Source organism: Asinibacterium sp. OR53, assembly GCF_000515315.1.
Taxonomy (GTDB): domain Bacteria; phylum Bacteroidota; class Bacteroidia; order Chitinophagales; family Chitinophagaceae; genus Sediminibacterium.
Genome location: NZ_KI911562.1, coordinates 807,402 through 1,038,087 on the forward strand (window position 1 = coordinate 807,402; position 230,686 = coordinate 1,038,087).

Annotated in this window: 213 protein-coding genes, 3 tRNA genes, 1 pseudogene and 1 riboswitch (2 of these 218 only partly in view); of the genes and pseudogenes, 87 read left to right on the forward strand and 130 right to left on the reverse strand. The window is 45.4% G+C overall.

Going from position 1 to position 230,686, the window contains the following annotated elements; translation table 11 throughout:
• Positions 1-627: the 5' portion of a zinc-binding alcohol dehydrogenase family protein gene (locus SEDOR53_RS0103460; RefSeq protein ID WP_026768463.1), read on the reverse strand. It extends 390 nt beyond the left edge of the window; only the first 627 of its 1,017 coding nucleotides appear in the window; its start codon is at positions 625-627; its stop codon lies beyond the left edge, outside the window.
• A gap of 137 nt (positions 628-764) precedes the next feature.
• Here SEDOR53_RS0103460 and SEDOR53_RS0103465 point away from each other — a divergent pair, with 137 nt between their 5' ends.
• From SEDOR53_RS0103465 to SEDOR53_RS0103480, 4 genes are all read left to right on the forward strand, one after another.
• Positions 765-1,634, forward strand: coding sequence for an AraC family transcriptional regulator (locus SEDOR53_RS0103465; protein WP_026768464.1), 870 nt, complete (start codon positions 765-767; stop codon positions 1,632-1,634).
• An 89-nt stretch (positions 1,635-1,723) separates the two neighbouring features.
• Positions 1,724-2,317: a dihydrofolate reductase family protein gene (locus SEDOR53_RS0103470; RefSeq protein ID WP_026768465.1), complete on the forward strand. Its 594-nt coding sequence runs from the start codon at positions 1,724-1,726 to the stop codon at positions 2,315-2,317.
• A 118-nt stretch (positions 2,318-2,435) separates the two neighbouring features.
• On the forward strand, positions 2,436-2,885 hold the full coding sequence (locus SEDOR53_RS0103475; RefSeq protein WP_084220305.1) for a nuclear transport factor 2 family protein: 450 nt from the start codon (positions 2,436-2,438) through the stop codon (positions 2,883-2,885).
• Positions 2,886-2,946: 61 nt separating this feature from the next.
• The gene (locus tag SEDOR53_RS0103480) at positions 2,947-3,861 is read left to right on the forward strand and encodes a sugar phosphate isomerase/epimerase (RefSeq protein ID WP_026768467.1); all 915 of its coding nucleotides are present in this window, start codon (positions 2,947-2,949) and stop codon (positions 3,859-3,861) included.
• 6 nt (positions 3,862-3,867) lie between these two features.
• Here SEDOR53_RS0103480 and SEDOR53_RS0103485 read toward each other — a convergent pair whose 3' ends face one another.
• From SEDOR53_RS0103485 to SEDOR53_RS0103525, 9 genes are all read right to left on the reverse strand, one after another.
• Positions 3,868-5,715, reverse strand: a complete 1,848-nt coding sequence (locus SEDOR53_RS0103485) for an amidophosphoribosyltransferase (RefSeq protein ID WP_026768468.1) — start codon at positions 5,713-5,715, stop codon at positions 3,868-3,870.
• A 54-nt stretch (positions 5,716-5,769) separates the two neighbouring features.
• Entirely contained in the window at positions 5,770-6,333 is a 564-nt protein-coding gene (locus tag SEDOR53_RS0103490; RefSeq protein WP_026768469.1) for an NADPH-dependent FMN reductase, read from the reverse strand.
• Positions 6,334-6,343: 10 nt separating this feature from the next.
• Complete coding sequence (locus tag SEDOR53_RS0103495; protein ID WP_026768470.1) at positions 6,344-6,871, reverse strand: YceI family protein; 528 nt, start codon at positions 6,869-6,871, stop codon at positions 6,344-6,346.
• 35 nt (positions 6,872-6,906) lie between these two features.
• Positions 6,907-7,629 (reverse strand): pirin family protein, encoded by a 723-nt coding sequence (locus SEDOR53_RS0103500; RefSeq protein ID WP_026768471.1) that lies wholly within the window; start codon positions 7,627-7,629, stop codon positions 6,907-6,909.
• Positions 7,630-7,679: 50 nt separating this feature from the next.
• Entirely contained in the window at positions 7,680-8,138 is a 459-nt protein-coding gene (locus SEDOR53_RS0103505; protein WP_026768472.1) for a MarR family winged helix-turn-helix transcriptional regulator, read from the reverse strand.
• A gap of 97 nt (positions 8,139-8,235) precedes the next feature.
• Positions 8,236-9,642: a peptidylprolyl isomerase gene (locus SEDOR53_RS0103510; protein ID WP_026768473.1), complete on the reverse strand. Its 1,407-nt coding sequence runs from the start codon at positions 9,640-9,642 to the stop codon at positions 8,236-8,238.
• Positions 9,643-9,699: 57 nt separating this feature from the next.
• Positions 9,700-12,663: a translation initiation factor IF-2 gene (gene infB / locus SEDOR53_RS0103515; protein ID WP_026768474.1), complete on the reverse strand. Its 2,964-nt coding sequence runs from the start codon at positions 12,661-12,663 to the stop codon at positions 9,700-9,702.
• A 56-nt stretch (positions 12,664-12,719) separates the two neighbouring features.
• Positions 12,720-13,970, reverse strand: coding sequence for a transcription termination factor NusA (nusA, locus tag SEDOR53_RS0103520; protein ID WP_026768475.1), 1,251 nt, complete (start codon positions 13,968-13,970; stop codon positions 12,720-12,722).
• A gap of 14 nt (positions 13,971-13,984) precedes the next feature.
• The gene (locus tag SEDOR53_RS0103525) at positions 13,985-14,455 is read right to left on the reverse strand and encodes a ribosome maturation factor RimP (protein WP_026768476.1); all 471 of its coding nucleotides are present in this window, start codon (positions 14,453-14,455) and stop codon (positions 13,985-13,987) included.
• A gap of 174 nt (positions 14,456-14,629) precedes the next feature.
• Here SEDOR53_RS0103525 and SEDOR53_RS0103530 point away from each other — a divergent pair, with 174 nt between their 5' ends.
• Positions 14,630-14,863, forward strand: a complete 234-nt coding sequence (locus tag SEDOR53_RS0103530) for a hypothetical protein (protein WP_026768477.1) — start codon at positions 14,630-14,632, stop codon at positions 14,861-14,863.
• Positions 14,864-14,950: 87 nt separating this feature from the next.
• Here SEDOR53_RS0103530 and SEDOR53_RS0103535 read toward each other — a convergent pair whose 3' ends face one another.
• Complete coding sequence (locus SEDOR53_RS0103535; protein WP_026768478.1) at positions 14,951-15,562, reverse strand: HAD family phosphatase; 612 nt, start codon at positions 15,560-15,562, stop codon at positions 14,951-14,953.
• A 52-nt stretch (positions 15,563-15,614) separates the two neighbouring features.
• Between SEDOR53_RS0103535 and SEDOR53_RS0103540 the strand changes: the two genes are divergently transcribed.
• Positions 15,615-15,688 (forward strand) — tRNA-Ile (locus SEDOR53_RS0103540).
• A 160-nt stretch (positions 15,689-15,848) separates the two neighbouring features.
• Here SEDOR53_RS0103540 and SEDOR53_RS0103545 read toward each other — a convergent pair.
• The 3 genes and pseudogenes from SEDOR53_RS0103545 to SEDOR53_RS19005 form a co-directional block, all read right to left on the reverse strand.
• Positions 15,849-16,874 (reverse strand): hypothetical protein, encoded by a 1,026-nt coding sequence (locus SEDOR53_RS0103545; protein WP_026768479.1) that lies wholly within the window; start codon positions 16,872-16,874, stop codon positions 15,849-15,851.
• Positions 16,871-18,037, reverse strand: coding sequence for a HEPN-associated N-terminal domain-containing protein (locus SEDOR53_RS0103550; RefSeq protein ID WP_026768480.1), 1,167 nt, complete (start codon positions 18,035-18,037; stop codon positions 16,871-16,873). Before SEDOR53_RS0103550 ends, SEDOR53_RS0103545 begins: the two co-directional genes overlap by 4 nt.
• A gap of 472 nt (positions 18,038-18,509) precedes the next feature.
• A pseudogene (locus SEDOR53_RS19005) lies at positions 18,510-19,576 on the reverse strand (IS3 family transposase); the annotation flags it as partial.
• A gap of 84 nt (positions 19,577-19,660) precedes the next feature.
• On the opposite strand from SEDOR53_RS19005, the gene SEDOR53_RS17030 reads away from it, so the two are divergent.
• The gene (locus tag SEDOR53_RS17030) at positions 19,661-20,137 is read left to right on the forward strand and encodes a mobile mystery protein B (RefSeq protein ID WP_051416475.1); all 477 of its coding nucleotides are present in this window, start codon (positions 19,661-19,663) and stop codon (positions 20,135-20,137) included.
• 306 nt (positions 20,138-20,443) lie between these two features.
• Here SEDOR53_RS17030 and SEDOR53_RS17035 read toward each other — a convergent pair whose 3' ends face one another.
• From SEDOR53_RS17035 to SEDOR53_RS0103600, 7 genes are all read right to left on the reverse strand, one after another.
• Positions 20,444-20,713, reverse strand: coding sequence for a hypothetical protein (locus SEDOR53_RS17035; protein WP_051416476.1), 270 nt, complete (start codon positions 20,711-20,713; stop codon positions 20,444-20,446).
• 22 nt (positions 20,714-20,735) lie between these two features.
• The gene (locus SEDOR53_RS0103575; protein WP_026768482.1) at positions 20,736-21,566 is read right to left on the reverse strand and encodes an aminotransferase class IV; all 831 of its coding nucleotides are present in this window, start codon (positions 21,564-21,566) and stop codon (positions 20,736-20,738) included.
• Between the two features lie 7 nt (positions 21,567-21,573).
• Entirely contained in the window at positions 21,574-22,701 is a 1,128-nt protein-coding gene (locus SEDOR53_RS0103580) for a P1 family peptidase (RefSeq protein WP_026768483.1), read from the reverse strand.
• A 51-nt stretch (positions 22,702-22,752) separates the two neighbouring features.
• A complete protein-coding gene (locus SEDOR53_RS0103585; RefSeq protein ID WP_157576685.1) occupies positions 22,753-23,352 on the reverse strand; it encodes a hypothetical protein in 600 nt (199 codons plus the stop codon).
• A gap of 72 nt (positions 23,353-23,424) precedes the next feature.
• Positions 23,425-24,396 carry a DUF1080 domain-containing protein gene (locus SEDOR53_RS0103590; protein WP_026768485.1) on the reverse strand — a complete coding sequence of 324 codons (972 nt, stop codon included), beginning with the start codon at positions 24,394-24,396 and terminating at the stop codon, positions 23,425-23,427.
• Between the two features lie 32 nt (positions 24,397-24,428).
• Positions 24,429-25,799 carry a Gfo/Idh/MocA family protein gene (locus SEDOR53_RS0103595; protein ID WP_026768486.1) on the reverse strand — a complete coding sequence of 457 codons (1,371 nt, stop codon included), beginning with the start codon at positions 25,797-25,799 and terminating at the stop codon, positions 24,429-24,431.
• Positions 25,800-25,880: 81 nt separating this feature from the next.
• Positions 25,881-26,624, reverse strand: coding sequence for a hypothetical protein (locus tag SEDOR53_RS0103600; protein WP_026768487.1), 744 nt, complete (start codon positions 26,622-26,624; stop codon positions 25,881-25,883).
• A gap of 89 nt (positions 26,625-26,713) precedes the next feature.
• On the opposite strand from SEDOR53_RS0103600, the gene SEDOR53_RS0103605 reads away from it, so the two are divergent.
• Positions 26,714-27,106: a VOC family protein gene (locus SEDOR53_RS0103605; RefSeq protein ID WP_026768488.1), complete on the forward strand. Its 393-nt coding sequence runs from the start codon at positions 26,714-26,716 to the stop codon at positions 27,104-27,106.
• Between the two features lie 28 nt (positions 27,107-27,134).
• Here SEDOR53_RS0103605 and SEDOR53_RS0103610 read toward each other — a convergent pair whose 3' ends face one another.
• The 16 genes from SEDOR53_RS0103610 to SEDOR53_RS0103685 form a co-directional block, all read right to left on the reverse strand.
• Positions 27,135-27,464: a hypothetical protein gene (locus SEDOR53_RS0103610; protein ID WP_026768489.1), complete on the reverse strand. Its 330-nt coding sequence runs from the start codon at positions 27,462-27,464 to the stop codon at positions 27,135-27,137.
• 396 nt (positions 27,465-27,860) lie between these two features.
• Positions 27,861-28,847, reverse strand: coding sequence for a 3-dehydro-L-gulonate 2-dehydrogenase (gene yiaK, locus SEDOR53_RS0103615; protein ID WP_026768490.1), 987 nt, complete (start codon positions 28,845-28,847; stop codon positions 27,861-27,863).
• Positions 28,810-29,967 (reverse strand): bile acid:sodium symporter family protein, encoded by a 1,158-nt coding sequence (locus tag SEDOR53_RS17040; protein WP_051416477.1) that lies wholly within the window; start codon positions 29,965-29,967, stop codon positions 28,810-28,812. Before SEDOR53_RS17040 ends, yiaK begins: the two co-directional genes overlap by 38 nt.
• Positions 29,968-30,000: 33 nt before the next feature.
• On the reverse strand, positions 30,001-31,785 hold the full coding sequence (locus tag SEDOR53_RS17045) for a hypothetical protein (RefSeq protein WP_051416478.1): 1,785 nt from the start codon (positions 31,783-31,785) through the stop codon (positions 30,001-30,003).
• A 30-nt stretch (positions 31,786-31,815) separates the two neighbouring features.
• On the reverse strand, positions 31,816-33,549 hold the full coding sequence (locus tag SEDOR53_RS0103630) for a RagB/SusD family nutrient uptake outer membrane protein (protein WP_026768491.1): 1,734 nt from the start codon (positions 33,547-33,549) through the stop codon (positions 31,816-31,818).
• 21 nt (positions 33,550-33,570) lie between these two features.
• Positions 33,571-36,675 carry a TonB-dependent receptor gene (locus SEDOR53_RS0103635; protein WP_026768492.1) on the reverse strand — a complete coding sequence of 1,035 codons (3,105 nt, stop codon included), beginning with the start codon at positions 36,673-36,675 and terminating at the stop codon, positions 33,571-33,573.
• Between the two features lie 116 nt (positions 36,676-36,791).
• On the reverse strand, positions 36,792-37,808 hold the full coding sequence (locus SEDOR53_RS17050) for a LacI family DNA-binding transcriptional regulator (RefSeq protein ID WP_037327706.1): 1,017 nt from the start codon (positions 37,806-37,808) through the stop codon (positions 36,792-36,794).
• 89 nt (positions 37,809-37,897) lie between these two features.
• Positions 37,898-39,202 (reverse strand): vanadium-dependent haloperoxidase, encoded by a 1,305-nt coding sequence (locus SEDOR53_RS0103645; RefSeq protein ID WP_026768493.1) that lies wholly within the window; start codon positions 39,200-39,202, stop codon positions 37,898-37,900.
• Positions 39,203-39,204: 2 nt separating this feature from the next.
• Positions 39,205-42,534: a VCBS repeat-containing protein gene (locus SEDOR53_RS0103650; protein ID WP_026768494.1), complete on the reverse strand. Its 3,330-nt coding sequence runs from the start codon at positions 42,532-42,534 to the stop codon at positions 39,205-39,207.
• A 92-nt stretch (positions 42,535-42,626) separates the two neighbouring features.
• Positions 42,627-44,480 carry a RagB/SusD family nutrient uptake outer membrane protein gene (locus tag SEDOR53_RS0103655; protein WP_051416479.1) on the reverse strand — a complete coding sequence of 618 codons (1,854 nt, stop codon included), beginning with the start codon at positions 44,478-44,480 and terminating at the stop codon, positions 42,627-42,629.
• An 11-nt stretch (positions 44,481-44,491) separates the two neighbouring features.
• Positions 44,492-47,950 carry a TonB-dependent receptor gene (locus SEDOR53_RS0103660; RefSeq protein WP_232214711.1) on the reverse strand — a complete coding sequence of 1,153 codons (3,459 nt, stop codon included), beginning with the start codon at positions 47,948-47,950 and terminating at the stop codon, positions 44,492-44,494.
• Between the two features lie 177 nt (positions 47,951-48,127).
• On the reverse strand, positions 48,128-49,240 hold the full coding sequence (locus tag SEDOR53_RS0103665) for a FecR family protein (RefSeq protein WP_026768497.1): 1,113 nt from the start codon (positions 49,238-49,240) through the stop codon (positions 48,128-48,130).
• Between the two features lie 90 nt (positions 49,241-49,330).
• Positions 49,331-49,924 (reverse strand): RNA polymerase sigma factor, encoded by a 594-nt coding sequence (locus SEDOR53_RS0103670; protein ID WP_198018782.1) that lies wholly within the window; start codon positions 49,922-49,924, stop codon positions 49,331-49,333.
• A gap of 189 nt (positions 49,925-50,113) precedes the next feature.
• Complete coding sequence (locus SEDOR53_RS0103675; protein WP_037360484.1) at positions 50,114-50,533, reverse strand: hypothetical protein; 420 nt, start codon at positions 50,531-50,533, stop codon at positions 50,114-50,116.
• A 63-nt stretch (positions 50,534-50,596) separates the two neighbouring features.
• Positions 50,597-51,343: an N-acetylmuramoyl-L-alanine amidase gene (locus SEDOR53_RS17055; protein WP_051416480.1), complete on the reverse strand. Its 747-nt coding sequence runs from the start codon at positions 51,341-51,343 to the stop codon at positions 50,597-50,599.
• Between the two features lie 9 nt (positions 51,344-51,352).
• Positions 51,353-52,057, reverse strand: a complete 705-nt coding sequence (locus SEDOR53_RS0103685; protein ID WP_157576687.1) for a hypothetical protein — start codon at positions 52,055-52,057, stop codon at positions 51,353-51,355.
• 165 nt (positions 52,058-52,222) lie between these two features.
• Here SEDOR53_RS0103685 and SEDOR53_RS0103695 point away from each other — a divergent pair, with 165 nt between their 5' ends.
• The gene (locus SEDOR53_RS0103695) at positions 52,223-52,660 is read left to right on the forward strand and encodes a thioesterase family protein (protein WP_026768501.1); all 438 of its coding nucleotides are present in this window, start codon (positions 52,223-52,225) and stop codon (positions 52,658-52,660) included.
• A gap of 14 nt (positions 52,661-52,674) precedes the next feature.
• Here the strand turns inward: SEDOR53_RS0103695 and SEDOR53_RS0103700 are convergent, their stop codons facing one another.
• Entirely contained in the window at positions 52,675-53,952 is a 1,278-nt protein-coding gene (locus SEDOR53_RS0103700; RefSeq protein ID WP_026768502.1) for a PDZ domain-containing protein, read from the reverse strand.
• 114 nt (positions 53,953-54,066) lie between these two features.
• On the opposite strand from SEDOR53_RS0103700, the gene SEDOR53_RS0103705 reads away from it, so the two are divergent.
• The 8 genes from SEDOR53_RS0103705 (at position 54,067) to recQ (ending at position 63,286) form a co-directional block, all read left to right on the forward strand.
• Positions 54,067-54,594: an AraC family transcriptional regulator gene (locus SEDOR53_RS0103705; RefSeq protein ID WP_232214712.1), complete on the forward strand. Its 528-nt coding sequence runs from the start codon at positions 54,067-54,069 to the stop codon at positions 54,592-54,594.
• Between the two features lie 81 nt (positions 54,595-54,675).
• On the forward strand, positions 54,676-56,895 hold the full coding sequence (locus SEDOR53_RS0103710; RefSeq protein ID WP_026768504.1) for a heavy metal translocating P-type ATPase: 2,220 nt from the start codon (positions 54,676-54,678) through the stop codon (positions 56,893-56,895).
• A 29-nt stretch (positions 56,896-56,924) separates the two neighbouring features.
• Positions 56,925-57,146, forward strand: a complete 222-nt coding sequence (locus SEDOR53_RS0103715) for a heavy-metal-associated domain-containing protein (protein ID WP_026768505.1) — start codon at positions 56,925-56,927, stop codon at positions 57,144-57,146.
• Between the two features lie 104 nt (positions 57,147-57,250).
• A complete protein-coding gene (locus SEDOR53_RS0103720) occupies positions 57,251-57,751 on the forward strand; it encodes an SET domain-containing protein-lysine N-methyltransferase (RefSeq protein ID WP_026768506.1) in 501 nt (166 codons plus the stop codon).
• Positions 57,752-57,756: 5 nt separating this feature from the next.
• On the forward strand, positions 57,757-58,845 hold the full coding sequence (locus SEDOR53_RS0103725) for a hypothetical protein (protein WP_026768507.1): 1,089 nt from the start codon (positions 57,757-57,759) through the stop codon (positions 58,843-58,845).
• Positions 58,842-60,293, forward strand: coding sequence for an SET domain-containing protein-lysine N-methyltransferase (locus tag SEDOR53_RS0103730; protein WP_026768508.1), 1,452 nt, complete (start codon positions 58,842-58,844; stop codon positions 60,291-60,293). The genes SEDOR53_RS0103725 and SEDOR53_RS0103730 overlap by 4 nt, the downstream gene beginning before the upstream one ends.
• Before the next feature lie 122 nt (positions 60,294-60,415).
• Positions 60,416-61,351 (forward strand): ABC transporter six-transmembrane domain-containing protein, encoded by a 936-nt coding sequence (locus SEDOR53_RS0103735; protein ID WP_084220312.1) that lies wholly within the window; start codon positions 60,416-60,418, stop codon positions 61,349-61,351.
• Positions 61,352-61,435: 84 nt separating this feature from the next.
• Complete coding sequence (gene recQ / locus SEDOR53_RS17060; RefSeq protein WP_084220469.1) at positions 61,436-63,286, forward strand: DNA helicase RecQ; 1,851 nt, start codon at positions 61,436-61,438, stop codon at positions 63,284-63,286.
• 5 nt (positions 63,287-63,291) lie between these two features.
• On the opposite strand, the gene SEDOR53_RS0103745 is transcribed toward recQ, so the two are convergent.
• Positions 63,292-64,689, reverse strand: a complete 1,398-nt coding sequence (locus tag SEDOR53_RS0103745; RefSeq protein WP_026768510.1) for an MATE family efflux transporter — start codon at positions 64,687-64,689, stop codon at positions 63,292-63,294.
• 99 nt (positions 64,690-64,788) lie between these two features.
• Here SEDOR53_RS0103745 and SEDOR53_RS0103750 point away from each other — a divergent pair, with 99 nt between their 5' ends.
• Positions 64,789-65,403: a thiamine phosphate synthase gene (locus SEDOR53_RS0103750; RefSeq protein WP_037360491.1), complete on the forward strand. Its 615-nt coding sequence runs from the start codon at positions 64,789-64,791 to the stop codon at positions 65,401-65,403.
• Here SEDOR53_RS0103750 and moeB read toward each other — a convergent pair.
• From moeB to thiS, 7 genes are read right to left on the reverse strand one after another with little or no spacing between them, the layout of a single operon-like run.
• Complete coding sequence (moeB, locus tag SEDOR53_RS0103755) at positions 65,387-66,448, reverse strand: molybdopterin-synthase adenylyltransferase MoeB (RefSeq protein WP_026768512.1); 1,062 nt, start codon at positions 66,446-66,448, stop codon at positions 65,387-65,389. The genes SEDOR53_RS0103750 and moeB overlap by 17 nt on opposite strands.
• Positions 66,448-67,551 carry a 2-iminoacetate synthase ThiH gene (thiH, locus tag SEDOR53_RS0103760; RefSeq protein WP_026768513.1) on the reverse strand — a complete coding sequence of 368 codons (1,104 nt, stop codon included), beginning with the start codon at positions 67,549-67,551 and terminating at the stop codon, positions 66,448-66,450. Before thiH ends, moeB begins: the two co-directional genes overlap by 1 nt.
• A gap of 9 nt (positions 67,552-67,560) precedes the next feature.
• The gene (locus tag SEDOR53_RS0103765) at positions 67,561-68,334 is read right to left on the reverse strand and encodes a thiazole synthase (RefSeq protein ID WP_026768514.1); all 774 of its coding nucleotides are present in this window, start codon (positions 68,332-68,334) and stop codon (positions 67,561-67,563) included.
• 1 nt (position 68,335) lies between these two features.
• Complete coding sequence (locus SEDOR53_RS17065) at positions 68,336-68,971, reverse strand: thiamine phosphate synthase (protein WP_070415554.1); 636 nt, start codon at positions 68,969-68,971, stop codon at positions 68,336-68,338.
• Positions 68,955-69,734, reverse strand: a complete 780-nt coding sequence (locus tag SEDOR53_RS0103775; protein ID WP_026768515.1) for a hydroxymethylpyrimidine/phosphomethylpyrimidine kinase — start codon at positions 69,732-69,734, stop codon at positions 68,955-68,957. Before SEDOR53_RS0103775 ends, SEDOR53_RS17065 begins: the two co-directional genes overlap by 17 nt.
• A gap of 5 nt (positions 69,735-69,739) precedes the next feature.
• Complete coding sequence (gene thiC / locus SEDOR53_RS0103780; protein ID WP_026768516.1) at positions 69,740-71,602, reverse strand: phosphomethylpyrimidine synthase ThiC; 1,863 nt, start codon at positions 71,600-71,602, stop codon at positions 69,740-69,742.
• Between the two features lie 10 nt (positions 71,603-71,612).
• Entirely contained in the window at positions 71,613-71,816 is a 204-nt protein-coding gene (gene thiS / locus SEDOR53_RS0103785) for a sulfur carrier protein ThiS (protein ID WP_026768517.1), read from the reverse strand.
• Positions 71,817-71,877: 61 nt separating this feature from the next.
• A riboswitch (TPP riboswitch) is annotated at positions 71,878-71,971 on the reverse strand.
• Positions 71,972-72,164: 193 nt separating this feature from the next.
• Between thiS and SEDOR53_RS0103790 the strand changes: the two genes are divergently transcribed.
• The 3 genes from SEDOR53_RS0103790 (at position 72,165) to SEDOR53_RS0103800 (ending at position 74,265) form a co-directional block, all read left to right on the forward strand.
• Entirely contained in the window at positions 72,165-72,917 is a 753-nt protein-coding gene (locus SEDOR53_RS0103790) for an aspartyl/asparaginyl beta-hydroxylase domain-containing protein (RefSeq protein ID WP_026768518.1), read from the forward strand.
• 48 nt (positions 72,918-72,965) lie between these two features.
• A tRNA-Pro gene (locus SEDOR53_RS0103795) sits at positions 72,966-73,039 on the forward strand.
• A gap of 92 nt (positions 73,040-73,131) precedes the next feature.
• Positions 73,132-74,265, forward strand: a complete 1,134-nt coding sequence (locus tag SEDOR53_RS0103800) for a tyrosine-type recombinase/integrase (protein WP_026768519.1) — start codon at positions 73,132-73,134, stop codon at positions 74,263-74,265.
• Positions 74,266-74,380: 115 nt separating this feature from the next.
• On the opposite strand, the gene SEDOR53_RS0103805 is transcribed toward SEDOR53_RS0103800, so the two are convergent.
• On the reverse strand, positions 74,381-75,088 hold the full coding sequence (locus SEDOR53_RS0103805) for a hypothetical protein (RefSeq protein ID WP_026768520.1): 708 nt from the start codon (positions 75,086-75,088) through the stop codon (positions 74,381-74,383).
• Between the two features lie 1,157 nt (positions 75,089-76,245).
• On the opposite strand from SEDOR53_RS0103805, the gene SEDOR53_RS0103810 reads away from it, so the two are divergent.
• Both SEDOR53_RS0103810 and SEDOR53_RS0103815 read left to right on the forward strand, forming a co-directional pair.
• Complete coding sequence (locus tag SEDOR53_RS0103810; RefSeq protein ID WP_026768521.1) at positions 76,246-76,602, forward strand: hypothetical protein; 357 nt, start codon at positions 76,246-76,248, stop codon at positions 76,600-76,602.
• A gap of 81 nt (positions 76,603-76,683) precedes the next feature.
• On the forward strand, positions 76,684-77,136 hold the full coding sequence (locus tag SEDOR53_RS0103815; RefSeq protein WP_026768522.1) for a RadC family protein: 453 nt from the start codon (positions 76,684-76,686) through the stop codon (positions 77,134-77,136).
• 322 nt (positions 77,137-77,458) lie between these two features.
• Here the strand turns inward: SEDOR53_RS0103815 and SEDOR53_RS19435 are convergent, their stop codons facing one another.
• Positions 77,459-77,698, reverse strand: coding sequence for a helix-turn-helix transcriptional regulator (locus SEDOR53_RS19435; RefSeq protein WP_037361661.1), 240 nt, complete (start codon positions 77,696-77,698; stop codon positions 77,459-77,461).
• A 165-nt stretch (positions 77,699-77,863) separates the two neighbouring features.
• Between SEDOR53_RS19435 and SEDOR53_RS0103830 the strand changes: the two genes are divergently transcribed.
• From SEDOR53_RS0103830 to SEDOR53_RS17070, 7 genes are all read left to right on the forward strand, one after another.
• Complete coding sequence (locus tag SEDOR53_RS0103830) at positions 77,864-78,112, forward strand: hypothetical protein (RefSeq protein WP_026768525.1); 249 nt, start codon at positions 77,864-77,866, stop codon at positions 78,110-78,112.
• 58 nt (positions 78,113-78,170) lie between these two features.
• Positions 78,171-78,608 (forward strand): hypothetical protein, encoded by a 438-nt coding sequence (locus SEDOR53_RS0103835; protein WP_026768526.1) that lies wholly within the window; start codon positions 78,171-78,173, stop codon positions 78,606-78,608.
• 6 nt (positions 78,609-78,614) lie between these two features.
• Positions 78,615-79,412 carry a hypothetical protein gene (locus SEDOR53_RS0103840; protein ID WP_026768527.1) on the forward strand — a complete coding sequence of 266 codons (798 nt, stop codon included), beginning with the start codon at positions 78,615-78,617 and terminating at the stop codon, positions 79,410-79,412.
• 36 nt (positions 79,413-79,448) lie between these two features.
• Positions 79,449-80,312 (forward strand): hypothetical protein, encoded by an 864-nt coding sequence (locus SEDOR53_RS0103845; RefSeq protein ID WP_157576689.1) that lies wholly within the window; start codon positions 79,449-79,451, stop codon positions 80,310-80,312.
• A gap of 8 nt (positions 80,313-80,320) precedes the next feature.
• On the forward strand, positions 80,321-81,031 hold the full coding sequence (locus SEDOR53_RS0103850; protein WP_157576691.1) for a hypothetical protein: 711 nt from the start codon (positions 80,321-80,323) through the stop codon (positions 81,029-81,031).
• 421 nt (positions 81,032-81,452) lie between these two features.
• Entirely contained in the window at positions 81,453-82,673 is a 1,221-nt protein-coding gene (locus SEDOR53_RS0103855; protein WP_051347972.1) for a BamA/TamA family outer membrane protein, read from the forward strand.
• Between the two features lie 48 nt (positions 82,674-82,721).
• Positions 82,722-83,297 (forward strand): hypothetical protein, encoded by a 576-nt coding sequence (locus SEDOR53_RS17070; RefSeq protein WP_157576693.1) that lies wholly within the window; start codon positions 82,722-82,724, stop codon positions 83,295-83,297.
• A gap of 8 nt (positions 83,298-83,305) precedes the next feature.
• Here SEDOR53_RS17070 and SEDOR53_RS0103865 read toward each other — a convergent pair whose 3' ends face one another.
• The 13 genes from SEDOR53_RS0103865 to rhaM form a co-directional block, all read right to left on the reverse strand.
• Positions 83,306-83,785, reverse strand: a complete 480-nt coding sequence (locus SEDOR53_RS0103865) for a DUF6691 family protein (RefSeq protein WP_084220331.1) — start codon at positions 83,783-83,785, stop codon at positions 83,306-83,308.
• A 2-nt stretch (positions 83,786-83,787) separates the two neighbouring features.
• Positions 83,788-84,351, reverse strand: coding sequence for a YeeE/YedE family protein (locus SEDOR53_RS0103870; RefSeq protein WP_026768533.1), 564 nt, complete (start codon positions 84,349-84,351; stop codon positions 83,788-83,790).
• A 58-nt stretch (positions 84,352-84,409) separates the two neighbouring features.
• On the reverse strand, positions 84,410-85,672 hold the full coding sequence (locus SEDOR53_RS17075; protein WP_051416483.1) for an MFS transporter: 1,263 nt from the start codon (positions 85,670-85,672) through the stop codon (positions 84,410-84,412).
• 74 nt (positions 85,673-85,746) lie between these two features.
• Positions 85,747-86,952 carry a GAF domain-containing sensor histidine kinase gene (locus SEDOR53_RS0103880; protein WP_026768534.1) on the reverse strand — a complete coding sequence of 402 codons (1,206 nt, stop codon included), beginning with the start codon at positions 86,950-86,952 and terminating at the stop codon, positions 85,747-85,749.
• Positions 86,953-87,052: 100 nt separating this feature from the next.
• Positions 87,053-88,270 carry a glycoside hydrolase family 88 protein gene (locus SEDOR53_RS17080; RefSeq protein ID WP_037360498.1) on the reverse strand — a complete coding sequence of 406 codons (1,218 nt, stop codon included), beginning with the start codon at positions 88,268-88,270 and terminating at the stop codon, positions 87,053-87,055.
• Between the two features lie 82 nt (positions 88,271-88,352).
• Positions 88,353-88,685, reverse strand: coding sequence for a hypothetical protein (locus SEDOR53_RS0103890; protein WP_026768535.1), 333 nt, complete (start codon positions 88,683-88,685; stop codon positions 88,353-88,355).
• 54 nt (positions 88,686-88,739) lie between these two features.
• Positions 88,740-89,903 carry a glycoside hydrolase family 88 protein gene (locus SEDOR53_RS0103895; RefSeq protein WP_232214713.1) on the reverse strand — a complete coding sequence of 388 codons (1,164 nt, stop codon included), beginning with the start codon at positions 89,901-89,903 and terminating at the stop codon, positions 88,740-88,742.
• 22 nt (positions 89,904-89,925) lie between these two features.
• Positions 89,926-90,690: a rhamnogalacturonan acetylesterase gene (locus SEDOR53_RS0103900; RefSeq protein ID WP_026768537.1), complete on the reverse strand. Its 765-nt coding sequence runs from the start codon at positions 90,688-90,690 to the stop codon at positions 89,926-89,928.
• A 36-nt stretch (positions 90,691-90,726) separates the two neighbouring features.
• Positions 90,727-90,954 carry a hypothetical protein gene (locus SEDOR53_RS17085; protein ID WP_037360501.1) on the reverse strand — a complete coding sequence of 76 codons (228 nt, stop codon included), beginning with the start codon at positions 90,952-90,954 and terminating at the stop codon, positions 90,727-90,729.
• Positions 90,955-90,956: 2 nt separating this feature from the next.
• Positions 90,957-93,725 (reverse strand): glycosyl hydrolase, encoded by a 2,769-nt coding sequence (locus SEDOR53_RS0103910; RefSeq protein WP_037360509.1) that lies wholly within the window; start codon positions 93,723-93,725, stop codon positions 90,957-90,959.
• 4 nt (positions 93,726-93,729) lie between these two features.
• A complete protein-coding gene (locus SEDOR53_RS0103915; RefSeq protein ID WP_157576695.1) occupies positions 93,730-93,978 on the reverse strand; it encodes a hypothetical protein in 249 nt (82 codons plus the stop codon).
• Positions 93,979-93,991: 13 nt separating this feature from the next.
• On the reverse strand, positions 93,992-95,332 hold the full coding sequence (locus SEDOR53_RS0103920; RefSeq protein WP_037360512.1) for a rhamnogalacturonan acetylesterase: 1,341 nt from the start codon (positions 95,330-95,332) through the stop codon (positions 93,992-93,994).
• Between the two features lie 89 nt (positions 95,333-95,421).
• Positions 95,422-95,736 carry an L-rhamnose mutarotase gene (gene rhaM, locus SEDOR53_RS0103925; protein ID WP_026768541.1) on the reverse strand — a complete coding sequence of 105 codons (315 nt, stop codon included), beginning with the start codon at positions 95,734-95,736 and terminating at the stop codon, positions 95,422-95,424.
• A gap of 154 nt (positions 95,737-95,890) precedes the next feature.
• Between rhaM and SEDOR53_RS0103930 the strand changes: the two genes are divergently transcribed.
• On the forward strand, positions 95,891-96,922 hold the full coding sequence (locus SEDOR53_RS0103930) for a GntR family transcriptional regulator (RefSeq protein ID WP_026768542.1): 1,032 nt from the start codon (positions 95,891-95,893) through the stop codon (positions 96,920-96,922).
• Between the two features lie 90 nt (positions 96,923-97,012).
• On the opposite strand, the gene SEDOR53_RS0103935 is transcribed toward SEDOR53_RS0103930, so the two are convergent.
• From SEDOR53_RS0103935 to SEDOR53_RS0103960, 6 genes are all read right to left on the reverse strand, one after another.
• On the reverse strand, positions 97,013-98,368 hold the full coding sequence (locus tag SEDOR53_RS0103935; protein WP_037360514.1) for a sigma-54 dependent transcriptional regulator: 1,356 nt from the start codon (positions 98,366-98,368) through the stop codon (positions 97,013-97,015).
• Positions 98,369-98,378: 10 nt separating this feature from the next.
• Positions 98,379-98,942 (reverse strand): hypothetical protein, encoded by a 564-nt coding sequence (locus tag SEDOR53_RS0103940; protein ID WP_026768544.1) that lies wholly within the window; start codon positions 98,940-98,942, stop codon positions 98,379-98,381.
• 19 nt (positions 98,943-98,961) lie between these two features.
• Positions 98,962-100,389 carry an outer membrane beta-barrel protein gene (locus tag SEDOR53_RS0103945; RefSeq protein WP_026768545.1) on the reverse strand — a complete coding sequence of 476 codons (1,428 nt, stop codon included), beginning with the start codon at positions 100,387-100,389 and terminating at the stop codon, positions 98,962-98,964.
• Between the two features lie 324 nt (positions 100,390-100,713).
• Entirely contained in the window at positions 100,714-101,289 is a 576-nt protein-coding gene (locus SEDOR53_RS0103950; protein WP_026768546.1) for a TMEM175 family protein, read from the reverse strand.
• A 3-nt stretch (positions 101,290-101,292) separates the two neighbouring features.
• Positions 101,293-101,592, reverse strand: a complete 300-nt coding sequence (locus SEDOR53_RS0103955; protein ID WP_026768547.1) for a GNAT family N-acetyltransferase — start codon at positions 101,590-101,592, stop codon at positions 101,293-101,295.
• 39 nt (positions 101,593-101,631) lie between these two features.
• Positions 101,632-103,824: a hypothetical protein gene (locus tag SEDOR53_RS0103960; RefSeq protein ID WP_051416484.1), complete on the reverse strand. Its 2,193-nt coding sequence runs from the start codon at positions 103,822-103,824 to the stop codon at positions 101,632-101,634.
• A gap of 209 nt (positions 103,825-104,033) precedes the next feature.
• On the opposite strand from SEDOR53_RS0103960, the gene paaZ reads away from it, so the two are divergent.
• Both paaZ and SEDOR53_RS0103970 read left to right on the forward strand, forming a co-directional pair.
• On the forward strand, positions 104,034-106,079 hold the full coding sequence (paaZ, locus tag SEDOR53_RS0103965; RefSeq protein ID WP_026768549.1) for a phenylacetic acid degradation bifunctional protein PaaZ: 2,046 nt from the start codon (positions 104,034-104,036) through the stop codon (positions 106,077-106,079).
• Positions 106,080-106,171: 92 nt separating this feature from the next.
• The gene (locus SEDOR53_RS0103970) at positions 106,172-106,951 is read left to right on the forward strand and encodes an enoyl-CoA hydratase/isomerase family protein (RefSeq protein ID WP_026768550.1); all 780 of its coding nucleotides are present in this window, start codon (positions 106,172-106,174) and stop codon (positions 106,949-106,951) included.
• 17 nt (positions 106,952-106,968) lie between these two features.
• Here SEDOR53_RS0103970 and SEDOR53_RS0103975 read toward each other — a convergent pair whose 3' ends face one another.
• The 6 genes from SEDOR53_RS0103975 to lptB all read right to left on the reverse strand — a co-directional run bounded on the left by SEDOR53_RS0103975 (position 106,969) and on the right by lptB (position 112,660).
• Entirely contained in the window at positions 106,969-107,607 is a 639-nt protein-coding gene (locus tag SEDOR53_RS0103975; protein ID WP_026768551.1) for a carbonic anhydrase, read from the reverse strand.
• Positions 107,607-109,094: a SulP family inorganic anion transporter gene (locus SEDOR53_RS0103980; protein WP_026768552.1), complete on the reverse strand. Its 1,488-nt coding sequence runs from the start codon at positions 109,092-109,094 to the stop codon at positions 107,607-107,609. Before SEDOR53_RS0103980 ends, SEDOR53_RS0103975 begins: the two co-directional genes overlap by 1 nt.
• 44 nt (positions 109,095-109,138) lie before the next feature.
• Positions 109,139-109,435 carry a hypothetical protein gene (locus tag SEDOR53_RS0103985; RefSeq protein WP_026768553.1) on the reverse strand — a complete coding sequence of 99 codons (297 nt, stop codon included), beginning with the start codon at positions 109,433-109,435 and terminating at the stop codon, positions 109,139-109,141.
• 96 nt (positions 109,436-109,531) lie between these two features.
• Positions 109,532-110,287, reverse strand: a complete 756-nt coding sequence (fabG, locus tag SEDOR53_RS0103990) for a 3-oxoacyl-[acyl-carrier-protein] reductase (protein WP_026768554.1) — start codon at positions 110,285-110,287, stop codon at positions 109,532-109,534.
• A gap of 49 nt (positions 110,288-110,336) precedes the next feature.
• On the reverse strand, positions 110,337-111,854 hold the full coding sequence (locus SEDOR53_RS0103995; RefSeq protein WP_026768555.1) for a GH3 auxin-responsive promoter family protein: 1,518 nt from the start codon (positions 111,852-111,854) through the stop codon (positions 110,337-110,339).
• A 38-nt stretch (positions 111,855-111,892) separates the two neighbouring features.
• Entirely contained in the window at positions 111,893-112,660 is a 768-nt protein-coding gene (lptB, locus tag SEDOR53_RS0104000; RefSeq protein ID WP_026768556.1) for an LPS export ABC transporter ATP-binding protein, read from the reverse strand.
• A 105-nt stretch (positions 112,661-112,765) separates the two neighbouring features.
• Between lptB and metF the strand changes: the two genes are divergently transcribed.
• On the forward strand, positions 112,766-113,719 hold the full coding sequence (gene metF / locus SEDOR53_RS0104005) for a methylenetetrahydrofolate reductase [NAD(P)H] (RefSeq protein ID WP_026768557.1): 954 nt from the start codon (positions 112,766-112,768) through the stop codon (positions 113,717-113,719).
• 6 nt (positions 113,720-113,725) lie between these two features.
• Here metF and SEDOR53_RS0104010 read toward each other — a convergent pair whose 3' ends face one another.
• The 8 genes from SEDOR53_RS0104010 to SEDOR53_RS0104050 all read right to left on the reverse strand — a co-directional run bounded on the left by SEDOR53_RS0104010 (position 113,726) and on the right by SEDOR53_RS0104050 (position 119,842).
• Positions 113,726-114,247, reverse strand: a complete 522-nt coding sequence (locus SEDOR53_RS0104010) for a hypothetical protein (protein ID WP_026768558.1) — start codon at positions 114,245-114,247, stop codon at positions 113,726-113,728.
• Between the two features lie 175 nt (positions 114,248-114,422).
• Positions 114,423-114,776, reverse strand: coding sequence for a type II toxin-antitoxin system RelE/ParE family toxin (locus SEDOR53_RS19440; RefSeq protein WP_084220335.1), 354 nt, complete (start codon positions 114,774-114,776; stop codon positions 114,423-114,425).
• On the reverse strand, positions 114,731-114,988 hold the full coding sequence (locus tag SEDOR53_RS19010; protein WP_026768559.1) for a hypothetical protein: 258 nt from the start codon (positions 114,986-114,988) through the stop codon (positions 114,731-114,733). The genes SEDOR53_RS19440 and SEDOR53_RS19010 overlap by 46 nt, the downstream gene beginning before the upstream one ends.
• 354 nt (positions 114,989-115,342) lie before the next feature.
• Positions 115,343-115,789, reverse strand: a complete 447-nt coding sequence (locus SEDOR53_RS17090) for a DUF5675 family protein (protein ID WP_198018784.1) — start codon at positions 115,787-115,789, stop codon at positions 115,343-115,345.
• Positions 115,779-116,399: a hypothetical protein gene (locus SEDOR53_RS0104030; protein WP_026768560.1), complete on the reverse strand. Its 621-nt coding sequence runs from the start codon at positions 116,397-116,399 to the stop codon at positions 115,779-115,781. The genes SEDOR53_RS17090 and SEDOR53_RS0104030 overlap by 11 nt, the downstream gene beginning before the upstream one ends.
• 915 nt (positions 116,400-117,314) lie before the next feature.
• Entirely contained in the window at positions 117,315-117,914 is a 600-nt protein-coding gene (locus tag SEDOR53_RS0104040; protein ID WP_026768562.1) for a NifU family protein, read from the reverse strand.
• A gap of 193 nt (positions 117,915-118,107) precedes the next feature.
• Positions 118,108-118,962, reverse strand: a complete 855-nt coding sequence (locus SEDOR53_RS0104045) for a hypothetical protein (RefSeq protein ID WP_051416485.1) — start codon at positions 118,960-118,962, stop codon at positions 118,108-118,110.
• A 118-nt stretch (positions 118,963-119,080) separates the two neighbouring features.
• Positions 119,081-119,842 (reverse strand): hypothetical protein, encoded by a 762-nt coding sequence (locus tag SEDOR53_RS0104050; protein WP_026768564.1) that lies wholly within the window; start codon positions 119,840-119,842, stop codon positions 119,081-119,083.
• 148 nt (positions 119,843-119,990) lie between these two features.
• Here SEDOR53_RS0104050 and pxpB point away from each other — a divergent pair, with 148 nt between their 5' ends.
• The 5 genes from pxpB to SEDOR53_RS0104075 are packed head-to-tail and all read left to right on the forward strand — an operon-like array spanning position 119,991 to position 124,018.
• Positions 119,991-120,722: a 5-oxoprolinase subunit PxpB gene (gene pxpB / locus SEDOR53_RS0104055; protein WP_037360518.1), complete on the forward strand. Its 732-nt coding sequence runs from the start codon at positions 119,991-119,993 to the stop codon at positions 120,720-120,722.
• Positions 120,703-121,590 (forward strand): biotin-dependent carboxyltransferase family protein, encoded by an 888-nt coding sequence (locus SEDOR53_RS0104060; protein WP_026768566.1) that lies wholly within the window; start codon positions 120,703-120,705, stop codon positions 121,588-121,590. Before pxpB ends, SEDOR53_RS0104060 begins: the two co-directional genes overlap by 20 nt.
• Positions 121,590-122,330 carry a 5-oxoprolinase subunit PxpA gene (locus tag SEDOR53_RS0104065; RefSeq protein ID WP_026768567.1) on the forward strand — a complete coding sequence of 247 codons (741 nt, stop codon included), beginning with the start codon at positions 121,590-121,592 and terminating at the stop codon, positions 122,328-122,330. The genes SEDOR53_RS0104060 and SEDOR53_RS0104065 overlap by 1 nt, the downstream gene beginning before the upstream one ends.
• The gene (locus tag SEDOR53_RS0104070; RefSeq protein ID WP_037360520.1) at positions 122,311-123,504 is read left to right on the forward strand and encodes an NRAMP family divalent metal transporter; all 1,194 of its coding nucleotides are present in this window, start codon (positions 122,311-122,313) and stop codon (positions 123,502-123,504) included. Before SEDOR53_RS0104065 ends, SEDOR53_RS0104070 begins: the two co-directional genes overlap by 20 nt.
• Before the next feature lie 25 nt (positions 123,505-123,529).
• Positions 123,530-124,018: a histidine phosphatase family protein gene (locus SEDOR53_RS0104075; protein ID WP_026768569.1), complete on the forward strand. Its 489-nt coding sequence runs from the start codon at positions 123,530-123,532 to the stop codon at positions 124,016-124,018.
• On the opposite strand, the gene SEDOR53_RS0104080 is transcribed toward SEDOR53_RS0104075, so the two are convergent.
• Both SEDOR53_RS0104080 and SEDOR53_RS17095 read right to left on the reverse strand, forming a co-directional pair.
• The gene (locus tag SEDOR53_RS0104080; protein ID WP_026768570.1) at positions 124,015-124,899 is read right to left on the reverse strand and encodes a DMT family transporter; all 885 of its coding nucleotides are present in this window, start codon (positions 124,897-124,899) and stop codon (positions 124,015-124,017) included. The two genes, SEDOR53_RS0104075 and SEDOR53_RS0104080, sit on opposite strands and share 4 nt — an antisense overlap.
• A 30-nt stretch (positions 124,900-124,929) precedes the next feature.
• A complete protein-coding gene (locus SEDOR53_RS17095; protein ID WP_051416486.1) occupies positions 124,930-126,015 on the reverse strand; it encodes a glycosyltransferase in 1,086 nt (361 codons plus the stop codon).
• 189 nt (positions 126,016-126,204) lie between these two features.
• Here SEDOR53_RS17095 and SEDOR53_RS0104090 point away from each other — a divergent pair, with 189 nt between their 5' ends.
• A complete protein-coding gene (locus tag SEDOR53_RS0104090; protein WP_026768571.1) occupies positions 126,205-126,459 on the forward strand; it encodes a hypothetical protein in 255 nt (84 codons plus the stop codon).
• 2 nt (positions 126,460-126,461) lie between these two features.
• Here SEDOR53_RS0104090 and SEDOR53_RS0104095 read toward each other — a convergent pair whose 3' ends face one another.
• Both SEDOR53_RS0104095 and msrB read right to left on the reverse strand, forming a co-directional pair.
• Complete coding sequence (locus tag SEDOR53_RS0104095) at positions 126,462-127,727, reverse strand: pyridoxal phosphate-dependent aminotransferase (RefSeq protein WP_026768572.1); 1,266 nt, start codon at positions 127,725-127,727, stop codon at positions 126,462-126,464.
• A gap of 58 nt (positions 127,728-127,785) precedes the next feature.
• Entirely contained in the window at positions 127,786-128,346 is a 561-nt protein-coding gene (msrB, locus tag SEDOR53_RS0104100; protein WP_026768573.1) for a peptide-methionine (R)-S-oxide reductase MsrB, read from the reverse strand.
• Positions 128,347-128,524: 178 nt separating this feature from the next.
• Here msrB and SEDOR53_RS0104105 point away from each other — a divergent pair, with 178 nt between their 5' ends.
• Both SEDOR53_RS0104105 and SEDOR53_RS0104110 read left to right on the forward strand, forming a co-directional pair.
• Positions 128,525-129,103 carry an adenylate kinase gene (locus SEDOR53_RS0104105; protein ID WP_026768574.1) on the forward strand — a complete coding sequence of 193 codons (579 nt, stop codon included), beginning with the start codon at positions 128,525-128,527 and terminating at the stop codon, positions 129,101-129,103.
• Positions 129,104-129,296: 193 nt separating this feature from the next.
• Positions 129,297-130,046, forward strand: a complete 750-nt coding sequence (locus SEDOR53_RS0104110) for a murein L,D-transpeptidase catalytic domain family protein (protein ID WP_037360523.1) — start codon at positions 129,297-129,299, stop codon at positions 130,044-130,046.
• 71 nt (positions 130,047-130,117) lie between these two features.
• On the opposite strand, the gene SEDOR53_RS0104115 is transcribed toward SEDOR53_RS0104110, so the two are convergent.
• The 11 genes from SEDOR53_RS0104115 to nadA form a co-directional block, all read right to left on the reverse strand.
• On the reverse strand, positions 130,118-131,005 hold the full coding sequence (locus SEDOR53_RS0104115) for an OmpA family protein (RefSeq protein WP_026768576.1): 888 nt from the start codon (positions 131,003-131,005) through the stop codon (positions 130,118-130,120).
• A gap of 171 nt (positions 131,006-131,176) precedes the next feature.
• The gene (locus tag SEDOR53_RS0104120; RefSeq protein ID WP_026768577.1) at positions 131,177-131,572 is read right to left on the reverse strand and encodes a hypothetical protein; all 396 of its coding nucleotides are present in this window, start codon (positions 131,570-131,572) and stop codon (positions 131,177-131,179) included.
• A gap of 68 nt (positions 131,573-131,640) precedes the next feature.
• Positions 131,641-133,677, reverse strand: a complete 2,037-nt coding sequence (gene uvrB / locus SEDOR53_RS0104125) for an excinuclease ABC subunit UvrB (RefSeq protein ID WP_026768578.1) — start codon at positions 133,675-133,677, stop codon at positions 131,641-131,643.
• 51 nt (positions 133,678-133,728) lie between these two features.
• Complete coding sequence (locus SEDOR53_RS17100; protein WP_084220337.1) at positions 133,729-134,868, reverse strand: esterase-like activity of phytase family protein; 1,140 nt, start codon at positions 134,866-134,868, stop codon at positions 133,729-133,731.
• Positions 134,868-135,665: a prolyl oligopeptidase family serine peptidase gene (locus SEDOR53_RS0104135; RefSeq protein ID WP_026768579.1), complete on the reverse strand. Its 798-nt coding sequence runs from the start codon at positions 135,663-135,665 to the stop codon at positions 134,868-134,870. Before SEDOR53_RS0104135 ends, SEDOR53_RS17100 begins: the two co-directional genes overlap by 1 nt.
• A 72-nt stretch (positions 135,666-135,737) precedes the next feature.
• Positions 135,738-137,390, reverse strand: a complete 1,653-nt coding sequence (locus SEDOR53_RS0104140) for an amidase (RefSeq protein WP_026768580.1) — start codon at positions 137,388-137,390, stop codon at positions 135,738-135,740.
• Between the two features lie 41 nt (positions 137,391-137,431).
• The gene (locus SEDOR53_RS0104145; RefSeq protein ID WP_026768581.1) at positions 137,432-138,283 is read right to left on the reverse strand and encodes a neutral zinc metallopeptidase; all 852 of its coding nucleotides are present in this window, start codon (positions 138,281-138,283) and stop codon (positions 137,432-137,434) included.
• Positions 138,284-138,327: 44 nt separating this feature from the next.
• Complete coding sequence (locus tag SEDOR53_RS0104150; protein WP_026768582.1) at positions 138,328-138,792, reverse strand: methylglyoxal synthase; 465 nt, start codon at positions 138,790-138,792, stop codon at positions 138,328-138,330.
• A complete protein-coding gene (locus SEDOR53_RS0104155) occupies positions 138,767-139,738 on the reverse strand; it encodes a 1-acyl-sn-glycerol-3-phosphate acyltransferase (protein ID WP_198018785.1) in 972 nt (323 codons plus the stop codon). The genes SEDOR53_RS0104150 and SEDOR53_RS0104155 overlap by 26 nt, the downstream gene beginning before the upstream one ends.
• Before the next feature lie 151 nt (positions 139,739-139,889).
• On the reverse strand, positions 139,890-140,900 hold the full coding sequence (recA, locus tag SEDOR53_RS0104160; RefSeq protein ID WP_026768584.1) for a recombinase RecA: 1,011 nt from the start codon (positions 140,898-140,900) through the stop codon (positions 139,890-139,892).
• Positions 140,901-141,099: 199 nt separating this feature from the next.
• Positions 141,100-142,107, reverse strand: coding sequence for a quinolinate synthase NadA (gene nadA, locus SEDOR53_RS0104165; protein ID WP_198018786.1), 1,008 nt, complete (start codon positions 142,105-142,107; stop codon positions 141,100-141,102).
• A 522-nt stretch (positions 142,108-142,629) separates the two neighbouring features.
• On the opposite strand from nadA, the gene SEDOR53_RS0104170 reads away from it, so the two are divergent.
• Entirely contained in the window at positions 142,630-144,717 is a 2,088-nt protein-coding gene (locus SEDOR53_RS0104170; protein WP_026768586.1) for a peptidylprolyl isomerase, read from the forward strand.
• Positions 144,718-144,836: 119 nt separating this feature from the next.
• A complete protein-coding gene (locus SEDOR53_RS0104175) occupies positions 144,837-145,343 on the forward strand; it encodes a DUF2480 family protein (protein WP_026768587.1) in 507 nt (168 codons plus the stop codon).
• A gap of 53 nt (positions 145,344-145,396) precedes the next feature.
• On the opposite strand, the gene SEDOR53_RS0104180 is transcribed toward SEDOR53_RS0104175, so the two are convergent.
• The 3 genes from SEDOR53_RS0104180 to SEDOR53_RS0104190 all read right to left on the reverse strand — a co-directional run bounded on the left by SEDOR53_RS0104180 (position 145,397) and on the right by SEDOR53_RS0104190 (position 148,658).
• On the reverse strand, positions 145,397-147,760 hold the full coding sequence (locus SEDOR53_RS0104180) for an alpha/beta fold hydrolase (RefSeq protein WP_026768588.1): 2,364 nt from the start codon (positions 147,758-147,760) through the stop codon (positions 145,397-145,399).
• Positions 147,761-147,844: 84 nt separating this feature from the next.
• The gene (gene nadD, locus SEDOR53_RS0104185; protein WP_026768589.1) at positions 147,845-148,414 is read right to left on the reverse strand and encodes a nicotinate (nicotinamide) nucleotide adenylyltransferase; all 570 of its coding nucleotides are present in this window, start codon (positions 148,412-148,414) and stop codon (positions 147,845-147,847) included.
• Positions 148,415-148,430: 16 nt separating this feature from the next.
• Positions 148,431-148,658 (reverse strand): FeoA family protein, encoded by a 228-nt coding sequence (locus SEDOR53_RS0104190; protein ID WP_026768590.1) that lies wholly within the window; start codon positions 148,656-148,658, stop codon positions 148,431-148,433.
• Between the two features lie 138 nt (positions 148,659-148,796).
• On the opposite strand from SEDOR53_RS0104190, the gene ybeY reads away from it, so the two are divergent.
• From ybeY to SEDOR53_RS0104240, 10 genes are all read left to right on the forward strand, one after another.
• Positions 148,797-149,216 (forward strand): rRNA maturation RNase YbeY, encoded by a 420-nt coding sequence (ybeY, locus tag SEDOR53_RS0104195; RefSeq protein WP_026768591.1) that lies wholly within the window; start codon positions 148,797-148,799, stop codon positions 149,214-149,216.
• A gap of 102 nt (positions 149,217-149,318) precedes the next feature.
• Entirely contained in the window at positions 149,319-149,954 is a 636-nt protein-coding gene (locus SEDOR53_RS0104200; RefSeq protein WP_026768592.1) for a hypothetical protein, read from the forward strand.
• A gap of 24 nt (positions 149,955-149,978) precedes the next feature.
• Positions 149,979-150,269: a nucleotidyltransferase family protein gene (locus SEDOR53_RS0104205; RefSeq protein ID WP_026768593.1), complete on the forward strand. Its 291-nt coding sequence runs from the start codon at positions 149,979-149,981 to the stop codon at positions 150,267-150,269.
• Positions 150,262-150,633, forward strand: coding sequence for a DUF86 domain-containing protein (locus SEDOR53_RS0104210; RefSeq protein WP_026768594.1), 372 nt, complete (start codon positions 150,262-150,264; stop codon positions 150,631-150,633). The genes SEDOR53_RS0104205 and SEDOR53_RS0104210 overlap by 8 nt, the downstream gene beginning before the upstream one ends.
• Before the next feature lie 42 nt (positions 150,634-150,675).
• Complete coding sequence (gene mnmG / locus SEDOR53_RS0104215; RefSeq protein ID WP_026768595.1) at positions 150,676-152,544, forward strand: tRNA uridine-5-carboxymethylaminomethyl(34) synthesis enzyme MnmG; 1,869 nt, start codon at positions 150,676-150,678, stop codon at positions 152,542-152,544.
• 107 nt (positions 152,545-152,651) lie between these two features.
• A complete protein-coding gene (locus SEDOR53_RS0104220) occupies positions 152,652-155,705 on the forward strand; it encodes an amidohydrolase family protein (RefSeq protein WP_026768596.1) in 3,054 nt (1,017 codons plus the stop codon).
• Positions 155,706-155,716: 11 nt separating this feature from the next.
• Positions 155,717-157,033 carry an amidohydrolase family protein gene (locus SEDOR53_RS0104225; RefSeq protein WP_026768597.1) on the forward strand — a complete coding sequence of 439 codons (1,317 nt, stop codon included), beginning with the start codon at positions 155,717-155,719 and terminating at the stop codon, positions 157,031-157,033.
• A gap of 196 nt (positions 157,034-157,229) precedes the next feature.
• Complete coding sequence (locus SEDOR53_RS0104230) at positions 157,230-159,665, forward strand: DUF5916 domain-containing protein (protein ID WP_037361672.1); 2,436 nt, start codon at positions 157,230-157,232, stop codon at positions 159,663-159,665.
• Between the two features lie 28 nt (positions 159,666-159,693).
• Entirely contained in the window at positions 159,694-162,600 is a 2,907-nt protein-coding gene (polA, locus tag SEDOR53_RS0104235; RefSeq protein ID WP_026768599.1) for a DNA polymerase I, read from the forward strand.
• Between the two features lie 12 nt (positions 162,601-162,612).
• Positions 162,613-163,083, forward strand: coding sequence for a nuclear transport factor 2 family protein (locus tag SEDOR53_RS0104240; protein WP_026768600.1), 471 nt, complete (start codon positions 162,613-162,615; stop codon positions 163,081-163,083).
• Here the strand turns inward: SEDOR53_RS0104240 and SEDOR53_RS0104245 are convergent.
• From SEDOR53_RS0104245 to SEDOR53_RS0104275, 7 genes are all read right to left on the reverse strand, one after another.
• The gene (locus SEDOR53_RS0104245; protein WP_026768601.1) at positions 163,067-164,536 is read right to left on the reverse strand and encodes a COG3014 family protein; all 1,470 of its coding nucleotides are present in this window, start codon (positions 164,534-164,536) and stop codon (positions 163,067-163,069) included. The two genes, SEDOR53_RS0104240 and SEDOR53_RS0104245, sit on opposite strands and share 17 nt — an antisense overlap.
• 20 nt (positions 164,537-164,556) lie before the next feature.
• Positions 164,557-165,153: a penicillin-binding protein activator LpoB gene (locus tag SEDOR53_RS0104250; RefSeq protein ID WP_026768602.1), complete on the reverse strand. Its 597-nt coding sequence runs from the start codon at positions 165,151-165,153 to the stop codon at positions 164,557-164,559.
• Positions 165,154-165,168: 15 nt separating this feature from the next.
• A complete protein-coding gene (locus SEDOR53_RS0104255; RefSeq protein ID WP_051416488.1) occupies positions 165,169-165,564 on the reverse strand; it encodes a hypothetical protein in 396 nt (131 codons plus the stop codon).
• Positions 165,565-165,631: 67 nt separating this feature from the next.
• The gene (gene selD / locus SEDOR53_RS0104260; RefSeq protein ID WP_026768604.1) at positions 165,632-166,690 is read right to left on the reverse strand and encodes a selenide, water dikinase SelD; all 1,059 of its coding nucleotides are present in this window, start codon (positions 166,688-166,690) and stop codon (positions 165,632-165,634) included.
• Complete coding sequence (gene mnmH / locus SEDOR53_RS0104265; RefSeq protein ID WP_037360534.1) at positions 166,687-167,748, reverse strand: tRNA 2-selenouridine(34) synthase MnmH; 1,062 nt, start codon at positions 167,746-167,748, stop codon at positions 166,687-166,689. Before mnmH ends, selD begins: the two co-directional genes overlap by 4 nt.
• 77 nt (positions 167,749-167,825) lie before the next feature.
• The gene (gene rho / locus SEDOR53_RS0104270; RefSeq protein WP_026768606.1) at positions 167,826-169,436 is read right to left on the reverse strand and encodes a transcription termination factor Rho; all 1,611 of its coding nucleotides are present in this window, start codon (positions 169,434-169,436) and stop codon (positions 167,826-167,828) included.
• A gap of 233 nt (positions 169,437-169,669) precedes the next feature.
• Positions 169,670-170,665: a PAS domain-containing protein gene (locus tag SEDOR53_RS0104275; RefSeq protein ID WP_198018793.1), complete on the reverse strand. Its 996-nt coding sequence runs from the start codon at positions 170,663-170,665 to the stop codon at positions 169,670-169,672.
• Positions 170,666-170,795: 130 nt separating this feature from the next.
• Here SEDOR53_RS0104275 and asnS point away from each other — a divergent pair, with 130 nt between their 5' ends.
• From asnS to SEDOR53_RS0104300, 5 genes are all read left to right on the forward strand, one after another.
• A complete protein-coding gene (gene asnS / locus SEDOR53_RS0104280; protein ID WP_026768608.1) occupies positions 170,796-172,232 on the forward strand; it encodes an asparagine--tRNA ligase in 1,437 nt (478 codons plus the stop codon).
• 90 nt (positions 172,233-172,322) lie between these two features.
• A tRNA-Phe gene (locus SEDOR53_RS0104285) sits at positions 172,323-172,395 on the forward strand.
• A 327-nt stretch (positions 172,396-172,722) separates the two neighbouring features.
• The gene (locus tag SEDOR53_RS19015) at positions 172,723-172,893 is read left to right on the forward strand and encodes a hypothetical protein (protein WP_157576697.1); all 171 of its coding nucleotides are present in this window, start codon (positions 172,723-172,725) and stop codon (positions 172,891-172,893) included.
• On the forward strand, positions 172,875-173,174 hold the full coding sequence (locus SEDOR53_RS0104295) for a hypothetical protein (protein WP_026768609.1): 300 nt from the start codon (positions 172,875-172,877) through the stop codon (positions 173,172-173,174). Before SEDOR53_RS19015 ends, SEDOR53_RS0104295 begins: the two co-directional genes overlap by 19 nt.
• A gap of 55 nt (positions 173,175-173,229) precedes the next feature.
• On the forward strand, positions 173,230-174,060 hold the full coding sequence (locus SEDOR53_RS0104300; protein WP_026768610.1) for a ThuA domain-containing protein: 831 nt from the start codon (positions 173,230-173,232) through the stop codon (positions 174,058-174,060).
• 7 nt (positions 174,061-174,067) lie between these two features.
• On the opposite strand, the gene SEDOR53_RS0104305 is transcribed toward SEDOR53_RS0104300, so the two are convergent.
• Complete coding sequence (locus SEDOR53_RS0104305) at positions 174,068-175,174, reverse strand: Fic family protein (RefSeq protein ID WP_026768611.1); 1,107 nt, start codon at positions 175,172-175,174, stop codon at positions 174,068-174,070.
• A gap of 255 nt (positions 175,175-175,429) precedes the next feature.
• Here SEDOR53_RS0104305 and SEDOR53_RS0104310 point away from each other — a divergent pair, with 255 nt between their 5' ends.
• A complete protein-coding gene (locus tag SEDOR53_RS0104310; RefSeq protein ID WP_026768612.1) occupies positions 175,430-177,631 on the forward strand; it encodes a PQQ-binding-like beta-propeller repeat protein in 2,202 nt (733 codons plus the stop codon).
• Positions 177,632-177,642: 11 nt separating this feature from the next.
• Complete coding sequence (locus SEDOR53_RS0104315) at positions 177,643-178,791, forward strand: hypothetical protein (RefSeq protein ID WP_026768613.1); 1,149 nt, start codon at positions 177,643-177,645, stop codon at positions 178,789-178,791.
• Between the two features lie 11 nt (positions 178,792-178,802).
• On the opposite strand, the gene SEDOR53_RS0104320 is transcribed toward SEDOR53_RS0104315, so the two are convergent.
• Positions 178,803-179,279: a CHRD domain-containing protein gene (locus SEDOR53_RS0104320; protein ID WP_084220343.1), complete on the reverse strand. Its 477-nt coding sequence runs from the start codon at positions 179,277-179,279 to the stop codon at positions 178,803-178,805.
• A 205-nt stretch (positions 179,280-179,484) separates the two neighbouring features.
• Here SEDOR53_RS0104320 and SEDOR53_RS0104325 point away from each other — a divergent pair, with 205 nt between their 5' ends.
• A complete protein-coding gene (locus tag SEDOR53_RS0104325) occupies positions 179,485-181,173 on the forward strand; it encodes a beta-xylosidase (protein ID WP_026768615.1) in 1,689 nt (562 codons plus the stop codon).
• Positions 181,174-181,176: 3 nt separating this feature from the next.
• On the opposite strand, the gene uidA is transcribed toward SEDOR53_RS0104325, so the two are convergent.
• Positions 181,177-183,024: a beta-glucuronidase gene (uidA, locus tag SEDOR53_RS0104330; protein WP_051416489.1), complete on the reverse strand. Its 1,848-nt coding sequence runs from the start codon at positions 183,022-183,024 to the stop codon at positions 181,177-181,179.
• Between the two features lie 133 nt (positions 183,025-183,157).
• Between uidA and SEDOR53_RS0104335 the strand changes: the two genes are divergently transcribed.
• The 3 genes from SEDOR53_RS0104335 to SEDOR53_RS0104345 are packed head-to-tail and all read left to right on the forward strand — an operon-like array spanning position 183,158 to position 185,338.
• Positions 183,158-183,967 (forward strand): PhzF family phenazine biosynthesis protein, encoded by an 810-nt coding sequence (locus SEDOR53_RS0104335; RefSeq protein WP_026768617.1) that lies wholly within the window; start codon positions 183,158-183,160, stop codon positions 183,965-183,967.
• Positions 183,968-183,969: 2 nt separating this feature from the next.
• On the forward strand, positions 183,970-184,416 hold the full coding sequence (locus SEDOR53_RS0104340) for a DUF1572 family protein (protein ID WP_026768618.1): 447 nt from the start codon (positions 183,970-183,972) through the stop codon (positions 184,414-184,416).
• 22 nt (positions 184,417-184,438) lie between these two features.
• A complete protein-coding gene (locus SEDOR53_RS0104345) occupies positions 184,439-185,338 on the forward strand; it encodes a cyclase family protein (protein ID WP_026768619.1) in 900 nt (299 codons plus the stop codon).
• A gap of 10 nt (positions 185,339-185,348) precedes the next feature.
• Here SEDOR53_RS0104345 and SEDOR53_RS0104350 read toward each other — a convergent pair whose 3' ends face one another.
• On the reverse strand, positions 185,349-185,756 hold the full coding sequence (locus SEDOR53_RS0104350) for a hypothetical protein (protein ID WP_051416490.1): 408 nt from the start codon (positions 185,754-185,756) through the stop codon (positions 185,349-185,351).
• Between the two features lie 657 nt (positions 185,757-186,413).
• On the opposite strand from SEDOR53_RS0104350, the gene SEDOR53_RS0104355 reads away from it, so the two are divergent.
• Positions 186,414-189,242 (forward strand): TonB-dependent receptor, encoded by a 2,829-nt coding sequence (locus SEDOR53_RS0104355; RefSeq protein WP_026768621.1) that lies wholly within the window; start codon positions 186,414-186,416, stop codon positions 189,240-189,242.
• 61 nt (positions 189,243-189,303) lie between these two features.
• Here the strand turns inward: SEDOR53_RS0104355 and cysI are convergent, their stop codons facing one another.
• The 9 genes from cysI to SEDOR53_RS18490 all read right to left on the reverse strand — a co-directional run bounded on the left by cysI (position 189,304) and on the right by SEDOR53_RS18490 (position 198,917).
• Positions 189,304-190,971, reverse strand: coding sequence for an assimilatory sulfite reductase (NADPH) hemoprotein subunit (gene cysI, locus SEDOR53_RS0104360; RefSeq protein WP_026768622.1), 1,668 nt, complete (start codon positions 190,969-190,971; stop codon positions 189,304-189,306).
• A gap of 18 nt (positions 190,972-190,989) precedes the next feature.
• The gene (locus tag SEDOR53_RS0104365) at positions 190,990-192,702 is read right to left on the reverse strand and encodes a sulfite reductase flavoprotein subunit alpha (protein ID WP_026768623.1); all 1,713 of its coding nucleotides are present in this window, start codon (positions 192,700-192,702) and stop codon (positions 190,990-190,992) included.
• Positions 192,686-193,543, reverse strand: coding sequence for a uroporphyrinogen-III C-methyltransferase (gene cobA / locus SEDOR53_RS0104370; RefSeq protein WP_026768624.1), 858 nt, complete (start codon positions 193,541-193,543; stop codon positions 192,686-192,688). The genes SEDOR53_RS0104365 and cobA overlap by 17 nt, the downstream gene beginning before the upstream one ends.
• A 10-nt stretch (positions 193,544-193,553) precedes the next feature.
• Positions 193,554-194,465: a cysteine synthase A gene (gene cysK, locus SEDOR53_RS0104375; RefSeq protein WP_026768625.1), complete on the reverse strand. Its 912-nt coding sequence runs from the start codon at positions 194,463-194,465 to the stop codon at positions 193,554-193,556.
• Between the two features lie 25 nt (positions 194,466-194,490).
• Positions 194,491-195,324, reverse strand: a complete 834-nt coding sequence (locus SEDOR53_RS0104380) for a serine O-acetyltransferase (protein ID WP_026768626.1) — start codon at positions 195,322-195,324, stop codon at positions 194,491-194,493.
• Between the two features lie 11 nt (positions 195,325-195,335).
• Positions 195,336-196,577 carry a sulfate adenylyltransferase subunit 1 gene (locus SEDOR53_RS0104385; RefSeq protein ID WP_026768627.1) on the reverse strand — a complete coding sequence of 414 codons (1,242 nt, stop codon included), beginning with the start codon at positions 196,575-196,577 and terminating at the stop codon, positions 195,336-195,338.
• A 10-nt stretch (positions 196,578-196,587) separates the two neighbouring features.
• Positions 196,588-197,496 carry a sulfate adenylyltransferase subunit CysD gene (gene cysD / locus SEDOR53_RS0104390; protein ID WP_026768628.1) on the reverse strand — a complete coding sequence of 303 codons (909 nt, stop codon included), beginning with the start codon at positions 197,494-197,496 and terminating at the stop codon, positions 196,588-196,590.
• Positions 197,497-197,514: 18 nt separating this feature from the next.
• Entirely contained in the window at positions 197,515-198,228 is a 714-nt protein-coding gene (locus SEDOR53_RS0104395) for a phosphoadenylyl-sulfate reductase (RefSeq protein WP_026768629.1), read from the reverse strand.
• A gap of 365 nt (positions 198,229-198,593) precedes the next feature.
• A complete protein-coding gene (locus tag SEDOR53_RS18490) occupies positions 198,594-198,917 on the reverse strand; it encodes a hypothetical protein (RefSeq protein ID WP_051416491.1) in 324 nt (107 codons plus the stop codon).
• Between the two features lie 100 nt (positions 198,918-199,017).
• Between SEDOR53_RS18490 and SEDOR53_RS0104405 the strand changes: the two genes are divergently transcribed.
• Genes SEDOR53_RS0104405 through SEDOR53_RS0104415 form a run of 3 tightly spaced genes read left to right on the forward strand, consistent with a single transcriptional unit; the run spans position 199,018 to position 202,545 of the window.
• Positions 199,018-200,064 carry a nucleoid-associated protein gene (locus tag SEDOR53_RS0104405; RefSeq protein WP_037360538.1) on the forward strand — a complete coding sequence of 349 codons (1,047 nt, stop codon included), beginning with the start codon at positions 199,018-199,020 and terminating at the stop codon, positions 200,062-200,064.
• Between the two features lie 33 nt (positions 200,065-200,097).
• A complete protein-coding gene (locus tag SEDOR53_RS0104410; RefSeq protein ID WP_232214714.1) occupies positions 200,098-200,328 on the forward strand; it encodes a DUF3820 family protein in 231 nt (76 codons plus the stop codon).
• A gap of 39 nt (positions 200,329-200,367) precedes the next feature.
• Positions 200,368-202,545 (forward strand): penicillin acylase family protein, encoded by a 2,178-nt coding sequence (locus SEDOR53_RS0104415; protein WP_026768632.1) that lies wholly within the window; start codon positions 200,368-200,370, stop codon positions 202,543-202,545.
• Here the strand turns inward: SEDOR53_RS0104415 and SEDOR53_RS0104420 are convergent.
• Positions 202,491-203,216, reverse strand: coding sequence for a response regulator transcription factor (locus tag SEDOR53_RS0104420; protein ID WP_026768633.1), 726 nt, complete (start codon positions 203,214-203,216; stop codon positions 202,491-202,493). The two genes, SEDOR53_RS0104415 and SEDOR53_RS0104420, sit on opposite strands and share 55 nt — an antisense overlap.
• A 221-nt stretch (positions 203,217-203,437) precedes the next feature.
• Between SEDOR53_RS0104420 and SEDOR53_RS0104430 the strand changes: the two genes are divergently transcribed.
• From SEDOR53_RS0104430 to SEDOR53_RS0104445, 4 genes are read left to right on the forward strand one after another with little or no spacing between them, the layout of a single operon-like run.
• Positions 203,438-205,744, forward strand: coding sequence for an ATP-dependent helicase (locus SEDOR53_RS0104430; protein ID WP_026768634.1), 2,307 nt, complete (start codon positions 203,438-203,440; stop codon positions 205,742-205,744).
• Positions 205,719-207,218 carry a hypothetical protein gene (locus SEDOR53_RS0104435; protein ID WP_026768635.1) on the forward strand — a complete coding sequence of 500 codons (1,500 nt, stop codon included), beginning with the start codon at positions 205,719-205,721 and terminating at the stop codon, positions 207,216-207,218. The genes SEDOR53_RS0104430 and SEDOR53_RS0104435 overlap by 26 nt, the downstream gene beginning before the upstream one ends.
• Positions 207,219-207,278: 60 nt before the next feature.
• Positions 207,279-207,911 (forward strand): nicotinamide riboside transporter PnuC, encoded by a 633-nt coding sequence (gene pnuC / locus SEDOR53_RS0104440; protein ID WP_037360541.1) that lies wholly within the window; start codon positions 207,279-207,281, stop codon positions 207,909-207,911.
• Complete coding sequence (locus SEDOR53_RS0104445) at positions 207,904-208,494, forward strand: AAA family ATPase (protein WP_026768637.1); 591 nt, start codon at positions 207,904-207,906, stop codon at positions 208,492-208,494. Before pnuC ends, SEDOR53_RS0104445 begins: the two co-directional genes overlap by 8 nt.
• Here the strand turns inward: SEDOR53_RS0104445 and mtgA are convergent.
• From mtgA to SEDOR53_RS0104465, 4 genes are read right to left on the reverse strand one after another with little or no spacing between them, the layout of a single operon-like run.
• Positions 208,491-209,213, reverse strand: a complete 723-nt coding sequence (gene mtgA, locus SEDOR53_RS0104450) for a monofunctional biosynthetic peptidoglycan transglycosylase (protein WP_026768638.1) — start codon at positions 209,211-209,213, stop codon at positions 208,491-208,493. The two genes, SEDOR53_RS0104445 and mtgA, sit on opposite strands and share 4 nt — an antisense overlap.
• 4 nt (positions 209,214-209,217) lie before the next feature.
• The gene (locus tag SEDOR53_RS0104455) at positions 209,218-209,874 is read right to left on the reverse strand and encodes a LysE family translocator (protein ID WP_026768639.1); all 657 of its coding nucleotides are present in this window, start codon (positions 209,872-209,874) and stop codon (positions 209,218-209,220) included.
• Positions 209,875-209,918: 44 nt separating this feature from the next.
• The gene (locus SEDOR53_RS0104460) at positions 209,919-210,563 is read right to left on the reverse strand and encodes a peptidylprolyl isomerase (protein WP_051416492.1); all 645 of its coding nucleotides are present in this window, start codon (positions 210,561-210,563) and stop codon (positions 209,919-209,921) included.
• Entirely contained in the window at positions 210,556-212,094 is a 1,539-nt protein-coding gene (locus SEDOR53_RS0104465; RefSeq protein WP_026768641.1) for a GH3 auxin-responsive promoter family protein, read from the reverse strand. The genes SEDOR53_RS0104460 and SEDOR53_RS0104465 overlap by 8 nt, the downstream gene beginning before the upstream one ends.
• 111 nt (positions 212,095-212,205) lie before the next feature.
• Between SEDOR53_RS0104465 and SEDOR53_RS0104470 the strand changes: the two genes are divergently transcribed.
• The 4 genes from SEDOR53_RS0104470 (at position 212,206) to SEDOR53_RS0104485 (ending at position 216,368) form a co-directional block, all read left to right on the forward strand.
• Positions 212,206-212,964: an inositol monophosphatase family protein gene (locus SEDOR53_RS0104470; protein WP_232214715.1), complete on the forward strand. Its 759-nt coding sequence runs from the start codon at positions 212,206-212,208 to the stop codon at positions 212,962-212,964.
• Between the two features lie 10 nt (positions 212,965-212,974).
• Entirely contained in the window at positions 212,975-214,006 is a 1,032-nt protein-coding gene (gene thiL / locus SEDOR53_RS0104475) for a thiamine-phosphate kinase (protein ID WP_026768643.1), read from the forward strand.
• Between the two features lie 73 nt (positions 214,007-214,079).
• The gene (locus SEDOR53_RS0104480; protein ID WP_198018795.1) at positions 214,080-215,507 is read left to right on the forward strand and encodes a S41 family peptidase; all 1,428 of its coding nucleotides are present in this window, start codon (positions 214,080-214,082) and stop codon (positions 215,505-215,507) included.
• A 75-nt stretch (positions 215,508-215,582) separates the two neighbouring features.
• Positions 215,583-216,368 carry a hypothetical protein gene (locus SEDOR53_RS0104485; RefSeq protein WP_026768645.1) on the forward strand — a complete coding sequence of 262 codons (786 nt, stop codon included), beginning with the start codon at positions 215,583-215,585 and terminating at the stop codon, positions 216,366-216,368.
• Here the strand turns inward: SEDOR53_RS0104485 and nagA are convergent.
• From nagA to SEDOR53_RS0104500, 3 genes are read right to left on the reverse strand one after another with little or no spacing between them, the layout of a single operon-like run.
• Positions 216,358-217,455: an N-acetylglucosamine-6-phosphate deacetylase gene (gene nagA / locus SEDOR53_RS0104490; protein ID WP_026768646.1), complete on the reverse strand. Its 1,098-nt coding sequence runs from the start codon at positions 217,453-217,455 to the stop codon at positions 216,358-216,360. The genes SEDOR53_RS0104485 and nagA overlap by 11 nt on opposite strands.
• Before the next feature lie 13 nt (positions 217,456-217,468).
• Complete coding sequence (locus SEDOR53_RS0104495) at positions 217,469-218,275, reverse strand: amidohydrolase (protein ID WP_026768647.1); 807 nt, start codon at positions 218,273-218,275, stop codon at positions 217,469-217,471.
• Between the two features lie 30 nt (positions 218,276-218,305).
• Positions 218,306-218,770 (reverse strand): regulatory protein RecX, encoded by a 465-nt coding sequence (locus SEDOR53_RS0104500; RefSeq protein WP_026768648.1) that lies wholly within the window; start codon positions 218,768-218,770, stop codon positions 218,306-218,308.
• Positions 218,771-218,865: 95 nt separating this feature from the next.
• Here SEDOR53_RS0104500 and SEDOR53_RS0104505 point away from each other — a divergent pair, with 95 nt between their 5' ends.
• The 8 genes from SEDOR53_RS0104505 to SEDOR53_RS0104540 all read left to right on the forward strand — a co-directional run bounded on the left by SEDOR53_RS0104505 (position 218,866) and on the right by SEDOR53_RS0104540 (position 225,446).
• The gene (locus SEDOR53_RS0104505) at positions 218,866-219,270 is read left to right on the forward strand and encodes a response regulator (RefSeq protein ID WP_026768649.1); all 405 of its coding nucleotides are present in this window, start codon (positions 218,866-218,868) and stop codon (positions 219,268-219,270) included.
• 95 nt (positions 219,271-219,365) lie between these two features.
• Positions 219,366-220,481: a DNA polymerase III subunit beta gene (gene dnaN, locus SEDOR53_RS0104510; RefSeq protein ID WP_026768650.1), complete on the forward strand. Its 1,116-nt coding sequence runs from the start codon at positions 219,366-219,368 to the stop codon at positions 220,479-220,481.
• Between the two features lie 109 nt (positions 220,482-220,590).
• On the forward strand, positions 220,591-221,412 hold the full coding sequence (locus SEDOR53_RS0104515; protein WP_026768651.1) for a sterol desaturase family protein: 822 nt from the start codon (positions 220,591-220,593) through the stop codon (positions 221,410-221,412).
• A 34-nt stretch (positions 221,413-221,446) separates the two neighbouring features.
• Positions 221,447-222,175, forward strand: coding sequence for a 3-deoxy-manno-octulosonate cytidylyltransferase (gene kdsB, locus SEDOR53_RS0104520; protein ID WP_026768652.1), 729 nt, complete (start codon positions 221,447-221,449; stop codon positions 222,173-222,175).
• Positions 222,176-222,201: 26 nt separating this feature from the next.
• Complete coding sequence (locus SEDOR53_RS0104525) at positions 222,202-222,564, forward strand: Hpt domain-containing protein (protein WP_026768653.1); 363 nt, start codon at positions 222,202-222,204, stop codon at positions 222,562-222,564.
• A 52-nt stretch (positions 222,565-222,616) separates the two neighbouring features.
• Positions 222,617-222,988: a response regulator transcription factor gene (locus SEDOR53_RS0104530; RefSeq protein WP_026768654.1), complete on the forward strand. Its 372-nt coding sequence runs from the start codon at positions 222,617-222,619 to the stop codon at positions 222,986-222,988.
• A gap of 23 nt (positions 222,989-223,011) precedes the next feature.
• Positions 223,012-224,271, forward strand: a complete 1,260-nt coding sequence (locus SEDOR53_RS0104535) for a YaiO family outer membrane beta-barrel protein (protein WP_037360549.1) — start codon at positions 223,012-223,014, stop codon at positions 224,269-224,271.
• On the forward strand, positions 224,253-225,446 hold the full coding sequence (locus tag SEDOR53_RS0104540) for a hypothetical protein (RefSeq protein WP_051416493.1): 1,194 nt from the start codon (positions 224,253-224,255) through the stop codon (positions 225,444-225,446). The genes SEDOR53_RS0104535 and SEDOR53_RS0104540 overlap by 19 nt, the downstream gene beginning before the upstream one ends.
• On the opposite strand, the gene SEDOR53_RS0104545 is transcribed toward SEDOR53_RS0104540, so the two are convergent.
• Together SEDOR53_RS0104545 and SEDOR53_RS0104550 are read right to left on the reverse strand one after the other, a co-directional pair.
• Positions 225,437-226,879, reverse strand: coding sequence for a glycosyltransferase (locus tag SEDOR53_RS0104545; RefSeq protein WP_037360550.1), 1,443 nt, complete (start codon positions 226,877-226,879; stop codon positions 225,437-225,439). The two genes, SEDOR53_RS0104540 and SEDOR53_RS0104545, sit on opposite strands and share 10 nt — an antisense overlap.
• Before the next feature lie 2 nt (positions 226,880-226,881).
• On the reverse strand, positions 226,882-227,967 hold the full coding sequence (locus tag SEDOR53_RS0104550) for a HEAT repeat domain-containing protein (protein WP_037360552.1): 1,086 nt from the start codon (positions 227,965-227,967) through the stop codon (positions 226,882-226,884).
• An 81-nt stretch (positions 227,968-228,048) separates the two neighbouring features.
• On the opposite strand from SEDOR53_RS0104550, the gene SEDOR53_RS0104555 reads away from it, so the two are divergent.
• Together SEDOR53_RS0104555 and SEDOR53_RS0104560 are read left to right on the forward strand one after the other, a co-directional pair.
• Positions 228,049-229,122, forward strand: coding sequence for an iron-containing alcohol dehydrogenase family protein (locus SEDOR53_RS0104555; protein WP_026768659.1), 1,074 nt, complete (start codon positions 228,049-228,051; stop codon positions 229,120-229,122).
• Between the two features lie 51 nt (positions 229,123-229,173).
• Complete coding sequence (locus SEDOR53_RS0104560; protein WP_026768660.1) at positions 229,174-230,394, forward strand: DEAD/DEAH box helicase; 1,221 nt, start codon at positions 229,174-229,176, stop codon at positions 230,392-230,394.
• Here SEDOR53_RS0104560 and SEDOR53_RS18495 read toward each other — a convergent pair.
• Positions 230,391-230,686, reverse strand: partial view of a methyltransferase gene (locus tag SEDOR53_RS18495; protein ID WP_157576699.1) — the end only. The gene runs 340 nt beyond the window's last position; the window shows 296 of its 636 coding nt (coding positions 341-636); the start codon falls outside the window, past its right edge; the stop codon is at positions 230,391-230,393. The genes SEDOR53_RS0104560 and SEDOR53_RS18495 overlap by 4 nt on opposite strands.

A 230,686-nucleotide genomic window follows, 5' to 3' on the forward strand; every position in this document is an offset into this window, starting at 1 on the left:
ATTAATAGTATGTTCAACTTTTAGTTGTTCTCTACAAAACTTTAAGCGATCATTATTGATATCAAGGGCAATTACTTTTCCTCCTGCAATTCTTGCAAATTCCATTGTTCCCAACCCTATTGGCCCGGCTCCAATCACTAAAACAAATTCATCTTTTCTCACCTCGGCTCTTCTCACACCATGAGCGCCAATTGCTAAAGGCTCTGCAAGAGCCAGTGCGTCATAGCTTAATCCATCACCGTGAATTAAAGAATAAGAAGGAACTGAAAGATATTCCACCATTCCTCCATGTTGGTGCACACCACACACTTTTATATTCACACAAGCGTTTTGTTTTTCATTCCGACAAGCAATGCATCTACCACAAAAAAAATAAGGAATAAAAGTAACCGCCTCCCCTGTTTCAAAACCAGCAGCATTATCAACTGCAATTAATTCACCAGAAAGCTCATGACCTAAAATGCGTGGGTATTCAAAATAAGGTTGTGTTCCTTCGAAGGCATGTAAATCAGTTCCGCAAATTCCGATTCTTTTGATTTTTATAATGGCTTGCCCGGGGTTTAGCTCCGGCTGTTCTGCAGTAACATATTCAAACCCGCCGGGCTTTGTGCACACTAAAGTTTTCATTATGGCTTCTTATGAAATTTTAAAAGATTCGCTTCTTACAAATTTATTCTTAAGCCTTAAGTTTATCATTGTATTAAAAAGACTTTTTTTTATACAAATCCGGCTTTTTCGTACTTTAAAGCACGTACATTTTTGTTATGAGCAAAAGACTATTGGGGCATACTTTCTCGCTTCTTAATGTTGACTACGTTAAGCTAAACGAGAAATGGAATTACGGAAACGTAATCAGCCCATATTTTCGGATTTATTATATCGATGAAGGTGAAGGTTTGGTATTGAGTAACACTGAAAAGATCAAGCTGGAAGAAGGGTTTCTTTACATAATTCCGAGCTTTACATTGTGTCATTTGCGTTGTGATGCTTATTTAAGCCAATATTTCCTTCATTTCTTCGAAGAGTCCCCGGTGGGGCTTTCGCTTTTCGAATACAACCAGAAAGTCATAAAAATGCCTGCACTGGAAACCGATATTGCAAACTTTAAGCGATTATTGGAAATAAATCCTGGCAGGGGTATTAATCGTTCAGATAATCCAAAAGTTTACGAGAAAACTATCTATTACAAAAGCTACCAGGAGCTTAATAACATTGTTAGTGATTCCACTTATTTAGAAACACAGGGTATAATTCTTCAATTAATCTCCCGGTTTTTAAGTTCAAAACAATTTAAAAACAAAAATCCAGCCCCTATACCCTCAAAGATTTTGGACGCGATCAGCTATATTCAATTAAATCTGACGAGCAATTTGACCGTTGATTATTTAGCGAAAAGAGCAAACCTTCATCAGGATTATTTTTCACGGATTTTTTTGCAGTTTACCGGAGAAAGGCCATTGACATATATACATGTGAAGCGCATTGAGCGGGCTCAATACCTGATTACAACTAGTAACTTATCTTATATCGAAATTGCCGAAGAAACAGGATTTGAAAATGTCTCCTATTTTTCTAAGATCTTTAAAAAGGTTACCAGTCTGACTCCTGGCCAGTACAAACAGCAAACCTGTTAAAGTGTGACGCAATCACCGCCTTGGAATGTCGCTTTTAACCCTTTTCATTTCATAGATGGGACTTAGCTTTGGAAACAAATTATTGAACCATGCGTAAGCTAATCATGAAGATGTCGATGTCGATCGACGGTTTTGTTGGCGGTCCCAATGGAGAAAACGATTGGATATTCAAAAGCTCAGATGAAACGTCGAGGGACTGGGCCGTTGCGCAAACCCGTGAAGCAGGTCTGATCATCATGGGTCGCAAGTCGTTTGAGAATATGGCTCCCTACTGGCCAACCGCCGCCGGTCCTTTTGCCGCGCCGATGAACGAAATTCCCAAAGCAGTCTTCACCCAAAAAGGATTTAAAGGCATCGATCCGGTACCTACAACAACGGCGGAGCAGGCACTTGCCGCGGCTTCCTGGGCGGAAGCACGGATTTTCGATGGTGACCTTGCCGTAAGAATCAAGCAACTCAAATCCGAACAGGGGAAACCGATCTGCGCGCTTGGAGGCGCCGGATTCATGCAGAGCCTGATAGCAACAGGCCTCATAGACGAATACCACCTGGTTACCCATCCTGTAGTTCTGGGCAAGGGATTACCGATCTTCAATGGCCTTGCACAACCGCTTGACTTGAAATTGGTTGATGTAAAGGCTTTCCCGGGCGGGATTGTGGCCCGCACTTATCATGCTGTCTAACCCACGGCTGTTCAACATTTGTAAGTGCCCCATCCTTCAGCTATGTGTGAACTAAGCATTATCTTTAGTTAAGCACAACAACTATTCCCGGCCATCGGGTATTAAAATCTCAATCAATATGGCAGCCAATATTAAACGGGGTCTTCTTACAGCCATCGTTGCTTTTGTTTTTTCTGCAACCTATTCTCAATCAAATAGTCTGTATGAGACAATCGCAAAACTGGACAGCACTTTCTTCACCGCATACAACCATTGCGACCTTTCAAAACAGTCGGAACTCATGTCCGACAGTATTGAGTTTTATCACGATCGCGGTGGTCTATCAACATCCAAAACGGAAATAATGGCGGCAATAGAGAAAAATATATGTGGTAAAGTCACCAGAGAATTGGTGAAGGGAAGTATTGAAGTTTCCCCTATCCCTGGCTATGGTGCTGTGGAGATAGGAATGCACATGTTCCATAACAACCAGGAAAAAAATGCAATCCCGCATCCAAGCAGGTTTGTCATTATCTGGAGGAATAAAAATGATCGTTGGACCATCACACGGGTCATTAGCCTTCATTAACAGGGTCTGATTTATCCAAGCAATGCCGGTTTGTTGTATAAATGTTTTTAAAACTACCTCCATGAAATCTCTTGCAAGAAGAAAGTTTCTTCAAACACTTGCTACCGGTGGTGCAGCACTAGGATTGGCCAATACCGGGTGGGCAAGCGCATTGAACAAACAAACCCTTACTGCAGCTGCTGATAATCGTTTTAAGATCAGCCTGAATGCCTATTCTTTCAATGGCCCATTAACAAAAGGCACTACCGACCTCGAAGCGGTGATGGATTTTTCCGCCAAAACAGGTTTTGACGCCATTGATCTTACAGGCTATTATTTTCCTGGCTACCCCGAAGTGCCAACCGATGAATATATCTATCGTTTAAAACAAAAAGCGCATACCCTTGGCCTGGGTATCAGCGGCACCGGCATCCGAAATGAATTTGCCGAACCCAACGAGGCCAGGCGTGAAGCGGAAATACTATTTGTAAAAAAATGGATTGATGCAGCAGCCAAATTGGGAGCGCCTGTTATAAGAGTATTCAGCGGAAAAACCATTCCTGCAAATCATACATGGGAACAAACCGAAGCATGGATCGTAGATGCGTTCCAGCAATGTGCGGCATATGGAAAACAAAAAGGGGTCATCGTAGCGGTGCAGAATCATAACGACTTTATTAAAACTGCAGCACAAACATTGGATATCCTGAAAAAAGTAAACAGTGAATGGTTTGGTCTTGTATTGGATACAGGAAGCTTTGTTACAGAGGAGCCTTACAGCGAAATGGCCAAAGCAGCTCCTTATGCCGTCAACTGGCAAATAAAAGAGAAATTGAATTACCAAGGCCGGTCAGAAGATATGGACCTGCAAAAGCTCGCTCAGATCATTCATGCATCTCCTTACAGGGGCTATCTTCCCATCGAAACATTATCTCCCGGCGATCCGTTCGAGATCGTTCCCCCATTCCTGAAAAAAGTGAAAGCGTATATAGGCTAAGCGTAATTAATAACCCCTTACATTTTTCCCTTCAATATAATTGAGGAAAGCTTTATTCACCACCTTATTACCACCCGGTGTGGGATAGTTACCGGTGAAATACCAGTCGCCCGTATTGGTAGGACAACTTTCGTGCAGGTCTTCCACGGTCTGGTAAATCACTTCTACCTGGGTAGATACCTCCGGCGGCGTAATCAGTTCTGCAATTTTACGTGATATTTCTTCGGGCGTGAAGGGGTCGTATATTTTTTTTACGAGGTTCTCGCTGTGTAACTGCCCTGTACGTTGCAGTTCTTTGATCTTTTCATGTACTTCGGTAAGCAGGTGTTCCTGGCCCCTTTCTTTCAATAACGCAGTAGCAGCGCGGAAAGCAATGAAATCGCCCAGCTTGCTCATGTCTATGCCATAGCAGTCGGGATAACGTATCTGCGGAGCAGAAGAAACCACGATGATCTTTTTAGGACCCAGGCGCGAGAGCATGCGAACGATACTCTCTTTGAGTGTAGTACCACGCACAATGCTGTCGTCTATCACTACCAGTGTATCCTGGTCTTTTTTCACGGTGCCGTAAGTAATATCGTACACGTGCTGCACCATTTCATTGCGGTTGGAGTCTTCGGTGATAAAAGTGCGCAGCTTTACGTCTTTGATAGCGATCTTTTCCTGGCGTATCTTACGATTCACCATTTCTTCGAGTTTCTCCGGTGTAAAATCATTACCCCAGCTCAGGATGCGCTCTACTTTTATTTTGTTCAGGTATTCTTCCATTCCCTTCACCAGTCCAAAGAAAGCCACTTCGGCAGTGTTGGGTATATAAGAGAAGATGGTATTCCTGAGATCATAATTAATACGCTCCAATACAGTCTTGCTCAGGTGGTGACCCAGCGCAATCCTTTCGCGGTAAATTTTTTCATCACTGCCGCGGGAGAAATAGATCCTTTCAAAACTGCAGGCCCTTCTTTCTTTGGGTTCCAGTATCTGCTGTATGCTGTAGTTGCCTTTATCGTCAACAATGAGCGCGTTGCCGGGCATCAGTTCCAGCACTTCATTCTCACCCACGTTGAAAGTGGTACGGATAGCAGCCCTTTCACTCGCGGCTACAATCACTTCATCATTCACATAATAATAAGCAGGACGGATACCGTGTGCATCACGCATCACAAAACTGCAGCCGTTGCCCAGCAAGCCGCCGATTGTGTAACCACCATCGAATAACGGTGTGGCTTTTTTAAGCACTTTGGAAATATCGGCGGTATTGGGATTTTGTTCGTCTTCTCTCACCAGGAAATGATGCAACACTTCCATCATGGCGGCGAGATCGCTTTGTTTCTGGAACTCACCCGGACTCATATTGATCAGATCAAAGAGCTCATCAGTATTCACCAGGTTGAAGTTACCCGCCAGGGCCAGGTTCTTACCGGGCAACAGGTCGCGCTTGATGAAAGGATGACAGAATTCCACATTGTTCTTACCCTGGGTGCCATAACGCAGGTGGCCCAGCAGCAGCTCACCCAACACAGGCAGGTGGCCCTTCATGAGCCCCGGGTGTTGCTTGATATCGGGCTGGTATTTTTCCAGCTCCTGGATTTCCTGTCCTATTTTAAAGAAGATATCGGCAATGGGCTGGGGAGCGTTGCTCCGTATGCGGTGGAGATAAGGGTAACCCGGTTCGCAGTTCAGTTTAACCGAAGCGATGCCCGCTCCATCCTGACCCCTGTTGTGCTGCTTTTCCATCAACAGGTATAACTTATTTAAGCCATACGTTACCGTTCCGTGCTTTTGCTGGTAGTAAGAGAAAGGCTTACGGAGACGAATATAAGCCAGACCACATTCGTGTTTGATCTCGTCGCTCATGGTGCGTATTAAAAAAGAAGTGGCGAAGTTACGACTCCGCCACGTTTTATACGATTAATTATAGACCGGATCCAGTTCCGGATGCAAGGTTTCTGATAACCAGAGGAATTCATTCACGAAGGTTTCCACTGATTTTTCGAAAGAAGCATCTTCCAACTCCCCTTTTTCATTGAATTTCTTGTCCACAAAAGGTGTTACCAGCATGTGCGGAGAAGCCACGCCGAACAGCGCAGGGATCAGCAGTAATAACTGCTGACTGGCCCTGATACCACCCAAAGCGCCCACCGATGCCGTGGCAATACCAAATGCTTTGTGCGATTGCTTGGGAAAATGGTCGAGCAGGTTCTGCATAGCCGGAGAATAACTGCCATTGTATTCCGGCGTTACCAGTATAAAAGCATCTGCTGCGAACATCCTTTCCGCCAATGGCTTGAAGGCATCGGGCGTATGCTCTACATTCCTGTACACTTGCTGTAACAGGGGAAGGTTCCAATCCCGCACATCAATAATGTTCACCTTGTGGCTGGTCTTTGCAGAAAGATAATGCTTTAAGAAAAGGGCCAACCGGTTGGTTACACTGTCTTTCCTCGGACTTCCCGATATGATCTCTATGTTCATAATTGTATTATTAAGCTTGTTTTACCATCTGAATAGACAGGTGCAGTTTCACATCATCGCTCACCACTACTCCGCCTGCTTCTGTTACTACACCCCAGCTCAGACCGAATTCTTTACGGTTGATCTTACCACTGATGTCGAATCCGGCTTTGATCTGACCATAAGGGTCGGTCATGGTGCCACCGTATTCTACAGTCAGTTCCACGGTTTTGGTTACGCCACGGATGGTAAGGTCGCCAACGAGTTTGTACTCTTCTTCGTCTTCTTTGGTGAAGCTTTTAGAAACGAAAGTAAGCTTAGGAAATTTCTCAGCGGCAAAGAAGTCTTCGCTCTTGAGGTGACCATCGCGCTGCTCGTTGTTGGTGTTGATGCTGTTCACATCGGCTTCAAATGAAATGGTTGCGTTGTTGAAATCGGGCGCTTCTGTTTGTAAAGTAGCGTCGAATTGGGTGAAGTTGCCCGATACGGTGGCAATCATCATGTGTTTTACTTTAAAAGCGATTTCGCTGTGTGCCGGGTCAATTTTGTAGGTTGTCATGATATTTTGTTTTATGCGTTGAAAAAATTATTTGATTATGCTGCTTCCAGTTCCATGGGTACTTCTATGAGCAGGAGTTCTGCATCACTGCCGGCTTTGATCTGCAAGGGATCGGCAGTGTCCCAAATACCCAGTCCATCACGCTCTTCCAGTTCCTGTCCGTTAATGGTGGCTTTTCCTTTGATGAGAAAAGCATATACACCACTGTTTTTGCTGTGCCAGTTGTAGCTGGTCTCGAACCCGTTGGAAAGATTTGCCAGAGAAAACCAGGCGTCCTGGTTGATCCATACGGCTTTCTCGTCGTCGGGCGCTACCACGGTGAGTACCTGGTTCTGCCTGTTGGCCGGGTTGAATGTTTTTTGTTCATAACGCGGTTCAATATTGTAGTTTTTGGGGAAGACCCATATCTGCAAAAATTTCACCGCCTTGTCTTTGTTGGCGTTCATTTCGCTGTGTGCGATGCCGGTACCAGCGCTCATGATCTGTACATCGTGTTCGCGTATGATCTCACTGCGGCCGGTGCTGTCGCTGTGGTGCAGATCGCCATAGAGCGGAATGGAAACGATTTCCATGTTCTCGTGCGGGTGTTTGCCAAAGCCCATGCCTTTTTCTACGGTATCGTCGTTCAATACACGCAGGGCGCCGAAATGGTTGCGTTCAGCGTTGCGGTAATGGCCAAAGCTAAAAGTATGGAAGCTGTTGAGCCAGCCGAAATTGGCGTGTCCGCGGGTATTTGCTTTATGAAGTATGGTTTTCATGTTGTCTCTTTATTATTTAAGTGTATATACACCTATTTATTTAAAAAATATTACGCTTCTTTTATCCTTACTTTTTCCAGCAGTGTATTCAATGCTGCGCCTTCCTGTTCTGAAAGGACCATCATCTCATCGAACATCTTGTTCAAACGCTGTGTGGTGGCTTCCAGGATGGTGATGCCACTCTGCGTGAGGGTGATCACGGTTTCTCTTTTATCTTCCGCTGAAGTGGCCCTTTTAACCAGCTTCTTCAATTCCAGCCTGTCAATGATCCTGGGCACGTTGGAGTTCTTTTCAATCATCCGGCAGGCAATGTTTTTTACGCACAGCTGCTCCGGGTAACGGCCCTTTAAAATGCGCAATACATTGTATTGTTCATGGGTAAGGCCAAACTCTTTCAATTCCTTGCTGGTAACGGTTTTCAGCCACCAGGCAGTGTATAATATGTTCAATCCTGCTTTCTGCACTTCGCTTCTGAATTTAGTACTCTGTATGGCTTGTTCTAATTTCACAACACAAATGTATGTACATACATCTAATTTTCCAAATCTTATTTGTTAAAAAAAATCCCGCCGGTGGGGCGGGATTGTATCTCAATGATTTAGTGCATTAATTCTTTACTGCGGAATGGGTTCTGTCGGCCGCTTTGCGCCATTCGTCTAGACCGCTGCAACTGGCAAAATCGCCGTCGATGGCTACATAATAAGTAGGAATGTGTTCTTTGAACCATTTTTCCAGCACCTCCTGTTTCTTTTCGGCCAGCGCGCGCTTGGCTACGCGGTCATAATCTTCTTTCAGGTTTTCGCGGTGGGCTTCGGTACGGGTCTTCAGGTATAGGATCCTTACCACGCGGCGATTGCGGTCGTCGGTATATACCTGGGGTTGTGAAAACTGGCCGGGCTTCAGGGTTCTGAGTGCGGCTACCAGGTCTTTATCCTCAATCTGGTCAATACGCAGGAAAGTAGAGCCGGAGCCATCCTGTGCAGTGATAGAACCTGCGCTGTATTTGCTGTTCTCATCATCGCTGTATTTGCTTACGGCTTCACCAAAACTCATGGTGCCGGCCACCAGTTTGGTGCGGATGGTATCGAGCTTGTGTTTGGCTTCTGTGATCTCTTCATCGGTTACCGGTGGAATGCGCAGTATGTGTTTAACAACTGCTTCATCCCCGGAGCGGCTGATCATTTGAATGATGTGCAGTCCGAATTTCGATTTTACCACCGGTGATACCTGTCCTTCCTTGAGCCTGAATGCGGCTGCCATGAAAGCGGGATCCCAGTTCTTATCGTTGCGGTTGAGGGTGTATTGTCCGCCGTTGTCTTTCACGGCCGGGTCTTCGGAATACAGTTTGGCCAGCTGGTCTATCTTCTGCGTACCGGCTTCGATCTGCTTCTTGTAATCATACATCTGCTTCGCCACATAATCTTCCACGTCTTTATTGGCTTTCGGGTGCACTACAACCTGGCTGATCTCTATCTCACTTTCGTAATAGGGCAGGCTGTCTTTGGGCGTCTTATTATAGTATGCTTTTACTTCTGTAGGCGTGATCTTCACATTGTCTACGATCTTGGCCTGCATGGCATCTGCCAGCTTGCCTTCCTTGATGGCTTCTTTATTGTCTTCCTTGATCTGGTAAACGGTTTTGCCGGCAATTTCTTCCAGCACGTCTTTCGATCCGTATTCCATGATGAGCCTGCGTATGCGCAGGTCCATAGCAGATTCTATTTCTTCATCCGAAACCGGGAGTGAATCTTTCTGGGCCTGCAATACCATCGCTTTCCTGATCAGGAAACCTTCCAGTACCTGGCATTCAGTAGGCAATATCACATGATCCTGACCCTGGGTTTGCCTTTTGGCGTCGGCCACGGCATTGATCACATCCGAGCGGAGGATGATCTTATCACCCACCTGCCCCACGATCTTGTCGGCCAGCACTTTTTTGGTCTGGGCCTGAACAGATGGGTTCATGCCCAGCCCGCCTCCAATCAACAATACCAATAGAATTGCCTTCTTCATAAGTTTCAATGTGGGTCAAATGTAGGTTATCGGGTTCTTAAGAAAATGTAAAAGCTATTACAGGGTACGCTTCACTTCTTCTTCTTCAAATGCTTCTACGATGTCGCCTACCTTGATATCGTTGTAGTTCTTGATGGTTAAACCGCACTCCATGTTGGATACCACTTCTTTCACATCGTCCTTGAAACGTTTCAGGCTGCCCAGCTCGGCGCTCTGTCCTTCGCCTTTGGGGTATTCCACGATACCGTCGCGGATGATGCGGATCTTGCTGTTGCGGCTGATCTTTCCTTCGAGCACATAACAACCGGCCACGGTGGCTTTGTCGAACTTGTACACTTCGCGTACTTCCACGTTGGCCACGATCTTTTCCTGGTATTTGGGTTCCAGCATACCCTCCATCGCGCTCTTGATCTCGTCGATGGCGGTATAGATGATGGAGTATAGTTTGATCTGTACACCTTCTGTTTCTGCCAGCCTGTTGGCCTGCATGGAAGGTCGCACGTTAAAGCCGATGATGATGGCGTCTGATGCAGTGGCCAGCAGTACATCGCTTTCGGATATCTGTCCTACTGCTTTGTGTACCACGCGCACGGCGATCTCTTCGTTGGAGAGTTTCTGCAAGGAGTCGCTCAGGGCTTCCACCGAACCGTCCACATCACCTTTGATAATGATGTTGAGCTCCTTGAAGTTACCCAGTGCCAGACGACGTCCGATCTCATCGAGCGTGATGTGTTTTCTCGCTCTCAGTCCCTGCTCGCGCAGGATCTGGGCGCGCTTGGTTGCCACTTCTTTGGCATCGGCCTCATCTTCATACACTTTGAATTTCTCACCCGCCTGCGGCGCACCGTTCAAGCCCAGTATCACTACCGGTGTGGATGGCGGCGCTTCTTCGATACGCTGGTTACGTTCGTTGAACATCGCTTTCACACGGCCATAGTGCTGTCCGGAAACGATCAAATCGCCCTGGCGTAAGGTTCCGTTCTGCACCAATATGGTGGCCACATAACCACGTCCTTTATCGAGCGATGCTTCGATGATGGTACCGGCGGCTTCGCGGTCGGGGTTGGCTTTGAGGTCGAGCAGTTCTGCTTCGAGCAATACTTTTTCGAGCAGCAGGTCTACATTGAGTCCCTGTTTGGCAGAGAGCTCCTGGTTCTGGAACTTACCGCCCCAGGCTTCTACCAGGATGTTCATTTGCGAGAGTTGCTCGTATATTTTCTGCGGATTGGCCCCGTCTTTGTCTATTTTGTTCACCGCAAAGATCATGGGTACGCCGGCAGCCTGTGCGTGGCTGATGGCTTCCTTGGTCTGCGGCATCACGGCGTCGTCGGCCGCTACTACAATGATGGCAATGTCGGTTACTTTGGCACCGCGGGCACGCATGGCGGTAAACGCTTCGTGACCCGGCGTATCGAGGAAAGTGATGGCTTTGCCGTTGGGCAGGGTTACCTCGTAGGCGCCAATGTGCTGGGTGATACCACCGGCTTCACCGGCTACCACGTTGGCATTTCGGATATAGTCGAGCAGTGAAGTCTTACCGTGGTCTACGTGACCCATGATGGTAACAATGGGAGCACGTGTTACGCGGTCTTCCTCATCATCTTCATCGTCTTCCTCTTCCATTTCCTGTGCATCGTCCATACCTATGAATTCCACTTCGAAACCGAATTCACTGGCCACCAGTTCAATCACTTCCGCGTCGAGGCGTTGGTTGATGGATACCATGATACCCAGGTTCATACATTTTCCGATCACTTCGGCAAAACTTACGTCCATGAGGTTGGCCAGCTCGCTTACGGTAATGAATTCCGTTACCTGCAGCTTGTTGTCTTCCGCGGATTCGCCCATGGCTTCAGCGGCTTCGTCGCGTTTGGCGCGGCGGTATTTGGCTTTGAGGCTCTTACCACGACCGCCGGAACCGGCCAGCTTGGCCTGCGTTTCGCGGATCTTTTCCTGTATGGCTTTCTGGTCTATCTCTTTGTCTTCTACGGGCGTCCTGCGCGGATTCCTGTCGTTGCTGCGGTTGCCGCCTCTTTGCGGACCGCCGCGGTTATCGCGGTTGAAGCCTCCGCCCTGTTGCGGGCCACGATTCTGACCGGGACCGCCACCGGGCCTGTTGCCCTGGAACGGAGGTCGCTGACCACCCTGGCCCTGACCTTGCCCTTGCGGCTGGTCGCCCGGTTTTTTATCGATGGGTATACGCTTGCGTTTACGTTTCTCGTCGCGGGCCATGGGCTTGGGACGGGTATCGCTGTTCACAGGCAGTTCTATCTTACCCAGGATCTTGGGACCTTCCAGTTTTTCGGCGCGGATGTTCTCGATCACGGGGCCGGCTTCTCCTGCCGGTGTTGCTTGCGGCGGGGGCGCTGCTAGTGTTACAACAGGCTCCTGCTTGGCAACCGGCTCTGGTTTAGGTGCTGCCGGTGCAACGGGCTCTTCTTTGGGAGCCGGTTGTTTGGCCTCGGCGGCCGGAGCAGCTTCTTCTGCCGGATGCTCTTCTTTTTTCCTGGGCGCCGCTTTTTTGGGGCGGGTAGAAGAGTCAATGGCGGAGAGGTCTATTTTGTTGATGACTTTCGGCGCTTCGATTTCGGGCGCTTCTATCTTCACATGGTTGTTGTCTTCTGAAGCGGGTGTTTCTGCTACCGGTTCCGGTTTAGCGGCAGGGGGCGGAGCGGGTGCTACCGGTTCTGCTACCGCAGGTTCTTCAGTTGCCGGTTTTTCTTCTTTGACTGCCGGCTTCTTCTCTTCTTTCTTAAAGCTGATCTCTTCTTCGTCTTTCCTTTTCTTAGCTTCTCCCTGGGCCGCTTTGGGTATTTCTACCTGGTCGGCTTTGTTCTTGGCCACTTTATCGCTCTGGAACTCTGCCTGCAGGGCATAGTATTGGTCTTCCAGGAGCTTGGCGGTGGGCTTCAGGTCGTCGCGGTTAAATCCTTTTTTCACCAGGAACTCGACCAGGGTATCCTGGCCAATGTTGAATTCCTTGGCGGCTTGTAACAGTCTCGGTAATTTCAGTTCTGACATTCAGTGTTTTTATGGTCTTCGAAAGACTTCGGCAAATATAGCTTCTAATGAGGAGCTTATTCTTCTCTGTCGAATTCTTCCTGTAATATTCTTCTTACGTCTGTGATGGTTTCTTTTTCCAGGTCTGTTCTTCTTTCCAGTTCTTCGGGTGTTAGTTTGAGCACGCTGCGAGCGGTATCGCAACCGATGCGTTTGAATTCGTCGATGATCCAGGATTCGATCTCATCGCTGAATTCATCGAGGTCGATATCGAACTCGTCGGTCACTTCTTCGTCTTCGCGGAACACATCGATCTCATAACCCGTCAATTCGCAGGCCAACTTTATGTTTACGCCCCGGCGACCGATGGCCAGGGATACCTGGTCGGCCTTGAGGTACACTTCGGCGTGCTTTTTTTCGTTGTCCAGCTCCATGAAGCTGATCTTGGCGGGCGTAAGCGAGCGCTGGATGAGCAGCTGTATGTTGCTGGTATAGTTGATTACGTCTATATTTTCATTCTTCAGTTCACGTACAATACCGTGGATACGGCTACCTTTCATACCCACGCAGGCGCCTACGGGGTCTATGCGGTCGTCGTAAGATTCTACGGCCACTTTGGCGCGCTCCCCGGGGTCGCGTACGATCTTTTTGATGGCGATGAGGCCGTCGAAGATCTCGGGTACTTCAATCTCCAGCAGTTTGGCCAGGAACAGCGGACTGGTCCTCGATAGGATGATCACCGGCGTATTGTTCTTGAGGTCTACGCGGGCTACCACGGCGCGGATGTTCTCGCCTTTTTTGAAGTAGTCTTGCGGGATCTGTTCCGATTTGGGCAGGATAAGCTCGTTGCCTTCTTCATCGAGCAGGAGCACTTCTTTTTTCCAAACCTGGTACACTTCGGCGCTGATGATCTCACCTACGCGGTCGCCGTATTTTTTAATGAGCACGTTCTTTTTCAGGTCGCTGATGCGGCTGGCCAGGGTTTGTTTGGCGGCCAGGATGGCGCGGCGGCCGAAATCGAGAATGTCTACTTCTTCGTACAATTCTTCACCTACTTCGAAGTCAGGTTCAATTTTGGTGGCTTCGGTATAGGCCACTTCGGCCAGGGGGTTTTCCACTTCACCGTCTTCCACGATCATGCGGCGGCGGATGATCTCAAGGTCACCTTTTTCCGCGTTCACGATCACATCGAAATTATCGTCGCTTCCGTATTTCTTGCGCAGGAGGGTTTTGAAAACGTCTTCCACCACTTTCATCATCGTGGGACGGTCTATATTCTCTGCGTCTTTGAATTCCTGGAATGCTTCAATCAGGTTAATACTGGCCATAGCTCTGAATTTTATTAGAATTTGACTTGAACTGTTGTAGTTTTTATGTTATTGAATGGTATTACCAATTGTTGGGTCACCGCTTTTTTGCCTTTGCCCTCGGTATGTTCTATTATGATATCGGCTTCGGCCACTTCCAGCAGTTTGCCTTCTTTCTGTGTGCCATCGGTAAAAAGTATTTCTACCTGGCGGCCGATGTTTTTTACATACTGGCGTTGGAGTTTCAGGGGCTCGTCTACGCCGGGTGAAGAGAGTTCGAGGGAGAATTCTCCTTCGGGGTACATACCGGTTTCTTCTATGAGTTTGTAGAGTTTCCGGTTGAACTGCACGCATTTCTCTATGGCGATGCCCTGGTCGCCGTCGATGAATACTTTTACGTTGTTGGTGGGTTTTATTTTCACTGCCACACGGAAATAGGCGGGTTCGCCGGCCAGCACTTGGTCGGTAAGTTGCTCTATTTTTTCTATTGCTGTTTCGTTTGCCATTAATTTCTTCGGGTATGTAAAAAGGAGAAGGGAACGGTGTCCGTTCCCTTCTGTTGTTCATTTCCGAGTGCAAATGTAGTGTATTGCAGGTGTATATTCCAAATTTTTGGCGTTAAGGGGTTTTAACTTTTTGGTGGCTGGGGCTTGGTTTTAATGGTTTAACTTTGTTGCCCCATGTTCAAGATATTAGTTTACGGTTTCATCATTTACATCGTATACCGGTTCATTTTTGACTTTGCCATACCGGTGAGCAAGGCCAGCAGCCAGGTGCGGGAGAAGTTGCAGGAGATGCAGCGCCAGCAGGAGGAAGCGGCGAGACAGCAACAGGCGCAGAGCCAGCAGCGGACTTCTTCTTCAAAGCCTTCGGTAGGTGAGGATTATATTGAGTTTGAAGAGGTAAAGAAATAGTTACCCGTCATCCCGATTCTGATTTGTTCGTCATCCCGAGCGCAGCCGAAGGATCTCACAAAACTTTCAACCAACTATTTTCCATACTTATAGTCCCAGTTCCAGCACAGTTTTAGGCGCCGCCAAGTGAATGGTTTGCAGACCCGTTTTTTGTGCCCCTTCTATGTTTTTGTAGGTATCGTCTATAAAAACGGTTTCAGCAGGGTTCAGCTTTTCTGCTTTAATGATCGCTTCGAAAGATTCAAGATCAGGTTTTCTGAGGCCCAGCTCATGCGAGTAATACGCTTTGATGAAGAAGCTGTTGAAATCGCGCCCATTGTTGTTTTTACTGAAATCGGCTATGAAATGATCGTAATGGATCTGGTTGGTGTTGGAAAAGAGGTAGACGTTATATCTTTTGCCGATGGCTTCCAGCCAGGTCACGCGTTCTTGCGGAAAATCGAGCAGCAGTGCATTCCAGGCATCACGAATTTGTTCATCGGTGAGGTTGGTGCCGGTTTCTTTGCGGAAGTCATCATAGAATTCCTGTGGCGAAATTTTGCCGGTTTCGAGGTTCAGGAACAGGTCGTGCGAATGGTGTTGGGTGAACATGGCGTTGAATTGGGGTACGCTCAGGTTCCTGAATGCTTTTTCTGTCAGCGAGAAATCGAGGTTGAGGAAAACGCCGCCGAAGTCGAAGATGATATTTTTCGTTTGCATGCGGCAAATATCCCTTATTTCTCTATTTTTGCCGCCCAAGATCGAAAGATCAGGGCCTATAGCTCAGTTGGTTAGAGCACCTGACTCATAATCAGGGGGTCCCAGGATCATGCCCTGGTGGGCCCACAAAATTTCGCGAGAGTGCCGGGTTTTCCGGCACTTTTTCGATTTTATAGATATAGTTGTCTATTTGGTTGTCTATAATATTTATAAATAAAATTATTTTCCGGGTGATAATTGCAACTGTCGATGGACTAGACTCTCCCCTAAATTTTAAACGTCGATATTAGCGGTAGTTATATAGTCTTTCAAAAAATGAATAAGAATATTTTAAAATTCTGTCCGCCGTATACCTTGTAGCATCAGTACAATCTTTGTCATGTATGATGCCATTTATAAATGCTGCGGTCAATCGCTCTGAGGGCATTTGTCCAAATGAAGCCAAACATTGTTTTTGAAATATTTCTTTATAAAAGTTCAATTGCTTTTCTACTTTTTCTTGTCGAAAGTATGCATTGGAAACTTCAATCCTTTCAGTGTTGTTAATAACTTTTATTATAAAGCTTTCTTCGTTTCGGTTAGTAAAATGATTAAAGGTATCCTTTGCATTTATGCCATATATGTCTACATATTTTATGGATGCTTCATTTTCGAACACTTGAATAGTAAAATCATTAAAAAATATCACATAGTTGCCATCAATAATACCAATACCTACCAAATTTTTTGTGTATTCAAAGTCGTCACCTAAAGTATTCAGATAGGTTACATTTAATGGTATTGCATTAATTCTTTGCTCTGAAATATCCTTGTCAAATAGTATTTCTCTTAATTCATTTTGAAGTGCTGGAGGAATATTGAATATTGGGTCGCAAATTGATGTACGCCAAACTTGTAAAAGGAAAAATTGGCGCATAATAGTTTTCTCTGGAAATGATAATTCACTTGTTCCAGTTAAATCGTTGCCTCTTAATCTGGGCAAAATAGTTTGACTGAATTGCTCTTCAATTTCCGTAAAGAATCCTTCACAAGTCCTACAAAAAACATAGTCAACCGAATAAGCAATTTGTTTCGCATTGGCAATCTCTTCTTCGGTCGGCTCTCTTCCTAATGCCTCCAAAATTGAATTTTGAGAAGTTTCTCTCTGAAAATTAAAGTCGATAAATGGTGTTGAATTGGAAACCTCAAACATATATCCTTTCTCTCTGACATTAGCCCCATCTTCGTTTAAGCAAGACCTTATTATACCATCAGTCAAATAATGAGTATTTTTTTTATCAGCTTCCCTTTTTTGGCAAAATTTACAAGTCATACGATGGCTTTTTTAACTAAACTTAATGGCATAAATTTTAACTCTTTCAGTGATTGCTTGCTGTCAAAAAATAATACACAACATTTTGAGTTCTTAATTTTTGCCGATGGATAAATTAGTCCATCAATTTTTGTTTCTCCGTCAAAAATGTACCTAAAATATTCAGTTACAATTTGTGTTGGGACATAATCTATATGCTCTTTCCCATCTCGTTTGATAGTTTGCGAAATGTCGGCGACGAAGTTTTTTAGGAACCTCGTTGAATAATAGTCTTTGAAATTTTCCAGGTCAAATATACTTGGAGGAACGGGCAAATCACTAAAATCTATTACACTTAGAACTCTTTCAGGCTTAAAGGTCACAACAGTGAAGTGATCTTTGTCTTTATTGGATGTGTCCAAGGTTTCTGCTATTGCTGTGTCACTGTTAAATGCACAGTAGAACATTGATATTCCTGCAGGACTCATTCTATTGGGGTACAATGCATATTCATCAGGAGGTGATGCTATTTGCGAGGCTGTGAAAATCTTTTCTGTTTTGCTATGTTGTCTGCATCGAAATAACTCTACTTTTTGAGATATGTGTTTAATTAACCCAAACTCTTTCACTTTTGAGCCAATTTCATCTAAAATATCATAGGCATTTTGATTGTATGAAAAACTTTTGAAATTGTCGCTGCGACCAAATAGGTATCTAGATTTATGTTTAGTTACGTCTTTAAAATAGTCACAATGATAAACTAATATTTCACTGTCACTGTCATAATATCTATTAGGCTCGCTCCACGCTCTGTCATCAATGCAATCTATTATGTCTTCATTTAATTGATAATTGTCGATTTCTAAAGCGATTTCGTCATTTATAAGTTCCCATTGAGTGTATGTCTCTCCCAAATAGCCTCCTTCACTTGAATCATAAGACATAAACTCTGCAGCATCTTCGTAAAAATTCATAATGCCTTCCATCATGAAAAACATCAATCTCTCGAAGGGAATTACATTTTTTGAACGCTTACAGTAACTGCAATTCCCCTTTTTTGAATTTCTTTTTATGAAATTGATAATAGCGGATTCATGGATATGTGAGGAACATACAAAAGTATCTTTTAGTCCGCTCAATCCTCTAGTCCATAAATCTTGTTGTTCTTGGTCAACTCCGCTCATTTATGTTGTACTTTATCGTTATAAATTCGCATGACGATCAATCTAAAATCAATATTGAATAAATAAAATTATCAGATTATACGCTAAACCAGCCAGAAAATTGAATCACTCCCCAGAAATCCTAGAATCCTTCTCTGCGAGGTTAAAAAGTATAACTAAGACAATGCAAAGAGCCGCCCATTTTGGAGAGTTGATCGTGAAGCCTTATCATTTTTGAAGCCTTATCATTTTTAGGACATCGCTAATTTAGACTTTTTGTTGTTTTTGACCTCCCTCCGGATTTCGGGCATCCCTAAGTTGGAGAATTCAGACTGTTTGAAGGATAAAAAAACTCTTTATGAAGGTATGTATTTTCCGGTGAAGCCGACAGATTTTCTGTAGCTGCAAAATACATCCCTTCATGAAGAGGAACCTTGGGTATGTTTTTTTCCTTTCGCTCTTTTGATTGTTTTATCAGTTGTTCATCTACTACTTCAGCAGGCGTCTTACCATTTAAAGAACTGTGCGGTCGATAGTGATTATATTCCGCTACCCANCCACTTATTTTCTCATAAGCATCCTCCAGAGATAGGAACCAGTGCGTATTTAAGCATTCATCGCGGAATGATCCGTTAAAGGACTCGATGAATGGATTGTCAGTGGGCTTTCCAGGTCGGGAATAATCCAAAGTGACTTTGTTTTCATATGCCCATTTATCCAGATCCTTACTGATAAACTCACTTCCGTTATCNACCTGGATTCTTTCCGGAACGAGTTGATTTTGTTTTTTCAGCGCTTCCATTACTTCCACGACGTCTGTTCCTTTTAACGACTTTCCCACTCGTATCGCCTGACAAAAGCGACTAAAATTATCCACTACAGTTAAGCATCGGAACCGGTTGCCATTAAAGAGATTATCTGAAACGAAATCCATGCTCCAACATTGGTTTAAACTGTTGTTTTCCACTCGTTCCAGCCGATGGGCGGCTGCTTTGTTGCGCCTGGGGCGNTTACTTCTTAAATTCAATCCTTCTTCCTTGTAAATCCGGTACACGCGGTTAGCGCCGTCCTTCCATCCTTCTCTTCNAAGAACCATAAAAATCCGCCATAGACCATATCGGACACGAACAGCTGCAATCTCTTTAATCCTTTGTCTCAATGGACCATCAGGCCTTCTATGCGCTTTATAATACCAACCCGAGCGATGCATGCATACCACTTTGCAGGCACGTTGAACAGACACACGATATTGATCACGCAGTCGCTGAACACATACTTTAAGCTGTCGCAGCTTCAGGGATTTTTTTTTAACACGTCCTGAAGCATCTGCTTATCCAGGGTCAGGTCTGCCACTATCTGCTTTAAGCGGTAGTTCTCTTCTTCCAACTGGCGCAGCCGCCGAAGTTCAGACACCCCAAGACCACTATACTTTTTCTTCCAGTTGTAAAAGGTCGCTTCTGAAATGCCTATCTTACGACAAACCTCATCCACCCGTGTGCCTGTATCGGCTTGCTTGAGCGCGAAGGCAATTTGCTGCTCGGTAAATTTTGTCTTTTTCATGGCCGTATTGCTTTTAAAAGTTACGCAATTTTGGCCCGATTCTCTACTTTATGTATGCCCGGTTTTTTGGGGAGAGGTCAAAAAATGATAAGGCTTCAATTTTATTGGGGACGTAATATTACGTTCGATAAATTTTTTACGGAAGGCTTTGTAAAGGAAGTACACCGTAAAATGTATAGCGATGTTTGGAAATGGGCGGGTGAGTTTCGCAAAACCAATAAAAATATTGGGGTAGATAAATGGGAAGTGTCAACAGAATTAAAATACTTGTTGGATGATGCGCATTATTGGGTAAAAAATGATGTGTATAGCCCGGATGAAATTGCCATTCGTTTGAAACACTGCCTGGTAAGCATTCATTGTTTCCCCAATGGTAATGGCCGTCATAGCCGGTTGATGGCCGATCTTCTTATTTTCCGAGTTTATAAAAAAGCAGAGCCTTTCAGTTGGGGTGCGGCCGAACTGGCAAAAAAAGATGCTACAAGAGAACCCTATTTGAACGCGCTAAAATCTGCAGATAAGGGTGATGTGAATCCTTTGATACAATTTGCAAGATCATAACGAAAGCTAGGCTAACTTTTGCCCTATGACTGAAATTATCATTGATAAGAAAAATACGTTCTAATGCCTGTAAAGGATTAATATACTTTACAGAAAAAGGCCGCGTTAAAATTAAAAGTCGAAAAGGTTTTTTCTCTAGACGATACTCGATTATATAGAAAGACAATAACTCCTTCTCTTTTGTACGTTTAGCCATCGGTAGAATAATAATTACAAAAATTAGAAAGTAGGGGTTGGCAACCCGTTTTATTAAAAAAAGTTTAATGCAAATACTGCCGCTATACGCCGAATTGTTTGAGGTGGTGATTACAATGTATATAGATGAATTGCCCCAATTGCTCCCTTTCTAATCGCTCCCTCTTTCAATATTGCCTTAATGGCTATTTTTCCCAATACCTGGCCTAATAAGGAGCGCTTTACAGCGATCTTACCCATATAATACTCTTCGCATAAAATACAATGCCTGAGCATTTGCCCGGTGGTCATGGTTCCCCATTGTGCATGATTGTTGGGGCCCAGCGAGCTGATCCTGCTGATGATTTCATTCCTGTCGGTTGTGTTGAAGATAGATTTCATAGAACTTATTAGATTTTTCTTATCAGCAGGAGACAGCATCAAACACCAGGCGGATCAGGCTTTCACTTAATTGACGGGTAAGCTTACCCGTTGTTCCGCTGCCTATCTTTTTTCCATCGATTTGCCATACGGGCAAAATATGCTTGGTGGTACTGGTAATAAAAGCCTCCTTTGCATTGAAAACATCATCCGGGGTTAGCATTGTTTCCTCTGCTTCCAGCCCCTGTGCCTTAGCTATATCCAATATTTTTTTCCGGGTAACGCCTTCTAATACATTATAAGCAGGTGTTTGCAGTACGCCATCCTTATTCACAATAAAAAAATTAGACCTGGGGCATTCAGTAACCATATCATTACTGTAATACAAGATATCCTGCGCCCCTTTCGATTTCATGAATGATTGCAAAGAGACCGCCATTAAGTAATCGATGGTCTTCACTCCTGGTAATTGCCTGAGGTGTTCGTACGTCATCAAAGCAATACCCTGGTCGATAGTACGGGATAGCTGCAAAGACTGGACAGTAATGATACAATTGGGTTCAACAATAGAATATCCATCGGAAGCATAACCGCCTGTAACTGTAATGCGCACGCCACATTCAGGCAACGCATTCTTCCTAACCAGTGATTCAATCTCACGCTTCAAAGCGGCCTTGTTTTGCCGGATGGAAAGATGCAAAGCATCTATCGAACGATACAGCCTGTTGAGATGGTCTTCCAGGAAAACAGGCTTGCCATTGACCACTTTAAAAAAATCAAACACGCCATATCCTCTCTGGATGGCCATATCATTTACCTGCAATACAGCTTCGCCGGCCGGAACTATTTTACCATTAAGGGATGAATAAAGCATAGCGTTGTTACAGGCGTTTATATTTTTTGAATAACGATAAAAGTGCGTCTTTCGGTAAGGCTTCTATTTTGTGTCCGTCTTTACCCGTCATGCTTTCGGCGGCCGTTAGTGAATTATAGATCGCTTCTTCTGTAGCTTCAATAACAGCGAGGAACAAAGCAGTTACATCTTCGTTTCTAAGCAATGGCACCTGCTGCAACTTAGTATCACTGTTGTATGGCACACGTACAGCCGGGTCTGTTGAAAAAGCGATGGCATAATCACCACTGCCATTGGAGGCAATGCCTCCTGTTCGCGCCAATCCCAGCATGGCTCGCTTGGCCAGTCGCTCCAGGTTGCGGCTGTCTAATGGCGCATCGGTGGCAACAACAATCATACAGGAACCATCTACATTGTTTAGCAATTGGTTGCTGAAGGAGAACTGTTTCAGTTCCTTTCCTACCGGCACACCATCTACCTGCAATACACCACCAAAATTGGTCTGCACCAATACACCCACCGTATAGGCTCCGAGGCTCACGGGTAATTTTCTCGAAGCAGTGCCGATACCTCCTTTAAAACCATAACACACAGTGCCTGTTCCTGCACCTACATTTCCCTCGGCCACTTTACCGGAAGCGGCATTTTTCAACGCATCCCACACGTCCTCTTTTTTGATGTGCATGCCCCGTATATCGTTGAGGTAGCCGTCATTGGTTTCACCCACTAAAGCATTCACAGATTGTACATTTTCATTTCCTTTCTGCTGCAGGGTATATTCGACCACCGCGTTCATGGCAGTGCCAACAGCCAGTGTATTGGTAAGCACAATGGGCGTTTCAATATTGCCCAGCTCCTGTACCTGGGTGGTACCAGACAGTTTCCCGAATCCATTGCCAGCATATACTGCAGCCGGTACTTTTTGTTGAAAGATATTATCTCCATGCGGGAGGATTGCTGTAACACCTGTTCGAATGGAATCTGCTTTGATCAGCGTGGTATGACCCACTTTTACACCCGGAACATCCGTGATCGCATTGAATGCACCCGGTTTCATTACCCCCGGTTGTATACCCAGATCGCGAATATGTGTAAAAGATTGAGCAGATAAAATTAAAGGAAGGAACAGGAAAACGAAATTGGTAACTACTTTCATATTGCATGTGTTGCCAGTAATAAAGGTAGTTGAAAACCTGTCGAATAAGCGTCATCTTAACGAGTAGCTCGCCAGTTCCCATACGCCATTCCCCGGTAACGGCCCCAAACTAAAAGCGTCCCGGTGTAGTTTGATCATACCCACACCTGGCATGAACCAAAGTGTATCCCGTGTATAAGAATTACCGCCCGGTTGCCTTGTACGGGATAACACATAGGCATCAAAGCCCTTCCCTACCTGTATCGAAGCCAGTGAAAGCACTTTGATGGTATCGTTACCTCCAGCAGTAACGAACCATTGGTTACCTACCTGCAAGGGAAAAACATACCTGAACCTTGGTGCAGGCATGGAAGGAATACAATTGTAACAGGGCGGAAAGTAAAAAACCACTTCGCCGGGTGAGGAACTTACATACGAAGTATCGGTAAAATTGGCAAACCGGGTAACCCAAACAGTGGCCGGTTCTCCATTGGGTAAGCGGGCAGTGCTTGTAATATCTACCACTATTGAATCTGTGTTTTGCGGATAGCCGCTGAAACGATATACCCAATGGTTTCCCTCCTGATTGGGAAATCCATTGGGTACTGTGTAGTCTTCTTTTTTATTACAAGCCACCGCCATAATCATCACTGATAACAATAGTCTGTACATAAAATAAGATTTATCCTCTCTTTATATACACGACACCGGCTATCGCAGATTCCGTTGCATATTCGATTCCGTTTATTCGCCTGGTGTGATCACTATATTTCTAAAAGACACCGGACCATGATCGCCCTGCAGGTAAATGGGGCCCGGTTCTCCTTCTTTGCTGTCCAGCGCACCGCCGGTAATGCCCGGTATCTCCTGGTTGCAGATGATGGTCTTGCCATTCGCAACCACCGTAACCATCCTGCCCACCAATGTAATATCATAACTTTGCCATTGGTCAGGTCCGATGGCCGCCATTTCACTAGGCACGAGGAATCCGTAAATGCCGCCAAAAAGATGGCTGCCCGGATGTTCAGTAGGGTCACTATCGAGTATCTGTGTTTCGTAGCGGCCCCTCAAATACACACCACTGTTGCTGTTCTTCTTGTATTTGAACTCAATGTGCAGTTTAAAATCGCGAAACTTTTCTTTGGTAATGATGTTGGCGCCGGAATGCGGACTAATCAATTCCCCGTTTTGAACAATCCATTGGTTGTTCTCTCTGTCTGTTGTCCATCCGGTGAGGTCCTTACCATTGAACAGGCGGATGGGTTTTCCCCAATGAATTTTTTTCTTCTCTGTTAGCATCGGCGCCCTTACGCCGGTAAAAGAAAGGTCTTTTCCCATGCTGGAATGTATCACTCCTTTGATCCCTTCGGCTGTGGGTTCTCCTTCCAGTACCATGTCTTTCTCTGACGACTCCCATTGTGGCGGGATGGCAAAAGAGAACTTGTTACCATTCAATAATACTTTGGCAACCGGTCTCGCACTTCCGCCGGAAGCCACGAATCGGCCCACAAGGGTTTTAACGCCGGAAATCTCGATCTCCAGCCAAGAAGCCCTTTCTTTTCCATTTTCCAATACGGTAAGATCCCATCTTCCTACCAGCTCTCCGCCGGCAATGCTGTTGGTCTTGGTGGGAGTTACCTGCGCATGAACAGATGATTGTGGCGCCATAGCGGCCCATCCTATCAATGCAATTACAATACTTTTCCTGATGTACATGATTTGACTATTTTTAAATGAACGGGTAATAACTATCCTATCGTTTTCATATTTACCGGATCCCATTGAATGGGTTTATGGCTGTAATAACTATCATTACAGAGCAACGCCGGCGCCGCAGCACGGTAACCAAAAACAGCATCTTCCACTACCGTACCGTTATTACGGATAGCCGTGAAGAAATTATTGAAGTGATCGTAATGCGCGCCTTTATATCCTTCTTCCGCCTGGAAAACAAATGATTCGGGAGGCAACATCTTTTTCCTGGTCTCCTGGCTTTTTCCTGCTTTTGCCAGCTGCGCTTCCATGAAAGGATCATGGGAATCGAAAGACTTATTCCTTCGTAACGTAACACGATCCCATTCTACATCCATAGCACCTTCGCTGCCAATCAAACGCAGGTAAGTGGTGCCGCTCGTGCCATCCACAAAATTACAACGCAATGAGAGGTTGAAACCCGGATGAGCAGTTCTTTCGGGGTAATCGAACGTGCCGATCAATACATCCGGTACTTCGCGTCCATCGTTCCAGTAACGCAATCCGCCGGTGGCATAAATATGATCGGGCCCAACTGAGTTGGTAATAAAGTGCAGGCTCGAGAACAGGTGCACAAATAGATCGCCCGCCATGGCGGTACCATAATCGCGGTAATTTCTCCAGCGGAAAAAACGCATTTTATCGAAGGGGCGATGGGTTGTATTGCTTACGAAAGTTTCCCAATCCACCGTTTGCTCTGATGCATCTTCGGGAATGGGGTATTGCCATACTTCTACCGGTGCACGACGCGCCCAGAAACCTTCTGCATAATTCAGCTTACCAATGGCACCGTCTTTCAACAGCTCACGCGCTTTCTCATTACCCAGTGAAGCCAGGCCCTGGCTGCCCACCTGGAACACCCTATTATATTTCTGTTGGGCTGCGATCACGGCGGGACCTTCATCCACACCATGTACCATCGGTTTCTCGCAATACACATGCTTGCCCGCGGCCATGGCATCTATCGATATTTGTTTGTGCCAGTGATCCGGGGTACCAATGATCACGGCATCCACATCTGACCTGTTCAGGATGTCTTTGTAATGCTTGGTAGTAAAAAGGTCTTTACCCCATTTGGTCTTTGCATCGTTCAACCGGCCATCGTACAGATCGCAAACGGCCACCAGTTTCACACCAGGTACCTTCAAAGCGGTATTGGTATCTGACGAACCCATGCCTCCTGCACCAATCAGTGCCAGGTTGATCTTGTCATTGGCTCCATAGGTTTTGCCTTCCAGTATTTCCCGCCTGATGCGCTCAACATAAGCGGCAGAAGCGGATTGTGCCAGCATCCCGCCGGCTAATATGCCACCGGTGGCCATAGATAAATTTTTCAGGAATCCCCGACGATTGTAATCTCTTTTCATACGGTATTTTTTTGTTTGCAACGCGTGCTCTAAAGATAAGCACACGTACGCATTTAAACACCGAAATCATCGAGGTATTGGCTATTTAGCCGGCTTATGTGTTCCATTGTAAAAATCAAGGAATGAGATCACTTCTGCTTCGTTCTTCAATTTGTTCCTGTTCTGCCTTAACCATTCTTTTGAAACGGCGTCAGTTGAGATAGCAGCCGTAACAGTATTGGGGTTAAGTGCAGTCAATGGAGTAATACGGTCATTATTGGAAATCGCATAATGATACTTTGAAAAAAAACCTGATTCCCACTTGCCCGATAAAGCGTTATAATTTTCCTGTCTGCGCAATATTTTCTGAAGCAGCAAAAGTTGAACCTTTCCTGTATCCAATACCTGGAAATAGGCTTTGCCATTATTGTCTGTATAATCCGGACGCGCTTCGAATACCGATAACACTTTTGTGCTGTCTTCCGCTTTCAGAAATACCACTTTTGATACCAGGCCAGTCTCTGCCGCCAGCTCTGCACCGTTGTTATCTAAGTAATGAACCTCCTGGGTATAAAGATTCATTTTCACTTGTTTCAATTTAACGATCGTTCCCCTGTTTAAATATAAAAGAGCCGGTGCCCATTTATCGTTCCAAAACGGACTACCATGCATATCTCCATAATTAATTACAGTAACTCTTTTACTGCCAATTGCGGATGGATCGTACACTTTTACGGCGCCATAATTACCATGTGTTGCCTCGGGATTGTCTACATCCACTGTCAATTGTGCATCTGCATAAAAATGCAGGGAAAGAAAAAAGCATATGGCTAATAATATGCGCATAGGCCGGGATTGTGACAGTAATATACAAATTATTTTACAGATGGCAATGAATATGGTATCCGTGATGGCTTAAAATGTAATTTCACCTCATGAACAAGCCGCTCACAGCCATACATCATATTGCCATCATCTGCTCCGATTATGAAAGGTCGAAGCATTTTTATACTACCATATTGGGTTTACAGATCATCCGTGAAGTGCACAGGCAGGAACGGCAGTCATATAAACTGGACCTGGCCATTGGTGACCATTATGTGATTGAACTGTTCTCTTTTCCCAGTCCGCCGCCGAGGCCTTCGAGGCCCGAAGCCTGCGGTTTGCGTCATCTTGCTTTTTCAGTGAGCGATATAGACGAGGTCATCAGGCATTTGAATCATCATCACATTGAAACAGAACCCATAAGGGTGGATCAATATACAGGCAGGCGGTTCACCTTTTTTACAGATCCTGATGGATTGCCCCTGGAGCTATATGAAGCGTAACCTCCTGCCTGCAATAAGCAGATTCATTCTATTTGCTGGTAAACTTCTGTAGCAAACTGGGAATGGCGGCTGCTATAGCGCCTGAAGCGGCTGACCCCAGTCCGAATTTCTCAGTAAGGCTGCCTACCAGTCCACCTTCAGCAGCTGATACGAGCGGGTTACCTGAACCAAGCATACTTCCCAGGCTTCCAAGCAACCCACCGCCGCCCGATGCTTCCTGCTGGTTACCAACGCTATTGGCAATATGACTGGCGATTTCGTTGTGTACCGCATCACTGTGTTCTGCGGGAATGGCATTCGCCAGTTCGGGATTGTTGGCGAAATGATCCTTTACAGCTTGTAAAATTTGATCGAACATATTGATTGGATTTAGATGACAGAAGTAAAAATACCAAAGCTTTCACAACAACCCCGCTACTAAAACAACTTAGCAATTTCATAATTCCGGGTCGCCATTATCATGCCAATATTTTTTGTTTGAATAGTTTAGGGCCGTTTAACAGGGTATACTATAAGTTAACAAGTTACTGTAATCACCAATTCAATAAGTAACCCCGCATTAAAATTTCAGTTATTAACTCTGTCTGGGACCGACCGTAAGAGGCCATTTCAGACCAAGCGGTTTTTTTGCCCAGATCACAGAAGATAATAGCAGTGGAAAAGAAAAGCACGATAAGCACATCGAGATGCCCGGCAAAATAGAAGTGATCAAGAACGGCAATTATTTTATGCTGGATTTCTCGAGTTAAAAAGTTTACTGCAGGGCAAGTATCTCTTCCCAAACCGATTCATGCACAGGAATTCCTTCCTTTTCATTTTCATGACGTTTCCTCAAAGCCTGTTCTCCCGGATATAAAATATTATCTGCGTCTTTAGCAAGGGGGCTCGATTTAGTGAATGCTATAATTTCTTCCACCTGCTGTTGATGAAGTTGGTTAGGTGATATACATATAAAACATTGCGACAGGTTGGCTTCTTTTCCACTCTCCGTGATTTTTGCAACAGAAAGTCCTCCGGTAAGGGAAGTGAGCAAAATATCCAGCATTAAAGACAATCCATGTCCTTTCCAGAATCCAATCGGCAGTGCCCGGAAAGATTCTATAATGTGCCCGGGATTAGTGGACAGGTTACCGTCTTTATCGTAGCCTCCCGGAACAGCTAGGCTTTTATTACTCAATGCATTCTCTTGTAGTTTTCCATACGCGTATTGCGACAATGCCATATCCAGTACAACATGTCCTTGCGCTCTCGGAACCGCTATAACCAATGGATTATTACCGATGCGGGCATCCTTACCCCCCCATGGCGGCATATTGGCAATGGTATTGGTAAAACAGATGCCGACGCATCCCGCATCGGCCGCCTGCCATCCATAAGCGCCACCGCGCATCCAATGATTCGTATGATGGAGCATCACACAACCGATCCCATTTTCCTTCGCCAGTTCAATGGCTCTTTCCATGGCTTTATGCGCATTGTAAACTCCAGGCCCTGAATGTCCATGCCAGTATTCTACCAACCCGTTCTTTCCGGTAAGTTCGGGTTCTGCGTGAATATCGATCAATCCCTCCCGCACATATTGTACAAAGAGCGGGAACCGGTTAACTCCGTGTGAGTACACCCCATCTAAACTATTCTGTGCAAATATGCGTGCACACAATGTCGCTTTGTGTTCCGGGAATGCCAGTTTCAATAAAATTTGCTTAAGTATTTTCTCCAAGTCCGCAAAGTGAATTCTCATGAATCTCTATTTTATTTTTATTGTCGTCTTTACTATCCCTTGTTAAAGGCTTTCTATGCCAATAAGAAGCCAGCACGGAACCCGTGATATTCATCATGGGTCCAAAAATAGCCGGCGCCAACCCCACGGTGGCAATCTTTCCCATTTCCTTGGCAATGCCGGAAGCCAGGCTTCCATTTTGCATGCCTACTTCAATAGCAACTGTGCGGCAATCCCTTTCATTGAGCCTGAACAGGCGAGCCGACCAATACCCCAGGCTATAACCGGCCAGATTATGCAACAAAACCAGCAGCACTAACAATGGGCCGATCGCAAGCAGGCTATCCCTGCCTGCTGCCGTAATAATAACGATCGTACACGTGATACCGAACATGGAAACCAATGGCATTATAGCATTGAGCCAGTGAAACCTGTTCGATAAAAACTTATTGAACAACAACCCGGCACCAATAGGAATGATCACCATCCTGAAAATACCCCACATCATTTCTACAAAATTGATCTCTACATAAGCTCCTGCGAGGGTCTTCATCAATAATGGTGTCATTAACGGCGACAGCAAAGTCGATACCGCCGTTATGGTAATGGACAGCGCCAGGTTGGCTTTTGCAAGGTATGACATAACGTTGGATGCCATACCATTAGGTGAACACCCTATGAGAATGATGCCAGCGGCTATTTCCGGCGGGAAGCCGCTCAGTTTTGCAATGGCATATCCTATCACCGGCATGATGATATAATGACTTGTAACTCCGATAAAAACGCCTTTGGGCATTTTCACTACCCCTGCAAAATCTCCAAGACTCATAGATGTGCCCATTCCAAACATGATCAACTGTAAGAAGGGCGTGATGAGGTTTGTCAATTTATATCCCTGAATCGAAACAAAATGATGCGGGTAATACAATGCCGCTAATACAGCCGCAAAAATGATAAAAGGATATGCGAATGTTTTCAGGTATTGAAAACCCATGAAACCAATGGAGAGGCACAGGAAAAAACCAATTAAGAAAGGCCCTGTTCGTAAAAATTCTCCTGTGAACGCTATTATAACTGCAATTACTAATAATATAGCAGCAATGGAGAATGCAGTTTTATATACAATTCTATTGATGGTCATTCAGCAATCGTTTAAAATTATGATACATCATTTTCAAATATTCCATGTACCTGTTAATCCGGGACCCCCTGCTGCAGTGGCTCCACCACTGGATCCATTTTCAGAAGGGCTTATCCAAAAAGCATACAGTTTAGACCGGTTTACATAAAACCGGATCCGTACATGCCTGCCTGAAAGTGAAGAGAGGTTGGGTTGATGTTTCCACTGAACCATTTTACTGGTACTATCTATTGAAACAGGTACACACTCTTCATGCGTAAATCCTTCAATCGCATTCCCGTTCGGTTCGCAAAGTTCAACCCTCATCGAGCCCGTTCTGGCATCTGCATTCACAAACAAATATTGCCCTGAAAACTGTACCGGCCTGGTCAGCAATGTGCCCTGGTCATTCGTTTCCATTGAGGCAAATCCATCGCGCCTGAGTATTGCCAGTCCCATGGATGCATTCGCATACATGCCACTCCAATATTCCAATGTATTCCGGTTCTGTTCATTCCCCCGAAAAGCGGTATAATAAAAATGGAGTTTATCACCAACGATCAGGCAGGTGCCTCCTATAGAATGAACATAAGCCCGCTTCCAGCTCTCTTTGTTATGGAAATCCGCGCCGATGAAGGTTTCCCGGTTGGTGCGATCCCAATGAAAACCATCGCGACTGAACGCCAGTTGCAATTCTGTCAGCTTAGGAAATCCGCCTCTGCCGCATATTTCATTGGCAGGGCCATAATGCGGTTGGATCAGGCCCAATAATACACTTTCATATCCTACTGCATCCAACTTGTATATCTGGGGATCTTCGCCGATTGAATAGTTTGCGGGAATGCAATCATATTTGTCTGCACCAAACCAAAAAACCGAACCCTCCCAATTATTAAGCGCAGCTTGTAGCGTATCACCTTCCCAATAAGATCTTGCCCTTCCCCCTCCATTTTTCTTTGTGGCAGACCAGGGGGCGACCGGGCGGCTTTCTTTTCGTATCGTGAATACCCATTTTTTTCGAAAGGGGTTGTAAAAAAAAGTATTGTTATCACTTGCGCCTGGTATTTTCCCGCCCCATTTCCAATGAATGCCATCCGGACTGTTCAACAGAAATCCACCCACAGGCCGCAATTTTTGTCCGATCTTTCCCTGGCGCGCATAGAGATACATTTTAAATCTTTCCCCGGGATCTTTGCTGTCGTGATCCAACCATATTGACACACCATCGCGGCGAAAATCATCCCGCGGTGCCAACACCAGGTTAGTGCCAGGTACTATATCGAGCTTTGGGCGATCCCAATGAATACCATCCTTGCTAACAGCCAATGCTGTACCATCAAACCATCCTGCCATATACCATAGTTTGAAGAGTTGGTCTTCCGGGTCATAAAAAACGCCATCTGAAAAAGGTGCTGCAACAGGACAAAAACCCTGATTCATTTCAATGGCCGTTTCGGGTTTCAGTAGCGGATTGCCAGGATGGTCAACCGGTTGATGAAACTGCCTTTGCAGATTGGTATGTTCAATCAGAAAATCATCTATAAACAACTGTCTCCCCACATCAACAGGAATTACTGCCGGCGGTAAGGCCAGATAAGGTACAGGCATGGGATCATAGGCATCGGGATGCATATAGTGTGGTGGCCATTGCTCTGGCAGCCGAATCCCGTTATAAAGAAGTTCCCCGGACAGGGCATTGAGTGATGATGATTTTTTTGCTGCTACACTGTTGGGAATGTTTCCGGCAACGGACACCACGCCTCCCAGGATCAATCCATTCCTCAAAAATTTACGACGACCGAAATCATTCCTCCTGTTCTGTTCATTGTCTTTTGTCATATAGAGTTGTTTGAAGGTCATCATTCTTTACTAATAACCCGGATTCTGTTTGTACAATCCTTCACTCAAAGTTATTTCCTGTTGTGGTATGGGCAGGTATTCGTTCCTGTTCTTCTGGAACACTGCATTTTTTAGGAACGGATGTCGACCACTTTCAACTTTAAAATAACCGTTCAGGGTTTCTGCAGCAATACCCCATCTGACCAGGTCAAAAAAACGTGCGCCTTCCGCAGCAAACTCCAGCCTTCTTTCCCAGCGCAATGCCATGCGGGCAAAATCTTTTGTCCATTGACAATTGACACCATCCACATAAGGCTGTATGTTGTACCGGCTATTGAAAGATCCATTGCTTGTTTTAAGTCTTCCGGTACTGTTTGCGGCCCTTGTCCTGATCTGGTTGATCAGCGGTAACGCCTCTGCCTGTCGGTTCAATTCTATCAGCGCTTCGGCACGCCAGAGCAACACATCGTCGTAGCGCAATACGTCTGCATTCTTAGCGCTTCCAAGGCGCGATCCATCTCTTTTCAGTGCGGGGCTTCCAGCCGGCATGATCTCTTTCATGGTAGAATATACACCGTATACTTCCGCAGCCCTTGCAAAACTTGCCTGATAAACAAAGTTGGGATCATATTTGAAAGAATGCGTAGGTATACCCACCGTATGATCCAAACGGGGATCAAAAGAGTTGGTAAAAAAATCCTGTGATTGTGTTACCTGAACATCATTGAATGTAGCAAATCTTGGCAAACCACTGGTATCTGTTTTAAATGCATTGACCAGGTTATCGCTGGGCCGGTGAAAGGAACAGCATCCGTATTGCGGAGCCATATTATAATTCAGGTTATGCGACCAGTCTTCACGGCCAAGGGGTGTACCATCGTCTTTAGAAAATTGAATAGCGAAAACAGATTCAGGTCCGTTTTCAAATTCATACAGGAAGTTCTCAGCAAAATCATTGCTCAGCCTGTGTTTCCCGGTGCCCATGATATATCCGGTGAGGTCTATTACTTTGTTCAGTAAATCGGGATTGATGCCTGTTACGTTATGGTTTTCATCCTGCTGGTATGCCTGAAACAGGCGGGTTCTCGCCAAATAAGCTGCGGCAGCCACTTTACTCGCTCTTCCGATCTGGCTTTGACGTTCCGGTAAATTGTCTATACCAAACTGGAAATCTGTTGCGATCTTTTCATATAGCTGGTCGCGCGTGTATTGCCGGTTGGAAACTTTTTTCCTGTCTTCCTGCGTCATGTTTTCATCTATCCAGGGCACGTTCTTAAATGCCTCTGCCAACCAGAAATAAAAATGAGCCCGTAAAAAACGCATTTCCGCCTGGCGTTGAACTTTCATCGGATAATCTGTAGTATTCAGTTTGTTGATAACGGATAAAGCAAGGTTTGCCCTGGCAATTCCTTCATAATTCCATATCCATACATTCTGTATGTAAGATTGATCTACGGTGATATAGGAAAACTGTTCCAGCTTATCCAGTTCGGGCTGATCGCCCGTGCTTGCTCCGCCTTTGTAAGCATCATCAGACCGCACACTGCCCCATATCCAGTCGGTAACAGAAGAATATTCATTGCCGTTTCCCAGTGAAGCATAAGCCGCAGTGGCCAGCAATTCTGCACCATTGGCGTTGTTCAGCAAGTCAGAACTCAGTGCTCCTTTAGGTTGGTAATCGAGGTGTTTTTTACAGGAAGAAAGACCGATGCCCGCCAATACCATCAGCAGGATCAGGATATACAGTTGGTTATGCTTTTTCATAATTGTATTGTTAGGATGGTATTAGAATGATGCATTCAGGCCGATGGTAAATGATTTGGCGATAGGGTAAAATGATCCGGGGTTTTCAGGATCGGGGGAAGTGAACTGTTTGGATTTGATGGTGAACAGGTCAGATCCCGAGATATACATTTCCAACCTGCTTAACTTCAACTTTCGCAACCATTGCTCTTTAAAAGAATAACTGAGCTGGATATTTCTTAGTTTCAGATAAGAGGCATTTTCGATCTGATAAGAAGATGTTCTGACTTCATTATTGGCATCAAAATTAGACACAGCAGGTATTGTGGCAGACGGGTTTTGGGCCGTCCATGCCTGTAATACCATGGTGGTATTGTTTTGTCCTGCAAATGCTCCTACGAAAGCTGCCTGGTTTTTAAATGCATTGTACACTTTAGAACCTTGTACCCCTTGCAGGAAAAAAGAAAACTTAACCTGTTTGTAAGACAAATAGGAACTGAAGCCATATTCAAAGTCAGGCAAGGCATTCCCAAGCCAATCCTGGTCCAGCACATTGATCACACCATCGTTGTTCAGGTCTTTGTAACGGATCCTGCCCACTCCTTTACCCGGTTGTGCCGCTGCCTTGTCTACTTCCTGCTGGTTTTGAAAAATACCGTCGGTAACATATCCGAATTGGGCAGATAAAGAATGTCCGATGATTGTTTTTTCAACATTACCCGGATAAGCCCTTACAACGTTGGCAGGCAAATAAGTTACTTTATCATGAAAAGAGCCCACATTCACATTTACCCGGTAAGTTAAATCCCCGGTATGGTTATTATAACCAACTGTGAATTCCCAACCTTTGTTTTCCATTGTGGCACCATTTTGCCAGGTAGAACCGCCTTCACCCAATACCGCCAGGTAAGGAGGTTTGATGAGGATATCTTTTGTTTTGCGGAAAAAATAATCAAAAGATCCTGTCAGCTTTTGATCAAACAATCCATAGTCTACGCCTATATTGGTTTCACCGGTAGATTCCCATTTCAGATTGGGGTTAGCGGTTTGGGTAGCTACCACACCGGAAGGCAAGGTACCGGAATTGGCTCCGTTAAGATCATACGCAGAGCCGTAGTTTCTTCGGCCTGCCGTTAGCCCATAGCCCGGCACAAAGAGGCCAAAGCTTGCATCGTTGGCAATTTTTTGGTTGCCGGTTTCACCCATTCCATAACGTAACAGCAATTGCGATATGGCAGGAATTTTGTTTTTAATAAAAGATTCTTCGCTGATCCGCCATCCCAAAGAAAATGCCGGAAAAAATCCGAACCGGTTATTTGCGCCGAACCTGGAAGAACCATCGGCCCGCAAGGTTACTGATGCCAGGTATTTCGATGCATAAGCATAGTTCAGTTTGGAGAAATAAGATAATAACTTATAACCGGTTTCATTACCTGTAACCGATGTGAGACCAGTACCGGAATTGATTTGAAAATAGCCTGGCGTTTCAACCAGAAAATTTTCCTTATATGCACTCAGGTAACTGGAATTGCTGCTATTGGCCTCCGTACCCAACAGTACATTCATGCGGTGAGACCCTTTTTCAAGGGTATAGTTGAGGGTATTGAACCAGGTCCAGTTGATATTTTCTCCCAGGTAATTTGAATAGTTGTTGATACTCAGACTAAGGAAGCCCGATTTAAATCGGGGGTTGATCCTGATCTCCTGGTTTAAACTATAGTCGATGCCGAGAGAAGATCGGTAAGTCAGATTATTGAGCAGCTTAAATTCTGCATAGAGGTTTCCAAACAGCGACTTGCTCCTGTTTTTCCAGTCTTTTGAAAGTTCGGCAACCTGTAATGCATTCATTCGATTGGAAAAGCCCGAACCTACCGGACCAGCAAAACTGCCATCCGCTGCATAAACAGGTAATATAGGAAGGTCCAGTACGCCAAGATCAAGAGGAGTGCCACCCTGCCCGGAACCAATGGGTGTTTGTGTATTGGTAACCAACTGCAGGTTTTCACCTACCCGGATCGTTCCTTTTGCATTGTTGAAACTGGAATTGAGGCGGATGGTGAACTGGTTGTCATCCGTGTATTTGATGACACCTTTATTATACAGATTCCCTACTGATAGCAACAGGCTATGGGTAGCACTTTTAGAACTGAGGGCGATATTGTTTCTGGTAAGCATACCCGGCCTGGAGATCTCTTTGAACCAGTCTGTATTTCCTGCCCTGATTCCCCCTTGTATACTTTTATCCAGCCAATCGGTAATATCCATTTTATCGAGCACTGCATTTCCTTGTGCATCGCGGTGCCATTGGTACTTATACTGCGTATTCAAATTAGGATCTGTACCGTCATTGATGGCAGCCTGCCAGAGTACCCTGCCACGCTGTTCGGTATTGAGCATTTGTAAATGCGAATAATATCCCTGAAAGGATGTACTTGAATTTACGTCTACCTTCAACTTAGCACTACTGGCTTTTTTAGTTGTAATGATAATGACACCATTGGATGCCCTCGAACCATAAATAGAAGCTGAGGATGCATCTTTTAATACCTGCAGCGACTCAATGTCATTGGGGTCGAGCATTTCCATTGTTCTACCGTCAACCGGCAGTTCATCCACGATAAATAGCGGATCGTTGTTACCCAGTGTATTGATTCCCCGGATCAGTATAGAACGTTTACCGCCGCCGGGCGTACCATCCCTGGTAATGTACATGCCTGCCACACGGCCCTGCAAGGCTTGCAACGGATTGCCGGCGGGAATCGTTTTTACATCCGCCATATTAACTACGATAATAGCACCTGTGAGGTCTGCCTTTCGCTGGGCCTGGTAGCCGGTAATAACAACCGTATTCAGCTGGTTGACCGCTTCCTCCATACTAATAGATATTGTTCTCGCTGTGCCGTTTACCGTATAACTAACGGTGGTCATACCTACATGTGAAAACCGCAGCGTTTCACCAGGCATTGCTTTAATAACAAAGGACCCTTTTGAATCCGTAGTAGTGGTGGTGTTTTTTCCCTGTACGATGACACCTGATAGCGGCTCTTTGGTATTACTGTTTACAACAATACCGTTGACTGTTTTCTCCTGTGCAAACGAACTCAGGGATAACAGGAAAAAAGCGATAAAAATAGCAAGCTGTTTCATAATGGCAGTTTTTGTAATCGTTATATAAATAATAATTGGTTTATAAAGTTGTTCAGTTATATCGTCTGCAATCATTTACCTCAATGCTTAAACGTTTAAGCATTGAGGTAAAAAAACTACTCTCCGCATGAGCCTCCCACAATGAAACTTGACTTCAACTTAATCTCACTCGGCACTTTTTTTCCCGCCATTTTTTCGATGAGGGTTGTCACTGCTATTTTTCCGATCTCTTCTACTGGTTGTTTGGCGTGTGTAATAGAGCAGGAAAAGAGATCGAATGCTTCTGCTTCATCAAAACTCACTACAGCCACATCCCGGGGAACTGCGATTTTCAATTGATTCATCACTTTCAAACCGGTCACCGCCAGAATATCAGAAGCAAATACAATGGCATCACAAGCAGGTGTCTGCGTGATCAACTCCTTGACGGCATTGGCAGTATCCTGGGCTAACCGTTCTTCGCGGATGGCTTTCTCCCATTTTGTGTTCATGGGCAAGCGATAAGCTTGTAATGCTGCCGCATACCCGCGGTTGCGCTCCAGGCGATGAAATAAAGTGGTCTTGAAATTGACAAAACCGATTCTTTTGTACCCACGTTTAATGGCATATTCAACGCATTGATAAGCTACTAAATAGTTATCCAGGAGGATATTGGTAGTAGGGATTCCCGGAAATACCCGGTCTATCAGCACAAAAGGGATCTTATCCTTCAGCAAACGTTTGATCTGCGGTTCCGATCGTTCTACCGCAATCAATATTAATCCATCTACTTTTCGATTCATGAAAACCGTGATCAATTCTTCAAATTCACGGTGGTCTTCGTGTGAATTACCCAGGATAACTGTATAGCCCTCTTTTTTTGCTGCCGCCTCAATAGAACGGGTGATTCCTGCAGTAAAGTGATATTTGATATCAGCTACAACAAGGCCAATGGTGTGGGTTTTACTGGCCCGTAAACTCTTTGCGAGATAATTGGGTTGATAATTCAGTTCTTCGGCCGCTTTTCGCACCTTTTGGGCAATCTCTTCCCCTATACGGTTTTCTTCGGCCTTGCCATTCAATACATAGGACACCAGGGCGACTGATACACCAAGGTGCCGGGCTATATCTTTTAAAGAAGTGTTTTTTTTCACAACACAAGGTTCTCGTAATGACAATTGAATGCAATATACAAACTTAAACGTTTAAGCAAATTTTTTTGAGAAACTTTTATAAAAATTCCTCATTTCCCAATTTTCTTTAACACCCATTCGCCCACTTTCAGCCCCTGCTCCCTTCCGTTATCGATGGCATCCATGAAATGAATGCCGCCGAAAAACCTCGACACTCCGGCTTCAACAGCGGCTTGCTGAAATGACTGGTAACTCCTGGGGGGCAATCCATAATCTATTTCCACGCTGTCGGTATAATGAAATCCATCGCCGAACAAACGTGTTAATATGGCAGCAGAAGTAGCGGAGATCACAGAATGTCCGCTCAGGTATTCAGGAAAAGGCGGCGTTTGTAACAAAGGCACCCAGGCAGGATCAATGAATTTACGGATAGCGGTTTCAGGACGCACCCGGTTGCTTCGGTATTTTTCATCCCAGCAACAGATAAAAGCATCCATCAAGCCAACAGACACAAGCGTATAGACCTGCATGCTTTCATCAAAACTTTTCTTTGCTTTCTCTGCAGCAATAGCTGCAATACCCAGCCAGTGTGCACCGGGCGATATTTTTTTCAACGCTACCAACAAGTGCCCATTATCCTGCACGGCAAACGGATTACAATCCCAGAAAGCGGCGATGGCTTTGTGTTCGGGAGGCAGTGCTTCTTTGTAATTTTTTTCCATCAGCTTAAAAAATGCCGACTGCTTATCTGCCGAGAAAGAAACAGGCGGCACGGGTTTGAACTGCGCGCTGGAATCGAGTGTAAAAGGCCGCACTGTTTTGAAATAAGGCTCTACCGCAGCTATGAATGCCGGCGGTGTGGGGTACCAATATTCATCACCTTTCAATGGCGTATAGCGTGGCAGGTTACTGATCTTATTGTATCCATCGGCCTTTGCATAAGCCAATATGCGCTTGCTGATGGCTACTGCATAACGTTTTGAGTTATTAATCATCTTTTCCGGGTAACCCAGCTCTTTACAGGAATCGAGCAAGCGTTGCTCATACGCGCGCAGACGACTGCCCGAAGGTTGCATTTGTGATGCTGTTTCCAGCATAGCCAGCACCGAACTGAGCTGATAACTATAGCCGCTGATGCTGTCCTGCCTGTGCAGATCGGGGTAATCATTCAATACCCCGTGCATACTTTTGAACTGTGTATTGTGTTGGGCAACTACTTCATATCCCGCCAGACAAGCATACGCGTAGAAACGCGCAGCCAGCGGTGGGTTGGTAACATCGTGTATCATGATATCTGTCATCCCTGTGATCACCGCGTTGATGTCTTTGTTCGCAAACACCGGTGCATCTGTACGCTGCTGCCTGCAACCAGCTATCAATACCATCAATATTATAAAACCTGTCAGCTTTCTCATACTCATTTCATTTGATACGCTTTAACCGCTTCCTGGTTAATACCGAATAGCAGCATATTATTCACAGGTAACACAGCCCTTACATCTCCCCATAACTGGAAGCCCGACTGTTGCTGGTTTACATAAGTAAAATGTCCCTTGCCATCGCCTTTAAGCAATACACCATAATTGGCATCGCATTTTCCAAAGCGCAGCCTGGCATGATTGTCATTTCCGCAAAGCAAGAGATCGGGTTTGCCGTCTTTGTCGAAATCCAGTTGTGTGATCGTGTACACTGGGGAGAACTGCGCCTGTACAGGGAGCGCTTTTTGATGGAATTTTCCATCGGCTCCTTGTTCAAAATAAGCAGTCTTCAAATAGTTGGCCTGCAAATGGCCCGCGCCTTTCAGTTCATCTGGGGTAAACACTTCCTTGATCGTGGCATCGGCATAACTTTTGTAATCAGTGAAGCGCGTGCGCATCATACTCATCTGGTCTAACAATTCATCCCTGGTTACATAAGGATAGCTCTTACCCTGGATGTAAAAACAAAGTATGGGGTCGATAGCACCGTTGTTATCGAAATCCTTGTAATACATTTCAGCGGGCTCATTGTCGCTGGCTTTGCATTGTGTGTTGAGGCCCATATTGCCTATCACCAGATCGGGCTTGCCGTCTCCGTTAAAATCTCCCACAGTAATCTTATTCCACCATCCACTGTATTCTTTTTCGAAATAATCTTTTGTTTTGTTCTCCAGCTTTCCGTTCTGGTTGATGAATACTGATACCGGCATCCATTCGCCTATTACCACCAGGTCTTTTTTTCCATCTCCATTCATATCCAGCCATGCAGCATCTGTTACCATACCGATCTTTTGCAGCGCCGGCGCTAATGCAGCTGCCTGGTCTGTGAAATGCCCCTTGCCATCGTTGATCAGTAAATAGCTTGGTGGTGTTTCAGGATAACGGCCCGGGATCACACGGCCGCCTACAAAAAGATCGGGCTTACCATCTCCATTTACATCCGCTACGCGTGCGCAGCTTTTACTTACATGCATTACCGGTAATGCATCGGCTGCTTTGGTGAAATGTCCTTTTCCATCGTTCAGGTACAAACGATCCTGCAACAATGGATCATTTTCTGTGTATTGATGATACCCGCCGCTTACTACATACAGATCAACAAACCCGTCGCCATTCGCATCGAAGAAAACAGCGTCGGCATCTTCACTTTGTTTGTCGGCTTCAAATGCCGGTTCTGCTTTTTGAACAAAGCGGCCGTCTTTTTGTTGCAAATACAATGCACCGGCCTGTCCGCTTCCCCCTCCTGCATATATATCTTCCAATCCATCGCCATTTACATCGGCCTTTACAAGACAGGGGCCGGAGAACGACAATGGGTTCACCAGTAAAGGTTGTCTTTTGAAATCGTTGATGGTATTGGTTGCGCTGTGAAATGCGATAGGTGATGCAACAGCATGGAACAAAGGAGCAACCGGTATGGAAGGATGATATGCTTCGGTTGCATTTTTTTCCTGCAGCACCAACAGCTTATCGGGCTGCACTTTTATGAGCACCTGTTGTTTGCCGCTTTGCCATACGATGCGCAATGAATCGATGGTGGTATCTGCACCCAATCCGAAATGTAAAACAGGTGTTACACTCGACTGGTAGCCTCTTGCCGGCATCTGCTCTACATATTGCTTCCTTCCTTTATTATAAAGTGTAACCGCGGCACCCAATCCCTGTGTATTCAAGCCTGACCCTTCCAGTTTTACCGACAAATAATGTGCGTTCTTCTTTTGGTTGGCTTCGTTGCGATAAATAAATGCAGGTTGGTTGATGTTGTTGACGATCAGATCGAGGTCGCCATCATTGTCCAGGTCGGCATAAGCTGCTCCATTGCTGTTCGAAGCAGAACGGATACCCCATTGCTGACTGGTATTACTAAAACTGAGGTCGCCATTGTTTTTGAAAAAATAACTGGTTACCGACGAAGAGGGCATATGTTGGATGATCTCCAGCACATCTTCCCGTTTGAGCCTGCCCTTGCTCTGCGTATAATCGTTCATGTACTTGAGAAAATCCATATTGGTATAGTCACGCAAGTAACCGTTGGTAACAAAAAGGTCTTTCCATCCATCGTTATCATAATCGGCAAAGAGCGGCGACCAGCTCCAGTCGGTATTGGAGATGCCTGATAGTTGTCCTATTTCGCTGAAACTGCCATCGCCATTGTTGATGTGCAGCATATTGCGCATGTACTGGTAATAAAAACCTGTGCGCAGGGTAAGATCAAATTTTTCGTAGTTATCGGGAGCAAGTAATAATTTTTGCCGGCGATTGTCTTCCGGTAACATATCCAGTGTGAAGATATCGGGTAGCCCATCGTTGTTCACATCGGCCACATTGTTGCCCATCGAAAACTGGGATGTATGTCCCAGGCTGGAAGAAAGTTTATTGGTGAACGTGCCGTTGTGGTTGTTGATGTATAAAAAATCGGGCACGGTATAATCATTCGAAACATAAATATCGGGCCAGCCATCGCCGTTGATATCGGAGATACCGGCGCCGAGTCCGTAAGATAAAGCAGAACTACCGAGTCCGGCCTGTGCCGTAACGTCGCTGAAATGCCCCTTATCATTGCGATACAAACGAATGCCGGTGGAAGGATCATCCTTTTTCAATAAGGCAGCGGTAGCTGCTTCATCGAGTACGGGCAGGGAATTGGGGTTGTGGTTGAGCAGGAGCATATCGAGGTCGCCATCCCGGTCGTAATCGAAAAAATAAGCTTGTGTACTGTACGACGAATCGGCCAGTCCATATTGATGCGCCTGTTCACTGAAGTGCGGAATACCCTGTGCATCATTCCCATCATTGATGAACAATTGGTTCTCTCTTTTAGGTCCGTGCAGTTTGCCCGAATAACAAACATAGATATCGGTTCTGCCATCGCCATTGATGTCTACCATGGTAATACCTGTTTTCCATGGACCCGGTCTGCCGCTCACTCCGGCCGCTTCGGTAATATCCTGGAACTGCATTTGTCCTTTGTTGAGGTACAGCTTGTTATCTGTCATGTTACCGGTAAAATACAGGTCCTGCAAACCATCTCCGTTCACATCGCCTACCGCCACACCGCCTCCGTTGTAGAAATATTCATACATGAGCACGTTGGTGTTGAGGCCTTCATTCAGCGTGTTGCTGAAATCTACATGCGTTTGTTCGGGTGTAAGTAAAGTGAAAAGCGGATGAGAGGAAGATGCCTGTTCATTTTTACATCCGGCCATCAGCGTGATAACAACTGCGAGCAGGCAACAGGAAAAACGGGTAAGGGGTGATCGGTTCAACATGCCAGGTTTTTAAGTACGTCAATATTCATAAAAATCTATGCCGGTGCGTTACCGCCCGGCATAGATCGACTTCGATACTATTTGTTTGCCCCTTAATAACCCGGATTCTGAATCAGTTTGTTGTTCTTATTCATTTCATCCAGGACGATGGGCAGGAAATACATCTTATCCAGCCATTGCCTGTTTTCGAGGCTATTATCTACAACCGGTTTATAGGTATAGTTGTACAATGTTTCATCGTGCCGGTAAGGCGAGGGGGCTGTTGCACCCGGCTTCAGCAAGCCCTGCACATTGATGTACACCAGCTTCCTTCCCAGCGTGGTGGGAGCGATCATCCACCTGCGCGCATCGTGGTAGCGTTGTTCTTCGTACACCATTTCTATCCTGCGTTCATTACGGTAATGTTGCCGCAGTGCATCGCCAACATCGGTAATGGGAGGCATGCCCGCACGGAAACGGATCTTGTTGAGCCAGGTTTGTGCTTCCACATACTGACCCAATTCAATACAGGCTTCCACATAGTTCAATACCATTTCTGTATAACGGAAGAATGGCCAGGGTATATATTGCCGTGTAGTGTTATCGACAATATTAGGATCGGGGTCAATGAACTTTTGCATGTAATAGCCTGTCCAGCTGCCATTCCAGTTTTCAATCGTGCTCTGACGCGTATCCAGTCCGTATTGCATACCTGTAGCCATCTGGTAAATACCAGATTGTATTTGGTTGGCAGGATCTACGTTACCTGAGATTTTGTTCCTGGGTTTCCATCCTGCACCATCGTAGAGAATGGTAGCATAGAAACGCGGATCGCGGTTGGTATAAGGAGCTGCCTGTTCTACCGGGTTGGTCCAGTCGAACTTGGTACCATCCATCATTTCATAATCATCCACCAGTTGCTGGATGGGTGAATTACCTGCCCAGTTGTGGTAGCCGTTGGGGCCGTTGGCGAGTCCTACATAGATACCGGCATACTCATCCTTATTGGCGGTAAAATCCCGCTCAAATATCAGGTCTGCGCTGGCTGCAGCATCTATACCCGGACTTTTACTACCACCGCCCATGGCCAGTGATTTGTAATTGTTCTGTGCATCGGCTGCAGCCGCAGGCGCCGCGAGGTTGAGCTTATAACCGCTGGTAGCATCCAGCACGGCTTTGGCTGCATCCCTGGCTGCCTGCCAGCGGGCTGTACGGTCGCCGCTCACATATCCCAATAATTCGGGATTAGCAAAGCCACTGATAACGCTGGACTGTGCTTTGGCAGTAGGGATATCGTGCAGGTCGCTGGCGGCGTACAATAATACGCGCGACTTAAGCGCCATAGCTGCTAAAGAAGATGCCCTACCCTTCGGCATAGTCTTCCCTTTTAATAGGGCTATGGCGCTGTCGCAATCTTTCAGGATGAAGGTGACGCATTGATCGTATGTGCTACGCGCAATGGTATAATCCTGGTTCAGGTCGTACGGTTTGCTCACCAGTGGCACACCTCCGTAATATCTTACCAGTTGCTGGTAGAAATAGGCGCGCAGGAAAAAGGCTTCTCCGCGCAACTGGTCGTTTAGTGTAGCATCGCCAAAAGTAGCAGTAGGCAATTGGGCCAGTGCAATGTTAGTCGTACGGATACGGTTGTACATGTTGGTCCATTCATAGGTACGGTTGGTCCACCCGATATTGGAAGGATTGAGTGTGCCTTCATTGATGGTATTGATACCACGGCCTGCATGGGTAAATACCGATTCATCGGAAAGGGATGCCAGCATTTGTTCGTCGAAGCCGCCCATTCCCAAACCGCCATAAATGCCCGTTACAAATGCCTGGGCGAGCGGACCGTCCTTCCACGTATCGGAGGAAGGAACGGTGGTCAATGATTTGGTGTCGAGAAAGTCTTTCTTACAGGAGAAAAACATTCCCATCAACACCAGTATGATTATGTGATTTTTTTTCATCAGTTCGTTTTTTAGAATGTTACTCTCACTCCTCCATTGATAATGCGTGACTGCGGATAGTATTGTCCGTTACCACTGGTTGACTCGGGATCCCATATTTTCATCTTATCCCAGGTAGCCAGGTTCAGGCCATTGACGTAAACACGTAAAGCGCTGATACCGGTCTTCTTCAGGGCAACAGGTCCCAGGTTGTACCCAAGCTCCACGTTCTTCAAACGTATGTAATCGCTGTTCCTGAGGAAATAAGTATTAGTACTTGCTCCACCGCCTGTATAATAGGTATCGCCCCTGTTGGCCAGTCGAGGATCCACGCTGCTTGGATGGTCTACGGACCAGCGATGATCGTAACTGTATTGCAGGTAGTTACCTATATCGCCAGACTCGGTACCGATAAAGAGCAATCCGCCGGCAGCACCCTGGAAGAGTATGGACAGGTCGAAGTTTTTATACTGCAGTCCCATGGTCACACCGCCGCTGAATACCGGATCACGGTTCTGGTCCAAACGTACCCTGTCATTGGCATTGATCTTACCGGTACCGCTGATATTCTTGATCTTCATATCACCCGGGCGCAACTGGGGTGTAAGTGCGCTGTAATCGATGGTATTGGCCGCGATATCTTTAGCATCTTTGAAAACGCCATCATAGATATACGCCAGGAAGTTGGGTCCGCTGGTACCATAAGAGTGACCGGTAGAACGCTGGTAGTCGGGTATACCCGGCGTTTCATCCCAATACAATATCTTATTCTTGGCATAGCCGCCGTTCACACCGATGGTGTATTTCAGGTCACCGGCCTGTCCGTTGTACCCAATCTTGAATTCAAATCCCTTATTCTCCATTTTACCCGCGTTGATCGGAGGCAGCAAGCCGCTGATACCTGAACTGCCCGGTACAGAGCCCGCATGGATGAGCATATTGGAGCGCTTGTTGTAGAAATAATCCAATTCAAAACTGAGCTTTCCATTGAGTGTTGTACCCTCCAAACCTATATTGGCATTGTTGCCTATTTCCCAGGTAAACTGGCTGTTGGGTACCACGATCTCGGATAATGTTTTCAATACCTGGTTGTTGATCACCTGTGTTCCCAGGTTATAGAGCGAAGCAAAAGCGTACTCTTGTAATGCTCCATTATAATATACCTGGTCGCTACCCATTTGTCCGTATGAACCGCGCAGCTTCAGGTAATTGATGAAAGGCACATGTCTTCTGAAAAAATTCTCATTGCTGATATTCCAGCCGGCCAGCACACCGGGGAAGAATCCGAACCTCTTTTCCTTGGGGAAAATATAGGAACCATCATTCCTCCAAACGAATTCCAGCAAATATTTTTCTTCATAGTTATAAGAAACACGGCCGAAATAACTCAGCCTTGCACGGTTATAACCACTACCGTCTGCGTTCTGCTGGTCGGTGCCACCGGCAAACATCTGGTCTATCGCCGAAGAGATAAAGTACCTGCGGAAAGCGCTGAAATTATCGTCGCTTACGGTTTCTTTGGTAACAGCAGCCATCACACCAATGGTATGCTTATCGGCGATCTTACGATCGTAGTTCAGCATGGCTGTGAGGTTGATGTTCAACTGGCTTTCGTCTCTCTGTGTTAACCTCGGATCGGTGAAGGTAGAACGTACCGACTTGGTCAACAGCGGCGTCTTACCATCGGCCTGGTAAGAAACCTTATCCCAGAAATACAAATACCAGGGTGTTTCCCATCTTTTGCCACGATAAGTGTATTTATCGGCCGAACCGATCAGTGACAGCTTCAGGCCATCAACCCATGGGTTGGTGATCTCTACTTTTCCATTGGTTTGGAAATAATCGCGGGTATCCCTATCGTAACCGGTTTGGTTGGTAGTGATAACAACAGGGTTTTGTCCATTTTCAATATCCGGCCCCGGTAAACCATTGGGCCATATTTCTTGCTCGGTAGGTTTACCGCGCATCAACATCCTGAAGACAGAGCCTGCGCTTTGTGTGGGGAAGAAACGGTATTCCTCACGTGCAATGATACCTAACGTAGTATTGATGTACTTATTGACTTTAGCATCCAGGTTAATGCGCAGATCGTACTGGCGGTAACCGGTAGCCGAATTTTTATAATAAGCATCCTGGTCCTGGTAACCCAGCGAAGTCAGGAATTTGAAGTTCTCAGAACCGCCGCTGATCTGCAGGTTGTGGCGGGTTTGTCCCGACCAGGTTTTCAATGCACCCTTGAACCAATCGGTATTGGGATGTCCCCAGGGATCGGAACCATCTGCATATTTCTGTATGTCGCTGGGCTGATAAGGCGCTGTAACCGTTACGTTGTTATCGGAACGGGTGTATTTACCGGTCTGCTTGAGTGCCGGCCATGCAGCGGACCATTGATCAGAAGGAATTTTGCTGAACATGAGCAGCTCATTGTTGATCTCGGCATACTCGGGCGCATTGGACATTTTAGGAATGCGCGTTGGTTGAGACCAGCCCTGGTTGAAATCGTAGAGGATCTGTGGTTTGCCCGATTTACCACGCTTGGTAGTAATGAGAATTACACCATTGGCACCCCTCACACCATAAATGGCGGCTGACGCATCTTTGAGGATGGAAACGCTTTCAATATCAGCCGGGTTGATACGCTCCAGTCCGCCGGTACGATCGGGCACACCATCGATAACGATCAGCGCTGAACTGTTACCAATGGTATTGGTACCACGTATCTGAATGGTGGAACCATCGTAACCGGGCTCACCGCTCCGGTTAATAGCAATTACACCGGGTAAGCGGCCTACCAGTGAGTTAGACAGGTTAACCGTTGGAGACTTCTCCAGGTCGGCGCCCTTAACACTGGCCACCGCACCGGTAACAGTCACTTTCTTTTGTACAGCGTATCCCACCACCACCACATCGCTGAGGTTGGATGTGTTTTGCACGAGGGAAATAGCCAAAGAAGTTTGGTTGGCCATCTTAACCGAGGAGCTGTTATAGCCCACCATACTGAACTCGATGGTTTCACCCGGTTTGGCTTCAATGGCAAAAGAGCCGTTTTCCCGGGTAAGCGTTCTCCGGCTGGTTCCTTTGACGAATACGGTAACACCGGCCAGTCCGTTCCCTTTATCATCCGTTACCTTACCGGTAACCTGCTGGAAAAGGATCAAGGGCGCGTGTTCTGTGGCACCGTCACCTGTTTTTTCTGAAATGATGATGATACCGGATTCATCGGCAAACCGGTACTTGAGCCTCGTAGGCTCCAGTACCTGGTTCAGCACTTCCGATACAGGCGCACGTTTTACGTTGACTGTAACTGTTTGGCCCGACGGCAGGATGTCGTTGCTGAAGGCAAAGCGATAATTGGTTTCTTTTTCAATCGCTTTGAAGAACTTTGCCAGCTTCACCTCTCTGAGTGAAAGTGAAACGCGTGCATCTTGTGAAAAGCCTTCTGCACTCACTGTCAAAATTCCCACAAACATGAAAACACCTGTTAATTTCATAACCCTAAGCAGTTTGGCTAAAGGTGGCGCAAGCGGTCCCCACCGATAAGCATGACTTTTTTTCATACCTTTATTTTGGTTTAAAAATTAAACAATTGGACCAGCCTCCCTTTCAGTTCAGCTGTTCCAAGATTTTGACCAACAGGGGGTATGTTTGCGCATACTCCCTGTGTTTTTTTATTGATACAGTTTAACTGTCAATGTATCACCCGGTATGAACTCATAATTAAAATGCCGCGACTCTTTCAGGAAACTGAGTACCGCTCTTAATCCTTCTTTTTCAAAAATTCCTGTAAAGCGATAATTCATGATCGTGACATCCGCAAATTCTATTTTAACGCCGTACCACCTTTCCAGTAATACAGCGATATTTTCAAAGGTTTCGTCGGTGAAAATGAGCTTGTTCTCTGTCCACGCAATTTCTATGATCTCATCCCTGTTTGTTTTGGTCAGCCCTTGTACCAGTTTATCGGTAACAACAGCTTTTTTATCTGTGGTAGCCAACTCATTGTTCTTATTGCCCGGTGTTGCACCCGGTAATTGCCATTGTACTTTTTGATTGGGATGCAGCAATACTTTGCGGTTCTCCTTGTCTTTTAGGGTAACTTCCACCAATCCTCTTACCAGTGAAGCTTCCGTCATCTTTTCTCCCGGGTACGCTTTTACATTGAAAGCCGTGCCCAAAGCTTTCACATCCATCGCAGAGGTATGTACGATAAAAGGCAGCTCTTTGTTGTGTTTTACATCAAAGAATGCTTCCCCTTCCAGGTAAATATCCCTCGCCTTCACACCATAGGCATCTGTGATCTTTATCTTGCTTCCGCCGTTGAGCACTACAAAAGAACCATCGGGCAACTGGAAGTTTTTTCTTTCGCCATAAGCCGTTGCAAACTGTTTGGCAGATTCTTTTGGCGTATGGTTGTTGCTGATGAAATTGAAATAGTATACAGCGAGGGCCAGTATCACCACGGCAGCTGTTAGCTGGAAGGCCGGAGAAAAAATAGTTTTACGGCGGTGTTCCTGTTTTTGTATATGTATCACAGGAGCGGGGTCGGCAGCAGCCAGCCTGTTTTTCAACAAAGTTTCCTGTTCATCCATATCGGCGGCAGCGAAGGCATTGAATAATTCCAGAAACCGGTTCCTGGCTTGTTCTATGATTGTTGCATAGTAAGGATGATCCTGTATATAGGATTCCCAGTGCGCAACATCGCGCTGTGAAGTTCGTTTGCAGTAATTGATAAAGGATTCATCGGCAAGCAAATCCTCTATATCCAGTTGACCAGGCGTCATGCTGTTACATTATATGGCGTTAATAATAAAGAGTATCGAAGCGGCTTTTTTTACCCTTGGGAAGCCGATTAATTTCGTGTAGTATTTTTACTACTGCCATCCGTAAAAAACCAGGAGCGTTGCGCATAGCAGGAACATGCCAAAGCCAAAAGAAAAACGTTCTTTCTCTTTTTCGGGCTCCAGCTCCAGCTTAAGCTTTTTTAAAGCTTCATGAATTTTGTTATAGACCGTGCGGTGCGTAAGGTTGGTTCGTTGTACTATTTCCTCGTAACTAAGCCCTTCGTAGAAGCGGAGAATGATCAGCTCTTTTTGCCGGGCAGGAAGCGCATTTACATGATCCATTAACAAACGGCACAGTTGCTGTTGCTCATCTTTCCATATCAGGGACTCTTCCGGAGTGGGCAGGGGCATTTCCACCATATTGTTCCAGGCCACTTGCAGGTTATCGGTCTTTTCCGCTCTTTTCCAATCGGCTGTAAGCTTTCTCAGGAAAGAACTTACCAGGTATGCTTTTACATTTTTAGCAGGTTGGATACTGCTTCTCTTTTCCCATAAATAGAGGAATTGCTGCTGGATGGCGTCTTTTACCAGGTGGGCATCTTTGATCTCTTTTAAGCCGATGAATAACAGACTGTGATAATATTTCCGGTACAGGGCCAGGAACATATCCTGATCACCTTCCATAAGGCCTTTCCATAATATTTCATCATTCTCATGGTGCATGGCAAGCTTCGGTCAAAATCAGTTGATAATCGGTAAACTGTAGTCTAAATTAACATTATTTTATTGAAAAATACCGTCTGCGCAATAAAAACAGCCCGGCATTTTAAACCGGGCTGTGTTCAATAGGTAATTTATATCGGTGTTTATTGACTAGTCATCATCGTCATCATCATCATCGTGATGATGGTGTTTATACCGTTTATAACCATAACGGTCGCGGGGACCATAGTAATAATCATCATCATGCCAGATACCATGATAACGCTCGATGTGTACCCTGTTCTCTACCCATACATCGGGGCCATCGTAATAAACGGTTTCGCGAGGCATATTAGAAAAAGAGAATCCGAAATTAGGAGTGGATACACTTACCCATACACCATTGCGCGGATAGTAATAACGGCGGGCAACAGGACTATAATAGACATTGGCGCGAGGGTAATAATAATATGCCTGCTGCTGTTTTCTTCTTTTACCCCATGCCGGCGCCCACGGCGGCTGGGCTTTTACTTCTGAAGCAACCAGTCCGGCCATAACCACCAGCAATGCAAGGATCATATACTTTTTCATAATGCTAGAGTTTGATTTGTTACTACCCTAACCATTACTAAATGCGTGCCAAAACTATTGCGATCATTTCATTGTCCCGCTCCAAAACCAGTTACCCTCATCAGTATAATACCATTTACTATTGCCGTCAATGCTTTGTCCCACTTCAGTATACCCGTCATACGCCAGTTGTATCCCCGGTGGAACACTGGCCAGCGGGGCCATCCGGGTACTCGGATCTCTTCGGATATTAACATTATTTTTTGTAGTGGCTTTGCCGGTAACGCCTGTTTTAATCACTACCCATTCCGGTACTGCCGGCGGCGCTCCACCAGCCTGGGCAATGAGCCGGTTGAGGTCTACTTTGGTACCCGGACAATCTTTCAATGAATAAATTTCGTGGTGGCCCACCACATGATCCCTGTCGAGTGTAATATCCCATCGTTGGGCAATCGCCGCAATCAAATTACTGCTGGTGGCATACATTTCTTCTGTCCAGTCGGTATCTTCCGAACCTTCGTGCTCGATGCCGATGGTATAATAATTAGGATTGATGTACATGCCTGCTTCGTCTTCCGCAGGCTTGATCAGTTTCCAGGAAGGATGGTCTACCCGGCCGGCATGCCATGCGGTGTCTTCTTCTTTCACGTATTGATGCAGCTCTCCATTCTTTCCTATTCCATAATGTGCCGAAACATTGGAAGAACGGGATCCGAACCAACTATCGGTTCCGTCGAGGGTGCCTTCCATGATATGGATCACAATGGCAATGGGTTTGAACCCTTTGCGGCCCTGGGTAAAATTCGGGCTCTTGATAAATAGTGCGCTCATAAAACTGGTTTAGCCTTTTACAGAAGGGTTGTTTTTTTGAACTCCCTCATCCGCCACCTTCAATGGTTGCGTATCGGAAGTAATGGGCTGCCTGTTCTCGGTTATTTTCAATGCCTCATACAAACCGGAACTGATACCCATCAGTATCAGGTCATTGGAGGGAATCAATGGCATGATGGCTCTTGCATAATTGTTGAGACAGGTCATGCACGCGCCCGATGCAGGTTGCCCGGCACAAATGGCACAGGGTGGATCTATTGCCAACCTTTGCAGTACGGCGCCAATGAACCAGATACCAAACACAATGTTGAAAATGATGGTCTGGAACCGGTGAATGCTGATGCCGTTCTTGTCTGATAAAATATCGAGGAAAAAAGTATTGCCCCTATCATTCTGACTGAGGTTTGACAGGGCCGGGTTCGACTGATCGCTGACATCGATCAGCGTAGCGCCAATGGTGGTAGCTGAACTGATGCCCAGCAGGTACAATATTGAGTTATTGAAATCTGGCAGGCTTCCATGCGATCGCAAGATAATAGTAATATAGGAGGAGAATACGATAACGGTCCACCAGGCCAATTGTACTCTCGACCAACTATAAGGACGGGGCGTGGCTGTGCTGGTATCCCGCAGCATACCATATTTTTTGTCGCAGAAATAAACCAACGAGGCAAGGACAATGAAGGTGGCCCAAAAAATAAATGGATGGCTCATAGGAAGGGTTTTAGTCTTTCTTTCTACAGACGAGAAAATATACGGTCAGCTTGAAATAACCGTAGACATAGGGGAGGGGTGATCTGATTGTAATGTTAAAAAATAATCTTAAGAAAAGCAATAGCCGTGTTGACTAACTTAACTTAGTCCTGCAAAATCAACGCCATGATACCGTTTGTGAAAACCCTGTCTGTTCGCTGGGCCGACCTCGACCCCAATTTCCATGTTCGCCATAGTGTGTATTACGATTTCGGTGCCCAGCAGCGGGTAGAGATACTGGAACAGTCGGGTTTATCACTCCGGATCATGCAGGAGCAGGGCTTTGGTCCCATTATATTCAGGGAAGAATGCCTTTTCAAAAAAGAGATCAGGCTGGCCGATCAGCTCACTATTAATGCCAAAATTGCCCGTTTGAACGCTGATGCTTCTCGCTGGACCATTGTACATGAAATCGTAAATACACAAAACATCCTTTGTGCTGTATTGACGGTTGAAGGTGCCTGGCTCGATACCAAACTGCGTAAATTGGCGAATCCAACACCACAGATCGTTAGGGATGTGTTACAAGCCTTTCCAAAGGCGGCAGATTTTTCAGAAGTGTAAAAGCTGATGAATTTTTACTCTATTTCAATTCTCACAGTATAATCGTTGTTCTTGTTATCGTCGAGAAAGAGTGAGATAGCATGCTCTTTAGATGGCATGAGATGATCCCTGTCCAGGGCAAAAACAACATTTTTCTTGTTCAGTAATTGCGCAAGTTCGCCCGCTTTTTCATAACGAACATAGCCTCCATTCAATGAATTGGAAATAGCTGTGTACAACCCATTAAAGAGAGAGTCAGCCTGCTTTGCGTTGAGCCACTTGTACTCTGCACTGAAATGGTATTTTCGCTGATTGTGTATGGTATCGTTTGCCTGCTCGTAAGTATCATTCAACAGGTAACAGGAGGTGGCGTGGTTAAAACAATATTTCGATTGATAGGAAGTGGAATCATTCGGCAGTACTTCGCCGGCAATATTTTCCACCGCTTTGTTATTGTTGAAACTGAGTAACAGGTATTGGACCGTTTCCCGGAAATCCCTTGCGGTTTTTGCAGTATCTGGTTTAACGAAAGTACAAACCGGCTTGGGGCCTCCTTCTATAACAAGGGCTACTTCGTATTGATGCGTTTGCTGGGATATATAAGCGGCAAGTGTGGTCCTGTATGTCTCAAATCCGTTGAGCAGTTTTTTACTGAAGTAGGTTTGCTGAAGAAAAGTTGTATCGTCGTTGGACCGGTATTTTTGGGAATAAGCCCTGCTTCCCCAATAATAGCTCAACTGTTTCTCGTACTTACTATAAACCTTTTCCGCCTCCCGCCTCGAATCGCCTGAATAAAGTAGGCCGAACAGATCGTATTGCTTGAACATCAGGTGTTTTTTCAGCACAGTGCGGTAGCCGGGGGTCAATTGTATTTTTGAATCGTATACCAATGCTTCTTCTCTTTCCGGGCCCTTCACTAAAATGAAATTACTATCGGCCTGTTTTGTCAACTGATCAACATCAGCTAAAAAAGTCGTATCGATATCTAAATCTGCTTTCTCAAACGTGCCAATATATTCCTCGTTGTTGCGCAGGATTTTAATTTCTGCACGTTCCGGTGCGAACAGGTTCCTTACCTCCTGCGTCGTTTTATTCAACACCGTAGTTCCATTGACCGACACGATCTCATCACCCACCATGATGCCGGCCCTCGCCGCAGGTGATCCGGGGTAAACACTGGTAATAATATAACGCTTGGTGAAAGGATCTCCTTCACCTCTGCCCTGGCCATATAAAAGACCGAAAGCATTGACCTGTGCAACAGCGGTCAAATAATATAAAAAGAAAACCAGGGCGAGAACTCCTTTTTTCATACCGTTTTTCAGAAGTGCAGGTTTCGGTTGGGGGTACAATTTACATTAATTTCGTGTCTTCGATCATCTATGGATACGCTTTACATAAAAAATATGGTTTGTGACCGTTGTATCATGGCGGTCAGGCAGGAGTTGAATAAATCGGGCATCCCTTATTCCAATATTCAATTGGGTGAAATAACGCTGACCAGTTCGCCTTCCGCAGATCAACTGTTGCAACTGAAACAGGGACTGGAAGAGATAGGGTTTGAGCTGCTGGATGATAAAAAATCGAGGATCGTAGAGCAGATCAAAAATGCCATCGTGCAGCTCATACATGGCAATAAGGAAGAAGAATTCAACCTGAAGCTATCGGCCCTGCTGGCAGAAAAATTACAGCTCGACTACCATTACCTCTCTGCACTTTTTTCTTCCATTGAAGGCATTACCATTGAAAAATATGCCATCCTGCAACGCATAGAAAAAGTAAAAGAATTGCTGTTGTATGATGAGAAAAGCCTGAGCGAGATCGCTTACGAATTAGGATATAGTAGTGTACAGCATCTGTCGCAGCAGTTTAAAAAGATCACCGGTTTAACGCCTTCGCATTTCAAACAACTGAAGGAGAACAAGCGCAAACCGCTTGACAAACTCATTCCGTGAAATTATATAAACCCCGCTCCTGATTCTGTAACAACCCGGCTGTTTGCCTGTGCCAACTTTGTATAAACAAAAGTGTTGGATATGCAAACTGTTAAGGAGATTTTCCCCGTTCTCGAAATGACCTGTGCGGCCTGTGCCGTGAGTGTGGAATCGATACTCAAATCGGCAGATGGTGTACAGGACGCGGGTGTGAACTTTGCCAACCAGGATGCCTGGGTGAGCTACGATCCGCAGGTGACCAACCCGCAGAACCTGCGCAAAGCCGTTCAATCGATCGGGTATGACCTGATCATTGAAAAGGACAACCAGCAGGAGTTAAAAGAAACGGCGCAGAAAAATCATTTTCAACAAATTAAAAAAAGGTTTACCTGGTCCTTCTTCCTTTCATTGCCTGTTGTGATCATTGCCATGTTTTTCATGGATATGCCTTATGGCAACTGGATCATGCTGGTACTTTCGGCCCCGGTTGTTTTTTATCTCGGGCGTAGCTTTTTCATCAATGCCTGGAAGCAGGCCCTTCATGGTAAAGCCAATATGGATACACTGGTAGCGCTGAGCACCGGCGTTGCCTGGCTCTTCAGTGCATTCAATACCTTCTATCCCGAATTCTGGCATAGGCGCGGTATACACCCACATGTATATTATGAAGCGGCGGCCGTTGTCATCACTTTCATTTCATTGGGCAAACTGCTGGAAGAGCGCGCCAAATCGAACACTTCTTCTGCACTTAAAAAACTCATGGGGCTACAACCCAAAACGGTCACCCTCATTCAAGCCAATGGAGAGATGACCGAATTGCCGGTGAAGCAGGTACAACCAGGCAACCTGTTGTTGGTGAAGCCTGGTGAAAAAATACCGGTAGATGGCATTGTAACGGAAGGCAGTTCTTATATAGATGAAAGCATGATCAGCGGTGAGCCCATTCCCGTATTGAAACAAAAAAACGCGAAAGTTTATGCCGGTACCATCAACCAGAAGGGCAGTCTCCGTTTCTCAGCAGAAAAGGTAGGCGCCGATACTTTGCTGGCGCAGATCATTCAAATGGTGCAGGAAGCGCAGGGCAGCAAAGCACCCGTGCAAAAACTGGTAGATAAAATCGCCGGCATATTTGTACCGGTGGTCATTGGCATTGCCATATTCACTTTTGCAGCGTGGATGATCTTCGCCAAAGAGAATGCATTCACATACGGACTCTTATCGGCGGTTACTGTTTTAGTCATTGCCTGTCCCTGTGCACTCGGACTCGCCACCCCTACCGCCATTATGGTAGGTGTGGGCAAAGGCGCTGAAAACAAGATACTGATCAAAGACGCAGAAAGCCTGGAACTGGCCCATAAAGTAAACGCAGTAGTACTGGATAAAACCGGAACCATTACCGAAGGCAGTCCTTCTGTAACCGGCATTTTTTTCGACAATGAAGCCGATGCTCCTTTTCTTCAATCGTTGTTGCTGGCCATGGAAGAGCAATCGGAGCATCCGCTGGCAGAAGCCATCACAGCTTATCTGCGGGCAGCGGGTATTTCGGCAGTATCACTGAACGGAATAGAAAGCCTCACGGGTAAAGGTGTTAAAACAAATTACCAGGGTCATACCTACCTGGCAGGTAACGATAAACTGATGATTGAAAACGGTGTGGCAAGAACAGGCCGCCTTTACCAGCAAGCATCCGATATGCAAAAGCAGGCGCAGTCTGTAGTATTGTTTGCCCGCGGGCAACAACTGGTAGCAGTGATTGCCATTGCCGACCAGATCAAAACTTCGTCCAAAGAAGCGATTGAACAAATGCAAAGCAGGGGTATTGAAGTGTATATGCTTACAGGAGATAACCAGCAAACAGCTGCTGTTGTAGCGGCCGAAGCAGGTATCAAACATTTTAAAGCCGGCTTGCTGCCTTCCGATAAAGCTGCTTTTATAAAAGTATTACAGGAAAAAGGTAAAGTGGTTGCCATGGCGGGCGACGGCATCAACGACAGCCAGGCACTGGCGCAGGCAGATGTAGGCATTGCCATGAGCAGGGGAAGTGATATTGCTATGGATGTTGCGAAAATAACGTTGATGGGGTCCGATCTCAACAGCATTCCCCGGGCTTTACAACTTTCAAAAAGAACGGTGGCCACGATCCGGCAAAACCTGTTCTGGGCCTTTATCTATAACATCATTGGTATACCGTTGGCGGCCGGTGTGTTGTTCCCGGTGAACGGGTTCCTGCTGAACCCCATGATTGCCGGCGCCGCTATGGCGTTGAGCAGCATCAGCGTGGTAAGCAACAGCCTGCGGCTTAAACTGACCAAACTTTCTTAATCCTATCATTCACCATTAAAAGATCCATCATGGAAACTTTACAGTTCAAAACAAACATCAAATGTTCCGGTTGTGTTTCAAAAGCAACCCCTTTTCTTAACAATACCGCAGGAGCCAACAACTGGTCGGTAGACGTTCAAAGCAACGATAAAGTGTTAACGGTAGTAAAAGAGGGCATAGCATCTTCCGACGCGATCATTCAATCGCTGGCAGAGGCAGGCTTCCAGGCTCATCTGATTGGCCAGGAATAGTGTTGATAATTAACCGTTAAAATGTGAACTATTAATTACCGGTATTGTTAGGTATAGTTGGATAATTATGTATTTTAATGTAATTGTTTTACTAACCCAGCAGTATGATACCTCTACCACTTGTCACACCTGATGATAAGCGGCCGGCAAATGCCGGTTTTGCACAGGTGATGCTCAACAACCTTACAGGGCAAAGATCGTTACACGCTACCCGGTTTTTTGATGCAGGAGATATCATTTGTACGTTTGGTGCGGGCTCTGTACAAACAGAAGCCAGTTACCTCACCGTGCAAACCGGTATTAACCGGCACATTACATTGCAGCCCGAGTTCCTGCAATACATCAACCATAGCTGCGACCCGAATGTTTTTTTCAATACTACCAGCTTTGAGCTGGAGGCATTGAAACCCATTCAACCCGGCGATGAGTTGATGTTTTTTTATCCTTCTACCGAATGGAACATGGCCCAGCCCTTCGAGTGTTACTGTGGTTCAGCGCAATGCCTGCAACAGATCCGGGGTGCAGCTCATTTAACGGATGATGAACTGCGTCCGTATAAGCTCACCAATTTTATCAGGCAGCAACTGCAAAAAAGAAAGCACTAAAGACAATGCCTTCCAAGCCTTTAAAAGTGTGGGTATTGGCACCACACCTGCTTACAAATGATGCCAACATAGATTATTACTACGATTTCTCGCAAAGCATTGCTGAGTATACTGCTACTTTTGGCGCACTCAAACTCAACTGGCAGTGGCAGCCGGTGACCATGAACGATTATACAGACGTCATTGAAAAAATATACGAAGAGAGCAAAAACGGAACCCTGCCGGTGGTATTGAATTTATGCGATGGTGATGAAGTGAATGGAACACCCGGCGTATCTGTTGTAAAGCTGCTGGAAAAAAAAGGGCTGGTGTACACCGGCTCCGACGAATATTTTTATCGTGTTACCACTTCCAAGATTCCCATGAAGCAGGCTTTCGAAGCGGCAGGCGTACCCACCCCCAAATGGGAAGCCATCCGTTCTCCCAAACAAAGCATCGAGTGTATTTTTTCAAGACTGGGCAGTCCTATTATTGTAAAACCTGCCGTTTCCGGCGGCAGCATGGGTGTGGGTATCAAGAACGTAGTGAGCAGTTATGAAGAATTGAACAGCCAGGTGCAACAGATGTTTGCCGGCTATCGCGGATGGAACCTTGCTGCCGATGGCTTGCTGGCCGAATCTTTTATCAAAGGACCTGAATTCACTACGCTAATTGTTGGCTCGTGGCGGCGGCCCGATCTGTGTAAAGTGTATACCCCTGTTGAAAGGGTGTTCCATTCATCTTTACCAGACACCGAAAAATTCCTGTCGTTCGATCGCCTCTGGGAGATCTATGAAGAAGAAGCCCCCATGCCCGGCGATGACAGTTTTTATGAATACCAGGAACCCGATCAACAACTGCAGGAGCGCATCAAACAAATCAGTCTCGATGCTTATCTTGCCGTAAAGGGCACAGGATATACACGGGTAGACCTGCGTATGGACAGCCAGACCGGCAAACTTTATGTGCTGGAAGTAAATGCGCAGTGCGGATTGAGTGAAGACGAAGATTACACTTCCATCGGCGCCATTCTGCGCCTGAGTAATGAATCATTTACCGGCCTCGTCATGGAGATCATCAACGACGCATTGGAAAGAAAAAGAATTGGCAAGTGAACCAGAACCAACTACGGGTGAAAAAAGTATGCGTGCTGCAGCCCGACTACTCCACCACATCGGTCGATTACCAGTATTACGATCCGCCGCGCGATCTTTCACACCTGCTTCCGGGTGTAGAAGTAGATCATGTGTTACTGAACAAGCTCACTACTTACAAACAGTTAAAAGCTTTATCGCACAAAGGCTATGATATTTTCATCAACCTCTGCGAAGGATACCTGGAATGGGAAGTGCCTTCGATAGATGTGATCCATACATTGGAAATGCTCGACCTGCCATTCACCGGCCCGAGCAGCGCTTTATACGATCCGCCCAAAGAGCAAATGAAATATGTGGCTTATTGCGAAAGCATCAAAACACCCGAATATGTGCTGATCGAATCGGAAGCCGAAGTGGAGAAAGCTGTTGAGAAACTGCAATTCCCGCTTTTTGTAAAGCCTGCCAAAGCAGGCGACAGCCTGGGCATCGATCAGCATTCATTGGTGCATAACAAAGCAGAACTGTTGCAAAAAGTAAAAGATACCCTGGGCGAATACGAACAACTCCTCGTAGAAGAATACATAGACGGGCGCGAATTCACTGTGCTGGTAGCCGCCAACACAGATGGCATCAGCAGCACTACTTTTAAACCCGTAGAGTTCATCTTCCCCGAAGGGTACCGTTTCAAGACCTACCAGCTCAAAACTTCCGAACTACACCCCGAAGCCAATATACCCTGTAACGACCCCGATATTGAACAACGTTTACGCCATGCCGCCCAGCGTATTTTCAAAACATTCAACGGGGTGGGATATGCCCGGCTCGATTTCAGGATGAATGAGAAAAGAGAATTGTATTTCCTGGAGATCAATTTTACCTGCTCTGTTTTTTACCAGAACGGTTATGAAGGATCGGCCGATTATATCCTCCGGCACGACGGCATCGGGCAGGCGGGTTTCCTGCCGCACATCATCGCCGAAGGTTTTTCCAGGCACTTACGCTTGCAGAAAAACTACAAGGTAAGCGGCAGTGCGATTGCCGGTTTCGGCATTTATGCCGTACGTGACATAGCTGCTAATGAGTTGATTTTCACCGGGGAAGGGCGTGCTCAGCGCATTGTTACCCGCCGTTATGTCATGCAGCATTGGTCTGGTGTTGATAAAGAAATTTTTCGCCGCTATGCCTACCCGCTCAGTAATGAAGTATTTTTGCTGTGGGATGATGATCCGGCTGCATGGGCTCCGCAAAACCATAGCTGCCAACCGAACACCGCGTATGATGGTCTTAATGTAGTGGCAGTTCGCCCTATAAACAAAGGCGAAGAGCTGACCCTCGACTATGCGTCCTTCCTGGACGAACAAATGGAGCCCTTCGATTGTAGCTGTGGCGCCGACAACTGTCGTAAACGGATAACCGGTACCCCGGGAAACTCTGTTAACGAAAGGGAAAAAAACAAAAGCGCTTAAACAGTTCTCCGGCTTTCCCGTCCTATACTTACTAACCTAGCCGATTCCAGAAACAACAGCTATACTGTTATGGAATAATGACAGTATAAAAAACCTATGTTAAACAGATAGGAGGAAATCTTATGTCAAGGTTTGAAATATTAAGAAAGCTTATCATGAAGCACCGGAATCAACTGGTGCTTACCTATGTATTATTCTCGCTGGAAATGCTCGGTACTTTGCTTCGTCCTTTTTTCCTGGGTGAAGCAGTGGATGATATGATGCGTGGAAGTTACCACGGGCTGATTGTACTGTCATCCGTTCATTTCGCCTGGCTCATCATTGGTACCCTTCGGCATCGTTACGATACACGCACTTACTCTGCTATCTATACCTCATTGGTAACCAAATTCCTTTCGCGCCGGATAGAACGCTCGCATGTATCGAAGCTCAGCGCCCATTCCACCCTGGCAAGGGAATTCGTTGATTTCCTGGAATTCGACCTCGTTTATGTTATTGAAGCGGTTTACAATATCCTGGGTTCTATGGTCCTGCTGTTTTTCTACCAATCATCTGTGGTACTGCTCTGCCTCGCCATCCTGGTACCGGTAATGGCCATGAGTTATTTCTATGGCAGGAAGATGAAAAGATTCAATCGACTGAAAAACGACGAATTGGAGCAACAGGTAGACATCATTTCATCGGGCGATAAAAAGGCCATCCATAAACATTTCAATAATTTACGCTTCTGGCAAATACGTATCAGCGACCAGGAAGCCTGGAACTTTGGTATCATGGAGCTGATGGTGATGATCGTGATCGGCCTGTCGCTCTTCATCACCAATAAAGTAGCCGGCACCACTTTACTGGCCGGTAATATCATTGGTATTTACAACTATGTGTTGAAATTCGTATCAGGGCTCGATACCATTCCTTATACCGTTCAACGCTTGTCTGCATTGAATGATATCACCCGCAGAATCGAGCTGCAGTCGGACGATTTTCCCGCAGAAGCGGAAAATCCCATGCCCGGTTCTGTGCGGCTAATTAAAAAAAGGGAATACGAAAAAACTTCTTAATTTTTCTTCCACTCAATCATTGCAATACCTGGATCGGGTATAAATACTTGTTGGTTCCAGTCTCTTTCCGTACTTATTTTGCGTATGCCCGTTATTGCCGATCCGCTCAAGATACTGGAATCTGTTTTTGGTTACGAATCTTTCCGTCACAACCAGGAAAACATCATCTCGCATATATTGTCGGGCCATGATGCCATGGTATTGATGCCTACCGGCGGAGGCAAAAGCCTTTGTTACCAGGTACCCGCACTTTGTATGGATGGGGTTACCATTGTGGTGAGTCCGCTCATTGCGTTGATGAAAGACCAGGTAGACACATTGCTGCTGAACGGTATCAAAGCGGCTTTCCTGAACAGTACCCAGCACAACAGTGAGCAGGCCATTGTTTATGAACAATTGAGGAACAACGAACTCAAACTCCTTTATGTGGCACCTGAAAGATTGGTAGGCAGCGATGTGTTGTTCCTGCAATACCTGAAAAATATCAACGTTTCCCTTTTTGCAATAGATGAAGCGCATTGTATCAGTCAATGGGGGCACGACTTCCGCCCGGAATATCGTGTGCTGAACCAGTTGAAGACCGTATTCCCTCAGATACCCGTGATTGCATTGACGGCAACAGCCGATGAACTCACCAAAAACGATATCATTGAACAATTACAATTATCCAGTGCAAAAGTTTTTGAGAACAGTTTCAACCGGCCGAATATTTACTATTATGTAAAACCCAAAAAGAATTACTACCAGGAACTGGTAGCCTATTTAAAAGCGCATGCCGACGAAAGTGGCATCATTTATTGTCTCAGCAGGGCTGCTACGGAAAAGCTGGCTGAACAATTGCAGGCAGACGGGTTCAATGCGGCAGCCTATCACGCGGGGTTGGAAAAAGAAACCCGCGATGAGCGGCAGGATCTTTTTCTGAAAGACGATGTGAAGATCATAGTAGCTACCATTGCTTTTGGCATGGGCATCAATAAAAGCAACGTACGTTTTGTTGTTCACGCCGATCTTCCCAAAAACATAGAAGGATATTACCAGGAAACCGGCCGTGCCGGAAGGGATGGATTGCACAGCGAAGCCATTTTGTTCTATGGCACCGGGGATGTGATGAAGTTGAAAAACTTTGCCCAGGTAGAAGGTAATGAAGCGCAAACGCAGGTATTGCTGCAGAAGCTCGACCAGATGGTGAAGTTCTGCGAAACCAAAAATTGCCGCAGGCAATACCTCTTGCAATATTTTGGGGAAGAAGCGCCGGCTTATTGCGGCAGTTGCGATACTTGTTTGAACAAACCCGTGCTGGAAGACAGTACCGTTACGGCGCAAAAGATCCTCAGTGCCGTTGCCCGTGTGCAGGAACGGTTTGGTATGCGTTACATTACAGATTTGCTGCGCGGAAGCTATTCGGAAAAAATGAAAGAGGCGCATAAACAACTATCGGTTTATGGTATCGGCAAAGACAAATCGAAAGAAGAATGGATGCATTACATCAAGGAACTATTGCACTATGGTTATTTGCAGCAAAGCAACGGCGAGTACCCGGTGTTGCAACTGACAGATAAGAGCAGGGGCGTTTTGTTCAAGGGTGAAAAAGCTTACCTCACTGCACCGCTTACCATTACCATTGCAAAAGAGCCGGAAATATACCAGCAACTCAGTTACGAAAAAGCGTTGTTCGATGAATTAAAAAAACTGCGCAATCAACTGGCACATGAAGAAAACGTACCCGCATATATTATTTTCAGTGACAGCAGTTTGCTCGACCTCGCTACTTATCTTCCATTAACAGAAGAAGACCTGTTCAAGATGAGTGGTTTCGGTACGTATAAAGTAGAACGCTACGGCCAGCTCTTCCTGGAAAAGATACAGGATTACTGCAACGATCACCAGTTGGTTTCGCAAGTGGCGCTGAAGAAGCCCAAGAAAAAAAGAAAGTAACCGATTTATATCTTCACCGTCTTCCACTTACCCCTGCGGAACAATAATACGCTGGTAATAGTAACACAGGTTTCGGTTACTACAATAGCAATGAATACTCCTTTAGGTCCCATTTGCAAATTGATGGCCAGCAAATAGGCAAAGGGTATCTGGAATATCCAGAACCAGAACAAATTGATCCAGGTGGGTGTGCGGCTGTCACCGGCGCCGTTGAATGCATTGATCATTACCATACCCACTCCATAAAATATATATCCCAGGCTGATGATGCGCAAAGCCGTAACAGCTGTTTTGATCACTTCGGGATTGGTGTGGTTGATGAGTCCTACAAAAAATTCTGCACCTACTATAAATAATAAAGAAACGAAAGTCATGAAGAGCGCATTATAGCGGGCGGTTTTCCATACAGACTCTTCTGCCCGTCCCGGTTGTTGTGCACCCAGGTTTTGTCCCACCAGCGTGGCAGCCGCATTGCTGAGTCCCCATGCCGGCATGAGGAAGAACACGATCCATCGGAAAGCAATGGTATAACCAGCCACTGCTTCACTACCGAAATCAGCAGTGATGCGCGCCATCACCATCCAGCTGGCCGATGCTACTAAAAACTGCAGGGTAGCGGTAACCGCAATATTCATCAGCGATCTTATGATGCTCCAATCGGGTATGAAATGATGAATATGTATTTTGATGATCCCTTTTCCTTTGAATAAGCGGTACACCTGGTAACATACGCCAATGCCACGGCCTGTTGTAGTGGCCATTGCAGCGCCAGGCAGGCCAAAGAAATGGATCAGTAAAGGACAAAGGATGATGTTACAGATGTTGGCCAGCCATAGACTGCGCATGGCGATGGTAGCATCGCCCGCCCCTCTGAATATGCCATTGATAAGGAACAACAACATGATCACAATATTACCCGTTAACATGATGCGGGTATAGCGGTGGCCCATGCTCACTACCTGTGCATTGGCGCCCATCAGGGTCAATATTTTTTCGGCAAAGAAAATACCAATAAGGCTGATGATCACGCTGAGCACAAAAGCCAGCAACGCAGATTGTGCACCTGCTTTGGCTGCCCCATCGGGATTTTTCTCACCCACACGCCTGGCTACCATTGCTGTTGCGGCCATACTCAAACCAATGGCCACAGAATAAACGATCATGAGGAATGATTCTGTTAAGCCTACTGTAGCCGCCGCACCCGGGCCCAACTTTCCTACGAAAAAAATATCTACAATAGCAAATACCGACTCCATGCACATTTCCAGTATCATGGGAACGGCCAGCATGAATACGGCTTTGCGTATGCTGCCCTGGGTAAAATCCTGGTGTTCGCTTTGCAAGGCTTCTTTGAAATAAGCGACAAATCCTTTCTTAATGGTAGTATTGTTGGTTGTTGTCATCTTTTATGCGCTGGCAGGGTGAAAAGGGCACCCAAACTAAGTTTTTTTGAAAAATGCTGCCTGGAAAACAGGATAAGCGGTTGTAAATTTACCTTATCAATGAAACTGATCGTTATTACACCCGAAAATACCGTGCCGGAGGAAGCTTCGCTGGTAAATCAGTTGTTTCAACTGGGGCTCGACAGGTTACACCTGCGTAAAAAAGATTTCGGCATCGATCAATACCATGCTTACCTGCAACAAATTGATCCGGAGTATCATCATCGTATTGCAGTACACGAGCAATTCGACCTGGTGCTTACTTATCATTCACTGGGGTTGCATTGTAAGAACCATGTGCTGCACGATCAAACACAGATGAAACGGATATTGGAACTATACCCGATATCTCTTTCAGCTTCTGTACATTCCTGGCGGGAAGTGGAAGAGAACAGCTATCCGCTTAATTATGTTTTCATCAGTCCTGTTTACAATAGTATTTCTAAAAAAGGATACCAGGCATCGATTGACCTCAATTATTTGCAACCATTGAAGGATAATGCCGCAACCGATTTACCAGCAGTCGTGGCATTGGGTGGTATTACACATGCACATATTCCTGAATTGTTTCAAAAAGGATTTGATGGCGTGGCAGTATTGGGTGCTATTTGGGAAGGAGCCGATCCCCTGGCTGCTTTCAGCAAGATCAAAAATGCGATCAGTGAATGTCTTTGATGCCGTTTGCTAAACTCAGCACATGGTCAAAGCCTTTTTCTTTTAATATACTTACCGCCTTCGCGCTCCTGATACCGGATGCACAATACAATACATAAGTCTGTGCGGGATTCAGCTGTGTTGCTTGTTGAGGCAATGCAGATAAGGGTATATGCATGCCGCCGATGTGAAACAATGCCCGCTCTTCTGCTTCTCTTACATCAATCAGTTCTACCGGAGTTGTTTGATTCATTGCTTGCAATGCTTCATAAGAAATGGTATCTACAGGCAATGAAGCGCATTCGAATTCATAATTGGCTAATTGGTTGATCTGTTTGTTGCCGGCAATCGCTTCAAAACGGAACTCCTGTAGCTGCATGTTCAATGCATTGATCACCAGGAGGCGGCCCGACAAAGTCTCCCCGATTCCGGTAACGAGCTTGATCACCTCATTGGCCATGAGGGTGCCTACTATACCAGGCAATGTAGCGATCACACCAATGGTAGCGCAGTCAGGTGCTTCATCGTTTCCGGGTGGTTCGGGGAATACACAACGATAGGTTGGTCCATCACCCCAATTGAATACCGATACCTGTCCCTCGAATTTGAAAATAGAACCGAAGACTAATGGTTTGCCTGTGATCACACAAGCATCATTCACTAAATACCTGGTGGCAAAATTGTCTGAGCCATCTACAATGAGGTCGTATCCTTCAAACAAGGATATGATATTGTCTTTGGTAACTGTAATCGCATGAGCCTGTACTTTTATGAACGGGTTCAGTAAACGCATTTTTGCTGCTGCAACCTGGGCTTTGGATTGGCCGATATCTTCCCGCGTATATAACACCTGCCTTTGCAGGTTACTGGTTTCTACTTTGTCTCCATCAACAATGCCCAATGTACCGATGCCGGCAGCAGCGAGGTACTGTGCAGCAGGGCATCCTAATCCGCCTGCACCAATGAGTAATACTTTGGCCCGTTGCAGCATCAATTGACCGGCTGTACCAAACTCCGGCAATATCAGTTGCCGGCTATAACGTTCTATTTCTTCCTGTGATAACATTATGCAAAAGCTTCCCAGTCTTTCCACACGGCTTTGTACCCCTGTCGCTCAATCATACGCACTACTTCGGCCGGACTGCGGCTGTCATCTATTTCAAACTGCTCCAACGATTCTACTGCGGTTACATAACCACCCGGGTTTGTTTTAGAACCGGCGCTGATGCTGGTGATACCCAGTTGAATGATGTGATCGCGGAATTTTTCATTTTCGCGGGTCGACATTGACAACTCCACTTCTTCGTTAAAAATACGCCAGGCACAAATCAGTTGTACCAACTCTTTATCGTTCATCACCACTTTGGGTTCTATCAATCCTTCTGCAGGTCTTAACCTGGGAAAAGAGATGCTGTATTTTGTTTGCCAGTAAGTTTTCTCCAGGTATTGCAAATGCAGGGCGGTAAAAAAATTATCGGTGCGCCAGTCTTCCAGTCCAATCAAAACACCCAGTCCAATCTTATGAATACCGGCCTTGCCAAGCCTGTCGGGCGTGGCGAGGCGGTAATAGAAATTAGATTTTTTTCCTTTGGTGTGGTGCAGTTTGTAATCGTCTTTATGATAGGTTTCCTGGTATACCAGCACCGTATGTAACCCGGCATTGATGAGTGTTTCGTATTCGTCTTGCTCCAGCGGCTGCACTTCCATCGACACATTGGCAAACTGTTGTTTCAATAAAGTAATAGCATTTTTCAGGTAATCAACACCTACGGTTCTGTTGGCTTCACCGGTAACGAGCAGTACGTGTTCAAATCCTTGTTGCTTCAGGTAATCGGCCTCCTGCTGAATCTCGGAAGACGATAACGTTTTGCGTGGTATCTGGTTATGCAGACTGAACCCGCAATACGTGCATATATTCTGGCATTCGTTCGAAAGATATAAAGGAATATACAATTGCAATGTTTTGCCAAAACGCTTTTGTGTAAGGCGATGGCTCAGCATGGCCATCTCTTCAAGATACGGCATGGCTGCGGGAGAGATCAATGCTTTGAAATCTTCCAGGTTGCGTTTGTTTTTGCGCAAAGCAGCTTCCACATCAGCCGCTGTTTTACAGTAGATGCTTTGCTTTATCTCATCCCACTGGTATTGATCGAATAGCTCCTGGAACATAGGGGTTGTTTAGAGTTCTGCTAAAAATTGTGTGAACGGGCTGCTGGCGTGTGCATGATCGCTCACTGCACCCAAACCTGCCAACCACGCCTTTCTTCCTGATTCTACCCCTTGCCTAAAGGCAAGGGCCATAGTTATGGGGTCTCCGGAGACGGCGATGGCGGTGTTTACAAGAACAGCGTCAGCACCTAACTCCATAGCAGCGGCAGCATGACTGGGGGCGCCTATTCCTGCATCTACGATCACGGGTACATTGCTTTGTTCAATGATGATCTGCAGGAAATCGATCGTTTTCAATCCTTTGTTACTGCCAATGGGCGAACCTAGCGGCATTACAGCTGCAACACCTACTTCTTCGAGCCGCTTGCACAGCACCGGATCGGCATGGATATAGGGTAATACAATGAAGCCGAGTTTCACCAGTTCTGCCGCTGCTTCCAGCGTTTCAACGGGGTCGGGCAACAGGTATTTGGGATCAGGATGGATCTCGAGTTTGAGCCAATTCGTCTCCAACGCTTCCCTGGCCATTTGCGCGGCGAACACTGCTTCTTTTGCATTGCGCACACCCGATGTATTGGGCAGTAAGTGTATGGAAGGATGACGAAGATGTTTCAATATATCATCATCATCGTCTTTTTCTATGCGTTTCAACGCCATCGTTACCAATTCAGTTCCGGAAGCAAGCAAAGCTTCTTCCATCAACTGGTGGTTACCGAATTTGCCGGTTCCTGTAATGAGGCGACTGTTGAATGATTGTCCGCCTATGATCAATGCATCTTTCATCTCAAACGGTTTTAATGGTATGATGGTTACACAACTCAACAAATGCGCGCGCGACTTTTTTCACTTTCGGGGCCTGTGAAATAGCAGCGGAAACAGCAACACCATGCAAACCCGTTTCCAGTAAAAGCGGCACGTCTTCTGCACAGATACCGCCGATACCCACCACGGGTGGAATAACCAATCCTTCCTGTATCAATTGTTCAAAAAGGGTGTGATAGCCTTGCAATCCTAATACAGGACTCAGTTTTTCTTTGGTAGTGGTGAAACGATAAGGACCTAATCCAATATAGTCCGCCGGACCTTTGGCAATCTTCCGCAGGTCTTCCAGTGTGTTGGCCGTGCATCCTATGATATAATCATTGCCCAGGATGGCCCTGGCTTTCGACAGTGGCATGTCTTCCTTTCCTATATGCACGCCATCGGCACCAATATCCAACGCCAGCGATACATTGTCGTTGATGATCAGTTTTGCCTGGTGCTCACGACAAACAGCAAGTACATCCAATGCTGTTGTTTTGTAAGCTTCATAAGTAATATTTTTCAGCCGCAACTGTATCCAGTCAACACCGGCTTCGCAGGCCATACGTGCCAGGTCGGCAGATGTGGTGATGTATTGTAGTTTACTGATTTGTTTCATGATGAACCGGGTATTGATGATATCCTAACAATGTTTGATTGCTGGATAAAAATAAATGTGTGTACCTGCCGGCATTTTCTGCTGCTGTTGGCAGGTCTTTTCCCAAAGCAAGTTGCGTGGCCAATGCAGCAGATAATACGCAGCCGCTTCCGTGTTTTTCGCCGTGGGCGATCCTGGGTTGCTGGTAAGTATAAGTTGTGCGCTCTACATACAATGTATCGGTAGCCATGACTTCTGTTGCATGTCCGCCTTTCAGGTAAATGGCGCAGTATTCACTGCTCTCCAGTAATTGTTGGTGCAATGCTGCTCCTTCACCAAAAAGTTGTTCCGCTTCAGGGATATTGGGTGTAATAACGCTGATCTGTTTCATCACTGCTTGTAATCGTTTCTTGTCTATGCGATCATGAAAAGAGAACCCTGCACTCGCTTTCAATATAGGATCCCAGGTAATGACGGCACCGGCATGATGTGCTTGGATGAAAACAACCAGTTCTTCCAGTACTTCGAGGCTTTCGATGAGTCCGATCTTGTAATGATGTGTTTGAAATCTTTTGAACAAAACGCTCATTTGTTCTTTGATCGTTTCAACCGGTATCCACGCTGTCTTTTCAAAAGCGATATCGTTCTGGAATGTATTGGCCGATAATACACCCAATCCATATCCTCCATTGGCTTCAATGGTTTTGATATCGGCCAGTATGCCGGCCCCGCCGCTGGGGTCGAAGCCTGCAATACTCAATACATATGGTCGGGTTGTTTTCAAAACAATTATATATAGATCTCAGATCCCTGCTCTTTGAATTCTTTGGCCTTCTCTTCCATACCGGTTGCTACTTCCAGCCCTTGTTTTGCTGCGTCCCTGATATCCTGTGTAATCTTCATGGAGCAGAAATGCGGACCGCACATGGAACAGAAATGAGCCAGCTTGGCGCCCTCAGCTGGCAATGTTTCGTCGTGGAAACTGCGTGCCGTATCGGGATCGAGTGAAAGATTGAACTGGTCTTCCCAACGGAATTCGAACCTCGCTTTGCTGAGTGCATTATCCCTGTATTGTGCACCGGGATGGCCTTTGGCCAGATCGGCTGCATGAGCGGCAATCTTGTAAGCGATCACGCCGTCCTTCACATCTTTTTTATTGGGTAAGCCTAAGTGTTCTTTGGGTGTTACATAACAAAGCATGGCCGTACCGTACCATCCGATCATCGCTGCACCAATAGCAGATGTAATATGATCATAACCGGGTGCGATATCGGTAGTCAATGGTCCCAGTGTATAAAATGGCGCTTCGTGGCATTCTTTCAATTGTTTGTCCATGTTCTCTTTGATGAGGTGCATGGGTATATGACCCGGGCCTTCGATCATCACCTGTACATCGTGTTTCCAGGCGATCTTGGTGAGTTCTCCTAAAGTTTCCAATTCGGCAAACTGCGCAGCATCATTGGCATCGGCAATAGAGCCGGGGCGCAATCCATCTCCCAATGAAAAACTTACATCATACGCTTTCATGATCTCACAGATCTCTTCGAAATGTGTGTAGAGGAAATTTTCTTTGTGATGTGCCAGGCACCATTTGGCCAGTATGCTACCTCCGCGTGAAACAATGCCGGTAGTACGGTTGGCTGTGAGCGGAATATAACGCAGCAGCACGCCTGCATGGATAGTAAAATAATCCACGCCTTGCTCGGCTTGTTCTATCAAAGTGTCTTTGAAAATTTCCCAGGTAAGGTCTTCGGCCTTTCCATTCACTTTTTCCAGCGCCTGGTAAATTGGAACGGTTCCTACAGGCACAGGGCAGTTACGAATGATCCATTCCCTTGTTTCATGGATGTTCTTGCCGGTAGAGAGATCCATCAGCGTATCGCCACCCCAGCGGCAACTCCAAACTGCTTTGTCAACTTCTTCCTCGATAGAAGAGGTAACGGCAGAATTGCCAATATTCGTATTGATCTTCACCAGGAAGTTACGCCCGATGATCATAGGTTCTGCTTCCGGGTGATTGATATTAGACGGGATGATGGCGCGACCGGCCGCTACTTCATCCCGCACAAATTCGGGTGTGATCTTTTTCAGCGGCGTATTAGCGCCGAAACCGTCTCCGGGATGTTGGTGATTGTTGACATCATGCTGGTTGATCGCATCGATGCGCTGGTTTTCACGGATAGCAATGTATTCCATCTCCGGGGTGATGATGCCCTGCTTTGCATAATGCAATTGGGTAACATTTTTTCCTTTGATGGCTTTGTATGGTTTTTCGATGTGTTCGAACTGAAGCGGTTTTAGTTTTTCATCATTCAACCGCTGGTTGCTGTAGGCAGAAGAAAAAGCATCCTGCTTTTCTACGTCGTTCCTGTTGATGATCCAGGATTCGCGCAGCCTGGGCAAACCCTTGCGCAGGTCGATGGAAACGGAAGGATCGGTATACGGACCGCTCGTGTCGTATACAGTTACCGGTGCATTGGCAACGGTTTCTTCTTTTCCAAATGAATGATTCACCGTATCGCCTACGGTTATTTCGCGCATGGCCACCTGGATGTTGTGCAGTTTGCCCGGCACATAAATTTTGCGTGAGCCGGTGAGCGGCGTGCGAACGATCAGGTCGTCCTGCGAAACGGGTGTTTTGTCTTTTTTCATGGTTGTATTTTTATCCGCCCTGTGAAGCGCGTATTAAGACCAGGGAGTCGTTGGGTTGTAATGAATGAGTGGACCAGTTTTCCTTTTTGACGATGGTATTGTTTACAGCAACCGCCACACCATTGAACGATTGTACCTGTATGGATTGCAGTGCCTGCAACACCGTAGCGTGCTCAGGAAGATCCTGTTGTTGATTATTGACAGAAACAATCATACCACAGATTAAGAATGAAACAATAAGGAACGGGTACTTTAAGGGAGAAAATAAGAGATGCTGAGCATCGGTTACTTTTTCCTGCGCAGGCATTATCCTGATCAGGTGCGAGGGTATGATCTCAGCCTTTCTTGTCGGCACCCCTAAAGCAGAACGAAAGTAAGACAGTTATCGGATTTACGCCGGATAAATTTTTAATCCGCCATTGGCCAATGCGTAATGCCTGCGGCTTTTGTATAATATTTTCAAAATTGGTAAATTTGGATAACTGGCAAAGCACCCGGATACTGACAGATGTAATAAAAATGAATTTTGTTTCTGAATTTGGAAACCTTTTAAACGTCTAGTATGCCTAATAACCTAAAATCAAAACTGTCGCATTTTTTCACTTTACAAGTGGCCAATCGTGTTTTAATGGGATTAGGGAATTTGATGACCCCTTTTTCAAAAGTGAGCAGCAAACCCATCCTGCCAAAAGAAGAATTTCCCTGGGCAAAAATTCTGGAAGACAATTGGGAGAACATCCAGGCGGAGGTACACGCCCTGCTGGCTAACCAGAGCGATCTTCCCAATATCCAGGATATACAACCTGCTGAATCGTTGCTCACGACCGATAATAAATGGAAAACTTTTTTCCTGCAGGGCTTCGGACATAAAGCAGAAAAGAATCGCGAGCGCTGTCCGGCTACTGCTAAGGTGTTGGATCAGATCCCCGATTTGCTGACCGGATTTTTTTCCATCCTTCATCCGGGCAAACATATTCCTGCGCACAAGGGCATCTTTAAAGGAATTGTAAGAACCCATCTCGGATTGATCATTCCGGGCAAACCCGGTGAGTGCCGCATGCGTGTGGACAAAGAGTATATTCACTGGGAGCAGGGTAAAGCCGTTTTCTTTGACGATACGTATAACCACGAAGTATGGAATGACTCAGACGGCATCCGTGTGGTGTTATTGATCGATACCAAACGCCCTTACAGCAAAATAGGAGAGCGCATCAACAACTTTGTGATCAACGGCATTACAAATTCCGTTTATGTAAAAGACGCGTTGAAGAAGAACGAGGATTGGGAGAAAATGTATTATAAGGTACTGGCTTAACTGTGAAAATCTTAATTTAGCATCCCTGAATGAGATCATCATTGGTTTCGGGATGTAGCGCAGCCCGGTAGCGCGCTTCGTTCGGGACGAAGAGGTCGCTGGTTCGAATCCAGTCATCCCGACTGAAAAGCTCTTGCAAATCAAGGGCTTTTTTCATGCCTATTCATAGCTCATATAACCCAAACTGACCATTCACCTTCAAATTGGGTCAGGAATGGGTCAGAAAAACTTCAAGGGTGTCGTTAGTGTCGCAAATGCCGATGGCCGCATAAGACTACGTTGGAGATACCAAGCACACCGTTACTCATTAAGCCTTTATAAGTACAGCAAGCAAAACCTTTTACAAGCCAAGAAAACAGCCCTGCAAATCGAGCAGGATATGTTAAATGAGCAGTTCGACTATTCGCTCAACAAATATCGGGGTGTGCAGGATATATCACCTCGCACAGAAAAAACCATTACCGAATTTTTCGAGGAATGGACTACTGTTTACCGACAGATGGACTGTGAAAAGAACGTTCATTACAACGCTATGAGAAATACCATGAAAAGATGGGGACAGTTCAACGAAAAAACAGCCCTTCTCAAACTGAATCAGGAAACCTTTGGAGCAAGAACCTACAATGAACGTCTTACTATGCTCAAATCCTTTGCTGGGTGGCTTGTAAAGGCTCAAATCTGGTCTCATAACCCGTTTGCAGACGTTAACAGGAAAAAAGTGAAGAAAGCCAAAAATCCAACCAGAAAGCCTTTCACAGAAGAAGAAATATCGAAGATATTAAATGCTATTAGGTATGATACTTTTAGTCCGAAAAGTTCAAGATATAAGCACTCTCATTATTACCCATTCGTATACTTCATCTTCAAAACGGGTGTGAGGAATGCAGAAGCTATCGGTCTACGAGTGGGAAGTGTGAATGTAGTAAATAAGACCATTGCCATTAAAGAAGTGATGGCACGCTCCTTGGTAAGTACGAGTTCTGCACAAAGGATAAGAAAGGAAACGAAGAACGGAAAGGAGCGGTATTTGCCATTGACTGCTGATCTGCATTTCATTCTGCATCCATTGATTGTGGGTAGGGATAAAGATGCCTTAGTTTTCGAGTCTCCGACAGGGTTGGCTATCGATGACCATAATTTTCAAAGGCGTATTTTCAAAAACGTACTTGCAAAGTTGGGTATTGAAGAAAGGGTGCTGTATGCTTGCCGCCATACATTTGGTAGCCGTTGCATAGATGCAGGTATTACGCCTGTAATGACGGCTTTTCTGATGGGGAACAATCCTGAAACTGCATTGCGGAATTATACCCATCAGTTGAATATTCCAACGGAGTTGCCAGAAGTTTGAAAGTGTCGACTGTTTGCTACTAAGTTAAAGCTTCAATCTGCTGCGGAAGGAATACAACCCAGCAGATTGAAGTTTTAAAGACTGATGATTACCCGATCATTTCAATCATTACAGGCTACTCTTTGACTTCTTCCTGACTGCCCTGCGAAAAATTTTCTAACGGGAATCCTGAATATTCAGGATGTGCTTCGATAACACCTCGATAAAAGTTCTTTGCTTCACCACAGAAGAGCATTTGAGGGTTAAAATGAAAAAGATGATAGTCAACGCCTTTCGGCTTTTTTCCAATCCTCTTAATTACTTTGGCTTCGCTTAATTTATCAATTGCCTTCCTATAGGTATCTCTTGATTTTATCCCTAATCCCTTTTTTTGAACTTGTTCGTATTCAAGATCAATTGTATCATTCAAATGCTCAATTTCATATAAGATGTATACGAAAAGCCTCACTGCACTGTCCGATAGATTTAAAATGGTATTCCGGTTTTTGGCAGAGTTAATAACTTTTGTAAACTCGTAGTTTGGCATCTCTCGTGTATATTTGACAGACCCCTCATTAATTACACCCTTACCGAGAGTATATTGAAATTGTGAGAGAGTACTGTCTGACAAAGGGGCATTAAAATCAGCCAGATTAGGCTCAATTTGGTCAATATAATCTGCAAGAGGGTTTTTGAATACACAACTGTAGTCTCTAGTCTTTGGCTTCTTACGTGTTGCGTTTGCAGGTTTGGAAGCCCCCTTTTGCTCTGAGGTACAATTAACCTCTTTCGCCATCTTTAAAACCTTCGCCACATTGGGAGTAAGTCGTTTTTTCCTTGTCATAATGTCAAATTTTGACTTTATAAAATCGGGTTAAATACATGCTGCACAAAGGTTTCAGCGAAATGGTATCGAAGGGATATATAGGTTAGCTATATAATACCTATGTATGCAATCGACAATTTTTCTCTAAAACCATTGTAAATACAGCAATATGTAAAATTTGGATTATGTCATTTTTTGACATGATCCTGCTGGTGAAGAAGAAGCAATGCTGACGTCATTGACATTGCTCTCCTTCTGAAATCCTGCGTCTTCCTTCTGCACGGCAGCAGAAAGTAATTCTACAGGGAACTGAATAGGAAAGAGTCAGATAGTGTGTGTAAGGGGGAAATTCGGAAGAACAGATGGTGTGCGTATGGAGGACACAAATGTATGGAAAATTTCCAATGATCTTTTTTCTCAAGATATCCACCGAGTGTTAGTAGTTGATATTCCCCAGCAGGATCAAAGGTACGCCGTCTCACTCCGAGGCCGAAAAATTGCGCCAATCAGGCTTACGCCGTGCTTGGCACAATTTTGCTGTGCTTCGTTCGCGGCGCTCCGCTGCTGATGTGCACTGACGTGCACCGCAGCTCCCCCATGGCCGCCACCTGCAGGTGGCCATCGGCACTGGCACAGGTCCCGTACGTTTGCTCTGCTGGCACAGCAGCCATCGCTCATGCAAGCATGCCACGCTACGCAACCCTCGTTGTGGTCGTGCCTGCGCCTTCCTTCGTCAGGCTTCCGGCACTCCCCCCGCTGTCCACATGGCGGTAGTGGCGGCGGACGGTCGCTTTTACTTCTGTCGCTCGTTCCTCGCTTCATCATCCAAAGCTCCCTGCCAGTTAAGAGGATAAAGCGTGTGATGAACTCGAACGAACTTGTCAGGAAGTATCTCAAATAGACCAAACTCTCTCCTTGTTAATCAGCAGAACTTCTAACCTATCAAGAGCTAAGGGAGCAGACATACCCCCACACCGTTTTATCACATATCACAATCCCCCGGTAATCGGATATATAATTTCACATATCGGGATTTTTCGAGGGAAGATATTCACAAAGCTTAAAAGATTTTTCAACCCGGTGCACGTCGACCGGTACTGATACCACCTACCAGAAGGGCCCCCGTCGAAGGCTTGCGGTCGAAATCGTCCGTGTCACCTAAACTTTAAAACACTATGGTAACTGTAATTGCATTGCAGCTTTCAAAGAATGAAGAAGGCAAACCATTCATCTCACTTAAGATTCAAGGTGAGGTGGAAGCTATTCAGTCGCAGCAGACAGGTAGGTTCTACTTGAGCGCGAAGACTTGTTTAATCCCATCAACTTTCGACGAGCCAACTGCTAAAGCATTGATCGGTTCACAACTACCAGGACAAATCATACGTGCTTATTGCGAGCCGTACAAGTATATTGTCAAAGAAACGGGAGAAACGATCACGCTATCACATCGGTACGAATATTTGCCTGATGAAGAATCTAATTCAGCAGATGAAAAGTATTCTAATCGTGAGGTAGTTGATCTTATGGGTTAGGTTATGCACTTTGCTTGTGCGACTTACGGGGCAACGTCTTTACGTTTCGCCCCTTTTTTTCATTCACCAACATTAAAACTTATGGAACCAATTACAACAGTATCGGAAATTCAAGTGAGTTATCAGCCAGCAATCGGAAGAATGCCGGAGATCAAATGCTCATTCGATGCCTACACAGAATTGTTACACTTCTTTGATAAGGATTTGCTGCATCTTCAAGAGATGTTCGTCGTTCTATACCTCAATAGAGCAAGGCGAGTGATCGGAGCTTATAAGTTATCGAAAGGCGGTTTAGTTGGAACAGTGGCAGACGTGCGACTTATCCTTGCTACTGCTCTGAAAACTGCTGCGAGTTATATGATTCTTGCACACAATCACCCATCGGGCAATGTAGTCCCATCTCAAAGTGACGAAAAGCTGACGATTCGGATAGCCGAAGCTGCCAAGTTAATGGAGTTGTCAGTGAGTGACCATATCATTATTGGGTCTGCTGCCGGAGGCTATTACAGCTTCGCCGACAATGGATTGCTATAACAACCTTTTTTACCTCAAACACTTCATGCATGGGGCCACCACAAACGATTATTCAATTTGATACACCTTTCTCTCTGTTAGTTATTAATTCAAAAGGCAAGATCAGGAAAGTGTTCACACCATTCAGGGCTCAATGTATCAACCCAGTTGGCACTTTCAACTTTGGCGAGTTTGTGCTGGTTGAAAAGCTGGCTTTCACAAAGGACATTCCCATTTTATATAAAATCAATGGCCACTGGTACAGCCACAAATCGTTCAGCATCACAATAAACTTCTAAATAAGGGATAGCAGCAGTTATCTGCTGTGGAAAAGATGGAATAGCTACTTAGCCTTCACTTTGAAGTCGAACAAATCCTTTTCGGGAACACCCAGGGCTTGGGCTAGAGCATGAACCGTGCTGATGGTAGTATTTATTACAGCCCTCTCTATCTTGGACAACTGGCTGTACTCCATATCACATTCGAAAGCCAATTTTCGCATGGACATCCCTTTAGCAGTCCGAATCTTACGGAGTTGATTACCAAAGGCTTTGAGGTATGCTTCGTCGAATTTGTAGTTCACGAAGCACAACTTCCCAAGATTTTAAGCCAATAATGGCGTCATGTATGACATCATTAATCTATATTTGAGATAGGTCAATAATTGTTGGAATTAATCCAAATCCCCCCACATCCATCAGGGAAGCCGAAAACTGATATTATAGAGTAGGCACTAATACATAAATCTATGAAGGCACTTTTATGGGGTCTCTTTTCTGTATTTGTAATCACAGCGATCTGTACTCACATTTGGACGACAATCATTGCTTATCAAGAATCAGGAATCGGTGCAACTTTTTTAACATTCATTCTGCCGGGCTTGAGCGAACTCTACTGGATGTTTAAAATGTTTGAAGACAATACACTTTATTCAACCATTGCACTGATTCATTTAGTGCTATCCGCTTTTTTCGGATTAACAAGGAACGATCATTAATTCATATACGATATGCCGAAAATGTGTAAGAGTAGGCATAACTAAAACCAAATCACAAATGAAGAAAATTCTGATGGGGGTATTGATGCTGACTGTTATTACAGCAGGAATTTCCATAACCCAGATTAGTTGCCAGAAGTCATCAGCACAAACCACTGGCACAGGAGCTAATAACCTGAATCAACTGTTGCTTGCCCAGGACACCGCGTTAGTGATATATGATTACAATGGGAATACGAATGGTGTGAACATTGCAAGTGTTTCATTGAACAGAAGTTTATGGAGTAGCCCTATGGGGCCGTACTATATTCTGGACGCCAAGCTTTCTCCTGATAGTAAGATCGTATTTGTTCATACAAGAGCATATTCAAGAACTAATAACCCTCCTGATATAATTTATTCGATGGACAATACAGGTAATAATGTAAAAAAGGTCATTACTTCAAGTCAACGTTATGGCGCTTCTTTATCGATCAATAGCATTGACATACGATAGAATATAATGGTCAAAAAGTTTAAAATATCGAATATTCGTACTTCTTTGTATAATGGGGAGCAGCATGTCTTTGCTTATTTGGATGGGTATAAATCAAGGATGGGTTTAGACTATATCCAGTTTACATTTGAAACGTTGAAATCTGTCTGTGCAGATATTGAAGTATCGGAACTAGAGCTGATAATCGGGTCACATCTTGAATTCACTTATTATGGACTTGGAGATCATATTCCTAACGGGCCATTTCTTGCAACCCAAAGAGATGTTATATATTACCCTGATATCATTAAATCGACTCGTTTCATTTTAGGAAATGAACTTTCGATCTTACGTGAAGAGAGAAAAGCTTTGAGAAAATCATTTTTATGGATTGAGGAAGCAAGTCGGTTTTGGAGAGACAACAGACTATTGATTAAGATACGATATGCACTCCATCCTTCGGTTGCTAGTCAATATTACTTTGAGAAGTCAGCATACATATCAACAAAACGTTTTACAGAAGAAACAGGCCTAGAAACATGGCAACTTGATTTGATACGAGGGGCTTACATACATGTACAATATTATAACAAAGGCGATATTGTTGATCAAGTTGGATTAATCAGAAAGGGCGGTACTATTGTTCAAGATTTCATTATCCGTGTTGACAAAAGCATAGATAACAGTTTTGCTCTCAGCCAACAATGGCCACACAAACCAGAGCCTCAAAAAGCTTCATATTATCAAGAAGGAAGATATACAGATCGGGACTTCATTGATGATGCATTGGGTGGACAATCGGATGCTCGTTGGAATATTGACTGAAATCTCTCTTTTTACATGGCTTTAACCTACCTCACTATGAATAACTATTTGACTAATATCATTCCCAGATTAAAGCAGTATAGCGCATCCCTGAATAAGAAAGAGGTCTTTATTGAGAAACCATGGATATTTATTGATGAGCAGGGGAACAATCATGAATACATTTTTATGAGAGACGGGCGGCTTGTTATGGCCTTAAATGGCAATGTTACAGAAGGGAAATGGGAATTGCTTCCCAACTCCAAGTTGTTGATCAATAGAATGGTTGATCAAATTATGCTGCAAAATATGTTCATAGATGACGCTTTAATGGCTCTTCAGAAAAGTGGTTCAAACGACGAGCCATTTGTGCTCATAAATGAGAAAAAGATACCAGACCTTAACGCGCTTAAATATCTCCAACAGGTTGATGAGAAAAAGCTGAATGATAGCGTCACTGATGGAAACAAATCTGTAGTATTAGAATCAGGAACAATTATTGGAAATCCATTTTATAGATTTAAAAAAGTTGAGGGCATTGATGGTAGTATTGTTTCAGGTGTCTTCAGAAGCAACCGCAAATCTATTGAAGAATATGTGGTTGTCAAATCTGGTGTAATTGAGGAAACTTATTATGTAAAGCATTATTCAATTGATGGATTTGACATAACTATACACCAAAGTGATTGGAATTCTCTTCAAAAAGGAGATAAGGTTTTAAACTTTAGCAAGTCCGGTATTCCCAATCGTTTTAAAGCAAAGATTGAGGGAGAATCCTATACGATTACTCTAAACGAAGAAGGCGTGATAACAAAGTTGAGGACCTTAGGAGCAACAATTTTCGTAATCGGTATCATGATCGCCCTACTTGTTGCAGCTCTGGCAATAGCAATAAACAGATATTTTTCAAGTAACTCTTAATTACAATCATGAATGATGTATTTATACAAACGCCCAATCGTTATAACCTTGTTACATGGTATTTATTGCCATTAACAACACACAATACCGAATCGTTCAATGTATCAAACTTTATCAACTGCTATCTTTCAACAAGAGATATGATCTTGCTGGTGGAAGTAGCTGATCTTAATTTGTGCCGTGATAGTGATGGGAAGTGTCGCTTCGATCATTTCTTAGGAGAGCACATAGAAGGAGACCGGGAGTTTATTGTACTCCGGATACCTGAACGGTTTGACTCGGATGTAGAGCTGTTTCGCGCTGGTAGGTATAGCGAGTTCAGCGACTTGGCAAAGTACAACATCAGGGCATATTCTGGATTGAAGTACAATGTGAAGGATAGTAAAGGCAATCTTATCACCGATGCCATCCTCATGGCCTTGAAAAAGCATCCCGGTTTGAAACGGAAGTGGGAAGAAGAACTAGGCTTACCTGGCCATATCCTTACGGATGACTGTGAGTTGTTGAGCCGTCCATCTCCCAGCAGCTTTATGGATTTTCAAAACCCATTCCCGATTCCACCTGAACCAAATCCTGTTGCTGAAAGAGAATGGCGGTATCAGCATTTCATTGAGATATTTAATTCAATGGCAAAACGTAGACGTGAATTTTGGAATGGGTTTTCAAACAACTCCCTTTCGTTTGACAATGGGCAAAGCCTTGAAAAGCGAGGGAGCTAATGACATTTTCGTCGTCAGCCGCTTTTTACCATAGAAATGAATAGCAAACAATATTTTGGGTCACGTTTGGGTCATAAAGTGTAAAAAGAACCTTGACTTTTCGAGCTAACTTTCACATTATAAATAAGATAGAAGTTATAGCGCGCTTCGTTCGGGACGAAGAGGTCGCTGGTTCGAATCCAGTCATCCCGACTTCGCCCGTCATAGCTTCAGGCGTTGGCGGGCTTTTCTTTTTTTATACACACTAATTCTCAGGTCGGCTTCGTCGGGCAACGCCCGACAAGATTTCCGTATCTGTACAACCTGCGGCTTCGCCCACGATCGCTTCGGCGACGGTAGGGTTTCGCCGATAATAAAAGAAATAAGGTAAATCCTGCTTCTTTTAGTTATAAAAAATTATTTTGCATTTAAACTACCCTGTATGCATCTTAAGGCTGCACCCTTATTGGTTATTTGTATAACTATGTCGCAGCATTTATTTTCACAAGCAGATTCATCGAAATCCATTACAAACAGAAAAGATTCAGTTACTATTCCCGATAAAGATCTAAAAGACGTATTCAGCAGAAAAAGGGCAAGTAAAAAAACTGATTCGCTTGCCGGAAAACAAAAAGTCAAAAAATATTTCTTAACCGTACTTCCTGGTGCAGGGTATACTTTGCAAACCGGTTTTGCAGGATTGATCAGCGCCAATATTGGTTATTACAATGATAAAGGGGAGGATGCGAAAATTTCCTCTATTACAACCAGTCTTACCTACTCTGAATATAATCAAATCATATTCCCTTTATATGCAGATATATGGTCAAAAGGAGGTAAGTATAATTTCATTTCAGATAACCGGTATATTTCTTATCCTTCTGATATTTTTGGCTTAGGAGGGGCAACAGATCCAAACCAGGATCATACGATTGACTTTAATCTAATCAAGCTGCATCAAACAGTGCTGAGAAGGGTTTACAAAGATTTGTATGCAGGAATCGGGGTTTATTATGATTATTTCTGGAAAATCAAAGTAATTGATCCGCAAACAAGATTGATCAATGTGTTCATACAAAAAGAAATAGGCAATTCTGCAACTGCAATCGGTCCTGCTTTTAAATTATTATACGATTCAAGGGCAAATCAAATAAATCCTCAAAAGGGTAACTTTTTAAATGTGGTATTGAGGCAAAACCTGCAAGAATTAGGCAGTGATGATGAATGGGCATCTCTTTTGATTGATGCGAGAAAATATATAAATTTCCCCAGGGGCTCTAAAAACACGCTGGCTTTTTGGAGTTATAATTGGCTAACGCTTGCCGGTGATCTTAACTATTTGTTGTTGCCAAGTACCGCATGGGATGATCAATACAACACTGGAAGAGGCTATGTACAAAGCAGGTTCAGAGGGAGACAAATGACTTATTTCGAAACAGAATACAGGTATGGCATTTCCCGTAATGGATTGCTTGGAGGTGTTGTATTTTTTAATGTTGAACATTTTTCCGGAAATCTCAGACCATACAATACTTTATTGCCGGGTTATGGTGCGGGAATACGTGTAAAACTCAATAAAAAGTCTGGCGCAAATCTTTGTTTGGATTATGGGTTCGGAAATGGCAGCAGCGGGTTTTATGTAAACTTAGGGGAGGTGTTCTAATTCTTTAATAGTGATGTTAATAGATGGATTTAAATAAATAATCAAACTATGAAAAGATACTTAGTATACAGTTTAATGTTTTCTGTTGCGCTAGCTGCCTGTGGCAAAACAAGCGATAACAATGTAAGTTCTCCCTACTTTTTAAATGCATACATACAGAATGTAAAGTATTCAACAAGTTCTGTATCAACATTTGTTTTGCCCAATCAACAGGGTTGTGTGTCAAATAAAAGTTACAACATAACAAATATTGGTCAGATAAATGTAGATGCTTATTATTTGGACTGTTATATTAAACATTACACCAACAATCTTGATTTTGCTCCGATTAAACCGGGTGCGCATAGAATTTTTGATGGGGGTTTATTGCTTTCAACGGGTGGCTGTAATGCTGATTTAGTGATTGGCTTAATAGATAATAGCATTCCCAGCCTTTTTAGCAACACAGTATTAGCGCCAGCCAATGTGGTAAATAATATAACAAGTATTACAAAAAAAGATTCAACGGCTACTTATGTAACTTATATCGTAAAGGGGAATTTTTCCTGTAATTTTAAAAACACCAATAATGTGGTTATTCCCGTTGTTGGAAGCTATAATATACCTTTGAAAGAAGCTAAATAAATGCTATTTCAGTGCGGTAATCTTTCCTTGAACTTTCCATAAGTCCAGGTTCCTGCTATGGCGCTCAACAATGTTATAATAACTACTGTGGCGCCGCTGCCGATTTGTGCAAACAGTGGTCCGGGGCAGGCGCCGGTAATTGCCCAGCCAAAGCCGAAAAGCAGGCCGCCATAGATCATTCCTTTATTGAACTTTTTTGGCACTATTACAATGGGTTCTCCGTTAATAGTTTTCAGTTTGAATTTTTTTATCAGGAAAATGGAAAGCATACCAACCATAATAGCGGAGCCGATGATGCCAAACATGTGAAAACTCTGAAAACGGAACATCTCCTGTATCCTGAACCAGGATATGACTTCACTCTTGATCAACAGGAATCCAAAGAAAATCCCTGCTAGCAAGAATTTCAGGTTAACAACAATGGGGCTTGTTGCTTGTGTTGTATCCCTGGTAGTTTCCTTCGTATTGTAAGTAACCCTATTTTCCATGATTAGATTTTTAAAATAATCGGCAAAATAAAATTGGCAACCAGAAATCCTCCTGCCATAAAACTGATGGTGGCAACCAACGATGGCCATTGTAAATTGGAAAGTCCGAATATGGCATGACCGGAAGTACAACCATTGGCATAACGTGTTCCGAAACCGATTAAAAAACCTCCACCTATAATGCACACAAATCCTTTCAGTGTAAACAGTCCCTGCCAATTTACCACTTCACGAGGTACTACCTGTTTATAATCGGCAATCCCATAACTATTCAATTCGCTCAGCAGCTTTGGATTCAGGTGGATGCCATTATAATCGAACAGCCATTGCCAGGTAATAAAAGCGCCAATCGCAATACCTGCTACAAAAAACAAATTCCATACTTCCTGTTTCCAGTTGTATTTGAAAAAAGGAATGTTGGCCGGAAAGCAAGCAGCGCAAACATGCCGGAGACTCGAGGAAATACCAAATGCTTTATTGCCAAGCAATAAAAGCAGTGGTACCATTAACCCTATCAGCGGGCCTGAAACATACCAGGGCCAGGGCTGTTTTATGATCTCTAACATACAATAGGTTTTACGATTGAATGGAACAAGAATTCTCTCAGCAAGGTACTATCTCTTTCTAATAATGCCTCGCAAACAATCTATTGTTCAGCCATTCTTTTATTTTCAAAAGATCGTCATCATTACATTTCATCCTGTAATAAATGATCAACGAAGAAACAAAAGTCAGGCCGCCTATAAAAACAATGGAAGCATTCATTCCCATGGCATCGGCAATGATGCCCGTAATGATGGCGCCAATGGCATAACCTAAATCTCTCCAGAGCCGGAATACGCCCAGGCTTTTTGCTCTGTCATTCGGGTGTGTATTTTCTGCAATCGAAGCCAGGAATGTAGGATATACCATTGCCGTTCCCCATCCAAGCAGGAAAGCCAGGAGAACATATTGAGTAAAGGAAGTAGCCATCACAAATAAGAACAGTGCTATTGCCTGCAAGATCATTCCCAAAAAGAGCATATCCCTTTTACAAATTTTATCAGCCATTTTACCGGTGATGATTTGTCCGATTCCCCAAACTGCGGGATAAACAGCCGTTATCACGCCAATTTCTTCGATGCTGAAATTTTTTTCGGCGAGCAGGATGGGGAAAATACCCCACACCATACCATCGTTTAAATTGTTTATCAATCCTGCCTGCGTTACAGCGCCAAGGTTTTTATTTTTCCAGGTTGTTTCCCAAAAGACATTTGTAAGTCGGGGGATATTTGACGAGATGACTTCCTGTGCCAGATGGTGTTTCGTGTCTTTTACCAGTAACCAACTGCTGAAAAATCCGAGAACTGATATAATTACTCCTATGTAAAAGGGATAGGGCCGGAGTCCATACTGACCCGCCACCCATCCCGTTAAAAAAGCAACAACAGCAACCGCTATGTATCCTGCAAACTCATTCAGTCCCATGGCAAGCCCTCTTTGTTTTTCCCCAACCAAATCTATTTTCATGATCACCGTGCTTGACCAGGTTAATCCCTGGTTGATACCGAGCAGGACATTAGCGGCTACAATCCAATTCCAATCAGTGGCGTACATTAAAATAAAAGGAACAGGAATACCTGTTATCCAACCCATCACCAGCAAATTCTTTCTTCCGATCTTATTCGCCAGTGTTCCGGTGAAATAATTGGTAATGGCTTTCACTATTCCAAACACAATGATAAAAGAAAGAATAGCCGTCTTTGCTGCAATATGAAATTCTGCATCGGCTATTCTGGGTAAGATAGAGCGTTCCATTCCTACCATGCCGCCAACAAAGGCATTGATAATCACCAGCAGGGTAAACTGTCGCCAGTTCTCTTTTAATCCAAGCTTTATTGTTGCCATTGTATTTTTTTTATACTACTGCGCAACGTCTACAATGAGGCAGTTAATACATGCACATACATTGAACAAATGTGTTATATTATCTCAACATTAACAGTAACAGTAAAGGTTGTACCATTTCCTGGCGAAGAAACGATCTGCATTTCTCCCTTAAGATCATCTACTAATCGTTTTACCAGTGGCAGGCCAAAACCGAAACCCGCTTCCCCTTCCGTACCTGCTGTGGATTCTTTTTCTTTATTCAGTATTTTCAATATTGCGGAATCTGTAAGTCCTATTCCCGTATCACTGACAACGATCTTCAAATTGTTATGTAAATCTTTACTTACAGTAAGACATAGTCCTACCTCTACCTTCCCGCCGGCCGGTGTAAATTTTATGGCATTGGTAACCAGATTGCCAATAATCTGTATTATTTTATTTTTGGGAAAATGGGCATCTGTATTCGATGAAGCATCGATTTGGATTTTTAAAACAATGTCTTTATTGTGGGCCTGCGGACCATACAATTGTTCCAGCTTATTTTTTAAAGACTTTATGGTGTATGCCTCCTTTCTAGACTGTTGTTTATTCATTTCGGCTCTGTCTTCCTGTCGCAAAATTTCACTTACAAGATCCAGCAGAGAGTTGCCGGCTTTGTAAATCATCTCTACAAATTCCAGCACTTCTTCTTTAGACAGGTCTTGTGATTGCTCGTTGATCACCTGGGTTAGTCCTATGATGCCCGCCAGTGGCCCCCTTATGTCATGGGCTACCTTTTTTTGGTTATCTTTAGCTGCCTCTGCGCTGCTTTTTAACTCCCGAATGATTTTAAGTGTTTCAAGTCTGCTCACTACTTCGCGTGCTACTATTTTCAGTAGGTCAATTTTTTCAGGCGTCAATTCTTTTTCTCTTTTATCCAAGACACATAAAGCGCCTAAATTAAATCCGCCACTGGTAGTCAGGGGAACACCGAAATAATAGTCAGCATAAGGATCGCCTGCGACATAATACTTTTTTTTGAAACGTTCATCCTCAGATAATTTTTTTACTTCAAACTGCTGAGGCGCCTGGATGGTGTACTGGCAAACAGATTCTTCTTTGGGCATTTGCTCTATATTGAGACCATAATTGGCAATGGTCCATTGGGTATAAGAATCTATCAGGTTGATCAACGAAATATCTGTTCCGGCGATCTTTGCAGCCAGTCTTGTTAAATCTTTGAATAAATCAGAAATTTCCAGGTAATCAATATCGAACTGGGATAGTGTCCAAATTCTTTCTTCTTCGTTAAATGACATAGGGTTTTAGTATATAGCGTATTAAACTTAAATCTTCGACTGCTGAATATAGCATTTAATCAGAATACCCCCACTTTAAAATGAATAAAATTGAGTCATTTCAATTCCTTACAGACAAACCTCTGCCTATTTTTTTATACCGTGCCATCGCTTCAACGAAATAATAGTCTCCATAAGTCAATGGCACATCCACTTCGGATTTATTGGGCATGTGACCAACACCATGTTTCAATATAAAACCGCCGTTTTCTCCTGCCTTCGCTTTATACATATCGGTAGACAATGTCCTGAGCACTTTCTCCGCTGCTGACAGGTATTTTTTAGCCCGTTGCCTGTCTGTATATTGGTACAATTCTATCCATGCCGATGCCATGATGGCCGCTGCAGAAGCATCCCGCAAAGCATGGGGTATATCCGGCGCATTGAAATCCCAGTAAGGAATGCCATCTGCCGGATAGTTGGGGTGATTCAAAATAAAATCGGCGATATGTTCTGCCTCGTGCAAATAAGTTGTATTTTTTGTTTCACGATACATCGCCGTGTAACCATATAATCCCCATGCCTGTCCGCGTGCCCAGGCAGAAGAATCTGCATAGCCCTGAACTGTTTTCTTTGCGATAACAGCCCCGGTCTGCGGATCGTAATTCACCATGTGGTAAGAGCTATAATCCGGACGGAAATGGTTTTTCATAGTAGTGTTGGCATGCGACACGGCTATTTTATAAAAAGAGGAGTCGCCCGATTGATGAGTAGCCCAGAAAAGCAATTCCAGGTTCATCATGTTATCGATGATAACTGGGAACTTCCAATTGGTGTGATCCCAGGATTTAATACAACCTACCTGCGCATTAAAACGTGTTGCCAAAGAGCGGGCGCTGTTCATGAGGATATCGATGTTCTCTTGAGAGGAACGTATCTTATTAGCATTGCCAAAACTGCAATACATCATAAAACCCAGGTCGTGGGTAGAAGTATTATGCTGTTCTTTTTGCAGGTAATGCATGCTTTTTTCTGCCGCATTGTATAAAGCCGTGTCCCTTGTTTGCTGGTACAAATACAACAATGTTCCCGGGTAAAAACCACTGCACCACCAACCGGATGAACTGAATTCATACTGATCCTTTGTTGAGAAATAGGTTTTGGGGAATTTTTGTTCAGGAAGTTTTGCCGTCAGCAATTTATACTGCGCAGCAGCATCTTTAAAATTTTTATCAATGACTGACAATAATTTTTTATCTGTGTGAAAAGGTTTTACCTGTTGCGATGTTGCTTCCAGACATAACAAACTGATGCAGCAAAAAAAGAATACCGATCTCATATACTCGATTGTTTTGTATTATTTGAAATTCCATTCCAATACCTGCACCATCTGCGGTCCGATATCGGCTTTGCCTTCACTGTCACGCTGCTCGGTGAACTAGGTGAAGAAATACAACTGATAACCTGCTTCTCCGTTCTTCATCACGAAAAAAGACAGCCATATTTTTCCAGTGTCCTGTAGTCCAGCTGATGATCTGCGGCCTTGCAATGGGAATCCTTTTAGAGCCCGCTCCTTTTAAACTAAATGGCGTTTTCCTAAATGAAAGGGGTTGCACATGCCAGTTTTTGTTCTGCCGGTAAACAATATGGTATTGAGGAACAGAACCGCCCTGTTCTTTCCAATAGGTTGCAATATAAAACATATCATCGCAAAACTCCAGCACCAAAACATTCTTTTCTTTTTTTGCATGCACCTCTCTTTATTAAAATACCAAAATAAGCAATGGCTTTCTACATTAAAAGAGCTATCAACGTTTGATTTTATAGACTTCAGTGCCTGCTAATAGAAAGCAACCCAGTCCGTAGTCTTCAAAATCGGGGGTAGAATCGTAGGTAACAGGCTGCCCGTCTTTCGGCTCCTTACCCGTTCCCTGCATATAACCCAGTTTTCCATCGGGGTGAACACAGTCTTTTTCTAAAGCATTCCATGCTTTTATGATAACGGGTAAATATTTTTTTTTATCGATGAGACCATTGTTAACACCCCATGCCATACCGTACAAAAAAAGGGCGGTACCCGTTAACTCCTTGCCACCAAAATGTGAGGGGTCTTTTAAACTCGCGTTCCAGAAACCATCTGTTCGTTGTAGTGGCAAGAGGGCATTCATCATGCTTTTATAATCGCCAAGGAATTCAGTATAATATTGGTTAGACCTGGGTAAGGCCGATAAGGTCCTTACCAGGGCCGCCACCACCCATCCATTTCCCCGGCTCCAGTAACAATCGGCGCCATTGGGTTCTTTATAGGGTGGGGTGAAATCCTTGTCGCGCCACCATAACCCATCTTTAGCATTGAACAAACCATTTGCTCCGTGATGATACTTAGTGAAGTCGTACATTTTGTGCATCTTTTCAAAATAGTTAGTATCCTGGTACAATGCACCCAGTTTCGCAAAAACAGGCATGGCCATTTGAATCGCATCGATCCAGCTCCAGTCATCTACCTTATCTGTTTTCAGCATATTATCCATGCAGGCTTTCACATTCCGGATGCGCTCTTCTTTTTTATCCAGCAGGTAGAGGTCTATATAGGTTTGTCCGCAAGCCTGGTCATCTGCATTTCTAACGGTAACGCCATTGCGCAAATTCCATTGGTGTTTTTCTCCCCATTGAATGGCATAATCTACAAACAATTGTTTTTTATCGATGGCATACAATGCCATCAGTCCTTCATAATATACCGCCCTTGTCCAGATATTGGAAGGACGCTCTTTATTTGTAATGATCGACTTTCCGGCATCGGGCCATTTCTGCATAAAATATGCATTCGTAAGCTCCAATGTTTTTAATAACTCTTTTTTATTGGGTAGCTTTTGTGCATAGCTGTTGGGTGACAGGAGGCAAAGCATTAAACAAAAAGCAAAAAGTGCTTTGCAGCGCCGCATCATCGGTTGAGAAAAAACTTTTTTCATTATTATGGTATTTTTACAAACATTATTTCAAGAATTTACGCAGGGAGCAATCTGTTTCCTTTAAACCCTTCGCCACCAACTGCGCATTCATTACAGCGCCTTCTCTATTAGTATGCGTATGATCTTGCGGGAATAATTTTTTTACTGTAAGAGAATCCATTTTTTCGTATTCAACAGCTATGAGTTCATTCAACGGAATAAAATAAGCATGGGTTTGTTCAGCCAGTTCTTTGCTCCAGGTTGCGTAGCTGTCTCTGTTTATTTTTCCGTCCTTATAATTATACCGGGGGATGGGGGAACAAATAATGGGAATAGCGCCTTTGGCTTTGGTATCGCTGATCATTTTTCTCATATACCAGCCGTAAGTGTGTACCATTTCTTTTTGTTTACGGATGGGGTTGTAAATTTCTGTACTGTCGTTTCCAATGCCCCTGATGGTTCCCCTGGCACGGGCAGTATCATCTAATGGGCTCGCATCATTATGACCAAACTGCATCATCACATAATCGCCTTTTTGCAGCGTTTCTAAAATTTTATTCCATCTTCCTTCTGTTATAAAAGTCCGGCTGCTCCTTCCGCCGATGGCATGGTTCTGAACGCTGATCTTCGTTGTATCGAAATAGTCGTCTATCCACGAACCCCAGCCTTGCAAAACAAGGGTCGAATGCCCGCTGCCGTTTTTAACGGTTGAATCTCCAATAATATACAACACGGGTTTGTGCTCTTCGAGCGCAACAAAAGAAGAGAGTGCTATGATTGCAACAAAGAAAAAATTTAGCCGTTTCATATAAGTGGTTGCTGGGATTTTAATAGGGATGACTGGTTAATTCTTCAACCTTTCTTTTTGTTCTTTGCTATTCACTTTTGGATCGGGTACCTGCTTTTTATCAACATCGATGAATTTCCAGGCTTTTGCGAACTCCAATGTTCCCATTGCACCTGCCTTATCGATCCAATCAAAGATTCGTTGTGGTTGTGTTATTGCCTGTTCAGATAAAACAAAGCATATTAATAACAACGTGCTTATTGGGCGCCTCGAAAAAAATTTCATTTTTAATAATTTATGGGAATGATCTTTACGGCTCCACCTAATCCAGATGGCTGGACTTTCCAATCGGAAGCATCGAAATTTTTATAGTTGATGTTTACAAAATTTATTTCATGGTATTTTCTCCACTCCAATTGATGCTTGTCCATATACCGGATACGATTGGCCATCAGGTTACAAACGGCTATTTCAACGGTATTATTCCCCGCTTTTAAATATTCACCCACTTTCAGTTTAAACGGAATGCTCCAGATGATACCGGCATCTTTTCCATTGATTTTTATTCTCGCGCTCTCATACAATTGATCTAACTGCAAAAGATAATCATCTGCTGCTTTCGTATTTAATTGGAAACTGGTTGAATACACCGCAGCGTCAGAAAAATATTGTGTAGCTGAATCTCCTGTGAAAGCCGTCCAGGGTTGCAGTTGTTTCATCGTTCTGTCTGCCGGAATAAACGGACCGCCACTGGTAAAATGTAATTTCCAATCATTGTTTAATATAATAGCATGTTGTTCAGCAGATAAATAATGCCATCTACCGGTTTTGGCCACCTCATTAGTGGCTTTGATGATCATGGCTTCGCCTGGTTGTAATTGCAGTTTAACCTGCACGCCGTTTTCCCGGTGATGAAATGAAGCTGATCCGGTTTCACCTGTTTGCGGATCCATCAATACAACTGCATTGGCACTGGTATTTAATGAGATCCAGTCATTGATCGTTTTAGGCGTATGGTTAACAATATAATAGTATTTACCATGATTGATTTTTCTCCTGATGAACTTCAATCCCTGGTCGGTCAGTGTTTCCCGGTTGATCTTTACAAATTTCAATGCCGCTTCAACATCACCGGCAATGATGATGCGCCCTTTTCCTATAATCGCTTCTTTGATGCCATTGGTTTTCTGCGCCGCAACAACAGAAGCAATCAATGCCTTTAATTGTTTTCTATTTCGTTCGAGGTTATCCAGTCCTGGTACATCTTCCGGGAATTGCTGTAACACAATTACAGCACCCTCTTTAGCCAATCTAAGTATTTGTTCAAAACTAGCTACCGGCATGTACTTACAACTTGAAACAAGCAAAGCCTTGTATGCAGCACCTTTAGCTGAAACCCTGATGTTACCATTGTCAACACTTGCCTCTTTTAACATCTTGTCCGAAGAAAAATCCATCGAATAGCCCTGGTGTTGCAGATGGGTAAGGTTTTTATAGAATGCTGTAGGGTGTAACCACACATTGATATCATGTACTTTAAATGGCATATCCAACCCTTCGGTATTAGACCAGTTATCATATACAGGCCAATAAGCCAGCACTTCGTTGTCCGGCTCGCCGCTCTGCAGAACCGACTGGCATCTTGTTATGTATTCATTCAATCCTTTTAAATGCGGCCACAGGCTGTTATTTGGAACAAAATTCACCGATGCATAGAATAACCATCCCGGCCATGGCAGATTTGCGGGTGAATAAGTGGCTCCGTGATAAAATACATGATTGATGCCCGCCAGAAAAGCCTGCTCTACTTCGGGCTTGCACTGGCTCCACGAGGTTTTAAAATGTTCGGTCAGCCAGGTGAATGTTTCATTGGAAGTAAATTTCTTTCCCATAACATGCGCAGCAGAAGATGCGAATTTTAGCATGTTGGGGTCGGGATCTACATTCCGGATGTCTTCGCTGTCTCTCCTCAATCCTGGTATGTTGAACGCAGAGCTGCCAAAGGTTTCAGATTCCGGGATATCAACTGCTGCATATAAGTCCAGCAGATTCCCCGGGGAGCCATGCGCCTGGTTGGTATTCAACGCTTTTTTGCTGTGGGCCCAATCAGTAAATTTCTTCGTAAAATGCTGCAGCATCAAATCGCTCATCGTTTCCCGGTAATCAGATTTAACCCGCGCGGTAATTTCATCATCGGATTTTACAACCAGCTGTTTGATATAAGGCCTCAGATCATATCCTCTTCTTTTTACAAACTCATTGAAAAAATCAGGGGTCCAATCGGCATTATAGACTTCATAACTGTCGTTAAAAAAAGAACGAACACCATGATTGGAGTTGCCAAAAGCCGTGTCGAATGTTTTGAAATAATTTACAATCGCATTGGAAGAAAAATGATCCAATGTATAACCCTCGCCACCGGCAGCAGCGCGCTTGACCATTTGCCGGGTTTTACCAACAAACAAGGCAAAAATTTTCCAGTTACCCGTTTGGGGTTGCCATTGCAAGCTGCCATCCGCTAAAACATGATCGGTTATCACAACCGATTTACCATTTTCATCATAAGCGGTAACCACGCTCAGGAACACACCGGGCAGACCTTTCTGTTTACCATCGTTCAATACAATCTTTTCTTTGAGTGTTTCTCCGGCTTTGAGTACATAAGTTTGAACGATCATTTTTGTTGCCGCATCCTGTATGCTCACCTGTGGACCGCCGATAGGCCAGCCGGTTCCTACAGAAATATCAACCCCCATATTGAACAACGCTGTTTTGTTAACCGTATAGTCGAGCATCTTCATCCATTGTGGCGACAGGTAGTTGATATACTTTTTCTCGTATCCTATAGCGCCGTAAATGGGCACCACTTCCACTCCTCCGAAACCCACTTCATTAAAGGATTTCAGCTGTTGGTCAAGTCCGGCTTTGTCCACAGCGCTCCCCATCCACCACCAGCGCGTCCATGGTTTTGTTTCTTTATGGATAGCAGGCCATTGTTGGGCATAGCCTTGCACAACAGCCAGCATTGTAATGGAAGCAATGATTTTTTTGAGCATTGTACTACTCGGTTTTATTAACTGAAACAGCGTATACATTCTCTTCTCCTTCAAAGTTAGCACGGAAGATCACCGATTGGTCATCCGGACTGAAATGCACGTTCGGCTCCAGGTGGTACTGGTGGCGCTTTATATTTACCAATCGCTCTGCATGCAGACTGTCTCCCCGCGGCGTAAAATAATAGATCCACATACCGTCTTTTGCCTTGGCTACCTGTGTATCGTTTCCACCATCTCCGCAGAAATGTTTCATATCGTTTGAAAAATCAATTACCATCTGGTTTAGTACTGCTGCTGAAAGAGCTCAACGGCCAATAGAATTGCTCATATTTATCGGGATGTTCCGGGTTGAAAGAAGCAACATCCTTTCTTATATACTTCACCAGCGGAAGCCGTTGTTCTCTAATAGATTGAACCACACATCTGGCCAGCTCAAATGCACCATAGGTACTGAAATGCGTATCGTCTTTCAGTTCTGTGGGTTGATGAGGAAATGTATTTGCAGGATAATGAACAAATGCTTTAATGGATTGTTGTGATCCCCAGGACTCATACAGTATCTTGCTCATGACATTCAGATCGATCAGTGCAACACCCTCTTCTTTCGCAATCTGGCGCATGGCTTCCGGATAATCACCGAGCGAATTGGTTATTTTTCCCGAAGAATCAAATGTTCTCCTGTTCATTGAACTTACGAGTACAGGGATAACATTTCTTTTTCTCGCTTCAGCGATCCATTCTTTAAGCGTTTGCTTATAGGTTGTAAAAGGATCGAGGTGATTGCTCCCGGGTTTTTGATCGTTGTGCGCAAATTCAATGAATAAATAATCGCCGGCTTTTGCCATGCTCCAGATCTTATCCAGTCTTCTTTCACCTTTGAATGCTTTCAATGTTTCTCCGCTCTCTGCATAGTTGGCTACGCAAACATTGCCGCTTTTGAAAAATGATGGGAACATCTGTCCCCAGGCGGCCCACGGCTCACGGTCCTGGTCAACCACGGTTGAGTTACCGGCTAAAAAAATAGTAGTGGCTTTTGTATTGGGAATGATTTCCAGTGCGCAGATTTTCGCCGCAGAATCATTGAACTCTATGGTCAACAGGTTATCCCAATGCAGATAACTTGCTTCGCGTGGTTTCAGCCGGACTTTACTAACAGCCTCCCCATCTGCATCCCGTATAATGCTGTCTTTAACATGCACCGTAAATGTTTTAGAGATGATCTGTCCGTATTTCGTTTTGATATCATTAAAGAACAAGCGCCTGCATTCAGCACGAACCGTTGTAGCAGAAGTTCCCGCCACATCGCCCAGCAAAAGTTTTACATCATAATTACCCTCGGGCAGTTTAACCGAAAAAAAGAAGGGTTTCGCCGATGTGATAAAATCATTCGTAAGCGGATGTTTGTCTTTTCGTTCAACCGATTGAACAACCGATTGCTGATCAAAGCCAAATCCTTTTTGATAACTGAATTTGCAATCGCTGGTAATTTTTGTAAAACCCGGTGCTGTTGCACCATTGCCAAAGTCAAACCTGTAGGCTGTTTGCGCGTGTAAACACTGTTGCGCTAATAAATAAAACAAAGCAATGATGGCTGGTCTGACAAGCATATACAAGATTGAAAAGAGGCACTAATATAACTTCCAGGCTGCGTTCATACATCCTGATCCATCCTGCCTTCATGAGATTAAACGCAGACTTATGGCAAATAGAAAACCTCTTTAAGCGGAATGCTCACGGGCGATTCGTCGGAATTGGTTTCCATGATATCCTTCATATAATGCCACCATTTTTTCATAACCGGTTGATCCGGCAGCTTGTCGAGCTGCATAACATCGCTGATCTTTAAAAAACCGAACAGTGCGCCCGTTGCTTCATCGAGAAAAATAGAATATTCACCGATACCGGCATTTTTCAGCAGTTGTTCCAGTTCCGGCCATAATGCGTCGTGCCTTTTTTTGTATTCAGCTTCGTATCCCTTATGCAATTGCATTTTGAAAGCAACTCTTTTCATATTAACTGGTTTATGAACGATCCTTAAAATTAGTAATATCAGAAAAGATGCCATCATGCACCATCATGTTTTAACCCCTTCGCGAAGCCCCTGTGGGCCTGTATAAGCCGGGTTTATAAAAAAATCCTACTTTTAGAATGAACATCACAAAAGCATGAAAAGAAATTCGCTTTTTAAACTCATTTCGATCGACTACTTTTCTGCTACTCCAAAGTATTTGCAATTGGCGAACGCGATCATCAAAGGGGTGACCGATGGTATAATAAAAAAAGATGATTTACTTCCTTCTATCAATGAGTTGAGTTTCGAGTTTGAAATATCCAGGGATACTGCCGAAAAAGGCTATAAATATTTAAAGGAAATCGGTTTGCTGGGTTCTGTTCCTGGTAAAGGTTATTTTGTTAATACAGTTGATATAAAAAGGGAGTTGAAGATATTCCTGCTTTTTAACAAACTGAGTCCGCACAAAAAAGTCGTGTATGATGCTTTTGCAGATTCCCTGATAGATATCGCTTCCATCGATTTCTATATCTATAATAATGATTACGGCTTTTTTAAACGGCTGATCCAGAATGCCAAGCGCGACTATACCCATTATGTGATCATCCCGCATTTTATAGAAGGGGGTGAGCATGCGCACGAAATTATCAATACGATCCCCACAGATAAACTGATCCTGCTGGATAAATTATTACCTGGTGTTCAGGGAAATTTTTCTTCGGTGTACGAAGACTTTGAAAGCGATATTTATTGTGCACTGGAGCAGGCATTGCCCCAACTCAGTAAATACCATACGATAAAGATCATCTTTCCAAAAGACAGTTATTTCCCGCAGGAGATCTTAAAAGGTTTCTATAAGTTTTGTCAGCAGTATGCTTTCAGCTATAAGGTCATTCATACAATAGAGAACGAGCCCATCAAAGAAGGAAATGTGTACCTGAGCCTGATGGATTCTGATCTTGTTCTCTTGATTGAAAAGATACTGGTTACGAAACTTAAGGTAGGGAAGCACGTGGGTGTGATCTCTTATAATGAGTCCCAGATGAAAAAGATCATTTTAAATGGCATCACCACTATATCAACTGATTTTGAAATGATGGGGAAAAGGGCTGCAGAGCTAATTACTTCCAATACCATTGACCACGTACCCATTCCCTTTTCATTAACCCTCAGGCCTTCCTTGTAAATATGGTTGAAAGAGGGGCCAACTGGAAAGCCGGCCCCGTATGTTAATCATAAACTACATCCCGGATAAGAATACCCAGATGTGGTCTCTTTAATTATGGGTGATCCTGTACGCTGTGATCTTCCGGTACAATGTTGCTACCCCTATTTTAAGCAAACGGGCAGCTTCCATTTTATTTCCTTTTGTGAGGTGTAATATCTTATGTATGTGTTGTCTTTCCATGCTTTCCAGGTCAAGTGCATTATCCATAAATGCCGTGTCTTCAGCAGGTATATGAAAATCGGTCGATAAATGTTCTTCTCCCAGGAATGGTTCATCACACATAATCACAGCTCTTTCAATGATATTCTTCAGCTCCCGTATATTTCCTCTCCAGTTACGGGCTTGCAGTTTTTCAATAAAACTGTTGCTCATGCCATGAATGTTTTTATTCATTTTTTTTGAGAATACCTCGACAAAATATTTTGCCAGAATCGGTATATCTCCTTTTCTCTCTAATAATGAAGGAAGTCTTATACTGAAAACATTCAGCCTATAAAAAAGATCTTCCCTGAAAGTACCGGCTTGCACTTCCTGGTATAGATTCCGGTTCGTAGCCGAAATCACCCTGATATCTATCGTTACAGATTTGGTATCCCCTACTTTAATAAACTCATTCTGTTCCAGCACCCGCAAGAGTTTAGCTTGCAGGTCTATATTCATTTCCCCAATTTCATCCAGGAACAATGTGCCGCCATGTGCCTCCTCCAATAAGCCTACTTTATCTTTTATAGCACCCGTAAAAGCCCCTGCTTTGTGTCCGAATAATTCACTCTCCAGCAAGCTTTTCGAGAAGGCGCTACAGTTAATGGCTACAAAAGGTTTGTCTGTCCGGTTACTATGAGAATGTATGGCCCTGGCAAATAATTCTTTTCCGGTTCCTGTTTCGCCGAGAAGCAATACCGACACATCGGATGGTGCGATTTTTTTCGCCACTGAAATGGTTTGCATGACCAATGGCGAGCGGCCGATAATATTATCAAAACCATAGGCCATTTTGATCTCTTTTTCCAGTTTATTCAGTCTCTTTTGAAGGCGGACTTTTTCAATTGCTTTTCCCAGTAACGGAATGATCTTATCATTGTCGTTTCCCTTTATCACATAGTCAAAAGCCCCATTTTTCATAGCCTGGATGCCATCCGCAATATCTACAAATGCTGTAAACAGGATCATTTCAATGGCAGGGTATTGCATTTTGATATACTTCACAAATTCAACACCACTTCCATCAGGTAACCGCACATCGCAGATGATGACATCTACCTGCTGGCGTTGCAATATTTTTTTAGCCGACAGCAGGTCGTGGGCTTCTGCTACCGAATATCCTTCCAAAGAAATGATCCTGTTGAACAGCGATCTCAGTTTCTGTTCATCATCAATGATTAAAATCTGTCCATTTAACAACATGGGATCTTAATTATTCAATAGGCGCTTTCACAGACATTTTATATAGATAATTGACCTTTACCATCTTCCTGTATTCATCGTAAGCAGTAAGATCCGCCTCTGATCTCAAGCCATCGAGCAAGTCGTGAAATTTGAGGTTCTCCGGGAAGGCTTTTTTGAGGTTTTCAATAGTCAATGGATATATTGTTCCATTTCCTCCGGCACTGAAATAATAGCTGCTTTTTTTTACCCATCCTTTACCTTTCTCTACGCTTGAAGATGCATAGGCTTTGTAAATAAACAGCCCTTCATGATCGAAGATTTGATATCCTTCGTTATGGAAGAAACGGAAGTCCTGGCCATTACCATCTGTGTACCCAAACACTTTATCTTTCTCCAATTTTACTACCTGGTCATTTTCAATGATCCTGATATTGGAAGCACCTGAAAACCTGTTCAGGATGATCTTCTTACTTCCTTCATAAGAAACATGTCGGCCGATAAAATCTTCGAGGGAAAGATAGATTCCCTTTTTAGCTATTGCCGTATTTACTGTCACTATCCAAAGCAGCAGTAATAATTTGATCGTTTTCATGGCTTTATATTTAATGTGATTAAAATCTTACAATTAATGCCAATATGCCCCTGGTCTCCGATTTAACCAGGTCGGGCGTCCAGCCCGTATTGGGTGTATATGAATTAGGATTAAACGTTAATGCGGGATTCGTTTGGTAACCATTTTGGCCGGTAACACCGCCTGGTCCATTGAAATAGGGAATGTTCATAAAACGGTGCACCAGTTCTAGTCTGATCGTTAAAAAATCATTGGGATTGTAATCAAGACAGGTTGAACCATCCCATCCATCCATTTTAGCGCCGGGAACAGCGTCTGCAACAAATTTATCAGTGGCTTGTCCGGGAGGTACCAATGCCAGGTACCTGCTGGGGTTGTGCAGGAATCCGCCTCCGATGGTCCATCCCCATTTCATATCCTTGCCAAACCAGATCCTGTTATATACCATTCCGCTGATAAAGTTGGAAGCAGTAGTGTCTCCGAAAGGTGTAAACGTTGTGCCTTCATCACTGCCCCATTGAAAACCGAAATCTCCTGTAACAGTGAACGCAGCTCTTTTGATACCCGATGCCTTAGGGTTATTATAATACATGTGTTGGAATGTATTATCGGTATGTATTCGCTTCACATGAGGCATCCCTGCTACATCCGTTCCGAAATAGTTATTGGAGATAAAAGAAACTTTACCATTGGGCCTGTGCAAATAAGAGAATCCGAGGCCGGGCATTTTGTTGAACTTGCCATAAGATTGCCATCCATTGATCAGCCATAATTCAACTTTTGTTTTAACGCTCGGAAACATCTGCACCCGTATACCATTGAAGAACCAGGGTGTATTATCAGAAGTATAGGAGGGTTGGTAACTCCAATTCTCAAAATTGTTATAGGAGAACATGCCGATATAAGACATGAATATTCCCATATCTACATTGATGCCATGCCATTTATCAAAATGATACCCGCCATAAGCTTCGCTGAGATACCGGTATGCATCGGGTAAGTCGTACATACCTCTGTAACCACTGTAATCATTACGAGGAACAACCGTGGAGCGCGTTCCGAACTGGGTCATGATCCTTCCTCTTACATTCTTATAATGAAAATCGCCTCCTACGCCTACAAATGATACCGTGAATTCTTCATTCCTGGATAAAGCCGTAGAGCCCAGGACTGTATTATCTATCGGATGCCTGTTCGAGTAGGTATAATTCATGTCGAATGTAAAATCGCCGGTAAAATATTTATTGTCGATAATCTTGGAAGCCTGGCGGTTGTTGCCATTTACCCAGGAAAAATCAGCAAATCCAAATGGGTCTCCCGGTGCAGCAGGGTTGGTGGATGTGTTAAGGGAATCGGCAGGGTTATTATTGATACCATCGGTTACTTTTTGAGCCTGTATATCAGACAACATAAAACAAAGTGCCAATGCAGTTAATAAAACCGTTCTAAGGGTATTGCTAAGGGTCATGTTAGTATGGTTTAATTTTTATTGTTTGTTGATACAAGCAAATCGTTAACTCCGCAAGGCTTGAACAGCTTTACAGGTAACATTGATAGAACCGGTTATCTATGTCATTTCAAGAGGTGCCAATGCTATGCCAGCAGATTATTTATATGTTTTTTTATAACATAACTATTGCTGACAAAGGATTCCCCGTCATTCTTGAAAATTGATGCGGAGAAAAGAGGTGGGAAAAACACTATCATTATGATACGATTCTTATCATAATGCAATGATGCAGATGCTGTTTCAGCAATGCTGGCCGGTAAATTACAGGCTGAGGGTAAGAAGTTAGTCTTTCGACAATCTTTCTATCCGGTAATCGGGTAATATCCACACGGCAGCTACTATGCAGTAAAGTACAAAACTGATGATGGGTATATAAAAGGCAATGAAAATAGCTATCAGGTAAACAGCCGAAGAGAGTTTTCCTTTCCAATCCTGTCCATACGCGTGCGCAATGGCCGAATCTGCTCCGTGCAGTTTCATCAGTATCCTGGCAAGGATATACCACGCCACAGAAGCCATGAACAATATAAACCCATACAAGGCAACCGGCCAGGTAGAAAAATGATTCTCCCCAATCCACGCAGAAGTAAAAGGGAACAGGGATATCCAGAACAACAAATGCAGGTTGGCCAACAGTACCCTGCCGTTTACTTTAGACACTACATGCATCATGTGGTGGTGATTATTCCAATAAATCCCTACATAAATAAAGCTCACAATGTAACTGATGAAAACGGGGAATACCGGTTTCAGCACGGAAAGGTCATCTCCATGCGGAATTTTCATTTCCAGTACCATGATGGTGATGATGATGGCCAGGACACCATCGCTGAATGCCTCAAGTCTGTTTTTGGTCATATACTAGTGTATGAACTTAGGGTCGAGCTGCACCTTATACTCCGGGTGCTTTTTTAAATATCCTGCAACAAAGGGGCAATATACCATTACCGGTTTCTGGTGTTCTTTGGCATAAGCAAATGCATATACTGCCAGGGCAGAAGCTATTCCTTTTCCTTCCATTGCAGCAGGCACTTCAGTATGCATGAATGCAATATCATCGTGGTAATAACGATACTCAAGATAAGCTGTTTCTCCATTCTCGGTAATTTCGAAACGCATGTTCTTTTCATTGTGCCTGATATCGTATGCCGGACGGTCCATACTGTCCATTCATTTAAACAGTAAAATACAACTTTTCCCTTACTCAATGACCCACCATGAATACGAGTCGGGCTCAAGTCGAACCTTCAATGTTACTTCGTAATTCCTGTTCAACACATAAGTACCAGCTGCTCCTTCTTTTTCCCTTATACTGGCTGTTTTGGTAAGTCCCGTATAATACAATGGTACATGGATGGTTTGAGTGATAACTTTTTTGGTAGGATTGTATAAGATCATCAATCCCTTTTCTTTTAATTGCGGATTCACATGCAACAGCCCATCCCAATCGCGCCCGTCTGCACGCCGCAGGTGAATGATATCGCTGTTGAGTATAGTGCGGTATTTTTTGTACCAGTTGATTACCTGTGTAACCATGTGCCTGGTAGTATCTGTATCATATAAACGTGGTCCCCGGTAACAGGCTTGTACACCGGCGCTATAGTATTGCACCATGAGTTGTTCATAATCTTTCAGGTGCTCGCTCAGCGGCTCCAGTATGGCTTCGGGACCGCCGCCCTGGTATTTTGTGAGGGGCACAAAACCCCAGCTCATCGAACCTGTTTTTTCCCAGGTACCATCGAATATATTTTGCCTGTTCAATAATTTCTGGTGATCCCTTGGCAAAGAAAAATTCACTTCCCTGTAACCAATACCTATTTTATTGGTACCGTCCAGAAAATACCAGTCAGGCGCATTGATGTAAACACCGCTCGTATTCAACCAGTGATACAATTCTTTTTGTATTTCCATTTGCCTCCACTGTGAATCGTCGAGCCCCTTGTGTCCCGGATGTGAAGTAGAAGCGCATACATCGCCCGGGTAGGGCCCATCATTCTCCCAGATATCGAAACCCGTTTGCGTGAAAAAATATTTGATCTTATCGCGGTAAGCCAATCCCCATTTGCTTCCAAAGCAGGGTGCGTTTCCAAAGAAAGCACCGCCTGGCTTGCCGGTTTTAGGATCTACTACATCGTCTTCATCGCTGATACGGCGTGAGCTGAACAGGGAATAACCACCGATCTTTATATGCTTATCGTGTGCATACGCTGCCAGCGCTTTCCATTGGCGGATATTCGCTGCTGAAGAGTCTTCCATATTCAAATGACTGCCGAAGCTCAATATCACTGCTTCATAACCGGTAGCAACACACTGATCGATGGCCGTACGTACCTGTTCATCGTTCTTACTCACCAGGTGCATGAAAATGGGGTTGGCTGTTGTCCAGGGAGCTATTGTACTGTACATCCTGCGAACAGCAAGTCCTCTTCTTTCCCTGTCGTATCCATCCATCAACAATTCGTAAGAACGCACAGAATGCAGAACGGCTCCCGGTTGTAATTCAATACCCGGAGCCTTATCGGGATAAACTTCCAGCACACAAGGCGTTTGATAATCATAATTCACTTGCGAAGTGTAGGATCGGTCTGTTTTCCAGTGAAGGGTTTGATCGCTCAGATCGTAACGCATGGCATTGTTGAAAGCATAATTGGTTTCAACATAAATACCTTGCTGCTTTTTCATTCTTTCTGCACTGCCTACTACCGCGCTTTCTTCTTCCGGCGTTGCCAGTATTTCATTCACCACACGATCTATCTTCAACGAGGCATTACCCTTATTTTCTATAGAAAGCCATTTCACCATCAGTGGAATACCATCATACAATTCATAATTCACTGTTACATGAATATCTTTTAAAGCAGGCACTGCCGATTCATAGTAAAAACTCACCATCACCCCGGTTGCCTCCTTTGTATTCATTGCCCAGGTAGCAGGCTTCCATGCCAGGAAGGGATTTAGTTTGCTGATGACGAACCGTTGAAACACGAAACCTCGCTCATCACGTGTAAAATCATCTACCCATGCAGGCAGGAGGTATGCTTTTTCTTGCTGACCGCTTAATCCACCAACCGGATATTCTTTTCCATCGATCGTAATACGTGCTTCCGGCGAAACAGCCCTGATCAGTTCCTGGCCCGTAGTCATATTCTTGTATCCGGTACATGCAATACCTGGATTGAGTCTGAACGTTCTTTTTACAAGACCATTATACAAAATCAAATCCCGCCGATCCTGACTATTGTAAGCATTTGCTTTTCCCTGAACGGGGCGCACCAACCAATCTGTCTGGTTGCTTTGCTCCATGTTGTTTGTCCAAACAGGTAATTGCACCAATTGTTGTGCAGATGCACATTTGGTTACAATGGCAAATAAGGCAAGATAAAAGAAACGCAAGATCGGTTTTATTTAATGGGGCGATTATTTCAGGTACCAATTGTGGTACCTTTTCAGCGCCTTAAGATAATAATAATCGGCATATCCCTGTCCCGTATCATTCGCCGGTGCTTCAGGCGAAGGGAATCACAACAAAATAACTGATGACAAAATATTATTCCCCGGTATAAAACCTACCAATCGTTAGCTTTGCTGACTAAACGATTGGTATGTCAAAACTGGAAAATTACATCCTGGGCAAATGGATACCCGGCGATGGAGATGGTCAGCCCTTGTTCAATGCGGTTACCGGCGAACAAATAGCATCGGCTACAACTAACGGAATTGACATGGCCGCCGCGCTGCAATATGCCAGAACAGTTGGCAATCCTGCGCTCCGCAAAATGACCTTTCATGAACGCGGACTGATGCTGCGCGCACTGGCGCTGCACTTGCGTAACCATCTCGATTCATTTTACCAGTTGAGTTACAAGACCGGCGCTACCAAGGCCGATAGCTGGGTAGATATTGAAGGAGGCATCGGCAACCTGTTTGCTTACGCTTCGCTCCGCCGCAAATTTCCCGATCAGCCTTATTGTCTCGATGGAGAATATCACTCGCTGGGAAAAGCCAATACTTTCATGGGGCACCACTTACTGCTTCCAAAAGAAGGAGTGGCCGTACATATCAATGCTTTCAATTTCCCCGTCTGGGGCATGCTCGAAAAAATTGCGGTCAACCTGCTGGCAGGCGTACCGGCTATCGTAAAACCAGCTACCATTACTTCATTTCTTACAGAAGCAGTCGTAAAAGAGATCGCCTTATCGGGCATTTTACCCAATGGCGCTTTGCAATTGCTTTGCGGCAGCGCCGGCGATCTGCTCAATCACGTGAATGAGCAGGATGTGATCACATTTACCGGGTCGGCCAGCACAGGGCAGTTGCTCAAATCCAATCCGCATATCCTGGCATCCAATGTTCCTTTTACCATGGAAGCAGATTCGCTGAATTGTATTGTATTGGGTGAAGACGTAACGCCGGATATGCCCGAGTGGGATATTTTCATCAAGGAAGTACGCAGGGAAATGACCACCAAGAGCGGACAAAAATGCACAGCCATCCGGCGCATCTTTGTTCCGCAGAATAAACTGGAAGACGTACACCTTTCGCTGGGAAAAGCCCTTGCACAAACCACCATCGGCAACCCGTTGAATGAGAAAGTGCGGATGGGATCACTGGCCGGGGAAGCGCAGCGGCAGGAAGTAAAAGCACAGGTACAAAAACTGCTGGCTTCTTCCCAGCTCATTTATGGCTCGCTCGACAGTGTAGAGCTGATCGATGCCGACAATACCAAAGGCGCTTTTATGAGCCCTTTATTACTACTCAACGAACAGCCTTTCAATAACAAGGCAGTTCATGAAGTGGAAGCATTCGGGCCAGTATCCACGCTAATGCCTTATCAATCTATCGATGACGCCGTAGCACTCGCAAAGCTGGGTAAAGGTTCGCTGGTAAGCACCATCGTTACCGCCAGCCAGGAGCTGGCAAGGAAATATGTGTTGGGCGCCGGCACCTGGCACGGGCGTATGTTGATACTCAATAACGATTGCGCCAGGGAAAACACGGGACATGGATCGCCCCTGCCCCTGTTAGTGCATGGCGGTCCGGGCAGGGCTGGTGGCGGAGAAGAGATGGGCGGTATGCGTGGCGTAAAACATTATATGCAACGCCTGGCCATCCAGGGCTCACCCGATATGATCACTGCTGTAAGCCATGTTTACCAGCCCGGCGCAAAGGGCCGCACACCCGCTGTTCATCCTTTCCAGCTGTATTTTGAAGAACTACAGGTAGGCGATCAGCTGGTAACCGGGAAAAGACTCATTACAGCCGAAGACATCGACCATTTTGCCAACCTCAGCGGCGATCATTTTTATGCCCACCTCAAAGACACCGATTTTACCGGTACCATGTTCGAAAAACAGGTGGCGCACGGCTATCTTATCATGAGCATTGCAGCCGGACTTTTCGTAGACAGCTATCGTAAAAACCCGGTATTGCTCAATTATGGTATCGACGAATTGCGCTTTACCAAACCGGTTTACCCCGGGGCGGAAATTTATGTGCGTTTTACCTGTAAGGAAAAAACTGTACAGGAAAAGAAAACGGAAGAAGACATACCTAAAGGGATTGTTAAATGGTATGTAGAGATATTCGACGAAACCGATGAACCCGTTGGTGTAGCCACCATCCTTACCATGGTAAAGAAAAAGTATTAAGCATACTTTAAACAAAAATGAAGCAGCGTTGTTGTCCATAATTGTAAATTTGGTAAGAGACCCCGCGCGCAGTTCCTGTAAAAAGATGTTTTATGATAGAAGAGTTCAAAGAAGGCTATGTTAAAGTAGAAAGAGAACATGGCATCGCCACCATCGAATTTTACCACCCGCAAAGAAATTCACTGCCAGGCATGATGCTGGAAGCCCTTGCCAAAGACATACACAGTGAAGGACTGAACAAGAATACCAAAGTGATCATCCTACGCTCCGGGGGCGACCGTGTTTTTTGTTCCGGCGCTTCTTTCGACGAACTGGCTGCGATCAAAAATGAAGAACAGGGATACAAGTTCTTCTACGGATTTGCACAGGTCATCAACGCCATGCGAAAAGCGCCCCAGTTCATCATTGCCCGCATTCAGGGTAAATGTGTAGGGGGAGGCGTTGGATTGGCTGCCGCCGCAGATTATGCCATTGCCGTAGATGGTTCAGATGTAAAACTGAGCGAACTGGCTATTGGCATCGGACCCTTTGTAGTTGGTCCGGCCGTAGAAAGAAAAGTAGGTGTTTCTGCTTTTTCGCAACTCGCTATCGATGCCGGTATGTGGCGCCCCGCCGATTGGGCACGCCGCAAAGGATTATTCGCAGAAGTGCATAGCGATGTGGCTGGTATGGACGACTCCATCACCAGGCTTTCCGACTCGCTGACCCATTCTAATCCTGAAGCCATGCGCGAACTGAAACAGAATTTCTGGAAAGGTACCGAGCATTGGGATGAACTGCTCAAAGAACGGGCAAAGATCAGTGGCCGATTGATATTAAGCGATTACAGCAAAAACTATATTGCCAAATTCAAAGAAAAGCAGCTATCCTAGGATAGCTGCTTTTTATCTTATTGAAGATCATCGTATTCATATAAAGGATCCAGGGGTGTGTTGGCCCTCATTTCAAATACCGGGTTGATGATCCCGTCTTTCAGTCCATATACCCAGCCATGCAAATCAGGCCGCTGTTCTTTCTTCCAGGCCCTTTGTATGATGGATGTTTTGGCCAGGTGCATTACCTGCTCTACCACATTGAGCTCTACCAGCCTGTCGAACTTGCTTTCTTCATTGTTGATACTATCTAATTCATCGCGGTGAATGCGGTATACATCTTTGATATTGCGTATCCACATATTAAGCACCTGTTTGAAATCGTGGTTACTCAGCGCAGCTTTCACCCCGCCGCAACCATAGTGACCGCAAACGATCACGTGCTTCACTTTGAGGTGTTCCACAGCATACTCCAGTACGCTCAGCAGGTTCACATCGGTATGGATGACCATATTGGCCACATTGCGGTGAACGAAGATCTCTCCCGGCTGTGTATTGGTAATCTCATTCGCAGGAACGCGACTGTCGCTACAGCCGATCCACAGGAATTCCGGTGTTTGTATATGCGCCAGCCTGTCGAAATACGCAGGGTCGTCTTCTACTTTTTCTTTTGCCCAGGCTTTGTTCTCCAGTAATAACTTCTGATATGTTTCCATTATGATTTGGTTTGAGGTTCATTAAATAAAAAGTGCATGGATTTGTTCGGGCTCTTCCTGATCTCTACCCTGACCTTTTTAAGGTGTGCATGCAACAGGAAATTGTTCACTTCTTCAATCACATCTTTATCAATATAATCGGCACGTGTTGTATCAATTAATACATACGCATTCCGGGGAACGTCTTCCAGTTTTTTCTTCACAATCGGTTTATTCAGGAATGATACATCTTTCCTGAAACGGATCAGGTAATGACTATTGTTATTCACCACAAATACCGACGACCGGAAATTACTGCGCAACATAAAGAACAGCCCTACAGCAATCCCAATCAGTATACCTATTAAAAGATCTGTCAGCAATATCGCGGCGATGGTTACCACAAACGGCACAAATTGATCCCAGCCCTTCCGGTAGAAATCCCTGAACAAAGTTAACTTCGCCAGCTTATATCCTGTAAAAATAAGTATAGCAGCCAATGCGCTCAGGGGTATTTTATTCAACAATGCTGGAATCAACATCACACACAACAACAGCAATATCCCATGCAGGATGGCGGATGCTTTTGTTTTTGCACCGGCTGAAAGGTTGGCCGAGCTCCTTACTACAACCGAAGTCAGCGGCAGTCCGCCCAATAAACCCGATACCATATTCCCAATACCCTGGGCCTTGAGTTCCCGGTTGGTGGGCGTTACCCTTTTCAGTGGATCCAGTTTGTCTACCGCCTCTATTCCCAGCAAAGTTTCGAGGCTGGCTACAATGGCGATTGTTGCTGCAGACACCCATACATCGGGATTGTTTAAAAAACGAATATCCGGAAAAGTGAAAAAGGAAAAGAAAGCCTCAACATTTTCAGCAACCGGTAGGGCAACCAGTTGTTTGGCTTGCAACGCATACGCCGGGTGGATAGCCTTATAATACTCATGGATAATGACTGCCGCCAGTACCACTACCAACGGCGCCGGTATTTGCTTCAGCATTTTCCTCGACTTGATGAACCTGGTTTCCCAGGCCGCCAGGATACCTAGCGATATGAGTCCGATTACCACAGCAGTTGGTGTGATATCATTATCATATCCCACGAGGTGTGGAAATTGTTTCAGAATCAGGATCAGGCCAATAGCGGCCAGCATGCCTTTGATTACGGAATTGGGAACATAGTCGCCAATAACCCCGGCTCTTGCAAAGCCCAATATCAATTGTATCAGGCCCGCCAGCACTACGGCCAACAAAAAAGCTTCATATACCTGAAGCTTCAAAATAGCTGTTGCCACTATAACGGTCAGGCCGGCAGCAGGACCGCTTATGCTCAATTGTGAGCCGCTCAACATCCCTATTACAATACCTCCTGCCACGCCTGCTGTGATGCCGGAGAACAGGGGAGCGCCCGATCCCAGTGCAATGCCCAGGCAAAGCGGAAGCGCTACCAATACAACAACGATCGATGCACGCAGGTCGGCGCCCGCATGCTTCATATATTTTTTCATGCCACTTAAGATTAAATAAAAGAATAGTTACTGCAATTGATCAATCAACCACAGTAATTGGGAGGCGGCACGAGAATATCTGTCGCGTAATTCAATGGAATAGCATCGGCTTCTGCCGGTTGCAGTTTATGCAGATAAATGATGGAAGCTTGGATGCAAACAACAGGAGGAGTAACAAAATCGGAATCGGCCTTTTTCATAATGCTTTTGGCGGCATCTACTGAGTGCGGGATCTCTTCATTGAACTGGTTACTGAACAACATCCTACCCATTTGTTGAACGGGCAACATTTGTACAGAAAGAACCAGTACCAAAAAAATATTGATGATCTTTTTTCCCATCTCCTGGCGCGAAAATAGATACGGCTGCCTTAACCAGCAACCGTATCCAATGCTTTAACAATAATCTTAACCTAAATATGACCGTTCTTTTACAGTTTAAATATTCAAACCGCCGCAGGCGCTCAATACCTGTCCGGTAATATAAGAAGACATATCGCTTGACAGGAACAAAGTAGTATCGGCAATCTCTTCAGCTTTACCAAACCGTCCCAGCGGGATTTTCTTTAAGAATTCCGTTGCACCATCGCCGTCTTTCAGGTAATGGGTCATATCGGTTTCAATAAAACCGGGAGCGATCGCATTGCAGCGTACATTGCGGCTACCCAGTTCCAGTGCAACAGATTTGGTGAAGCCGATGATGCCGGCTTTGCTCGCTGCATAGCTCGACTGGCCTGCATTTCCGCGAACGCCTACGATGGAACTCATATTGATGATGCTTCCTTTTTTGGCTTTCATCATCGGGCGTATCACTTGCTTGGTCATGTTAAACACACTTTTCAGGTTGATGTCCATCACTTCATCCCATTGTTCGGCGCTCATGCGCAGCAAGAGGTTGTCTTTGGAGATACCGGCATTGTTCACACAAACATCTACCGTACCAAATTCCTTCACTACATCATTTACGAAAGTCTCGCAGGAAGCAAAATCACCCGCATTGCTTTGATATGCTTTGGCATTCACACCCAATCCTTTCAACTGGGTTTCCAATGCTTTGGCCTTTTCGGCGCTGCTGTCGCTGATATAGGTGAACGCGATATGACTGCCGTGTTCAGCCAGTTTGAGGGCGATAGCCGCTCCAATACCCCGGGCTGCTCCGGTAACGATCGATACTTTTCCTTCGAGTAGTTTCATAGATGTCGTTTGTGCGGCAAATTTAATGAGGAATGAGATATAGTGGAGGTTACTGGTATTGCAACATCAGCAATTTGATCTCGTCTATATACTTGCGGTCATTACTCAGGCGAGGTACTTTATGCTGACCGCCCAGTTTGCCCTTGCTCTTAAGCCATTCATGGAAGATGCCTTTTTCCATGATATGCAGTTGCGGCATGGTAAGGGCCATGTCTTTATAGCGCTTGGCCTCATAATCGCTGTTCAGCGATTTCAATGCGCAGTCCAGCTCATAAGCGAACTGTTCGATGCAGGCGGGTTTTTCTTCAAATTCAATGAGCCACTCGTGTGCACCTTTGCTCTCATCACCAAAATAAACAGGCGCTGCGGTATAATCGTTCACTACTGTTCCTGTTTTCTCACAGGCCATCGCAATAGCCCTGTCGGTATTATCCGCTATCACTTCTTCCCCGAATGCATTGATGTATTGTTTGAGCCGGCCACTCACTTTGATTCGGAAAGGGTATGTGGTGGTGAACTGTACCGTATCACCAACCAGGTAGCGCCAGAGTCCGCCATTGGTGCTGATCACCAATGCATAATTTTTACCAATCTCTACATCTTTCAAGCCAATCGTTACCGGGTTGGGTTTACCGTATTCTTCTACCGGCATGAACTCATAAAAAATACCGTGGTTCAAAAACAAGAGCAGGCCTTCTTCTTCCGGGTTATCCTGCGCAGCAAAAAAACCTTCACTGGCATTGTACATTTCCAGGTAAGTACAGCCATCACCGATCAGTTTTTTAAACTGCTCGCGGTAAGGCAGGAAAGAAACACCTCCATGGATATACAACTCCATCGTTGGCCATACTTCTTTGAGATTCGATTTACCCGTGATCTCCAATATGCGTTTTATGAGCACAAGGGTCCAGGTAGGTACTCCTGAAATAGAGGTAACCGTTTCGGGAATCGTAGACTGTGCCAGCCTTTCTATTTTCTGTTCCCATTCATCCATCAATGCAATAGAAAGTTCCGGCGTGCGTATCCAGTTGGCCCAGATGGGCGTATTCTGCAACAGTACAGCGCTCAGGTCGCCATAATGCACTTCTTCATTGATCTTGCTGATCTGGTGGCTACCGCCGATGACCAGACCTTTACCCGTCAGCAGATCACTTTCGTTGTTATAATTGTAATAAAGGGTGAGTACATCTTTGGCTCCCTGGTAATGGCAGTCTTCCAAACTTTCATTGGTAATGGGAATGAATTTACTCTTATCACTCGTAGTACCGCTGCTCTTGGCAAACCAGTTCACCGGGGTATTCCATAACAGGTTTTCCTCCCCGTTCATCAACCGATCGATATAAGGTTTCAGGTCGTTGTATTCATGAATGGGTATGTGCTCCTTGAATTTCTTAATATTGAATAATTCCTTGAAACCATAACGGCGGCCGAACTCGGTATTCTGACCATGGGTAACGAGGTCCTGCAATACCTCCCGCTGAGAGGCAATAGGATCGACCATCCATTGCTCTATGCGCCAGTGTCTGAACCGGGCCAGTCGGGATATAGCGGGGCTGAGGATTTTCATACGGGATCAACAGCAAAATAAGGAATGAAACTGATAACTCAAACTCCTTCCTTGCCCATTTCAATGATCCAGTCTTTCCTCCTGAGTTCAAAATTGGTTCCCAGGTACAACCTGCGAACCTGTTCATTATCAGCCAGTTCCTCTGCTGTGCCGTGTTTGAAGATCTTTCCTTCGATCAAAAGGTAGGCCCGGTCGCAGATAGAGAGTGTTTCATTTACGTTGTGGTCGGTAATAAGGATACCGATGTTTTTATACTTGAGGCGGGCTACCACACTTTGTATATCTTCTACAGCGATAGGATCCACACCCGCAAAAGGTTCATCGAGCAAAATGAATTTGGGGTCAACAGCCAGCGCCCTGGCAATCTCGGTCCTGCGCCGCTCGCCACCACTGAGGCTGTCGCCATTATTCTTGCGCACATGGTGCAGGTTGAATTCGTCCAGCAAAGTTTCCAGCTTATGATGGCGTTCCTCTTTGTTGAGGTCTGTCATTTCCAATACCGACATGATATTGTCTTCCACACTCAGCTTGCGAAACACACTGGCTTCCTGGGGCAGGTAACCAATACCCATCTGGGCCCGTTTGTACATGGGCAGTTTGGTAATATCTTCTTCATTCAGGAACACAGCGCCTTCGTCGGGCTTGATCAGTCCTACCACCATATAAAAAGTGGTGGTCTTTCCGGCGCCGTTGGGGCCCAGTAACCCTACGATTTCGCCCTGCTTCACATCTATGCTCACATGATTCACTACTGTGCGGCCTTTATAGCTTTTCAGTAGTTGCCTGGTATGGATGGTTAAATTCACCGTTAGAATATTTGAACAAAAGTAATATTGTTGTTTCGAGAATATCGACTCGTTTCGTTAATTCTTGCCGTTTGCCTTTACATTTGTGCATATTTCGATTTTAGCATGAAAGTAACCGAGCATCTGCAGCAAGCACAGAATACCCTGATCAGTTTTGAGGTTTTACCTCCTTTGAAAGGAAAAACCATTGCATCCCTTTACGATCATTTAGACCCCTTGATGGAATTCAAGCCCTCCTGGATCAACGTAACCTACCATCGCAGCGAGACCATGTTCAAGAAAAAAGCCGATGGTACTTTTGAAAAAGTAGATGTTCGCAAACGCCCGGGAACAGTAGGTATTTGCGCGGCCATTATGAACCATTACCAAATAGATGCCGTTCCGCATATTATCTGCGGCGGGTTTACCAAAAGGGAAACCGAAGACGCATTGATCGATCTCGACTTCCTGGGTATCGACAACGTACTGGTATTACGTGGAGATGCTGCCAAAAATGAAGCATCTTTTGAACCGGAAACCGGAGGCAATATATATGCACTCGACCTGTTGAAACAGGTATGCAATATGAACCATGGTGTTTATCTCGATGAAGACATCAAGAACGGAGGTAAAACCAGTTTCTGCATGGGCGTAGCTGGTTACCCCGAAAAGCATTTCGAAGCGCCCAACCTGGAAATAGACCTGCAACGGCTGAAACAAAAAGTAGACGCCGGTGCAGAATACATCATGACACAGATGTTCTTCGATAACCAGAAATTCTTCGACTTTGTAAAAGCCTGTCGCGATATGGGTATTACGGTACCTATCATACCGGGACTGAAACCCATCACCAATAAAAAGCAGTTATCGGTTCTGCCGCGCATTTTCCATGTTGATCTTCCCACTGATTTGTCCAATGAGCTCATGAAATGCAAAACAGATGCAGAATGCGAGCAGGTAGGTACAGAATGGCTGATCCACCAAAGTAAGGAACTGAAAAAGTTCGGTGTGCCCGTGTTGCATTATTATACACTGGGCAAACCCAAAGTGATCTGGAATGTTGTAAAAGAAATCAGCTAAGGTCTGTTACCACTTGAATCCGTAAGCAACGCGCAATGCCAGTTGCTTGGTATTGTTTGAAATGGTAAAGTCTTCATACTTCACGCTCAGGTCGAGATGGTTGCCAATAATGGTTCCTACCGATGGTGAATACACAAAAGAGAATTTGTTATCGGTAGACTGTGTACTGTAAGCAGCACCCGCCTCTCCGGATACATATAACGCGGGCATGAGAAAAGCTTTCACACCCGCTTTCAATGGAATGAAACCATAACTAATGTCGGCAGGCGCCACACCTGTTGGCTTTTGCATGTCGAATGTTCTGCTGAAAAAGTGGGTATAACCGGTGGTCAATATCCATGAAACGTTTTTTGCAAAGCGTTGCTGTAAACGCAGGTCGGCCCCCAATGTAAATCCTGTCTTGTCTCCCAAAGACATCCCGGGGCTTACACTCACACCCAGCCTTAACGGGTTGGTGCTTTGCGTTTGCGCCTTCCCAACATACCCAGCAAATAGCAATACTGCTGCCAATACAATTTTTGATTTCATAATGGTAGGTTTTCCGTTTACGACCCAAACATCATGCCATCAGAGTAAATCTGGTATATCGATTACAATGCTATATGTTAAAAAAGGATCTGTTCTTTTTTTGAAAGCCTGAGCAGTTTTGATTCCAGGTTGTTTATTTTTTTGCCCTGTTCTATACTGTTTCGTGTATTAATACCTACCGAATCTTCCTTAAGTTTTTTATTACTGATGGTCTACGGGCTCCATGGATAACACCAAGGATAATAATTTCAATATCAGTAATCTTGTAGATAATAATCCAGGAATAACAGACAGCCTGACGGTACATTTTAGATTTTGTTGGTAGTTCGCGGCACTCCTTAAAAGCCAGCGGGTTCCGTTCTATTCTATCAATGGTTTGAAATAGGGCGTCGCCGACTTTAATAGCATTGAGTGGAGATTGGTCAACAAAGGCAATGTAGCCAGTTACTTCATTGATATTCTGAAAAGCTTGCGAGCTAATCCTTACTTCCCGAGGCCGTGAAGTAGTCGCTTTCGACGATGTCCCCATTCGGATTTCGCAGTTTTAAGGCTAATTGTTGGAGTTGCTTCTGCATTGGCAATCCACTGTTTAAATGCAGCCATGCTCACCGGCGTTCCAGGTAATGATAAAGAATCATCAACCTCATCGCTGGCAATGATTTTAATCGCTTTCTTTTTTGCTAATTGCTGCAAAGTCAGAAGAGCGCGTGTATCTGATATTTCCAGTGTAAGCGTATGCATATTTTGATTATAACCGGTTTACTGTAAAAATACAACTATTGGGACATTTCTTAATAAGTATAAATACCTCATTTTCGACTATATTGTCATATACCAAACATTTCTTAACCGTCCATTTAAAGTTTTGTTTTTCCCGGTTTATATTAATTCCCAGATACCTTTAACTCTGCACCAACCATTTTTGTAGCAAACTTTTCTGTTTGACCGAATAATCGCTCGCCTATCGCTTCAGCTGGATTTATATTTTGAAAGCCTGAGCACTTTTGAGAATGTTACACAGCAGGTGCAATGAAAAGCCGGGTGTAGGCGCTTGCATCCGCTGCAAAAGACTCAGACTGTCTATTTGTTTTTGTGTCATGATGTTTGTTTTTGGGTGATGAAATGTTCGGGCCCTTCAATGGTGATCCATACCGTTTTGCTTGCACCCAGCACCGGACTTACTAGGTTCATGAGTGCATGGAAAGCTCTTCTCGATTGTTCACCCCTGCCTTCCCCCGTAAGAATACTTACGGGGGCGATACAACCTTTCAGTTGGCGGGCTGCATCGTTGGCAGGATGAACAAGGATCAAAGACCTGTTGGGAACATTCAGCAGCAGCAAGTGCCTGTTGTGCCTTTCACTGCGGCGGATCACCACCCTGTACCGGCGTTCGGGGATACAGGAGCGGTTGCGCTGGTTATCTTTCCAGGGTAATTCTATGGTGTAACAGATGATGCTTCCGGAAGCAGTCTGCAACACGCCATTGGTTCCACCCGGCAGATAAATACGCTTTAATTGCAATTCCATGGTTCTATCCCCCATAGACTACTGAAACAATATCACTGGCAAAACCAGTTTCCTGGAATCCATCGTAATAGTAAGCCATGTACTCTCTTGTTTCAGGCTTACCCGTTTGGGCCAGCGGGGTGTAATCGAGGTAGGGAGAGCTTTTTGCCACATCCAGCTCCTGCCACTCCAGTTCGCCTTTGAGTCTGCTGTACAGGCTGATGCCCGGCATGCCTTGCTTATTAAAGCTCAGGCTTACATAACCGTCATACGCAGTACCTACGAGTGTAGGCTTCAGCGAATTTTCATCCACCAAACGGTTCGATGCAACAATACCCAGCTCTTTTCCTGCGTTCAGTGTGTAAGCAGGCAGGGTCTTGATGCGGGTGATGACCGTGCGGATTAATTGCAAACTGTTTTGTTTTGCCAGTTCTTTGGCTGAGGCAGCTTCTTTCAATTCTACCTTTTTGAGGTCGACCTTATTGATATGATCGATGATGACTTGCGCGGCCGCCTGTTGTTCTGCTACTTCAGCAGCCGTTAAGCCCAGGCCCGTACCCAGCAGGCCCATTTTTTCTTTATACGTACTCACCCAGATGGTTAAGTGTCCTTCTGTTTTAGGTAAGTATGGTGCAAATACTTTCATAAAAAATGTTTTTAAGTTTTTAAAAAATTAGTTTCCATTTTTTGCCTGCTGCAGACAGGCCCGCTAGCGGTTTGTTAACGAGAACAAAGCTATAAAGCCAACCTATTGCTTTACCCTTGCGACCCTTGCGCAACCCTCCCTAACACTCTGGTTTACAGATCACATTATTTTTAAAATTCTATGAAAGAGGGGCAAAAAATGCCTGAATCAGAGATTACCCTTCTCAATTTCATTGGGGCGATTCATCATTTTTGCCTCTGCGGGTGAAGTGTTAGCGTTGTACGATCAGTGGACAGCTGCGCTGCCTGTTCATCACCTGCATGTGATCGTCCAGTTCCTCTTATTGTCTTCAAGACTCTCCATGACGGTAGGTATAGCCCTCCCGTACAGCGCACTGAGGCGTTGGTGGTTCATGTGGCATTACCGGAGGTTACACAAAAAATCCTGAATGTAGGACTGACAGGCGAGTTCCGTCTGAAGGCAGAAACCATCGGACGTCAGACGGATATGATCCGCCTTAAGGTGGACGCGGTCTGACTGGAGACGGATAAGATCTGTCTGAAGATAGATGACGCCGGACATCAGACAGATATGATCCGCCTTAAGGTGGACGCGGTCTGACTGGAGACGGATAAGATCTGTCTGAAGATAGATGACGCCGGACGTCAGACAGATATGATCCGCCTTGAAGCGGATACGATCTGACTGGAGACGGATGAGTTTCGTCTGAAGGTAGATCACATCTGTCTGGAGGCGGACGAGCTCCGTCTCAAGGAAGAAGCCGTCAGACATGACCTGCCAGCTGTCAGATGAAATATTGACTACTTCATGTCAGGGGAATCTCGATTACAACGCTATATGTTAAAAAGGCCCGCAATTTTTTGCGGGCCTTTTATATCGTATCTCTATTGATTTTTATTCTGCTTCAGCAACAACTTCTTTCACTTCAGGAATCATGCGCTTCATCATGCCTTCAATACCGGCCTTGAGCGTGATCATGGAAGAAGGGCATCCGCTACAACTTCCCTGCAGCATCAGGTTCACCACACCATCGTTGTAGCTTTTGAATTGTATCGCACCACCATCCATCTCAACAGCGGGCTTCACATAATTTTCCAACAACTCTTTTACACGCTTTACTACATCATCGTCATCGGCGCTTACTGCATTGCTGGCTTCGTGTTTTACTTTGGCCACCTCCTCTTCGTTCACTACTACGCCGCCGTTCTCCAGGTATTCTTTCAGGAATGTTTTGATGGTAGGTATGATATCCTGCCACTCTTCCGTATCGGTTGTTTTAGTAAGCGTTACAAAATTGCTGGCAATGAAAACACTTTTAATGAAAGGAAAACTGAACAGCTCTTTCGCCAGGGGAGAGGGAGCTGCTTGTGACTCATCTGCAAAATCAATGCTCTTGCCCGGGTACAACAATTTGTTGGCCACAAACTTCATGGTTTCGGGGTTGGGCGTCATTTCAGTATAGATACTGATCACCGGGTTGCCTGTCTTAATCATACACTTCAATTTTATGGTGTGCAGGGAGCTTATCGAAGTACAAAAATAAACAAAAACCGCGGCTTCGCTGAGGCTGCGGCTCGCGGAAATCAATGTACATGCCTTTTTTTCGCAAATCGTAAGCTCTTACACGCTTATTGCTGTGGCAAAATGCATATATGAAAACAGAAAAAATGTAAACTGTTGAGCGATATTACAGGCGTATACCAGCGCTAACCGTTACGTAAAACATGTTCTGTCCGCGCTCTGTAAGGTCGGGTCTTCCGGCTACCGTTGCCAGGTTCTGCGGCATCACATAGGCGGGAATAACAGCCGCATTGAATTTACCCACTACCAGCACAACGGGTATAGAAGCCTCGTAAGACAGGATGTTGAACTGGGTAACATGTTCTGTTACGTTTTGCTGGGAAACGGGAAATCCTAAAACATTTTCTTTCTGCAGGTAGGTATTGCTGAATTGTTGCGTGCCTGCATAGGCATAAACAGAAGGGTCTATTGCGATGGCTGAATTCTTCATCAGGCCCTTTGTAATGATGAAGAGATGGTCAAGCCCGAAAGTGGCGCCAACGTCTGTTTTGTCGCTGAACTTCAAATCACCTCCAACATTGATGTTGAGTATTTTGTTGGTGTACGCCAGGTTGATCCCGGTCTGCGATTTCAGCGCCGATTGCACCAATGTACTCTTGTCTTTATAAAGGAACTGGGTATAAAAAATATTCCCGGAAAAATGATCTGACTGAGGAAAGCGGTAACCACCTTCTACGGTAGCACCTGTGTAAGTTGCCGGCTGGGCACTGTTCTGAACAAATATGAAGTTTCCTTGCGCATACAAGCCGCTCTTGTGGCGGAAGCCAATGGTAGGAAAAATACCACTGCTCTTCAAACTATCTGTCCGGCCAAAATAATGTAAATAAGACTGGTAATTGATCGCAGCATTGAATTCGTTCTTGGGTGCTTGCTTGTTACCGGCCGTTCCCTCTTGTGCCTCGGAAAATACCGGTAAGCTTATTGCTATCAACCATAACCATTTCGTGATAATTCCTTTCATACCTGTCTGATTTATTATATCATTCTAATCCCAGCCAACAACTTACGTATGGTGCTTTTAAAAAAGGATACTGGAGTTTAAATGTGCTGTCTACAGCACTATATATGAATATAAAAAATTACTGCTTATCGCCTGCTTTCACTTTTCCATGTGCTTTCACTTCTGTGCTTGCGCTCACTTCAGGTTTAGCTTTTGATGCCTTCTCTTTTGCTTCTTTCATTTCATGGTGAGCGGCTGCTTTTGCCCTGTCGGCTTTTGCTTTCACTTTTGCATTGGCTTCATCTGCATCTTCTTTCATGTCTTTCGCTTTGCCTCTTGCATCCACATTCGCATCTCCATGTACTTCAGACTCTGACCTTTCAGATGCCCTTACCTGTCCTTTGTCTTCACCACCGGCATTGGAATTGGCATTTGCTTTTGCCCTAACTTTTACATGGTGGTCTTTATCCTGGTCCTGGCCTTGTGCATTGTCGGCATCTCCATGTACTTCAGATTCTGACCTTTCAGCTGCTCTTACCTGTCCTTTATCTTCACCACCTGCATTGGAATTCACATTTGTTTTTGCGTTAACGCCTACTCCCGCATTTAACTGTGTATTGCTTTGTACTTTGGAGGCGGTATTAACGGTGGTATTAACTGCTGCATTCGTAGCGTGTGTAGCAGCGGCAGACGCTTTTGCGGCGGCATTGGTGCTTGCATTCACTGCATTGCTGGTAGCCGCTGATGTACGGGCTGCTACCTGGCTTGCCGCACTTGCTGCCTTTGAAGCATTTACTGTAGCATTGGTAGTTGTTTTAAGTCCTGCCGCAACCTGGGCCTGCGCCGCATTGAAAAATAACACTACTGCCAGTGCTGCTGAAGACTTGATAATGGTTTTCATGTTGAGTTGAGATTTTGTTTTACAATCTGATTTTAAAAAAACATTTCAAGTTCCGTGCCAATCTGTTCATCTCCAGATAAATCTTTTGATAACTGGTTGTATATAAGTTGTTTATGTTATGCTAATGGTAAAACGTACCTTGTAATTCATGTTATCGATCCCGCCTTACCAACTGCGCAGTATCGGGGACCATGCCCTGCTCATCGACTTCGGTCAATGCATCGATGAACATATCCACCAATGGGTCATGGCCATCTACGACTATTTTCAGCAGGAACCGCTTGCCGGACTGCTCGATTGTATTCCGGCATACAGCAGTATCGCATTTGTTTATGATTTGGTGTTTTGGCGGAACAAAACAGGCAACTCAACTGTTGTTGATTACCTGGGCAGGATCATCCTCGAAAGGCTCTCCCATGTACAACTGTCCGCCCGCCGGAAAATAAACAGGGTGGATGTTCCCGTCTGCTACGATCCTACCCTGGGCATCGATATCATCAACCTGGCTGCTGCTCATGGATTAACAGTTGAACAGGTGATCAACATGCACGCTTCAAAATCTTACCACGTATATATGCTGGGATTTCTTCCCGGCTTTGCATATATGGGTAAGGTAGATCCCCGCATCGCCACTGAACGGTTACAACAACCCAGAACCCTTGTAAAAGCAGGTAGTGTAGGTATTGCAGGCGAACAGACCGGCATCTACCCGGTTGATTCGCCGGGGGGGTGGCAACTGATCGGACAAACACCTTTGCGGGTATTTGATCCGCGCAAAAAAGATCCCTGCTTTTTCGCACCGGGCGATGAAGTGCTATTTTATCCCATTACCCTTTCCGAGTTTCAAAAAATGAAAGCGCATGAGTCTGCACATCGTTAAAAAAGGCATACTCGACAGCATACAGGATGCGGGGCATTATGGCCGGCAACACCTGGGTATTGGCCCGGGCGGGGTGATGGATTTTATCGCTTTCCGCACAGCCAACGCACTCGTAGGAAACAGCAAGGGTGAAGCCGTACTGGAAATGCATTTCCCCGGTCCTGTTATCCATTTTACAGCAGATTGTTTGATTGCACTGAGCGGCGCCGATTTTGGCGCCGTCATCGACGAGGTAGACATCAACATCAACCAGCCACTGGTAGTCAATAAAGGTTCCATACTTCGCTTTCAACAAAAAAGAAACGGTGCGCGTTGCTATCTGGCGGTCAGGGGCGGACTGAATAATGAATTGTTCCCTTATCATTTTTCCGGTGAAAATGAAGTGGTGGCTTTACCCTGGAAAGCCGATCTATACGGACTCTACAACAATGACCGCATTCGATTCGTTCAGGGTTCTTTTTTTTGTCAACTCTCCGAATCGAGCCGGCAGCATTTCTGCAACAGCCCTTTCAGCATCACAACCCAAAGCAACCGTATGGGTTACCGGTTGAAAGGAGAAGCTTTGCAATTAACAGAAAAGCAGGAGCTGGTTTCCGCTGCCGTAACAAAAGGCACCATCCAGTTATTGCCCAATGGTCAGCTCATTGTGCTGATGGCCGATCACCAGACCATTGGCGGATATCCTTGTATCGGTCACGTGATCAGCGCCGATATTCCTTCACTCGCACAGTCAGATAATGGCCAGGCGCTTGCTTTTGAATCCGTTTCCATTGCCGAAGCAGAAACGCTGCGACTCCACCAGGAGCAACATTTGCAACAACTGCAATATTCCTGTACCTTCCGTATGCAAGAATATTTTTCATTGTAATGATGACCATCGACCTCAATTGCGACATGGGCGAAGGTATGCCGCATGATGCCGGACTGATGCCTTTTATCAGCAGCGCCAATATTGCCTGCGGCTATCATGCCGGCAATGCCGATACCATGAAACGCACTGTTGAACTGGCTTTGCAGCATGGGGTGGCCATCGGCGCCCACCCGGGTTTCAAAGACGCGGCTAATTTCGGCAGGAACGAAATGCATTTACCCGAACAGGCGTTGTACGAATTGGTAAGCGAACAGTTAATGCTGTTGAATCGAATAGCCTGGAATTTGGGAGCCCAGCTGCATCATGTGAAGCCGCACGGCGCACTTTACAATATGGCGGCCAAAGATCTATCCATGGCTGAAACCATTGCAAACGCTGTTAAAATGGTGGATGCCTCCCTGGTATTATACGGACTCAGTGGTAGTAACCTCATTTCGGCAGCACGTGCGGCAGGATTGAAAACAGCGAGTGAAGTGTTTGCCGATCGCAGCTACCAGGACGATGGAAGCCTTACACCCAGGAGCCGTTCCGGCGCTATGATCAAATCAGAAGAGGAGGCGGCAGCACAAGTGCTGCAGATGGTGCGGCAACAAACCGTTACCAGCGTGAACCGCAAACCCGTTACCATCCTGGCAGAAACCATTTGCATACACGGCGATGGTGAGCACGCCGTTTCCTTTGCAAAACATATTCATCAAGCGTTAGAACAAAACAACATTGAGATCCGGAAAATTTAAACCCACTTTATTCAGCGGTGTTGGCCTGGGCGCGGCATTTCTCATGGCCAACTCTTCTATCGGACCTGGTTTCCTTACCCAAACAACTGTTTTCACGCAGCAGTTGTTGTACAGTTTTGGTTTTGTGATATTGGTCTCTTTATTACTCGACATCGGCGCGCAACTGAATACCTGGCGCATCCTTACCATTAGTGAATTAAGGGCGCAGGACCTGGCCAACAGGTTGCTTCCCGGCCTCGGCTATTTGTTGTCTGTGCTGGTGATACTGGGAGGCTTCGCCTTTAACATCGGCAATATTGCCGGATGCGGACTCGGCGTTAACGTGCTCACCGGGCTTTCTTTTCAACAGGGCGCTATCATTAGTTGCGTGGCTGCATTGGTGCTTTTTTGGATACGCGAGATAGGAAAAATGCTCGATCATTTTACCAAGATCGTTGGGTCTATTAAAATACTACTCACCCTTTTCATTGCCTTCAGTGCGCATCCGCCGTTACTGCAAGCGATTCACCGTACTTTCATTCCCGAAACCATCAGCTCACAGGCCATTGTAACCATTGTGGGTGGTACAGTGGGCGGTTATATCACATTCTCCGGCGCACACCGGCTGCTCGATGCCGGTATCAAAGGGAAAGAAAGCATGCAGGAAGTGAACCGCAGTGCAATGAGCGGTATCATTATATCAGGACTCATGCGTTTCATTCTCTTTCTCGCTACAGTGGGTGTATTGGTACATGGTGCGGTACTTGATCACGATAATCCTCCTGCAGGTGTGTTCCGTTTTGCAGCAGGCGAATTCGGTTACCGGGTATTCGGTGTGGTGTTGTGGAGCGCCGCTATTTCTTCCGTCATTGGCGCTGCATATACTTCTGTTTCTTTCATGAAAACCTTTCACCCTTTGCTGGCAAAATATGAACGCCTTTGTATTTCCATTTTTATCCTGTTGTCAACTGCTGTGTTTGTTTTCATCGGTAAGCCCAGGCAGTTATTGCTTTTTGCCGGAGCTATCAACGGGTTCATTCTCCCACTCGCACTCGCCGTTATATTAATAGCTGTTACAAGAAAACGGTTGATGAACGGGTACCATCACCCCCTTTGGATGCAGGCAGCGGGCTGGATTGTAGTATTAGCCATGGGGTGGATGAGTGTTGATGCTTTTATCAGTTGGGTCAGGTAAACTTTCTAACTTCGTACCACCAGCTATGAAAACATTATTGGTCATCCGGCACGCAAAAAGCAGTTGGGATAATATTTCCCAGGACGATTTCGACAGGCCCCTCAACAGCAGGGGTCACCACGATGCGCCGGAAATGGCCCGGCGGCTGCTGGCAAAACAATTGCAAATAGACACATTCATTTCCAGTACTGCCGTTCGCGCTTTTACCACAGCTACCTATTTTGCAAAAGCTTATCGCTTATCCGAGAAGAAGATCATCGCTGTTCCGGAATTGTACCATGCATCCGTTGCTGTTCTCTTCCGTACCATTTCACAGATCGATAATCATTATCAGTCTGCCGCCATTTTTTCTCATAACCCCGGTATCACTGCATTCGTTAATGAACTCTGTTCGGTGAAGATCGACAACATGCCTACCTGCGGCATTTTTGCCGTAGAAGCCGATACCTTACACTGGAAGGATTTTGAATGGGCCGAAAAATCTTTTTTGTTTTTCGATTATCCCAAACTTTAGCTGCGCTTTCTGTTTACGAGGTATACACCCGCAAAGATCAATGCGGTTGCTGCTGCTTTTATCAATGTAAAATGATCTCCCAGAAAAAGTGTAGAAACAATAGCCGCAAAAACAGGTTGTGTATAAATATAACTTCCGGTGGCAGAAGGTCCGATGATAGAAAGTGCATACACGCTCAGCAAATAGCCGAGAAATGTACCGGCTACCGCTACAAAGCCCAATGCCAGCCAGTGACTTGCGTGAAATGCCTGCCAGTCGGTATGTATAAACGGGCCCCATCCTATGGGTAAAATAGCGATGGCACCGATGGTGAGTACCCATCGGGTAACATGCAGTGCGCTATAAGATTGCATCAACGGTCTTGCCAATACCAGGTAGAAAGCATAAGCGATGGCAGCAGTCAGCGCCAACAGATCGCCTACTATATTATTTGTATTGCTGCCGGCATCCCGGATCATGATCAGTATCGTAGCGCCACCGATACCACAGGCAAGTCCTGCTAACCTGGTTGCATTCATTTTTTCTTTCAACAGCCATACAGCAAAGATGCTGATAAAAATAGGTGTGCCCAGGGAAAGCATAGCGCCATGAAAAGAAGAAGTCATGGAAAGGCCCTTGATCAAACAAACCTGGTTCAATGCAATGCCTGTGAGTCCGCACAGAATAAAACGGAGAATATCTTTTTTCTGAATGCCGGCGGCGGTACCGGGCTTCATGAGAAACAATGACCAGAAAAGCGAAACACTTACCAACACCCTTACCACATTTACCGCAAGGGGTTGTATATAAGACGGTGTAACGTATTTGATAATGGCATAATTAATACCGAAAATAAAATTGGCTCCCAATCCGGCCAGGTGCGCTTTGGTGTTTTTGGTCATCTCTCCGGTAAAATTAACCCCTTGATTGATTTAAAGAACGGTTTTCAACAGCTCTGGCAGATCTTTTTCGCAGAACCTGTGCAATACCGGCCATTGATAAGGAAAAGCTGCCGATGCACGGAGCGCGTTTGGCAGACGGAAACCTGTTTGCTTTTCGCTGTAGGCATATTGCTTCTTTTTGAGCAGCCCGGCCAGGTATTCCTGTTCTGTTTGACCAGGTGTGGGAATCAGTATCGATTTTTTTTGCAAGACCATCAGTTCCATAATGGTAGTATAGCCGCTCCTGCATATAATCACGTCGCTTTGCAATATAGCAGCCTGCAATGCAGTAGTAGACAAATGGTTTTCTATCCTCACGCCATTGATCGGCGCCAATTTTTCATCGTTGCCCGGTTTTCCACGAACCAACAGCGTTTCGCCGCCGAGTGCTGTCAGACCCGGCAAGACCTGTTGTTCCAGCAGGCTGCGCTGAGGTTCGGGGCCCGACAAAAGAATGCAGCGATCATACCTGTGTTCTGTCTCCACCGGCTCAAAGCGGGTAAGCAGGCCAATATAATGAACCGGTATCCGGGGCAGTTGGCGGGGATGGGATAAACTGCCACTTACATTGTTCTCCGAAGCATCATCCGGCACCCAGCAAACTTTGAACCGTTCAATATAATGGTAGTTGATCTTTTGTATCAGGGATTCCAGCCAATTATAAGGCGCTTTGATCTGCAATTGGTGCGTCATGAAAACGCAGGGTATACGATTACTGTAAAGGCCATACCGGTTATCAGCTATCACCAGGTCTATCGCATGTGTTTCAACCACGTGTTCCAACCACCGGTGTTCCCGGGCAATGGTTTGCAATAATCCCGGTAGTTGCGCCAACAGTTTAAATGGCAACCAGCTCTTTTTCCTGCTATATCGTACACGATAGCCTTTGAGTGGGAGCATCGTCAGTTCCGGGAATTCCTTCTCCAACAGCACCCTTTGCGCGCCTTCCGCTGCTATGAACACCTTAAAACCCTGCTTCTTCAACGCATCAATGATGGGTATGCAACGGGTAGCATGTCCCAGACCCCAATCGAGCGGGGCCACTAAAACCCGTTGTATGTTAAAAGTTCCCGGCACGCAGTCCGATTTGATTTATTTTAAACTGTAAAGTAGTAATTTAGATGTCAGATTATGCAAAGGAAAATAAACCGGTTATTTATTTTACTGTTATTGATAACAGTGATGGGCTCATGCGGTGTTTTCAGCAAAAACAAGAAACCCGCATTTTGTGGTTGCCCTTCCGCACACAGGTAATTATAGTGAGTAATGAAAAGCGCCAACAGAGATATCCTTGTCCTGACCAATCAGTCGCACCTCAGCCGGCATGAACTGGAGTTGCACGTTGCACAATTGAACGCGCTTTTATATCATGTAGAAAGCTGGAATAATTTCTGCACTGCCAATGAGATCATTGATGTCAATCATCGTCGCATCCTTTGCAAACCACACCTGATTCAAAAAGCTATCCGCGATACCATTGCTGTTGATAAACCCTTTGTGTTCATACACAACAAAAACTGAGCTTACTTCAGCACAGCGAGGGCCCTTTCCAGTTTTTCAAACACTTCTCCTATTTCTTCTTTTTTACAGGTTCCTACGCTCAGGCGATACCAGGGACTGTCGGCTCCTGCACCAAATGCAGAAAAAGGAACCACCGCCAATTTGGCTTCGTGCAGTATATAAGAAGTAACGTCTGACTGTTTTTGTAAAACAGCACCCGCAGCTGTTGTTTTACCTGTAAGGTCTATTTTAACGGTAAGATAGATAGCGGCCTGAGGTGCAACAGCATCCACAGCATATCCTTTTTCTTTCAGTGCAATGAATCCTGCATATATTTTTTGAAGCCGTTCATTGATCTCTGCTTTAAAATGAGCGAGGTAATGATCGATGGCTTCTTTCTCTCCCAGGAATTTCGCAACAGCGTTTTGCTCGGGCATGGGCGCCCATGCGCCAAGGTGACTCAGGATCGCTTTCATCTTAGCAATAACCGAAGCGGGTCCCATAGACCAGCCCACACGCACACCTGTTGCCGCAAAGGCTTTTGAAATACCATCTACAAAAACAGTATACGCTTTCATTTCGGGCCTGAGCGTTATAGGGTTGTAATGCCGGGTGTTACCAAAGGTGAGAGTCCAATACATCTGGTCGAACATCAGGTACAATTTCTTTTCTCCCGCAGCTCTTTGTTTGTTTTCTTCCAGCACCAAATCGCAGATCTCTTCCAGCGCCGTTTTAGTAAGGGTGGTACCGGTAGGGTTCTGCGGGGTGCAAATGCAAAGCAGCGCTGCACCTTTGATATGGGGTTTGATATCAGCCGCAGTGGGCATGAAATCATTCTCGGGATGGCATTCGATCACACAATGCTCGCCGGCCGTCATGTGGGCATAGTGGTTGTTATTCCAGGAAGGAACACCATAGATCACTTTATCGCCTTTGTCTACAATCGCCCTGAAGATGGTATAGATCAATGGCCTGCCGCCGGAAGCTACCTGTATTTCCTGCTCGGTATAATCAAGCCCTTCACGTTCTTTCAAAAACAAACTCACCGCCCTGCGCAGGTCCAGTATCCCTTCCGCTGCCGGATAGTTGGTGTAGTGCTCCTTGTAACAGCGGATGATCTCTGCTTCCAACGCTGCCGGAATGGGAAAGATAGCCGGGTCGAAATCCCCGATGGTAAAATTGTAAATTTTTTCGCCTGCCCTGATCCTTTCGCTGATGGCATTGCCCAGCTTCACGATCTCACTGCCGATGAGTGTCTCTGCAAGGTGGCTCAGTTTCGGTTGATTCATACGTATCATTTAAAATGTGCCCGCATGCAAAGTAACTCATTATTTATGCACCATCGTTTTACTCGGATTTCTTTTTCTCGGTATAGTGCTTCTCCGCTTCTTTCGCCTTTTCAAAGTCAAGCACCACGCCATTGATACAATAACGAAGGCCGGTGGGTGGGGGACCATCTTCAAACACATGGCCCAGGTGCGCTTTGCAGCGGCCGCATTCCACTTCGGTACGGCTCATGCCCAGGCTATTATCCGGTAAATAGATCACCGAGCTTTTGCTGATGGGTTCATAAAAACTCGGCCATCCGCAACCACTTTCGAATTTGGTATCACTTTTAAACAACGCATTGCCACATGCCGCGCAATAATAAGTGCCCGCTTCTTTCAGGTTTTCAAACTTACTGGTCCAGGGTCGCTCGGTACCTTTTTGCCTCGCGATATAATAAACTTCGGGTGATAATACGCGTTTCCAATCTTCGTCTTTCATCACCGCTTTACCTGTATCTGTTCTCGAATAAACAGGGTTATCGTTTTTCTTGTGCTGATCCATATCGGTCTTTTGATTGTTTTGAGAATAACAACCTTGCCCCAACAAGCAGGCCAAAGTCAATGAAAATATCCATTTCATTTGATGTGAATTTTATACATTAAAGTTACGAGTCATACCCCGTTATGGTTTACTCCTGCGTACAAACAATCGTTTGTTTCACGCCAGGATTCAGTCTTTTCAAAGGTTTTCGTGATCTGTTAAACATTTTTTAAAACACACATACTATCTTTGCTCCTCACTCAAGGTTAGCACTTACATGTTTAATATTATTTTGTTCGGTCCTCCCGGAAGCGGAAAAGGTACACAAAGTGAAAAACTGATCGCTGCTTATGGATTGAAACATTTGTCAACCGGAGATCTGTTGAGAAGTGAAATTGCCGGCGCCACTCCATTGGGACTGGAAGCCAAAAAATTCATGGACAGAGGGGAACTGGTGCCGGATGAAGTGGTTATTGGCATGATCAGCGCCGCGCTTGACAATAATCCCCAGGCCAAAGGCTTTCTTTTCGACGGTTTTCCCCGTACCAAGGCGCAAAGTGAGGCCCTTGACCAGCTATTGACGCAAAAACGCACTTCTATCGGTGTGGTACTGGCGCTCGAAGTAGGTGAGGAAGAGCTGGTTAAGCGGTTGCTCAACCGGGGACTTACCAGCGGCAGGAGCGACGATAACAACGAAACCGTGGTTCGGGCCCGGATCGTGGAATACCATAAAAAGACTTCCGCAGTAGCCGATTATTACCAGGCTTTTGATAAAGTGGTGAAAATCAAGGGAGAAGGAACTGTAGAACAAATATTTGACGCTCTTTGCAGCGAAATTAACAAACGGTTGTCTTAAATATAACAAATGGTTTAAACAACCAATAACCAACTGCAATCCCGCCAAGTACCCTATGGCGGGATTTTTTTTAATTCAGATTTTGGCTTTATTTTTGCAAACCCTTTGGGACTATTAAATAACCACTACCCGTTTTCGAACAATTCTACTTAGTTCATCTTTTATTCATTCATCGATCAAACGTTGTAATTGCATGGGTAGATCATTCATCCGGTCTTTCGGGGTATTTGTGTTGATTATTTCGGCCTCCCTGGCCTTTATGAGTTTTGTTGTTGCAAACAACTCTGGCAGTACGATTCCGGTATCCGCTCCAAATACAGTTCCGGTTATTCAATTCACGGCAAACGAAGGAGATGCCCGGCTTTCCCTTTACGAAAAGCTGGCGCTTGACTCACTGGGTCTCTCACACGAAGCATTCGAATATGCCTTGAAAGGTCATGACCAGTTATTAAGCGATGGAAAAATTGAAAAGGACAACCTGCTTTCGATCATCGACTTTTCCCTTCCTTCCGGTAAAAAACGGCTTTTTGTTATAGACCTGGAATCGGGAGAGCTTCTGTTCAATACGTATGTAGCACATGGCAGGAATTCTGGTAAAGACATTGCCACCAAATTCTCTAACAAACCCAACAGCTTCAAAAGCAGTCTCGGGTTTTATGTAACCGGCAATACCTATACCGGCAAACACGGCTATTCCATGCGTCTTAACGGCGAAGAATCCGGTATCAACGACAAAGCAGAAGGCAGGGGCATTGTGATGCACAGCGCCGCTTATGCCAATGAAAATTCCATAGAAGAGCGTGGCTTCATTGGCCGCAGCCTGGGTTGCCCGGCCATTCCGAAAAATGTACACCGGCAGATCATTGAAACCATCTGTCACGGAAGTTGTTTGTTCATGTACAGTCCGGATACTTATTATTTAAGTCATTCTAAACTGATCTGATTTGATAAATCACTGAAATAAAAAAGCCTCCCACAACACAATTATGGGAGGCTTTTTTATAGCTGAACAATCTATTTTTTCGTCTCCAGTAATTTAAAGAACTGGTCGAGTTGCGGAAGAATAACAATCCTTGTTCTGCGGTTAGCAGCACGTCCTCCGGCAGTATTGTTATCGGCAAGAGGCAGGTATTCACTCCTTCCTGCCGCAGTCATGCGTTTGGGATCAAGACCATAGGTATTTTGCAGGATGCGCACCACGCTGGTAGCGCGTTTTACGCTGAGATCCCAGTTATCAACAATACCTGCGCTGTGAATAGGATTGGAATCGGTATGGCCTTCCACCATGAATTCGATCTCAGGCTGGTTTTGCAACACTTTGGCTACTTTACCCAGTACTTCCTTCGCTCTTTCCGTAACATCATAGCTGGCGTTTTTGAAAAGAAGCTTGTCGGAAATATCTACATAAACCACCCCTTTATCTACTTTGATGTTGATGTCTTTGTCGTCCAGGTTGCCAATGGCTCCCTTAAGATTCATCACCAGCGCCATGGCAAGGGAATCCTTACGTGCAATAGAACCCTGGAGGTCTTTGATGTACATGTCTTTTGCCCCGATATTGTCCAATGATTTGCGGATGCTTTCTGCCTGCGCATTCGTTACCACCGACATATCCCTTAACTGGTTCAATACCGTATTATTATTCTGTTTGAGGTAATCGATCTGTTTTTTGAGATCATCTACCTGTCCATCTGCGTTTGTTTTCGCGGACTGCAATGCTGCATTTTTGTTGTTGGCTTTGTCCAGTTCATCTTGTAATGCGCGGTATTTCGACTGCAAATCGAGGTAAGTACCGCTGAGCTGGTCGTACTTGGCTTGCGACTCTCTTAATTTTTTGGGACTCACACAGGAAAACAATACCGCTGAACTCAATAGCGCTGTTAAGTAAATCTTTACTTTCATAATTGATGCTGTTAAAAATTAAACAATGACGGACTCCTAACGTCGGAGCCGCTAAAAAATTGTATCTGCGCCAGAGTGTAGAGGGGTAAAGAGGCGTAAAGGTAATAAACAAAGCGCTCGCAAACTCAATGCTGTGAGTACTTTGCTTTTATTAATCCGTTCTTAATAAATTTATTTCCAAACTACGCGGAAGTTGCCGTTCCAGGTATTGGTTGATGTAGTAGCAGAAGTAACCGTTACCGCTACAGTACAAAATACTTGCCCCATTGGAAGCGGTGAAACCGTTACGCTGTTCACTGCTGTAGACGAACTGAGGTCCTGCGTAAAAACAACCGTACTGTTGTCTTCTCGTTTCGCTGTGACATTGATCTTAACGCCGGCTGCGGGCATTCTGCTCAATACTTCTACCGTGAACTGGTAAGAACTGCTGGTAGAGGTGGCGGGGTTGGCCGTGTTCAATTTTACATTCAGGTTCTCCTCCGATGGCGCCGTATCGGGCCCTTTGCCACAAGAGATGAGACTGGTTATGCAGAGAAGGAAACAAGATATGGTTAACAGCTTGCGCATTACGGTTGCTTTATATTCAATACAGGTTTTACGCTGGCTAATATAAGATTATTCCTTCAATTCCCTCTTTACTTGATCGCTTCCAGCTCTTTTTGCAGCCTGAACATTTCATCGCGCAGGCGGGCCGCTTCAATAAAGTCCAGATCGCGGGCTGCTTTTTCCATTTCTTTACGCGTTTTAGTAATGGCTTTTTCGAACTGAGGAATGGTTTGATAGGTTTCCTGCTCCTCAGCTACTTTCAATACAAAGGGATCTTGGGTCTGCACGGCATACGCGTTCGAAGGATCATATCCTTTGATATCAAGTACCGATGTTTGTGCAAAAACCTGCTCTTTGCTCTTGCTCACCGTTTGCGGAACAATGCCGTGTTCGCGATTATACGCTAATTGTTTTTCTCTTCTGCGGCCGGTCTCATCAATTGTGCGCTGCATGCTCATCGTCATCTTATCGGCATAAAAGATCACCAATCCATCCACATTACGCGCGGCGCGCCCTGCTGTCTGGGTCAGCGACCGCTCATTACGCAGGAACCCTTCTTTATCGGCATCCAATATGGCCACCAAGGATACTTCGGGCAGATCGAGTCCTTCGCGCAAGAGGTTCACACCAACCAATACATCTATTACACCCAATCTTAGATCGCGCAATATTTCCACTCGTTCCAGTGTATCCACATCGCTGTGTATGTATTTTGATTTGATGTTGATGCGCGCCAGGTATTTGTCCATCTCCTCCGCCATGCGTTTGGTAAGAGTAGTCACCAGCACACGGTCGCCCTTTTTCACACGCTTGTCTATTTCATCCAGCAGGTCATCTATCTGGTTCACACTGGGCCGCACTTCTATCGGCGGGTCCAATAAACCTGTAGGTCTTACTACCTGTTCCACCACCACGCCGCCTGTTTTCTCCAGTTCGTAATCACCAGGAGTAGCACTCACAAAAACGGTCTGGCCCACGAGCGACTCGAATTCCTGGAAGCTCAACGGTCTGTTGTCGATCGCACTCGGTAACCTGAATCCATATTCTACCAGCACCAGTTTACGGCTGCGGTCGCCACCGTACATGCCCGCGATCTGCGGTATGGTCTGGTGACTTTCATCGATCATACATAAAAAATCTTTGGGGAAATAATCCAGCAGGCAGAACGGTCGCGTACCGGGCTTGCGCCTGTCGAAAAACCTTGAATAGTTCTCAATACCATTACAATAACCCAGCTCACGGATCATTTCGAGGTCGTATTCCACCCGCTCTTTGATGCGATGCGCTTCTTCATTTTTTCCAATGCTTTTGAAATAATCTACCTGCGCCATCATTTCATCCTGTATCTCATAGATCACCTGTTGTATGATATCGCGGGGCGCCAGGTAGAGGTTGGCGGGGAAGATGGCGGCATTCTCCATCAGTCCCATCCGTTTGCCCGTATCTGTATCGATGCTTTCTATCTCTTCTATTTCATCCCCAAAAAAAGTAATACGGTAACCGAAATCAACATAGGGCAGGTTGATATCAACCGTATCTCCCTTTACCCTGAACGTGCCCCTCGTGAAATCGCCCTGGCTGCGGTTGTACAGCGAGTTCACCAGGCTGTGCAGGAATTTTTGCCGCGGTATCACCTGTCCCTTTTCTATCCTGATGATCCCGTTCTCATACTCCGTAGGGTTACCCATACCGTAGATGCAACTTACACTTGCGACCACAATGATATCACGCCGGCCGCTCAGCAGTTGCGATGTGGCTTGCAAACGCAACTTGTCTAATTCTTCATTGATGCTCAGGTCTTTTTCTATATATACATTGGTCACCGGCATATAAGCTTCCGGCTGGTAATAATCGTAGTAGCTCACAAAATAACCAACAGCATTCTCCGGGAAGAACTGTTTGAACTCGCCGTACAATTGCGCCACCAATGTTTTATTGTGTGTGAGCACCAGGGTAGGCCTTTGCAGTTCCTGTATCACATTGGCCATGGTAAACGTTTTACCACTGCCTGTTACGCCCAGCAATGTCTGAAACTGTTCGCCGCTTTGTATTCCGTCGATCAGCTGGCGTATGGCCGAAGGCTGGTCTCCGGCCGGTTCGTATGTTGTGTGAAGTTTGAATGGCATGATGCAAACAGGCAAATGATGCGGACCTGTTTGGCGAAGTTAACAACAAAATCAGGGCATCACTTCAAACAGGAAAAGCTGTGTTTTTTCCAGTTGGGAAAAATTATTGTCAGACACCATCAAAAGTGTTCTGTGGCCATTGGGAAGCGTAGGGCCGAAAGTCATGCCCTCTACATTATCCACATAGATACCCAGGTCATCCATATTCAGTAACAATTTTTTCTTCAGGGGTCGAGTCGGTGGTTTTCTTTTCAGTGAATTCACTTTGGAAATGTCTTCCGCCTTACTGTAATCCGTCAGGAAAATTTTAATCGTACAAGGCATACGGCCGGTTGAAAAAGACCTTTCCATTACCAGTAACCTGGTTCCTCCGGCAGAAAGTATATCGGGTATTCCGTTTATTTTAAATGCATTCGCAGGAAATGTCGGATAAGCAATGGGTTCCAGTTTATAGGCATACTGCGCAGTGTTTCGCAGGTTCTCTCTGTTGAAACGGTAAATCCTCACCCATGCATCATTGGGCCGGATATCTGCGCGCTCACCATCTTCATAGCGGGGTTCTTCGAGGCTTACATAAAGGGTTTGATAGCCATTTGCATACGTGATGCCTTCCAATACACCATTACGTCTCGGGCCTTTCTCGTTTGCATGCATCCATAAATTGCGCGGCAGCGGAATGCTATCGATAAATTTTCCATCAGGCTCGATGAAATGGATGGATGGATTTTCCAATACCGTGTCTTTGTTTGAAACGATCCTTTCCCCCTCGCTTGTCCACACCATTTGTTTTCTCACCGGGTCATAGCGCAGCGCTTCCGGATCAGGTGTATGTGCGGGATCCTGTTGGGTGTTGGGAAAGGGATGACCATCGGGTTGCAGTAGCGTAACAACGTCTGTTATACGTAAGCTGTCGAATCCCTGGTTATTCAGGTAGATCTTCATCGTATAGAACCTCGCCGGCTGAAGCGCCGATCTGTCGTCGCTGATAAGATAATACGATTGTTGTGTGCTGTCATAATCGATGCCCGAGAGCCCGCCTACCGTAGTTCCTTTAAACCGGGCATCATACGGTATTTCCTCAACCGCTAACAATTTCAATGCACTGATCGGGATGGTGGGCGTTGTGTGTCTTTGCGCAGCACAGGCCGTCATCATTCCGGTGAGCACTATCAATCCAATCCTTTTTCGCACTATTGTTTTTTATGTTTCTTTTTATTGGAAAACAACCAGGGCAATAATTTGGGCTCTGCAAATGCAGCATCCCAGCTGTTGTGGTTGAGGTTGGGGTATTCTGTATACATCACGTGCTGGTCACCCAGTGTCATCAACGCTTTATAAAGCTCCCGGTCGGCAATCGGCGGAACTACATTATCCAGGGCTCCATGAAAGATCCAGAGCGGCAGGTTCCTGGCTTTTTGCATCATTTGCGGAATATCGGCTACTCCACAGATAGAAAAAGCCGCAGCAAAATAATCAGGATAACGTGTGATCATATCATAGGTACCAAAGCCACCCATGGAAAGGCCGCCGATATATATTTTGCGTGTATCTACTACGCCGCTCTCCGATAAGCTATCCAATAATTGCTTCAACAGTCTCAGAGTTAAAGGTGGTTCCGCTTCTGTGATGATATCAAAGTTGCCCGATTCCGGGTGATGGTCCCTTTTATAGTGCGACCAGGTACTTCCGGCAGGACATTGCGGAAAAACAACGATTGCCGGGAAATAATGCCTGATGGCTTCCCTCGTAAAAACCTCTCCGCCATGTGCTAGCTGCGCGTTGTTATCGTTTCCTCTTTCACCCGAACCATGCAGGAAAACCAGCAATGGGTATGCTTTGCTTGATTTGAATTTTTCGGGAAACAGAACCCTGTAACGCAATGTATCATTCCCGCGGATGAACCATTTCTTTTCGTACAGGTTGAGGTTTTGTGCGGCAAGCTGTTGTAATGCGCACAACAGACACAGTATCAGGGGGAACTTTTTCATCTGCTGTTTTTTTCTATGCGGGGTTCAGTCTTGCTATTTAAAGATACAAAACAAGGGATGATTTGTGATGGTTTATTTGAATTGCGGCGGATGCATTTCATCCCAGGGTGTTTGATCCTGGTAAGCTTTTGCAACAGCCAGCAATATGGCCTCATCGTATAATTTTCCTATTAAAGTAATACTGGTGGGTAAATGATACTGTTTATCGAACCCGGTAGGCATACATACAACAGGATGACCGGTCAGGTTGGTGATGGCCAACTGGTTGCCGCTGCCTCGGGTGGGACAGATCAACACATCCACTCCTTTCATGGTCTCATTCACTTGCTGCATCAGCAGGTAACGGTGCCGGTTGGCATTGATGTATTCCACCGCCGGTATCAGTCGCGATACCCTGAAAGTATTCGGCCAGTCGTTTTTTCCCTGCCTGGTCATTTGATCATCCAGCCCGCTCCTGGTAAATTCGTCGAATGCAGCGGCGCATTCGGCGCTGATGATCACTTCCATCATGTTGAAACGATATACACCACTGTCGGGGAAATCGATGGGAATAAGGGCTGCGCCCATTTTTTTATAGGCTTCCAGCACTTTCCATTCGTTCCTGGATGTATCGGTTATCTTGTCGAAATAGTTTTTTGCATAGCCTATTCTCAACTTGGGTATTGATACTTTGTTTTGATAGTTGAACGGCCTGTTCACCGCACTGCCATCGTATCCGTCTGTTCCATGGATGCACGAAAAGACCACGGCAGCATCTTCTGCATTACGACAAATCGGGCCTACTTTATCCAGGCTCCAGCTCAATGTCATGGCGCCGGTTCTGCTGATACTTCCGAAAGTGGGACGCAAGCCCGTAGCGCCGCAGGTGGAAGATGGTGAAACGATCGATCCCCAGGTTTCTGTTCCGATGGCAAAAGGAATGAGCCCCGCAACGGTGGCCGATGTAGAGCCGGCCGATGAGCCCGAAGAGCCGAACCGGGTATTCCACGGATTCCTGGTTCTTCCGCCATACCAATAATCACCCATGGCCAATGCCCCGAGCGTAAATTTTGCTACCAGTACAGCGCCGGCCTCTTTCAGTCTTTGATAAACATACGCGTCTTCTTCTATCACCTGGTCTTTATACGGCGCCGCACCCCAGGTTGTTTTGGTGCCTTTTACAGCGAAGAGGTCTTTCAGTCCGTAAGGAATACCATGCAGCGGCCCGCGGATTTTTCCGGCAGCGATCTCTGCATCTGCTTGTTCCGCTTGTTGCATGGCAATAGATTCTGTCAGCGATATCACACACTGCAGACTGTCGCCATATTTTTTGAGCCGGTCGATGAAAAAACGGGTCAGCTGTACGGAACTGATCTTTTTATTCCTCAGCAGGGATGACAGTTGAAGCAAGTTATAATAAGCAAGATCATTGCGGTCTTTCGGTAATTGGATATTAGGAATATAATTCCATTTGATCTCCGCCTGTTTTTGATCGAGGCGCATATTCGGTAATACCGGATTTTGCCACAAACTCATCGGAACACTGTTGTTGAGCGATTGTTTGTGTTGCAGCTGGTATATGGACCAGTTGCTTTTCACACCATCATACATGCTATCTATCTCGCTGGGGGTAAAGCTAAGATCCTGTATCCTGGCGGCGGATTGTATATCCTGCTTAGACAACGTATCCTGTGCAAAGGATGTGATGGCTAATAGCAACGCAACTGAGGAAAGTAATTTTCTCATAACAACCTTTTAGTAAGTGAAGAATGCTTGTTATTTGTTATTCAGAGGTCGGGCGCATTAAAAGTATCGCCCTGGTTAAGATCACCGGTATCGTATCCTTTTTTAAACCAGTACATTCTTTGCTTCGATGTGCCATGCGTAAAAGCATCCGGCACCACACGTCCCTGTGCTTGTTGCTGCAGCCTGTCGTCACCAATCGCATTGGCAGCATTGAGCGCCGATTCAATATCTGCGTCATCCAGGTTCTTTTTCATCTGCTGGGTATAATGTGCCCACATGCCCGCGAGGAAATCGGCTTGCAGTTCCAGCTTCACAGACATTTTATTGTATTCCGTTTCACTCATCCTGGACCGCAGTTGTTCCATCTTGTCAGATATGCCCATTAGTTTTTGGATATGATGGCCTACTTCATGTGCAATCACATAGGCCATGGCAAATTCACCCTCCACTTTGAACCGTTGCTGCAGCTCATTGAAAAAAGAAAGGTCGAGGTATAATTTTTCATCCGCCGGACAATAGAAGGGGCCGGTGATGGCACTCGCAAATCCACAACCCGATTGTGTTGACTCTGTAAATAAAACCAAAGTAGGCTTACGATAATTTTTTCCGGATGCGTGGTACAGTGAATCCCATACATCTTCCGTATACCTCAGTACCACTTTGCTGAAAGAAGCAAGGTGTTCTTCTTCAGGGCTCCGGTTTGCGGTGGTTGTTTGTTGCTGTTGCTGGAACGACTGCGTTTGTTGCAGCACATCGGATGGGTTTCCGCCCAACAATACGTAGATGATGCCGATGATGATGGCGCCAATACCACCACCTGCGGCAATGGTTCCGCCACTGATGCCACGGCGGTCTTCTACATTATCGCTTTCCTGGTCGCCTTCCCAACGCATAAAAAATGATTTTACGATTAAATATATACAAAGCCCGCTAGAAATTATTTTTCTTCTTTGATGGGGCGCTTGAGATATCCCGTATAATCAGGAAGCAGTGCATCATACGGTTCGTGCATGAATGGAGATGTGATCAGGAAATCTGCCGTGGCCCTGTCACAGGCCATGGGGAGGTTCCATGCAACACAAAGACGTAACAAGGCTTTCACATCGCTGTCGTGCGGCTGCGCTTCCATCGGATCCCAGAAAAATATCACCATGTCTACTTCTCCGTTCGCAATCATTGCGCCAATTTGTTGGTCACCACCAAGCGGACCACTCAACAATTGAGTAACGGGTCTTCCCAATGATTTTTCCAGCATTTTTCCTGTTGTTCCCGTAGCAACCAGGCTATGTGATGAAAGAACGGTTTTATTGAAAACCGCCCAATCGATCAGGTCTTTCTTTTTATAATCGTGCGCAATCATTGCGATGCGTTTATCCTTACCTAGTTTCTTTATATTTTCCATTTTCGGGTCTGTTTTTAAAAGGGTAAGGTAAGCATTGTACCGCATACCAGCCGGCAAGCAGGTGTAATAAAATCATCAACACTATCCACGTAAACGGTAAATGCAAAAAATGAAACAGCCAGGTGATTAACAATAAATAAACCGGGTATAACAATAACATGGTTGTAAAAAGAACAGCGTCATAAAAAATAGTATTCCTGGTCTTGTTGCGTACTATTTTTTGAATTATTCCATAAGGCAAAATGTACAGCAAACAGGCAATGATAGAAATCAGTTTGGCTCCTGGATTAAGTTCTTTTGAAATTGGCCGCGCTCTCTTCTGCAAAGCCCCACTGATATGATTGAAAATCTCCTGGTTAAAATATTGGATATTTTTTTGATCATTATTTGAGAAGGGTAAGAGCGCTGTTGCCGGCAGGGTCGTACCAGCCTCAAGGCAAACAGTCTTTCCTGGTCCGTTCAAAGAATCGTAAGTAATTACAACAGGAAGAACAGAAAGGGGTATCATTTTTTTCTGGCAGCTGAGGGCAATCCTCGCGGCAGTTTTTTTAAAGGGTTGCAGTTCGTGTTTGTTCACACAAATGCCTTCTATAAAAACCAGTAGTGTTCCGTTTTGCGAGAGTATTGTTTCTGCCTGTTCAAATGAGTGGTTGTTCAGTTCCTTTTTTTCTTTTCTTTCATCCTGCTTGAACACCGGCATCATGTTCAGCAGCCGGAGTAATTTATATTGCCAGGGTTTTGAAAAAAAATCACCTCTTGCCAGGAAATGCACCCGGTGTTTGCAATATGCCGCTATGATGATGGCGTCGAGGAATGCGTTGGGATGGTTGGCTGTGATCAACAAGGGACCCTTGCTCGCTAAGGCTTCTTTATTCCGTATTTGTATTTGTTTACAGAATAGTGGCAATCCCAGCCTGACAAATATTTTCAGCAACGCGTACAACAAGATGTCAAAGGGTTTTCCCAAAGTAAAGCATTACCTGATAATCTTGATCATGTTCACAGCAGGCAGTTATATAAAAAGCGAAAAGCCACGCGCTATTCGTGACTTTCCATACTTACTAACCCATCAAAAAAACAAGTATCTCGATAATCTTTTATACTTCTGCGGCGGCTTTTACTTCCGATACCTTGGCCCGTATTTTAGCTTCCACTTCATTGGCCAGTTCGGGATTATCCTGCAACAGTTTCTTTACTGCATCCCTGCCCTGTCCCAGTTTATTGTTATCATAGCTGAACCAGCTTCCGCTTTTCTGTACGATGCCCAGTTCAACACCCATATCGATGATCTCTCCCAGTTTGCTGATACCTTCACCGAAAATGATATCGAATTCTGCGGCACGGAAAGGGGGCGCCACTTTATTTTTTACCACTTTTACCTTCACGCGGTTACCAATGGCTTCGTCTCCGTCTTTGATCTGTGTCATGCGGCGTATGTCCAGGCGAACGGATGCATAGAATTTCAATGCATTACCACCGGTGGTGGTTTCCGGGTTTCCAAACATCACCCCGATCTTCTCGCGCAACTGGTTGATGAAAATACAAACCGTATTGGTTTTGTTGATCGTAGCAGTGAGCTTACGCAATGCCTGGCTCATCAACCTGGCCTGCAGACCCATTTTACTGTCGCCCATTTCACCCTCCAGTTCTCCTTTCGGTACCAATGCCGCTACAGAATCTATCACTACTACATCCAATGCGCCTGAAAGAATAAGGCGGTCGGCAATTTCAAGAGCCTGTTCTCCATAATCCGGTTGAGAGATCAGCAGGTTATCCACATCTACACCCAGTTTCTGGGCGTAAGAACTATCAAAAGCATGCTCCGCGTCAATGATCGCGCACATACCGCCTTTTTTTTGCGCTTCGGCAATTACATGTATCGCAACAGTTGTCTTACCAGACGATTCAGGGCCGTATATTTCCACGATCCTTCCCTTGGGCAATCCTCCTACACCCAGGGCCGTATCCAGCCCTATCGAGCCCGTAGAAATCACTTCCATCGGCTCCTGGCTCCGCTCATTCATCAACATCACACTGCCTTTGCCAAAATCCTTGTCTATCTTATCAATCGTCAGCTTCAGGGCCTTCAGTTTTTCTACGTTACTCATGTTTTCGGTTTTATACTTTGAATTTAATGGGACATAAAGGTAAAAGGTATTTTTGAAATAAACTAATTTATTTAGTATTTTTTAGCTAAATGGGTTAGTTTATCAAATACACTCCCTTTCCGCAGCTAAAGTAGGGGTTCCTCCCGAGGTTTTTCAAGGGTATTAATACCTGATTTTGAACATTCGGGTCACATGCTTATCAACCAATCAATCCTGCTGCTTTACTGATCTCCATCATGCGGTCCATCGGCTTTTTGGCCGCCAGCCTTAATTCCTCATCCATGAGAATTTCGGGTTTTTCATACATCATACACAGGTAGAGCTTTTCGAGGGTGTTGAGCTTCATGTGCGGACAATCATTGCAGGCGCAACTATTATTCGGTGGAGCGGGGATAAATGTTTTTCCTGGCATGGCCTGCTGCATCTGGTGCAGGATACCGGTCTCTGTAGCCACAATATATTCCATCGTGGTATCGGTCTGCGAGTACTTAAGCAATTGGGTAGTACTGCCAATATAATCGGCAATAGCCAGCACCGGTTCCTCACATTCGGGGTGCGCAATCAATTTGGCATTCGGGTGGCGCATTTTCAGTTTGGTGATCTTTTCCAGGCTGAATATCTCGTGCACCATGCAGGCGCCATTCCACAGTACCATATTACGGCCTGTTTTCTTACTCAGATAAGCACCCAGGTTCCTGTCGGGCGCAAAAATGATTGGCTGATCCTTAGGAACACTTTCAATGATCTTCTCTGCATTACCCGAAGTACAGATAATATCTGACAAAGCTTTGATCTCCGCAGTACAGTTGATGTAGGAAATAACGATATGATTGGGGTGCTTCTCTTTAAAAGCCGTGAAAGGAGCAGCAGGCGCGCTATCGGCCAGGGAACAGCCGGCCTTGAGATCGGGCAGGAGTACTTTTTTCGAAGAGTTAAGGATTTTAGCAGTTTCCGCCATGAAATGAACCCCGGCGAAAACAATGATATCAGCATCGGTCTGCCGGGCTTTCTGGGCAAGCCCCAGGCTATCTCCAATATAGTCAGCCACATCCTGTATATCTGGCTCCTGGTAATAATGCGCCAGCAAGATCGCGTTCTTTTCTTTTTTAAGCCTTTCAATTTCTGCAAAAAGATCCAGCTTCACATCTACCTCCAGGTCGAGGAATCCTTTCTGCTCAATATTTTTTTCCGCTTCTTGAATGTTCATAATCATCGTAATAGTATTTAATAATACCTATTTATATAAATCACCTACTATTATTAGGGGTGTGTATATCGGGATAACTTACTTATCCCCACCATGCAAAGTTAATCAGCCCACCCGTATCCACCCTTATCAACAATTATATTAACAGATGAAATCTTTGTAACGACTGTAAATAATTGTGTTTTGAACAGTTGGGGATAGTCTATTCCACAATCCCCATTTTTAATGATCCACTTTTCATGCACTGTTGATCAACATGGATAAAGGAGTCGCGCCGGACTGGTAAAGTGCCAGTAGCATACCAACGAGTGAAATTTATTCGAGCGCTTTCCACAGTTAAAAGGTCAAAAACCGGGGTTTTCCACCTGAAATGGGGGTTGTTCACAAGCCGGTGTTAATTGTTAAAACCCTTTACCTGCCGGTTATTGAACCTGTTTTCCACAATTTGTTCTAATGTAGGTTTACCCCTATTTTTGCCTCCCGCGAAAAGCTGGACTAAAAACTCATTCTAATTACATTATTATGTCTGTCATTCAAAGAATTCGTGACAAAGGAGCCTGGATCGTGTTTGCCATCATCGCCCTGGCTTTGATCGCCTTTATATTACAAGATGGTGTGGGACGCGGAAGCCGCGCTTTTTCCAGCAATACAATCGGTAAAGTGAACGGTGAAAAGATTACCCGTACCGAGTTTGAAGAGAAAGTGAATATGCAGGAACGTTATGCTGCACAACAAGGCATGGGCAGAGAACAGCTGGTTACTGCTGTATGGAACCAGGAAGTGGAAAGACTGGTGTTGAACCAGGAATTCGATAAACTGGGACTCCAGGTTGGGCCTAAAGAACTGAGCGATATTCTCTTTGGTGAAAATTCACCGCTTCGCCAGGAATTCACCGATCCTAAAACCGGTGTATTCAATGCCGATGATGCACGCAGGGCTTTTGCACAAATAAAGAAAAGCAAGAACAAAGAGCAACTGGCGATGATCCAGAACGGATATATCGATCCCACAATCGAAAGCGCGTTGAGGAATAAATACCAGGCCCTGGTTCAACAAGCTGTATACATACCAAAATGGTTGGTAGAAAAACAGGAGGCAGACAATAATGCAATTTCCAACATCTCTTATGTATATGTACCCTATGCTTCTGTGTCCGATAGCCTGGCAAAGGTTTCAGACGATGATATGATGGCTTATGAGAAAAAGCACAGCAAGCAATTTACAAAGGATGAAGAAAGCAGGTCTATCAGTTATGTTAGTTTCAGCGCCGCGCCGAGCTCGGCTGATTCAGCAGCAGTATTGGGACAAATAACAGCATTAAAGAATGATTTTGAACATGCTGAAGATGCCGGTGCATATATCAGCAGGGTAGGAAGTGAAATTCCGTTTTACAATTCCTATTTCAGCAAGGCGAAAATGCAGCAGCCCAATAAAGATTCTTTAACTAAGATACCGGTAGGAACCGTGTATGGTCCGTATATCGATGCACAGAATTATACACTGGCTAAAATGGTGGGGATCAAACAGTGGCCCGACAGTGTGAAAGTTCGCCACATACTTATTGCCACCGCAGATCCCCGCGCGGGCCAGGTGATCAGGGAAGATTCTGTTGCAAAGAAACTGGTTGACAGTATTGAAACCGCTGTAAAAGGAGGAGCTGATTTCAACGCCCTGGTACAAAAATATTCCGATGATCCGGGAAGCAAAGAGAAAGGCGGCGTATATGAATATTTCCCGCAGGGTCAAATGGTTGTTCCATTCAATGATTATGTATTCGATCATCCCGTAGGAAGCAAAGGCGTGGTAAAAACAGATTATGGATACCATTATATAGAAATACTGGGTCAGAAAGGAATGAATCCTGTTTACAAAATTGCCTACCTGTCAAAAGCTATTGTTGCGAGCAATGAAACGGTAAGTAACGCCAACACACACGCAGCGCAGTTTGCAGCGAGCAGCAAGAACGGAAAGCAATTCAATGAAAATGCACTGAAATCAGGTCTTTCTATACTGCCGGGAAATGATATCAAACAGAATGATTTTGCTGTACCGGGGGTGGGACAAAGCAGGCAACTGGTTCGCTGGATCTATGAACATGGTGTTGGTGATGTGTCTGATCCTACAGAAATAGGCGACCGTTATGTGGTTGCGATCGTAACTGCAGTTAACAAAGCGGGACTGATGTCGCCAACGGAAGCAAGGGCTTTTGCTGAAGGACTGGTGCGCAATGAAAAGAAAGCAGCGCAGATCATCAGTACTAAATTTAAGGGCAATAGCCTGGAATCGTATGCCAGCAGTGCAGGAACAACCGTAATGAAGGCAGACAGCATTGGCTTCAACGCACCGTTCATTCCGAATATTGGAAACGAACAAAAGATCGTTGGCGCTGCATTCAATAAATCATTGAATGGTAAAGCAAGTGAGCCGATCGCAGGTGGGACTGGTGTATTTGCTGTACAGGTAGTGAATAGTGGAGCAAGGGCTGGTGTGATGGATCCTGCTGCTATCAGGCAGAATCTGTTGCAGGGTGCAAGAATGGCCGCCTATCGTAGCCTGGAGGCATTGAGAAAAGCGGCGTCTATTAAAGACAACCGTTCCAAGTTCTATTAATCAGATCATAAGTATTTTAAGATAGAGGCCCGGTAATCATTTGCCGGGCCTTTTCATTTCGCATAGCGAAAATGAATGTTGGGGGATAATGGTAATTTTGTGTTGTAAACAGAAGTTTTATGTCGGACCAGATTGTGAACAAAGTTGCAGAGAGCGGCCTGATCAGCATGGACCTTGAAATATATTATCCCAAAGAGGAAATAAAGGTCTTTGACCTGAAGGACCATCTTTTTATGGGATTGATATTGAAAGAAAAAGATTTCCGTGCAGCGCTGCAGGCTATGGATTGGAGCAGCTACGTGGGGGTAAATGTTGCAGTGACCTGTTCGGCAGATGCTGTGATCCCTATGTGGGCATATATGCTGGTAGCAAGTTATTTGCAGCCGGTGGCAAAAGCGGTTGTTTTTGGAAATGAAAAACAAACGATCGAAACCCTTTTGCTCAGGAGCCTGGAAACGATACCGGGAGAAGAATATACAGATAAGCGGGTGGTGATCAAAGGTTGTGGCGAGTTGCCCATTCCAGAAAGTGCATACCTCACCATTACAAACAAACTAAGGCCTTTTGTAAAAAGTATCATGTATGGTGAGCCGTGTAGTACGGTACCCATTTATAAAAAGAAATGATTTGCATAAAAGAAAAGCGACCGGAAATTTCACGGTCGCTTTTCTTTTATGGCTTATTTGAGCAGTGTGTTGTCAAACAATTTGAGGATTCGTTTGTACTCATCTGTCCAGCTGCTGGGTTCTACAAAACCATGGTCTTCCATGGGATAGGGCGCTAATTCCCAATTGTCTTTACCGAGTTCAATGAGGCGTTGCGTGAGACGAACGGCATCCTGGAAATGAACGTTCACGTCTACCATTCCATGACAAATGAGCAAATGATTTTTCAAACCGCTTGCAAAATTGATGGGTGATGAACGGGCGTAAGCGATACTATCGGTAAAAGGTTCATTCAATATATTGGAAGTATATCCATGATTATAATGTGCCCAGTCGGTCACGGGTCTTAATGCGGCGCCGGCCTTGAACACATCGGGCTTGGTAAACAACGCCATCAGCGTCATGAAGCCTCCATAGCTACCACCATAGATACCAATTCTTCCCGGATCAATGCCTTTTTGATTCACCAGGAATTTTGCTGCATCTACATGATCGTCGAGATCTTTACCGCCCATGAAACGATAGATACCGGTGCGCCAGTTTCTTCCGTATCCGCTGCTGGCGCGATAGTCGATATCGAGTACAGTGTATCCTTTATCGGCGAGCAGGTTGTTGAACATGTATTCGCGGAAATACTGGCTCCACCAATAATGTACGTTTTGTAAATAACCTGCGCCATGTACAAAAATAACAGCGGCATTATTTTTTTTGTCACCGGTGGGTTCGTAAATCCTGGCGTACACCTGTTCACCGTCGCTTGCGGGAATAGTAATGATACGGGGCTCTTTCCAGGGATAAGCTTTGAATGTTTCACTCATCGACTTGAATGTAACCTGTTGAGGTTGTTTGCCCGGCGCATTTTCTTGTACGTATAATTCCCATGGTTTGTTGATATAAGAGTAACGATAAGCGATCCACTTTTCATCTGGCGAAAGAGTCACGTCATAACCGCCTGTCATGGATGTGATCTTTTCTTTTTTAGATCCATCGGTTTTAATGCGGTACCAGTTTTGTTTTCCGGGATGCTCTTCATTGGTGAGCAGATAAAAGAAATCTTTGTTTTTGCTGAACACAAGACCCTGCACTTCATACTTGCCGGAAGTGAGCGCTTTTTTTGTTTGCGTAACAGTGTTGTAAGTATAGAGATGTGAATATCCTGTTACTTCACTCTGGAAATAAAACAACGCATCGTTGATCCATCCAAGTGTGGCGCCGTATCCAATGCCGGGCCCGCCAATCCACGCTTCATCACGTTGGCGGTCGATCAGTTTCAATTTTCCGGTTGCGGCATCGAGTTGCATCAACCAGCGATCTTTATTGTCCTGAGAACGGATATCAACAATTGCATAAGTCCCTGCTTCATTCCAGTAGGGTCCGTTCACAAACACAGCGCGTGGAACAGGTTTTTTGTTTGCGTATTTTGAAGGATAATCTTTTACATAATCAGGCAGATCTGTGATGCCGGGTATGGAATCGGTGAGCACCTGGTAAACAGAGTCCCTGGATTTGTCGAAAACAAAAAATTCATACTTGCCCATAGGCGCGCCTACTTTTGTTCTTCCGGGGAGCGTTGCTGTGAAACCGCTTTCGGTAACATATTCCGGAACGATAGTATTTTTTGAATTTGCAGGAGGCTGATACAAGCGATACGTAACATAACGGCCATCCGGACTGATCTGTATATTTTGCAATCGCTTTTCTCCTATAACTATATCTTTTAGTGTGTCAACCTCTTTATTTAATGCAGTGAAAGCATCGCGTTGTTCTTTTTTGTGTTTGCGTTCTTTGAGTACCTGCATTAATTCGAGCTGCTGCTGTTGCAGCCAGGGTTCCTGATGATTCTTGTCAGAAGATGGATGTGCCGGTGCATTTTCAGTTGATTTAACAAAGTTGGTCAGTTGCCTGGTAACACCGGATTTGATGCTCCATGCATAAAGGTTTTGATTGCGTATATAAACCACCCATTCGTCTTTTTGTAGGAAGCTGGGATTGCTTTCGGTTTCTTCTGTTTGTGTAATGCGGGTGATGTTTCCGGATTTGAGATCCTGCAAAAAAATATCGCCATGATGGGTATAGAGTAAAAGTGTGCGGGAAGTATTATAAACCCCGTTGTTGCGGGAGCCCAGCATTTGTGATTCGAGGAATGAAACTTTTGTTATTGATTGTGATCCAATTAAATACGAATAAGTAGAATCAGATATGTTTTTATCAGGATTCCAGTCAAAATAGACTTTCTTACTATCGGTACTCCAGAATACATTGGAAGGAGAAGTGCCGATCCATTTGGGATCCTGCATGATTTTTTCAACAGTCAGGTTTTGTTGTGCATGTACAAAGCATGCAAAAGACAAGCAAATAGACAGTAGCCGTATTTTCATTTGTACAGTTTTATCGGATAAATCTATCACAATGTGGCGAAGGGAAAAACAACCAACTAGAGATTTTGATGAGCGGATCGGTATTTACCGGTAATAATGATTCCTTTCAATTTCTTCACGCACTTTATCGTGAACAAGGTAATGGATGGATTTGCCGGATTTGATATTGTTGCGAATGACTGTAGCAGACAGCTCGAGCAATGGAGCATCCAGGATCGTTACCCGGGCATCCTGCGGTGGGGTTACATCGAACCTGGGTCTTTTATAAATAATGAAGGAATAGTGCTTGATCAGCAGTTCATAATTTTTCCAATGCTGCAGGTTGGAGAAACTGTCGCTTCCCATCACAATGGAAAACTGATGCTGCGGATATTTTTCCTGGAGATAAGTAAGGGTGTCAATAGTATAGGAGGGACGTGGCAAGCGAAACTCTACATCCGACACCCGCAACCTGGGATCATCGTCGATGGATAGGTGTACCAGGTGTAAGCGCTGGTGTTCATTCAACAATAGGGCCGAAGGCTTCAATGGATTCTGGGGGGATACCACAAACCATACCTGGTCAACCCCGCCATGATTCGCAACATGACTGGCAATGATCAGGTGCCCGATGTGAATGGGATTAAAAGAACCAAAGTAGAGACCTATTTTCATCTATCTTATATCTGACTTATATCTGAAGGTCTACAAAGATACTGTTGGCCTCGTTCAGCCGCAGGCTGAGGTGGTAACCGGCAACCGATATGGAGATGGGGTCTCCCAAGGGCGCTACCTGTTCTACCGTTACCAGCTCTCCGGGAACACATCCCATTTCCATGAGCTTGATAAAAATATCGTCTTTCTCAAAAGAATGGATTACCGCTTTCTGTCCTGTTTCCAGCTCTGACAGTCTTATCATAACCAAAGATGAATGTACAAGGTAAAGGTAGGTGGCTAAACGATGATTAGGTTACGAATTTTGGAGTATTCGCCTGAATTAGAGAGACAATATAAATGACCTTTTCACGTTATCCATTCTTGCAGGAAAAGAAAAACCATGGTATCATTTCACTCGGCTGACAGGACCCTTACATTAAAGGGAAGAACAGAACTGAAACCTTTTATAGGAGGCATCTTCAAAAGAGAGGGGAAGAAGCTTTCCCTTATCAATTATGTATTTTGTTCGGACGAGTATCTCTTACAAATCAACCGGGACTTCCTGCAGCACGACTACTATACCGATATCATCACATTTGGCCTGTCTGCCCCCCGCGCCCCCATCGAAGCGGAAGTCTATATTAGCATAGACAGGGTAAAAGACAACGCCAAGACACAGGGTAGTACATACCAGGAAGAATTGCTCCGGGTAATCTTCCATGGAGCCCTCCACCTCTGCGGATACAAGGATAAGACGGGGACCCAAAGCAAAATAATGCGGGAAAAGGAGGATCTGTACCTTAAACTATTCAAAAAGTAGAGATAATAGGTTCCACGAATCCCAGTTTCTCCCCGAAACACGCAAATCGTTAAATGTTCCACGAATCCCAGTTTCAGGAAGGAACATGCTTAGCTTTGCAGTATGGCAAGAAAGAAATGGACACCCCAAACGGAGGTAACGGAATCCCTGCTGAAATTCAGGGAGAAAAGAAAATGGCAATTGGGATACCGCAGGTATGTATTGGAAGGTAAACCCAGCGAAGCCTATGCCCGGTACTTCGGCTTGAGTGCCATCCAATTAAGAGAATGGTTTGAGTTGCAGTTCAGCGAAGGACTGAACTGGGAGAACTTTGGCAAAGCCTGGCAGTTCGATCATATTGTGCCAGCTACTTATTTCGACTATTCCAATGAAGAAGACCTTTTCCTGTGCTGGAATTTCATCAATATGCGGGTAGAAAGGATTGACGAGTCATCTGGAATGGCCCGCAGTGGTAAAGGCGATCTGCTGGCTGCCCGGACTTATTTTCAGGACCTGCACCAAAAGACCGGCTTCTCTCTTTGTGGTAAAATGCTGGCCAAGATCGAAAGCATAGAAGCTGCTGGCATAGAAACCAACCCCAGATCTGAGGTGTTCATCAAACAGAACATTGATTGGCTGGAAAAAATGCGCGACCTGAACGCAGAAGAATTCTCTAAGCTGAACAATGGCATGAGCGTGTCGGATATTTTGCTGGAAAGAGAAATCCTGAAGAAGTTCGGCAAGGACGCGCTTCAATAGGTAATGTTATAACTTTACAATAAGATGCTTACAAAAGAGACAATATTAGATACCATAAAGCACCATATGCCCTATTTCAAGGAATCATTGGGCGTACGGAGTATTGGCTTATTTGGTAGTTATGCCAATGGATATATGAAGGAGGCCAGCGATGTAGACTTGTTGATAGATATGCCTGCCGATTTCTCGAACCTATGTGCTGTATGGAATTTGTTGGAGCAAGAATTTAATACAAAGGTTGACTTGGTAAGGCGAGGGGCTCACCTGCGGTCCTCTTTTTTGAATGCGATTGAAAAAGAGATCATTTATGCGTAAAGGGATTATCCTTGAAAGGCTGAATGGTATATCTGAGCATATTGTAGTGATAGAAAACAGGATGCGGACCATTCGTTCTGCAACTGATTTTACTACGGATGACAATGGATCTGTGATTTTTGATTCAATCTTGATGAGATTGCAATCCATTGGTGAAAACATCAAAAAAATAGAAGACCTGTATCCTGGATTTTGTATTGAACAATTAGGTGTAGAAGTGGATAAAATTATCCGATTTCGCGATCTGATCTCGTATCATTATGAGTTGATGGATACTGAAATCATTTACAATATTGTCACTGAACATATACAGCCGCTAAAAAATGGCGTTGATCAGTATCTTGATCGAAACAAGACGAGCTAAAATCTATGAACTATCTTTGCGCATTCATTTAACAGAGTGTACATGTTTCCTGAGTATGATGTGATCGTTGTAGGGGCCGGACATGCCGGGTGTGAAGCTGCAGCTGCGGCTGCCAACCTGGGCAGCAAGGTATTGCTGGTAACCATGAACATGCAAACCATTGCACAGATGAGTTGCAACCCGGCCATGGGTGGTATTGCAAAAGGACAGATCGTTCGTGAGATCGATGCATTGGGTGGATATAGCGGTATGGTGAGTGACCTGAGTACGATCCAGTTCCGCATGCTCAACCGTAGCAAGGGACCTGCTATGTGGAGCCCCAGAACACAGAACGATCGCATGCTCTTTGCCGCCAAATGGCGCGAAATGCTGGAGAATACCCCCAATGTAGATTTTTACCAGGACATGGTACGGTCCATCATCATGAAAGATAATAGGGCTTGCGGTGTAATTACTGGCCTGGGCCACGAGATCAAATCCCGCTCGGTGGTAGTAACCAGCGGCACATTCCTCAATGGCATCATTCATATCGGCGAAAAACAATTCGGTGGCGGAAGGGTAGCAGAAAAAGCGGCAACGGGTATCACCGAACAACTGGTTTCATTGGGGTTCGAAAGCGACCGGCTGAAAACCGGAACACCACCGCGGGTAGATGGGCGCAGCCTGGATTACAGCAAGATGGAAGAACAGAAGGGCGACGACGAAATCATCGGGTTTTCTTATACCAATACACCGCGTATCCGGGCGGACAAACAACAGAGCTGTCATGTGACTTATACCAACGATACCGTACACGAGATGCTGAAAACAGGTTTCGATCGCAGTCCCATGTTCCAGGGCAGGATCGAAGGTCGCGGACCCAGGTATTGTCCGAGTATCGAAGACAAGATCAACCGCTTTGCCGATCGCGACCGGCACCAACTCTTTATCGAACCCGAAGGATGGAATACCGTAGAGATCTATGTCAACGGGTTCTCTACCTCCTTACCGGAAGAAGTTCAATACGAAGCCATTCGTATGGTGCCTGGTTTTGAAAATGTCCGCTTTTTCCGACCGGGTTACGCGATCGAATACGATTTCTTTCCGCCTACGCAGCTGAAATATTCACTGGAGACCAAACAGATCAGCCACTTGTTTTTTGCAGGCCAGATCAATGGCACCACAGGATACGAAGAAGCGGCTTGTCAAGGTTTGATGGCCGGCATCAATGCACACCAGAAAGCACGCGAACTGGAACCTTTTGTATTGAAACGCAGCGAAGCCTATATCGGCGTGCTGATCGATGACCTCATCAGCAAAGGGACCGATGAGCCTTATCGTATGTTCACGAGCCGCGCTGAATTCAGAACATTATTGCGCCAGGACAATGCCGACCTGCGTTTGACAGAATTGAGCTACCGCCTGGGCCTCGCTTCGCAGGAACGCATGGACGCAGTGATCGCGAAACGCGAAGGTGTTGCCGAAGTAAAGAACATACTCAAAGAATTCAATATCGAGCCCGATGAAGTGAACGGCTATTTCAACGATATTGCATCGGCACCGCTAACAGAAAAACAAAGAGCAGCGAAGATCGTGCTGCGTCCGAATGTAACACTGGAAGATCTCTTCAAAGCAGTACCACGCCTGGCCGAAGCCCTTGCCGCCATTCCTTCCGAAACCCTTGAGCAGGCAGAGATACAGATCAAGTATGAGCGTTACATAGAAAAAGAACAGGAGATCGTTGATCGCATGAGCCAGCTCGAAAACCTCGTCATTCCCGATAGTTTCGATTACGATCGTGTAGCTGCATTGTCGAACGAAGCGCTGCAGAAATTCAAGCGCATCAAGCCCCGTACACTGGGACAGGCCAGTCGCATCAGCGGCGTCAATCCCAGTGATGTGCAGATACTCATGGTATATATGGGCAGATAACCTTTTGCCACAGCTTCTCCAACCATTCATCAAAAAAAACACACCAGTTTTTTTGCACGATAGGCATATTCAGTAGCTTTAAGACTTTTCAACATTAACTGAACACAATGAGAAAAATCAAGCTGCTGTTATCCGGGCTCTTGCTGGCTTCCCTGCTGCAAGCCCAGGAAACATTCCCCGTGAACGGGTTGGCCGACAAGCGCAACGGATGTTACGCTTTTACACATGCCACCATTGTACAGAATGCACAAAACAGTTTACAGAATGCAACCCTTGTTATCCGCGAGGGTAAAATCGTTGCCGTAGGCGCCAGTGTAACTGTACCCCAGGATGCTGTAGTGATAGACTGTAAAAACAAGTACATCTATCCTTCCTTCATCGATATCTATGCCGATTATGGTATCACCACACCCCAACGGCAGCCTTTTGTTTTCAACTACAATGCACCTGCACAGTTGAATTCCAACACCAAAGGCGCATACAACTGGAACCAGGCGATCAGGCCGGAAGTGAATGCGTATCAGCAATTCACTGCCGACGACGCCAAGGCCAAAACATTCCGTGAGCTGGGCTTCGGTACTGTTCTCACGCACGTGAAAGACGGTATCGCACGCGGAACCGGTGCCGTAGTTTTACTGGGAAAAGATAAAGACAACCTGATGCTGGTTAAAGAAAGAGCATCTGCACATTATTCTTTCAACAAAGGCAGCTCTACACAATCATATCCGAGCAGCCTGATGGGAAGCATTGCACTGTTGAGACAAACATATCTCGATGCACAATGGTACAAGAACAAACCTTCAACAGAAGGGGTGAATATTTCCCTGCAGGCGTTTAATGATAACCAGAACCTGCCGCAGATTTTTGAAGCGGAGGATAAATGGAATGATGTTCGTGCCGATCGCATCGGCGACGAGTTCGGCGTGCAATACATTCTCAAAGGCGGTGGTAATGAATACCAGCGCATCAAAGAAGTAGCTGCCACCAAAGCGGCTTTTATCCTGTCGCTCAATTTTCCCCAGGCCATGGATGTGGAAGACCCGGCCGATGCAAGGTTGGTTTCCCTGTCTGACATGAAGCATTGGGAACTGGCACCTACCAATCCCGGCGCTTTGGAAAAAGCCAACATTCCTTTTTGTTTAACAACCGCCGACCTGCGCGATACCAAACAATTCTATACCAACCTGCGCAAAGCGTTTGAAAACGGTCTTTCCGAATCCAAAGCCCTGGAAGCCCTGACCAAAACGCCGGCTACCTTGTTGGGTGTATATGATAAAGTAGGCAGCCTCGAAACCGGAAAGCTGGCCAACTTCATCATTACCAGCGATTCTGTTTTTTCTGAAAAAGCAGTGATCCTGCAGAACTGGATACAGGGAGCAAAATATGGTGTGAAGGAAGATGCCTGGAATGATATCAAAGGCGTGTATAACCTGGTGCTCAACAGCGAAAACGGCACTGCTAATTATACACTGGATGTAAAGAATAACAGCACTGCAAATGTGATTGGAAAAGATACCCTCACCGGTAAATTCAGCTACGATGGCAAACTGGTGAAACTCAGTTTCGCTGCAACACCGGCTAAAAAGCCGATGGCAGCTGTTTTCGGCGGTATGAAAAATAATGGCGCTCAATACCGGCTGAGTGGTACCGTTAACGGCGATACCTGGAATGGACTGGGAGAAGATACGGCTGGAAACAGGATCACCTGGACAGTAACATTTGCGCGCGTAGCAGCACCTGATACTGCGAAGAAAAAAATGGCACCGCACCAACAACTGGGCAAAGTAACTTATCCCTTCGATGGTTATGGATGGGAAGAAGCACCTAAGCAAGAGAACCTGCTGATCAAAAATGCGACCGTATGGACCAATGAAAAAGAAGGCAAACTGGAAAATACCGATGTGCTGGTAAAAGATGGTAAGATTGCCAAAGTAGGAAAGAACCTGAGCGATGGCTCTGCAAAAGTGATCGACGCTACCGGCAAACATGTTACGGCAGGTATCATAGACGAGCACTCGCATATCGCGGCCATGTCTATCAACGAAGGCGCGCAATCTGTTACTTCCGAAGTGCGCATTGCCGATAACCTCAACCCCGAAGACATCAACATCTATCGCCAGCTGAGCGGTGGCGTAACATCATCACATATTTTGCATGGATCGGCCAATACCATTGGCGGACAAACCCAGCTGATCAAATTGCGCTGGGGTGTGGATGATGAAGCGCTGAAGTTCAAAGGCGCCGATCCTTTCATCAAGTTTGCATTGGGTGAGAACGTGAAGCGGACAACCTCGATGGCCAACAACCGTTTCCCCGATACGCGGATGGGTGTGGAAGAAGTGTTGAACGATGCTTTTACCAGGGCAAAGGATTACGAGCGTGAAATGAAAGCAGATCCCAAAACAACCAGGCGCGACCTGGAACTGGATGCACTGGTAGAGATACTGAATAAGAAAAGGTTCATCACCTGTCACTCTTATGTACAAAGCGAGATCACTGCCGCCATGCGCATCGGTGATAAATACGGTTTCACATTCAACACGTTCACGCATATTTTGGAAGGATACAAAGTGGCGGATAAAATGAAAGCGCATGGTTCCAATGCATCTACCTTCTCCGACTGGTGGGCTTACAAAACCGAAGTGCAGGATGCGATTGCTTACAATGCAGCCATCATGTACAAAATGGGACTCAACGTTTGTATCAACTCAGACGATGCCGAGATGGCGCGCCGCCTGAACCAGGAAGCGGGCAAGACTGTGAAATACGGTGGTGTTCCCGAAGAAGATGCATTGAAGATGGTGACCCTTAACCCGGCCAAAGCCCTGCATGTAGATAATAAGGTAGGAAGCATCAAAGCGGGTAAAGACGCAGACCTGGTGATCTGGAGCGATCATCCGCTGAGCATCTATGCAAAATCTGAAAAGACGATCGTAGATGGTATTGTTTATTTCGATCGCGAAAAAGACCTGGAACAACGCAAGAAGATCACAGCTGAACGTACGCGGCTGATCAACAAACTACAGGCTGAGAAAAGAAGCGGCGCTCCTATGAGACCCGCGGAACCGAGCTACCAGGTATTGTTGGGCTGCGGCGATCACAGTGAGCGCGGAGGCCTGATCACGATTGAACAGGATGATATCGAAACCCTTAACCAGTAAAAGCATTAGCCATGAAAAAATTTGTCACTCCTATAACAGCTCTCTTACTGTTCACCGGTTTTGCAAAAGCACAGGAAACAGTATATCCCACGAAAGAATACAAAGGCCAGCTGTTCATAACCAACGGCACGGTGCATGTAGGTAACGGACAGGTACTGGAAAACGCCACTATTGAAGTTAACAATGGAAAAATTGTGCGTGTTGGAACAGATATACCTGTTTCGCAAAACAATGCAAAACTGATCGACGCGAAAGGAAAACAGGTATATCCCGGACTGATCTTACCTTCCTGCGATCTCGGACTCAAAGAGATCGCCAATGGCGTAAGAGGCAGCAACGATTATTATGAGCTGGGCGATTACAATCCCAGCGTTCGCTCCATTGTTGCTTATAATACCGACTCGAAGATCACCGGCACATTGCGCGCCAACGGCATATTGCTGGCGAGCATTACACCCGAAGGCGGTGTGATCAGCGGTTCTTCTTCGGTAGTACAACTGGATGCGTGGAACTGGGAAGACGCCGCGTATAAAATGGACGGCGGCATTCACCTCAACCTGCCCAGTTTTCTTCCCCGTCCAACGGGCCGCAGGGCTTTCTTTTTTCCCGGCGCTCCTCAACCGGCAGATCCTGTTAAACAGGCGCTGGACAAGGTAGATGAGATCAAAACCTTTTTCCGCGAAGCCAAGGCATACGAGCAGGAAACAACCCATAAACAGACCAACCTCAAGTTGGAAGCGGTAAAAGGGTTGTTCAATAAAACACAGAAACTCTTTGTACACGGCGACCAGGTAAAACAAATGCTGGTGGCCATCGATTTTGTAAAAGAGTTCGGATTTGATGTGGTGATTGTAGGTGGAAGCGAAAGCTACCAGATTGCCAACCTGCTGAAGCAAAACAATATTGCCGTGATATTGGGTTCGGAACACGAGCTTCCATCGATGGAGGACGATGATATCGATCAGCCATTCAAAACACCGGCTGTTTTGCAAAAAGCAGGCGTACTGTTTGCGTTGAATGATGCGTTTACTGAAGCCCGTTACCGCAACCTTTCATTTAATGCAGGAACGGCTGCAACATACGGGTTGAGCAAAGAACAGGCATTGCAGGCCATCACAATGAATACAGCCAAAATATTGGGCATCGATGACAGGACCGGTTCACTGGAAGCCGGCAAAGATGCCAATATCGTTGTATGCGACGGCGATATACTGGATATGAAGAGCAGCAATGTTTCCCATGCCATCATACAAGGCCGCGATGTGAGTCTCGATAACAAGCAAAAGCAATTATACGAGCGGTACCGTTATAAGTACGGCATTCAATAACCAGCTTGTGGTATAACAGGGAACCGCCCGCCCGGAATTTTCCGGGCGGGCGATTTTTTTGTAAAAGAGCCCTTCTTTAAAACCGTTCATAAACCCCGGTTTCCGCTTATCTCGCTTTTTTCAATTTAACAATGTTCTGCATGTAACCTTTCTACCTTTACTACGTTATGCTTCGTACATAATGTACCGTACCGCTATGAAAAAACTAATGCTGAGCATCTGCGTTTTAGGAATAAGTCACCTGGCAATGGCACAGAAAGAGCAGGTTGTAAAAAAAGTACCGGCTGTTCGTACCACGCAGAAAATTGTGATCGACGGAGATATCAGCGATGAAGCCTGGAAATCTGCGCCGGTTGCTACGGACTTTGTGGAATGGAGGCCTTCTTATGGCACGCATGAACGCAACGACAACAGAACGGAAGTCCGCATATTGTACGATAATAATGCCATTTATGTTGGCGGATATTGCTACGAACGCCGCGATAGCATTTCAACTGAACTGGTGGGTCGCGATGTGATCAACTCGAATGATTTTGTAGGGATCTTATTTGATACGTATAAAGATAAGATCAATGGATTCGGATATTATGTTACCCCGCTGGGTGAGCAGTACGATGCGAAATATTCTTCCACCGGAGAAGATGCAAGCTGGAACAGCGTATACGAATCGCAGGCGAAGATCACAGACAGCGGCTGGACCTTTGAAATGCGCATCCCTTATTCGGCTATCCGTTTCAGCAATAAGAAGACGCAGGACTGGGGATTGAATATCACGCGCAGGAGAAGCAAGAGCGGAAAGCAATTGATGTGGAACCCCACCGACCCTACTTTCGGGGGAAACTTTTTTGCACTTTTTGGTGAATGGACCAACATACAAGACATCAAACCACCGATAAGGCTGTCATTTTCGCCGTATCTCTCTACCTACGTAACCCATTATCCATACAACGACCCTACTATAAAAGATACGCGTACTACGGTGAACGGTGGTATGGATGTGAAATACGGCATCAACCAGGCGTTTACACTGGACATGACGCTCATCCCCGATTTTGGCCAGGTACAGAGTGATAACCAGGTGCTCAACCTCACGCCTTTTGAAGTAAAATACAATGAGTACCGCACTTTTTTCACAGAAGGTACCGAACTCTTCAGCAAGGGTAATCTTTTTTACAGCAGGAGGATCGGTGGTCAGCCCATCCATTATAATGATGTAGCAAGCCAGTTACAGCCAGGGGAAACGATTGCCAGCAATCCCGGCGATACCAAACTGATCAATGCTACCAAAATAAGCGGCCGCACATCATCCGGATTGGGTATTGGTTTTTTCAATGCGCTTACACAACCGCAGTATGCCTCCATTGCGAAAGACGGTAAGGAAGTACGAAAGATAGAAACGGAACCGCTTTCGAATTATAATATCATTGTGTTCGATCAATCGCTCAAGCACAATTCCAGTGTATCGTTCATCAACACCAATGTTACGCGTGCCGGCGGCGACCACAATGCCAATGTGAGCGCGGCATTGTTTGATCTCTATGATAAAAAAAGTATGTGGAACCTGTCTGGTAAAGTATCAACAAGTGAACTGATGGGTGTTGATTCGGCCAGGAAGTCCATTTTTGGTTACAACCATACAATTGGATTTGGGAAAACGGGTGGCCGTTTCACTTTCCTGATCAACCAGGATTTTGCCGATGATAAGTACAGCAGCAACGATATGGGTTATTTTACCAATAACAACTATATGAACCATTATGTGTGGCTGGGGTATAAATGGGTAAAGCCCACCAAATGGTTCAACAGGATGTATTATAATATCAACCTGAATTCATCGATGCGCTACAAGGAATGGGATTACCAGAGCTTCAGAATCAATACCAATGTCAACGGCCAGCTGAAGAACCTTTGGTTTGCACTCATATACATCAACATCAATCCCCAACAACACGATTATTATGAACCCAGGATCGCAGGAAGATTTTTTAAAACGCCATCCAACTGGCAAATAGGTGTAGCTACAGAAACCAACAGTGCCAAAAAATATTCTGCCTATGTTGAATTTTCCGGAAAGTGGGCAGGTCTTTATTCAGGAACCGAGTACAATTTATGGACCCGCAATTCGTATCGCTTCAACAATAAATTAACCATTGGTTTTAATTTCAACCCGCAGTTCAGGACCAATGATATTGGTTTTGCTACCCTGGTGAACGACAGCAGTGTTTTTGCTCTCCGGAAGCGTTATACGGTGGAGAATATTTTCAATGTGAAATACAATTTCACCAACAAAATGGGTCTCAGTTTCAGGGCCCGCCATTATTGGAGCAAAGTGATCAATAAACAATACTTCAATCTCAATACCGATGGCGGACTTACTCCCATTGCAGGTGTAAGCACCAACCCCGATTACAACGTGAACTATTTCAACATCGATATGGTGTATACCTGGCAGTTTGCATTGGGCAGTTTCCTGAATATCGTGTGGAAGAATTCTATCAATACCTACGACCAGAATGTTATGGATGGTTATTTTAAAAATGCGGGAAATACTTTCAATGCATCGCAGCTCAACAGTCTTTCGTTGCGCGTGATTTATTTCCTGGATTACCTGTCCATCAAAAAGAAAAAATAAGCTCGTTTAGCTTTATTACCTTAGCTATATGAGTAAAAAGTTGTTTCTGCTCGATGCCCTTGCATTGATCTACCGGGCCTATTATGCACTCATCCGCAACCCGCGTATCACATCGAAGGGAATGAATACCAACGCGCAGTTTGGATTCACGAATACCCTTTTTGACCTCATCAACAAAGAAAAACCCACGCACCTGGCTGTGTGTTTCGATACGCATGCACCAACAGAACGTCACACCGATTTTACCGACTATAAAGCCAACCGGCAGGAAGCGCCTGAAGACCTGCTGGCTTCCATTCCCGATATACAGCGCATCATACGCGCTTTCAACATTCCCGTTGTGGAAATGGATGGATACGAAGCAGATGATGTGATTGGCACCGTTGCCTGGCAGGCGGCAGACAAAGGCTATGAAGTATATATGGTAACGCCCGATAAAGATTATGGCCAGTTGCTCATACATCCGCATGTGTACATTTACAAACCACCATCTTTCGGTAACCCGGAAGAAATATTGACGGCGGAAAAAGTTTGTGCCCGCTGGGATATTCAAAGGGTACAGCAAGTAGTAGACATGCTGGGTATGATGGGTGATGCGGTGGATAATATTCCAGGCATACCAGGTGTGGGCGAAAAAACAGCGGCCAAGTTGCTCAAAGAATATGATACGTTGGAGAACGTGCTGGAGCATGCCGATCAGATCAAGGGCGCTCTCGGCGAGAAGATCCGCAATAACAAGGAGTTGGCCATCATGAGTAAAAAGCTGGCCACCATCATTACCAATGTTCCTGTAGAATTCCATGAAGAAGATTACAGGCTGAAAGAATGGAATAAGGAAGCGCTCACGGAAATATTCACCGAACTCGAATTCAAAACACTGGGTAAAAGAATACTGGGCGAAAGTTTCAATGCATTCCATTCGCCCCAACAAGCCATGCAGACCGATCTGTTCGGTAATGCAGTAGCAGCACCTGCTGCCGGTAAATCTTCCGGCAAAAAGACTACGAAGAAAGACAGTTCAGCTGTGCCATTGCCCGACTGGACTGCGGTGGATGCGACAGAAACAGGTGCGGCAGAAAGTGAGGCCTCGGCAGAAACAGTGGGACTGGTTGCCAACAAAAACATCAACAATACACCGCACGATTACGAGCTGGTAGAAACAGATGAACAGATCAAAGCATTGGTAAAAAAATTGCAGCAGCAAAAAGAGATCTGTTTTGATACTGAAACCACCGGTACCGACCCTAACAATGTAGAACTGGTGGGCATGAGTTTTTCGTATAAGGCAGGGGAAGGGTATTATATTCCCTGTCCGGCCGATCAAAAAAGAACGCAGCAGCTATTAGAGCTGGTAAAACCTCTTTTTAACGAAACCTCCATTACCTGGATAGGCCAGAACATCAAATACGATCTGCTGGTGTTCAAATGGTATGGTATAGAACCGAAAGGGCAACTCTTTGATACCATGCTGGCACACTATCTCATAGAGCCGGAAGGCCGCCGCAATATGGACCTGCTGAGTGCGCAATACCTCGGCTACGAACCGGTTCACATAGATGAACTGATTGGTAAAAAAGGAAAGAACCAGGGCACAATGCGCGATGTGGAAATTGAGAAAGTGAAAGAATACGCGGCAGAAGATGCCGATATTACTTTTCAGCTCAAGCAGGTGTTCGTTCCGCTGATGAAAGAAAAAGAAGTGACCAGCGTTTTTGAAACAGTGGAGAACCCATTGGTGCGGGTGCTGACCGATATGGAGTTTGAAGGCGTTAAGATCGATGTGGAGTTTTTGAAGAGCTATAGCAGGGACCTGGAAAAAGATGCGAAGAAATGCGAGGAAAGTGTGTACGACCAGGCGGGTGTCCGGTTCAATCTTGCATCGCCCAAACAGTTGGGAGAAGTGCTGTTTGAAAAATTGAAACTGGATCCCAAAGCCAAGAAAACCAAAACAGGTCAGTATGCTACGGGAGAAGATGTGTTGTTGAAACTCGCCAACCAGCACAGGATCGTAGATGATATCCTCAGCTTCCGCGAACTCACCAAATTGAAATCTACTTATGTAGATGCGCTTCCCGAAATGATCAACCCAAAAACGGGCCGGGTGCATACCAGTTATGCGCAGGCAGTGGCGGTTACGGGAAGGTTGAGCAGCAACAATCCCAACCTGCAAAATATTCCCATCAGAACAGAACGCGGAAGAGAGATCAGGAAAGCGTTCATACCCCGTTCAGAAGGACGCTTGTTGATGAGCGCCGACTACTCGCAAATTGAATTGCGTATTGTAGCGGCCATCAGTGGTGACCCTAACATGTGCGAGGCGTTCAGGCTGGGAAAGGATATTCATACGGCTACCGCCGCCAAAGTATATGGTATTGCCGAATCGGAAGTAACGAAGGAGCAGCGCTACAAAGCCAAGAGTGTAAACTTCGGCATTATATACGGACAAGGCGCTTTTGGTTTGGCCGATAACCTGGGCATCAGCAGAACAGAAGCCAAACAGATCATCGATAATTACAAAAAAGAGTTTCCCAACATCCAGCGTTACATGGATGAGCAGATCAACCTGGCGAAAGAGAACGGCTATGTGCAAACATTGGCTGGCAGAAAGCGTTGGCTCAAAGACATCAACAGCGGCAATTTCACGGTGCGTGGTTATGCAGAACGAAACGCCATCAACTCACCCATACAAGGCACGGCGGCCGATATGATCAAAATGGCCATGATCAAAGTGTATCATGAAATGAAGCAGGGTAAGTGGCAGTCGAAAATGATCCTGCAAGTGCACGATGAATTGGTGTTTGATGCAGTGGCCGATGAAGTGGATAAACTGAAAGAACTAATCATCCGTTGCATGACCACTGCGATGCCACTGCCCAACAATGTGCCGGTGGAAGCGGAAGTAGGCAAAGGCGTTAACTGGTTGGAAGCACACTAGGAACAATAACAGATGAACACGAACGAACAAACGATACACCATTTTTATTCGGCCTTTCAACAAAGAGATTATGCAGGTATGAATGCCTGCTACGATGCAGAAGTGGTGTTCAGCGACATGGTATTCGGATTGCTCAACAGCCAGGAAACACGGGCTATGTGGGAAATGCTTTGCAAAAACGCAAAAGACCTTACCATCCGGTTCGATAATATCCGGCTACTGGACGAAGAATATGCTACCTGCGATTGGGTAGCCACTTATACGTTTACCCAAACAGGCAGGAAAGTAGTGAATAGGGTAAAAGCCCACATGCGATTGAAAGACGGACTGATCACAGAACATTCCGATGCATTTGACATATACAAATGGTCGAGGCAGGCGTTTGGTTTAAGGGGATGGCTTTTTGGCTGGACCAACTTCATGCGGAACCGGATACACATCAATGCTAAAAAACGGCTGCTCGGTTTTATGGAGCAACAGTAATGCTGTTATCGGGCACACGCCAGTTGTACAATTGCAAACCAGTTTTACCCTCAATACGAATGGTTTTTTCAGCATTGCCCAACTGGAGCCTGATATCGTTGGTTCCTTTTTTCAGCGGAACGCGCACATACTGAATATAAGCGGGTAATGATTGCCAGTTACGGGTATCTGCTTTTTCCGTTGCGGTATTGAACATGTTTACGACTAATCCGGTGACCAGAGCAGCTGCTTCTGCATTTCTTTCTTTCTTGCCGGCGTCTTTTTCTTTGCTGTTGTTTTTCACTGCTGCTTTGGTGGCTTCTGAAGCGCCTTTCTCCATGCCCAGTTTAAACGCCTGTCTTAATAAAGCATTGGAAACTTCCTTTACTATCCGTTCTTTCAATACCGCTGGTGCAATGGTATTGATATCTTCTGCCAGTTCTGATGAATAAGCAGCTCCATCTGCTGTAATGGTACCCTGCACATTATTGTAAGACCTGGGTTCATAAATGGGAATGGCCACACGAATGGTCCTGAAGTTTTTCAGCGAAGCAGCAGAAGAATTAGCAGAAGAAACATCGAATGGAATATCGAAAGTACCATAGGGTCCGTTAAAAACAAAAACGCCGTTTCCATCGCCAGATTGCGCAAGGATAAAGTTCTGTTCCGTTTTGGCGGGAGCCATCCCCCTTTCAAAAAATACCACCAGTTCTCCACCGGCATTACTGCTGTCGCGGCTTTTGTAAGTGGTATTGAATTTTTTTCCGTAAAAATCAAGCTGGTCATTGAATCCCATCAACGCAGCGGTTCTTAATACATCCTGCTTCAATTGCGAGGGTATGGCAACACCGTAGTACCTATTGTTCGGCTCTTTGAGGTAAACATCGGCGGCATTCCGGTAAGCGATGAATGCATCATTGATCATGCCGGCAGCTTCATAGATCATGCCCTGCACATTGAGTGCAAACGCATCTTTGGTATAACGATTGGCGCCCGGTTTGAACTTGTCTTCCTGCGTTTGGGTGCTCAAACTAATGCGACGGGCTTCTACCAGGGCGTCGTCTGTTTTTCCGAGGTAGAGATAGTTGAGCGCTTTGTAATAATGAACCATGAAGCGTTCAAAATCTTCACCCAGGTAAGGAACGGTCATCGGGTTAAGCATCAAGCTGGTAATCGCATTCCCTAACGATTTGTGTTTGTTTTCTATATAAAGATCGGCAAGATTCAGGAACAGGTTGCTGCTGTCATACAATCCCTGCAGGTGCAACATTTGCCCCCGCTCCATATAATACAACAGGCTGTTCCTGGGATGTTGCAGGTAACCATTCCGCTCCAGCATATGATCGGCATGCCTGTAATGCGATGCGCTTACCTGCTTGTAATAAGCAGACATTTTGCTGTTATAAGTAGCACAGGAAAACAAAACAGGCATCAATAGCCAAGCTACCCATGCCTGTTTTATACAATGCTTCATGCGGAAAAATTAAGCAGCACTTAGTTGTTGACGAATTTGGCAATCTTTTTATCACCTATCCATACCACTTCATTGGTTTCAATGTTGGTGAGCTCCAGGTTCACCTGGTAGGTAACGGTTTTCTTCCTGCGATACGCATCTACGATGGAATTGATAGAGCCTTGCAGTATATAATCAGCCCCACGCTCCAACCCGAATTTTTTCATGGTGCTTTGTGTGGCGTTGCTCTGTTGGTCTGCTTTTTCGGCCCGCATCTCTTCCCGTTTTTTACCGCTTTGCACCAATCCTACCCTGCTGGTTTGTATGAATGCGCGCTCGAGGTCGTTCATGAAAGTTTCTGCTTCAATGTGTTCATGACTTTTATTGGTAACCATGCCTACCACTACTACAGGCTTTTTGCCTCCTTTGGCAGCCAGGTGATCGTCGAGCCATTTGGCATTCAGTATCTGGTTGGTCATTTCTTCCGCGGTGAGGCGGCTGTCGGTGTTGTTCCAGGTTCCATTGATATCGATCTGTGTTGCAGGATCGATGCGGGTAACCTTACGTGTTGCGCAGGAAGTAAGAAAAAGAGAGAACGATAAAATTCCGGCGGCAAAAAGTAAAAATTTGCTTTTCATAGTATGCTATTGGTTTTAAAACGAGAACCACCAATTTCCCGTGCGGAAACCGATGTTGGGTCTGAGTGCATTCCAGCTGCCCCAGTTATTGTAATAACCATACTGGTTCCAGCCGTTGTAATATTGGTTGTAATACGGATAGTAATATCCGTTGTGATAGGCAGCATACCTCCTGGCTTCTCTCCGCTCGTTGCGGCGTTCCATTTTGGCTTCATACCAGTCGTAAGCCTTATAGGTTTGCTGCACGGTGGTGTTGGAAGCAGAGAGCAGGGAGTCTTTCTGGCTCATGTATTTCTGCCTGCTGATGTTAAAGTTGAGGTTTTGGTCGGGAGCAAGTGACTGGCCGGCATCCTGTGCCATTAGGGTTGTTGCCAGGCAAATACTCAGAAGGGTCAAAAATGAACGTATCATGATTCCTCCTTTTTTAAATTATAACCAAAGCTAATACCAAAACGATTAAAAAGAATCCTACGAATCGTTAAAATACTGTAACGGTTTTATCTCCGCCCGCAACCGTCATTTCACCAATAATGGAATGGTAAAGACCATGCGATTTCAACAGATCACCGGCGTCTTTTACACTGTCTTTTCCAACCGCCACCAACAACCCGCCATTTGTTTGCGGATCGGCCAGTATGGAGATGGCTTCTTCGGATTGAACCGTATTGGCGAACTGTACTTTATGGCCATAGCTTGCCCAGTTGCGTTTGGTACCTCCCGGTTGTATTTTTTGTTGCAGGTAAGGATCGAGGCCCGGGATAACAGGAACCTGTTGTAATTGTATCTGCGCATTCAAGCTGCTTCCTTCACACATTTCAATCAGGTGACCAAGCAATCCGAAGCCGGTTACATCGGTCATGGCGTGTACAGATGCCAGTGCAGAAAGTTCTTCTCCTACTTTATTCAACTGCATCAATTGGCGAAGCATGAGATCGTGGTGTTCGCTGCTGAGTGCATTGCGTTTTTGCGCAGTGGAAAGGATGCCCATGCCCAGCGGTTTGGTAAGGAATAAAACATCTCCTTCGCGGGCGGTGCTGTTTTGTTTGAGGCGTGGGATATCAACGAGTCCGTTTACTGCAAGCCCAAAAACCGGCTCGGGACAATCAATGCTATGTCCGCCTGCAAGCGGAATGCCCGCTTCGGCACAAATACTGCGCGCACCTTCAACCACCTGTTGTGCAACTTCTGCAGGCAATTTATCTACCGGCCATCCCAAAATTGCAATGGCCAGTATGGGTTTTCCTCCCATAGCATACACATCGCTGATGGCGTTGGCTCCGGCAATTTTACCGAATGAAAACGCATCGTCTACGATGGGCATGAAAAAGTCGGTAGTAGAGATCAATGCGGTTCCATTGCCCAGGTCGTAAGCGGCAGCATCGTCTTTACTGCTATTGCCTACGAGTAAGTTTTGCTGATCGGGCGATGAGAGATTGGTCTTTAAAATAGTGTCCAGTACCTGCGGCGCTATTTTGCAACCGCAACCGGCGCCATGGGAATATTGCGTAAGCCTGATGGCTGTAGATTCATTGTTCATGCATGCTGTGTTTGAAGAAGGTTCTCCAGTTTACCGGCATTCTGCACGGCATCCACCTGGTCAACGGGAATTTTACAGGTAAGCGTTTCGGCGTTTTCGCGATTATACAATCCTTTGATGTAAAGCTTATCGTAGTATTTCAACAATATGCGGAAGCATTCTTTTACATCGTCTTCCAACAGGTAATTGATGGCTGTTTTGGTTTCGAGCCCACCCAGTCTTTTTTTGATGCGGATAATGGCGTTCACCAGTTTTTCTTTCTCGTATCCTCCGTATTCTTTTATGATGTGGTTGAGCCTTTCTTCGAAAGGAATATCGAGGAAGAAAACAGGTTTGGTGCGCATTTGTTTAAAGAGTACGATGGGTATATTGACGAGGCCGATGCGTTGGCTTTCATCTTCCATCCATATCCGCGAAGCTTGTTCGTGTTTTTGCAATTCATGTGCCAACAGATTCTCGAACATCTCCTGGGAGGGCTGTGGTATTTTATCAAGCGCGCCGAAAGCCGATCCTTTATGCAGAGCCAGCGCTTCGAGATCGATCACGGCTTCCTGTTGTTTGGTGAGCTCATGGAGCAGATCGGTTTTGCCGCTGCCGGTATAACCGCCAACAATATGGATGGGATAATTATTTTCCAACTGCGCCAACACCCAGTGGCGATAGGTTTTATAGCCGCCCACTAGGGTAATCACGTTGAAACCATAGAGATCGAGCAGCCAGGCCACACCGGCGCTGCGCATACCTCCGCGCCAGCAATGCACCAGCACGGTATGGCGTTCAGCATCTTTGTTAAGCGCGGCGCACCATTGCTCTACCTGCTCTATCATACCCACCATTTTAGGACCGAAAAACTGCAATCCTATCTTGATGGCTTTCTGCCGGCTCTGCTGTTTGTAAGCTGTGCCGACGACCTTTCTTTCTTCGTCGGTGAAAAGTGCAAGGAGTTGTGCGCCGGGTATGTGTGCATGATGGTATTCACCCGGACTGCGCACATCGAGCACGAGATGGTCTTGTGCAGCTGCTAAAAAAGGTGCTATGGTAAGTTTGGTGATGGCCATATTCAGTTGATAGTTGATAGTTGTCAGATGGCGAATCTTTATTTCTAACAACTGACAACTATCAACTTAACATGATCTTATCGATTCATAGAGGCTAAGAACTCTTCATTGTCTTTCGTACCGCGCATGCGCTTGAGCAATTCATTCATTGCTTCTTCGGTATTCATATCGTTGATATACAAACGAAGGATGTTCATGCGTTGCAATACTTCTTTGTCGAGCAACAGGTCGTCGCGGCGAGTAGAAGAAGCCACCAGGTCGATGGCAGGGAATATGCGTTTGTTGGCCAGGCGGCGGTCGAGCTGCAATTCCATGTTACCGGTTCCCTTGAATTCTTCAAAGATCACTTCATCCATCTTACTGCCTGTTTCAATGAGGGCTGTAGCCAGGATGGTAAGAGAACCACCGTGCTCGATTTTACGGGCGGCGCCGAAGAACTGTTTGGGCTTCTGCATGGCGTTGGCTTCCACACCACCACTCAATACTTTACCGCTGGCAGGTGCCACTGTGTTGTGGGCCCTGGCCAAACGGGTGATGGAGTCGAGCAGTATCACTACATCGTGACCGCATTCTACCAGGCGTTTTGCTTTTTGCAAAGCGATGGTAGATACTTTCACGTGTTTCTCTGCGGGTTCATCGAAGGTAGAAGCGATCACTTCTGCCTTTACGCTGCGCTCCATATCGGTTACCTCTTCAGGGCGCTCATCGATCAATACCACCATGAGATAACACTCGGGGTGATTGGCGGCGATGGCGTTGGCCACTTCTTTTAACAAAATGGTTTTACCCACTTTTGGTTGCGCAACGATCAGGCCACGCTGACCCTTACCAATGGGCGTAAAGAGGTCCATGATACGGGTGCTGTAATTGTTGGGCGTAGTGAACAGGTTCAGCTTTTCGTAAGGGAAAAGCGGTGTAAGGTAATCGAAAGGAACACGGTCGCGCACTTCATCGGGTTTCTTGCCGTTGATGGCGTCTACTTTGAGGAGCGCGAAATATTTTTCTCCTTCTTTAGGCGGACGAACAGCGCCCTGCACGGTATCGCCGGTTTTGAGACCAAAGAGTTTGATCTGCGAAGGAGATACGTATACATCGTCGGGTGAAGAGAGGTAATTATAATCGGATGAACGCAGGAACCCATAACCATCGGGCATCATCTCGAGCACGCCTTCGCTGAGGATCATGCCTTCAAACTCGATATTGAAAGTGGGTTCTTTGCGGTGCTGTTTTTGCTGCTGTGCAGGCTGGGACGCTTCGTGCGAAAGACCATTCTCTGCAGATTCCGCTTCGGCAGCATGTGTGGGCTCGGATGTTTCTGCCGATGTTCCGTTGAGCGATAGAGCAGCCTGGGGCGCTTGTTCAGCGGGCTTCTCAGTTTTGGGTTTACGGCCGGGCGCACCACGTTTGGGCTGGGGGGGCGCAGGCTTGGCTGTTTGTTGCGGCGCTTCCTGCATCACTTCCGCTTCTTCGGTAGCGATACCGGTTTTAACGGTAACGGGTTTGCGGGCCCTGCCAGGTTTTTTCTTGCCGTCTTCTTTTGTTTCGCTGGCTGTGAGTGCCTGGCTGTCGAGGATCTTATAAATAAGTCCTTGTTTGTCAAGCTTTTTAACGCCTGCTATTTTCAACTGCTCGGCAATGTCGAGCAACTCTGGCAATAGCATGTCGTTCAATTGCAAAATGTCGTACATAAAATCAATTAATGAGGGGATTCAAATTGTCTACATCGTTAAAGATCCTGTCTAAGGAATTACGAACTCAGATCCGGATAAATAAAGAAATTGTTGTGATTGGAAAGAGGGAAACTGATGTTGTCGAGAGCTATTAAGAGAACCCAATCAGTCTGGTTTCCGCTGCAATGTTAAGGCAAAATAATCAAAAAATGAAATGAAAATGTAAAAATCGACGGACGGACCCACCAACATTATACATTAAAATTATACGTCTTTGTAATTACCTGTTTGATCACCTCGTCGAGTTCCAGGGCGCTTTTGTGCAGGTGGGCAACGATCTCTTCCAGTTCATGGGGTTTGTGTGTATTGATCATTTCGGTGAGGCCAATGATATTAGCAACCGGCCTTCTGATCTCGTGCGACTGGATCTTAGCGATCTCCCGCAGGGCTTCGGTGTGTTTTTGGATTTCCAGTTCGTTTTTTTTCCGTTGGGTGATGTTTACCGAGTTTACCACGATGCCCAGGTAGTTTCCCCGTGCATCCGAGGCGGAATAATATTTCCGGAGGAGCCAAACCTTTTCTCCGTCGGGATAGGTAAAGTGGTGCTCGAATGCATAGTTTTTAGCGTTGCTGAGCAAAATGTCATCGAAATGCATGGCGGCCGTTTTCTGTTGTTCCAGCGTGAGGTAGTTCATGATCAGGTCGCCCACTTCGTAAGGTTTGCCCAGCAGGCGGCGGGCATGATGCTGTGCTGCTGTATTGGCATAAATGATACGGAGTCCCGGATCTATAACGAGTGTTATGTTATCGGAGCTGTTGATGATGGCCTGGAGTGTGTTCTCCGATTCATAAAGCAAAGCCTGCTGGCGTTTGAGCTCTGTTATGTCTTTCGACAAACCAATGAGGTGGGTGACTTCCTGGTTGCTGTCGAGTATGGGAAAAGCTTCACTCAGGCTGAAGAGGGTTTCATTATCCAACACAATGGTTTCTTCGTAAGAAAAAGGGCTTTTGCAGTTGACGCAGGAAAACAGTTGCTTGCTGACCAGCTCATATTTTTCGGCGCTGAGTATCTCTTTCAGGTCTTTGCCTATGAGTTCTTCTGCTGTGTGGGAGAATTTCCGCAGGTAGGCCGCATTAACGTATTCTATGATGAAGCGCCGCTTTTCGGCTTCCACCCGCAATATGAAAACTGCATCATTGGTTTGTTCAACAAGTGAAACGAAAAGGGAGGGGCATACCTTCTTCATAGAGAGGACATTGGCAAGCTTGTTTTTATTATAGTACCAAAAATAAAAATACAGGATGCCTCCCAAATTTCCATGAATCATGAAAAGGAATATATGAGTTCGGAAGCCCAATACGTATCTTTGCTGCCTTATGTTTAACAAAAGAACCAAGATCAAGACCTTGCTGGCCGGCGAATTCGTTGGCCAGGATGTGACGGTAATGGGTTGGGTGCGCACTTTTCGCAACAACCAGTTCATAGCATTGAACGACGGCAGCACCAATAATAATATCCAGGTGGTGGTTGCCCTGGGTATGCTGGACGATGCCACGCTGAAGCGCATCACCACCGGCGCTTCATTGAAGATCACCGGTGAGGTAGTGGCTTCATTGGGAAAGGGACAGAAAGTAGAGATACAGGCGAAGGGCCTGGAAGTGCTGGGCGACAGCGATGCAGAGAAATACCCGCTGCAACCTAAAAAGCACAGCCTCGAGTTTTTGCGGGAGATCGCTCACCTGCGTTTCCGCACCAATACATTCGGCGCGGTGTTCCGCATCAGGCATTCACTGGCTTTTGCCGTGCACCAGTTTTTCAACGAAAGGGGTTTTGTGTACCTGCATACGCCCATCATCACCTCCAGTGATGCAGAAGGTGCGGGCGAAATGTTCCGTGTTACTACATTGCCCATGGAAGGAGCGCCACGCAAAGAAGATGGCGGCATTGATTTCGGAGAAGATTTTTTTGGTAAGAGCACGAACCTCACAGTAAGCGGACAACTCGAGGGAGAGTTAGGCGCCATGGCGTTCAGCGATATTTATACGTTTGGTCCCACTTTCCGCGCAGAAAATTCCAACACCACCCGCCACCTGGCCGAGTTCTGGATGATAGAACCCGAGATGGCGTTTTACGATATTGAAGACAATATGAACCTGGCCGAGGAGTTCATCCAGTACCTGATTCGTTATGCCATGAAGCATAACGCAGAAGACCTGGAATTCCTTGACCAGCGGCTGGCAGAAGAAGAAAAGCAGAAACCGCAGGCCGAGCGTTCAGAGATGGGCCTGCTGGAGAAACTGCGTTTTGTAGTAGACAACCAGTTCGAGCGCATCATTTATACAGAGGCCATTGATATTTTGCTGGACTCCCCTGCTTACAAGAAAAAGAAATTCAAATACGAGGTGAAGTGGGGCATTGATATGCAGAGTGAACATGAGCGTTACCTGGTAGAGAAGCATTTCAAAAAACCCGTGATCGTTACCGGATACCCCGCAGCCATCAAAGCGTTTTACATGCGCATGAACGAAGATGGAAAAACCGTTGCTGCAATGGACATACTGGCCCCCGGCATTGGCGAGATCGTAGGCGGATCACAGCGTGAAGAGCGGCTCGACAGACTGGAGCAGCGCATGAAAGACATGCACATTCCCGCTGAAGAAATGAGCTGGTACCTGGATACACGCCGTTATGGAACGGTGCCGCATGCCGGTTTCGGACTGGGCTTTGAACGAATGGTACAGTTTGTGACGGGTATGGGTAATATCCGCGACGTAATACCCTTTGCCCGTACGCCTAAAAATTGTGAATTTTAGGTGGATTATTGCTGGAATCCCCTATTTTTGCAACCCCGAAAGGGAAATAAAGCGGCAGAAGTGCGCCTCGCGCACCGAAGCTTCAGCGAAGGTGCGGTAGCTCAGTCGGTAGAGCAAAGGACTGAAAATCCTTGTGTCGGCGGTTCGATCCCGCCCCACACCACGGAAACCTCAACAGTAATGTTGGGGTTTTTTGTGCTATCTACGTATTGATTATCATTTTGTTATTAGGTCGCTGTGACTTGATTAATGAATAAGATTTTATCTCTGTTGCAGTGATTCAATTATGTGCAAAATCCGATTGCATTGATCAATTGGATCCAGTTTGGATGTTGTTCAAATCATGATGAATTGCGTTCATCTTTAAGTTCTATCAAGTATCTAGGAATTAATATAGACTGGGCAAAACAAAACTTCAGGTGATTTGCTGACTGATTTTCGGGTATTCTTTGCTTCGCTTTATCGTATATTTGAAGAGTAAATATTTATCATGACAGAGATCATCATCGATAAGAAAAAATACGTGTTGGTGCCTGCAAAGGATTATTCCGCTTTGCAAAAAAAAGCTGCCTTAAAATCCAAGGCTGAAAAGGTTTTTTCTTTGGAAGATGCCCGGTCGTTTAGTAAGAAGTTGATCAAAAAATGGGCAACAGGAAAGTAACCGTAAAACAAAGCGCCGCTGAAAACATTGCATCTATCGCCTGGTATATTGAATCCAAGGGCTTGATTGCAACTGCCGAAAAGTTTACTGATGACATTTATGATTACCTCCTCAAACTTGCCAATCCTATAAAATCCTATGCTGCTTGTAAAGACCCCGTTCGTTCTTCATTAGGATATAAATGTATTCCCTATAAAAAGAAATATACAATTGTTTTTATCGAAACAGAAGGAGATCTGATGATCTGTGAGTTCATTCCATCCAAGATGATTCATTGGTAAATGAATACTTGTATCGCTCCTTTAATCTTTGGACACTCAAGAAATAATGTAAACGATGAAAAGACAAATAATAATCTTTCTAATCGCATCACTATCGGCCATTTGCGGTTTTTCTCAAAAACAAAAAGCAATCGATTGGAAAAAACTGAACGTCCTGGTGTATTCGAAAAACGGTAAAGGCTATGTTCACGACAATATCGCTTCAGCTGTAGCTGGCCTGCAAGATCTGGGCAAGAAATATGGTTTTAAAGTAGACACTTCAACCAACCCCTCGGTATTTACGAGAGAAAACTTGTCAAAATACCATCTCCTGATTTTCCCAAGCACCAATAATGAGGTGTTCGACACGGAAGAACAACGTTTGGCATTTCGGCAATACATCGAAGCGGGCGGAGGCCTGGTTGGTATTCATTCGGCGATAGCCACCGAACGCGATTGGACTTGGTTCAAACAATTCACTGGTGGCACGTTTTCGTGGCACGCGCCTTTTCAAAAGTTCAAAGTGCGGGTTGTGGACAAAAATCATCCTTCGGTAGCAGGTATGCCAACGGTTTGGGATGTTGAAGACGAGTGTTATTTTGAAAAGGAGCTGTACCCATCTATCCACACTTTTTTGGTGCATGATATAACGACTGTTAAACCGCATGAGAACATCAAATCAAATATGGGCAGCTTCAAAGATTATTATCCCGCAGGTTGGCACAACTATTACGACGGTGGCCTGGCCTGGATGACAACATTAGGGCATGATAAAAAACTTTATTCAGACCCATCTTTCATGCGGTTTATTTTGCAAGGCATCGAGTTTGTAGCCACGCATCGCCCTCAAAAACTGGACTATTCAAAGGCGTATGCCAAAGAGCGCAACGAATCAATTCAGTGGTAAGAGGCGTTTATTCTGAAATCGTATAACTCGTACTTCTTCCTCCGCCGGGTTCTTTCGTCAATATAGCTTTGTTCACTAAGTCTTGTATGTCTCTCAATGCTGTATCCTGTGATGTTTTGGTGATCTTGGCCCATTTGGAAGTGTTCAATTTTCCTTCAAAACCATCCAGCAGCTTGTTCAGCATCAATTGTTGCCGTTCATTCAACAGCGTAGTAGCATGCTTTTCCCAGAACCGCGCTTTTTTCAGTACCAAAGCGAGCGTTTCATCTGTGGCCTTTATAGCACGATTCAAACAGTCTAAAAACCATAGCAGCCATGCTGTAATATCCATGGACCCCTTTTGTGTGTTTTCCAAAACATCATAATAGGCGTTTCTTTCTTTCCTGATTTGCGCACTCATGCTATAGAACCGTTGAACCGATTCATCTGCGCGGGAGAGTTGCATATCTGCAATAGCCCGGGCTATACGCCCGTTGCCATCATCGAAAGGGTGGATGGTTACAAACCAAAGATGCGCAACCGCCGCCTTCAGTACGCCATCCATCTTTATATCCTCGTTGAACCAACGGATAAAGCGGGTCATCTCTTCATCTAACCCGTCGGCGTCGGGTGCCTGGAAATGGACTTTCTCCCTTCCTGCGGCACCGGAAACTACCTGCATCGGATCCTCTTTTTGATTATCCCTCCAGGCTGCCACTACTATTTTATGCATGCCGCTTCTGCCTGTAGGAAATAGGGCTGCATGCCAACCAAAAAGCCTGTCGGCAGATAATGCTTGTTTGTAATGTTGCGTCGCATCGAGCATCATTTCTACCACCCCCTCCACATGTCGGTCTGCAGGTACCAGTCCAGCAATATCCATTCCCAGTCTGCGGGCAATGGAAGACCGGACCTGGTCGGCATCCAATAACTCCCCTTCAATTTCGCTTGACTTCAATACATCCAGGGTAAGCGTTCGGAGATTCGCCTCTGCCTGCAAGCGGAAGCCCAAACCTTCCATGCGCCCCAATAACCGGCCCTGCCTGTGACGTACTTCAGCCAACAAGGGGGCCACCAGCTCCTGCTGCCAGGTAAAATGAGGCCAATTAGATAATTGATGGATATAAACTGCCATTTTCCGCAAAATATGCGGTGAATATAAGCATTATTCTCCGCATATCAGTTATTCTCCGTAAAATATGCGGAGAATAGGCCCGGTATTCGCCGCATAAGCATATTCGAGACCTGAAGTTGAAGATATAACTGCCATTAAATGTTTCCCTAATTTTAGAAGGGGTGATTGGTTTTCTTTTCATTGCTGTTACAATTACCCCCGGTATGATGAAACTAATGGAAAACTTATTGCCAAACCAGCCATAGAACAGACTGTATGCAAAATTTTAAGAACGGGAAGATTCCCTTGTTTATGTACCTCCTGCTTGTTATCTCATGGGTGTGTTGTACACCGGCAGAAAAACAAGAATATAAAAACTGGAATGTGTATGGAGGCACAAAAGATGCGATGCATTATTCCACCCTCACAGCAATTGACACAAACAACGTAAACCACCTGGCCATTGCCTGGACCTATCATACAAACGACGCAGACACCCTGCTTCATTCCCAGATACAATGCAATCCTATTGTAGTAGACGGTATACTATACGGCACTACGCCCAAAATGAAAATGTTTGCATTGGATGCTGCCACGGGAAAACAACAATGGATCTTTGACCCCGGCGCCAAAATTTCAGCAGACACCAGCGCACAAACTCGTTTGATGATGGCCTTCTCCAATACAGGTCGCGGCGTTACTTATTGGACAGACGGCAAGAACGACAAAAGGCTTTTTTATACGGCCGGAGATCAGCTCATCTGCTTGCAGGCGGCCAACGGAAAACCCGCAGCGGATTTTGGTAACAATGGCCGTATAGATCTTCACGACGGACTGGACCGTGATGTGAAAGATAAATTTATCACTTCCAATACGCCCGGCATTATTTATAAAGATGTATTGATCATCGGCTCACGTGTAGCGGAAGATGCAACGGCAGCTCCAGGTCATATTCGCGCTTATGATGTTCGTACCGGCAAACTGAGATGGATATTTCATACCATACCCCAGCCCGGTGAATTAGGCTATGAAACATGGGAAGGTAAAGAAGCCTGGAAACACCTGGGCGGCGCCAATTGCTGGGCAGGCATGAGCCTGGATGAAGCCAAAGGCATTGTGTTCATACCAACAGGTTCTGTTTCTTTTGATTTTTATGGGGGCAAACGATTGGGTCCAGATCTTTTCGGCAATTGTGTGTTGGCATTGGATGCGGCAACCGGCAAACTGATCTGGCATTATCAAACAGTGCACCACGATATCTGGGACCGCGACCTGCCTACCGCGCCGGTTTTGGTAAATATTATAAAGGATGGAAAAAAGATCGAAGCGCTGGCCCAACCCAGCAAAACAGGATTTATTTTTTTACTAGACAGAACAACCGGTAAACCTGTGTACCCGGTAGAAGAAAAACCAGTACCCACTGAATCGGGACTAACAGGTGAAAAAATAGCTGCTACACAACCCATACCAACATTCCCGAAACCCTTTGCAAGACAATCTTTATCGGAAGCAGACCTGAACAACCTCGTCGGCGATTCATCGTTCCAGGATATTAAAAAGAGGTTGGCAGGTTATAAGACAGGAAATATTTTCAACCCCCCATCCAAAGAAGGCACGGTTATTTTTCCCGGCTTCGATGGTGGCGCCGAATGGGGCGGTCCCGCCTATGATCCGGCCACAGGTATATTATATGTGAACGCCAACGAAGTGCCATGGGTATTAAAAATGGTGGATGTAAAAGAGAAAGCGGCAAAAGAAGAAAATTATTTAGCAGCCGGTAAACGCTTATATACGCTTAACTGCATGAGCTGCCATGGCCCCGAAAGAAAAGGATCGGGGAACTATCCATCACTGATTAGTGTAAATAAAAAATACAACGATGCAAGATTTCTCCAGTTGCTCAGATCGGGAAGGGGCATGATGCCGGCATTCAATCATCTTTCAGAACAGGAACAAAATGCCGTTGCCGCATATATACTGGAGGATAAAATAAAGCAAACGCAAAAATTCATCCATGAACAAAAAGCAGATGATGCATACATGCACCTGCCCTATACCAATACCGGCTATAACAAATTCCTGACAAAAGAAGGGTATCCCGCCGTTAAACCACCATGGGGTACATTAACCGCTATTGACCTGAACACAGGTGAATTTGTATGGAAAGAAACGTTGGGCGATTATCCGGAACTGAAGGCAAGGGGCATACATGCAGGCACGGAAAACTATGGCGGCCCGGTAGTAACGGCGGGCGGTTTGTTGTTCATAGCAGCCACAAAAGACAATAAAATAAGGGCTTTCCATAAAAGAACAGGAAAACTATTGTGGGAGGCCGATTTACCCGTTTCGGGTTTTGCCACCCCTGCGGTATATCATGTAAAAGGAAAACAATTTATTGTAATTGCATGCGGTGGTGGTAAATTGAAGACCCGATCCGGTGATGCTTATGTGGCATTCGCATTACCGGATAAAAACTGAAACCCCCGATCATGCAACCCGGTATCGAACTGAAAGCAAAGAAAAAATCGCCGCTGGAAAAATTTGGCGTCTATTACCTCGACCGGTTCGACAAAAAAGACCTCACGCATCATGTGTTCGATATACCCGATGTAGTACTGGAACAAAAGATCAGGAGAATATCCATCAAGGGCATCGTATTATCTGCTATTACCGGCCTGGTATTGGTTTGGCCTACCGTATACATTGACCTGCTGAAACAAAACGAACCCTGGTATATACACTATGCATGGACAGGCGGCGTAACACTGATTTCCATTGTTATTGAATTGTACTTATTATTCCTGATCGCATTGAAAGCCGTTCACGAAGTAAGCGAACTGATCAACCTGCATGTGCATAAAAAAGATTTCCTGCAATCTGGTCCCTTCAGTATCACGAACATCCTGGCAAGAACAGCATTGGAACTGCCCGACCCGGAGATGGAAGTATTGGGTATCGATCCTTTTGAGCGGATATCGAAAAAAAACCTGTTGATATTGGGTTTGCTGTACAAGCTCAAGATCACGATCACGAATTTCGCTGCCAGGTTCCTGTTGCTGAAAACGGTGGGCAAAACGATCGCAGGTATTTCCATCAATTATGTGGCGCTGCCGGTGGAATGTTTCTGGAACGGGGTAGTGCTCAACCGCGTAGTGAAAGAAGCCCGCCTGCGCTTGTTTGGTTTTGCTTTGAGCAATCATATCGCCGACAATGTATTGCACGATCACCTTATAGAGCGGCTCTCGCCTTTGGCCAAGCAAGGCTGTCTCTGCGCTATTGGCAATGCCGTGGTGATGGCCCAGAATTTTCATCCCAATATGGTGATCCTGTTGCTGCGCTTCCAGCACCTGCTTCATACCGATAATAACAGCACGGTAAAATATGATGACTGGAATGTATTCCTCGACATTTTAAAACGGGTAAGTAAGGAAGAACGCAATCTCCTGCTGGATCTTTTCACCGTTGCCGTAGCGTTCGATGGTAAAATATCACAAGTAGAAGCCAAAAACATCAAAGATGCTTATGGCGCAGATTATGAATTGTATCGCCCCAGGCTGCTGCAGCTGACTGCACACATGCGGGCAGGCAGGTTGAATGCCGCAGCGCAGTTGTGCGGTATCGACCTTTTAGCAGGATAACTCTACCAAACTTATTTCGAAGCACTTACCTGACCTCTTATCTCACCGGCAGGATTAGCCGAAGTATGTATGTTCGCATACATCTTACCACCCAACAGATCATCGTTCTGGCTGGCAGTAAGTGTAGCTGTTCCGCTCACAGTACCGCTGGCTGCAGAAGGAAAACCTGTGATAGCTACTTCCACGGCGGCGCTTGTACCCGCGGCGGCAGGACCATGAAAGTGCATGCCGGTAGCCGCCCCGGTGAGACCACTCCAGTTAAGGGTGTAAGAGAGTTTATAAGTACTTGCATCGTAAGTGCCGGTAAGTGTACCGGTACCCGTGCTGTTGGTGGCAGGCACTTCCTGGGCCGCCGTAAGCGACGAACTTATATTATAGGTGGTTGATGGCGCGGTATAATCGTTGTTTTTGCTGCAAGACGAAAACAAGATGCCGCTAAACACCACGCAGAACAGACCAAGCCGCCTGAGAATGAATATGGATTGCATAACTGTTGTTTACAAATTATAACGCAGCTTGCAACAGAAGGGTTGCCTCTGCAATAGCCGAGAAACCAATATTTTAGGCAATATGCTGATAGTCAAACTTTTGTTGACAGATACCTACTTCATTCATGAATAAGACCGTTCTTCTGTACTGATTTCCACATAGTGCGTTATTTTTAGAAAGACAAGAAAATAAAATCATTTGACAATGAATCAACAGGGTGTCATTCGAAAAAGCATAGTTTCTCTATTGTTGCTTGGTTGGAGTATGGGCCTGATGGCCCAGTCTGCCGTGCAGATCAAGGTAGATGCCGCAAAAGAAAAAGGTCCTATGACGCCCATCTGGGCTTGGTTCGGATACGACGAGCCCAACTACACTTATATGAGAGATGGCCGGAAACTGCTTTCGGAAATTGCTGCTTTGAGTCCGGTACCCGTTCATGTTCGCGTGCATAACCTCATGACTTCAGGAGATGGCAGCGCCGCGCTGAAATGGGGCTCTACCAATATGTATACCGAAGACAAAAATGGTAACCCGGTGTATTACTGGAATATTGTTGACTCGATATTCGATACGTTCATACAAAGGAAAATGAAGCCATTGGCGCAGATAGGTTTTATGCCTGAGGCGTTGTCGAGCCACCCGCAGCCATACCAGCACCATTGGAAACCCGGCGATAAGTATGGTGATATCCACACAGGATGGTCGTACCCGCCGAATGATTACAATAAATGGGCAGCGTTGATTTACCAGTGGGTGAAACATTGTGTTGAACGATATGGTAAGGCCGAAGTAGAAAGCTGGTACTGGGAGTTGTGGAACGAACCGAACGCTCCTTACCTGCAGGCGCAGGACAGGTTGAAGACTTATTGCAAGATGTACGATTACGCTTCATACGCTGTTAAACGCGCGCTGCCATCGGCCAAAGTGGGCGGACCACATACTACAGGAGGAGGTGAAGCATTCATGCGCGGCTTTATTATTCACTGTCTGAAAGAGACCAATGCAGCTACCGGCAAAGTGGGTGCACCCATTGATTTCCTGGCTTTTCATGCAAAAGGTTCGCCACGGATTGTCAACGACCGGGTACGTATGGGCATGTACAGCCAGTTGAGAAATATCCGGGATCATTTGAGTGTGATCGCTTCTTTCCCGGAAACCAAACATTTACCGGTAATTGTTGGCGAGTCGGATCCCGAAGGCTGTGCAGCCTGTGGTATGAAAACCGATCCACAGAATGCTTATCGCAATGGAACCATGTACTCGAGTTATACGGCTGCGTCTGTTGCGCGTATTTATGATATCAATGCGCATTTTGGAACCAACCTGATCGGTGCAGTGAACTGGTCCTTTGAATTTGAGAACCAGCCTTGGTTTTACGGGTTTCGCGACCTGGCCACCAACGGGGTGGACAAGCCTGTGCTGAATGTTTTCCGCATGCTGGGTATGATGTTGGGCAATCGTGTGGAAGTTTCAGGAAACTTTTCTTATGATTATCAGTCGATCATTGATTCAAGTGTGCACGGAAAGCAAACAGATATCAATGCGATTGCTGCAAAAAGCAAAAATTCATTGACCGTGATGCTGTGGAATTATCACGACGATGATATACAGGACAACGGCTCACCGGTAATGCTTTCTTTACAGCATATACCGGTAAAAAAAGCCAAATTGTATCATTACCGGATCGATAGCGATCACAGCAATGCGTACGAAGTATGGAAAAAAATGGGTTCGCCACAACAGCCTACAGAACAACAATACAAGGAATTGGAAAAAACAGGACAATTAGCGTTATTGTCAGCCCCGAAAGCAGTTACGATCAAGAATGGAACACTCACTGTTGATATGCAACTTCCCCGGCAGGCCGTATCCCTGGTGAGATTGGTATTTTAAGGCTCAGTGGGTCAGGTTCCACTTGCTTCGCAGATAATAAGCTGCCAGCTTGGGTTTTCTGTCTCTTGTAAAAACCCCTTTATAGTTCATGCCGCCAAACCGGATAATGCCCTGTGAGGTTTTAAAATCGGCAAATGCCCAAACATGCATGCCCGCAACAAAATCCTTTGTATCGGCACATTCGAGGTAGGCTTTAATGAAGTCTTTTTGAAACTCCTCCGTAAACATTTCCTGCTGATCGGTATGCATTCCGGCATAGGTATCCGCTCCGAACTCTGTAACGATAATTGGTTTGTTGTATTTAAGATGCAAGTCGTCCAGTTCCTGGCTGAAGAGTTTAACGCCGTTTTTGATATCGCCCGGCTGTGTGTACCAGCCATAATACCGGTTGATGCACATCAGGTCCATCGCACCCAGCCATTCGCTTGGTCCGCCCTGCAAACCAACAATGGTAACCGGTCTGGTATCATCAGCTTCTTTTGCTGTGCGGTAGAGCTCTTTAAAAAAATTCAATGAATACGCATCGGCAGGGGCGTCTTTCCCTGAACCGAAATTCATGTTTTTGGGAAAAGGCTCGTTGGCCAGGCTCCATATGATGACTGATGGATGGTTTTTATCCCTCGCCACCAATTCCCTGATCTGTTTTTTGCAGGTCTCTTTTCGGATATCAACATTGGCTTCCCCATCGGCAAAAATCAAACCAACCGCAGGTATTTCATCAATGATCAGTATCCCTTCCCGGTCTGCCATCATCATATACTCTTCGTCATAAGGATAATGCGAAGTCCGGTAAGAGTTGGCCCCAACCCACTTCAACAGCGAATAATCTTTTACCATAACGGGACCCGCCAGCCCTTTTCCAAAAATGGGAAAGTCTTCATGTTTGCCGAATCCTTTCAGGAAAACAGGTTTGCCATTCAACAACAATTGCTTATTGGTAACACTCACCGAGCGGATGCCTATGTTGAGGTGATAAACATCTGTTCCGGCAATCACCGTGAGTTGATACAGATAGGGATCATCCGTACTCCAAAGGCGGGGGTTGGGCACTTTGATGACAGCGGTTGCTTCATCGCCCGAAAAATCGAGCAGACTTTGTTCGGTTGTATTGTCTCCATTCAGTTTTACAGCAGCCTTTTTTACCGAACCATATTTTTTGATCAGCACCGATACGGTTGCACTGCCATCGTTGACAATTGTTTTTGTTGTTATATCGCCAATACCGTTTTGCGGAATACTGTAAAGCCATACAGCCCTTTCCAAACCTGCGTACGGGAAAAAATCATAGTTGGTTTTCGGGTTGTTGCTGAACATGCCGCCCGACCCGAGATTACCGGTGGGCACCCGGGTTGGTTTTAATTCATTTTCTGTTTGTATGACAATCAGGTTTTCCGCATTGACAGATACATCATTGCTGATGTCGAAAGCGAATGGTAAATGCCCGCCTTCATGCATGCCAACAGGTTTGCCATTCACCCATATTTTCGCCGCATAGCTGGCAGATCCTACCCGGATGAAAATTTTTTGACCTGCCCATGATTTGGGCACGAATGCCCGCTGTTCATACCATACCAGGCCCAGGTAATCACGGCTGTCCTCCATTTGCTCGTTGTAGCTTCCGGGTACCGCTATCGAAACGGCATGGGTTAATCCATTGAACCATTGCTCTTTTTCTCCCACACCCGCAGTGTCTTTTTTGAATTTCCAGATACCGGATAAGTTCATGGCATTTCTTGACTCATTTTGTTGCGGATACAGTGCAATATCCTGGGCATTTGCCGTCATGAATGCTTGTGCGTTTGCAGCAAATGATACGATCACTGGGAGGATGAAGAGGTAAAATTTTTTCATGTAACAAAATACAAAAAAATCAAGGTTCAAACATCATTTCCTGATAAAAAACAGAGCCGATAATGCTGCTAAAAATCGTAGCGTAATTGGTTGGGATGCCCATATAAAGATTTTGTAAATTCATGCATTCATTATGAAAACATATTTTGTAGACGCCTTTACAAATGAACCCTTTAAGGGAAATCCCGCCGGTGTTTGCTTTCTGGACCAGGATATCGGCAAAGAAAAAATGCAAATCATTGCAAAAGAGATCGGCTTTTCCGAAACAGCATTCATAAAAAAGAATGCAGAAAACGATACTTATGACATCCGGTTTTTTTCTCCCAAAAAAGAAATAGCCCTATGCGGGCATGCTACACTTTCTTCAGCAAAAGTATTGTTCGAAACCACGCATGAATCTGCCCTCACATTCATAACAGGAGAAAAGCTGGAACTCAATATTCGGAAGGAAAACGACCATATTGTCATGGCATTCCCTGTATATGAGATGACCACATCAACAGCGCCGGCTTCCATGTTGCATGCATTGGGTCTGGATGAAGTAACAAATACATCGTACAGCCCTAAAAACAAAATAATGGTCCTGGAGATAAGCGACTCCGATCGATTGGCGTCGCTGAAACCGGATTTCAACGCGTTGATCGCATCATACGAGAACATCAATGGGGTATTGGTAACAGCCCCGTCAAAGGATACAGATTATGATTTTCACTATCGCTATTTTTGGCCATGGGCAGGAACCAATGAAGATCCCGTAACAGGAGGCGTACAAACTTTCCTGACGAAATATTGGGCCAACAAACTCAATAAAACAAAACTGAAGGCTTTTCAGTCTTCCGAGCGAACAGGTTTCATGACGACTGAACTGAAAGACGATAAAGTTCTTTTATTTGGTAATGCAGTGATCATGCTGGAAGGACAACTTAAAAACTGGAATGGATAGATATGCTGATACAAACACTTCAATCATTATTCGAGAGAGACCTGAAAAGACTAAGGTCTGAAATAGCGCTTTACAAAAACGAACAGGTAATTTGGCATACCGAAAAGGGTATTGCAAATTCAGCAGGAAATCTATGCCTGCACCTGGTTGGTAATTTGAATACTTATATAGGGGCACAGATAGGCAAAACCAATTACACCAGGAACAGGGAACTGGAGTTTTCTTTGAAGAATGTACCGAGAGTCGAATTGCTAAAGAAGATAGATGAAACCATCATTGTTGTGAAAACGACGCTGGATCAGTTGCCGGAAGATGCATTACAACAAGAATACCCGATCCTGGTTTTTGCCGAAAAAACATCAACAGGATATTTTTTGATACATCTCGCTACACATCTGTCGTATCATCTCGGGCAGATCAATTACCACCGGAGATTATTAGATGTATAGTACACCCAGTAATACAGGCAACATGAACAAAAGAGTAAAATTCGATTTTGAGATTTATTTCACAAATGGAGGGGGCATCAAAGGCCATGATTTTCGCCTTGATATTGCGGGGGACGATATTTCAGACAAAGCACTGGCCGATTATATAGTTGACGACCTGGGATTGCTGATGGTAGGTGAAACAAAAATTCTGAATAAAGAGATCATAACAGAGACACATAAAAGGAAACCCATCAATGAAAAAAAGGGTAATGATCTATTGATAGACCTGAGCCATACCATCGAAAACGGACTGGTAACCTATAAAGGATTGCCGGCGCCCATTATATGTGATTACCTGAGCAGGGAAGATTCGCGCAAAGTATATGAAGCGGGAACGGAGTTCCAGATCGGCAAAATTGAAATGGTAGCGAACACGGGAACTTATATCGATTGCCCGTTTCACCGCTTTGAACATGGGAAAGACCTGTCAGAAGTGGAATTGGCTTGCTTTACCGATCTCGAAGGCATTGTCATTAGGGTGCCCTATACAACATCACCTGAAATTACGGATAAGCACCTGCGGAATTACGAGATCAGGAACCGCGCGGTTTTAATACATACGGGCTGGGATGTTCATTGGAATACAGAACACTATTACGAGAACAACCCCTACCTTACGGAAGCGGCAGCCGTTTATTTAAGAGATTGCGGTGTGAAGCTGGTAGGGATCGACTCGCATAATATAGACAATACGAACGGGAAATCCCGGCCAGTGCATACAACATTATTGGGAGCAGAAATTTTGATTGTGGAGCACCTGTGCAACCTGCAGTTGTTACCGGAAGATGGGTTTACCTTCAGCGCTATTCCACCCAAATTCAAAGGAGTGGGCACGTTCCCTGTACGGGCAATGGCAAAACTGACCGGAGCCAATAAATAAGATAACGTCGTCAGTCGTTGTCCTCAAAATGCAACTTCTGCTGACTGGCAGAGGCTGCAATGTGAAGCGCAAAACCGGCGATTGCCGTATCCTTCAACAAGTTGATGAATGCCATGGTTTTCATTTCCTTGTCGCCCGCACTAACGTAGTTGGGTATGTGAATGGTGACAATGAAAACAATCAATAAAAGCGCCAGCACGTATCCGGCTGCTTTCACCATTTTATTGGTAATGAAGGCAATGGCAACCAATATAAATGCACCGCCAACGAGATAAACCCATAAAATACCACCAGGCAAAGAGCTGGGAATAAAAACCACCAGATCACGTGCATTCATAAAGTGATAAATCCCGAAAACAATCATTACAACAGCCAGCAGATAAATAGCTATTCTGGAAATAATGTGATACTGTTTCATATTGGGTCATTTGATACTAAAAAGTTACAACATTTATTCCACAGATGCAAGCCTTTTTATAGCTTTTAAAAAAGGCTTGCATCTGTAAGATTGGTGTTTTCACCAGCACCCATGTAGTGATATTACTATACTGTCCGATTGACTTTTCTATCTGTTTTTCATCACTTTCACTATCAGCTGTTTCCGTAACTGGGCGTTTCTTTGTGACATCACATTACAAGAATGTGTTACAGTTGGGAATCCAATAATCCTTTGAAAAGATCCTTGAAAAGTCGCCAATTAATTTTTAGCGTAGGTTAATTGGTAGCGCTTTGGTTTAGTCCATGAAAAACCGTAGTTAACCGCTACACAGCCTTTGTAGGATTCGTTCCTACAAAGGTTTTTTATTTTTTTGCAAATACTCTACTATTTTAGTAGAATATTCGTATGTTTGCCACCGAAACAGAAAATAATGGACGATCTACTGAACAAATTAACCCCTTCTCCCTCGCAATATGATATTATCTGTCATACGCAGCACTTCACATTCCATGCCCGTATGGCGATGACCTGCAGCCTTTCCTGCCCTATGGGGCTTTAATCATTCATCACCGCAGGCTTCGCCTGTAACCTAGCAGTAATCATTTTAATTTTTTATCCTACTAAAATAATAGACTAATGAAGTCCAGAGCTATACTTATACCAATTGTTTTTACCCTGCTGGCATTGCGATCGTATTCGCAGGGTGCTTATACCATCTCGGGTAAAATTTTCGATTCGGTTCATGCCCAGCAACTGGGTGGCGCTTCAATCAGGGTAAAAGGCTCCAACCAGTTAACGGTATCTAAAGAAGACGGCAGTTTTGAATTAAAGGTTTTTCAACGCCTGCCGATTACATTGCTGGTTTCTTATGTTGGATATCAACCGCAGGAGTTCCTGGTATCGGATAACAATGCATCGGCCGTATCGGTTTCTTTATATGCGCAGAATCAATATGCAGGTCAGGTGATCGTTTCCGCTTCGCGTGTATCGGAAAGTATCCTTAAATCGCCTGTTACCATTGAAAAGCTCGACCTGCGTGCCATCAAAGAAAGCCCGGCGCCCTCTTTCTTCGATGCGCTGGAGAATCTGAAAGGGGTGCAGATGACCACACTGAGTATTGGTTATAAAGTACCCAATACCCGTGGGTTTGCCGGTACCACCAATTCGCGCTTTCTTCAAATGGTAGATGGTGTAGATAATATTTCTCCCGGTATCGGCGCACCGGTGGCCAATGCGGTGGGTCCTACCGAGCTGGATATCGAAAGTGTTGAATTGATTCCCGGTGCGGCCTCGGCGGTGTACGGTCTGAACGCCATCAATGGTATTTCGAACCTCAAAACCAAGAACCCCTTTCAATACCAGGGCCTGAGTGTGTATGTGAAGCAGGGGGTGAATCATATAGATGGCAAGGATCTGTCGCCCTCCCTCTACCAGGAATATGCTATCCGTTATGCCAAAGCCATCAACAAACGGCTGGCATTTAAGATCAACGGATCTTATTCGCAAGGCACCGATTGGATTGCCAACGATACTACCGATCAGTATTATACGGCTGGTAATAAAACCAATGCATCGCTGGGCATTGGGAAAGCCAGCAATCCGGCTGCCGACCTGATCAACACTTATGGCGATGAATACAACAGCAATATGAAGACCCTTACGTTACAGGGCAAGACCTATGATGTAACCCGCACCGGTTACCGGGAGCAGGACCTTACGGATTATGCTGTAAAGAATTCCAAGATAGATGTGGGGTTGTATTATAAGTTCAATTCATCGCTTCAGGCTTCTTATGCGTACCGCATTGGTACTGTAACCAATAATTACCAGCGCGGCAATCGGGTGCGGCTCGATGGTGAGCAGATCCAGCAGCATGCACTGGAAGTGAAAAACAACGATTTCTTTATTAAAGCCTATTACACACAGGAGAATACCGGCGCCAATTCTTTCAATTTCCGTCCGCTGGCGGAGAACATCGATATGGCTTTTAAAAAATCGCCACAGTGGTGGAATGATTACACCAGCGGCTTTAACACCGCCTTTGCGGCTAATGGCGGCAATATAGCTGCGGCCCATACTGCTGCCCGTGCCTTTGCCGATAACGGCAGATTCGTGCCCGGCACGGCTGCGTTCGACAGCGTGCGTAATAAGATCATTCATACCAATAACTGGGATACCGTTGGTGCACAGTTGTTGCTGCAATCTGCTTTCTGGCATATTGAAGGGCAATACGATTGGAGCAGTTTGATCAAAGGCATTCAACTGCTGACCGGCGGTCATTACCGCAGGTACATTGTTACGCCCGATGGCAACGAATACATCAACCCTGCCGTGCTTACCGATCCTAAAAGAGCCAATGATGATTTCTATTATTACAATTTCGGCGGCTTTGTGCAGGCTACTAAAAAAGTGCTGGACGATAAGCTGAAGCTCACTGGTTCATTACGCGTGGACAAAACCGAATATTTCGATCCGAAGATCAACCCACGTATCGCACTGGTGTATTCTCCTGCCGAGCAGCACAATATCCGTGCTTCTTACCAGAATGGTTATCGCTTTCCCACCCTTTTCGAAGGCTTTGCGTTTGTGAACAATGGCGGTGTGCGCAGGCTGGGTGGATTAAAAGTAACGGCAGGCCCGTTGAATGTATTCGAAAACTCATACCTGAATTCATCCGTAACTGCGTTTAAGAATGCAGTAAATGCCGATATCAGTAATGGTGTGAGCAAGAACACGGCTATCAATAATCAAAAAGGGTTACTGGTGCAGAGTACATACGGTTATATACAGCCGGAGCACCTCAATTCTTTCGAACTGGGTTACAAAGGCGTGCTGCTTGATAACAAACTGTTCGTTGATGCCGACTATTATTTTAACCTGTACGACAATTTTATCGGCCAACTCGATGTTACACAACCCATCAGGGGCACCATCGGCCAAACCGGCGGGTCTAACGATAGTACGGCAGCATTTGTATATGCCGGCGGTAGTTCTGTAAAAAAGTATAAAATGTGGACCAACTCCAAAAGCAAGATCAGCAACCAGGGGTTTGATATTGGTCTGAACTATAACTTTTACAGGAAATTCAATATCGGCGCCAATCTGGCCTATGCCCAGTTGGTTGAAGTGCACGCTTCCGATGCATTTACACCTGCTTTTAATACGCCTAAATGGATGGCCAATGTATCATTCGGCAACAGGCAACTGTTTAAGAATACCGGGTTCAACCTGGTATGGCACTGGCAGGATGCGTTTTACTGGAACAGTCCGTTAGCCAACGGCACCGTTCCGGCCTACAATACCGTTGATGCCCAGGTGAATTACCGTTTTGTGAAAGCGAATACCACAGTTAAGATAGGTGGTACCAATATCTTCAACACGTATCACACGCAGTATGTGGGCGGCCCAGCTGTTGGGGGATTTTATTATATAACCCTTGTATTTGATGCGAATAGAGGGAAATAGGGAATAAAGAATATAAAAAAGAGTGGGGGGTTTCAAAATCTGAAACCCCCACTCTTTTTTGTTAATTGGCTAGTTGTTTTCTAAACACATAATCGCCGAAATGTTCATCAGCTGTTTTACCGGCTTTATAATCGCTGAACAGGTGATCCAATTCCTGCAGAATGGCTTTTTCATTGAGGTTCTCTTTGTATTTTTTATTCAACCGCTGACCGTAGCGGTCGCCGCCAATGTGCAGGTTATAAAGACCGGGAGCGGTTCCAATGAGTCCGATCTCTGCGGCATAAGGTCTTGCGCAGCCATTGGGACAGCCGGTCATGCGCAATACGATATCATCATCCGATAAACCGTATTGCTGCAAGAGCGGTTCGATCTGGTCAATGAGTTTGGGCAGGTAACGCTGGGCTTCGGCCAGTGCAAGCGGACAGGTAGGCAAAGCCACACAGGAAATCGCATTCTTACGCAGGGCAGATGCCGCATCGGTAGCCTGGATGATACCAAATTGATTCAACAGGTCTTCAATGTGCTTTTTATCGCTTTCTTTGATATCACTCAAGATCAGGTTCTGGTTGCTGGTAAAACGAAAATTGGCTTTACCGGTTTGGGCGATCTCGAGCAATGCAGTTTTCAAAGGCACTTGCTCGCTGTCGGTAACCCTTCCATTCTCGATGAATAAAGTATAGTGCCAGTTACCTTCATAGTCTTTGAACCAACCATAACGGTCTTTTCTTTGGGTAAACTCGTAAGGTTTGGGATCTTCGATAGGAAAGCCGCAACGTTTTTCCAGTTCTTTGCGGAAAGCTTCCACACCCATATTGTCGAGTGTGTATTTCATGCGCGCAAGTTTCCGGTCGCTCCTGTTACCATAATCGCGTTGAATGGTGAGGGTTTCATATACAGCCTTGAGCGTTTTCTCTTCGGTGTCGGTAAAACCAATAACAGTGGCCAGCCGCGCATAGGTATCGGCGTTGCCGTGCGTGGTAGATAAACCGCCACCTACGGCAATATTGAATCCTTTCAGCTTGCCATCTTCAATAATAGCAATCAATCCCAGATCATTGGCCAGTACATCCACATCGTTGTTGGGCGGAATGCAAATGCCTATTTTGAATTTCCGGGGCAGGTAGCGATCCTGGTATAAAGGATCGGTCTCAGTATTTTCGGCAATCTTTTCTTCGTCGAGCCATACTTCGTAAAAAGCCCTTGTTTTGGGCAGTAAGAGCCGGCTGATCCTGTCGGCATACGCATGAATACTTTTATGCAATGGCGATTCGGCGGGGTGACTCGTACAGGCCACATTCCTATTCACATCGCCGCAGGCGGCAATGGAGTCGAGCTTTACTTTGCTGAAGTTTTGATGCGTGGGCTTCACATGGTTTTTGAGGATACCATGCAGTTGAATGGTTTGGCGGGTAGTGATCTTGATCACACCGGTAGTATATTCTCCTGCTACATGGTGTGCAGTGATCCATTGTTCAGGCGTTAAGAGGCCGCCGGGAATGCGCAGCCTGACCATGAAGGAATACAATTTATCCAGTTTCTTAGCGGCCCGCTCTTCGCGCAAATCGCGGTCATCCTGCAAGTACATGCCGTGGAACTTCACCAATGCCTGATCCTGTTCGCGTATAGCGCCTGTGATCTCATCCTGCAAACTTTCTTTCAGTGTGCCGCGCAAACCATGACTGGCTGTTTTGATGTGTTCAATGGCTGATAATTTTTCCTGCTTGCTCATAATACCTGTTTTATAGGATCAATACACGTCTTTTGCGTAGCGCCCTTCTGTTTTTAATTGCTCGAAATATTTTGCTGCATCTTCAGCGGACAATTTTCCTTCCCGCTCGATAACGGTCAGCAGCGCGGCTTCCACTTCTTTGCTCATCGGATCTTTCTCACCGCAGAGATAGAGGTAGGCGCCGTTCTGCATCCATTCAAACAACTCGGCGCCGTGTTGCAGTATCCTGTGGTGCACGAATGGCTTATCTGCACTGTCTTTATGGAAAGCAAGGCTCACTTTGGTGAGCACATCGGTATTGAACCAGTTTTGCCATTCGGTCTGGTAAAGAAAATCGTCTGTAAAGCGGCCTTCGCCAAAGAACAACCAGTTGCGTCCAGCAGCACCTGTTGCATCGCGTTCTGCGGTGAACGACCTGAACGGCGCAATACCCGTTCCGGGTCCGATCATGATCACATCTTTATCTGCCGCGGGTAAGCGGAAGCGTTTGTTGGGTTGAATAAAGAAACTGATCTCATCACCCGGTTTTTTGCTTTCCAGGAATGAGGTGCCCAGTCCATACTGTTTTTCCCCGTTCACCGTAAACACATCTTGCAACACAGTAATGTGCACTTCGCCTTCGTGTGCGGCGGGTGAAGAAGCGATGTTGTAAATGCGCGGGGCGGTAGGGGTGAGTCCGAGTACAATGGCTTCGAACTGTGTTGCATCCTTCAAAGGATATTTCTGCAATAGTTCCAGCAAACCTACCCTTCCCGCCGGGATATCCTGTCCAACAATGGTTGCATATTGTTTAACAGATTTCTCCAACAGGTAAGTAATATTCAGCTTCTGCGTGAGCAGGTCTTTGATCGTAAACGTTTCATTTTTCCATGAAATATTTTTTGCCGGATCTGTTTGACTGAGGGCCAGTATCTCTTCCACGATCGCTGCCGGGTTTTCCGGTATGATGGCAATGGAATCGCCGGGGAGATATTCTACGCCTTCTGCTGCTATTTCAATATGGTATGTTTTCCTGTCTGAATTGTTGGCATTGAGATTAATACTGGAGAGTATGGTGCCGGTATAGGTTTTCTTACCGGCTGGTTTTTTCTGATCAGTAACAACCGGTGCCGCTACAATAGCCGGAACACCTGCATTATCGAATGATTTGAGCAAATCAGAAAACCAGCTATGCGCCAGCTCTTCATAATCGAGGTCGCATTTTTGCAGCGGAACGATGCGATTGCCGCCCAGTTTTTGCAACTGACTGTCTACATCTTCTCCTGCTTTGCAAAACTGCGGATAAGCCGTATCGCCCAGCGCCAACACACCAAATTTCAATTGCGGTATTTTAAAACCATTGTTGTGGATATGGTCGTAAAATTTTTGTGCCGCGGTAGGAGGTTCACCTTCGCCCTGTGTGCTGATCACGGTAATAAAATACTCTTCTTTTGGAAGATCGGTGAGGCGATACTGGTCAAGCCCCACCAGTTTGGTTTGTATCCCATTCTTCTTTGCCTTAGCGGCAAATTCCGTGGCCAGCTTTTTAGAGTTACCGGTTTCGGTGCCATAGGTAATGGTGATCTTCTTAGGTGCGGCCGCAGCAACACTTACAGGAACCGCAACGGCTACAGCAGGCTGTGGTTGCTGCCCCAGCAATGCAGATAAATAACCGTTGATCCAAATCAGCTCCTCTTTGCTTGACTCGCTGATCAGATCTGTCAGTAATTTGAATTTAGGCCCTGTTAACATGTTTATTATCTTTAGCTGTATCGTCGTGTATGGTGCTTACACGACCTGTCAGTGGTTTGAAATAATGCTCTTTGCTGTAACTGTTGGCAATCCAGGCAAACTGCTCGTGAAGCGCCACCACTTTGCCAATGATCACCAGGGAAGGCGATAAAAACACCGTTCCTTTCAGTTGGCGTTCATAATCATACAGGCTGCAAGTGTGGATGGTTTGCAGTGGCGTTGTTGCCTGTTCGGCAACTGCCAGCAATTTATCGGCGCTGATCTGGTGTTGTGTAAGTTTTTCAACAACGGTATCGAGTGTTTCGGATGACATATACCATACCAGCGTATCATTTGTTTCCGCCAGTTCTTTCCATTCTTCATCCGTCACTACATCTGATTTGTAATAAGTGAGGAAGCGAACAGAAGTGGCATATCCTCTTGCCGTAAGCGGAATACCGGCATAAGCCGATGCACCGAGTGCAGCAGTAACCCCAGGAACGATTTCATAGGGGATCTGATGGGCTACCAGTGTTTCCAGTTCATCCAGGATATTGGAAAATATCCCGGTATCGCCTCCTTTGAGCCGGACTACCAGCTGATGCCGGCTGGCATGATGTACCAGTAATTCGTTGATGGTAAGTTGCGGAGTAGAGATCCCCCTGCGGCATTGTTTACCCACATATGTTACTTCTGCTCCAGGCTTCACATGCGCTTTGATGACATCTTCACTCACGAGCCTGTCGGCCAGTACCACATCTGCCTGTTGCAAAAAGCGAACAGTCTTCAGGGTCACCAGTTCCGGGTCTCCCGGACCGGCTGCCGCCAATATCACTTTGCCTTTGGTGGGTTGATAGCTCATACAACTGGTTTTAGAACAATCCTTCAACAGAAAGATATCTTTCGCCGGTATCGTAGTTGAAGGTTAATATTTTTGATCCTTTGGGTATCTCGGATAGTTTCTTTGCAACGCCGGCAAGTGCAGCGCCTGATGAGACACCGATGAACAATCCTTCTTCTTTCGCAGCACGCTGTGCATAGCTGAATGCTTCATCCTTACCTATGGTGATGATACCATCGAGTATTTCCCTGTTCAGGATAGAAGGAATGAAGTTGGCACCCAGGCCTTGCAAGGGGTGCGGACCAGGAGCGCCGCCACTTAATACGGGCGACAATTCCGGTTCTACTGCGAACACTTTCAGTTGAGGGAATTGTTTTTTCAACACTTCCGCTACACCGGTGATGTGACCGCCGGTTCCAACACCGGTGATGATATAGTCCAGTCCGTCGGGAAAATCTGCGAGAATTTCTTTCGCAGTCGTTTGGCGATGAACCTCTGTATTGGCAGGGTTATCGAATTGCTGCGGTACCCAGGAGTTAGGAGTTTCCGCTGCCAGCTCATTGGCTTTATCTACAGCGCCCTTCATACCTTTTTCGCGGGGCGTTAGTACAAACTCTGCACCGTAGAGCGCCATCAGTCTTCTGCGCTCGATGCTCATACTTTCAGGCATTACCAGGATAATCTTGTATCCTTTCACAGTTGCTACCAGCGCCAGGCCGATGCCGGTATTACCGCTCGTAGGTTCAATGATCACACTGTCTTTCTTGAGCAAGCCCTTGGCTTCCGCATCTTCGATCATCGCCAGGGCAATCCTGTCTTTGATGCTGGCGCCGGGATTGCTTCTTTCCAGCTTCACCCATACTTCGTGTTCATTGCCAAATAATTTATTGATCCTCACATGAGGAGTATTGCCGATCGTTTCTAAAATGTTAGCTGCTTTCATGCTTTTATTTTTACAGTGTTTTGAGTTAAATCACAAAATTTAAAGGTTCGGGAAAAGGGTCTTTGCCTTTGATGTGTATCTCGCTTTTATGATACACTACGGAATTCGCGGGCACACTGTGGGTGAGCCAGATATTACCGCCGATGATACTACCGCTGCCAACAACGGTTTCGCCACCCAATATGGTTGCTCCGGAATAAATGATCACATGGTCTTCAATGGAAGGATGTCTTTTTTTGTTGGCCAGTTCTTTTGCCACATTCAAAGCGCCCAATGTTACACCCTGGTAGATCTTCACATGGTTACCGATAACGGTGGTCTCTCCGATTACTATGCCGGTGCCATGATCGATGGCAAAAGAAGATCCTATTTCTGCGCCCGGATGTATATCGATGCCTGTTTTGCTGTGTGCGTATTCAGAGAGAATGCGCGGCAGGGTTTTAATGCCCTGCAGGTGCAGTTGGTGTGCGATGCGATAAATAGCCGTGGCATAAAAACCCGGGTAAGCCACCAGTACTTCTTCGATGGACTGGGCCGCGGGATCGAACTTCAGCACTGTTTCTGCATCCAGTAACAATGCTTCGTACAATTCCGGCAGTTCGTAGAAGAAATGCTCGGTGTGTTGCTTCACCAGTTGCTCATCCCTGATCAATTCAAACAGGATGGCTGAAAAAGTATTCTGCAATTCCTGGTATTCCTGCGTCAGTTTTTCGGCAGAATCGTACCGGCCTTCATAAGAACCAAAAAGCAGGTTGAACAGATCATCAGTAAAACGTTCGGCCAATTCCTTATCGGGAAACCGGCTGAAGCGCTTCCTGTTCTTGTGAAATAAATGCTGTACGAAATCCTGTTTGGTCATGATGGGTTATTTTATTGGATCATGCATGCACCAACGGTAACATGACTGGTCTCGTCTATCAATATCGCTCCTCCGTTCGTTCTTAATTTTTTATAGCTGTCATAAGCAATGGGCGAAGCGGTTTTGATGGTAGCCTTCACCACATCGTTCAATCCTACTTTTTCGGGGAACGCTTCCTGCTGCAATGAGTTCACATCTAGCTTATAGGTGATCTCTTTCACCACGCTTCGAACCGTTTTACTGTTCAATTGCAGGAGGTATTTATTTCCGGGGATGAGGGGTTTGTGGTCCATCCAACACAACAATACTTCTATCTCGTTGCCAACAGCAGGCTGGTTATCTGTTTTAACGATGATATCACCGCGGCTGATATCGATGTCGTCTTCCAGGTGCAGCACAACGCTTTGTGGGGCATAAGCTTCTTTCACTTCTTTGCCGCCTACTTCAATGGCTTTGATAGCAGAACTGATACCGGAAGGTAAAACGGTCACTTTGTCGCCCTTGGCGTAAACACCGCTGCTGATCTTTCCGGCATAGCCACGGTAATCGTGCAGTGCATCTGTTTGAGGGCGGATCACGAATTGTACGGGGAATCGTGCATCGGTATGATTGATGTCGTTCTCTACCTGTATATTTTCAAGAATATGTAAAAGCGATGATCCTTCATACCAGGGGAAGTCTTCACTTTTCTCTACAATATTGGCGCCGTTGATGGCGCTGATGGGAATATACGTAACATCGTTCAGGCCCAATGTTTTCGCTACTTCTGCGTAATCGATCACGATGTTATTGTACACATCCTGGGAATTGTTCACCAGGTCCATTTTATTCACTGCTACTACCACATGGGGTATGTTGAGTAACGAAGCGATGATGGAATGGCGGCGGGTTTGCTCTACTACACCATTGCGGGCATCGATGAGAATGATGGCCAGGTCGGCATTGGAAGCGCCCGTTACCATGTTGCGGGTGTACTGGATATGACCGGGTGCATCGGCGATGATGAACTTGCGTTTGGGTGTGGCGAAATATTTATACGCCACATCAATGGTAATACCCTGCTCTCTTTCAGCGCGCAGGCCATCGGTCAGCAAAGCCAGGTCTATCTCTCCATCGGCTTTGTTCCTGCTTTGCTTTTCAATGGCTTCGAGCTGGTCGATCATGATCGATTTGCTATCATATAATAACCGGCCGATCAATGTGCTTTTACCGTCGTCTACGCTGCCTGCAGTTATAAATCTTAATAAGTCCATGTGTTTGTTTTTAGAAGTAACCATTTTTTTTCCTGTCCTCCATTGCCGCTTCACTCACCCTGTCGTCTATCCTTGTTTCGCCGCGCTCACTGGTTTTGGTGGCAACGATTTCACGGATGATATCATCAATAGAGGAAGCATTTGATTCAACGGCGGCGGTACAGGTCATGTCGCCTACCGTGCGGTAGCGCACCCGCTTCACCGATACTTTATCATGGGGCTCTACTTCAATAAAATCAGATATTGCAACGAGTTGTCCTTCGTGCTCCAGCACTTTGCGGTCATGTGAGAAATAGATAGATGGCAGATCGATTTTCTCGCGCCGGATATAGTTCCAGATATCGAGTTCGGTCCAGTTACTGATGGGGAACACCCTTACGTTCTCTCCTTTGCTGATCCTGCCATTGTAAGTATTCCACAATTCAGGGCGCTGGCGTTTGGGATCCCACTGGCCGAATTCATCCCTCACCGAAAAGATCCTTTCCTTGGCCCTGGCTTTCTCTTCATCGCGACGAGCGCCTCCGATACAGGCATCGAACTTGAATTCTTCAATGGTATCTAACAGCGTATAGGTTTGCAGCGCATTACGACTGGCGAATTTTCCTTTGGGTTCTGTAAGGTGACGGGTCTTGATGGTGTCTTCCACTTTACGTACGATGAGTCTTTCTCCCAGTTGCTCTGCCAGTTCATCGCGAAAATCCAGGGCTTCCTGGAAATTATGGCCGGTATCGATGTGCACCAGTGGGAAAGGAAGTTTACCGGGACGAAAAGCTTTCAATGCCAGGTGCACCAGGGTAATGGAATCTTTACCGCCGCTGAAAAGGAGGGCTGGTTTTTCGAACTGGCCGGCCACTTCACGCATGATGTGGATGGCTTCCGACTCCAGTTGATCTAAATAATCTGTTTTATACTGACTCATGATGTTGAATTCTGTTCTTTAATGTGTATGTAATCCGCACTCTTTTTTACTGCTGTCTTCCCACCACCACCTGCCGGCCCTGAAATCTTCGCCGGGGCGGATGGCCCTGGTACAGGGCGCACAGCCGATGCTCACGAAACCTTTATCGTGTAAAGGATTGTATGGGATGGCCGCTTGCTGTACATAGTTGCTGACCTCTTCGGTGCTCCAATGTAACAGCGGGTGAAATTTGATGATTCCGTTGCCTTCATCCCATTCCAGCGATTGCAAGTCTTGCCTATTGGGCGAATGTTCTGCACGCAGACCGGTGATCCATACGGCATTACCTTGTAAGGCTCTTTTCAGGGGGGCCACTTTGCGAATAAAGCAGCAGCGGGAACGGAGCTCTACAGAGTCGTAGAAAGCGTTGGGGCCATTCGATTCAATGAAAGTCTCCAGTTCACCCGCATTGGGATAATAGGCTTTGATGCTGATGGAATAATGCTCCAGCGTCCTGCTCCAGGTACTGTATGTTTCAGGAAAAAGACGGCCCGTATCGAGTGTGAAAAATGAAACGGGCAGGTGGTTCTTCGCAATATGATCTGTGATAACCTGGTCTTCATTGCTGAAGCTGGTGGAAAAAGTCACAGCGCCCGGGTAGGCGGCAATGAGCGTTTCCACAGCGTCTGCTATGCTTTTGCCATTGATACTATGTTGCAGGGAAGCCAATGCATCACTTGTTGAATGTGACATACAAGAATCGGGTATTGGTGAAACTGAAAACCTGGGTAAATAAGTAAGGGGAGATATCAGTCATTACAACACCTGGTGGGTTGTACAGGGCAACAACAGCAGCACATGAACCCTTTGGCAGGAGTGAGGAGGTTCATGATTGCCTGAACGAAAGTGGTGATTGCCTGTTTCATTTTTAATCGAGTTAATGATAATGACAGGACAAAGATAAGGGCAAATTTAAATTCCCCACAATTTTGGTAGACTTTTTTGAAAAATTTTTACGATGCCTTGGAAGCCATACCAGGCAAACGTTTGCGAGACAGTAAAAGCTAACAAGTGGTCGTTTCTGCGGCATTCGTAACTTGATGTCATAAATTGTTACTTCAAGTTGTAGCACGGGTCCGTTTGATGTTGAGTTGGTAGCGGGTGTTCAGAGAGATAACAAAATCATGCTCAGTCAATAGTATCTGTACAGCAGGGTCTTCCAGTAAAATTGCGGCGAGCTCTGCAGCCAGCGGCATGCCGCCTATATGATTGGAAACCCTTCCGTTCACCAGTTCTATATCGAACCTGTATCCGGCCTTGCGGGTCATTCCTGCATGTTCGAAATCAACACGGTTAAGATCAAGTATCTGGTCTCCTACAGCTGTACGCTTGAGCAATATCTTGATAACCGGTATGTATTTACTCCAAAACTGTTGATACATGCGGCGATGAATTTCTTAAGGGTAAATGAGGAACTACTACAAAATTGCATTATTCCCGGCAAATCTTATTTGCTTTTTGAGGTATTATCTTCGCCTTATTATGACAGCAATCGACAGCGTAGTACTGGAACAGGCCGTGGTGCACCAATTGGGCAATCCTACAAGGGGGGAGGAACTGAAACTTTCTGCCAACCCGCTTTCACTGAACGATCCCATTGTAAGGGGCCTGCTTACCAGGTATTTCCTGCATCCGTTCAACGAAGAAGAACAATACCGCTTCACCCATATCAGCAACCTGGAACTGAACGAGATGTATCATTATGTGTCGGCACTCTTTGACAAGCCCGCCAGCTTCATGGAACAAAGCGCCCTGATGGCTCATTTTCTGTATACCAAAAGCACCCATGCCAATGTGAAGCAGGGTGAATTGTATGTAACAAGGTTCTCACAAGTGCCATTCGGAACGGAGTATGTGGAAGCTGTTGGGATTTTCAAAAGCGAAACCAAAGAACCTTTCCTGAAAGTATTCCCGCATGGCAAAAGCTTCGAAGTGGCGGCAGAGGACGGCATCAGCATCAATAAACTAGATAAAGGTTGTCTTGTATTTCGTCAGAACCGGGAAGAAGGGTATATTGTATGCGTAGTAGACAATACCAATAAACAGAACGAAGCCCGCTATTGGGTAAACGATTTCCTGCAGGTAACCCGCAATACCAACAGTTATCATCATACCGATACCGCATTGGGTATGTGTAAGCTTTTCATCCATAATGAAATGGCCGAAAAGTTCGAAGTGTCGAAAAGCGATCAGATAGATATGCTCAACCGGAGCATGGATTACTTCAAAACAAAGGACGAATTCAGGATGGATGAATTTGCCCGGGAAGTATTGCACCACGATGAAGTGATCGAAAGCTTTCACCAATACAAAAACGTTTATGAATCTGCCAGGCAGGTAGCAATAGAAGAGGAATTTCCCATCCACCTGTCTGCCGTAAAAAAACAACAACGTTTTTTCAAGAGTGTACTGAAGCTGGATAAGAATTTTCATATTTATATACATGGCAGAAAAGATTTAATAGAACAGGGCTATGATGAAATGGTAGGGAAGCGGTTCTATAAATTGTATTTCGACGAAGAGTCGTGATACAAATGCATTTTTTAGCCGTACTTTACAGTTATGATGAGCACCGATCCGTTACAGCCTAATCCCGATGTCCTGCTTGAACTGGTGCGGATGAAAATGCCCTTTGGCAAATACAAGGACAGGCTGCTTTGCGATTTGCCGATCAGCTACCTTGAATGGTTCCAGCAAAAGGGATTTCCCAAGGGAAAGTTGGGAGAGCTATTGCAAACACTGTATGTGATCAAACTCAACGGATTGGAATACCTGCTGAAACCCCTGCGCTAGTTACTGCATTGTCTTACCAATAACCAACGCTTGTTTTATATGAAACAATTGCTGCTTTTTTTGTTATTAGCTCCTGTTGCCGGTATTGCACAAAATTTCTCCGCAAAAGAGATAAACCGGTGGGAAGCCCAGGCGCATAAAGTAACCATCATCCGGGATACCTGGGGCATCCCTCATATTTATGGAAAAACAGATGCCGATGCCGTATTCGGTTTATTGTATGCCCAGTGCGAAGAGGATTTTGGAAAGGTGGAACGCAATTACCTGGAAGTATTGGGCCGTCAGGCCGAAGCAGATGGAGAAAATAAGCTCAACTATGACCTGCAGATGCGCCTGATAGAAGACAGTGCCGATGCTATCAGGGATTATGAACGCAGTCCCGAATGGTTTAAAAAACTGCTCAATGCTTTTGCCGACGGCATTAATTATTATCTGTACAAACATCCGGAAGTACATCCATTGGTTTTGAAACGCTTCGAACCCTGGTTTCACCTCATGTTCACCGATGGCAGCGTATCGGCTACCAGAACAGGCGGCATAGGGCTGGATGAGATCGGAAGTTTTTATATCAACAAAGAGGCAGCTAAGGCCACGGGATGGAACCACTCCTACGATGAAACAGAGCTTCGCGGATCCAATGGTTTTGCCATCGCCCCTTCGCGTAGTGCCACCAAGAACGCGTTGTTGTATATCAATCCGCATGTTCCTTTCTATTTCAGAACTGAAGTACATATGATAAGTGAAGAGGGGTTGAATGCTTATGGGGCGGTTACATGGGGACAAATGTTCGTGTACCAGGGATTCAATGAGCATTGCGGATGGATGCATACCACCAGCTATGCAGATGTTGCCGATCTGTATGAAGAAAAAGTAACCCGGCAGAATAACCAATGGGTATATGCGTATGAAGAAAAACAAAAACCGGTAAGAACAAAGAAGATCTTGCTTCATTATAAAAAAGAAACAGCAATGGTAGCGGTTCCTGTAGAAGCTTTTTACACCCATCACGGACCTGTGATAGGAAGCCGTAACGGGAAATGGCTGAGCCTTAAAGAAAATAACCGTTCGCTGAATGCCCTCATCCAGTCATGGGTGAGTACCAAGGCCAATGGTTTTGAACAGTTCAAAAAGGCCATGATGTTGTTATCCAATACAACCAATAATACGGTGTATGCCGATGACAAGGGAAATATTGCTTACTGGCATGGCGATTTTGTTCCGGTAAGAGATCCCAAACTTGACTGGACCTTACCGGTAGATGGCACGAAATCTTCGAATGAATGGAAGGGCACACACCCGCTCGACGAGATCGTTCATCTCTACAATCCTGCCAGTGGATGGATACAGAATTGCAACTCCACTCCTTTCACTGCAGCCGGCGAGAGCAGTCCGGATAAAACCAAATATCCCGCTTACATGGCCCCCGATGGCCAGAATGCCCGGGCGCTCAATGCCATGCGCCTGTTAAAGGATGCCGGCCAGCTAACGCTCGACGACCTGATAAAAATCGGGTACAACCGCTATATGTCGGCCTTTGATATTTTATTGCCTGCATTGTTCCAGGCTTATGACGCATCAACGGATCAAAACATCAAACAACAATTGAAAGAACCTATAGAATTGCTGAAAGCCTGGAATAAAACCGCCGATGAACATTCGGTGGCTACTACACTGGCGGTTGACTGGGCAACAGGAGTTGGCCTCTTGCTACCCAAAGCCAGAACGCAGGAAGAAGCCAGTAATGCCCTGGGTCGATTCCAGGAAATGGTGAACCATACAACGGCACAGCAAAAACTGGAAGTATTGATCCAAACATTGAAGAACCTGGAACAAACATTTGGCGACTGGCGGCAGCCCTGGGGTAATATCAACCGATACCAACGGCTCGCCGGTAATCAGTTCGATGATAAGCAGCCGAGCCTGCCTTCTTCACTGGCTTCCTCGCGCTGGGGCACCTTGCCTGCTTTCGAAAGCCGCAGTGCTGCCAATACAAAAAAGCGATACGGGGTATCGGGCAATAGTTTCATTGCCGCAGTTGAGTTCGGCAAGAAGCTACGCGCGAAAACCATTATCACCGGAGGCCAAAGTTCGCAGGCCGGCTACCCACATTTTACCGATCAGGCAGCAATGTTCCTGACCGGCCGGTTCAAAGATGTTTTTTTCTATAAGGAAGATATATCGCAGCACAAGGAACAGGAATACCATCCCGGCCAGTAAATAACAACGCTTGTTAACATAAGCCTGCAAAGCCCTCTTCGATAAGCATAAGAGATCATGCCGGCGATGCTCTTTACCCCCATCTTGCACATGATACGGGTGCGGTGACCTTCCACAGTTCTTTTACTCAAGAAAAGCGTTTGTGCTATCTGCTTGCTTGTATATTCTTTACAAATGAGGTTGATGATTTCTTTTTCCCTGTCGGTAAAAAAAACATCATAGGCTTTGCGGTTGCTGCGCTGCATGGCAGCAACCAATGCCTTTTTATCAGATGCCGGTCTGTAATGAGACGGGTAGGGTTCCTGTACAGTACCCACCACTTCTTCGATCTCTTCCTGGCTGGCGCTTTTGAGTATATAACCGGCTGCACCAGCCGTGATCATTTCCCATAAACTGTTTTCGTGTCCGTTAACAGCCAGGCCCACTACTTTACAATCGGGAATGAGTTTTTCCAGTTGTTTCATCAACATTTCACTGTTGATACCCGGCATGCCAATATCCAATAGGATCAGATCGGGGGCAGATAAAAGGGCGGTCGTGATCAACTGTTCCACACTGGTAGCTTCACCAACAATTTGCACGTTTTCAATATCGGAGAGGATGTTTTTAAGTCCCGATCTGAAAATGAGGTGTTGGTCACAGATTATCACTTTGATTTTAGTGTTTTCCATGATTTGATTTTTGTGGTATCCATATGCATATATGGAAGGGTTAATAAAGAAGTGGGAAATTGCTATAAAAGCAAGTACGTATGTTAAGTAGTTCTACGCAATTTTATGTGGCCGGCCTGTTATTTTTCCAAAATAAATTGTTTTTACAGGTATTTGATGGTGTAAACCATCGCTTAACCGAATGGTTTTTTACACTGCGATCATCTGATTAACTTGCACCCATGCAAGATTATCTGAAAGGACTGAATGAGCCCCAGTTGGAAGCGGTAACGCATATCAACGGGCCGCTGATGATTGTGGCCGGAGCAGGGAGTGGAAAAACAAAAGTGCTGACTACCCGTATCGCGCATCTCATGGCCCATGGTATTGATTCGTTTAACATACTGGCACTGACCTTTACCAACAAGGCAGCAGCCGAAATGAAAGAAAGGGTTGAAAAAATACTGGGTAATACAGAAGCACGTAATCTTTATATAGGCACTTTCCACAGCGTTTTTGCCCGTTTGCTGCGGGCCGAAGCGCATCGCCTCGGCTATCCGGCCAATTTCACCATTTACGATACCGACGATAGCCGGTCGGTGATTAAAACAGTGGTCAATGAACTGAACCTTGACGATAAACATTATAAGCCCAATATTGTAGGCAGCCGCATTTCAGCTGCCAAGAATGCGTTGATGACTCCGGCTGAATATGCACTCGATCATTTTATACAACAGGAAGACATGCGCGCCAACCGGCCCGCCATTGCGCAGATCTATGCTGCTTACGCCAGCCGCTGTTTCAAGAACGGCGCCATGGATTTCGATGACCTGCTGTTGAAAATGTATGAAGTGCTTAAACATTTTCCGGACGCACTGCATAAATACCAGCACAAGTTTAAATACATCATGATCGATGAGTACCAGGATACCAACCCTGTCCAGTACCAGATAGCCAAATTACTGGCCGCCGTGCACGAGAACATTTGCGTGGTGGGCGATGATGCACAAAGTATTTACAGTTTCCGCGGCGCTACTATTGAGAACATTCTCCAGTTTCAGAAAGATTATGATGATGTGAAAGTGGTGAAGTTGGAACAGAATTACCGCAGCAGCAAGAACATCATCCATGTTGCCAATGAAGTGATCAGGAATAACAAAGGGCAGATTCCCAAAAACCTGTGGACAGATAATGCCGAAGGCGACAAGATCAGACTGGTGCGTACCATGACCGATAACGACGAAGGACGGTTTGTGGCAGATACTATTCAGGAACAAAAGCTGCGCAATCATTACCTCAACCGGGATTTTGCCATCCTCTATCGCACCAACGCACAAAGCCGTTCTTTTGAAGAAAGCCTGCGGCGGATGGGTATACCCTATCGCATCTATGGAGGACTGAGTTTCTACCAGCGCAAAGAGATCAAAGATTTCCTGGCTTACCTGCGTGTGATCATCAATACAAAAGATGAAGAAGCGCTCAAACGCATCATCAATTACCCGGTAAGGGGCATTGGTAAAACCACGATTGAAAAATGCGTGATCATTGCCAATGAACAGAATATTCCCATGTTCGATGTGCTTACCCGCGCTGCAGAATTTGGTTTTAAAGCAGGCACATTGGAAGCGTTGCAGAATTTCGTTACCATGATCCGTTATTTTCAGAGCCTCTTAGCTGAAAAGAACGCTTACGATGTAGCGGTGCAGGTAGGCAAGCATACCAATATTGTAAAAGAACTCTTCAACGACAAGACCACAGAAGGATTGGCCCGTTATGAGAACATCCAGGAATTGCTGAACTCTATCAAGGAATGGATCGAAAGTCCGGCTAATGAAGATGGAGAAGTAGGCAATAAATCGCTGGGTGCTTACCTCCAGCAAATCACTTTACTCACCGATGCCGATGACGATAAAGAAAATAGCGATGTGGTAAAACTGATGACTATACATGCTGCAAAGGGACTTGAATTCGGATGCGTATTTGTGGCCGGTGTGGAAGAAAGTCTTTTCCCCAGTGGCATGGCCATCAATACCCGGGAAGAACTCGAAGAAGAACGCCGGCTTTTTTATGTGGCGGTAACCCGTGCCAAGCAACGGTTGTGGCTAACGTATGCCAATTCGCGCTACCGTTTTGGACAGTTGGTACAAAATGAGCCGAGCCGGTTCATTGATGAAATGCCCGAGCAGTATATCGATAAAAGCTATGCCGGTGGTGGTGCGCGGAACAGTACCGGATTTGATCAGCGGTTTGGCGGATTTGGCGCCGCGCCTGCCAGGAAAGCTCCGGCGAGCAGACAACCAAGTAAGCCCGAATACCTGCCGCCTGCGCCACCGAATAAAGTAGTGGAACACAAACCTTCGATAGATTTTGTGGCAAGCGATGTTTCGGCATTGCAAGCGGGGCAAGAAGTAGAGCACCAGAAATTCGGGTTCGGCAAGGTCGTTGCAATAGAAGGTTCTAATCATAATCCCATTGCCACTATTCAGTTTCAGCTGAATGGAGAAAAAAAGATCATGCTCAATTATGCAAAACTCAGGATTGTGGAGTAAATACTGGGATGCATTGCTGGCAACGGTTCTGTCGGCCTTTGCCCTTTACCTGCTGACGAAGCACAGCGGCATAGGCATCTCTCCCGATTCTGTCGAATATATCACCACGGCGGAAAACATTCGCCAGCATGGCCGCATGGCAGATTTTACAGGCTTGCTGCTGGTGCTTTTTCCGGCAGGATATCCCTGCCTGCTGGCCGCTGTACAATTTATTACAGGGTTATCGGTGATGGCATTTGCCCCGGTATTGAACAGTTTGTTGTTCGGTGGGGTTTTATTCGCAACGGCAACCATCATCAACGGACTGGAAAAAACCGCCACCTGGTATAGAAGCTTGTTCCTGCTGGCACTGGTATTGAGCCGCTGTATGTTGCAAACCTATTCCATGTTGTGGTCCGAAACAGTCTTTGTTTTACTCATTTTGGTTTTTATCATCCAGGCGCAGTGGTACCTGCAACAAAAAACCTGGCGCTCTTTACTGCTCTTATCACTGATAACCGCCATTACACTGGTTACGCGTTATGCCGGGGTGGTATTATTGGCAGTGGGAAGTATACTGATGCTGGCCGATGAAACGCTTGGCAGAAAAAAAAAGATACAACACCTGCTGGTCTTTAACCTTACCGGTGCATCCTTGCTGGCAGCAAACCTGATCAGGAACCATTTCGTGTCGAAAAGTTTTACCGGTGTCAGAGAAAGAGCAGAAAGGGGTTTATGGGATAATTTGCTCGACATCGGGAACACATTTGGTAGTTGGTTGCCATTCATGAAGGGCTATGAAAAAGCGATGGCCGTGCTGTTCATGATTGTAGTATTACTGGCATTGGGGGTGGTAGTATACCGGATACTACAGCAGCAGTTTTTTCGGTCTTACGAAATGGTGCTGTCGCTTTTTTTCCTGGTGTATGCTTTATTCATGGTAACGATTGCTACAGTTTCGCGTTTTGAAGAGCTGAACAGTCGCCTGTTGTTGCCATTATATATTCCGATGTTACTGTTGCTTACCGGCTGGTTTATCCCGGCAGTGCAAAGCACATTCGGCATGAAAAAGATTACGCTCTGTGCCTTGATGTTCTTTTTGTATGCCTCCTTCCAATGGTACCAGTACCGGCAGAATGCCAATGCATGGGAAGACATAAAAGACGCCGGCATTCCCGGTTATACCGAAGATAGCTGGACGCAGTCGGAAACCATCGATTATATACGCAAGCACAAAAAGGAGTTGGGTTCGCTTGTGTATGCGAATGCCAATGATGCCATATATTTTCTTACCGGCATGCGGGCCAACGTATTACCGCATAAGGACATACAGAAAGAGGTCAAAGAATGTATTGACCATCCATCGTTTTGTGTGGTAATGTTTACCGATGGAGACAACCCCGACCTGGTCTCTATCGATTTTATACAGCGCCATAAAAAACTGCTTTGGCAAAAAAACTTCGCCGATGGCGCCATCTATTATTTCAGCAATTGACGGGCGTGATTAAATACGAATCTGTAATTTCATTTGTTCATTCAATACCAGTTTCGCCAGATGACGAATGTTTTCAACCAATTTATCGACGGATTGCAACAAACAGGCGCGCTTGAATTCATAGCCGTATTCGCAGGTATTGCCAGCGTATGGTTCAGCCGTAAAGAAAACATACTCGTGTACCCGGTAGGGCTCATCAACACTACCATTTATGTTTACCTGAGTGTAAAAGGCCACTTACTGGGTGAAGCCAGCGTGAATTTTTACTATACGGTGATGAGTATTTACGGGTGGATGCTCTGGGCTAGGAAAGACCAGCAGAACAAAGAAACTTTATTGCACATTACTTACAGCAGTGCACGCAACTGGATAGAACAACTGTTGTTCTTCGTGGTTTTTTATGTGGCGATCTTCGGCGCACTCACCTGGCTCAAAAAAGCGTTTGCTCCCGAAGCCATTCCCTGGGCCGATGCTTTCGCCAGCGCTACGGCTTATACCGGTATGTGGCTGATGGCCAAGAAAAAAGTAGAAAGCTGGATCTGGTGGATCGCAACAAATATCGCTTCCATTCCGTTATATTTCATCAAAGGGTACGTTTTCACCAGCGTGCAGTTCCTGGTATTGCTGGTGTTGGCAATAGCAGGACTCATTGAATGGAGAAGAAAAGCGCTCGTCGTTACAAATCATGATTAAAAAAGTTGTTGTCATTGGGCCGGAGTCAACCGGCAAAAGCACTTTGTGCGAGTTGCTGGCACAGCATTACAATACCGAATGGTGCCCTGAATTTGCGAGGGAATACCTGTTAACACATGGTAAGGAATATCAATTCGATGACCTGCTGACCATTGCAAAAGGACAGCTTGCGCTGGAAGACGAATATTTTTCACTGGTAAAGCAACAGTGGTCATCAACGGCAGACAAGCATTGGGTCAAGCGCAATTCGTTGACTGCTTCGCCTCATGCGCCCTCTCTGTTTATAGATACGGATATGTATGTGATGAAAGTATGGTGCGAATATGTTTTCGGAAAATGCCACCAGTTCATTCTGGACGAGATCGTTTGGCGCAAATACGATCTGTATCTTTTGTGCAACGTGGATCTGCCCTGGGTAAAAGATGAATTGCGGGAATATCCGGATGAACAACCGCGGCAGGAACTCTATCGCATTTACAAAGACCTGCTCATTAACCAACGAGTTCCCTGGATTGAGATTAGCGGCGATTATGATCTGCGTGTACAAACAGCTATTGATGCTGTTGAACGATGGGTCCATTAACGGATGATGGCCTGTATGTCGGGATCATCTTCAATATTGTGCATTTGCTGAACGATCTGCGGATAACGCCATGCCACGCGACGGCTCATCGGTTGTACGCTGAACCTTTTGGGGTTGGGCAGACAGGCGATGATCATGGCCGCTTCTGCGCGGGAAAGATTACGGGCACCCTTTCCAAAATAGGCTCGGGATGCGGCTTCCACTCCAAAAATGCCCGGTCCCATTTCAATCACATTCAGGTATACTTCCAATATGCGTTGCTTACCCCAGATCCATTCGATCATTTTGGTAAAATAAAGTTCCGGCACTTTGCGAATAAAGCGGTCGATGCCACCCCCCTGCCATAGAAAAACATTCTTGGCTACCTGCTGGGTAATAGTGCTGGCGCCGCCTCCCAAAGGAATCCTGGTTTTTTTCCCTTTCTTTTTGGGGCGCAGACTTTTTTCAATGGCATCCCAATCGAACCCGCTATGATCGGGGTAAGTCTGGTCTTCACTGGCAATGGCCGCAAGCTTTATATTATAAGAGATATCGTTCCAGGATACATAATCGCGTTTCAAGCCGTAACCGAAAGCATTTGCTGCCTGTGTAATTGTAATGGGCGGCATGATCCATTTGCAGAGAATGATGTAGACCAGTGAAGAGAGAAACATAATGAGCAACGCTCTCCTGATCCATCGTCCTATTTTTCCCAAGCGGGAAGATTTTTTCTTTGCCATTTTCCTATCCTATTTTATTTCCATAGGTCAATATACCCCAGCAAAGTGCAATGCCAAAACCGATGAGGATCAGTCCGGATATTTTATTGATGAGATGAAGATTGCCCGGAGTGAGCTTGGGCCTCAACTTACCGGCCAGCATCACTTTGAGCAGATCGGAAAACAGTACGAATGCCAGGCAGGTGCCGAACACAATGGTCCTGTATTCTATGGGATGGACCGCCGTTTGCGAATCGGCCAGGATGGCTGCTGTCCAGGCAAACCAGAAAATGAATACCGCCGGGTTCAGGATGTTCATGAAAAAGCCGGAAAAAAAGATGGCCAGCAGATCGCGTTTCCTGAATTTTTTATCAACGATATTATTACTTTCATCCGTATGTACTTTTTTGAAGAAAAGCGTGTAAATGCCTACTGCTACCAGGAAAGCGCTTCCCGCCACTGCAATGAAAGTACGGTGGTTGAGTGCGGTAGTGAAGAGGGAAGTAAAAAAATTGCAGACCAATACCAGTAAAATATCACTGGCCGATACGCCTGCCACAAAAAAATACCCGGCTTTGTGACCGTTGTTGATGCTTTGTTTGATGATGGCAAAGATCACCGGCCCTACCGAAATACTCAATATCACACCTAAAATCAAACCCTTGATAAGCGGAGCAATCATGCTTGATAATTATTTACCGGTCAACAGATCAGTTTCATCAACAATCATTCGAGAATGGTGGCAACAATGATTTTATCCAATCCCGGGAAATGTTGATAGAAGTATTGATTGCCGTGAAGATAAACAGAATCCTGGTGTGCGAGCGTGGTTCTTCCATAAGCGTCATAAAAAGATGCCACCACTTCCATTCCTTTTATAACCCTGGCTACGGGTGTATATCCTTTTACCCCGTTGCGAGAAATGGTATCCAGTTTGTGGTTGTCGGCCATATTGATGAAGAGCTGCGTGGCCCGGTTATTAGCGCCATCGCGGGCAAAAGAGATCACTGCTTTCTTATTGTTGAATTTCGCGGGTTCATCGGGTATTTTGTGTGCATCCCAAAACCGGTTCACTTGGGGATTGTTGTTTATCCCAAACTGGATCACGTAATTACGCTGTACCCTGAACAGAACGGAATTGTTGTAAAAACTCGATCTGATGAGTTGGTACAGTCGGTCGGCACCCAAGGGCGACCAATTGCGGTAAACTTCAATTACGAATGCGCCTTTGGTGGTAGTGAACCGGGCTTTGAAAGTATCGGGCGCTCTTAAATGAAGTAGGGCCTGATCGGGCACCTGCGCTTTCGGCCACAAACAGGAAAGCAGCAGCGAGCAGGTGAATATACCCTTCAGCAAAACCGGTTTAAGCATGTACAGTGGTTAGTTCACTTTTAAGAAAGCGTTGCCAGTCTTCCAACATGCGGCCTTTTAATACACGGGGGAATTTGTGTTGTCCGCCTACTTTTCCTTTGCAGCGCATGAAGTCCATGAACTGTTGTTCGCTGAGCACTTCTACGAAGACTTCTTTCAAAGCGCTGTTTCTTTCAACAGCGTAATCATCGTTCAGCGCCTTCAGCTTCTCATCGATTTTGGCAGCCAGTTTCTTTCCATCCACATGATCGTTACAGGCCACATACCACTGGTGTGCAAAGAAGTTGCCATGGGGTATGCCGGCAACGGTAAATTCAGGTATGCAGATATTCATTTCATCGCTGACAAGCTGTATGGCTTTGTTCATATTCTCCACACTCAGGTGTTCGCCTACGAGGCTGAGGAAATGTTTGGTGCGGCCGGTGATCACGATCTCGCAACGTTCTTTGTCAACAAACCGTATGGTATCACCGATGAGGTATCGCCAGGCCCCGGCAGCTGTGCTGATGAGCAGTGCATAGTCTTTGCCTTCCTCCACTTCATGGATCATGAGTGCTTCAGGATTGCTGACTATTTCTCCATCGGCATTGAAATTTTTGGAATCAAAGGGCACGAACTCCATAAAAATATGTTCGCCGGTAACCAATCGCATGCCGGCACTATACTGGCGGTCCTGGTAAGCGATGAACCCTTCACTGGCAAGATAAGTTTCGATATAGGTGATGGGTTTACCCAATAATTTTTCAAACCCTTTCTTATAAGGTTCGAAGCTAACGCCCCCATGCACGAAAAAAGCCAGGTTGGGCCACATTTCATGAATGTTATTGAGTTTATAGCGTTCGATGATCATTTCAACACACATCTGTATCCAGGCCGGCACACCTACGAGGAAACCGATATCCCACTGCGGAGCTTTTTCAACGATCTCTTCGATCTTTTTGTTCCAGTCCTTCTCCTTGGCGATCTTTTTACCGGGCTTATAAAAGGGCTGGAACCAGAAGGGGGCATTTTTAGCGGTGATGCCGCTCAGGTCACCGGCATAATAGCCCGATCCTTTCTGCAGATCGGTACTGCCACCCAGGGTAAGCCAGCCTTTGCTCACAGAACTGTACGGGATATCTTCATAATTCCGCAGGCTCAGCAACTGCTTGATCATGACGATCTTATTGCCCCTCAGGAGGTCATTGGTTACGGGAATGTATTTACTGGCGGCCTCACTGGTGCCGCTGCTGAGAGCATAGTACCGGATTTTGCCGGGCCAGCAGATATCGGGCGTCCCTTCGAGGGTGGTATGCCACCAATCAGTGTATATCTTATTATAGGTGAAAACCGGGACCATTTCCTGGAATTTTTTACCAGGATGCTTGCTGAGCAATACTTCATCGAACCGGTATTGCTGGCCAAAAGAGGTGAACCTGGCTTTCCGGAGTAATTTTTTCAATACTTTGATCTGCTGCCTACGGGGATTGTTCTGGGGCAACCGGAGGGCCTTGAGAATAGAATTGGGTAGCTTGATATCAAGTATTGCCATCGTTAGCGCAGGTTTATCAATTTGAATATACAAAATTAACGCAAATGAGCTGAAATAGGGAATTTGACATAAGGAATTGGGTACTTTTGCGCCATGTTGAAACAAACCTTAATGCAGGCAGTCGAGGCAGGCGCCGCACAATTACAGCATTTTTTTAATGGCCAGTTTGAAATCAGTCACAAAGAGGGGATCAATAACCTGGTAACCGAAGCAGATCATGCCGCTGAAAAAGCCATTTTTGAAGTGATCAGGCAGCAATTCCCCGATCATTTCATATTAAGTGAGGAAACGGGCGAGATCATCCAGGATTCATCTTATAAATGGATCATCGACCCCATCGATGGTACGGTGAATTTTGCCAATGGCATTCCCATCTGCTGCGTGAGCATTGGCATTGAACAGAACGGCGAAATGATTCTCGGAGCAGTGTACAATCCTTTCATCGGGGAAATGTTCTTTGCGCAAAAAGGTTTCGGCGCTACACTGAATGATAAAAAAATAGCAGTGAGCCAGAAAACCGAAGTGATCAAGAGCTGCCTGGTAACAGGGTTCCCTTATACATACCTCGATATGCCCAACGGACCACTGCAGGTATTTGAAAAGTTGATCAGGAAAGGCGTACCGGTAAGACGGCTCGGCAGTGCAGCGATTGACCTTTGCTGGGTAGCGTCTGGCCGTTTCGACGGGTTTTACGAACACAAATTGCAGGCATGGGACAGCGCCGCCGGGTTCCTCATCGTAGAAGAAGCAGGCGGTAAAGTGACCGACTTTAAAGGCAATGCTTATTCACCCTATCAACCGCATATTATAGCTACGAATGGTAAAATCCACGATGAGCTGCTGGCCGTAGTGAATGGCGCATCGATATAACAAACCTGATATGGAACAAAGAACAGAAATAGGAGAATTGGGTGAGTTTGGATTGATTGAACACCTGACCAGGAATTTTGAAATACAGAATGCATCTACCGTAGTTGGCGTGGGCGATGATGCTGCCGTGCTGGATCATTTTGGCAAACAGGTGGTAGTTTCCACCGACCTGCTGATCGAAGGCATTCATTTTGATCTGATGTACACACCGCTCAAGCATTTAGGCTACAAGGCCGTTATGGTGAACCTGAGCGATATCTATGCGATGAACGCAACCCCAACACAGATCACCATGAGCATTGGCGTGAGCAACCGTTTCAGCCTGGAAGCATTGAGTGAATTTTACGAAGGCGTGCATGTTGCCTGTGAAAAACACGGAGTTGATTTAGTAGGAGGAGATACTTCTTCATCACAAAAAGGATTCATTATTTCTGTTACTGCCATAGGGGAAGTGGCGCCGGATCAGTTTGTAAAAAGAAGTACGGCACAGCAGGGCGATCTGATCTGTGTGAGCGGCGATTTGGGCGGCGCCTTCCTGGGCCTTACCCTGATGGAACGTGAAAAAAAGATCTTCCTCGAAAATCCGCAGGTGCAGCCCGACCTGGAGAATGAAAATTATATTGTTGGCCGTTTGCTGAAACCGGAAGCACGGAAAGACATCATACAGTTTTTAGCCGCACAGCACATCGTTCCTACAGCTATGATGGATGTGAGCGATGGTGTGAGCAGCGAGGTATTGCATCTTTGCAGGCAAAGCAACCTGGGTTGCCGTATCTATGAAGAGAAATTACCTGTATCGGAAGACAGCAGGAAAGCTGCGTATAAATTTGGATTAGACCCCACCGTTTGCGCGCTGAATGGAGGGGAAGATTATGAACTGATCTTTACGCTGAAGCAGGAAGACTACGATAAGATTACCCTGAATGAAGAGATAAGTGTGATCGGATATATGACAGCTATTGAAGAAGGCTGTAAACTACTCACCAAGGGGGGCAATAGTTTTGATATTACTGCGCAGGGATGGAATGCTTTTCAGAAATGATACCGGCACGATGGTAAAAAGAAGATTGTTCTTATGGCTGTTTTTGTTCTGGCTGTCAGGGCCTAACAAGCTAATGGCACAAAGAGCGGATGCTATATTACCTAAAATGCCTGCCAGCCGTTTGCGTGAAGATGTCATCCTGCTGAAAAAAATACTCGAAGCCAATCATCCCAGTCTCTATTGGTACACGCCGAAAGACAGTATGGACCAGTATTTCAGGTACACCATCAACAGTATTACCGATTCGCTGAATGAAGTGGCATTCAAGAATAAGGTTGCGTGGCTGGTGAGCAAAATCCGGTGCGGACATACCACGGTCCGTTTTTCAAAAGCATATGGTAAAATAGCGCCGCTGTTCAGGTACCCCTTATTCCCGCTGGCATTGAAAGCCTGGAACGACAGCCTGGTAGTGCTGGGAAGTATCTGGCCCCGCGACACGGTTTTTAAAAGAGGCACCATCATCACTTCCATCAACGGGCGAAGCAACCGGCAGGTGCTCGATTCTATTTTTCAGTTCATCAGTACCGATGGTTATGCAGATAATTACAAGAACCAGTTGGTCAGCGGCAATTTTCCCGCCTGGTATAAAACCATATTCGGTACCGACAGTGTATACACCATTACCTACATCGACACTGCAGGCAGGGAACGATCTACATTGGTGAAAGCTTTCATTCCCCGAAAGGATAGCATTGGCACTAAAAAACCATCAACGGACAAGCACGATGAGCAGATCAGTGGCAGGCCAACAAGGAGGATGCGGCTGATGAATAAAAGAGTAATGGTCATTGATACGGCCAGCAGCACAGCCTTCATGCGCATCACCAGTTTTTCGGGAGGAAGGCTCAAACCTTTTTTCAAACGATCTTTCAAAACCATCCGGCAACAGCACTTGCAACACCTGGTGATTGATCTGCGGGAAAACGGAGGCGGCACGGTTAGTAACAGTGTAGACCTCACGCAATACCTGGCGGCAAAACCGTTTAAGCTGGGCGATAGCGTGGTGGCCATCAGCCGGAAATTCAGGTATGGAAGATATATCCATCCAGCCTGGCCCTATTGGTTGGTGATGAATCTTGCCGCCACCAGAGAAAAAGATGGGCTGATACATTTCGGTCATTATGAGCAACACTATTTCAAGCCCCGCAAAAGATTCCATTTTGATGGTGATGTTTACTTAGTGCAGGGGGGACTGACATTTTCTGCCGCCAGTATGATGGTAGCCACTTTGAAAGGACAGAAAAATATAACAGTGGTAGGAGAAGAAACCGGGGGAGGATATTACGGCAACTCAGCCATGCATATACCCACAATCAGGTTGCCATATTCGGGTCTGCAGGTGAGCCTGCCCATGTACCGGCTTGTCATCGACAGCAGCCACCCTAAAGGACATGGCATTGTGCCAGACCTCGAAGTAAAGCCTTCTTCCGGGGCCATCAGGAAAGGGATTGACCCGAAAATAGAAGATATTCGGGCGCTCATACAGCGTAAAAGCCGTTGAACGAATCTTTACAAAACGGTAAGAACACGTGATTTTCCCGGAATCAAAAATCACTAAATTGCGCTATCGAATAGAATGTTACTCAAACCCAGGGCAAAATATCGGTTCGTCTATCCTAAGGCAAGCTTTGTAAGCTTGGTTTGTTTTTTGGTGATCGGTGGTACCTCTGCTGCACAGGATACCACGGTAGTTCATTCAAAGGACAGTGCAGTAATTCATGCAAAAGACAGCACGGTGCTGATGAACGATCCCATTGTTGCAACACGCCACAAGCTTTCACTTAAACCCACCGGAGACTTTGACCAGCGCTTCTCTTTTATCGAAGACCAGGGCGTGAGTATATGGGGCTATCGCATAGGATTACTGTTCAATGACAAATTCAAACTGGGCATTGGGGGATATTTCCTCGATCAGAATACCGCCAGTGTGAAGCTGGATAAAAAAGGCATACCGCTACGCCAACTGACCAAGCGGCTTTATTTCGGAACAGTTTATTATGAGCCCTTCCTGTTCAGGAAAAAAAGATGGGAAATGAGCATGGTGTTTGAACTCGGTTATGGTAAAGCGGTACTGGATTCGGTAAACAAAATACGCGGACGGTTTGTAACTACTACCCAACACCAGGATTTTGTTCCGGGTGGTTTTGGTTTCTCAGCCAACTTCATCATGCCTGAAATAAAACACATGCATTTCCTTACCTACATGGGCGTTAATACGATGATTGGTGTACGCAAAACGATTTTCGAAAGCGATCTCCGGTATAATTACGACGGCTGGTACTGGAGCATTGGAAGCGCCATTTTCATTGACAGGATATTTACCGATATCTTCAAAAGACATAAACGGGAAACTACCCGGTAACCACCTGTTCTATTTCCAGCGCTTCGTTCATACATACAAGGTTGGCGTCGTATCCTTTTTCTATTTTCCCCATCCGGTGTGCTTTTCCCATTACCTGGGCGGGGTACAGGCTGGCCATTCGCAATGCTTCTGCCAACGGTACATCGACACGATGCACCAGGTTTTGCACGCATTTGAGCATGGTGAGGGCAGAACCGCTGAGTATATTGTTCGACTCGTATTTGTCGCCCGCCAACTGGTGCGGGTAAGGGCCTTCCGTAGTAGTGGTAACGGCATCGGTGATAACGAAAAGCCGTTCTTTCATTAAATCCTTGGCAATGCGCAACACGGGGAAATCAACATGATAACCATCCGGTACGATGCTCGACATTACCCCGGGGTGATTGAAAATGGCGCCCACCATACCCGGTGCACGATGTTGTAAAGGGCTCATAGCATTGAACAGATGGGTAGCCGCCGGGATACCGCCATTGAATGCGGCCATAGCTGTTTCATAAGTAGCGTTGCTGTGACCGGCCGAAATAACAATATCGTAAGAACGTATCAGGTCGATCACATCCTGGCCACAGGTTTCGGGTGCCAAAGTGATCATCGTAATAATATCCTTGCCATAGTCGAGCAAGGGTTTTATTTTTTCAACGGATGGCGCATGGATGAAAGATTCGATATGCGCGCCACGCTTGGCCGGGCTAATCCAGGGACCTTCTATATGCAGTCCCAGGCAGCCTTTGCCCCCCTTTTTCCAATAGTCGCGAACAGCGTCGATGCATTGGTAAAACACTTCGTAACTGTTAGTGGCCACCGTAGGTTGAAAATAGGCGGCGCCACCTTTGCTACAATAATCATACAGCAGGTCCAGCGTATTGGCTTCGGGGTAAACAGCCAGTAACCGGTTGTGCGCACCGTAAATTTGTATGTCAACAAAAGCCGGTGCAATAATAGCATGTTGCAAGGTTTCACCCGAAGGGAGCGCTGTGGAAGGGAGTATATCTGTAATGGCGCCTCTTTCAATAACTACGGCATGGTGATGCAGCCACTCAGTACCGGTAAATACGCGGTTGGCGAGGTAAATCTGTTGGTTTTTCATGCAGCTTTCATGTTCATGATTGACTGATATGGAAATGATCGGCATCCTTCCAGAAAGGGAAGCGCGACCGTACTTCATCCAGTTTTTCTTTATCGATCGTAATTGTGTAGATGGCTTCTTCGTGTGCCTTGTGGAACAATACTTCACCCAACGGGTCAATCACCATGCTGTCGCCACTGTGATAAATACCATTCCCGTCATTACCCACCCTGTTTACGCCCATGACATAACATTGGTTCTCAATAGCCCTGGCCGTAAGCAGTGTTTTCCAGGCGTGACTGCGCCTTTCGGGCCAGTTGGCTACATAGACCAGTACATCGTATTCAGGCTGGCTATTGGGTCCGTTTTCCAACTGCTGCCTGGCCCATACAGGGAACCGGAGGTCGTAACATACCTGCAGGTTGACCTTCCAGCCCTTTACCTGGGCTATCAGCCTCTTTTTACCTGGTGTATATTTTTCATCCTCACCCGCAAAGGCAAAGCGGTGGCGTTTGTCGTAATAACCCACGGTTTGATCGGGCAATACCCAAAGCAGGCGGTTGTAATAATGCCGCCCGTCCTCAATGATGACACTGCCTGTGAGCGCAACCCTTTTCTTGTGCGCCCAGTCCTTCATCCATTGTACGGTTGGCCCTTCCATATTTTCTGCAAGTTTTTCCGGCTGCATGCTGAAACCGGTGCTGAACATTTCGGGCAGTATTACAATTTCTGTTTTGGCGGTGATGCTTTCCAGGAGCTGACCGAGATGACCGAGGTTGGCGGTCTTGTCTTCCCAGGCAAGGGAGGGTTGTATCAGCGAAAAAGTCAAAGACGACGACATGGGGAACAACTTTCTTGATTGCAAAGATGGTCAATAAATGGCAGCTATCACTTCCTGGATAAGGTTATTTTCATAGCCTTTGCGTAAAAGGAATGCAGTGGTTCTGGTGTGGCGGCCAGCCGGACTTTCAGCTTTCAGGCTTGCCCATTTTTCCCGGGCAAGTTTGGAAAGTACTTGCAGGTAATCCGCTTCGTCGATCTCTTTCAAAGCTGCCTTTATGTTGTAATCACTAACACCTTTTTGTCGCAATTCAAACCGGATCTTTATTTTACCCCATTTTTTGAGGCGGAAATGGCCGCCCGCAAACTGGATGGCATAGCGTGCTTCGTTTAAATAATCTTCCTCGATCAGCCGGGTAATTAATGTTTCCACCTCTTTCTTGAACAAGCCCATTCCATAAAGTTTTTCACGCACTTCGTAATGATTGCGTTCCTGATATGCGCAATAATGTTTAATTTTCTGGAAGGCTTTTTCTGGTGAGAGGCTGGTTTTCACAAGTTTTACGTTAAAAATGGATTATAATGTAGATTTGTCCTTTAAGGCGTCAGACTTTTCAAAGCAAAATAACCAATATCCACTGTCAGATTACTATGAAATATACCGTTTGTCTCATAGACGATGATCCCATTTACCAGTTTACCGCCCGGAAGATCCTGGAATCTACCGAACTGGTAAAGGAAGTGCATTCTTTTAATAATGGTGCTGAAGCACTGGTCCATTTTGAAAAGCTTGCCGGCGCCGACAGAAAGGATTTCCCCGATATCATTTTTCTTGATATCAATATGCCGGTATTGGACGGTTGGGAATTCCTGACATCCTACGAAAAAATGCAACTGCCTGTTGTATCACCTCCGCTATATATGGTGAGTTCATCCATCAACGAGGCAGATATACAACATTCAGCCACTTTCCATACGGTAACGGGTTACCTGGTAAAACCAGTGCCCAAGACCAGGTACCGCGAACTGCTGGAAGCTCTGGGAAATGGCCACTAACTCATTATACACTGTTTATGCGGCAGGCGTGCAAATTTCTGTTTACGAATATTAACATTTTACACTAGGTTTGTTGCGAACCTAAATGATCGAGAATGAAATTCATTGTTTCCTCTTCCTCTCTTTTGAAACACCTGCAGCAGATCAGCGGTGTGATCAACGCGAATACCGTATTACCGATACTGGAAGATTTTTTATTTGAGATACAGGACAAAAAACTGAATGTGGTTGCTACGGACCTGGAAACAGTGATGCGTGTGCAGATGGAAGTAGAGAGTAAGGCTAGCGGCAAAGTATGTATCCCGGCTAAAATCCTGCTGGATTCGCTGAAAAATATCCCCGACCAGCCGCTTACTTTCAATATCGACAAGAATTTTGCCGTTGAGATCACCAGCGACAATGGTAAGTACAAGGTGATGGGAGAAAACCCCGATAATTTTCCGAAGGAACCCCCGGCCGATGATACTACCGGTTTTGCCATGACCAGCAGCGCCTTGCTGACTGCCATCAACAAAACACTTTTTGCAGTGAGCAACGATGACCTCCGGCCTGCTATGACCGGCGTATTTTTTGAACTGTCAAAAGACGGGGTACAGTTTGTGGCAACGGATGCCCACCGCCTGGTACGCTACAAGCGTCTCGATACCAAAGCCAGTAAGAACGATTCTTTCATCGTTCCCAAAAAGCCCCTGAACCTCTTGAAGAATGCGTTACCGGATAACGATGATGAGCTGACCATTAGCTATAATGGCAACCATCTTTTTGTGAACCATGGTTCAACACAAATGATCTGCCGGCTGATCGATGCGCGCTTCCCAGATTATAAAGTGGTGATTCCCGTCGATAACCCTTACAAGCTGATCGTTAACAAAGGAGATTTTCAGAATGCTCTTCGCCGGGTGAATGTGTTTAGTAACAAGAGCACCAACCAGGTGGCGCTGAGTATCAGTGGCAGTGAACTGCAGATGGCGGCGCAGGATGTAGACTTCAGTTTTGAAGGTAACGAAAGGATGAGCTGCCAGTACGATGGAGGCGACTTGCAGATCGCTTTCAATGCAAAATTTCTTATTGAGATGCTGGGTGCAGCCGATACGGAAGAGATCAGGATGGAATTGTCAACATCTACCAAAGCAGGCCTTATCAAACCCAGCGAGCAGGCAGAAGGAGAAGACCTGCTGATGCTGGTAATGCCTTTGATGCTGAATAATTAATATCATATCGAATAATTTCATAAACGCCCCCGGATAAGGGGCGTTTTGCATAACAGGAACAACCCGTTCGCGAAATAATTTGTAAATTGATAAAGCTATTTCGTTTGCTATGCTTGAAAACCTCGTTCATTATTTCAATCATATTCCCAGCCTCCACCGCACCCTGATACTGGCAGGCGGTATTAGTTTTTTTTGGTTGCTCGAAGGCATCATACCACTATTCAGGTTCAGGTACAACAAATGGAGACACGCCCTGGTGAATATTTTTTTTACACTCACCACAGTGGTAGTAAATTTTCTTTTTGCCGTACTGATCGTTAAAACGAGCGACTGGGCCACCGCGCACCATTTTGGTATTTTGTACCTGGCTACAATGCCCTTGTGGCTTACACTATTACTGGGATTATTGTTGCTGGACCTCATCGGCGCCTATTGGATTCATTATATAGAACATAAGGTCAAATGGATGTGGAAGTTCCATGTGGTGCACCATGCCGATACGCATGTAGATACAACTACTGCCAACAGGCATCATCCCGGCGAGAGTGTTTTCAGAGCGGTATTTACTTTGCTCGCCGTATTTGTTTGCGGGGCACCTGTATGGCTCGTGATGGTGTATCAGAGCATGAGCGCACTGCTCTCGCAGTTCAATCATGCGAATATCCGTTTTCCTCGTAGGCTTAACCGGTTCTTGAATTGGGTGATCGTTTCTCCCGATATGCATAAAGTACATCATCATTATGTGAGGCCGCAGACCGATAGCAATTATGGTAATATTTTTTCCATCTGGGATCACCTGTTTGGCACTTACAACAATACAGCAGTTGACGGGTTGCATTACGGACTGGATGTGCTGGATGAAAAGCGGGATGAAGAATTGAGCTACCAGATGGGCCTCCCTTTCAATCAAAAAATAAAAACCGATTATTAACGATCTCCTGTGATCTTTGCAGGAAACAGCGTTCATGAAAAAAATAGCCATGATCCCGGCGCGTTATGCTGCTACCCGTTTCCCGGCCAAGCTCATGCAGCAACTGGGCGCGAAAACAGTGATAAGGCATACTTATGATAATACGATGGCAACAGGGTTGTTCGATGAAGTATATGTGGTGACAGATAGCGAGATCATTTTCAAAGAAATTGAACAAAACGGCGGGCGGGCCATCATGAGCCGGAAGGCACATGAGAGCGGCAGCGACCGTATTGCGGAAGCGGCCGAACACCTCAATGTGGAGATCATTGTGAATGTGCAGGGCGATGAACCTTTTGTAAAGAAAGAACCACTCGAAAAACTATTGCAGGTATTTGAAGGGGAAGCGGGAAAAAAAGTACAGGTGGCTTCCCTGATGCAGGTAATGAAAGAAGCGCAATTCATCAACGATCCTAATTATGTAAAAGTAGCAGTAGACAAGCAAATGAACGCGCTCATGTTTTCCCGCAGTGTGATACCTTATCCGAGAAATACAGCAACAGCAGCAGTTTATTACGAACATATCGGTGTATATGCTTTCCGGAAAGAAGCGCTGATGTGTTTCACCCAATGGGAAATGACCCCGTTGGAGACCGCCGAAAAAATAGAATGCCTGCGCTACCTCGAAAATGGCATTGCATTAAAGATGGTGGTTACCGATTATATGGGTATTGAAATAGATACGCCGGAAGACCTGCAACGCGCAGCAGGATTATTTTTATAGCTTTATTCTGCAATCAATGCCGAGGTATGACCGGAACCAATAACTATGATTTGAGCTTACTGGAACAGTTGGGCGATAAAAGCGCTTTGCTGGATGTATTAGATCTGTTCTTAAAAGATACGCCTGAACAGGTGCGGCAATTAGCCCTTCGTACCGGGGCCGGGGAATGGGAATCTGTTTCAGCATTAGCACACAAGCTGAAAGGCTCCCTATCTATGTTACAGGCAAAACCATTGGTGAGCCACCTGGCAACAATAGAGAAGATGGCCAAATCCGTTGAAGATAAGACCCCCGTTGCAGGCCTGGTGGCAGAGGTGGAGGTCACTTTTGAGGTTCTCAGGGAGGAATTGTCGAAAGAAGTAAACATGATACGTAAAGAAATAGGCTGACTGCGGTTAAATAGCTATTTTTATAACGCGTATTTCATAAAATCCCCCCGCTATGAAAATCTTGGTTGCAGAAGATGAACCAATGCTATTGAAAACAATTGAGTTGAAACTCAAGAAGGAAGGTTACGATGTAATTGCTACAGGGGATGGCCGTGATGCCATCGCAAGAATTGAAAAAGACGACCCCGATCTTGTCATCAGCGATATTATGATGCCCTACGCATCCGGATTGGAAGTTGTTTCATTAGTAAAACAACCGGGCCGCAAAACGATTCCCATTATTATTCTTTCAGCCATGGAACAGGAAAAAGTGGTCATGGAAGCATTTGAGCTGGGTGCTGATGATTATATTACCAAACCTTTCAGCCTGAATGAGCTATCGATACGGGTAAAACGGCTGGTAGGCAAAACAGCAAGTAAGTAAGCACTGAAGCATTCATCTTATATATGGTATCCGTTAAAAAGCACTGCCTGATATTTCCCCTGGTTTGTCTGCTGTTGAGCGTTACTGTGTATTCGCAGGATACCAGTTCTTCCGATGCATTGCTCCACCTGGCTAAAAAAGCGGCTTTCGAGGAAAAAGATTATGGCAAAGCAAAAGCCTTCCTGTACAGGGCATTGGAAAAAAGTCCGGATTATGCCGATGTGGGCATATTCCTCGGCAGGATCTACAGCTGGACAAAAAATTACGATAGTGCAGGTATCTGTTTCGACAGGGTACTGACCAAAGATCCTGCTTATGAAGATGCATCGGTTGCTTATGCCGACCTCGAATACTGGAACAAGCACGATGAAAAAGCACTTCATATCACTGAAACAGGGCTCACACATCATCCCCAATCCAAAGACCTGCTGTTGCGGAAAGTAAAGATCCTGGCTTCCATGAAAAAATATGCGCCGGCTAATGATGCTTTGAGCCAGTTGCTGAAAATAGACAAAAATAACAGCGAAGCCAGGGCCATGTACACAAGGATCAATGAAGAGGTTTCGAAAAACAGGATCAGTATCAATTACGATTATACTTCATTCGACAAGCAGTTCGCTGATCCCTGGCATATGATAAGTTTCGATTATGGCCGCACTACACCAATCGGGTTGGTCATTGGGCGTGTGAGTTATGCCAACCGCTTCAAACAAAATGGCACACAGTTCGAACTGGAAGCCTATCCGCATATTTCAAAAAAATTTTATTGCTATGTGAATGCAGGTTATTCCAATGATGTAGGCGTTTTTCCGCAGTGGCGCGGGGGATTTTCTTTGTATGCCAACCTGCCCAAAAGCTATGAAGGAGAGCTGGGTGTACGTTACCTGCAATTCAGCGGGCCAGCTTCCTGGATATACACTGCTTATCTCGGTAAATATTATAAAAGCTGGCTGTTCGGCGCCCGAACTTATATCATACCTGGCATCAATACATCAACGGTTTCGGCATCTTATAACGGAATGGCGCGGTATTATTATGGAAGTGCCGATGATTGGATGGGTATCGCATTGGGATATGGCATTTCGCCCGACGACCGTTCGAATGCCATACAGCTGGATAATCCTGTAAAACTGACTTCTTACAAACTAGGTCTTTCGTATAGAAAGAAGGTCGCCAGGATGAATGTACTCAGTCTCGACGCCAATTGGTTTAACCAGGAATACCTGCCGCAAACCAAAGGCAACCAATATGAAATCAGCATCGGATGGCTGCATCGTTTTTGAGAAAGAACAAAAAGCAACTGATCTGGACAAACATCGTGGCAATAGCATTATTGCCGTTATGGATGTTCCTGTTGTGGCATTTCAGTCCTAAAAGAATGCAGGTAGTGGCCATCATTGATAAAACGGTGCTGAGTAAATCAGTGCAGGAACATATTTCATTGAACTGGGTATTGAAACAGGAAAAGTTTACCAAAGGAGATAATCAGTTGTACGAACCAGGCAGGGATTATTATGGATTCTTCCCTCAGGAAAACGGAAAATACAGGTTGAAAGGATTGGAACAGTTTACCCCGGCGCAACTGGATCAGCTGAGTGCAGAAGCTTCTGTGGCTTACATTACAGATGCTTATGGAATTTACCGCAACGAATGGTACAAAAAAGGAGATGATAAAGAGCGGTCCGGGATCATATACGGTGGGATGAGCGAACAGGATCTTTATTTCCTTAGGAAAATGCGGGAGCGTCATAAGTTGATCATCACGGAATTCAATTGCATGGGGTCTCCTACAGCACATCCGGTAAGGGCCTCGTTTGAAAAATTATTTGGTATTCGATGGACGGGATGGGTTGGTCGCTATTTTGATTCCTTCGATACTACTATAAACAAAGAACTGCCTGGCTGGTTGGTAAAGAGTTACCGTCAGCAGCATGAAGGACAATGGCCATTTACTAAAGGAGGTATCGCTTTTGTGCATTCGAATGAGAAGGTAGTGATACTGGAAAACGAAACGGAACTGGATAATAAACTGCCTCATATCTATGCTTCAGTAGAAGGGCGCAATTATTTTGGCCTCCCCGAAAGAATAAAATACCCGTTCTGGTTCGATGTAATAGATATTGATACTTCATTCAATCATGCCATAGCATATTTCAGGATCGATGCGAACAATAGAGGCAAAGCGATACTGGATCATTATGGCATACCCTTATCTTTCCCTGCGGTTACAACACATAACAACAACGATTATCGTTTTTTTTATTTTTCCGGCGATTTTTGCGATAACCCGGTCTCTATGTTTTCTTCTTCTTTCAAAGGAGTGGGCTTTTTCAGATGGTTCATGTACAGCAAATATGATCCGGAGGAACGTAAAAGTTTTTTCTGGTTATTCTACCGTCCTTTGGTGACCACTATTTTAAACGATCAATACCGGTATTCAAAAAGAGATCATCCCTGATGTTGCTTTTTCTGCGCAAAGCCCTGCCGGGTCATTTCGCCCCAGCTTTTTTTCTTTCTGGCATAATCAATGTATCCGCGTACGGCACTGACCACCACAAAGGGATGAAAATAGAAGGGCTCTGTTGCGGCAGTAAGCAACAGCTTCATAATATCCGTTCGTCGTTTGTATTGATTGAAGGTTCTTACTTCCATTAAAATAGCAAAGGCGGAATAGAGATAACCGAAGCAGATAATGAAAAGAAGATAAGACAAGAAGAAAGACCAATCGAGTATGCCAAGAAGAGCAAGAACGAGGAAGACGACAAAACCCATGAATTCAATACCGGGAGCACACATTTCAAAAAGGAACCAATACGGATAACTGAGCATTCCCAGCAGGTGATAGCGGGGGTTGAAAAACATCACCTTGTGAAACTTCAGGGTCTCAATGGTTCCCCGCGTCCAGCGGTTACGCTGACGGCTTAATATATTGAAGGAGGCAGGTGCTTCGGTCCAGCAGAGCGGATCGGGTATATAGGTTACACGGTATTTCAAATCCCGCTCTTCCATGTAACGGCGCATCCTTACTACCAACTCCATGTCTTCTCCAACCGTGTTATGGTTGTAGCCTCCCGCTTTGATGGCGATCTCTTTGTCGAACGCACCGAACGCACCGGATATCAGCATAAGACCGTTCAACCGGCTCCAGGCCATACGGCCCAGGATAAACGCACGGATATATTCCAATATCTGCATGCGGGGCAGGTATTCATTGGTGAGCCGCACTTTCACCAGCCTGCCATCTTCAATTTCACAAGCATTGGCAATGCGTATCACACCACCTGATGCAATAACCCTTTCCTCTGCTGTTTGCTCCAGGAATGGCTTCACCATCTTCAGCAGCGCATCCTGCTCCAGGATGCAATCCACATCAATGCAAACCAGGTAATTATTGGAAGAGATATTGATCCCTACATTCAGCGCATCGGCTTTCCCGCCATTCACTTTATCTACTACGATCAGTTTATGGTACACACTGTTGCGGCTTTTATAAATGCCCCGCACTTCTTTGGTAGCAATCTTATAATCGACAAAGAAGTCCACCTTCTCCAGCTCGTAAGCATCGATCATTTTTTGCAGGCAATCGTCTTTACTGCCATCGTTCACAACAATCACTTCGAGGTTTACATAGAAGATAGATAACAACGAGCGTACATTTTCCACGATGGTCTTGCCTTCATTATAAGCCGGGGCAATGATGGTCACAGAGGGCGCGTGTACGGAAGAAGCCAATACACGGAAGTCGGTGAAACTGTTCTTGCGCATATAGCGCTTGGTCTCGATGATGGAAAACCAACCTATAAAGAGGTAAGAAAAAAACAAAAGGAAAGAATACAGAAATATCCCGTAAGTGAGTGTATAGAAAATGATATTTCCTATGATCTTCCACATGCTCAGATCGTTTTTACATGGTTCAATATTCTTTGAAAGGGCTCCGGCTGCCTGATGGCCCTACTTTCCAGCGCTTTGAGTCCGTCAGTACAGTTAGATACCAGCACAATGGCAGCATGAAGTTTAATGATGTTGTCCGGGTCTTCAAATAACCTGTACAGGAAATTGTAATGCATGTCGGAAGCCAGGTTGCGAAGGGCTTCGAGGATGGCTATTTTTTCTGTGGTCTCCTGCTGGTGATAAGCATTGATGAAAACAGCTGCCGTGTGCTCATCCGATAACCTTACCAGTGTTTTGATGGCTTGCCCGCGAACCAGCCGGTTAGGGTGTTGCAGGCAGGGGACAACATTTTCGCGAACGGCCAGCTGCTGCAATTCATCGGCCAGTTTCAGTGCGAATATGATCACGGAATCGTTTTTGGAAAGCAGCCATTTGGGTATCTTACCGGAGAGATCGTCTTTTTTTGAAACCAGCTTCAGCTGTTCCAGCAATTTGATCTGTTGCCATTCGGTAAGCGGGTAAGAAATAACATTGAGAAAGCGGAGCCCGGCAAAACCCGCCATGTGAATGATACCCGTTTGCGCTTCCATCCGCACGAGCGGTTGCCGGTTATTGGTGTTCTTATAAATATAAGGCAGGTAATCGCGCTGGTCCATCAAATACAATTCCTGGATACCTTTTGCCTGGATATGCTCTCGCTCAATGCATTTGATCTTTTCAACAGAGTCGGGCTTCAATCCCAATTGCTGGTACAGCAGTACAATGTTTTCACCTACTGCCCCCGAAAAATTCTTGCGGCAGGCAATAAGCTCATCAATGGTAATTTGCCTGGCGGCCTTGTTTTCCAGTATACGATACAACTTTTTGGGAAGCTGTACATCGTCGAAAGACTCTTCGAGGATGAGATTGCTGATCCAGGCTTCGAGGTGCCGCATGACCTTTTTTTTCAGGAGGAACCGTTTTTTTTTGATGTAAAGAAACCAGTAAATGGCAATGATAACGCCGGTAATGCCAACGAAAAGAATCAAAGCCCCAATTAACAGACTGAAGGGGTTTAGGAAATGGAAAAATTCTTTCAGCATTCTCATAAAGATAGGTAAGAATGCCCGGCAATTCTTATTTGAAATCACCCTGATCTAAAGTAGGTTTGCAGATCAATACGATAGATTATGAGTTTTCGCAATTTCAAGATGGTGAGTTATGTTGTGTACGGACGCGGCAGTTTCAACCAGTTGGATGAGATCCTGGTGCCGCACCGCAAAGGCGATGCCCCAATGATATTCCTGCTGGATCATTTTTTTGAAGGAAAGCCATTGGCAGGCAGGGTACCGTTAAGAGGAAAAGACCAGCTGATTTTTGCCGATGTTACTTATGAACCCAAAACAACACAGGTAGATGCGCTGGCCAACCAGCTGAAAGAAAAATTCGGAACGGTGAGCGGCATCATTGGCATAGGAGGTGGATCGGTGATGGATCTGGCGAAAGCAGTTTCATTGATGATGAACAATCCCGGCTCATCGGCCGATTACCAGGGGTGGGACCTGGTAAAGCAGGCAGGCGTTTACAAAGTGGGTATACCCACCCTCAGCGGTACAGGTGCCGAAGTAAGCCGGACAACTGTATTAACAGGCCCTACCCGTAAGCTGGGCATGAACAGCGATTTCACACCTTTCGACCAGATCGTACTCGATCCTGAACTAACCAAAGATGCGCCGGTGAACCAGCGTTTTTATACCGGTATGGACTGCTATATCCATTGCATAGAAAGCCTCGAAGGCACTTACCTGAATGAGTTCAGCAAGAGCTACGGAGAGAAAGCTTTGCAACTCTGCCAGGATATTTATGTAAAACGCAGCGGATGGGATGAGACCTCCGATGATAAGCTGATGATGGCTTCTTATGCCGGCGGTATGAGCATTGCGTACTCACAGGTAGGTGTGGCGCATGCAGTGAGTTATGGATTGTCTTACCTGCTGGGCACCAAACATGGTATTGGCAATTGCATTGTGATGAACCACCTGGAAGAATATTACCCGGCAGGCGTGAAGGAATTCAAATATATGGTGGAAAAGAACCAGATCGATATCCCCACCGGCATCTGCAAGGGCCTAACCGATGAACAGTTCGACGCCATGATTAACGTATCACTGGGCATGAAACCCTTGTGGGAGAACGCGTTAGGAAAGGATTGGGAAAAGCAGATGACCCGCGATAAACTCAGGGCATTGTATGAAAAGCTTTAGTGAGGCCTATTCAGCTATCTTTGCATACCAAAGATTTAAAACGATCCTATTTTGAAATTCAGAGATATTGGCCTGGACGAACGATTACTGGAAGGCATAGATGCAATGGGTTACGAAACGGCAACACCCGTTCAACAGCAGGTGATCAGTCCTATCCTGGCGGGAAAAGACGTCATCGCTTCTGCACAAACCGGCACCGGTAAAACGGCGGCCTTCCTGTTACCCCTCATACACCAGTTACTCACCCACCCTCACTCGCAGCACGATATCAATGCCATGATCATTGTACCTACGCGCGAGCTGGCGATACAGATCGCTGAAACCATGGAGGGACTTTCCTACTTCACCGATGTAAGTTCCATAGCGGTATACGGAGGCGGAGATGGCAGTTCATTTGCCACGGAGAAAAAAGCGCTGGCGCATGGGGTAGATGTGGTGGTATGTACACCCGGCCGCATGATCGCCCACCTGAACATGGGCTATGTGAAACTGAAAGGATTGAAATACCTGGTGCTCGATGAGGCCGACCGTATGCTGGATATGGGTTTTCATGATGACATCATGAAGATCATTTCCTTTCTTCCCAAAGAGCGGCAAAACCTGTTATTCTCTGCCACCATGCCTATGAAGATGCGGGAGATGGCCAGGAAAATATTACATCAACCCGAAGAGATCAATATCGCGATCTCCAGGCCGCCCGAAAAAATACTGCAACAGGCTTACGTGGTATATGAAGCGCAGAAGATACCGTTGATCAAAGACATACTAACGCATAAAGATTTCCAAAGTGTCATTGTATTTTGCTCGAAGAAGCAAAACGTGAAACAGCTTACACGGGAACTGAAGCGGGCACGGCTATCTGTAGAAGAAATCCATTCCGACCTCGAACAGCAACAACGTGAACAGGTGTTACAGGATTTCAGGAATAAGAAACTCAAGATACTCGTAGCAACAGATATCCTCAGCAGGGGTATTGATATCGAAGACATCGACCTGGTGATCAACTTCGACGTGCCCAACGATGGAGAAGATTATGTACACCGTATTGGCCGTACAGCAAGGGCGGCCAGCGAAGGAACGGCGTATACCCTGATCAGCGAAAGAGAACAAAATAAGTTCGCGCAGATAGAAAATTTAATAGAAAGACAGGTAGAAAAAGTGGTTGTTCCGGAAGTATTCGGACCTGTGCCTGCTTATCAGCCCAGGCAAGGGCGCCCGGCTCATCATAAAAAAAGAAGGTTCCAGGGGCCTCCCAGGCATAAAAAAAACTAAACGGTTTTTTCTTCACCCAATTGCAGGAGACTAATGACGGTGGTGCTGCCATCGTGATCGATCGCTGTTTCTTTTTGCATTGTGCAGAAAGGCAATAACTTTTCTATGAATGGTTTCGCTGCCAGCCGTTGCGGCGTGGTGAGCACAATACGGGTTCCTTTGTCCAGGAAAAGCATGATCACACGCATCAACGCATCGAATTCCGAAGGGTGATAATTGACATCACTCAAAAGCAGGATATCGGTATCTATATTTTCGGGCAGATGATGCCAGTTGAGCAATTGACATTGGA

Bases quoted from the DNA above. Each gene is read 5' to 3' on its own strand.
- SEDOR53_RS0103465 (WP_026768464.1), top strand. From the start codon at position 765: ATGAGCAAAAGACTATTGGGGCATACTTTCTCGCTTCTTAATGTTGAC.
- SEDOR53_RS0103470 (WP_026768465.1), top strand. From the start codon at position 1,724: ATGCGTAAGCTAATCATGAAGATGTCGATGTCGATCGACGGTTTTGTT.
- SEDOR53_RS0103475 (WP_084220305.1), top strand. From the start codon at position 2,436: ATGGCAGCCAATATTAAACGGGGTCTTCTTACAGCCATCGTTGCTTTT.
- SEDOR53_RS0103480 (WP_026768467.1), top strand. From the start codon at position 2,947: ATGAAATCTCTTGCAAGAAGAAAGTTTCTTCAAACACTTGCTACCGGT.
- SEDOR53_RS0103485 (WP_026768468.1), bottom strand. From the start codon at position 5,715: ATGAGCGACGAGATCAAACACGAATGTGGTCTGGCTTATATTCGTCTC.
- SEDOR53_RS0103490 (WP_026768469.1), bottom strand. From the start codon at position 6,333: ATGAACATAGAGATCATATCGGGAAGTCCGAGGAAAGACAGTGTAACC.
- SEDOR53_RS0103495 (WP_026768470.1), bottom strand. From the start codon at position 6,871: ATGACAACCTACAAAATTGACCCGGCACACAGCGAAATCGCTTTTAAA.
- SEDOR53_RS0103500 (WP_026768471.1), bottom strand. From the start codon at position 7,629: ATGAAAACCATACTTCATAAAGCAAATACCCGCGGACACGCCAATTTC.
- SEDOR53_RS0103510 (WP_026768473.1), bottom strand. From the start codon at position 9,642: ATGAAGAAGGCAATTCTATTGGTATTGTTGATTGGAGGCGGGCTGGGC.
- infB (WP_026768474.1), bottom strand. From the start codon at position 12,663: ATGTCAGAACTGAAATTACCGAGACTGTTACAAGCCGCCAAGGAATTC.
- nusA (WP_026768475.1), bottom strand. From the start codon at position 13,970: ATGGCCAGTATTAACCTGATTGAAGCATTCCAGGAATTCAAAGACGCA.
- SEDOR53_RS0103525 (WP_026768476.1), bottom strand. From the start codon at position 14,455: ATGGCAAACGAAACAGCAATAGAAAAAATAGAGCAACTTACCGACCAA.
- SEDOR53_RS0103530 (WP_026768477.1), top strand. From the start codon at position 14,630: ATGTTCAAGATATTAGTTTACGGTTTCATCATTTACATCGTATACCGG.
- SEDOR53_RS0103535 (WP_026768478.1), bottom strand. From the start codon at position 15,562: ATGCAAACGAAAAATATCATCTTCGACTTCGGCGGCGTTTTCCTCAAC.
- SEDOR53_RS0103545 (WP_026768479.1), bottom strand. From the start codon at position 16,874: ATGACTTGTAAATTTTGCCAAAAAAGGGAAGCTGATAAAAAAAATACT.
- SEDOR53_RS0103550 (WP_026768480.1), bottom strand. From the start codon at position 18,037: ATGAGCGGAGTTGACCAAGAACAACAAGATTTATGGACTAGAGGATTG.
- SEDOR53_RS17030 (WP_051416475.1), top strand. From the start codon at position 19,661: ATGATAAGGCTTCAATTTTATTGGGGACGTAATATTACGTTCGATAAA.
- SEDOR53_RS17035 (WP_051416476.1), bottom strand. From the start codon at position 20,713: ATGAAATCTATCTTCAACACAACCGACAGGAATGAAATCATCAGCAGG.
- SEDOR53_RS0103575 (WP_026768482.1), bottom strand. From the start codon at position 21,566: ATGCTTTATTCATCCCTTAATGGTAAAATAGTTCCGGCCGGCGAAGCT.
- SEDOR53_RS0103580 (WP_026768483.1), bottom strand. From the start codon at position 22,701: ATGAAAGTAGTTACCAATTTCGTTTTCCTGTTCCTTCCTTTAATTTTA.
- SEDOR53_RS0103585 (WP_157576685.1), bottom strand. From the start codon at position 23,352: ATGTACAGACTATTGTTATCAGTGATGATTATGGCGGTGGCTTGTAAT.
- SEDOR53_RS0103590 (WP_026768485.1), bottom strand. From the start codon at position 24,396: ATGTACATCAGGAAAAGTATTGTAATTGCATTGATAGGATGGGCCGCT.
- SEDOR53_RS0103595 (WP_026768486.1), bottom strand. From the start codon at position 25,799: ATGAAAAGAGATTACAATCGTCGGGGATTCCTGAAAAATTTATCTATG.
- SEDOR53_RS0103600 (WP_026768487.1), bottom strand. From the start codon at position 26,624: ATGCGCATATTATTAGCCATATGCTTTTTTCTTTCCCTGCATTTTTAT.
- SEDOR53_RS0103605 (WP_026768488.1), top strand. From the start codon at position 26,714: ATGAACAAGCCGCTCACAGCCATACATCATATTGCCATCATCTGCTCC.
- SEDOR53_RS0103610 (WP_026768489.1), bottom strand. From the start codon at position 27,464: ATGTTCGATCAAATTTTACAAGCTGTAAAGGATCATTTCGCCAACAAT.
- yiaK (WP_026768490.1), bottom strand. From the start codon at position 28,847: ATGAGAATTCACTTTGCGGACTTGGAGAAAATACTTAAGCAAATTTTA.
- SEDOR53_RS17040 (WP_051416477.1), bottom strand. From the start codon at position 29,967: ATGACCATCAATAGAATTGTATATAAAACTGCATTCTCCATTGCTGCT.
- SEDOR53_RS17045 (WP_051416478.1), bottom strand. From the start codon at position 31,785: ATGACAAAAGACAATGAACAGAACAGGAGGAATGATTTCGGTCGTCGT.
- SEDOR53_RS0103630 (WP_026768491.1), bottom strand. From the start codon at position 33,549: ATGAAAAAGCATAACCAACTGTATATCCTGATCCTGCTGATGGTATTG.
- SEDOR53_RS0103635 (WP_026768492.1), bottom strand. From the start codon at position 36,675: ATGAAACAGCTTGCTATTTTTATCGCTTTTTTCCTGTTATCCCTGAGT.
- SEDOR53_RS0103645 (WP_026768493.1), bottom strand. From the start codon at position 39,202: ATGAGAAAGCTGACAGGTTTTATAATATTGATGGTATTGATAGCTGGT.
- SEDOR53_RS0103650 (WP_026768494.1), bottom strand. From the start codon at position 42,534: ATGTTGAACCGATCACCCCTTACCCGTTTTTCCTGTTGCCTGCTCGCA.
- SEDOR53_RS0103655 (WP_051416479.1), bottom strand. From the start codon at position 44,480: ATGAAAAAAAATCACATAATCATACTGGTGTTGATGGGAATGTTTTTC.
- SEDOR53_RS0103660 (WP_232214711.1), bottom strand. From the start codon at position 47,950: ATGAAATTAACAGGTGTTTTCATGTTTGTGGGAATTTTGACAGTGAGT.
- SEDOR53_RS0103665 (WP_026768497.1), bottom strand. From the start codon at position 49,240: ATGACGCCTGGTCAACTGGATATAGAGGATTTGCTTGCCGATGAATCC.
- SEDOR53_RS0103670 (WP_198018782.1), bottom strand. From the start codon at position 49,924: ATGGAAGGTGATCAGGATATGTTCCTGGCCCTGTACCGGAAATATTAT.
- SEDOR53_RS0103675 (WP_037360484.1), bottom strand. From the start codon at position 50,533: ATGAAAAAGTATATGATCCTTGCATTGCTGGTGGTTATGGCCGGACTG.
- SEDOR53_RS17055 (WP_051416480.1), bottom strand. From the start codon at position 51,343: ATGAGCGCACTATTTATCAAGAGCCCGAATTTTACCCAGGGCCGCAAA.
- SEDOR53_RS0103685 (WP_157576687.1), bottom strand. From the start codon at position 52,057: ATGAGCCATCCATTTATTTTTTGGGCCACCTTCATTGTCCTTGCCTCG.
- SEDOR53_RS0103695 (WP_026768501.1), top strand. From the start codon at position 52,223: ATGATACCGTTTGTGAAAACCCTGTCTGTTCGCTGGGCCGACCTCGAC.
- SEDOR53_RS0103700 (WP_026768502.1), bottom strand. From the start codon at position 53,952: ATGAAAAAAGGAGTTCTCGCCCTGGTTTTCTTTTTATATTATTTGACC.
- SEDOR53_RS0103705 (WP_232214712.1), top strand. From the start codon at position 54,067: ATGGCGGTCAGGCAGGAGTTGAATAAATCGGGCATCCCTTATTCCAAT.
- SEDOR53_RS0103710 (WP_026768504.1), top strand. From the start codon at position 54,676: ATGCAAACTGTTAAGGAGATTTTCCCCGTTCTCGAAATGACCTGTGCG.
- SEDOR53_RS0103715 (WP_026768505.1), top strand. From the start codon at position 56,925: ATGGAAACTTTACAGTTCAAAACAAACATCAAATGTTCCGGTTGTGTT.
- SEDOR53_RS0103720 (WP_026768506.1), top strand. From the start codon at position 57,251: ATGATACCTCTACCACTTGTCACACCTGATGATAAGCGGCCGGCAAAT.
- SEDOR53_RS0103725 (WP_026768507.1), top strand. From the start codon at position 57,757: ATGCCTTCCAAGCCTTTAAAAGTGTGGGTATTGGCACCACACCTGCTT.
- SEDOR53_RS0103735 (WP_084220312.1), top strand. From the start codon at position 60,416: ATGTCAAGGTTTGAAATATTAAGAAAGCTTATCATGAAGCACCGGAAT.
- recQ (WP_084220469.1), top strand. From the start codon at position 61,436: ATGCCCGTTATTGCCGATCCGCTCAAGATACTGGAATCTGTTTTTGGT.
- SEDOR53_RS0103745 (WP_026768510.1), bottom strand. From the start codon at position 64,689: ATGACAACAACCAACAATACTACCATTAAGAAAGGATTTGTCGCTTAT.
- SEDOR53_RS0103750 (WP_037360491.1), top strand. From the start codon at position 64,789: ATGAAACTGATCGTTATTACACCCGAAAATACCGTGCCGGAGGAAGCT.
- moeB (WP_026768512.1), bottom strand. From the start codon at position 66,448: ATGTTATCACAGGAAGAAATAGAACGTTATAGCCGGCAACTGATATTG.
- thiH (WP_026768513.1), bottom strand. From the start codon at position 67,551: ATGTTCCAGGAGCTATTCGATCAATACCAGTGGGATGAGATAAAGCAA.
- SEDOR53_RS0103765 (WP_026768514.1), bottom strand. From the start codon at position 68,334: ATGAAAGATGCATTGATCATAGGCGGACAATCATTCAACAGTCGCCTC.
- SEDOR53_RS17065 (WP_070415554.1), bottom strand. From the start codon at position 68,971: ATGAAACAAATCAGTAAACTACAATACATCACCACATCTGCCGACCTG.
- thiC (WP_026768516.1), bottom strand. From the start codon at position 71,602: ATGAAAAAAGACAAAACACCCGTTTCGCAGGACGACCTGATCGTTCGC.
- thiS (WP_026768517.1), bottom strand. From the start codon at position 71,816: ATGATTGTTTCTGTCAATAATCAACAACAGGATCTTCCTGAGCACGCT.
- SEDOR53_RS0103790 (WP_026768518.1), top strand. From the start codon at position 72,165: ATGCCTAATAACCTAAAATCAAAACTGTCGCATTTTTTCACTTTACAA.
- SEDOR53_RS0103800 (WP_026768519.1), top strand. From the start codon at position 73,132: ATGGGTCAGAAAAACTTCAAGGGTGTCGTTAGTGTCGCAAATGCCGAT.
- SEDOR53_RS0103805 (WP_026768520.1), bottom strand. From the start codon at position 75,088: ATGACAAGGAAAAAACGACTTACTCCCAATGTGGCGAAGGTTTTAAAG.
- SEDOR53_RS0103810 (WP_026768521.1), top strand. From the start codon at position 76,246: ATGGTAACTGTAATTGCATTGCAGCTTTCAAAGAATGAAGAAGGCAAA.
- SEDOR53_RS0103815 (WP_026768522.1), top strand. From the start codon at position 76,684: ATGGAACCAATTACAACAGTATCGGAAATTCAAGTGAGTTATCAGCCA.
- SEDOR53_RS0103830 (WP_026768525.1), top strand. From the start codon at position 77,864: ATGAAGGCACTTTTATGGGGTCTCTTTTCTGTATTTGTAATCACAGCG.
- SEDOR53_RS0103835 (WP_026768526.1), top strand. From the start codon at position 78,171: ATGAAGAAAATTCTGATGGGGGTATTGATGCTGACTGTTATTACAGCA.
- SEDOR53_RS0103840 (WP_026768527.1), top strand. From the start codon at position 78,615: ATGGTCAAAAAGTTTAAAATATCGAATATTCGTACTTCTTTGTATAAT.
- SEDOR53_RS0103845 (WP_157576689.1), top strand. From the start codon at position 79,449: ATGAATAACTATTTGACTAATATCATTCCCAGATTAAAGCAGTATAGC.
- SEDOR53_RS0103850 (WP_157576691.1), top strand. From the start codon at position 80,321: ATGAATGATGTATTTATACAAACGCCCAATCGTTATAACCTTGTTACA.
- SEDOR53_RS0103855 (WP_051347972.1), top strand. From the start codon at position 81,453: ATGCATCTTAAGGCTGCACCCTTATTGGTTATTTGTATAACTATGTCG.
- SEDOR53_RS17070 (WP_157576693.1), top strand. From the start codon at position 82,722: ATGAAAAGATACTTAGTATACAGTTTAATGTTTTCTGTTGCGCTAGCT.
- SEDOR53_RS0103865 (WP_084220331.1), bottom strand. From the start codon at position 83,785: ATGGAAAATAGGGTTACTTACAATACGAAGGAAACTACCAGGGATACA.
- SEDOR53_RS0103870 (WP_026768533.1), bottom strand. From the start codon at position 84,351: ATGTTAGAGATCATAAAACAGCCCTGGCCCTGGTATGTTTCAGGCCCG.
- SEDOR53_RS17075 (WP_051416483.1), bottom strand. From the start codon at position 85,672: ATGGCAACAATAAAGCTTGGATTAAAAGAGAACTGGCGACAGTTTACC.
- SEDOR53_RS0103880 (WP_026768534.1), bottom strand. From the start codon at position 86,952: ATGTCATTTAACGAAGAAGAAAGAATTTGGACACTATCCCAGTTCGAT.
- SEDOR53_RS17080 (WP_037360498.1), bottom strand. From the start codon at position 88,270: ATGAGATCGGTATTCTTTTTTTGCTGCATCAGTTTGTTATGTCTGGAA.
- SEDOR53_RS0103895 (WP_232214713.1), bottom strand. From the start codon at position 89,903: ATGAAAAAAGTTTTTTCTCAACCGATGATGCGGCGCTGCAAAGCACTT.
- SEDOR53_RS0103900 (WP_026768537.1), bottom strand. From the start codon at position 90,690: ATGAAACGGCTAAATTTTTTCTTTGTTGCAATCATAGCACTCTCTTCT.
- SEDOR53_RS17085 (WP_037360501.1), bottom strand. From the start codon at position 90,954: ATGAAATTTTTTTCGAGGCGCCCAATAAGCACGTTGTTATTAATATGC.
- SEDOR53_RS0103910 (WP_037360509.1), bottom strand. From the start codon at position 93,725: ATGCTCAAAAAAATCATTGCTTCCATTACAATGCTGGCTGTTGTGCAA.
- SEDOR53_RS0103915 (WP_157576695.1), bottom strand. From the start codon at position 93,978: ATGAAACATTTCTGCGGAGATGGTGGAAACGATACACAGGTAGCCAAG.
- SEDOR53_RS0103920 (WP_037360512.1), bottom strand. From the start codon at position 95,332: ATGCTTGTCAGACCAGCCATCATTGCTTTGTTTTATTTATTAGCGCAA.
- rhaM (WP_026768541.1), bottom strand. From the start codon at position 95,736: ATGAAAAGAGTTGCTTTCAAAATGCAATTGCATAAGGGATACGAAGCT.
- SEDOR53_RS0103930 (WP_026768542.1), top strand. From the start codon at position 95,891: ATGAAAAGAAATTCGCTTTTTAAACTCATTTCGATCGACTACTTTTCT.
- SEDOR53_RS0103935 (WP_037360514.1), bottom strand. From the start codon at position 98,368: ATGTTGTTAAATGGACAGATTTTAATCATTGATGATGAACAGAAACTG.
- SEDOR53_RS0103940 (WP_026768544.1), bottom strand. From the start codon at position 98,942: ATGAAAACGATCAAATTATTACTGCTGCTTTGGATAGTGACAGTAAAT.
- SEDOR53_RS0103945 (WP_026768545.1), bottom strand. From the start codon at position 100,389: ATGACCCTTAGCAATACCCTTAGAACGGTTTTATTAACTGCATTGGCA.
- SEDOR53_RS0103950 (WP_026768546.1), bottom strand. From the start codon at position 101,289: ATGACCAAAAACAGACTTGAGGCATTCAGCGATGGTGTCCTGGCCATC.
- SEDOR53_RS0103955 (WP_026768547.1), bottom strand. From the start codon at position 101,592: ATGGACCGTCCGGCATACGATATCAGGCACAATGAAAAGAACATGCGT.
- paaZ (WP_026768549.1), top strand. From the start codon at position 104,034: ATGTCAAAACTGGAAAATTACATCCTGGGCAAATGGATACCCGGCGAT.
- SEDOR53_RS0103970 (WP_026768550.1), top strand. From the start codon at position 106,172: ATGATAGAAGAGTTCAAAGAAGGCTATGTTAAAGTAGAAAGAGAACAT.
- SEDOR53_RS0103975 (WP_026768551.1), bottom strand. From the start codon at position 107,607: ATGGAAACATATCAGAAGTTATTACTGGAGAACAAAGCCTGGGCAAAA.
- SEDOR53_RS0103980 (WP_026768552.1), bottom strand. From the start codon at position 109,094: ATGAAAAAATATATGAAGCATGCGGGCGCCGACCTGCGTGCATCGATC.
- SEDOR53_RS0103985 (WP_026768553.1), bottom strand. From the start codon at position 109,435: ATGGGAAAAAAGATCATCAATATTTTTTTGGTACTGGTTCTTTCTGTA.
- fabG (WP_026768554.1), bottom strand. From the start codon at position 110,287: ATGAAACTACTCGAAGGAAAAGTATCGATCGTTACCGGAGCAGCCCGG.
- SEDOR53_RS0103995 (WP_026768555.1), bottom strand. From the start codon at position 111,854: ATGAAAATCCTCAGCCCCGCTATATCCCGACTGGCCCGGTTCAGACAC.
- metF (WP_026768557.1), top strand. From the start codon at position 112,766: ATGAAAGTAACCGAGCATCTGCAGCAAGCACAGAATACCCTGATCAGT.
- SEDOR53_RS0104010 (WP_026768558.1), bottom strand. From the start codon at position 114,247: ATGAAATCAAAAATTGTATTGGCAGCAGTATTGCTATTTGCTGGGTAT.
- SEDOR53_RS19440 (WP_084220335.1), bottom strand. From the start codon at position 114,776: ATGGGGACATCGTCGAAAGCGACTACTTCACGGCCTCGGGAAGTAAGG.
- SEDOR53_RS19010 (WP_026768559.1), bottom strand. From the start codon at position 114,988: ATGCATACGCTTACACTGGAAATATCAGATACACGCGCTCTTCTGACT.
- SEDOR53_RS17090 (WP_198018784.1), bottom strand. From the start codon at position 115,789: ATGGGGGATAGAACCATGGAATTGCAATTAAAGCGTATTTATCTGCCG.
- SEDOR53_RS0104030 (WP_026768560.1), bottom strand. From the start codon at position 116,399: ATGAAAGTATTTGCACCATACTTACCTAAAACAGAAGGACACTTAACC.
- SEDOR53_RS0104040 (WP_026768562.1), bottom strand. From the start codon at position 117,914: ATGATTAAGACAGGCAACCCGGTGATCAGTATCTATACTGAAATGACG.
- SEDOR53_RS0104045 (WP_051416485.1), bottom strand. From the start codon at position 118,962: ATGAAAGGAATTATCACGAAATGGTTATGGTTGATAGCAATAAGCTTA.
- SEDOR53_RS0104050 (WP_026768564.1), bottom strand. From the start codon at position 119,842: ATGAAAACCATTATCAAGTCTTCAGCAGCACTGGCAGTAGTGTTATTT.
- pxpB (WP_037360518.1), top strand. From the start codon at position 119,991: ATGTTATCGATCCCGCCTTACCAACTGCGCAGTATCGGGGACCATGCC.
- SEDOR53_RS0104060 (WP_026768566.1), top strand. From the start codon at position 120,703: ATGAGTCTGCACATCGTTAAAAAAGGCATACTCGACAGCATACAGGAT.
- SEDOR53_RS0104065 (WP_026768567.1), top strand. From the start codon at position 121,590: ATGATGACCATCGACCTCAATTGCGACATGGGCGAAGGTATGCCGCAT.
- SEDOR53_RS0104075 (WP_026768569.1), top strand. From the start codon at position 123,530: ATGAAAACATTATTGGTCATCCGGCACGCAAAAAGCAGTTGGGATAAT.
- SEDOR53_RS0104080 (WP_026768570.1), bottom strand. From the start codon at position 124,899: ATGACCAAAAACACCAAAGCGCACCTGGCCGGATTGGGAGCCAATTTT.
- SEDOR53_RS0104090 (WP_026768571.1), top strand. From the start codon at position 126,205: ATGAAAAGCGCCAACAGAGATATCCTTGTCCTGACCAATCAGTCGCAC.
- SEDOR53_RS0104095 (WP_026768572.1), bottom strand. From the start codon at position 127,727: ATGAATCAACCGAAACTGAGCCACCTTGCAGAGACACTCATCGGCAGT.
- msrB (WP_026768573.1), bottom strand. From the start codon at position 128,346: ATGAAATGGATATTTTCATTGACTTTGGCCTGCTTGTTGGGGCAAGGT.
- SEDOR53_RS0104105 (WP_026768574.1), top strand. From the start codon at position 128,525: ATGTTTAATATTATTTTGTTCGGTCCTCCCGGAAGCGGAAAAGGTACA.
- SEDOR53_RS0104110 (WP_037360523.1), top strand. From the start codon at position 129,297: ATGGGTAGATCATTCATCCGGTCTTTCGGGGTATTTGTGTTGATTATT.
- SEDOR53_RS0104115 (WP_026768576.1), bottom strand. From the start codon at position 131,005: ATGAAAGTAAAGATTTACTTAACAGCGCTATTGAGTTCAGCGGTATTG.
- SEDOR53_RS0104120 (WP_026768577.1), bottom strand. From the start codon at position 131,572: ATGCGCAAGCTGTTAACCATATCTTGTTTCCTTCTCTGCATAACCAGT.
- uvrB (WP_026768578.1), bottom strand. From the start codon at position 133,677: ATGCCATTCAAACTTCACACAACATACGAACCGGCCGGAGACCAGCCT.
- SEDOR53_RS0104135 (WP_026768579.1), bottom strand. From the start codon at position 135,665: ATGAAAAAGTTCCCCCTGATACTGTGTCTGTTGTGCGCATTACAACAG.
- SEDOR53_RS0104140 (WP_026768580.1), bottom strand. From the start codon at position 137,390: ATGAGAAAATTACTTTCCTCAGTTGCGTTGCTATTAGCCATCACATCC.
- SEDOR53_RS0104145 (WP_026768581.1), bottom strand. From the start codon at position 138,283: ATGCGTTGGGAAGGCGACCAGGAAAGCGATAATGTAGAAGACCGCCGT.
- SEDOR53_RS0104150 (WP_026768582.1), bottom strand. From the start codon at position 138,792: ATGGAAAATATAAAGAAACTAGGTAAGGATAAACGCATCGCAATGATT.
- recA (WP_026768584.1), bottom strand. From the start codon at position 140,900: ATGAGTAACGTAGAAAAACTGAAGGCCCTGAAGCTGACGATTGATAAG.
- nadA (WP_198018786.1), bottom strand. From the start codon at position 142,107: ATGAACATTCAAGAAGCGGAAAAAAATATTGAGCAGAAAGGATTCCTC.
- SEDOR53_RS0104170 (WP_026768586.1), top strand. From the start codon at position 142,630: ATGTCTGTCATTCAAAGAATTCGTGACAAAGGAGCCTGGATCGTGTTT.
- SEDOR53_RS0104175 (WP_026768587.1), top strand. From the start codon at position 144,837: ATGTCGGACCAGATTGTGAACAAAGTTGCAGAGAGCGGCCTGATCAGC.
- SEDOR53_RS0104180 (WP_026768588.1), bottom strand. From the start codon at position 147,760: ATGAAAATACGGCTACTGTCTATTTGCTTGTCTTTTGCATGCTTTGTA.
- nadD (WP_026768589.1), bottom strand. From the start codon at position 148,414: ATGAAAATAGGTCTCTACTTTGGTTCTTTTAATCCCATTCACATCGGG.
- SEDOR53_RS0104190 (WP_026768590.1), bottom strand. From the start codon at position 148,658: ATGATAAGACTGTCAGAGCTGGAAACAGGACAGAAAGCGGTAATCCAT.
- ybeY (WP_026768591.1), top strand. From the start codon at position 148,797: ATGGTATCATTTCACTCGGCTGACAGGACCCTTACATTAAAGGGAAGA.
- SEDOR53_RS0104200 (WP_026768592.1), top strand. From the start codon at position 149,319: ATGGCAAGAAAGAAATGGACACCCCAAACGGAGGTAACGGAATCCCTG.
- SEDOR53_RS0104205 (WP_026768593.1), top strand. From the start codon at position 149,979: ATGCTTACAAAAGAGACAATATTAGATACCATAAAGCACCATATGCCC.
- SEDOR53_RS0104210 (WP_026768594.1), top strand. From the start codon at position 150,262: ATGCGTAAAGGGATTATCCTTGAAAGGCTGAATGGTATATCTGAGCAT.
- mnmG (WP_026768595.1), top strand. From the start codon at position 150,676: ATGTTTCCTGAGTATGATGTGATCGTTGTAGGGGCCGGACATGCCGGG.
- SEDOR53_RS0104220 (WP_026768596.1), top strand. From the start codon at position 152,652: ATGAGAAAAATCAAGCTGCTGTTATCCGGGCTCTTGCTGGCTTCCCTG.
- SEDOR53_RS0104225 (WP_026768597.1), top strand. From the start codon at position 155,717: ATGAAAAAATTTGTCACTCCTATAACAGCTCTCTTACTGTTCACCGGT.
- SEDOR53_RS0104230 (WP_037361672.1), top strand. From the start codon at position 157,230: ATGAAAAAACTAATGCTGAGCATCTGCGTTTTAGGAATAAGTCACCTG.
- polA (WP_026768599.1), top strand. From the start codon at position 159,694: ATGAGTAAAAAGTTGTTTCTGCTCGATGCCCTTGCATTGATCTACCGG.
- SEDOR53_RS0104240 (WP_026768600.1), top strand. From the start codon at position 162,613: ATGAACACGAACGAACAAACGATACACCATTTTTATTCGGCCTTTCAA.
- SEDOR53_RS0104245 (WP_026768601.1), bottom strand. From the start codon at position 164,536: ATGAAGCATTGTATAAAACAGGCATGGGTAGCTTGGCTATTGATGCCT.
- SEDOR53_RS0104250 (WP_026768602.1), bottom strand. From the start codon at position 165,153: ATGAAAAGCAAATTTTTACTTTTTGCCGCCGGAATTTTATCGTTCTCT.
- SEDOR53_RS0104255 (WP_051416488.1), bottom strand. From the start codon at position 165,564: ATGATACGTTCATTTTTGACCCTTCTGAGTATTTGCCTGGCAACAACC.
- selD (WP_026768604.1), bottom strand. From the start codon at position 166,690: ATGAACAATGAATCTACAGCCATCAGGCTTACGCAATATTCCCATGGC.
- mnmH (WP_037360534.1), bottom strand. From the start codon at position 167,748: ATGGCCATCACCAAACTTACCATAGCACCTTTTTTAGCAGCTGCACAA.
- rho (WP_026768606.1), bottom strand. From the start codon at position 169,436: ATGTACGACATTTTGCAATTGAACGACATGCTATTGCCAGAGTTGCTC.
- SEDOR53_RS0104275 (WP_198018793.1), bottom strand. From the start codon at position 170,665: ATGAAGAAGGTATGCCCCTCCCTTTTCGTTTCACTTGTTGAACAAACC.
- asnS (WP_026768608.1), top strand. From the start codon at position 170,796: ATGTTTAACAAAAGAACCAAGATCAAGACCTTGCTGGCCGGCGAATTC.
- SEDOR53_RS19015 (WP_157576697.1), top strand. From the start codon at position 172,723: ATGACAGAGATCATCATCGATAAGAAAAAATACGTGTTGGTGCCTGCA.
- SEDOR53_RS0104295 (WP_026768609.1), top strand. From the start codon at position 172,875: ATGGGCAACAGGAAAGTAACCGTAAAACAAAGCGCCGCTGAAAACATT.
- SEDOR53_RS0104300 (WP_026768610.1), top strand. From the start codon at position 173,230: ATGAAAAGACAAATAATAATCTTTCTAATCGCATCACTATCGGCCATT.
- SEDOR53_RS0104305 (WP_026768611.1), bottom strand. From the start codon at position 175,174: ATGGCAGTTTATATCCATCAATTATCTAATTGGCCTCATTTTACCTGG.
- SEDOR53_RS0104310 (WP_026768612.1), top strand. From the start codon at position 175,430: ATGCAAAATTTTAAGAACGGGAAGATTCCCTTGTTTATGTACCTCCTG.
- SEDOR53_RS0104315 (WP_026768613.1), top strand. From the start codon at position 177,643: ATGCAACCCGGTATCGAACTGAAAGCAAAGAAAAAATCGCCGCTGGAA.
- SEDOR53_RS0104320 (WP_084220343.1), bottom strand. From the start codon at position 179,279: ATGCAATCCATATTCATTCTCAGGCGGCTTGGTCTGTTCTGCGTGGTG.
- SEDOR53_RS0104325 (WP_026768615.1), top strand. From the start codon at position 179,485: ATGAATCAACAGGGTGTCATTCGAAAAAGCATAGTTTCTCTATTGTTG.
- uidA (WP_051416489.1), bottom strand. From the start codon at position 183,024: ATGAAAAAATTTTACCTCTTCATCCTCCCAGTGATCGTATCATTTGCT.
- SEDOR53_RS0104335 (WP_026768617.1), top strand. From the start codon at position 183,158: ATGAAAACATATTTTGTAGACGCCTTTACAAATGAACCCTTTAAGGGA.
- SEDOR53_RS0104340 (WP_026768618.1), top strand. From the start codon at position 183,970: ATGCTGATACAAACACTTCAATCATTATTCGAGAGAGACCTGAAAAGA.
- SEDOR53_RS0104345 (WP_026768619.1), top strand. From the start codon at position 184,439: ATGAACAAAAGAGTAAAATTCGATTTTGAGATTTATTTCACAAATGGA.
- SEDOR53_RS0104350 (WP_051416490.1), bottom strand. From the start codon at position 185,756: ATGAAACAGTATCACATTATTTCCAGAATAGCTATTTATCTGCTGGCT.
- SEDOR53_RS0104355 (WP_026768621.1), top strand. From the start codon at position 186,414: ATGAAGTCCAGAGCTATACTTATACCAATTGTTTTTACCCTGCTGGCA.
- cysI (WP_026768622.1), bottom strand. From the start codon at position 190,971: ATGAGCAAGCAGGAAAAATTATCAGCCATTGAACACATCAAAACAGCC.
- SEDOR53_RS0104365 (WP_026768623.1), bottom strand. From the start codon at position 192,702: ATGTTAACAGGGCCTAAATTCAAATTACTGACAGATCTGATCAGCGAG.
- cobA (WP_026768624.1), bottom strand. From the start codon at position 193,543: ATGAGCTATCAACCCACCAAAGGCAAAGTGATATTGGCGGCAGCCGGT.
- cysK (WP_026768625.1), bottom strand. From the start codon at position 194,465: ATGAAAGCAGCTAACATTTTAGAAACGATCGGCAATACTCCTCATGTG.
- SEDOR53_RS0104380 (WP_026768626.1), bottom strand. From the start codon at position 195,324: ATGACCAAACAGGATTTCGTACAGCATTTATTTCACAAGAACAGGAAG.
- SEDOR53_RS0104385 (WP_026768627.1), bottom strand. From the start codon at position 196,577: ATGGACTTATTAAGATTTATAACTGCAGGCAGCGTAGACGACGGTAAA.
- cysD (WP_026768628.1), bottom strand. From the start codon at position 197,496: ATGAGTCAGTATAAAACAGATTATTTAGATCAACTGGAGTCGGAAGCC.
- SEDOR53_RS0104395 (WP_026768629.1), bottom strand. From the start codon at position 198,228: ATGTCACATTCAACAAGTGATGCATTGGCTTCCCTGCAACATAGTATC.
- SEDOR53_RS18490 (WP_051416491.1), bottom strand. From the start codon at position 198,917: ATGTATCAACAGTTTTGGAGTAAATACATACCGGTTATCAAGATATTG.
- SEDOR53_RS0104405 (WP_037360538.1), top strand. From the start codon at position 199,018: ATGACAGCAATCGACAGCGTAGTACTGGAACAGGCCGTGGTGCACCAA.
- SEDOR53_RS0104410 (WP_232214714.1), top strand. From the start codon at position 200,098: ATGATGAGCACCGATCCGTTACAGCCTAATCCCGATGTCCTGCTTGAA.
- SEDOR53_RS0104415 (WP_026768632.1), top strand. From the start codon at position 200,368: ATGAAACAATTGCTGCTTTTTTTGTTATTAGCTCCTGTTGCCGGTATT.
- SEDOR53_RS0104420 (WP_026768633.1), bottom strand. From the start codon at position 203,216: ATGGAAAACACTAAAATCAAAGTGATAATCTGTGACCAACACCTCATT.
- SEDOR53_RS0104430 (WP_026768634.1), top strand. From the start codon at position 203,438: ATGCAAGATTATCTGAAAGGACTGAATGAGCCCCAGTTGGAAGCGGTA.
- SEDOR53_RS0104435 (WP_026768635.1), top strand. From the start codon at position 205,719: ATGCAAAACTCAGGATTGTGGAGTAAATACTGGGATGCATTGCTGGCA.
- pnuC (WP_037360541.1), top strand. From the start codon at position 207,279: ATGACGAATGTTTTCAACCAATTTATCGACGGATTGCAACAAACAGGC.
- SEDOR53_RS0104445 (WP_026768637.1), top strand. From the start codon at position 207,904: ATGATTAAAAAAGTTGTTGTCATTGGGCCGGAGTCAACCGGCAAAAGC.
- mtgA (WP_026768638.1), bottom strand. From the start codon at position 209,213: ATGGCAAAGAAAAAATCTTCCCGCTTGGGAAAAATAGGACGATGGATC.
- SEDOR53_RS0104455 (WP_026768639.1), bottom strand. From the start codon at position 209,874: ATGATTGCTCCGCTTATCAAGGGTTTGATTTTAGGTGTGATATTGAGT.
- SEDOR53_RS0104460 (WP_051416492.1), bottom strand. From the start codon at position 210,563: ATGCTTAAACCGGTTTTGCTGAAGGGTATATTCACCTGCTCGCTGCTG.
- SEDOR53_RS0104465 (WP_026768641.1), bottom strand. From the start codon at position 212,094: ATGGCAATACTTGATATCAAGCTACCCAATTCTATTCTCAAGGCCCTC.
- SEDOR53_RS0104470 (WP_232214715.1), top strand. From the start codon at position 212,206: ATGCAGGCAGTCGAGGCAGGCGCCGCACAATTACAGCATTTTTTTAAT.
- thiL (WP_026768643.1), top strand. From the start codon at position 212,975: ATGGAACAAAGAACAGAAATAGGAGAATTGGGTGAGTTTGGATTGATT.
- SEDOR53_RS0104480 (WP_198018795.1), top strand. From the start codon at position 214,080: ATGGCACAAAGAGCGGATGCTATATTACCTAAAATGCCTGCCAGCCGT.
- SEDOR53_RS0104485 (WP_026768645.1), top strand. From the start codon at position 215,583: ATGTTACTCAAACCCAGGGCAAAATATCGGTTCGTCTATCCTAAGGCA.
- nagA (WP_026768646.1), bottom strand. From the start codon at position 217,455: ATGAAAAACCAACAGATTTACCTCGCCAACCGCGTATTTACCGGTACT.
- SEDOR53_RS0104495 (WP_026768647.1), bottom strand. From the start codon at position 218,275: ATGTCGTCGTCTTTGACTTTTTCGCTGATACAACCCTCCCTTGCCTGG.
- SEDOR53_RS0104505 (WP_026768649.1), top strand. From the start codon at position 218,866: ATGAAATATACCGTTTGTCTCATAGACGATGATCCCATTTACCAGTTT.
- dnaN (WP_026768650.1), top strand. From the start codon at position 219,366: ATGAAATTCATTGTTTCCTCTTCCTCTCTTTTGAAACACCTGCAGCAG.
- SEDOR53_RS0104515 (WP_026768651.1), top strand. From the start codon at position 220,591: ATGCTTGAAAACCTCGTTCATTATTTCAATCATATTCCCAGCCTCCAC.
- kdsB (WP_026768652.1), top strand. From the start codon at position 221,447: ATGAAAAAAATAGCCATGATCCCGGCGCGTTATGCTGCTACCCGTTTC.
- SEDOR53_RS0104525 (WP_026768653.1), top strand. From the start codon at position 222,202: ATGACCGGAACCAATAACTATGATTTGAGCTTACTGGAACAGTTGGGC.
- SEDOR53_RS0104530 (WP_026768654.1), top strand. From the start codon at position 222,617: ATGAAAATCTTGGTTGCAGAAGATGAACCAATGCTATTGAAAACAATT.
- SEDOR53_RS0104535 (WP_037360549.1), top strand. From the start codon at position 223,012: ATGGTATCCGTTAAAAAGCACTGCCTGATATTTCCCCTGGTTTGTCTG.
- SEDOR53_RS0104540 (WP_051416493.1), top strand. From the start codon at position 224,253: ATGGCTGCATCGTTTTTGAGAAAGAACAAAAAGCAACTGATCTGGACA.
- SEDOR53_RS0104545 (WP_037360550.1), bottom strand. From the start codon at position 226,879: ATGTGGAAGATCATAGGAAATATCATTTTCTATACACTCACTTACGGG.
- SEDOR53_RS0104550 (WP_037360552.1), bottom strand. From the start codon at position 227,967: ATGAGAATGCTGAAAGAATTTTTCCATTTCCTAAACCCCTTCAGTCTG.
- SEDOR53_RS0104555 (WP_026768659.1), top strand. From the start codon at position 228,049: ATGAGTTTTCGCAATTTCAAGATGGTGAGTTATGTTGTGTACGGACGC.